Annotated in this window: 226 protein-coding genes and 1 pseudogene (2 of these 227 running past the window's edge); 108 read left to right on the plus strand and 119 right to left on the minus strand. The window is 70.3% G+C overall.

The annotated features are described in order from the left end of the window. The 6 genes from JI746_RS03210 to JI746_RS03235 all read left to right on the plus strand — a co-directional run. Positions 1 to 90 carry the final stretch of an ATP-binding protein gene (locus JI746_RS03210; protein ID WP_269129395.1) on the plus strand. It extends 2796 nt beyond the left edge of the window, so only the last 90 of its 2886 coding nucleotides appear in the window; its start codon lies off the left edge, out of view; the stop codon is at positions 88 to 90. Beyond that, positions 80 to 1426 (plus strand): oxidoreductase, encoded by a 1347-nt coding sequence (locus JI746_RS03215; RefSeq protein ID WP_201687357.1) that lies wholly within the window; start codon positions 80 to 82, stop codon positions 1424 to 1426. Before JI746_RS03210 ends, JI746_RS03215 begins: the two co-directional genes overlap by 11 nt. Positions 1427 to 1606: 180 nt before the next feature. Then, entirely contained in the window at positions 1607 to 1897 is a 291-nt protein-coding gene (locus JI746_RS03220) for a hypothetical protein (RefSeq protein WP_201687358.1), read from the plus strand. An 81-nt stretch (positions 1898 to 1978) separates the two neighbouring features. Then, complete coding sequence (locus JI746_RS03225) at positions 1979 to 2836, plus strand: 5'-3' exonuclease (RefSeq protein WP_201687359.1); 858 nt, start codon at positions 1979 to 1981, stop codon at positions 2834 to 2836. 409 nt (positions 2837 to 3245) lie between these two features. Beyond that, positions 3246 to 3557 (plus strand): hypothetical protein, encoded by a 312-nt coding sequence (locus JI746_RS03230; RefSeq protein ID WP_201687360.1) that lies wholly within the window; start codon positions 3246 to 3248, stop codon positions 3555 to 3557. A gap of 143 nt (positions 3558 to 3700) precedes the next feature. Further along, on the plus strand, positions 3701 to 4051 hold the full coding sequence (locus JI746_RS03235) for a DUF2200 domain-containing protein (RefSeq protein ID WP_201687361.1): 351 nt from the start codon (positions 3701 to 3703) through the stop codon (positions 4049 to 4051). A 9-nt stretch (positions 4052 to 4060) separates the two neighbouring features. On the opposite strand, the gene JI746_RS03240 is transcribed toward JI746_RS03235, so the two are convergent. Next, positions 4061 to 5197, minus strand: coding sequence for an MBL fold metallo-hydrolase (locus JI746_RS03240; protein WP_201687362.1), 1137 nt, complete (start codon positions 5195 to 5197; stop codon positions 4061 to 4063). A gap of 93 nt (positions 5198 to 5290) precedes the next feature. Between JI746_RS03240 and JI746_RS03245 the strand changes: the two genes are divergently transcribed. From JI746_RS03245 to JI746_RS03275, 7 genes are all read left to right on the plus strand, one after another. After that, on the plus strand, positions 5291 to 5923 hold the full coding sequence (locus JI746_RS03245) for a class I SAM-dependent methyltransferase (RefSeq protein WP_201687363.1): 633 nt from the start codon (positions 5291 to 5293) through the stop codon (positions 5921 to 5923). A 75-nt stretch (positions 5924 to 5998) separates the two neighbouring features. After that, positions 5999 to 7519, plus strand: a complete 1521-nt coding sequence (locus JI746_RS03250) for an ABC transporter substrate-binding protein (protein ID WP_201687364.1) — start codon at positions 5999 to 6001, stop codon at positions 7517 to 7519. A gap of 4 nt (positions 7520 to 7523) precedes the next feature. After that, complete coding sequence (locus JI746_RS03255) at positions 7524 to 8441, plus strand: ABC transporter permease (RefSeq protein ID WP_201687365.1); 918 nt, start codon at positions 7524 to 7526, stop codon at positions 8439 to 8441. Then, positions 8441 to 9349 (plus strand): ABC transporter permease, encoded by a 909-nt coding sequence (locus JI746_RS03260; RefSeq protein ID WP_201687366.1) that lies wholly within the window; start codon positions 8441 to 8443, stop codon positions 9347 to 9349. Before JI746_RS03255 ends, JI746_RS03260 begins: the two co-directional genes overlap by 1 nt. Further along, a complete protein-coding gene (locus JI746_RS03265) occupies positions 9336 to 10331 on the plus strand; it encodes an ABC transporter ATP-binding protein (RefSeq protein WP_201687367.1) in 996 nt (331 codons plus the stop codon). The genes JI746_RS03260 and JI746_RS03265 overlap by 14 nt, the downstream gene beginning before the upstream one ends. After that, positions 10328 to 11299 carry an ABC transporter ATP-binding protein gene (locus JI746_RS03270; RefSeq protein ID WP_201687368.1) on the plus strand — a complete coding sequence of 324 codons (972 nt, stop codon included), beginning with the start codon at positions 10328 to 10330 and terminating at the stop codon, positions 11297 to 11299. Before JI746_RS03265 ends, JI746_RS03270 begins: the two co-directional genes overlap by 4 nt. Beyond that, a complete protein-coding gene (locus tag JI746_RS03275) occupies positions 11296 to 12681 on the plus strand; it encodes a M20 family metallopeptidase (RefSeq protein ID WP_201687369.1) in 1386 nt (461 codons plus the stop codon). Before JI746_RS03270 ends, JI746_RS03275 begins: the two co-directional genes overlap by 4 nt. A 25-nt stretch (positions 12682 to 12706) precedes the next feature. Here the strand turns inward: JI746_RS03275 and JI746_RS03280 are convergent, their stop codons facing one another. Both JI746_RS03280 and JI746_RS03285 read right to left on the minus strand, forming a co-directional pair. Beyond that, positions 12707 to 14536: an ABC transporter ATP-binding protein gene (locus JI746_RS03280; protein WP_201687370.1), complete on the minus strand. Its 1830-nt coding sequence runs from the start codon at positions 14534 to 14536 to the stop codon at positions 12707 to 12709. 34 nt (positions 14537 to 14570) lie between these two features. Then, positions 14571 to 16244, minus strand: coding sequence for an AMP-binding protein (locus JI746_RS03285; protein WP_201687371.1), 1674 nt, complete (start codon positions 16242 to 16244; stop codon positions 14571 to 14573). Positions 16245 to 16454: 210 nt separating this feature from the next. Between JI746_RS03285 and amaB the strand changes: the two genes are divergently transcribed. Next, on the plus strand, positions 16455 to 17966 hold the full coding sequence (amaB, locus tag JI746_RS03290; protein ID WP_201687372.1) for an L-piperidine-6-carboxylate dehydrogenase: 1512 nt from the start codon (positions 16455 to 16457) through the stop codon (positions 17964 to 17966). A gap of 10 nt (positions 17967 to 17976) precedes the next feature. Further along, positions 17977 to 19068 (plus strand): saccharopine dehydrogenase family protein, encoded by a 1092-nt coding sequence (locus JI746_RS03295; protein ID WP_201687373.1) that lies wholly within the window; start codon positions 17977 to 17979, stop codon positions 19066 to 19068. Here JI746_RS03295 and JI746_RS03300 read toward each other — a convergent pair. The 4 genes from JI746_RS03300 to JI746_RS03315 form a co-directional block, all read right to left on the minus strand. Continuing rightward, on the minus strand, positions 19047 to 19745 hold the full coding sequence (locus JI746_RS03300; protein WP_201687374.1) for an aspartate/glutamate racemase family protein: 699 nt from the start codon (positions 19743 to 19745) through the stop codon (positions 19047 to 19049). The genes JI746_RS03295 and JI746_RS03300 overlap by 22 nt on opposite strands. 48 nt (positions 19746 to 19793) lie before the next feature. Beyond that, positions 19794 to 21464, minus strand: coding sequence for a hypothetical protein (locus JI746_RS03305; RefSeq protein WP_201687375.1), 1671 nt, complete (start codon positions 21462 to 21464; stop codon positions 19794 to 19796). A 100-nt stretch (positions 21465 to 21564) separates the two neighbouring features. Continuing rightward, positions 21565 to 23196, minus strand: coding sequence for a hypothetical protein (locus tag JI746_RS03310; RefSeq protein WP_201687376.1), 1632 nt, complete (start codon positions 23194 to 23196; stop codon positions 21565 to 21567). A 239-nt stretch (positions 23197 to 23435) separates the two neighbouring features. After that, the gene (locus tag JI746_RS03315) at positions 23436 to 24689 is read right to left on the minus strand and encodes a D-alanyl-D-alanine carboxypeptidase family protein (protein WP_330892930.1); all 1254 of its coding nucleotides are present in this window, start codon (positions 24687 to 24689) and stop codon (positions 23436 to 23438) included. Between the two features lie 255 nt (positions 24690 to 24944). On the opposite strand from JI746_RS03315, the gene JI746_RS03320 reads away from it, so the two are divergent. Further along, a complete protein-coding gene (locus JI746_RS03320; protein WP_201687377.1) occupies positions 24945 to 25184 on the plus strand; it encodes a hypothetical protein in 240 nt (79 codons plus the stop codon). 20 nt (positions 25185 to 25204) lie between these two features. Here JI746_RS03320 and JI746_RS03325 read toward each other — a convergent pair whose 3' ends face one another. Then, positions 25205 to 25498: a hypothetical protein gene (locus JI746_RS03325; RefSeq protein WP_201687378.1), complete on the minus strand. Its 294-nt coding sequence runs from the start codon at positions 25496 to 25498 to the stop codon at positions 25205 to 25207. Between the two features lie 99 nt (positions 25499 to 25597). On the opposite strand from JI746_RS03325, the gene JI746_RS03330 reads away from it, so the two are divergent. Then, positions 25598 to 25873: a hypothetical protein gene (locus tag JI746_RS03330; protein ID WP_201687379.1), complete on the plus strand. Its 276-nt coding sequence runs from the start codon at positions 25598 to 25600 to the stop codon at positions 25871 to 25873. A 28-nt stretch (positions 25874 to 25901) separates the two neighbouring features. Here JI746_RS03330 and JI746_RS03335 read toward each other — a convergent pair whose 3' ends face one another. Together JI746_RS03335 and JI746_RS03340 are read right to left on the minus strand one after the other, a co-directional pair. Further along, positions 25902 to 26684, minus strand: a complete 783-nt coding sequence (locus JI746_RS03335) for a metallophosphoesterase (RefSeq protein ID WP_201687380.1) — start codon at positions 26682 to 26684, stop codon at positions 25902 to 25904. A gap of 141 nt (positions 26685 to 26825) precedes the next feature. Continuing rightward, positions 26826 to 27107, minus strand: coding sequence for a PsiF family protein (locus JI746_RS03340; protein ID WP_201687381.1), 282 nt, complete (start codon positions 27105 to 27107; stop codon positions 26826 to 26828). Positions 27108 to 27194: 87 nt separating this feature from the next. Here JI746_RS03340 and JI746_RS03345 point away from each other — a divergent pair, with 87 nt between their 5' ends. The 6 genes from JI746_RS03345 to JI746_RS03370 all read left to right on the plus strand — a co-directional run bounded on the left by JI746_RS03345 (position 27195) and on the right by JI746_RS03370 (position 31320). Beyond that, positions 27195 to 27941 carry an AzlC family ABC transporter permease gene (locus tag JI746_RS03345; protein WP_330892931.1) on the plus strand — a complete coding sequence of 249 codons (747 nt, stop codon included), beginning with the start codon at positions 27195 to 27197 and terminating at the stop codon, positions 27939 to 27941. Continuing rightward, positions 27938 to 28267 (plus strand): AzlD domain-containing protein, encoded by a 330-nt coding sequence (locus tag JI746_RS03350; RefSeq protein WP_201687382.1) that lies wholly within the window; start codon positions 27938 to 27940, stop codon positions 28265 to 28267. The genes JI746_RS03345 and JI746_RS03350 overlap by 4 nt, the downstream gene beginning before the upstream one ends. Positions 28268 to 28396: 129 nt before the next feature. Further along, positions 28397 to 28585 carry a DUF3606 domain-containing protein gene (locus JI746_RS03355; protein WP_201687383.1) on the plus strand — a complete coding sequence of 63 codons (189 nt, stop codon included), beginning with the start codon at positions 28397 to 28399 and terminating at the stop codon, positions 28583 to 28585. Positions 28586 to 28669: 84 nt separating this feature from the next. Continuing rightward, entirely contained in the window at positions 28670 to 29506 is an 837-nt protein-coding gene (locus tag JI746_RS03360) for a serine hydrolase (protein ID WP_201687384.1), read from the plus strand. Continuing rightward, positions 29503 to 30114 carry a hypothetical protein gene (locus JI746_RS03365; protein ID WP_201687385.1) on the plus strand — a complete coding sequence of 204 codons (612 nt, stop codon included), beginning with the start codon at positions 29503 to 29505 and terminating at the stop codon, positions 30112 to 30114. Before JI746_RS03360 ends, JI746_RS03365 begins: the two co-directional genes overlap by 4 nt. After that, positions 30115 to 31320, plus strand: coding sequence for a hypothetical protein (locus JI746_RS03370; protein WP_201687386.1), 1206 nt, complete (start codon positions 30115 to 30117; stop codon positions 31318 to 31320). A 30-nt stretch (positions 31321 to 31350) separates the two neighbouring features. On the opposite strand, the gene JI746_RS03375 is transcribed toward JI746_RS03370, so the two are convergent. Further along, the gene (locus tag JI746_RS03375; RefSeq protein WP_201687387.1) at positions 31351 to 31611 is read right to left on the minus strand and encodes a hypothetical protein; all 261 of its coding nucleotides are present in this window, start codon (positions 31609 to 31611) and stop codon (positions 31351 to 31353) included. A 285-nt stretch (positions 31612 to 31896) separates the two neighbouring features. Between JI746_RS03375 and JI746_RS03380 the strand changes: the two genes are divergently transcribed. After that, the gene (locus tag JI746_RS03380; RefSeq protein WP_201687388.1) at positions 31897 to 32163 is read left to right on the plus strand and encodes a hypothetical protein; all 267 of its coding nucleotides are present in this window, start codon (positions 31897 to 31899) and stop codon (positions 32161 to 32163) included. A gap of 16 nt (positions 32164 to 32179) precedes the next feature. Here JI746_RS03380 and JI746_RS03385 read toward each other — a convergent pair whose 3' ends face one another. Then, on the minus strand, positions 32180 to 33217 hold the full coding sequence (locus tag JI746_RS03385; RefSeq protein WP_236599547.1) for a Cj0069 family protein: 1038 nt from the start codon (positions 33215 to 33217) through the stop codon (positions 32180 to 32182). A gap of 182 nt (positions 33218 to 33399) precedes the next feature. Here JI746_RS03385 and JI746_RS03390 point away from each other — a divergent pair, with 182 nt between their 5' ends. The 4 genes from JI746_RS03390 to JI746_RS03405 all read left to right on the plus strand — a co-directional run bounded on the left by JI746_RS03390 (position 33400) and on the right by JI746_RS03405 (position 35756). Further along, a complete protein-coding gene (locus JI746_RS03390) occupies positions 33400 to 34059 on the plus strand; it encodes a glutathione S-transferase family protein (protein ID WP_201687389.1) in 660 nt (219 codons plus the stop codon). A gap of 98 nt (positions 34060 to 34157) precedes the next feature. Then, positions 34158 to 34538, plus strand: coding sequence for an MbcA/ParS/Xre antitoxin family protein (locus JI746_RS03395; RefSeq protein WP_201687390.1), 381 nt, complete (start codon positions 34158 to 34160; stop codon positions 34536 to 34538). Beyond that, a complete protein-coding gene (locus JI746_RS03400; protein WP_201687391.1) occupies positions 34539 to 35234 on the plus strand; it encodes an RES family NAD+ phosphorylase in 696 nt (231 codons plus the stop codon). Positions 35235 to 35396: 162 nt separating this feature from the next. Continuing rightward, on the plus strand, positions 35397 to 35756 hold the full coding sequence (locus tag JI746_RS03405; protein WP_201687392.1) for a DUF4148 domain-containing protein: 360 nt from the start codon (positions 35397 to 35399) through the stop codon (positions 35754 to 35756). A gap of 27 nt (positions 35757 to 35783) precedes the next feature. Here JI746_RS03405 and JI746_RS03410 read toward each other — a convergent pair whose 3' ends face one another. From JI746_RS03410 to JI746_RS03420, 3 genes are read right to left on the minus strand one after another with little or no spacing between them, the layout of a single operon-like run. Beyond that, positions 35784 to 37073, minus strand: a complete 1290-nt coding sequence (locus JI746_RS03410) for a M24 family metallopeptidase (RefSeq protein ID WP_201687393.1) — start codon at positions 37071 to 37073, stop codon at positions 35784 to 35786. 31 nt (positions 37074 to 37104) lie between these two features. Further along, entirely contained in the window at positions 37105 to 38187 is a 1083-nt protein-coding gene (locus JI746_RS03415; RefSeq protein ID WP_201687394.1) for an extracellular catalytic domain type 1 short-chain-length polyhydroxyalkanoate depolymerase, read from the minus strand. Between the two features lie 22 nt (positions 38188 to 38209). After that, positions 38210 to 38635 carry a CopG family transcriptional regulator gene (locus tag JI746_RS03420; RefSeq protein ID WP_201687395.1) on the minus strand — a complete coding sequence of 142 codons (426 nt, stop codon included), beginning with the start codon at positions 38633 to 38635 and terminating at the stop codon, positions 38210 to 38212. A 141-nt stretch (positions 38636 to 38776) separates the two neighbouring features. On the opposite strand from JI746_RS03420, the gene JI746_RS03425 reads away from it, so the two are divergent. Further along, entirely contained in the window at positions 38777 to 39202 is a 426-nt protein-coding gene (locus JI746_RS03425) for a VanZ family protein (RefSeq protein ID WP_201687396.1), read from the plus strand. Between the two features lie 360 nt (positions 39203 to 39562). Here the strand turns inward: JI746_RS03425 and JI746_RS03430 are convergent, their stop codons facing one another. The 27 genes from JI746_RS03430 to JI746_RS03560 all read right to left on the minus strand — a co-directional run bounded on the left by JI746_RS03430 (position 39563) and on the right by JI746_RS03560 (position 67266). Continuing rightward, positions 39563 to 40828 (minus strand): ligand-binding sensor domain-containing protein, encoded by a 1266-nt coding sequence (locus JI746_RS03430; RefSeq protein ID WP_201687397.1) that lies wholly within the window; start codon positions 40826 to 40828, stop codon positions 39563 to 39565. An 11-nt stretch (positions 40829 to 40839) separates the two neighbouring features. After that, positions 40840 to 41940: a ligand-binding sensor domain-containing protein gene (locus JI746_RS03435; RefSeq protein WP_201687398.1), complete on the minus strand. Its 1101-nt coding sequence runs from the start codon at positions 41938 to 41940 to the stop codon at positions 40840 to 40842. Then, complete coding sequence (locus JI746_RS03440; RefSeq protein WP_330892932.1) at positions 41940 to 42275, minus strand: c-type cytochrome; 336 nt, start codon at positions 42273 to 42275, stop codon at positions 41940 to 41942. The genes JI746_RS03435 and JI746_RS03440 overlap by 1 nt, the downstream gene beginning before the upstream one ends. Then, a complete protein-coding gene (locus tag JI746_RS03445; RefSeq protein WP_201687399.1) occupies positions 42272 to 42745 on the minus strand; it encodes a tetratricopeptide repeat protein in 474 nt (157 codons plus the stop codon). The genes JI746_RS03440 and JI746_RS03445 overlap by 4 nt, the downstream gene beginning before the upstream one ends. Positions 42746 to 42855: 110 nt before the next feature. After that, a complete protein-coding gene (locus JI746_RS03450) occupies positions 42856 to 44253 on the minus strand; it encodes a sigma-54-dependent transcriptional regulator (RefSeq protein WP_201687400.1) in 1398 nt (465 codons plus the stop codon). A 33-nt stretch (positions 44254 to 44286) separates the two neighbouring features. Further along, positions 44287 to 45624: a sensor histidine kinase gene (locus tag JI746_RS03455; RefSeq protein ID WP_201687401.1), complete on the minus strand. Its 1338-nt coding sequence runs from the start codon at positions 45622 to 45624 to the stop codon at positions 44287 to 44289. Beyond that, complete coding sequence (locus tag JI746_RS03460; protein WP_201687402.1) at positions 45621 to 46022, minus strand: TlpA family protein disulfide reductase; 402 nt, start codon at positions 46020 to 46022, stop codon at positions 45621 to 45623. Before JI746_RS03460 ends, JI746_RS03455 begins: the two co-directional genes overlap by 4 nt. Positions 46023 to 46120: 98 nt before the next feature. Continuing rightward, entirely contained in the window at positions 46121 to 47416 is a 1296-nt protein-coding gene (gene ccmI, locus JI746_RS03465) for a c-type cytochrome biogenesis protein CcmI (protein WP_201687403.1), read from the minus strand. After that, positions 47413 to 47904, minus strand: a complete 492-nt coding sequence (locus JI746_RS03470; protein WP_330892933.1) for a cytochrome c-type biogenesis protein — start codon at positions 47902 to 47904, stop codon at positions 47413 to 47415. The genes ccmI and JI746_RS03470 overlap by 4 nt, the downstream gene beginning before the upstream one ends. Then, positions 47901 to 49883 (minus strand): heme lyase CcmF/NrfE family subunit, encoded by a 1983-nt coding sequence (locus JI746_RS03475; protein ID WP_201687404.1) that lies wholly within the window; start codon positions 49881 to 49883, stop codon positions 47901 to 47903. The genes JI746_RS03470 and JI746_RS03475 overlap by 4 nt, the downstream gene beginning before the upstream one ends. Next, positions 49880 to 50614 (minus strand): cytochrome c biogenesis protein, encoded by a 735-nt coding sequence (locus tag JI746_RS03480; RefSeq protein ID WP_330892949.1) that lies wholly within the window; start codon positions 50612 to 50614, stop codon positions 49880 to 49882. Before JI746_RS03480 ends, JI746_RS03475 begins: the two co-directional genes overlap by 4 nt. A gap of 148 nt (positions 50615 to 50762) precedes the next feature. Beyond that, positions 50763 to 51335 (minus strand): tetratricopeptide repeat protein, encoded by a 573-nt coding sequence (locus JI746_RS03485; protein ID WP_201687406.1) that lies wholly within the window; start codon positions 51333 to 51335, stop codon positions 50763 to 50765. Next, a complete protein-coding gene (locus JI746_RS03490; RefSeq protein ID WP_201687407.1) occupies positions 51332 to 52165 on the minus strand; it encodes a cytochrome c biogenesis protein in 834 nt (277 codons plus the stop codon). The genes JI746_RS03485 and JI746_RS03490 overlap by 4 nt, the downstream gene beginning before the upstream one ends. After that, the gene (locus JI746_RS03495; protein ID WP_201687408.1) at positions 52162 to 53130 is read right to left on the minus strand and encodes a hypothetical protein; all 969 of its coding nucleotides are present in this window, start codon (positions 53128 to 53130) and stop codon (positions 52162 to 52164) included. Before JI746_RS03495 ends, JI746_RS03490 begins: the two co-directional genes overlap by 4 nt. Beyond that, a complete protein-coding gene (locus JI746_RS03500) occupies positions 53127 to 55541 on the minus strand; it encodes a cytochrome c3 family protein (protein ID WP_236599548.1) in 2415 nt (804 codons plus the stop codon). Before JI746_RS03500 ends, JI746_RS03495 begins: the two co-directional genes overlap by 4 nt. Positions 55542 to 55549: 8 nt before the next feature. Continuing rightward, positions 55550 to 56611: an NHL repeat-containing protein gene (locus JI746_RS03505; RefSeq protein ID WP_201687756.1), complete on the minus strand. Its 1062-nt coding sequence runs from the start codon at positions 56609 to 56611 to the stop codon at positions 55550 to 55552. Positions 56612 to 56613: 2 nt separating this feature from the next. Continuing rightward, positions 56614 to 57624 (minus strand): NHL repeat-containing protein, encoded by a 1011-nt coding sequence (locus JI746_RS03510; RefSeq protein WP_201687410.1) that lies wholly within the window; start codon positions 57622 to 57624, stop codon positions 56614 to 56616. Beyond that, a complete protein-coding gene (locus JI746_RS03515; RefSeq protein WP_201687411.1) occupies positions 57618 to 57992 on the minus strand; it encodes a c(7)-type cytochrome triheme domain-containing protein in 375 nt (124 codons plus the stop codon). The genes JI746_RS03510 and JI746_RS03515 overlap by 7 nt, the downstream gene beginning before the upstream one ends. Further along, positions 57989 to 58606: a c(7)-type cytochrome triheme domain-containing protein gene (locus JI746_RS03520; RefSeq protein ID WP_201687757.1), complete on the minus strand. Its 618-nt coding sequence runs from the start codon at positions 58604 to 58606 to the stop codon at positions 57989 to 57991. Before JI746_RS03520 ends, JI746_RS03515 begins: the two co-directional genes overlap by 4 nt. Before the next feature lie 2 nt (positions 58607 to 58608). After that, on the minus strand, positions 58609 to 59484 hold the full coding sequence (locus JI746_RS03525) for a hypothetical protein (protein WP_201687412.1): 876 nt from the start codon (positions 59482 to 59484) through the stop codon (positions 58609 to 58611). Then, positions 59481 to 60401: a hypothetical protein gene (locus JI746_RS03530; RefSeq protein WP_201687413.1), complete on the minus strand. Its 921-nt coding sequence runs from the start codon at positions 60399 to 60401 to the stop codon at positions 59481 to 59483. Before JI746_RS03530 ends, JI746_RS03525 begins: the two co-directional genes overlap by 4 nt. A gap of 17 nt (positions 60402 to 60418) precedes the next feature. Then, positions 60419 to 61522, minus strand: coding sequence for a c(7)-type cytochrome triheme domain-containing protein (locus JI746_RS03535; RefSeq protein ID WP_201687414.1), 1104 nt, complete (start codon positions 61520 to 61522; stop codon positions 60419 to 60421). Continuing rightward, positions 61519 to 61953 carry a c(7)-type cytochrome triheme domain-containing protein gene (locus tag JI746_RS03540; protein WP_236599549.1) on the minus strand — a complete coding sequence of 145 codons (435 nt, stop codon included), beginning with the start codon at positions 61951 to 61953 and terminating at the stop codon, positions 61519 to 61521. Before JI746_RS03540 ends, JI746_RS03535 begins: the two co-directional genes overlap by 4 nt. 30 nt (positions 61954 to 61983) lie before the next feature. Then, entirely contained in the window at positions 61984 to 63744 is a 1761-nt protein-coding gene (locus JI746_RS03545; protein ID WP_201687415.1) for a hypothetical protein, read from the minus strand. A 147-nt stretch (positions 63745 to 63891) separates the two neighbouring features. Then, entirely contained in the window at positions 63892 to 64971 is a 1080-nt protein-coding gene (locus JI746_RS03550) for a peptidylprolyl isomerase (protein WP_201687416.1), read from the minus strand. A 102-nt stretch (positions 64972 to 65073) separates the two neighbouring features. After that, entirely contained in the window at positions 65074 to 65934 is an 861-nt protein-coding gene (locus tag JI746_RS03555; protein WP_201687417.1) for a cytochrome c3 family protein, read from the minus strand. 195 nt (positions 65935 to 66129) lie between these two features. Then, complete coding sequence (locus JI746_RS03560) at positions 66130 to 67266, minus strand: 6-bladed beta-propeller (protein WP_201687418.1); 1137 nt, start codon at positions 67264 to 67266, stop codon at positions 66130 to 66132. A 179-nt stretch (positions 67267 to 67445) separates the two neighbouring features. Between JI746_RS03560 and JI746_RS03565 the strand changes: the two genes are divergently transcribed. Continuing rightward, on the plus strand, positions 67446 to 68597 hold the full coding sequence (locus JI746_RS03565) for a c-type cytochrome (RefSeq protein ID WP_201687419.1): 1152 nt from the start codon (positions 67446 to 67448) through the stop codon (positions 68595 to 68597). Then, positions 68581 to 69768, plus strand: coding sequence for a c-type cytochrome (locus tag JI746_RS03570; RefSeq protein WP_201687420.1), 1188 nt, complete (start codon positions 68581 to 68583; stop codon positions 69766 to 69768). The genes JI746_RS03565 and JI746_RS03570 overlap by 17 nt, the downstream gene beginning before the upstream one ends. A 260-nt stretch (positions 69769 to 70028) precedes the next feature. Here the strand turns inward: JI746_RS03570 and JI746_RS03575 are convergent. Further along, positions 70029 to 70262: pseudogene (locus tag JI746_RS03575) on the minus strand (c-type cytochrome); the annotation flags it as partial. 379 nt (positions 70263 to 70641) lie between these two features. Between JI746_RS03575 and ccmA the strand changes: the two are divergent. From ccmA to JI746_RS03635, 12 genes are all read left to right on the plus strand, one after another. Continuing rightward, positions 70642 to 71241, plus strand: coding sequence for a cytochrome c biogenesis heme-transporting ATPase CcmA (ccmA, locus tag JI746_RS03580; RefSeq protein ID WP_201687422.1), 600 nt, complete (start codon positions 70642 to 70644; stop codon positions 71239 to 71241). A 56-nt stretch (positions 71242 to 71297) separates the two neighbouring features. Further along, a complete protein-coding gene (gene ccmB / locus JI746_RS03585; protein ID WP_201687423.1) occupies positions 71298 to 71963 on the plus strand; it encodes a heme exporter protein CcmB in 666 nt (221 codons plus the stop codon). Beyond that, complete coding sequence (gene ccmC, locus JI746_RS03590; protein WP_201687424.1) at positions 71960 to 72709, plus strand: heme ABC transporter permease CcmC; 750 nt, start codon at positions 71960 to 71962, stop codon at positions 72707 to 72709. Before ccmB ends, ccmC begins: the two co-directional genes overlap by 4 nt. Further along, on the plus strand, positions 72706 to 72894 hold the full coding sequence (gene ccmD, locus JI746_RS03595; protein ID WP_201687425.1) for a heme exporter protein CcmD: 189 nt from the start codon (positions 72706 to 72708) through the stop codon (positions 72892 to 72894). The genes ccmC and ccmD overlap by 4 nt, the downstream gene beginning before the upstream one ends. Then, on the plus strand, positions 72891 to 73361 hold the full coding sequence (ccmE, locus tag JI746_RS03600) for a cytochrome c maturation protein CcmE (RefSeq protein ID WP_201687426.1): 471 nt from the start codon (positions 72891 to 72893) through the stop codon (positions 73359 to 73361). Before ccmD ends, ccmE begins: the two co-directional genes overlap by 4 nt. Then, entirely contained in the window at positions 73358 to 73891 is a 534-nt protein-coding gene (locus JI746_RS03605; RefSeq protein WP_201687427.1) for a DsbE family thiol:disulfide interchange protein, read from the plus strand. Before ccmE ends, JI746_RS03605 begins: the two co-directional genes overlap by 4 nt. A gap of 195 nt (positions 73892 to 74086) precedes the next feature. Next, positions 74087 to 75127, plus strand: coding sequence for a D-cysteate sulfo-lyase (gene cuyA / locus JI746_RS03610; protein ID WP_201687428.1), 1041 nt, complete (start codon positions 74087 to 74089; stop codon positions 75125 to 75127). Positions 75128 to 75252: 125 nt separating this feature from the next. After that, positions 75253 to 76629 carry a sensor histidine kinase gene (locus tag JI746_RS28145; RefSeq protein ID WP_201687429.1) on the plus strand — a complete coding sequence of 459 codons (1377 nt, stop codon included), beginning with the start codon at positions 75253 to 75255 and terminating at the stop codon, positions 76627 to 76629. A 4-nt stretch (positions 76630 to 76633) separates the two neighbouring features. Continuing rightward, positions 76634 to 78046, plus strand: coding sequence for a sigma-54-dependent transcriptional regulator (locus JI746_RS03620; RefSeq protein WP_201687430.1), 1413 nt, complete (start codon positions 76634 to 76636; stop codon positions 78044 to 78046). 244 nt (positions 78047 to 78290) lie between these two features. Further along, complete coding sequence (locus JI746_RS03625) at positions 78291 to 78668, plus strand: hypothetical protein (RefSeq protein ID WP_201687431.1); 378 nt, start codon at positions 78291 to 78293, stop codon at positions 78666 to 78668. A gap of 42 nt (positions 78669 to 78710) precedes the next feature. Beyond that, on the plus strand, positions 78711 to 79409 hold the full coding sequence (locus tag JI746_RS03630; RefSeq protein ID WP_201687432.1) for an aspartate/glutamate racemase family protein: 699 nt from the start codon (positions 78711 to 78713) through the stop codon (positions 79407 to 79409). Between the two features lie 196 nt (positions 79410 to 79605). Continuing rightward, the gene (locus JI746_RS03635) at positions 79606 to 80256 is read left to right on the plus strand and encodes a hypothetical protein (RefSeq protein ID WP_201687433.1); all 651 of its coding nucleotides are present in this window, start codon (positions 79606 to 79608) and stop codon (positions 80254 to 80256) included. A gap of 337 nt (positions 80257 to 80593) precedes the next feature. Here JI746_RS03635 and JI746_RS03640 read toward each other — a convergent pair whose 3' ends face one another. From JI746_RS03640 to JI746_RS03660, 5 genes are read right to left on the minus strand one after another with little or no spacing between them, the layout of a single operon-like run. Then, a complete protein-coding gene (locus tag JI746_RS03640; RefSeq protein ID WP_201687434.1) occupies positions 80594 to 81571 on the minus strand; it encodes a Bug family tripartite tricarboxylate transporter substrate binding protein in 978 nt (325 codons plus the stop codon). 19 nt (positions 81572 to 81590) lie between these two features. Continuing rightward, positions 81591 to 82649 carry an Ldh family oxidoreductase gene (locus JI746_RS03645; RefSeq protein ID WP_201687435.1) on the minus strand — a complete coding sequence of 353 codons (1059 nt, stop codon included), beginning with the start codon at positions 82647 to 82649 and terminating at the stop codon, positions 81591 to 81593. Next, positions 82642 to 83322, minus strand: a complete 681-nt coding sequence (locus JI746_RS03650; RefSeq protein WP_201687436.1) for an aspartate/glutamate racemase family protein — start codon at positions 83320 to 83322, stop codon at positions 82642 to 82644. Before JI746_RS03650 ends, JI746_RS03645 begins: the two co-directional genes overlap by 8 nt. Positions 83323 to 83365: 43 nt before the next feature. After that, positions 83366 to 84103, minus strand: a complete 738-nt coding sequence (locus tag JI746_RS03655; RefSeq protein ID WP_201687437.1) for a Crp/Fnr family transcriptional regulator — start codon at positions 84101 to 84103, stop codon at positions 83366 to 83368. Further along, the gene (locus JI746_RS03660) at positions 84051 to 84557 is read right to left on the minus strand and encodes a hypothetical protein (RefSeq protein ID WP_201687438.1); all 507 of its coding nucleotides are present in this window, start codon (positions 84555 to 84557) and stop codon (positions 84051 to 84053) included. Before JI746_RS03660 ends, JI746_RS03655 begins: the two co-directional genes overlap by 53 nt. Positions 84558 to 84892: 335 nt before the next feature. Here JI746_RS03660 and JI746_RS03665 point away from each other — a divergent pair, with 335 nt between their 5' ends. The 5 genes from JI746_RS03665 to JI746_RS03685 all read left to right on the plus strand — a co-directional run bounded on the left by JI746_RS03665 (position 84893) and on the right by JI746_RS03685 (position 86033). Further along, the gene (locus JI746_RS03665) at positions 84893 to 85252 is read left to right on the plus strand and encodes a hypothetical protein (RefSeq protein ID WP_201687439.1); all 360 of its coding nucleotides are present in this window, start codon (positions 84893 to 84895) and stop codon (positions 85250 to 85252) included. Between the two features lie 92 nt (positions 85253 to 85344). Then, the gene (locus tag JI746_RS03670; RefSeq protein ID WP_201687440.1) at positions 85345 to 85512 is read left to right on the plus strand and encodes a hypothetical protein; all 168 of its coding nucleotides are present in this window, start codon (positions 85345 to 85347) and stop codon (positions 85510 to 85512) included. Positions 85513 to 85529: 17 nt separating this feature from the next. Then, entirely contained in the window at positions 85530 to 85697 is a 168-nt protein-coding gene (locus JI746_RS03675) for a hypothetical protein (protein WP_201687441.1), read from the plus strand. A gap of 22 nt (positions 85698 to 85719) precedes the next feature. Beyond that, the gene (locus JI746_RS03680) at positions 85720 to 85896 is read left to right on the plus strand and encodes a hypothetical protein (protein ID WP_201687442.1); all 177 of its coding nucleotides are present in this window, start codon (positions 85720 to 85722) and stop codon (positions 85894 to 85896) included. Then, positions 85893 to 86033: a hypothetical protein gene (locus JI746_RS03685; protein ID WP_201687443.1), complete on the plus strand. Its 141-nt coding sequence runs from the start codon at positions 85893 to 85895 to the stop codon at positions 86031 to 86033. The genes JI746_RS03680 and JI746_RS03685 overlap by 4 nt, the downstream gene beginning before the upstream one ends. 1 nt (position 86034) lies before the next feature. Here JI746_RS03685 and JI746_RS03690 read toward each other — a convergent pair whose 3' ends face one another. Next, positions 86035 to 86790: a hypothetical protein gene (locus JI746_RS03690; RefSeq protein ID WP_201687444.1), complete on the minus strand. Its 756-nt coding sequence runs from the start codon at positions 86788 to 86790 to the stop codon at positions 86035 to 86037. Between the two features lie 94 nt (positions 86791 to 86884). Here JI746_RS03690 and JI746_RS03695 point away from each other — a divergent pair, with 94 nt between their 5' ends. Continuing rightward, a complete protein-coding gene (locus JI746_RS03695) occupies positions 86885 to 87256 on the plus strand; it encodes a hypothetical protein (RefSeq protein ID WP_201687445.1) in 372 nt (123 codons plus the stop codon). A 111-nt stretch (positions 87257 to 87367) separates the two neighbouring features. Here the strand turns inward: JI746_RS03695 and JI746_RS03700 are convergent, their stop codons facing one another. Genes JI746_RS03700 through JI746_RS03710 form a run of 3 tightly spaced genes read right to left on the minus strand, consistent with a single transcriptional unit; the run spans position 87368 to position 90266 of the window. Next, on the minus strand, positions 87368 to 88264 hold the full coding sequence (locus JI746_RS03700) for a DMT family transporter (RefSeq protein ID WP_201687446.1): 897 nt from the start codon (positions 88262 to 88264) through the stop codon (positions 87368 to 87370). Positions 88265 to 88267: 3 nt separating this feature from the next. Next, positions 88268 to 88783 carry a methylated-DNA--[protein]-cysteine S-methyltransferase gene (locus tag JI746_RS03705; RefSeq protein WP_201687447.1) on the minus strand — a complete coding sequence of 172 codons (516 nt, stop codon included), beginning with the start codon at positions 88781 to 88783 and terminating at the stop codon, positions 88268 to 88270. 1 nt (position 88784) lies between these two features. Then, complete coding sequence (locus JI746_RS03710) at positions 88785 to 90266, minus strand: DNA-3-methyladenine glycosylase 2 family protein (RefSeq protein ID WP_201687448.1); 1482 nt, start codon at positions 90264 to 90266, stop codon at positions 88785 to 88787. A gap of 112 nt (positions 90267 to 90378) precedes the next feature. Between JI746_RS03710 and JI746_RS03715 the strand changes: the two genes are divergently transcribed. The 10 genes from JI746_RS03715 to JI746_RS03760 all read left to right on the plus strand — a co-directional run bounded on the left by JI746_RS03715 (position 90379) and on the right by JI746_RS03760 (position 102909). Next, complete coding sequence (locus tag JI746_RS03715) at positions 90379 to 91761, plus strand: phosphomannomutase/phosphoglucomutase (RefSeq protein WP_201687449.1); 1383 nt, start codon at positions 90379 to 90381, stop codon at positions 91759 to 91761. Positions 91762 to 91881: 120 nt separating this feature from the next. Then, complete coding sequence (gene waaC, locus JI746_RS03720) at positions 91882 to 92847, plus strand: lipopolysaccharide heptosyltransferase I (RefSeq protein ID WP_201687450.1); 966 nt, start codon at positions 91882 to 91884, stop codon at positions 92845 to 92847. Further along, on the plus strand, positions 92844 to 94088 hold the full coding sequence (locus JI746_RS03725) for a 3-deoxy-D-manno-octulosonic acid transferase (RefSeq protein WP_201687451.1): 1245 nt from the start codon (positions 92844 to 92846) through the stop codon (positions 94086 to 94088). Before waaC ends, JI746_RS03725 begins: the two co-directional genes overlap by 4 nt. 266 nt (positions 94089 to 94354) lie before the next feature. Then, positions 94355 to 96313: a TAT-dependent nitrous-oxide reductase gene (nosZ, locus tag JI746_RS03730; RefSeq protein WP_330892934.1), complete on the plus strand. Its 1959-nt coding sequence runs from the start codon at positions 94355 to 94357 to the stop codon at positions 96311 to 96313. Positions 96314 to 96325: 12 nt separating this feature from the next. After that, positions 96326 to 98938 (plus strand): 4Fe-4S binding protein, encoded by a 2613-nt coding sequence (locus JI746_RS03735; RefSeq protein WP_201687452.1) that lies wholly within the window; start codon positions 96326 to 96328, stop codon positions 98936 to 98938. Continuing rightward, the gene (locus JI746_RS03740; RefSeq protein WP_201687453.1) at positions 98935 to 100200 is read left to right on the plus strand and encodes a nitrous oxide reductase family maturation protein NosD; all 1266 of its coding nucleotides are present in this window, start codon (positions 98935 to 98937) and stop codon (positions 100198 to 100200) included. Before JI746_RS03735 ends, JI746_RS03740 begins: the two co-directional genes overlap by 4 nt. Further along, positions 100197 to 101096 (plus strand): ABC transporter ATP-binding protein, encoded by a 900-nt coding sequence (locus JI746_RS03745; RefSeq protein ID WP_201687454.1) that lies wholly within the window; start codon positions 100197 to 100199, stop codon positions 101094 to 101096. Before JI746_RS03740 ends, JI746_RS03745 begins: the two co-directional genes overlap by 4 nt. After that, positions 101093 to 101914: an ABC transporter permease gene (locus JI746_RS03750; RefSeq protein ID WP_201687455.1), complete on the plus strand. Its 822-nt coding sequence runs from the start codon at positions 101093 to 101095 to the stop codon at positions 101912 to 101914. The genes JI746_RS03745 and JI746_RS03750 overlap by 4 nt, the downstream gene beginning before the upstream one ends. After that, entirely contained in the window at positions 101911 to 102420 is a 510-nt protein-coding gene (locus tag JI746_RS03755) for a nitrous oxide reductase accessory protein NosL (protein WP_201687456.1), read from the plus strand. The genes JI746_RS03750 and JI746_RS03755 overlap by 4 nt, the downstream gene beginning before the upstream one ends. Positions 102421 to 102510: 90 nt before the next feature. Beyond that, positions 102511 to 102909, plus strand: coding sequence for a c-type cytochrome (locus JI746_RS03760; RefSeq protein WP_201687457.1), 399 nt, complete (start codon positions 102511 to 102513; stop codon positions 102907 to 102909). 45 nt (positions 102910 to 102954) lie between these two features. Here JI746_RS03760 and JI746_RS03765 read toward each other — a convergent pair whose 3' ends face one another. Further along, on the minus strand, positions 102955 to 104013 hold the full coding sequence (locus JI746_RS03765) for an FAD:protein FMN transferase (RefSeq protein ID WP_201687458.1): 1059 nt from the start codon (positions 104011 to 104013) through the stop codon (positions 102955 to 102957). Positions 104014 to 104117: 104 nt separating this feature from the next. On the opposite strand from JI746_RS03765, the gene JI746_RS03770 reads away from it, so the two are divergent. Beyond that, on the plus strand, positions 104118 to 105266 hold the full coding sequence (locus JI746_RS03770; protein ID WP_201687459.1) for a cytochrome P450: 1149 nt from the start codon (positions 104118 to 104120) through the stop codon (positions 105264 to 105266). A 55-nt stretch (positions 105267 to 105321) separates the two neighbouring features. On the opposite strand, the gene JI746_RS03775 is transcribed toward JI746_RS03770, so the two are convergent. The 7 genes from JI746_RS03775 to JI746_RS03805 form a co-directional block, all read right to left on the minus strand. Continuing rightward, positions 105322 to 106665, minus strand: a complete 1344-nt coding sequence (locus JI746_RS03775) for a TolC family outer membrane protein (RefSeq protein WP_201687460.1) — start codon at positions 106663 to 106665, stop codon at positions 105322 to 105324. 54 nt (positions 106666 to 106719) lie between these two features. Further along, a complete protein-coding gene (locus tag JI746_RS03780; protein ID WP_201687461.1) occupies positions 106720 to 107055 on the minus strand; it encodes a rhodanese-like domain-containing protein in 336 nt (111 codons plus the stop codon). A gap of 7 nt (positions 107056 to 107062) precedes the next feature. Continuing rightward, positions 107063 to 107752, minus strand: coding sequence for a protein-L-isoaspartate O-methyltransferase family protein (locus tag JI746_RS03785; protein ID WP_201687462.1), 690 nt, complete (start codon positions 107750 to 107752; stop codon positions 107063 to 107065). Between the two features lie 66 nt (positions 107753 to 107818). Continuing rightward, positions 107819 to 111013, minus strand: coding sequence for an efflux RND transporter permease subunit (locus JI746_RS03790; RefSeq protein ID WP_201687463.1), 3195 nt, complete (start codon positions 111011 to 111013; stop codon positions 107819 to 107821). 3 nt (positions 111014 to 111016) lie between these two features. Further along, the gene (locus tag JI746_RS03795) at positions 111017 to 112210 is read right to left on the minus strand and encodes an efflux RND transporter periplasmic adaptor subunit (protein ID WP_201687464.1); all 1194 of its coding nucleotides are present in this window, start codon (positions 112208 to 112210) and stop codon (positions 111017 to 111019) included. Next, the gene (locus tag JI746_RS03800; protein WP_236599550.1) at positions 112207 to 112890 is read right to left on the minus strand and encodes a TetR/AcrR family transcriptional regulator; all 684 of its coding nucleotides are present in this window, start codon (positions 112888 to 112890) and stop codon (positions 112207 to 112209) included. Before JI746_RS03800 ends, JI746_RS03795 begins: the two co-directional genes overlap by 4 nt. 126 nt (positions 112891 to 113016) lie before the next feature. Beyond that, positions 113017 to 113781 (minus strand): YdcF family protein, encoded by a 765-nt coding sequence (locus tag JI746_RS03805; protein WP_201687465.1) that lies wholly within the window; start codon positions 113779 to 113781, stop codon positions 113017 to 113019. A gap of 88 nt (positions 113782 to 113869) precedes the next feature. On the opposite strand from JI746_RS03805, the gene msrA reads away from it, so the two are divergent. After that, positions 113870 to 114412, plus strand: coding sequence for a peptide-methionine (S)-S-oxide reductase MsrA (gene msrA, locus JI746_RS03810; protein ID WP_201687466.1), 543 nt, complete (start codon positions 113870 to 113872; stop codon positions 114410 to 114412). 133 nt (positions 114413 to 114545) lie between these two features. Here the strand turns inward: msrA and pdxH are convergent, their stop codons facing one another. Continuing rightward, positions 114546 to 115193, minus strand: coding sequence for a pyridoxamine 5'-phosphate oxidase (gene pdxH / locus JI746_RS03815; RefSeq protein WP_201687467.1), 648 nt, complete (start codon positions 115191 to 115193; stop codon positions 114546 to 114548). Between the two features lie 37 nt (positions 115194 to 115230). On the opposite strand from pdxH, the gene JI746_RS03820 reads away from it, so the two are divergent. Beyond that, entirely contained in the window at positions 115231 to 115788 is a 558-nt protein-coding gene (locus JI746_RS03820) for a nucleotidyltransferase family protein (RefSeq protein ID WP_330892935.1), read from the plus strand. Positions 115789 to 115818: 30 nt separating this feature from the next. On the opposite strand, the gene JI746_RS03825 is transcribed toward JI746_RS03820, so the two are convergent. Beyond that, positions 115819 to 116382, minus strand: coding sequence for a gamma-glutamylcyclotransferase (locus tag JI746_RS03825; protein ID WP_201687761.1), 564 nt, complete (start codon positions 116380 to 116382; stop codon positions 115819 to 115821). A 156-nt stretch (positions 116383 to 116538) separates the two neighbouring features. On the opposite strand from JI746_RS03825, the gene edd reads away from it, so the two are divergent. The 3 genes from edd to JI746_RS03840 are packed head-to-tail and all read left to right on the plus strand — an operon-like array spanning position 116539 to position 119851. Further along, positions 116539 to 118362, plus strand: a complete 1824-nt coding sequence (gene edd / locus JI746_RS03830; protein ID WP_201687469.1) for a phosphogluconate dehydratase — start codon at positions 116539 to 116541, stop codon at positions 118360 to 118362. Continuing rightward, a complete protein-coding gene (gene eda / locus JI746_RS03835) occupies positions 118353 to 119006 on the plus strand; it encodes a bifunctional 4-hydroxy-2-oxoglutarate aldolase/2-dehydro-3-deoxy-phosphogluconate aldolase (RefSeq protein ID WP_201687470.1) in 654 nt (217 codons plus the stop codon). Before edd ends, eda begins: the two co-directional genes overlap by 10 nt. Next, a complete protein-coding gene (locus JI746_RS03840) occupies positions 119003 to 119851 on the plus strand; it encodes an alpha/beta hydrolase (protein WP_201687471.1) in 849 nt (282 codons plus the stop codon). Before eda ends, JI746_RS03840 begins: the two co-directional genes overlap by 4 nt. Here JI746_RS03840 and gloA read toward each other — a convergent pair. Then, the gene (gene gloA, locus JI746_RS03845) at positions 119809 to 120204 is read right to left on the minus strand and encodes a lactoylglutathione lyase (protein ID WP_201687472.1); all 396 of its coding nucleotides are present in this window, start codon (positions 120202 to 120204) and stop codon (positions 119809 to 119811) included. The genes JI746_RS03840 and gloA overlap by 43 nt on opposite strands. 78 nt (positions 120205 to 120282) lie before the next feature. Here gloA and JI746_RS03850 point away from each other — a divergent pair, with 78 nt between their 5' ends. Next, positions 120283 to 122034, plus strand: coding sequence for an autotransporter assembly complex protein TamA (locus JI746_RS03850; protein WP_236599551.1), 1752 nt, complete (start codon positions 120283 to 120285; stop codon positions 122032 to 122034). Beyond that, positions 122031 to 125837: a translocation/assembly module TamB domain-containing protein gene (locus JI746_RS03855; protein ID WP_201687474.1), complete on the plus strand. Its 3807-nt coding sequence runs from the start codon at positions 122031 to 122033 to the stop codon at positions 125835 to 125837. The genes JI746_RS03850 and JI746_RS03855 overlap by 4 nt, the downstream gene beginning before the upstream one ends. Before the next feature lie 4 nt (positions 125838 to 125841). On the opposite strand, the gene JI746_RS03860 is transcribed toward JI746_RS03855, so the two are convergent. Next, complete coding sequence (locus JI746_RS03860; protein WP_201687475.1) at positions 125842 to 126372, minus strand: PaaI family thioesterase; 531 nt, start codon at positions 126370 to 126372, stop codon at positions 125842 to 125844. A 184-nt stretch (positions 126373 to 126556) separates the two neighbouring features. Between JI746_RS03860 and JI746_RS03865 the strand changes: the two genes are divergently transcribed. After that, a complete protein-coding gene (locus JI746_RS03865; RefSeq protein ID WP_201687476.1) occupies positions 126557 to 126754 on the plus strand; it encodes a ribbon-helix-helix protein, CopG family in 198 nt (65 codons plus the stop codon). Between the two features lie 59 nt (positions 126755 to 126813). Beyond that, a complete protein-coding gene (locus JI746_RS03870; protein WP_201687477.1) occupies positions 126814 to 127014 on the plus strand; it encodes a CopG family transcriptional regulator in 201 nt (66 codons plus the stop codon). 19 nt (positions 127015 to 127033) lie between these two features. On the opposite strand, the gene JI746_RS03875 is transcribed toward JI746_RS03870, so the two are convergent. The 9 genes from JI746_RS03875 to JI746_RS03915 all read right to left on the minus strand — a co-directional run bounded on the left by JI746_RS03875 (position 127034) and on the right by JI746_RS03915 (position 137291). Further along, positions 127034 to 127678 (minus strand): 2-dehydro-3-deoxy-6-phosphogalactonate aldolase, encoded by a 645-nt coding sequence (locus tag JI746_RS03875; RefSeq protein WP_201687478.1) that lies wholly within the window; start codon positions 127676 to 127678, stop codon positions 127034 to 127036. Then, positions 127675 to 128562 carry a 2-dehydro-3-deoxygalactonokinase gene (locus JI746_RS03880; protein WP_201687479.1) on the minus strand — a complete coding sequence of 296 codons (888 nt, stop codon included), beginning with the start codon at positions 128560 to 128562 and terminating at the stop codon, positions 127675 to 127677. Before JI746_RS03880 ends, JI746_RS03875 begins: the two co-directional genes overlap by 4 nt. Before the next feature lies 1 nt (position 128563). Continuing rightward, the gene (locus JI746_RS03885; RefSeq protein WP_201687480.1) at positions 128564 to 130300 is read right to left on the minus strand and encodes an IlvD/Edd family dehydratase; all 1737 of its coding nucleotides are present in this window, start codon (positions 130298 to 130300) and stop codon (positions 128564 to 128566) included. Between the two features lie 179 nt (positions 130301 to 130479). Next, positions 130480 to 131352, minus strand: coding sequence for a carbohydrate ABC transporter permease (locus JI746_RS03890; protein ID WP_236599552.1), 873 nt, complete (start codon positions 131350 to 131352; stop codon positions 130480 to 130482). Continuing rightward, a complete protein-coding gene (locus tag JI746_RS03895; RefSeq protein ID WP_236599576.1) occupies positions 131349 to 132203 on the minus strand; it encodes a carbohydrate ABC transporter permease in 855 nt (284 codons plus the stop codon). Before JI746_RS03895 ends, JI746_RS03890 begins: the two co-directional genes overlap by 4 nt. 108 nt (positions 132204 to 132311) lie before the next feature. Then, a complete protein-coding gene (locus JI746_RS03900) occupies positions 132312 to 133622 on the minus strand; it encodes an ABC transporter substrate-binding protein (RefSeq protein WP_201687482.1) in 1311 nt (436 codons plus the stop codon). A 51-nt stretch (positions 133623 to 133673) separates the two neighbouring features. Further along, positions 133674 to 134753, minus strand: a complete 1080-nt coding sequence (locus JI746_RS03905) for an ABC transporter ATP-binding protein (RefSeq protein ID WP_201687483.1) — start codon at positions 134751 to 134753, stop codon at positions 133674 to 133676. A gap of 162 nt (positions 134754 to 134915) precedes the next feature. Continuing rightward, entirely contained in the window at positions 134916 to 135569 is a 654-nt protein-coding gene (locus JI746_RS03910; RefSeq protein ID WP_201687484.1) for an NAD(P)H-binding protein, read from the minus strand. Positions 135570 to 135578: 9 nt separating this feature from the next. Continuing rightward, complete coding sequence (locus JI746_RS03915; RefSeq protein WP_201687485.1) at positions 135579 to 137291, minus strand: DEAD/DEAH box helicase; 1713 nt, start codon at positions 137289 to 137291, stop codon at positions 135579 to 135581. Between the two features lie 356 nt (positions 137292 to 137647). Here JI746_RS03915 and JI746_RS03920 point away from each other — a divergent pair, with 356 nt between their 5' ends. From JI746_RS03920 to JI746_RS03930, 3 genes are all read left to right on the plus strand, one after another. Further along, a complete protein-coding gene (locus JI746_RS03920) occupies positions 137648 to 139906 on the plus strand; it encodes a DUF1631 family protein (RefSeq protein WP_201687486.1) in 2259 nt (752 codons plus the stop codon). A 215-nt stretch (positions 139907 to 140121) separates the two neighbouring features. Further along, complete coding sequence (ettA, locus tag JI746_RS03925) at positions 140122 to 141789, plus strand: energy-dependent translational throttle protein EttA (RefSeq protein ID WP_201687487.1); 1668 nt, start codon at positions 140122 to 140124, stop codon at positions 141787 to 141789. Between the two features lie 68 nt (positions 141790 to 141857). Next, positions 141858 to 143939 (plus strand): DUF1631 family protein, encoded by a 2082-nt coding sequence (locus JI746_RS03930; protein ID WP_201687488.1) that lies wholly within the window; start codon positions 141858 to 141860, stop codon positions 143937 to 143939. Between the two features lie 149 nt (positions 143940 to 144088). Here the strand turns inward: JI746_RS03930 and JI746_RS03935 are convergent, their stop codons facing one another. Genes JI746_RS03935 through JI746_RS03945 form a run of 3 tightly spaced genes read right to left on the minus strand, consistent with a single transcriptional unit; the run spans position 144089 to position 145565 of the window. Then, positions 144089 to 144421, minus strand: a complete 333-nt coding sequence (locus JI746_RS03935; RefSeq protein ID WP_201687489.1) for a hypothetical protein — start codon at positions 144419 to 144421, stop codon at positions 144089 to 144091. After that, the gene (locus JI746_RS03940) at positions 144418 to 144906 is read right to left on the minus strand and encodes an OsmC family protein (protein WP_201687490.1); all 489 of its coding nucleotides are present in this window, start codon (positions 144904 to 144906) and stop codon (positions 144418 to 144420) included. The genes JI746_RS03935 and JI746_RS03940 overlap by 4 nt, the downstream gene beginning before the upstream one ends. 11 nt (positions 144907 to 144917) lie before the next feature. Beyond that, the gene (locus JI746_RS03945; protein ID WP_201687491.1) at positions 144918 to 145565 is read right to left on the minus strand and encodes a GntR family transcriptional regulator; all 648 of its coding nucleotides are present in this window, start codon (positions 145563 to 145565) and stop codon (positions 144918 to 144920) included. Between the two features lie 302 nt (positions 145566 to 145867). Between JI746_RS03945 and JI746_RS03950 the strand changes: the two genes are divergently transcribed. After that, positions 145868 to 146725 carry a lysozyme family protein gene (locus JI746_RS03950; protein ID WP_201687492.1) on the plus strand — a complete coding sequence of 286 codons (858 nt, stop codon included), beginning with the start codon at positions 145868 to 145870 and terminating at the stop codon, positions 146723 to 146725. Positions 146726 to 147197: 472 nt separating this feature from the next. Here the strand turns inward: JI746_RS03950 and JI746_RS03955 are convergent, their stop codons facing one another. Further along, complete coding sequence (locus JI746_RS03955) at positions 147198 to 148541, minus strand: TAXI family TRAP transporter solute-binding subunit (protein ID WP_201687493.1); 1344 nt, start codon at positions 148539 to 148541, stop codon at positions 147198 to 147200. Further along, positions 148538 to 149515 carry a P1 family peptidase gene (locus JI746_RS03960; protein WP_201687494.1) on the minus strand — a complete coding sequence of 326 codons (978 nt, stop codon included), beginning with the start codon at positions 149513 to 149515 and terminating at the stop codon, positions 148538 to 148540. The genes JI746_RS03955 and JI746_RS03960 overlap by 4 nt, the downstream gene beginning before the upstream one ends. 102 nt (positions 149516 to 149617) lie before the next feature. Here JI746_RS03960 and glgP point away from each other — a divergent pair, with 102 nt between their 5' ends. Continuing rightward, on the plus strand, positions 149618 to 151312 hold the full coding sequence (glgP, locus tag JI746_RS03965; RefSeq protein ID WP_201687495.1) for an alpha-glucan family phosphorylase: 1695 nt from the start codon (positions 149618 to 149620) through the stop codon (positions 151310 to 151312). Between the two features lie 208 nt (positions 151313 to 151520). Further along, positions 151521 to 153089 carry an ABC1 kinase family protein gene (locus JI746_RS03970; RefSeq protein WP_201687496.1) on the plus strand — a complete coding sequence of 523 codons (1569 nt, stop codon included), beginning with the start codon at positions 151521 to 151523 and terminating at the stop codon, positions 153087 to 153089. An 18-nt stretch (positions 153090 to 153107) separates the two neighbouring features. On the opposite strand, the gene JI746_RS03975 is transcribed toward JI746_RS03970, so the two are convergent. From JI746_RS03975 to JI746_RS03995, 5 genes are all read right to left on the minus strand, one after another. Continuing rightward, entirely contained in the window at positions 153108 to 153440 is a 333-nt protein-coding gene (locus tag JI746_RS03975) for a copper-binding protein (protein ID WP_201687497.1), read from the minus strand. Positions 153441 to 153552: 112 nt separating this feature from the next. After that, on the minus strand, positions 153553 to 156732 hold the full coding sequence (locus tag JI746_RS03980; protein WP_201687498.1) for an efflux RND transporter permease subunit: 3180 nt from the start codon (positions 156730 to 156732) through the stop codon (positions 153553 to 153555). 9 nt (positions 156733 to 156741) lie between these two features. Beyond that, a complete protein-coding gene (locus JI746_RS03985) occupies positions 156742 to 158361 on the minus strand; it encodes an efflux RND transporter periplasmic adaptor subunit (RefSeq protein WP_330892937.1) in 1620 nt (539 codons plus the stop codon). Further along, positions 158358 to 159638 (minus strand): TolC family protein, encoded by a 1281-nt coding sequence (locus JI746_RS03990; protein WP_201687499.1) that lies wholly within the window; start codon positions 159636 to 159638, stop codon positions 158358 to 158360. Before JI746_RS03990 ends, JI746_RS03985 begins: the two co-directional genes overlap by 4 nt. 87 nt (positions 159639 to 159725) lie before the next feature. Next, positions 159726 to 160061: a hypothetical protein gene (locus JI746_RS03995; protein WP_201687500.1), complete on the minus strand. Its 336-nt coding sequence runs from the start codon at positions 160059 to 160061 to the stop codon at positions 159726 to 159728. A gap of 131 nt (positions 160062 to 160192) precedes the next feature. On the opposite strand from JI746_RS03995, the gene JI746_RS04000 reads away from it, so the two are divergent. Next, the gene (locus JI746_RS04000; protein WP_201687501.1) at positions 160193 to 161137 is read left to right on the plus strand and encodes an L-lactate dehydrogenase; all 945 of its coding nucleotides are present in this window, start codon (positions 160193 to 160195) and stop codon (positions 161135 to 161137) included. A 1-nt stretch (position 161138) separates the two neighbouring features. On the opposite strand, the gene JI746_RS04005 is transcribed toward JI746_RS04000, so the two are convergent. After that, entirely contained in the window at positions 161139 to 161606 is a 468-nt protein-coding gene (locus tag JI746_RS04005; protein WP_201687502.1) for a DUF411 domain-containing protein, read from the minus strand. Positions 161607 to 161843: 237 nt separating this feature from the next. Between JI746_RS04005 and JI746_RS04010 the strand changes: the two genes are divergently transcribed. Continuing rightward, on the plus strand, positions 161844 to 162128 hold the full coding sequence (locus JI746_RS04010) for a hypothetical protein (protein WP_201687503.1): 285 nt from the start codon (positions 161844 to 161846) through the stop codon (positions 162126 to 162128). 12 nt (positions 162129 to 162140) lie between these two features. Here JI746_RS04010 and JI746_RS04015 read toward each other — a convergent pair whose 3' ends face one another. After that, on the minus strand, positions 162141 to 162785 hold the full coding sequence (locus JI746_RS04015) for a cation transporter (RefSeq protein WP_201687504.1): 645 nt from the start codon (positions 162783 to 162785) through the stop codon (positions 162141 to 162143). 60 nt (positions 162786 to 162845) lie between these two features. Here JI746_RS04015 and JI746_RS04020 point away from each other — a divergent pair, with 60 nt between their 5' ends. The 5 genes from JI746_RS04020 (at position 162846) to JI746_RS04040 (ending at position 169441) form a co-directional block, all read left to right on the plus strand. Next, on the plus strand, positions 162846 to 163919 hold the full coding sequence (locus tag JI746_RS04020; RefSeq protein ID WP_201687505.1) for a DMT family transporter: 1074 nt from the start codon (positions 162846 to 162848) through the stop codon (positions 163917 to 163919). A 15-nt stretch (positions 163920 to 163934) separates the two neighbouring features. Continuing rightward, positions 163935 to 164279 carry a DOPA 4,5-dioxygenase family protein gene (locus JI746_RS04025; protein ID WP_201687506.1) on the plus strand — a complete coding sequence of 115 codons (345 nt, stop codon included), beginning with the start codon at positions 163935 to 163937 and terminating at the stop codon, positions 164277 to 164279. 141 nt (positions 164280 to 164420) lie between these two features. Continuing rightward, positions 164421 to 166115 (plus strand): long-chain fatty acid--CoA ligase, encoded by a 1695-nt coding sequence (locus JI746_RS04030; protein WP_201687507.1) that lies wholly within the window; start codon positions 164421 to 164423, stop codon positions 166113 to 166115. 108 nt (positions 166116 to 166223) lie between these two features. Then, positions 166224 to 167741, plus strand: a complete 1518-nt coding sequence (locus JI746_RS04035; RefSeq protein ID WP_201687508.1) for an ATPase domain-containing protein — start codon at positions 166224 to 166226, stop codon at positions 167739 to 167741. Next, complete coding sequence (locus JI746_RS04040; protein WP_201687509.1) at positions 167738 to 169441, plus strand: response regulator; 1704 nt, start codon at positions 167738 to 167740, stop codon at positions 169439 to 169441. The genes JI746_RS04035 and JI746_RS04040 overlap by 4 nt, the downstream gene beginning before the upstream one ends. Before the next feature lie 13 nt (positions 169442 to 169454). Here the strand turns inward: JI746_RS04040 and JI746_RS04045 are convergent, their stop codons facing one another. Both JI746_RS04045 and JI746_RS04050 read right to left on the minus strand, forming a co-directional pair. Next, the gene (locus JI746_RS04045) at positions 169455 to 170606 is read right to left on the minus strand and encodes a PAS domain-containing sensor histidine kinase (protein ID WP_201687510.1); all 1152 of its coding nucleotides are present in this window, start codon (positions 170604 to 170606) and stop codon (positions 169455 to 169457) included. A 47-nt stretch (positions 170607 to 170653) separates the two neighbouring features. Continuing rightward, positions 170654 to 171121 carry a hypothetical protein gene (locus JI746_RS04050; RefSeq protein ID WP_201687511.1) on the minus strand — a complete coding sequence of 156 codons (468 nt, stop codon included), beginning with the start codon at positions 171119 to 171121 and terminating at the stop codon, positions 170654 to 170656. 96 nt (positions 171122 to 171217) lie between these two features. On the opposite strand from JI746_RS04050, the gene JI746_RS04055 reads away from it, so the two are divergent. From JI746_RS04055 to JI746_RS04075, 5 genes are read left to right on the plus strand one after another with little or no spacing between them, the layout of a single operon-like run. Further along, positions 171218 to 172510: an SDR family oxidoreductase gene (locus JI746_RS04055; RefSeq protein WP_201687512.1), complete on the plus strand. Its 1293-nt coding sequence runs from the start codon at positions 171218 to 171220 to the stop codon at positions 172508 to 172510. Beyond that, complete coding sequence (locus tag JI746_RS04060; RefSeq protein ID WP_201687513.1) at positions 172510 to 172986, plus strand: DUF2269 family protein; 477 nt, start codon at positions 172510 to 172512, stop codon at positions 172984 to 172986. Before JI746_RS04055 ends, JI746_RS04060 begins: the two co-directional genes overlap by 1 nt. Before the next feature lie 9 nt (positions 172987 to 172995). Then, positions 172996 to 173898, plus strand: a complete 903-nt coding sequence (locus JI746_RS04065; RefSeq protein ID WP_201687514.1) for an NAD(P)/FAD-dependent oxidoreductase — start codon at positions 172996 to 172998, stop codon at positions 173896 to 173898. A 53-nt stretch (positions 173899 to 173951) separates the two neighbouring features. Beyond that, positions 173952 to 174848, plus strand: a complete 897-nt coding sequence (locus JI746_RS04070; RefSeq protein WP_201687515.1) for an ion transporter — start codon at positions 173952 to 173954, stop codon at positions 174846 to 174848. Between the two features lie 29 nt (positions 174849 to 174877). Further along, positions 174878 to 175117 (plus strand): hypothetical protein, encoded by a 240-nt coding sequence (locus tag JI746_RS04075; RefSeq protein WP_201687516.1) that lies wholly within the window; start codon positions 174878 to 174880, stop codon positions 175115 to 175117. Positions 175118 to 175409: 292 nt separating this feature from the next. On the opposite strand, the gene JI746_RS04080 is transcribed toward JI746_RS04075, so the two are convergent. Together JI746_RS04080 and JI746_RS04085 are read right to left on the minus strand one after the other, a co-directional pair. Beyond that, entirely contained in the window at positions 175410 to 175796 is a 387-nt protein-coding gene (locus tag JI746_RS04080; protein ID WP_201687517.1) for a DUF488 domain-containing protein, read from the minus strand. A gap of 19 nt (positions 175797 to 175815) precedes the next feature. Then, positions 175816 to 176124, minus strand: a complete 309-nt coding sequence (locus JI746_RS04085) for a putative quinol monooxygenase (protein WP_201687518.1) — start codon at positions 176122 to 176124, stop codon at positions 175816 to 175818. Positions 176125 to 176232: 108 nt separating this feature from the next. Between JI746_RS04085 and JI746_RS04090 the strand changes: the two genes are divergently transcribed. The 3 genes from JI746_RS04090 to JI746_RS04100 are packed head-to-tail and all read left to right on the plus strand — an operon-like array spanning position 176233 to position 178508. Then, on the plus strand, positions 176233 to 177198 hold the full coding sequence (locus JI746_RS04090) for a GlxA family transcriptional regulator (RefSeq protein WP_201687519.1): 966 nt from the start codon (positions 176233 to 176235) through the stop codon (positions 177196 to 177198). A gap of 33 nt (positions 177199 to 177231) precedes the next feature. Beyond that, positions 177232 to 177498 carry a YciI family protein gene (locus JI746_RS04095; protein ID WP_201687520.1) on the plus strand — a complete coding sequence of 89 codons (267 nt, stop codon included), beginning with the start codon at positions 177232 to 177234 and terminating at the stop codon, positions 177496 to 177498. Beyond that, positions 177495 to 178508 (plus strand): LLM class flavin-dependent oxidoreductase, encoded by a 1014-nt coding sequence (locus JI746_RS04100; RefSeq protein ID WP_236599553.1) that lies wholly within the window; start codon positions 177495 to 177497, stop codon positions 178506 to 178508. The genes JI746_RS04095 and JI746_RS04100 overlap by 4 nt, the downstream gene beginning before the upstream one ends. Positions 178509 to 178519: 11 nt before the next feature. Here JI746_RS04100 and JI746_RS04105 read toward each other — a convergent pair whose 3' ends face one another. After that, positions 178520 to 178939 carry a response regulator gene (locus JI746_RS04105; RefSeq protein WP_201687521.1) on the minus strand — a complete coding sequence of 140 codons (420 nt, stop codon included), beginning with the start codon at positions 178937 to 178939 and terminating at the stop codon, positions 178520 to 178522. 63 nt (positions 178940 to 179002) lie between these two features. On the opposite strand from JI746_RS04105, the gene JI746_RS04110 reads away from it, so the two are divergent. The 5 genes from JI746_RS04110 to JI746_RS04130 all read left to right on the plus strand — a co-directional run bounded on the left by JI746_RS04110 (position 179003) and on the right by JI746_RS04130 (position 183003). Next, entirely contained in the window at positions 179003 to 180025 is a 1023-nt protein-coding gene (locus JI746_RS04110; protein ID WP_201687522.1) for a methionine synthase, read from the plus strand. A 112-nt stretch (positions 180026 to 180137) separates the two neighbouring features. Then, a complete protein-coding gene (locus JI746_RS04115) occupies positions 180138 to 180548 on the plus strand; it encodes a hypothetical protein (RefSeq protein ID WP_201687523.1) in 411 nt (136 codons plus the stop codon). 7 nt (positions 180549 to 180555) lie between these two features. Beyond that, entirely contained in the window at positions 180556 to 181803 is a 1248-nt protein-coding gene (gene egtB, locus JI746_RS04120; RefSeq protein WP_201687524.1) for an ergothioneine biosynthesis protein EgtB, read from the plus strand. Beyond that, positions 181712 to 182725, plus strand: coding sequence for an L-histidine N(alpha)-methyltransferase (egtD, locus tag JI746_RS04125; RefSeq protein WP_201687525.1), 1014 nt, complete (start codon positions 181712 to 181714; stop codon positions 182723 to 182725). Before egtB ends, egtD begins: the two co-directional genes overlap by 92 nt. After that, on the plus strand, positions 182722 to 183003 hold the full coding sequence (locus JI746_RS04130; RefSeq protein ID WP_201687526.1) for a DUF427 domain-containing protein: 282 nt from the start codon (positions 182722 to 182724) through the stop codon (positions 183001 to 183003). Before egtD ends, JI746_RS04130 begins: the two co-directional genes overlap by 4 nt. Positions 183004 to 183030: 27 nt before the next feature. On the opposite strand, the gene JI746_RS04135 is transcribed toward JI746_RS04130, so the two are convergent. Both JI746_RS04135 and JI746_RS04140 read right to left on the minus strand, forming a co-directional pair. Beyond that, the gene (locus tag JI746_RS04135; RefSeq protein ID WP_201687527.1) at positions 183031 to 183333 is read right to left on the minus strand and encodes a hypothetical protein; all 303 of its coding nucleotides are present in this window, start codon (positions 183331 to 183333) and stop codon (positions 183031 to 183033) included. A 150-nt stretch (positions 183334 to 183483) separates the two neighbouring features. Beyond that, positions 183484 to 183846 (minus strand): hypothetical protein, encoded by a 363-nt coding sequence (locus JI746_RS04140; RefSeq protein ID WP_201687528.1) that lies wholly within the window; start codon positions 183844 to 183846, stop codon positions 183484 to 183486. Between the two features lie 114 nt (positions 183847 to 183960). Between JI746_RS04140 and JI746_RS04145 the strand changes: the two genes are divergently transcribed. Further along, positions 183961 to 184899 carry a LysR family transcriptional regulator gene (locus JI746_RS04145; RefSeq protein ID WP_201687529.1) on the plus strand — a complete coding sequence of 313 codons (939 nt, stop codon included), beginning with the start codon at positions 183961 to 183963 and terminating at the stop codon, positions 184897 to 184899. Here the strand turns inward: JI746_RS04145 and JI746_RS04150 are convergent. Then, the gene (locus tag JI746_RS04150) at positions 184896 to 185207 is read right to left on the minus strand and encodes a hypothetical protein (RefSeq protein ID WP_236599554.1); all 312 of its coding nucleotides are present in this window, start codon (positions 185205 to 185207) and stop codon (positions 184896 to 184898) included. The two genes, JI746_RS04145 and JI746_RS04150, sit on opposite strands and share 4 nt — an antisense overlap. 279 nt (positions 185208 to 185486) lie before the next feature. Between JI746_RS04150 and ligD the strand changes: the two genes are divergently transcribed. Beyond that, positions 185487 to 187397 carry a DNA ligase D gene (gene ligD / locus JI746_RS04155; RefSeq protein WP_201687531.1) on the plus strand — a complete coding sequence of 637 codons (1911 nt, stop codon included), beginning with the start codon at positions 185487 to 185489 and terminating at the stop codon, positions 187395 to 187397. On the opposite strand, the gene JI746_RS04160 is transcribed toward ligD, so the two are convergent. The 5 genes from JI746_RS04160 to JI746_RS04180 form a co-directional block, all read right to left on the minus strand. Then, positions 187394 to 187771: a hypothetical protein gene (locus JI746_RS04160; RefSeq protein WP_201687532.1), complete on the minus strand. Its 378-nt coding sequence runs from the start codon at positions 187769 to 187771 to the stop codon at positions 187394 to 187396. The two genes, ligD and JI746_RS04160, sit on opposite strands and share 4 nt — an antisense overlap. A 71-nt stretch (positions 187772 to 187842) precedes the next feature. Beyond that, positions 187843 to 188769, minus strand: coding sequence for an EamA/RhaT family transporter (locus JI746_RS04165; RefSeq protein ID WP_201687765.1), 927 nt, complete (start codon positions 188767 to 188769; stop codon positions 187843 to 187845). Continuing rightward, positions 188757 to 189167 carry a hypothetical protein gene (locus tag JI746_RS04170; protein WP_201687533.1) on the minus strand — a complete coding sequence of 137 codons (411 nt, stop codon included), beginning with the start codon at positions 189165 to 189167 and terminating at the stop codon, positions 188757 to 188759. The genes JI746_RS04165 and JI746_RS04170 overlap by 13 nt, the downstream gene beginning before the upstream one ends. A gap of 58 nt (positions 189168 to 189225) precedes the next feature. Continuing rightward, entirely contained in the window at positions 189226 to 189903 is a 678-nt protein-coding gene (locus tag JI746_RS04175) for a hypothetical protein (RefSeq protein ID WP_201687534.1), read from the minus strand. A gap of 9 nt (positions 189904 to 189912) precedes the next feature. Then, on the minus strand, positions 189913 to 190131 hold the full coding sequence (locus tag JI746_RS04180) for a hypothetical protein (protein ID WP_201687535.1): 219 nt from the start codon (positions 190129 to 190131) through the stop codon (positions 189913 to 189915). Between the two features lie 114 nt (positions 190132 to 190245). Between JI746_RS04180 and JI746_RS04185 the strand changes: the two genes are divergently transcribed. From JI746_RS04185 to JI746_RS04200, 4 genes are all read left to right on the plus strand, one after another. Next, complete coding sequence (locus JI746_RS04185) at positions 190246 to 192204, plus strand: PAS domain-containing sensor histidine kinase (protein ID WP_201687536.1); 1959 nt, start codon at positions 190246 to 190248, stop codon at positions 192202 to 192204. 82 nt (positions 192205 to 192286) lie between these two features. Further along, entirely contained in the window at positions 192287 to 192706 is a 420-nt protein-coding gene (locus JI746_RS04190) for a VOC family protein (protein WP_201687537.1), read from the plus strand. 107 nt (positions 192707 to 192813) lie between these two features. Continuing rightward, the gene (locus JI746_RS04195) at positions 192814 to 193191 is read left to right on the plus strand and encodes a hypothetical protein (RefSeq protein ID WP_201687538.1); all 378 of its coding nucleotides are present in this window, start codon (positions 192814 to 192816) and stop codon (positions 193189 to 193191) included. A gap of 125 nt (positions 193192 to 193316) precedes the next feature. Then, positions 193317 to 194468, plus strand: a complete 1152-nt coding sequence (locus JI746_RS04200; protein ID WP_201687539.1) for an aminotransferase class V-fold PLP-dependent enzyme — start codon at positions 193317 to 193319, stop codon at positions 194466 to 194468. Positions 194469 to 194638: 170 nt separating this feature from the next. Here the strand turns inward: JI746_RS04200 and JI746_RS04205 are convergent, their stop codons facing one another. The 3 genes from JI746_RS04205 to JI746_RS04215 all read right to left on the minus strand — a co-directional run bounded on the left by JI746_RS04205 (position 194639) and on the right by JI746_RS04215 (position 195960). After that, positions 194639 to 194950, minus strand: coding sequence for a hypothetical protein (locus JI746_RS04205; RefSeq protein ID WP_201687540.1), 312 nt, complete (start codon positions 194948 to 194950; stop codon positions 194639 to 194641). Positions 194951 to 195137: 187 nt separating this feature from the next. Continuing rightward, positions 195138 to 195461 (minus strand): hypothetical protein, encoded by a 324-nt coding sequence (locus tag JI746_RS04210; protein ID WP_201687541.1) that lies wholly within the window; start codon positions 195459 to 195461, stop codon positions 195138 to 195140. A gap of 190 nt (positions 195462 to 195651) precedes the next feature. Further along, positions 195652 to 195960: an MTH1187 family thiamine-binding protein gene (locus JI746_RS04215; protein ID WP_201687542.1), complete on the minus strand. Its 309-nt coding sequence runs from the start codon at positions 195958 to 195960 to the stop codon at positions 195652 to 195654. A 189-nt stretch (positions 195961 to 196149) separates the two neighbouring features. On the opposite strand from JI746_RS04215, the gene JI746_RS04220 reads away from it, so the two are divergent. Continuing rightward, positions 196150 to 196536, plus strand: a complete 387-nt coding sequence (locus JI746_RS04220; RefSeq protein WP_201687543.1) for a hypothetical protein — start codon at positions 196150 to 196152, stop codon at positions 196534 to 196536. Here JI746_RS04220 and JI746_RS04225 read toward each other — a convergent pair. Genes JI746_RS04225 through JI746_RS04235 form a run of 3 tightly spaced genes read right to left on the minus strand, consistent with a single transcriptional unit; the run spans position 196523 to position 199044 of the window. Next, on the minus strand, positions 196523 to 196663 hold the full coding sequence (locus JI746_RS04225; protein WP_201687544.1) for a hypothetical protein: 141 nt from the start codon (positions 196661 to 196663) through the stop codon (positions 196523 to 196525). The two genes, JI746_RS04220 and JI746_RS04225, sit on opposite strands and share 14 nt — an antisense overlap. A 46-nt stretch (positions 196664 to 196709) precedes the next feature. Further along, the gene (locus tag JI746_RS04230) at positions 196710 to 197240 is read right to left on the minus strand and encodes a hypothetical protein (RefSeq protein ID WP_201687545.1); all 531 of its coding nucleotides are present in this window, start codon (positions 197238 to 197240) and stop codon (positions 196710 to 196712) included. Positions 197241 to 197256: 16 nt separating this feature from the next. Continuing rightward, positions 197257 to 199044 carry a glutamine--tRNA ligase/YqeY domain fusion protein gene (locus JI746_RS04235; protein ID WP_201687546.1) on the minus strand — a complete coding sequence of 596 codons (1788 nt, stop codon included), beginning with the start codon at positions 199042 to 199044 and terminating at the stop codon, positions 197257 to 197259. Positions 199045 to 199305: 261 nt separating this feature from the next. On the opposite strand from JI746_RS04235, the gene JI746_RS04240 reads away from it, so the two are divergent. Next, the gene (locus tag JI746_RS04240; protein WP_201687547.1) at positions 199306 to 199662 is read left to right on the plus strand and encodes a hypothetical protein; all 357 of its coding nucleotides are present in this window, start codon (positions 199306 to 199308) and stop codon (positions 199660 to 199662) included. Positions 199663 to 200443: 781 nt separating this feature from the next. Here the strand turns inward: JI746_RS04240 and JI746_RS04245 are convergent. The 6 genes from JI746_RS04245 to JI746_RS04270 all read right to left on the minus strand — a co-directional run bounded on the left by JI746_RS04245 (position 200444) and on the right by JI746_RS04270 (position 204929). Then, entirely contained in the window at positions 200444 to 201244 is an 801-nt protein-coding gene (locus JI746_RS04245; RefSeq protein ID WP_201687548.1) for a LytR/AlgR family response regulator transcription factor, read from the minus strand. Then, on the minus strand, positions 201241 to 202281 hold the full coding sequence (locus JI746_RS04250; RefSeq protein WP_201687549.1) for a sensor histidine kinase: 1041 nt from the start codon (positions 202279 to 202281) through the stop codon (positions 201241 to 201243). The genes JI746_RS04245 and JI746_RS04250 overlap by 4 nt, the downstream gene beginning before the upstream one ends. Then, positions 202278 to 202580 carry a 2TM domain-containing protein gene (locus JI746_RS04255; RefSeq protein WP_201687550.1) on the minus strand — a complete coding sequence of 101 codons (303 nt, stop codon included), beginning with the start codon at positions 202578 to 202580 and terminating at the stop codon, positions 202278 to 202280. Before JI746_RS04255 ends, JI746_RS04250 begins: the two co-directional genes overlap by 4 nt. Positions 202581 to 202593: 13 nt before the next feature. Further along, on the minus strand, positions 202594 to 203631 hold the full coding sequence (locus JI746_RS04260; RefSeq protein ID WP_201687551.1) for an alpha/beta hydrolase family protein: 1038 nt from the start codon (positions 203629 to 203631) through the stop codon (positions 202594 to 202596). Positions 203632 to 203647: 16 nt separating this feature from the next. After that, positions 203648 to 204562 (minus strand): DUF6622 family protein, encoded by a 915-nt coding sequence (locus tag JI746_RS28150; protein ID WP_201687552.1) that lies wholly within the window; start codon positions 204560 to 204562, stop codon positions 203648 to 203650. Between the two features lie 217 nt (positions 204563 to 204779). Further along, positions 204780 to 204929, minus strand: a complete 150-nt coding sequence (locus JI746_RS04270) for a hypothetical protein (protein WP_201687553.1) — start codon at positions 204927 to 204929, stop codon at positions 204780 to 204782. A gap of 138 nt (positions 204930 to 205067) precedes the next feature. Here JI746_RS04270 and JI746_RS04275 point away from each other — a divergent pair, with 138 nt between their 5' ends. Beyond that, positions 205068 to 205895: an undecaprenyl-diphosphate phosphatase gene (locus JI746_RS04275; protein WP_201687554.1), complete on the plus strand. Its 828-nt coding sequence runs from the start codon at positions 205068 to 205070 to the stop codon at positions 205893 to 205895. Here the strand turns inward: JI746_RS04275 and JI746_RS04280 are convergent. The 9 genes from JI746_RS04280 to JI746_RS04320 all read right to left on the minus strand — a co-directional run bounded on the left by JI746_RS04280 (position 205855) and on the right by JI746_RS04320 (position 215976). After that, positions 205855 to 206634 carry an esterase/lipase family protein gene (locus JI746_RS04280; protein WP_201687555.1) on the minus strand — a complete coding sequence of 260 codons (780 nt, stop codon included), beginning with the start codon at positions 206632 to 206634 and terminating at the stop codon, positions 205855 to 205857. The genes JI746_RS04275 and JI746_RS04280 overlap by 41 nt on opposite strands. A 102-nt stretch (positions 206635 to 206736) precedes the next feature. Beyond that, entirely contained in the window at positions 206737 to 207543 is an 807-nt protein-coding gene (locus tag JI746_RS04285) for an alpha/beta fold hydrolase (protein WP_201687556.1), read from the minus strand. Between the two features lie 18 nt (positions 207544 to 207561). After that, positions 207562 to 208872, minus strand: coding sequence for a TRAP transporter large permease (locus JI746_RS04290; protein WP_201687557.1), 1311 nt, complete (start codon positions 208870 to 208872; stop codon positions 207562 to 207564). Positions 208873 to 208874: 2 nt separating this feature from the next. Next, positions 208875 to 209402, minus strand: a complete 528-nt coding sequence (locus tag JI746_RS04295; protein WP_201687558.1) for a TRAP transporter small permease subunit — start codon at positions 209400 to 209402, stop codon at positions 208875 to 208877. A 1-nt stretch (position 209403) separates the two neighbouring features. After that, a complete protein-coding gene (gene dctP / locus JI746_RS04300; protein ID WP_201687559.1) occupies positions 209404 to 210408 on the minus strand; it encodes a TRAP transporter substrate-binding protein DctP in 1005 nt (334 codons plus the stop codon). Between the two features lie 109 nt (positions 210409 to 210517). Further along, on the minus strand, positions 210518 to 211348 hold the full coding sequence (locus JI746_RS04305; protein ID WP_201687560.1) for a proteasome-type protease: 831 nt from the start codon (positions 211346 to 211348) through the stop codon (positions 210518 to 210520). Then, positions 211345 to 213936, minus strand: coding sequence for a DNA mismatch repair protein MutS (gene mutS / locus JI746_RS04310; RefSeq protein ID WP_201687561.1), 2592 nt, complete (start codon positions 213934 to 213936; stop codon positions 211345 to 211347). The genes JI746_RS04305 and mutS overlap by 4 nt, the downstream gene beginning before the upstream one ends. Before the next feature lie 57 nt (positions 213937 to 213993). Next, positions 213994 to 215061 (minus strand): mechanosensitive ion channel family protein, encoded by a 1068-nt coding sequence (locus tag JI746_RS04315; RefSeq protein WP_330892938.1) that lies wholly within the window; start codon positions 215059 to 215061, stop codon positions 213994 to 213996. Positions 215062 to 215064: 3 nt separating this feature from the next. Beyond that, positions 215065 to 215976, minus strand: coding sequence for an inositol monophosphatase family protein (locus JI746_RS04320; RefSeq protein WP_201687562.1), 912 nt, complete (start codon positions 215974 to 215976; stop codon positions 215065 to 215067). A 268-nt stretch (positions 215977 to 216244) separates the two neighbouring features. On the opposite strand from JI746_RS04320, the gene JI746_RS04325 reads away from it, so the two are divergent. The 4 genes in view from JI746_RS04325 to JI746_RS04340 are tightly spaced (at most 2 nt apart) and all read left to right on the plus strand, a layout consistent with a single transcriptional unit that may run on beyond the window. Next, a complete protein-coding gene (locus tag JI746_RS04325; RefSeq protein ID WP_201687563.1) occupies positions 216245 to 216826 on the plus strand; it encodes a 2-oxoacid:acceptor oxidoreductase family protein in 582 nt (193 codons plus the stop codon). Further along, on the plus strand, positions 216820 to 218073 hold the full coding sequence (locus JI746_RS04330; protein ID WP_201687564.1) for a transketolase C-terminal domain-containing protein: 1254 nt from the start codon (positions 216820 to 216822) through the stop codon (positions 218071 to 218073). Before JI746_RS04325 ends, JI746_RS04330 begins: the two co-directional genes overlap by 7 nt. Before the next feature lie 2 nt (positions 218074 to 218075). Next, entirely contained in the window at positions 218076 to 219077 is a 1002-nt protein-coding gene (locus tag JI746_RS04335) for a thiamine pyrophosphate-dependent enzyme (RefSeq protein WP_201687565.1), read from the plus strand. Between the two features lie 2 nt (positions 219078 to 219079). After that, a protein-coding gene (locus JI746_RS04340; protein ID WP_201687566.1) for an NAD(P)-binding protein crosses the window boundary here: on the plus strand, positions 219080 to 220612 show its 5' portion. Its footprint extends 96 nt past the window's final position; only the first 1533 of its 1629 coding nucleotides appear in the window; it begins with the start codon at positions 219080 to 219082; the stop codon falls past the right edge of the window.

Below are 220612 nucleotides of genomic sequence, written 5' to 3' on the forward strand. Positions count from 1 at the left end.
GAGATCGCGCGGCGCCAGTCGGCGCTTTCCCTGGAGCGCCGGGTGCTGGCGAGCATCGCGCTGCGGGAGCAAGGCAGCGATGGACGCTGAACGTGCCGTCTTCGAGCCGGTCGCGATCCGCAACGTGACGTTCGCGAACCGGCTGCTGCGCTCGTCGGTCGGGGGCCGCACGTGCAACTACGACGGCACGGTGACGGACGTCTGGAAGAACTTCGAGAAGCGCTTCGCCGACGGCGGCGTGGGAGCCGTCGTCTCGACCACCTTCCACGTCAACAAGGACCGGCTTTCGCCCTTGCAGTACCCGTCGCTGGCCGGGCGCAAGTACGTGCACCAGCTGCGCAAGTACCTGCCGCAGATCCAGGCCAATGGCTGCCGCTACATCATCCAGATCGGCGACCCGGGCTACGCCACCTACTCGAGCCTCTTTCCGCAGGCGATCGACGGCATCAGCGCGTCCGCCGGCTTCGACCTGGGTTTCGGGTACACCACGCGGCGCCGGGCGATGACGCCGCAGGAGGTGCGGCGCTCGATCGGCGAGCACGCCGATGCCGCGGCGCGGGTGCGCGATGCGGGTGCCGACGGCGTGGAGATCACGGCGAGCAAGGGCTACCTGATCCACCAGTTCCTCAACCCTGGCGTCAATGTGCGCACCGACGAATGGGGCGGCAGCGAGGACGGGCGCTTCCGCTTCTTCGACGAGGTCACGCGCGCGGTGCGCAGGGCGGTCGGCGAGGACTTCCTGGTCGGCGTCCGCATCGCCGGCGCCGACTTCTACCGCAGCCCCTTGCCGCTCGCGCTCTCGCGCTGGCCTTCGCCGTTTGCCTCGGCGCAAGGGGACGGCAACGACCTCGAGCAGATCGTTCGCTACGCCAAGCGGCTGCGCGGGGTGGACTACCTGCACGTGGTGGCGGGATTCGGCTTCCCGAATCCGCGCGACGTCCCCGGGGCGTTCCCCTTCGAAGAGATCCGGATGTTCTTCGACTCGGTGCGCCACCTGAGCGGCAAGGCCGCGGCGCGCGCCGCGTTCTCCCACCTGCTGCCGGACGCCGCGGCACGGTGGCTGTTCAACGTCGGCTGGGGCGAGCGGTACTCCAGCCTCGCGTTCGCGGCGCGGCTGAAACGCGAACTGCCCGCCATGACGGTGATCGCGAATGGCGGCTTCCAGGAGTGGCAACCGATCGCCGATGCGGTGCGCGGCAGCGTCGACATGGTGTCGATGGCGCGGGCCCTCATTGCCACGCCGGACCTGGTGCGGCGCTATCTCGCCAGGGGAGACGACGTGCCGGCGGGGCGCGGCTGCACGCGCTGCAACCGGTGCGTCGGGCGCACCACCACGGGCCCCCTGGGCTGCTACGACCGCTCGCGCTTTTCGTCGCAACAGGCCATGCACCGCCAGATCCTGCGCTGGAACCGGCCGGACCTGTAGCGCCATGGAAGTCATCGTCTATGCCGATGTCGCGGAGCTCGGGCAGGGGATCGCGTTCTACACGGCCGCACCCGGCCTGCGAGACGCCTGAGCTTGCCGAGGCGCCAGCGCCTCCGGCCGGGGCGTGCTTGCTGACGACGCGGCGCGCGCGCCACAATGCAGGCCTCTGGAGGGCGTGCCATGCGAAAGCTTCCTTCGCTGCTGCTGGCTGCGGCGCTTGCGGGATGCGCCAGCACGCCGGTCAGCCAGGGCGGCAAGGCCGACGTCCTGTTCGCCGGCAACGAGACGATCCGCATCCGCTGGAATCCGCTACGCACGAACGAGCGCGACATACGCTCGCTGGCGGTCGCATTCTGCGGCGGCCGCAAGGTCGAAGAGCTCGAGGCTGCGCCGGATGCCGCTGCTGCGGGCAGCCTGCAGGTGAAGACCTGGCGCTGCGAGACCTTCCCCGGGAGCGGATCGGGGATGTAGGCAGCGGCTTCGCGCCCGGCGTGGCTGGGCCCGCGTGCAGCTCGTATCGCGGTGACGCCGATGGCGCGCAAGGAGCTAGGCATGACGCAGGCATCGTCCCGGATCGTCGACGTCATCGACGGCACGTACGAACTGTTCCGGCATTTCTACGGCCTGCGCCGCTTCACCAAGGGGGAGGACCGCCCTTTCGGTGGCGTCGTGGGCATGTTGAAGGGAACCCTGCAACTGCTGGAGAACCGGACCACCCATGTCGGCGTGGCGACCGACCATGTCATCGAGTCGTTCCGCAACCAGCTCTGGCCAGGGTACAAGACCGGCGAAGGCATCGAGCCCGCATTGCGGGCCCAGTTCCAGCCCCTGGAAGACGGGCTGGCGGCGCTGGGCGTCGTGGTCTGGCCCATGACCGAGCTCGAGGCCGACGATGCCCTGGCCAGTGCCGCCCGGCTCGCCGGGGAGGATGCGCGGGTGCAGAAGGTCCTGATCTGGACACCCGACAAGGACCTGGCCCAGTGCGTCCGCGGCGAGCGCATCGTGCAGGTGGACCGCAGGGGCAACAAGATCCGAAGCGAAGGGGACATCCGGCAGAAGTTCGGCGTCGGGCCGGTGCTGATCCCGGACTACCTGGCCCTGGTGGGTGACGACGCCGACGGCTATCCCGGCATCAAGGGGATCGGTCCGGTCGGTGCCGCACGGCTCCTGAACCAGTTCGGCCCCATCGAGGCCTTCCCGCCCAGCGTGCTGGGCGACCAGTCGGACCGTGCGCTGTTGTTCAAGCGGCTCGCCACGCTGAGGACCGATGCGCCCCTGTTCACCGACATCGAGTCCCTGCGCTGGCGCGGGCCCACGCAAGGCTTCGCAGCGTGGGCCGGGCGCATCGGCGCCCCGGAACTGGGCGCGCGTGCTCTCGCCGTGCAAGAGGCGGTGGAAGGCCGGTCGTGACGATGCGCGCACGCATCGTGTTGCGCCCGGATGGAACCGGAAACAAGGAGCGGCCGTCGGCGCGTCCACCTCGCTACATGTGTAAGTCCTGTGTGGACCGGCCCGCGGAAGCCTGCCAGCCGACGATGGCCGTCATGTGAGCATGCCGCGAGGCGATTCGCTGCCGCTGCCGGGCGGCGTTTCACGGGGCGCGGTCGGGCCCTTGGAGGATGCGCAGGGCTCGCGCCATGCGGCTCACCCGCGTGCGCAGAACATGCCCCGCGCTATCGATCCAGGCGCTTCCTGCGTGGCGATCGTGTCACGCGCGGCGGGCCGTCCGTAAGCCGGGTAAGAGGACATCGCTGAGCGTGATAACGCCCTTCGTGCCGCTAACCTGCGCATCCCTCTTTGTGAATCGAAGGAGTCCCTCATGAAACGCTCGCATGCATCCTTGCTCCTGCTCGCCGGTGTGTTCGCGACATCCGCGTTCGCGCAGCAAGGCATGGTGAAGGTCGATCTCGGCACGGTGGCCGATGCGCTCGCCAAGAACATCAACGTCGAAGTCGACAAGATCCCGACCTCGGTGCAGCTGCCGGTGGGCGTCGCGGCCGGCGCGTGCGGCGTGCCGGCGGCCAAGCTCGCGCCCGCGGGCAGCGACATGGCCGCGTGCCAGGCAACCAGCACGTCCTCCGCGCTGGAGGAACTGGTGGCCAAGCAGGTGAAGACGGCGCCCAAGCAATAGCGCGCCACCTCGCGATGCCGCGCGCCTTGCGGCGTTCGGCATCGCGCCCGGGAGCCGGTCGACCGCGGACATGGGGCTTCCCGGCAGCCGTCGATTCCTGAATACTTGGCCGCACGCCACGTGAGCCGAGAGGAGGAACGACGATGCCAGAGCACCGCATTTTCGCGACTGCGTTCGCCAAGGTGTATCCGCTGTACGTCCAGAAGGCGCAGCGCAAGAACCGCACGCAGGAAGAGGTCGACCGGATCATCTGCTGGCTCACCGGCTACGACCGGGCCGGATTGCAACGGCAGATCGAACAGGGGAACGACTTCAGGACGTTCTTCGCGCAGGCTCCCGCCCTCCATCCGGACAGCGCGCTGATCAAGGGCGTGGTCTGCGGGGTCCGCGTCGAGGACGTCGAAGACCCGCTGATGCAGAAGATCCGCTTCCTGGACAAGCTGGTCGATGAACTCGCCAGGGGCAAGGCGATGGAAAAGATCCTGCGACGATAGCGGCTGCCTTCAACGCACCGCCTCCCACCACCGAGTGGATCGGAACGGCCGGTCGGCATCCACCATCTCGCCGACGCGGGGCGTCACCAGGTCGACGCCGGCGCGCGCGGCCTCGGCCACGGTGCGCCGGATCGGTTCATCCCAGTCGTGGTACGCCAGGTTGAAGGTGGACCAGTGCACGGGGAACATGCGCCGGGCGCGGACGTCGCGCAGCACCTGCACGGCCTGTTCGGGCGTCATGTGGATGTCGGTCCACGCCGCGCCGGGCCCGTAGGCACCGATCTTGAGGAAGGCCAGGTCGAAGGGCCCCAGCCGAGCGCCGATGTCCTGGAAGAGTTTCGCGTAGCCCGTGTCGCCGCTGTAGAAGAAGCGGTGCTGCGGGCCGATCACCGACCAGCTTGACCACAGCGTGCCGCTGCGGTTGTCCAGGCGCCGGCCGGAGTAGTGGCGCGTCGGCGTGCACACGATGCGCACGCTGCCCAGCGAACGCTCCTGCCACCATTCCAGTTCCTCCACCTGCGCCGGCGGCACGCCCCAGCGTTCCAGGTGGGCGCCGATGCCCAGCGGCACGAAGAAGCGGGCACCGCGCCGCGCGAGGTGGCGGATGGTGTCCATGTCGAGGTGGTCGTAGTGGTCGTGGGAGATGAGCACGGCGTCGATCGCAGGCAGGTCGGCCAGTGCGATCGGCGGCGCGTGGAAACGGCTCGGGCCGACCGGCAGGGGCGACACCCGCTCGGCGAACACCGGGTCCAGCAGGAAGCGCAGGCCATCGAGTTCCACATACGTGCTGGCGTGGCCGATCCAGAACGCCCGCAGGCCGCTCACGGGCGGTCTGGTCGCCAGCGCCGCCTTGTCCACCGCGACCACCGGGATGGGCGCCGGCGGCACGCGCACCTCCTTGCCCGTCAACTGCCGCAGCGCGTAGTCGGTCAACGAGGTCGTGCTGGGGGCCTCCGGCTCGAGGTTGACGAAGCGGCCTTCGTGGTACTGCGGATTGGCCACCGCTCTCGCGAGCCGGGCGCCGGTCATCGGCGCGCCGAACTGCGGTCCCGACAGCACCGCCCACCCTGCGGCCACGAGCAAGGCTGCGACGGCAGCGAGGACGAGCATCGCGCGCACGAGCCAGCGGGCAAGGCGGGATTTCATGGCTTCTCCAGTGGGGAGTTGCGTCGCAGTGTGCATCCGCGCGAGCGCTCGTTCAAACGGGGCGGGCCGGCGCCGGCGTAGCATGGCAGCCCGATGCACGCCTACTACGCCGCCCGCGCACCCGAATACGACCGCATCTACCTGAAGCCCGAGCGCCAGCCGGACCTGCGCGCGATCGAGGCCTGGCTGCCCACCGTGGTCGCCGGCCGCTCCGTGCTGGAGCTGGCTTGCGGCACCGGCTACTGGACGCAGTTCATCGCACCCGTGGCGGCACGCGTGCTGGCGATCGACGCCGCAGTCGAGACCCTGCAGATCGCCCGCGAGCGCACGCTGGGCGGCAGCGTGGACTTCGTCACCGGCGACGCCTATGCGCTGCCGGCGCAGGCGCAGGGCTTCGACGCCGCGTTCGCGGGCTTCTGGTTCTCGCACGTGCCGAAGAGCCGCGTCGCCGAGTTCCTCGCCGGCCTGCACCGTGCGCTCGTGCCGGGTGCCAGGGTGGTCTTCCTGGACAACCTCTACGTGGAGGGCAACAGCACGCCGGTCTGCGAACGCGACGCCGAAGGCAACACGTACCAGATGCGCACCCTGGCGGACGGATCCACGCACCAGGTGCTCAAGAATTTCCCGACCGAGGGCGAGCTGCGCGAAGCGATGCGGGGGCTGGCCGGCGAGCTGCGCCACCACGCATGGAAGTACTACTGGGCGCTGGAGTACACCGTCGCCTAGGGTTAGCATGCAATCGAAATCGGGGCTCCGGTTGGTATCGTTCTTGCGTCGAACCGTTTCGAGCAGGAGCAGTCCATGATCCCCATTCCGAAGATCGCGGCCGCGGCGCTGGCCGCGGCCCTGATCGCCGTTGCGCCCGCCTGGGCCGGCAAGAAGGCCGACACGCTGGAGATGGCGTACGACCAGGCGCCGGAAAGCGTCGACCCGTACTTCAACAACGTGCGCATCGGCGTGATCCTCACGGCCAACGTGTGGGACACGCTGCTCTATCGCGACCCCGTGACGCACGAATACAAGGGGCAACTTGCGAAGAGCTGGAAGCAGGTCGACGACCGCACGCTCGAATTCGAGCTGCGTCAGGGCATCAAGTTCCACAACGGCGAGGACTTCGACGCCGACTCCGTCGTCTTCACCCTCAGCTTCGTGGCGGACCCGGCCAACAAGGCCGTGACGCAGCAGAACGTGCAGTGGATCCAGCGCGTCGAGAAGGTGGACAAGTACAAGGTGCGCGTGATCAGCAAGGAGCCGTTCCCGGCCGCCAAGGACTATCTCGCCACCACCCTGGCGATCCTTCCCGCGAAGTACTACAAGGAAGTCGGTCCCAAGGGCATGAACGCCAAGCCGGTGGGCTCCGGCCCTTACAAGGTCGTCGAGCACGTCCCGGGCAAGTCGATCACGCTCGAGAAGTTCGACGGCTACTTCAAGGAGTCGCCGCGCACCCAGCCCAAGATCGGCAAGGTGCGCATCCGCTTCATCCCGGACCGCCAGACGCAGATGGCCGAAGTGCTCTCCGGCGGCGAGGACTTCATCATGCACGTGCCCAAGGACCAGGCCGAGAAGCTGCAGGCGGTGCCGCACCTGCAGGTGGTCAGCGGCAACACGATGCGCATCGTGTTCCTGCAGATGAACACGCTCGACGGCTCGCCGGCGCCGCAGCTGAAGGATCCGCGCGTGCGCAAGGCGATCGCCCATGCCATCGACCGCGAGGCCATCGTGAAGAACATCGTCGGCGGCGGTGCCGAGATCCTGCAGACCATCTGCACGCCGTCCCAGGTGGGCTGCACGCACGAAGGCGCGCCGGTCTACAAGTACGACCCCGCCCTGGCGAAGAAGCTGCTGGCCGAAGCGGGCTTCCCGAACGGCTTCGAGGTGGACATCCACGCCTACCGCGAGCGCAACCAGACGGAGGCGATCATCAACTACCTGCAGGCCGTCGGCATCAAGGCGAAGCTGAACTTCCTGCAGTACGCGGCGATGCGGGACCAGGTGCGCGGCAACAAGGCGGCGCTGGTGCACCAGACCTGGGGCTCCAACCTGGTGAACGACGCCTCCGCTTCCACGCCGGTCTACTACGGCGGCGGCGCGGACGACATCACGCGCAATGCGCAGGTCAAGGAACTGCTGGACAAGGCCGACCACACGGTCGATGCGAAGGTGCGCAACGAGACCTACAAGAAGGCCCTGACGCTGATCGCCGAGAACGCGTATTCGGTGCCGCTGTGGTCGCTGCCGGTCTACTACGTGGCGAACAAGGAAGTGAACTTCCGCGCCTACTCCGACGAGCTGCCCCGCTTCTGGGAGATGAGCTGGAAGTGAGCTGATGCTGTTCTACCTGCTCAAGCGCCTCGGCCTCGCGGTGCTGGTGGCGCTGACCGTCTCCTTCCTCGCCTACCTGCTGGTCTTCGTCTCCGGCGATCCCGCCGTGGCGCTGGCGGGCGAGGGCGCGCGGGCGGCCGACATCGAGATGGTGCGCAAGACCTACGGCTTCGACCGGCCGATCGCCGTGCAGTACGGGGACTGGCTGGCGAAGCTGTTGCGCGGCGACCTCGGCACCTCGGTGTACTTCAAGACCGAGGTCGCGCCGCTGGTGGCGCAGAAGCTGCAGACGACCATGATCCTCGGCGCGGCCTCGCTGGCCGTGGCGCTGCTGATCTCGGTGCCGCTGGGCGTGCTGGCGGCGATCTGGCGCCAGAGCTGGGTCGACCGCCTATGCCTCGGGGTCGCCGTGCTGGGGCAGGCGCTGCCCAACTTCTTCTTCGCCTTGCTGCTGATGATGCTGTTCTCCATCACCTGGCGCATCCTGCCGGTCTCGGGCAGCGGGAGCTGGCAGCACTTCGTCATGCCGGCGCTGGCGCTCGGCTACTACGCGGCGCCGGCGTTCATGCGGCTGATCCGCGCCGGCATGATCGAGGTGCTGGATGCCGACTACATCCGCACCGCCCGCGCCAAGGGCCTGCCGCCGGCGACGGTGATCTTCAAGCACGCGCTGCGCAATGCGATCGTGCCGGTCGTCGCGCTGGCGGCGGTGCAGCTCGGCTTCCTGCTCGGGGGCTCGGTGGTGATCGAGACCATCTTCGCGCTCGACGGGCTGGGCTACCTGGCCTTCCAGAGCATCAGCAACAAGGACCTGCCCGTGATGCAGGTCATCGTGCTGCTGCTGTCCGTGATCTACGTGGTGCTCACGCTCGCGGCCGACATGGCCAACGCGTGGCTCGACCCGCGCATCCGGGTGGCCTGATGTCGGCGCAGTTGCCCATCGAGGTCGCGGACCTGCCGCCGGTGCGGATCGCGCCGGCGCCACCCTCCGCGCTGCGCCGCCTGCTCGCCAGCAAGGCCCTGGTCGTCGGCGGCGGCCTGCTGCTCGCGATCGTGCTGCTGGCCATCTTCGCGCCGCTGTTCGCGCCCTACGACCCGTACGTGCAGGACCTCGCGAACCGCACGGTGCCGCCGGTGTGGATGGCGCAGGGCACGTGGAGCCATCCGCTTGGCACCGATGCGCTCGGGCGCGACTACCTGTCGCGGCTGATCTTCGGCGCCCGGATCTCGCTGCTGATCGGCGCCAGCGTGGCGCTGATCTCGGGCGTGATCGGCACCACCCTCGGTCTTGCCGCGGGCTACTTCGGCGGCCGCACCGACATGCTCGTGTCCTTCCTCGTGACGACGCGGCTGGCCATGCCCGTGATCCTGGTGGCGCTGGCGACGGTCGCCCTGGTCGGAGGATCGCTCTGGGTGGTGATCCTGGTGCTGGGCCTGCTGAAGTGGGACCGCTTCGCCGTGGTCATGCGCAGTGCGACGCAGCAGGTGCGCTCGCTCGAATACGTCGAGGCGGCGCGGGCGGCCGGTGCATCGACGGCCCGCATCATCGCGCTGGAAGTGCTGCCCAACGTGCTGCCGCACCTGATCGTCGTCGCCTCCCTGGAGGCCGCCAGCGCCATCCTGCTGGAGGCCTCGCTGTCCTTCCTCGGCCTGGGCGTGCAGCCGCCGCTGCCGTCGTGGGGCCTGATGATCTCGGAGGCCAAGGCCTACATGTTCTTCTCGTTCTGGCTGATCGCGATCCCGGGCAGCGCGCTGGCGCTGCTGATCTTCGCGATCAACCTCGCCGGCGACGGCCTGCACCAGGTGATGATGCCCCATGAGCGCAGCTGAAGCGCCCCTCGTCCTCGACGTGCAGGGGCTGCACGTCGACATCCGCACGGCGGCCGGCGTGGTCCACCCGGTGCGCGACGTCTCGCTGCAGGTGCGCCGCGGCGAGACGCTTTGCGTCGTGGGCGAGTCCGGCTGCGGCAAGTCGATGACCTCGCTGGCCCTCATGGGCCTGCTGCCCCGCGCCGCGACGCGACGCGCGCGCACCATGGACTTCCTCGGCGAGGACCTGGGCCGGGCCGACGCGAAGCGCATGAACGCGCTGCGCGGCGACCGCATCGCCATGGTGTTCCAGGAGCCGATGACGGCGCTCAATCCGGCCTACACCATCGGCGAGCAGCTGACCGAACACTACCGCCATCATCGCGACGCGAGTCCGGCGCAGGCGCGCGAGCGCGCCGTCGAACTGCTGGAAAAGGTGGGCATCGCTTCGGCCGGCGAGCGGCTGCGCCAGTATCCGCACCAGCTCTCCGGCGGGCTGCGCCAGCGCGTGATGATCGCGATGGCGCTGATGTGCGGACCCGAACTGCTGATCGCCGACGAGCCGAGCACGGCGCTGGACGTCACCATCCAGGCGCAGATCCTGCGGCTGCTGGCGGACCTGCAGAAGGAACTGGGCATCGCGATGGTGCTGATCACGCACGATCTCGGCGTGGTGGCGCGCATCGCCGACCGGGTGGCCGTGATGTACGCGGGCCAGGTGGTGGAAGAGGGCACCGCGGCGGAGATCTTCGCGCGGCCGCAGCACCCCTACACGCGCGGCCTGCTCGCCTGCATCCCGGTGCCGGGCCGCACCGAACCCGGCAGCCGGCTCGGGAGCATCCCGGGCGTGGTGCCCTCGCTGGCCGGTGAACTGCGCGGCTGCACCTTCCGCGAGCGCTGCCCGCAGGCCACGGCAGCGTGCACGCAGGCCATCGCGCTGCGCGATGCCGGGGCCGGGCGCCGCTGGCGCTGCATCCTGGAAACCGAGGCGGTGCCGGCATGAATGCCTTGATCCGGACCGAAGGCCTGCAGCGCAGCTTCAGCGTCAACGCCGGCCTGTTCCGCCCGCGCCGCCTGCTGCATGCCGTCAACGGCGTCGACATCGGCGTGGAGCGTGGCGACGTGCTGGGCATCGTCGGCGAGTCGGGCTGCGGCAAGTCGACGCTGGCGCGCATGCTGCTGGGGCTGACGCCGCCCACGGCGGGCAGCATCTTCCTCGAGGGCCAGGACGTCGCGACGATGGACCGCCGCGCGCTGGCACGGCGCGTGCAGCCGGTGTTCCAGGACCCGTACTCGTCGCTCAATCCGCGCCGCACCGTGGCGTCCATCGTCGCCTTTCCGCTCGACGTGCACGAGATCGGCACCCGCGCGCAGCGCCGGACGCAGGCGATCGACATGCTCGAACGCGTGGGGCTGCCGGCGCGCTACGCCGACCTCACGCCGGGGCAGCTGTCCGGCGGCCAGCGGCAGCGCGTGGCGATCGCGCGGGCGCTGGTGATGAAGCCGGAGATCGTGGTCTGCGACGAGCCGACCTCCGCGCTCGACGTCTCCGTGCAGGCGCAGATCCTCAACCTGCTGCTCGACCTGCGGCAGGAATTCAAGCTCACGTACGTGTTCATCAGCCACAACCTCGCGGTGGTGGAACACATCGCCACCAAATTGGCCGTGATGTACCTCGGGCGGGTCGTCGAGTTCACCGACACCCGCACGCTGTTCGCGCGGCCACGGCACCCCTACACGCAGGCGCTGCTCGCCTCGGTCCTGACGCCGGACACCACGCTGGGCATCCCGGACACGGGCCTGGGCCTCGCCTTTCCCGATCCGCTGCATCCGCCTTCGGGCTGCGCCTTCCATCCACGCTGCCCGCGCCGCTTCGCCGGTTGCGATCGCGAGCTGCCGCCGCTGCGCGCGAGCGGCGATGCGCAGGTCGCGTGCCACCTGTTCTCGCCCCAGGAAACGACCACCCCATGAAATCCCGCGACGCCGCGCTCGAACGCGCCCGCAACAGCTTCGACAGCGGCGAATTCCGCGCCACGCTGGCCCGCCGCATCGCGGTGCCGACCGAAAGCCAGAACCCGGAGCGCGGCGCCGCGCTGCGCCAGTACCTGGACGAGGAGATCGCCCCCGCGTTCGCGTCCATGGGGTTCGCCTGCCGCGTGCTGGAGCACGAGAAGGCGAAAGCGCCGTTCCTGCTGGCCGAGCGGATCGAGTCGCCCGATGCCACGACGGTCCTCGGATACGGCCACGGCGACGTGATCCGCGGCCTCGACCGCGAATGGCACGAGGGCCTGTCGCCCTGGGCGCTCACGCAGAAGGACGAGCGATGGTACGGCCGCGGCATCGCGGACAACAAGGGCCAGCACAGCGTCAACATGGAGGCGATGCGGCACGTGATCGCCACCCGCGGCCGGCTCGGTTTCAACGCCAAGTTCCTGGTCGAGATGGGCGAGGAGACCGGCTCGCCCGGGCTGCGCGAGCTGTGCACCGAGCAGCGCGAAGCCTTGCGGGCGGACCTGCTGATCGCCTCCGACGGTCCGCGGCTGCGCGCCGAGCGGCCGACCGTGTTCCTGGGCTCGCGCGGCAGCATGAACTTCGATCTCACGATCGAGGCGCGCGCCGGCGGCCACCACTCCGGCAACTGGGGCGGCCTGATCTCCAACCCGGGCATCCAGCTGGCGCATGCGATCGCCAGCATCTCCTCGCCCACGGGGCAGATCCGCATCCCCGAATGGGTGCCCGCGGAACTGCCCGCCTCGGTGCGGCGCGTGCTGGCCGATTGCGAGGTCGACGGCGGCACGGACGGCCCGCAGATCGAACCCTGGTGGGGCGAGCCGGGCCTGACGCCGGCCGAGCGCGTGTACGGCTGGTGCAGCTTCGAGGTGCTGGCCTTCAAGACCGGCAACCCCGAGACGCCGGTGAACGCGATCCCGCCGCGCGCCTGGGCCCGCTGCCAGTTGCGCTTCGTGGTTGGCGTCGACCCCGAGCAGATCCTGCCGGCGCTGCGCCGCCACCTCGATCGCCACGGCTTCGGCATGGTGAAGATCGCCACCACCCGCGAAACCTTCTTCAACGCCACGCGCATCGACCCGGACGACGCGTGGGTGCAATGGGCCGTCGCTTCGCTGGCGCGCACCACCGGCAAGACGCCCGCGGTGCTGCCCAACCTGGGCGGCTCGCTGCCCAACGACATCTTCACCGACGTGCTCGGCTTGCGCACGATCTGGGTCCCGCACTCCTATGCCGGCTGCTCGCAGCACGCGCCCAACGAGCATCTGCCGCCGCAGTTGCTGCGCGAAGGGCTCGAGGTGATGACGGGCCTGTACTGGGACCTGGGGTCCGGCGAGACGCCCTGAGAGGCGGCGGCGCGGTTGCTCCGGCCTACAGGCTCGGTAGCGACTCCGCCGCGCCCGGCCCGGCGCCCGCGTCCTCGCCGTCCTCCGGCACGGGTGCCGCTGCGGCCGGCGCCGGCTCGCGTTCACCGATCTGCTGGCGCCACATGGCGTAGTAGAGGCCCTTGAGCGCCACCAGTTCCGCGTGCGTGCCGCTCTCCACCACGCGGCCCTTCTCCAGCACGTAGATCGCGTCCGCGTGCAGCACGGTCGACAGCCGGTGCGCGATCAGCAGCGTGATCTGGGTGCGCTCCTCGGAGACCCGGCGCACCGTCTCGGTCACCTGCTGTTCGGTCAGCGAATCCAGGGCGGAGGTGGCCTCGTCGAACACCAGCAGGCGCGGCTCGCGCAGCAGCGCCCGCGCGATCGACAGCCGCTGGCGCTCGCCGCCCGAGAGCTTGGTGCCACCCTCGCCGATGAGGGTGTCCAGCCCCTGCGGCAGGCGGGCCAGCAGCGCCGTGCACTGCGCGTGCTCCAGCGCCGCCAGGATGCGGTCGTCCGTCGCGTCGGGGCGCACGAACAGCATGTTCTCGCGCACCGTGCCGGCGAACAGGCTGGTTTCCTGCGTCACGTAGCCGACCTGCCGGCGCGCCTCGTTGTAGCGCAGCTTGCGGGTGCTGACCTCGTTGAAATAGACCTCGCCGGACGCCGGCCGGTACAGGCCCAGGAGCAGTTTCACCAGCGTCGACTTGCCCGAGCCGGACGGGCCGACGAAGGCGATGGTGTCGCCCCGGCGGGCCGAGAAACTGACGTCGTCCAGCGCGTTCTCGCGGGCGCCGCGATGGCGGAACACCACGTGCTCGAAGCGCAGCGACTCGACGGGTCCGACGTGCACCGCGTCCCGGGGGCGCTGGTCGATCGGCTTGGCCATCAGCTCGGCGAAGTTGGCCATCGAGGAACTCGCCTCGCGCCAGGCCAGGATGATCGTGCCCAGTTCCTGCAGCGGCGCCAGGATGCCGACCGAGATGAACTGCATCGCGATCAGCTCGCCGGTGGACAGGACGTTGCGGAAGATCAGCCACAGCAGCGTGAACAGCACCGAGAGCTTCAGCAGGCTCAGCGTCGAACCCTGCAGGAAGCTGAGCCAGCGGATGCGGCGCACCTTGGCCATCTCGAGGTCGAAGATCACCTGGGTCTGGGCCTCCAGCCGCCGGATCTCGCGGAAGGTCAGGCCCAGGCTCTTGATCAGGGCGACGTTGCGCAGGCTCTCGGTGATGAAGCCGGCGTTGCGCGTGGTCTCGCGATTGAGCGCGCGCTGCTGGCTGCGGATCTGCCGGCTCAGGAGCCCGGACAGGCCGCCCAGCACCAGCAGGCCGACCAGGAACACCGGCACCAGCAGCCAGCTCCGCGTGACCGCGTACCAGAGCAGGAAGCCCAGGCCCACCAGTGAGGCGAACAGCACGTTGATGAAGGCGTTGATGAAGCGCTCGGTGTCGCGCCGCACGCGCAGCAGCAGGGACAGCGTCTCGCCGCTGCTCTGGTCCTCGAACTCCTGGTAGCGCAGGCGCAGCGTCTGCCGCAGTCCGTCGTTGAAGATCTGGGTGCCGAAGCGCTGCACCACCAGGCGCACGACGTAGTCCTGCATCGCCCGGCAGGCCCGCGAGCCGATGGCGACGGCCACCGCCAGCGCCAGCAGCCGCAAGGCCCCGTGCACCAGTTCGTCGTCGCTCTTGACGTTGCGCTGGTTGGCATAGCCGTCGACCAGCCAGCCGAAGATGATCGGGTCGACCAGCGCCAGCACCTGGCTCACGGCGGCCAGCAGCAGCGCCAGCGCCGCCAGCCGGCGCTGCGGCTTCAGGTACTTGCGCAGCAGGTTCATTCCCGGCTCCCGAGCCGCCGAACCGCGCGGCGCCTCACGCCGTGCGGTCTTCCTGCAGGCCCAGCTCGCTCTTCATGGCATCGCGGATCCTGAACTTCTGGATCTTGCCGGTGACCGTCATCGGGAACGCGTCGACGAAGTGGATGTAGCGCGGGATCTTGTAGTGCGCGATCTGGCCGCTGCAGAAGGCGCGCACGTCCTCCTCGCCCAGGGCCTGGCCGGGCTTGCGGATGATCCAGGCGCAGAGTTCCTCGCCGTACTTGCGATCGGGCACGCCGACCACCTGCACGTCCTGCACCTGCGGCATGCGGTAGAGGAATTCCTCGATCTCGCGCGGGTAGATGTTCTCGCCGCCGCGGATCACCATGTCCTTGATGCGGCCCACGATGTTGACGTAGCCCTCGTCGTCCATGGTCGCGAGGTCGCCGGTGTGCATCCAGCCCTCGCCGTCGATGGCCTCGCCGGTCTTCTCCGCGTCTTCCCAGTAACCGAGCATCACCGAGTAGCCGCGCGTGCACAGTTCGCCGCGCTCGCCGGTGGCCAGCGTTTCGCCGGTGGCCGGGTCGACGATCTTCACTTCCAGGTGCGGCTGCACCTGGCCCACGGTGGACACGCGCCTGTCCAGCGGCGTGTCGGTGCTGCTCTGGCAGCTCACCGGGCTGGTCTCCGTCATGCCGTAGGCGATGGTGACCTCGCCCATGTGCATCTCGCTCACCACCCGCTTCATCACCTCGATCGGGCACGGCGAGCCGGCCATGATGCCCGTGCGCAGCGACGACAGGTCGAACTCGCGGAAGCGCGGGTGATCGAGTTCGGCGATGAACATCGTGGGCACGCCGTGCAGCCCGGTGCAGCGCTCCGCCTGCACCGTCTCCAGCACCGCCAGCGGATCGAAGGCATCGTTCGGGTAGACGATGGTCGAACCGTGCGTGAGGCAGGCGAGGTTGCCCAGCACCATGCCGAAGCAGTGGTACAGCGGCACCGGGATGCACAGGCGATCGGCCGGCGTGAGCTTCATCGCCTCGCCGATGAAGAAGCCGTTGTTCAGGATGTTGCGGTGGGTGAGCGTCGCGCCCTTCGGGAAGCCCGTGGTGCCGCTGGTGAACTGGATGTTGATCGCGTCGGTGGGCGCGAGCGTGGCCGCGATCGCGTCGAGGCGCGGATCGTCCGGGTTGCCGCGCGCCAGCAGTTCGGAAAAGCGCAGCATGCCCGGCTGCTCCTCGCCCCGGCCGGCCTCGTCGATCCACACCGTGTGCCGCAACTGCGGCAGCTTCGCGGGGCCCAGCTCGCGCAGCATGCCCAGGTAGTCGCTGGTCTTGAAGCGGGCCATCGTGACCAGCGCCTGGCAGCCGACCTTGTTCAGCGCGTATTCCAGTTCCGCCGTGCGGTAGGCGGGATTGATGTTCACCAGGACCAGGCCGACCTGCGCGGTGGCGATCTGCATCAGCACCCACTCGGCGTTGTTGTGCGACCAGATGCCGATGCGGTCGCCCTTCTGCAGCCCGAGCCCGAGCAGCGCGCTGGCCAGCTGGCGGGCGGCCTGCTGCAGCTGCGCGTAGCTGTAGCGGCGGTCCTGGTGCCGGCTCACCAGCGCCGGATGCCCCGGCTGGCGCTGCACCATGGCGGCCAGGAAGGCCGGCAGGGTCTGTTCGATCAGCGGCGTGCCGGTGGCACCCCGCGCGTGGGCAACACCCGATTCGATGAGCATGTCCTCGTCTCCGGAAAGCAAGCGCAGCCCGCCAGCATAGGCGCCCGGAGGCCCCGGAGGGTCGCCGGCCGGGTAGCAAATCGTGCCAGCCCGGCTTCGCAACACCCGGCGCGCGCTCGCGCGCAGAATACGCCGACAGGAGCAAGCCAGGCACGGGCGCGGTTCGCCCGGCGGGCTTTCCATGCTTGCACATCTCCAGGGCAGTCCACGATGAGTTCCACGCCGGCCTCCACGCTACTCGAACACTTCGGCCTCACCGCCACCGCCGCCGCCGCGGGCGGTGAACTGGGCGTCCACTCGCCCATCGACGGCGCCGGGATCGCGCGCCTGCGCACGCACAGCCGCGACGAGGTGGTGCAGGCCGTCGCGCGCTCGCGCGAGGCCTTCCTCGCCTGGCGCAGCGTGCCGGCGCCGCAGCGCGGCGAGCTGATCCGCCTGTTCGGCGAGGAACTGCGGGCCGACAAGGAATCGCTGGGGCGCCTGGTCTCCATCGAGACCGGCAAGATCCTTTCCGAGGGCCTGGGCGAGGTCCAGGAGATGATCGACATCTGCGACTTCGCCGTCGGCCTGTCGCGCCAGCTGTATGGCCTGACGATCGCCTCGGAGCGCCCGGCGCATCGCATGATGGAAACCTGGCATCCGCTGGGGGTGGTCGGTGTGATCAGCGCCTTCAATTTCCCCGCGGCCGTGTGGTCGTGGAACTTCGCGCTGGCCGTCGTGTGCGGCGATCCGGTGGTGTGGAAGCCGTCCGAGAAGACGCCGCTGACCGCGCTGGCCTGCCAGGCGGTCTTCGCACGCGCCGCCAAGCGCTTCGGGGCTGCGCCGGAGGGACTCTCGCAGGTCGTCATCGGCCCGCGCGACATCGGCGAAGTGCTGGTCGACGACGAGCGCGTGGCCCTGCTGTCCGCCACCGGCAGCACGCGCATGGGCCGCGAAGTCGGGCCGCGGGTGGCACGCCGCTTCGGGCGCTGCCTGCTGGAGCTGGGCGGCAACAACGCCGTGATCGTCACGCCCTCCGCGGATCTCGACCTGGTCGTGCGCGGCGTCGCGTTCGCGGCCGCCGGAACCTGCGGCCAGCGCTGCACCACCACGCGGCGGCTGATCGTGCATGCGAGCGTGAAGGACGCGCTGCTGGCGCGCCTGAAGAAGGCGTACGCGGCGCTGCCGATCGGCAATCCCCTGGAGCCGGGCGTGCTGGTCGGCCCGTTGATCGACGGCGCCAGCTTCCAGGCGATGCAGGCGGCACTGCGGTCCGCGCAGGACGAGGGCGGGAAGGTCGCGGGCGGCGAGCGCCTGCTGCAGGACAAGTATCCGTCCGCCTTCTACGTGCGGCCGGCGCTGGTCGAGATGCCGGCGCAGACGCAGACGGTGCGGCGCGAGACCTTCGCGCCCATCCTCTACGTGCTGGCCTACGAGGACTTCGAGGAGGCGCTGCGGCTGCACAACGACGTGCCGCAGGGGCTCTCGTCCTCGATCTTCGGCAACGACCTGCGCGAGACCGAGCTGTTCCTGTCGGCGCGCGGCTCCGACTGCGGCATCGCGAACGTCAACATCGGAACTTCCGGGGCCGAGATCGGCGGCGCCTTCGGCGGCGAGAAGGAGACGGGCGGCGGCCGCGAGTCGGGCTCGGACGCCTGGAAGAACTACATGCGCCGCGCGACCAACACGATCAACTACTCGCGCGAGCTTCCGCTGGCCCAGGGTGTGCGTTTCGACGTCTGAGGGATTGCCGATGAAAGTCGCACTGCTGGGCGCCGGCCACATCGGACAGCGCATCGCGCGCCTGCTGCACGGCAGCGGGGACTACCAGGTCACGGTGTTCGACCAGAACGCGCGCGCGCTCGCCGAGCTGGCGGCCGAAGGCATCGCCACGCACGTTGCCGGCGACGCGATCGAGTCCATCCGGGCGGCCCTGCCCGGGCAGCAGGTGATGGTGAACGCGCTGCCCTACCACCTCGCCATTCCGGCGGCGCGCATGGCGCTGCAGGCTGGGTGCCACTACTTCGACCTCACGGAGGACGTCGCGGCAACGCGGGAAATCAAGGAGATGGCAGCCGGCGCGCGCACCCTCTTCATGCCGCAGTGCGGGCTGGCGCCGGGCTTCATCGGCATCGTGGCGCATCACCTCGCGCAGTCCTTCGACACCCTGCAGGAAGTGAAGATGCGCGTCGGCGCGCTGCCGGAGTTCCCCACCAACGCGCTGAAGTACAACCTGACGTGGAGCGTCGACGGCCTGATCAACGAGTACTGCCACCCGTGCGAGGCCATCCGCGACGGCAAGGCCATCGAGGTCCTGCCGCTCGAGGGCCTGGAGCACTTCTCGGTGGACGGCATCGAGTACGAGGCGTTCAACACTTCGGGCGGCCTGGGCACGCTGTGCGAAACGCTGGAAGGACGGGTGCGCAATCTCGACTACAAGACGGTGCGCTATCCGGGCCATCGCAACCTGATGCAGTTCCTGCTGCGCGAGCTGCAGCTGGAGTCGGACCAGGCCACGCTCAAGGACATCCTGCGCCGCTCGATGCCGGCGACCATGCAGGACGTGGTGCTGGTGTTCGTGACCGTGTCGGGCATGAAGAGGGGCTCCTTCCTGCAGGAGGTGTTCGCGCGCAAGATCTTCGCGGAGCGGGCGCGCGACCACCAGCTCTCCGCGATCCAGATCACCACCGCTGCCGGCATCTGCGCGGCGGTGGATCTGTTTCGCGACGGCAAGCTGCCGCAGTCCGGCTTCGCCGCGCAGGAGCAGGTGCGGCTGCCCGACTTCCTGGCCAACCGCTTCGGCTGCGCCTACGAAAAGGCGCGTCAGGTGGAAACGATCTCCTGAGCGGGCTGCCCGGTCGCCCATCGCGCCAGCAGCAAGGTTTCCAGGTCGTGCACGGGGCGGCCGGTGGCCTGTGCGACGGCGTCCCGGTACGGCGGCATGTTGGTGCATTCCAGGACGATGTCGGTGAGCCCCGGGTGGCGCCGGACGAGTTCGAGCGCCGCGGACACGACATCGTGCCGCGCCTGTGCCAGGTCCATCGTGCCGTCGTCGCAGAGGATGCGGCGGTGGAACTCGCAGCCTGGCGCGACACCCTGGACGGGCGTGCCGGCGGGAACGCCGGCGCCTTCGAGCACGGCCGGCGTGAGGGAGGCCGCGGCTATGGTCACGATGCCGGGGCGGCGCAGGCCTTGCACCTGCAGCAGGCTGGAGGTGATGACCGGCACCGCGACCGCGCGCGCCAGGCGGCCCTGCCAGCGCGCCAGGAAGCCGCAGCTGGTGGTCAGAAGGGTTGCACCCTGCCGCTCGAGGTCCACCGCCGCATCGAGGAAGGGCTGCAGCAAAGCGGCGTCCGCGTCCTGCACGACACGGCGCGGCGTTGCGCCCCGCACCACCGCGAAGCGCACGGGAATGCCGGCGCGCCGCCAGGTTTCAGCGTTGCCGATGTCGCCGGGCGGACGCGGAAAACGCGTCTCGAGCATCAGCACGCCGAGGAAGCCGTGGAGGGGAGCGACAGCCATCGTCCCCGCATTCTGGGCCCTTGCAGCGCCCCGGTTGCCGCTGGGACTCTAACTTGCCTGCAGCACGCGGATCAGCGCGTCGATCACGTCGCTGCCGTCCGGCGACTTGATGCGGTACTGCTGCAGCGAGCGCGCCAGGTCCGCCGCACCGAGCACGCGGTAGTCGGACCGGATCAGGATGCCTGCGATCGCGCGCTGCACGTCCACCGACTTGGCCAGCGGGAACAGGCGGGCGATTTCCCGCAGGCTCTCCGGGTCGGCCAGGCGTTGCTGCGCCAGCGTCTCGAGCGCGCGCACCTGGGCACCGGAGGCGGGCATGCGCCCGATGGCAGCGGCCACGGCCCGCAGCTCGCCGGCGTCGGCCAGCGGCCGGTGCCGCAGGTAGACCTGGGCGATGGTGATGTCGTCGGCGTTGGCGCTCGTGACGGCCCGCACCACGCGCGCATGCGCCTCGGCGCTGCCGAGGCAGGCCAGGGCGGCCGCGGGCGCGATCTTGCCGGAGCGCAAGGCGCCGTCGGCCAGCGGCCGCAAGGCGGCGTCCTGGTTGCCCTGCCGGCCGCGCGCGCAAGCCAGATCGACCTCGTCCCTGCCGATGGCGTTGCGGGCGATGCGGTCGGAGATCATGCGCATGAACTCGGCCTGTTCCTGGGCCGGCGAGAGCCAGCCGATGTTCCTGGCGAGCGCCATCATGCGGGTCTGCACCGCCGGTTCGTCGGCGTCGCGCGCGAACGCGAGGTAGCGTTCGCGTGCCGCGCCGTCGCCGGCGATGGAGGCGAAGGCCGCCGCCGTCTCGGGCGCCAGCCGCTGCACCGGCCCGACGGCCGCGGCGAAGCGCTCCAGGTGCCCGAGGAACATCCGCACTTCGGCCATGTCGCGCTGCAGGATCTCGTGCAGGAAGGCGACCTTCTGCGCCGGCGAGAGCCGGTCGTCGACGAAGTGGCAGGCATCGCTGCGCAGGCTCGCCTGCGATTCACCGTCGGTGAGGCCGGAGGTGAACGTCATCGAGCTGGGCGCGAACAGGCCCAGCAGCTTCGCGCTCACCTGCCCGCCGCCGACCTCGCCCGCAGGCGCCGTCTGGAAATAGCGATCGAGCAGGGGGCCCGCATACCGGCCGAGAGGCGCCTTGGACGAGAAGCCGTAGATCACCGGCACGTTGCGGAAGATGTGCCGCATGCGGTCGCGGTTGCTCTCGGCGTGCTTCTCGCCCAGCAGCGCGGAAAGCCGTGCTGCGTCGGCTGGCGCGTTGCCGGAGCGCAGCAGCGCGCGCACGATCTCGGCCGAGGCCGTCTGGCGCGGCTCCGGCTTCAGCGTGTTGCAGCCGAAGAGGTAGACCTCCTTGAGCTGCGCGAACACGCCGGGGCAGGAGTCGCTGCAGGAGGCGCGCTCCATCTCCTCGACCGACAGGTACTCGCTCGCGTCGTAGCGGTCGGTGTAGAACTCCTCGCCGCCGTCGAAGTGACCGGAGATGATCAGTGCATCGCAGGAGACGTGCTGCTGGCAGGCCGACGCCAGCCAGTCCGGCCGGCCGCGCTCGACCAGCTCGACGAACTGGTAGTCGCCGGGGGGCAGGTGGCGGCGGAAGGTTTCCTTCTCGTCCGGCGAATTGACCGTGATCGTGCACACGGTCTTGGGGGCGGCGCCGGCCGCCAGCGGCGCGGCGGCGGCCAGGCAAGCGACCAGGGCCGCGAGCGTGCTGGAGAGGAAGCGGGGGATGGGCATGGCGGGGTACTGCGGAAGCTCTGCGCCGGGTGACGCCGCGAGTATTCCACAGCCCTGCCTTGACGGCCCATCTGTTTCGTAACCGCCGTCCCTGGCCGGATCAGGACAGCTGCAGCCGCTGGATCAGCGCATCGACCATGTTGTCCTGCGGCGACGACTTCAAGCGATATTCACGCAACGTGCGCAGCAGGTCGGCGCCGGTGATGGTGCGCGGATCGGCGCGGATCAGCACGCCGGCGATTGCGTTCTGGACCGGCCAGGAGCGCGTCTTGGCGAACAACTGCTTGAGCGTGTCCACGCTTTCACGATCGGACACGTAGTGGCGCGCCAGCACGTCCAATGCACGGGCCTGCGCTTCCGAGCCCGGCATCGCGGCGATCGCGGCCGTGACGGCGCGCAGTTCCTGCGTATCGGCGATCGGCCGGTGGCGCAGGTAGGTCTGCGCGATGCGCACGTCCTCGTCCGGACCGATCAGTCCCTTGAGCGTGCGCGCGTGCGCCTGTGCATTGCCCATGCACGCGCGGACCGCGGAATGCGCGACGTCCTCGGCGCGGCCGGACGGCAGCGCCGCCTCGTCGAGCGCGCCATCGAGCTCGTGTTCCTTGTTCACCCTGCACGCCAGGTCGACCTCCGTGCCCAGGATGGTCTTGCGCTCCAGCATTTCGGTGAACATGCGAACGAGTTCGTCGCGGCGCTCCTCGCGCGACAGCCAGCCGAGCGCGTGCGCGATGTGGATCATGCGCGAGCGCGTCTGGGGCTCGTCGGCATCGCGCGCGAAGGCGAGATAGCGCTTGCGCGCATCGGTGTCGCGTGCGATGCGCTCCAGCGCCTGTGCAACCTCGGGCTGCTGCCGCGTGGCGGCATCGAGCGCCGCCGTGGAGCGCTCGATCCGGTCGAGCAGCATCCGCGATTCCGCCGTGGGCCGTTGCAGCAGCTCGTGGATCCCATCCAGCCGTTGCGCTTCGGACAGGCGGTCGTCGGCGAACATGCAGACGTCCTGCCGCGTGGCGGCGAGCGAGTCGCCGGCCGTCATGCCGCGCGCTGCCGCCAGGCCCTGCGCGGAGAACTGCCGCAGCAGGCCGCCGCTGGCGCGCCCCTTGCCGACTTCACCGGCACCGGAGGTCTGGAAGAAGCGCGTCAGCGAGCCGGCGGCCACCGGGCCGACCGGCGCCGCCGATGAAAAGCCGTAGATCACCGGCACGTCCTTGAAGACCAGCCGCATGCGGTCGCGGCTGCTTTCGCCACGCTGCGCGATCAGCTGCTGCGCCAGCCGGGCGGCGTCGGCCTGCGTACGGCCTTCGCGCACGAAGCTGCGCACGATCTCCGCCGAAGTGGTGTGCTGCGCATGCGGATTCAGCGTGTCGCAGCCGAAGAGATAGACCTCCTTCAGGTTGGCGAACAGGCTGGGGCACGAGTCCGAGCACGAGACCCGTTCGAGTTCGGCGATCGGCAGGCTTTCGTGGTTCTCCATCACGTCCGAGAAGAACTCGTTGCCCTCGCCGTAGTGGCCGGAGATCACGAGCACGTCGCACGCGACCTTCGCCTGGCAGGCGGAAGCCAGCCAGTCCGAGCGCTTGCGCTCCACCAGTTCCACGAACTCGTACTTGTCCGCGGGCAGGAAGCGCCGGAAGACCTTCTGTTCGTCGGCGGAATTGATCGTGATGGTGCAGACGGTCTGCTTGGCCGCGATCGCGAGCGGCGGCAACAGGCAGGCCGCCAGCAGGCAAAGCATGCGGAGAAAGATCGCCGGCTGGCGCATGGCGTTGGCCCCTTGTCCTGTGGAGTGGCCATGGTCCATTGCTGGGATTGCCGGTTCGTAGGACAGGGTTCGAAGCCTCGTGTCGGAATGCGCCGCGCGCTGCACGCAGCTTCGGACGACCCCCGCGTTCGCGGCTGCGCAGGCCCGAGTCGCAACGCAAGGCCGAATGCAAAAAGCCCCGCAGCGCGGGGCTTTCGTGCCTGCAGGCGCGCTTACTTGCCGAACATCTTCGTCACGTGCTGCCAGCCGCGCAGCAGGAAGCCTGCGCGCTCGACATCGGCCTGCGCGACCAGCGGGGCTTCCGCGATCGGCTTGCCGTTCGAGCTGGCGACCACCTTGCCGATCACGGCGCCCTTGGCAACGGGCGCCTCCAGGGCAGGCTTGAGCTGCGCGGAGGTCTGCACCTGCTGGCCGCGCGGCACCGTCACCGTCCACGGCGCTCCCAGCACCGCGGGCACGGTGTCGACCTTGCCGAAGTCGACCTTTGCCGTGGCGACCACGGCTTCCGGCGGAATCGGCGCGGCCTTCTCGAAGTTGCTGAAGCCCCACCCCAGCAGCGTGCGCGACTGGTCGGCGCGGGCCTGCGCGCTCCTCGTGTTGAGGATCACGGAGATGAGGCGCATGCCGTTGCGCTTGGACGAGGTGACCAGGCAGTAGCCCGCTTCCTCGGTGTGGCCCGTCTTCAGGCCGTCGACCGTGGGGTCGGTGTAGAGCAGCGCGTTGCGGTTGCCCTGCTTGATGCCGTGGAAGGTGAACTCGCGTTCGGCGTAGATCGGGTAGTACTCCGCGCTGTCGCGGATGATCGCGCGCGCCAGGATCGCGAGGTCGCGCGCGGAGGCCTTGTGCGCCGGATCGGGCAGGCCGGTGGCGTTGACGAAATGCGTGTGCGTCATGCCCAGCCGCTGGGCTTCGGCGTTCATGAGCTTGGCGAAGCCTTCTTCCGAGCCGGCCATGTGCTCGGCGATCGCCTTCGACGCATCGTTGCCCGACTGGATCACGATGCCGCGCAGGATGTCGATCACCTTGGCCTGGCTGTTGAGCGGCAGGTACATGCACGACTCGCTGCTCGATCCGCGGCACCACGCGTGCTCGCTGACCGTGACCAGGTCGTCCTTCTTGAGCTTGCCGGTGCGCAGTGCCTGCTCGACCAGGTAGCTGGTCATCATCTTGGTCAGCGAGGCCGGCGGCAGCGGTTCGTCGGCATTGGCCGAGGCCAGCACCTGGCCGGAGTCGAAGTCCATCAGCAGCCAGGCCTTGGCGGCCAGGGCCGGCGCACCGCCGGCCACGGCGGACTCGCCGACGGCAGGCGCCGGTGCGGCCGCATCCGCGCTCGGCTTCTTCTGCGCGGCGGCCTTGGCGGCATGGCGCGGCGCCGCGATGGATTCGGGACTGGTGCTCAGGGTGGCCGCGGCAACGGCGAGGACGAGGGCGGCGAGGGGAAAACGGTTCGTGTGCATGGCGTTCATGGGGAGAACGAGCATTGTGGCCGATCGTGCGCCGCTTGTTGGCCGTTGCGGCGCTAGCGAATTCCTCCTGCCGCCTTACACATCAGCTTGCGAATGCTGCCGGCGCGGCGGCGCGTGCACCACCCCGGCGCACCCGCACCGGCACGTTCGCGGCAGTTGCGCTTCCTCAAGCATCCGCGCGGAGCGTGAGCCCGGCACGCCTGCTGCGCGAATACATTGCGCCATCGTCGGTTATGAGGTGCGCATTTGGTTCGCTTGCTTGAATACGAAGGTCATGTGATCGCGCTTGCGGTGCTGCCCGAACAGGGCCGCTGGGGCTATCGCATCGACGACGGGCCCGTGTGCACCTTGAACCAGCTTCGTGCACCGATGCCGGAAGCGGACCTCCTCGTCGAAGCCGAGATGGCGGCCAGGCGGGAGGTGGACCGATTGCATGCGCGGCACCATCGCCTCCGGGCCGTCATGGAACGACCCGAAACGAAGCGGCGCGCGTAGGACGCCTGGGCCGGCGTCCCTCAGGGAGCGTCGGAGCGCCGGCGCGTATCGGCGGTGAGCTCGCCCAGTGCCGTCGGCACCCTGCTGGAGCAAGAGGAGCAGGACTTGGACAAGCGCGGGTTGCGCTCGCCGCACGAGGGGCACTTGCGCGTGGTCCGGCTTGCGAACACGTAGCCGACACCGCCGATCAGGATGGCGCAGGCCAGCAGCACCCATGTCAGCAGGTGATACCCGGACTCCGTGGTGACCAGCCCCGCGAACACGATGGCCGCCAGGAGGCAGCACCATGCCATGCCGTAGAAGATGAAGCGCATAGACCCTGGACGATAACGAAAGTGGTGGACGCCGTGCTGACGACCGGCACCTTTCTGCACGCTCCGGCGCTACGCTTGCCCCATTTGGGGAGAAGATCCATGAGCGAGTACACCGAGGGCACCCCCCTGACCTACGGCATGCTCCGGGAAGCCCTCGACGGGTGCGGCATGGCCGTCGGATTCGCGCTGGCCGGCGCGCTCAACACCGCCGGCACGCCGCGCACCCGTGTCCTGAGCATTGCGGAGAGCCTGCAGACCCTGTCGATCGACGGCCGCTTCCCCGGGCCCGCCGGGCACTGCATGGACGGGATCGTGCAGGGGATGCAGTCCTTCCTGATGTCCGGCGAGAAGGACGCAGGCGCACCGCTGCTGTAGCGCGCCGGCAGCGGCGCTGCAAGGCCGGTCAGCATCGCTGCAATTGCGGCTTCAGGATGTTGAGCTCCGCGGCGCAGCGGCGCCGCGCACCGCCGTCACCTTCTCGCGGGACGGCGAGTGTCGCCGCATCGACGATCGTGAAGTACCCGTCGGACCAGCCGCCGGTCTCGATGCAGAGGATGTTGCCGCTCCAGCGCGGCCGGCCGAGGGTGGTGTGGCCGACGACCACGGCATGCACGCCCGACACGCAGCCGCCGATGTCGCGCCTGAACCGCCGGCGCGAGTTCACTGCCGCCTCCAGTGCCATGCGCTGGTGCGGCGGCCGGCAGGTCTCCCTTCGCAATTGCTGCCGGAACTCCGCCCACGACGCCGAGGGCACGTCGGCGTGCACCAGGCCGACCAGGCCGGCGGGCGTTTCGATCTCGATGGCGACCGGCAACTGCGCGAAGACGGCCGCGCGATGTTCCCGCACCGGGGGCGGGACGTCGATGTTCCACGCGCCGCCATTCCAGGCGTACGTCTGGGCGTCCAGGTCGCCGCGGGCCCAGTCGAGCGCCGCGCGTTCGTGGTTCCCCAGGATGCTGTGCAGCCACGGCTGCTTGAGCCATTCGAAGGCTTCGGCGGACTCGGGGCCCCGATCGACCAGGTCTCCGACGCAGAAGAGGCGATCGACGCGCTCGTCGAAGGCGATGCGATCGAGCGCCTTCCTCAGCCGGCTGAAGGCACCGTGCACGTCGCCCACGATCAGGTCGCGGCCCGCGGTGTTCGCCGCATAGTGGTCGATGCACAGGGGGGGAGAGGGTGGATTCAAGGTCGGTACAGCCAGGTGGATGTCGCCCGGTTGCCCCGGCGCGCCCCAACGAGAGGCAGCGAGACAGTACCTGACCCAGGCAGATCCACCATCCTCCTCATGAGTGAGGAGGAGACGCCCGGGGACAGGACGGGGCAGGCGCTACCTCCTCAGGCACTCGTCCATGAACTTCCGGCGTTCCTCTCCGCCCTTTCCCCGCGCCTGCGCGTTGCATGCCATCAGCACCTCCTGCAGGCGCTTGCGGCCGTTCGACAGGCAGCCGGAGATGTACCTGTTGCGGCTCTCGCCGGTGAGTTCCCGGTACTTCGCCTCGGCGTTGCAGGTGGTCACGAGCTGCTGCTGCGGGCTGGCCTCCCTGATCTTCTGCGCCGGGGCGGCGACGCTGCTCGCCGCGAGCGCCAGTACCACGATGGTTTGCTTCATGATGGACTCCGGTGGGGCGCATTCGACCCCGCAGCCGCCGGCCGGGGAGCGCCGGGAGACAATGCCCGCTCTTCGGGAAGTTCATCCGTGAGATCCTCGGTCGCATCACTCCGTTCCGACGCGCTGGCCTTCGTGCGCCGTCCCCTGTTCCGCGAGGGCGCCGTGGAGGCCGTCCCGATGGCCATCGGCATCGCCGCCTGGGGCCTGGTCGCCGGCGTGGCCATGGCCAAGAGCGGGATGGGCGTGCCGCTGGCGATCTTCATGTCGGTCCTGGTCTATGCGGGCTCGGCCCAGATCGCGGCCCTGCCGCTGATCGCGGCCGGCGCGCCGATGTGGGTGGTCTGGATCACCACGCTGTGCGTCAGCCTGCGCTTCATGGCCTTCAGTTTCCACTACCGGCCCTATTTCGTGCACCTGCCGCGCCGGCAACGCGTCGCGCTCAGCTTCATGATGGGCGACAGCAGCTTCGCCCTGTTCATCCGCCGCTTTCCCGAGCCCCTGCCCGGGCCCCGCTACGAGGACTACTTCCTGGGCGGCTCGCTGGTCACCTTCGGCGTCTGGCAGGTGTCCATCGTCACCGGGATCCTGATGGGCCACGGCATCCCCGCCTCCTGGAACCTGGGTTTCGCGGGCACCATGGCCCTGCTGGCCCTGACCTGCACGCAGTTGCGCAGCCCGGTCACCTGGGTGGCTGCGGTGGTCGCCGGCTGCGCAGCAGTGGCCGCGTACGCGCTGCCGCTCAAGTTGAACATCGTCGTCGCGATCGCGGCGGCGGTGGCCGTCGGCGTGCTCGCCGACCGGGCGCCGGCGCTGCACCGCGGAGCCAGGCCGTGACGGGGCTCGAGATCTTCCTCACCACCGTCGGCATGGCGCTGATCACGCTGGGCTGCCGCGCCTTCTTCCTGGTACCCAGGCAGGACCTGCCGATGCCTTCCTGGTTGCGCGAAGGGCTGCGCTACGCGCCCATCGCCGCGCTCGCCGCCGTGGTCGCCCCCGAGCTGGTCCTGACGCAGGGGCACCTGGTCGCCACCTGGCACGACGCGCGCATCTTCGGCGCCCTGGCCGGCCTGGCGTTCTATGTCTGGCGCCGCAGCCTGTTCGGCACCATCGTCTGCGGCACCGGCGTGATGCTGGCGCTGCGCTTCGGGCTGGGCTGGTAGCGCCACCGGTCCGCTCAGCGGCGCTGGCGCCTTGGCTCGCGGCTGACGCGGGCTTGCGGCCTTTCCCTGCCGTTGCTGCGTACGCGTGGTGGGACGCTCGAGTCATTCAATCGATGGCAGGAGATTTCGATGGCTTCCAGCAAGAGCAGCAGCAGCACGCGCGGACGCAACCAGGACCGCGCCCGCGTGGCCGGTGGACAGGAGCACGAGGTGCGCTACGAAGCGAAGAAGACCTCCGCCTCCGCCGCCGACGTCAAGCGCGCGATCAAGAGCGAGGGCAACTCGCGCCGCAAGGTCGAGAGCAAGCTGGGCAAGTGAGCGCGTCGCCCCGATCGCGCGTCTTCGCACTAGGATCGCCGGCATGCCTGGCCTGCCGCCAGCAAGAACAACGCCTTTGAGAGCATGACCGACGCAATGCTGCGCGACGCGGTCCGCCGGATCGGCGAGGAGGCCAACGCCTCCGCGATCGCGGTCGCGGCCTACGATTTCGAGCACCACACGGCGTGGTCGCTCAACCCCGCCCGCTGGTTCCACGCCGCGAGCACGATCAAGGTTCCGGTGCTGCTGTCCGTGTACGAGGCGATCGAGCAGCGCCGCTTCGAGCCGCACTCGCGGGTGCACGTGCGCAACCGCTTCCACAGCGTGGTCGACGGCCAGGCCTTCCGCGTGCCGCAGGGAAGCGATGCCAATGCCGACGTCCACGCGGCGATCGGGCGCATGCTCACGGTGCACGAGCTGGCCGAGCACATGATCGTGACGAGCAGCAACCTCGCCACCAACCTGCTGCTCGACCTCGTCGGCGTGGAGGCCGCGCGCGCGGCCCTCGTGCGCCTGCACCTGAGCGGCATCGACCTGCAGCGCGGCGTGGAGGACGAGGCGGCCTGGGAAGCCGGCATCAACAACCGCGTGACCGCGGCCGGCCTGTGCGACGCCCTGCGCCTGATCGAGGAGGGCAAGGCCATCTCGCCCGAGGCCTCGCAGGCCATGCTCGACATCCTGCACCAGCAGCGGTTCCGCAGCGGGATCCCCGCCGGCCTGCCGGAGGATGCGCGCGTGGCCCACAAGACGGGCGAGATATCGACCGTGGCGCACGACGCCGGCATCGTCTACCTCAATGGCCGCGATGCCTATGTCGTCGTGATCCTCACCGAATGGGCCCCGGACGTGAACGGGCGGCAGGAGACGATCGCGCGCATCTCGCGCGCGGTGTACGAGTACATGACCGGGGGCGCGCAATGAGCGTGCTGCCGCTGCCCCTGGTGCGCGCCGACGACCTGCCGCGCGAGATCAGGCAGGTGCTGCGGCCCGGCGAGACGCTGCAGGATCGCTCGGGCACTGCGCGCGTGCTGCCCTCGTCCTTCCTGCGGGTGGATTCGTGGCGGCAGGCGCAGGAAACGCCGCTGACCCCGCACTTCACCCTCTCGGAGCTCATTGGCGTGGACGTGCGCGAAGCGCCGCAGGCGCGGTCCTACCCGCGCTACGTCCCCTGCACGCTGGTCCTGCTGGCGAGCGCGCTCGAACTGCTCCGGCTCGACGTCGACACCTATGTGCACGTGGCGGCCAACGGCGGGTACCGCTCGCCGGGGCACGCCCTGAGCCGGCATGCCTCGCGCCATTGCTGGGGCACCGCGGCCAACATCTACCGCATCGGCGACACCTACCTCGACTCGCGCGAGGAGATCGAGAAGTACGCGGCCATCGCACGGCGCGTGATCCCCGGCGTGTGGGTACGGCCTTACGGCCAGGGCGAGGGCGAGGCCGACGATCACCTGCACATCGACCTCGGCTACACGGTGTTCGAGCCGGTGAACGCGCAGGAAAGCGGCAAATCCACGGAAGCAAGCTGAATGGCCGACCTCAAGAAGCTGGAGCACCCCTCCGCGCCGGAGCGCCTGCGTCTCGCGGCGATGGGGCTGGAGGCAGAGTGCTCCCTGATGCTCGACGACCAGCCGACGCGGCCGGAGGCCTTATTCGGCAGCCCGCGCGATTTCATCCGCGGCGAGCTGATGCACCGGCAGGGCACCTCGTACCACCTGCCGACCGGGGGCGCCGTCTACTTCGACACCGGCGTGATCGAGGTGGCGACGCCGGTGGTCGAGATCGAGCGTGGTTGTGCGGCGCGGGCCGGGCGCTCGCTGTGGGAAGCGCTCCAGTTCATTCGCCACGAACTCGACGACTGGGATGCCCGCAACCGCCACCGGACGCGGCTCGTGGGCTTCAGCGCGCACTACAACGTGTCCTTCGAGCTGCCGCCCGGCCAGGCGGCCAACGGGCGCACGATCGAGAAGCTCGCGCTGCTGCTCACGTACATCCTGCCTGCGCCGGTGATGCTGCTGGCCACCAACCGGCGTTCCACCGGTGTCGGCGTGCGTCCGCGCAAGGACCGCATCGAGATCACCTCGGATTTCACGCCGAGCCCCGCGCTCATGATCGCGGCGGCGACGCTGATCGTCGGCGTCGTGCGCGAGGTGATGACGTGGCCCAGCTATGAACTCGACGAGCTCTCCCGGCACGAGATCCCCGTCATCAGCGGCTTCCAGCCGATGCCCCACACCTCGCGTAAGGGCTGGCTGGCGCGCTTCACCTGCTATCCGGAGAACCCGTTCACCTGCGACATCGACAAGGACATGTGGCAGACGGAGCGGCATGGCGAGCTCGGCCTGCGGGCGATTGCGGGCTCCACCGTGCGTCACTTCCTGCGTTCGATCCGCCGCGTTTCCGATCCCTTCACGTTCCGCCTGATCGGCGCGGTGATGAGCGGGCGCAGTCCGTCGCTCCTCGACCTGGAAGACCGACCGGAGGCGTACGAGGACGTCGGCAAGCTGTGCGCCTGGGACGAGCGGTCCTCCCCGGCGCAGCTGGCGCGCTCGCGTTACGAGCGCGTCGTGATGCGAGCGGTCTCCGGGCAGCAGCTGGGCCTCGACGGCGAGCGCCTGCGGCCCGTCGGCATGAGCGGCTGGTCCGCGGTCGTGTTCCGGCGCGAGGACAACCGGCGCGAGGTGATCGCGATCGACGACCTCATCGCGCGACTGGACGAGTGGGAGCGGCCGTAGCGGCGGCCGGTCGCCCTGGCCGGCGGAGGGTCAGCGCCAGCCGCAGTGGCCGGCGCACTTGCCGTCCTGCACGCAGTCGACCGGCGTGAGGCAGGGCTTTTCCTGCTTGCGTTCCTCCAGCGGGAAGCGTCCCGCGACGGCGCCCGCCGCCTGCGCGGCTGGCGCGCCTGCGCCCCTCGAAGGCCGGTCGAACCCGCCGTGGGGCATGCCCACGTGACGCAGCGCGGGTTCGCGCCAGGCCACGAACGAGAGGAAGAAGATGACGCCGGTGAATGCGAGGAGGTAGTACATGGCTCGGTGCGCGTAGCGATGCAATGCAGTTTGCAACCGCAGGCGCCAGGCCGGCCTTGACCCGCATCACGCGCGCCGGGGATGCGGCGCGGGCAGCGTCCGAGCTTGAGATGGATCAGGGACGCATGCGGCTTCCGGCGCATTCTTCGTCGCGCCGGTCGGTCGCAGCGGGCCCACCGTTCGTGCCTCGCGTCAGTTTCTTCGCACCCCGGGAGGTGCGCGGGTCCTGCACGCGCCGGCACAGCCGCGGCGCACAGTGACCCAACCATTCACCGAGAGGCCACCATGGCACGCATCCGCACGCAAGCAGTCCGCCGAGTCGAGCACCGCAAGGCCTTGCAGCCGCAGATGGCGGGCGACGCCCTGCTGGATCCGGCATGGCAATCGCGCCACAAGGAGGCGCCCCACGACGACGGCAGCGCGCCGAACGCCGGCCGCTCCGGGCGCACGGGTGCGCGCGCCGAGCGTCCGTCCGAGGGCGGCAAGGGCACCAGCGAGCAGTCGGGCAGGAGCGAGCCCGCGCGCACGAAGGCACCTTCGCCATCGTCCTGAGGGGAGCTTCGACCCCTCAGTTCGCGGGCAGGCGCGCCCGCACCGCCGCCACGAGGGTCTCGATCGCCGACGGCGGGAACGGCGACACGCTGCTCACGTTGATCTCGCACAGCACGTAGCGCTCGGCGCCGTCGGGGCCGCGTTCACCGAACAGGAAGTCGCAATCCCACAGCAGCGGCAGCCGCTCGCGCGGCAAGCCGACGCGCTCGCGCAGCATCTCCACCCAGCGCGTTTCGAGCAAGGCCTGCAGGCCGCGGAACGAGGGCAGCGCCTGCGCGTAATACAGCCGGGGCCCGGGCTGCGGCGCGGGCTGGCCGGGCGCGCCGGGATGCAGCGCATTGATCTCCTGGTGCCCGAATCCGGCGACGCGGTCCTCGACGAGATAGGCGCGCACCATGCCGTCCACCAGGCGCGGCTGCCAGGCCTGGTCGATCAGGTGGCCGCCGTTGGCGGCCTCGAAGTACGGCGCCAGGCGTGCCAGCAGCGAGGGCAGGTCCATCGTCTCTTCCTCGCTGCCGCGTTGGGCGTGACGCACGCGCAGCAAGCCCGCGCTGCGCGAGCGGTCGGCCAGCTCGACGCGCCACACCCCGATGCCGCTGTGGCCCCGGTGCTGCTTGAGCACGCGCGCACCGCCCTGCAGGCGCACGGGTAATTGCGCTTCGAGCTGGTCGAGGGTGTCGATGCGGTGCACCTCGCTGCCGAACGGCAGGTCGCGGGTGTCGAACAGCACGTCCTTGGTGCCGAGCTTGAGGATCGCGTCCGGATGTGCACTGACGATTACGCCGGCGTCTGCCGCGCGGCGCAGCATCGCGTCGAGCCGGTCGCGCCGGCGCCCGCCCTCGACCGGGTTGCACCAGACGAGCACCAGGGCGCACGCGCGCAACTGCGCCTCGACTTCATCGGCGAAGTCGTCGTGGTAGATGGCCGGGACGGCGGGCGTGCCGGCGTGTGCGAAGGCCTCGAACAGGGCGGCAAAACGGCTCTCGGCCGGATCCCGGCGCTCGCGCAGCGCGCGGTCTCCGGGGTAGAGCAAGGCGACGGTGGAACGGGGCAAGATCGCGCTCCTTCAGCGGGCGTCGGGCCCGGGCATGAGGAGCAGAACCTGGAGGCGCGGGCCTCTTGGGAGGGCGGGGAGTCTGCTCGTGACCCCACCGCCGCGATTGTAGCGGCGCCGCTTCTTGCCATCGGCAGGGGCTGCGGTTAGGGTGCCGCACCTGCAAACTCCGATCTCCGGCCATGTCGCTCGTGCTCTATGGACATCCCTTTTCCTCGTACACGCAGAAGGTGCTGATCGCGCTGTACGAGAACGGCACCGCCTTCGCGTTCCGCTGCCTCGGGCCGGAGACGCCGCAGCACGCGGCCGAGTGGCTGCGCCGCTGGCCGCTGGCCAAGTTCCCGCTGCTCGTGGACGGCGAACGCAGCGTGGTCGAGACGAGCATCATCATCGAGTACCTGCAGCTCGTGCACGCCGGGCCGGTGCGCCTGCTGCCCGACGATCCCATGGCCGCGCTCGGGGTGCGCTTCCTCGACCGCTTCTTCGACCTGCACGTGATGAGCCCGGTCCAGCACGCGGTCAGCGGTGCGCTGACCGGCGATGCGACCAGGCGCGCGGAGGGGCTCGGCTTCGCCCAGGAGAAGCTGGAGCGCGCCTATGCGTGGCTCGAAAGCGAGCTGGCCGGGCGGACCTGGGCCGCCGGCGCGAACTTCACGCTGGCCGACTGCGCGGCGGCTCCCTCGCTGTTCTATGCCGACTGGACGCACCGGATCTCCGACGCCTATCCCGTGCTGCGCGCGTACCGGGCGCGGCTGCTCGAACGTCCCTCGTTCGCGCGGGCCGTCGAGGAGGCGCGGCCATTGCGCCATCTGTTCCCGCTGGGGGCGCCCGACCGCGACTGAAATGAGGTCGCCGGCGCCTGCGAGGCGCAGGGTTCAGCTTGCTGCGGCAATTGGATGCGCGTATCATTGCTCCAGCAAGAAAAGTCGGAGAGCCCCGCATGGAAAAAGCAGCCGCGATGCGCGACCCGGCCGCCGCCGGCGCCGTGCTGACCAAGGCCCTCGTCAGGGCCGGCGAGTTCCTGGCGCTGCCGAATGTCGTCGTCGCGCGGGCGGTGGGCGTCAGCGAGTCGCACATGTCGCGCATGGCCAGCGGCAAGGCGCAGCTGGAGATCGGCACCAAGCCGGCCGAACTGGCGGCGCTGGTGATCCGGGTGTACCGGTCGCTCGACGCCCTGGTGGGCAACGACGACGCCCAGCGGCGCAAGTGGATGGCGAGTTTCAACCGCGCCTTCAACGAGGCGCCGAAGGAAGCGATCCAGAAGGTCGAAGGCCTGGCGCGCGTGGTGCAGTACCTCGATGGCGCGCGGGCGCTGATCTGAATGCCGTGGTCGCGCGACTGGCTCGCCGCGGCGGCGCCGCAACGGCGGGATCTCTGGCGCGGGGTGGAGGCGCAGCACCGCGTCGCCACCATGAAGCTCGCCGACAGCCTGCATGACCAGGAGCTGCTCGAACAACTGCTGGAGGCGAGCAAGCCGAAACCGCCGCCGGAGGCTGCGGGCATGGACTACCTCCTCTTCACGCCGTTCCGGTACACCTCGCCATGGCCCTCGCGCTTTCGCCGGCCCGGTGAACCGGGCGCCTGGTACGGAGCGGACGATGCGGCGACGGTCGCCGCGGAAATCGCGTACTGGCGGTGGCGGTTCTTCATGGATTCGGACGGCCTGCGCGAAGAGCAGGTCCTGACGGAGCACACCTTCTTCCAGGCCCGGTTCGAAGGCCTGGAGCTGGATCTCACGGCGGCACCCTGGGCCGCCGAGCGCGCGACCTGGCGCGATCCGCAGAACTATGCGGCATGCCAGGAACTCGCGCGCGCCGCGCGCGCCGTCGCGCCGCCGGTGCAGGCGATCCGCTACGAGAGCGCCCGCCGGGAGGGCGGCTGGTGCGAGGTGGTGTTCGACCCGCGCAGCCTGCGCCGGCCCCGCCAGCACCTGCAGCAGACGTGGACCTGCAAGACGACGAAGCAGCGGGTGCTGCTGTCGCACGACACGGATCGCCTGCAGTTCGACATGGCGTGACGCGCCCCAGCGCGCGCGGGCGTGCGCCTCACGCCCGGCTAAGAGAAGCCTCAGTCCCGGCTAAGGACGCTTTCCTAGAGTGGTCGGACGGTTGGTGCCGCTGCAAGCAGTCCGGCATCGACCGCGAAGACACCGTCCCACCACTCACTCAGAGGAACCGTCATGAACCGCTACCTGATCGCCTCCGTGCTGGCCGTCGCCGCCGCCTCCACCAGTGTCGCCTTCGCCGACGACATCACCGTCGACCCGCATCCCTTCGTGCCCGCGGCCACGCGCGCCGAAGTGCAGGCGCAGCTGCAGCAATACCGCGCTGCGCGCGTCAACCCGTGGTCGACCAGCTACAACCCGCTCGCCCGCTTCCAGAGCGCGAAGACGCGTGCCGAGGTCAGCGCCGAATTCCTGCAGGCCCGCGACGAGGTCGCTGCCCTGAACGCGGAAGACAGCGGCTCCTCGTGGCTGTCGGCGCAAATGCGGCGCCCGGCCGCGCCCGTCATGGCCGGCACGCCGCTGCTGGCCCGGTGACTGCGCCGGACAGGTGGCCGGGAATCTTCAGCCGCCGGCGTTGCGCGGCGCGGCTCCCGGCTGCGCCGAGGCGTGCGTTTCCACGTGCACGCCCCGCACGAGCCTGGCATGCATCCCCAGCGCCCGCTTGACGAACACCGCGCGCACGCGGTGCGTCAGGGACTTCGCGCCCAGCGTGAGGGCCGCCAGCGCGTCGGGTGCGGTGGTCAGGCGCTCCAGGCCCTCGGGCGTGACGAGGTAGGTGTCGGAGTGCCGGTAGCCGCCGTGGCCGGCCTCGTAGAGCCCCGGCTCGATCGAGATCACCATGTTCGCGGCCAGCACGTCGGTGCTGCCTTCGGCGATCCAGGGCCGCTCGTGGTTGCCCAGGCCGAAGCCGTGGCCCACGCGGTGCAGGCGCAGGGACGGGCCCCATCCCTGCTCGCCGAGGAAGCGGTTCACCGCCGCATCGATGTCGTGGCAGGCCGCGCCCGGCCGCGCGAGGGAGATGGCCAGTGCACGCGCGGCCTGCATCAGCGCGAAGCGCTCGCGCTCCGGCGCCGAGGGCGGCGCGGTGAAGAAGGTCCGCTCGCATTCCGCCGCGTAGCCGTTCACGCGCGTCAGCGCCAGCGCCACGTGGGGGCCGCCTTCGAGCTTCATGCGAAACGGCGGCACCGCGTGCGGTTCGGCCGACAGCGGCGCGGGCCAGGGCGCGGCGATCGATTTCGTCGCCAGCGGATCGAGATCGGGCACTTCCCTGAGCATCTTGCGCTGCAGGCCGCTCGCGGCCGCGTACGCTTCGGCCACCGTGGCGCCGAAATAGCTGGCCTGCAGCATCTTCATGACCGCCCAGTCGGCGTACTTCGCGGCCCGGCGCACCCGCGCGATCTCCCACGGGCTCTTGACCAGCCGCAGCGGCCCCAGCACGTCGCCCGGCCGGCCGCCGGCGCGCAGGAACAGCTCCGCGATCTCGAACGGCGTGCCCGGCTCGAACAGGAAGGGCGCAGCGAGCAGTTCGCCCACGCGGTCGGTCCAGCACTGCCCGGCGGGCGCCGGATACTCCCGATAGACGTGGATGCCGGCGGGCTCGACACCCCAGGCCTTTTCCAGGTGCGTGCGCTCCAGCATCGGCACCAGCAGCCGGTAGTCGGGCGAGGCGGCGTCCACCAGCAGGAGGACGGGCCGCTCCAGCGGCTCGCAGGTGGCGCCCGTCAGGTAGTAGATCGCGTCCTGCGAGGTGAGGACCAGCCGCGGCACCTCCAGCGCACGCAGGCTTTGCTGCACGGCGGCGCGGCGCCGCGCGAACTCGTCGCCGGTCGCCGCCGGCCACATCGAATGCATCGTTGGGCTCCTCTTCCGCTGGGCCTCCATCCTAGCCGCGTGGATGGGCCAGGAAGAAGCGGAGCATCTCGGCGGTCGCGTCCGGGCCGGCGGGATCCGTGAACGAGCCCTCCCGGCTGCCGCCCGACCAGGCGTGGCCGCTTCCATGCACGACCCAGTGTTCGGCCAGCACCGTCCCGTCGGGCGCGCGGTGCACGTGGCGGGTGTAGCCGCGACCGCCCCCGGCCCGCTGGCGCTCCACCTGCGCCTGCGCCGGCGCGCCGCCGACGCTCCCGGTGACCACGTGATCGCCGTTGGCGGGGTGCACCGTCGCGTCCGCATCGCCGTGGAACACGATCGTCGGCACGCCGGGGCGGGTGTTCGCGGCGGCCGCACCGGTGCGCATGGCGGCGAGGGCGGAGGGCAGGTCCTTCGCGGCACCGGCCGCCAGCCCGGAGTGCACGCCGGCGGCGGCAAAGAGTTCGGGGTAGGCCTCACCGAGAATAGCGGCCATCGCGCCTCCGGCCGACAGGCCGGCGACGTAGACGCGCCGCGGATCGATGCCGTGGCGTGCCATGACCTGGCGCGTCATTGCCGCCAGCAGCGCCGGCTCCCCGCGTCCGCGCTGCTGGTGGCTGTGCTTGAACCAGTTCCAGCAGCGTTGCGGATTGGCCTGCTGCGACTGCGCCGGATAGAGCACGAAGCAGCCGTGCGCGCGCGCCGCCTCGTTCATGCGGGTGCCGCGGGCGAAATCGTCGGGATCCTGGGTGCAGCCGTGCAGCATCAGCACCAGGGGCAGCGGCCGCTCGCCCGCGTGCGGCGGGATGTACAGCTTGTAGTTCCGCTGCATGCGCCCGTCGGAGAAGCGGCCGGCCACGAAGGCGTCCGCCTCCTCGCCCGGCGCCGGCGGGCGTTCGGGCTTGTCCACTTCCGCGGGGTGCGGGCGGGGCGGCGCGAGCTCGCGCGCTTCGACGTCGATCACGATGCCGTCGGCGGCGGGTGCGCTGGCGGCCGCGCGTTCCGCAGCCTTGTTTCCGTGCAGGGCCGCCTGGATCGCGGCGGTGGCGGCCTGCAGGTCGCCGCCGCGCACGAGTCGGGCGGCATCGGCCATGAGGCGCTGGAATTCGGGGGTCATGCTGGTTCTTCGTGGGCGCGGCTCAGTCGCCGCGCCGGGTCAGGGCCGCCTTGACGGCGGGGCTGGCGTGCAGGGCACCCAGGACATGGAGGGAGGAGATGGTCGCCAGCGCCAGTTCGGGCGTGACGGCGGGGTCGATCGTCGCCAGGCCCAACACGCGCACGTCAATCGTCTTGCCGGCGGCCTGCAGGGCCTGCAGCTCCGCCTTCGTCAGGTGGAGCACGCCCAGCGACAGGGTCTTGCGCGCGGCCGCCTGCCGCACCGCATCGGCATGGACCGCGAGCTGGTTGCGGATCGCGGTGCGGATGACGTCGCTGCGGTTGGCATAGAAGCCTTCCTGCACCAGCAGGTCGATCTGCCCGAGATCCACGCAACCCAGGTTGATCGTGATCTTCTCTTCCTGCGGCTTGGGCGCGGGGGTGGCGGACTTGCTGCTGGCTCTCGGCATGGTGCATGGTACACCATCCACTTGGATGGTTCAACGGCAGGGCATGCTTGGCCGAAGCTGACCACCATATGGGGGATTGCAGTCGAGCAGAAGTTATGATCGCGCATGCCTGTCAGTCGCAAGTCCGCGCTTCGGATTCTTTTGCTCGTCGCCTTGGTGGGCGTGGTCGGCACCCTGGTCGTGCCGTACGACGTGGTGGAAACGCTGTTCCGCAAGTTCGGCTGGATCGGTCGCGCCGCCGACTTCCTGGACACGGTCGCGCCGGGCCTGGAAACGAGCCACCTGCTCTCGTTCGGTGCGCTGGGGTTCCTGGCCCGCTTCAGCTGGCCGCGGGCGCGCCCGCACAAAGTCGCCATCGCGATCGTCGCCGTCGCGGCACTGATCGAACTGGTGCAGCTGTGGGTTCCGGGGCGCGAAGCAGCGATCTCGCACGCGCTGCTGGAAGCGCTGGGCGGACTGGCCGGCTTCGGCATCGCCTGGGTGCTGACCTACGCCTGGGGCAGCGGCAGCCTGCCGGAGGACTACCAGGCCTCGACGCACTGGAGCGGCGAGAACTCCGACCGTTGATCCTTCATGACCCCGGCCTCCGGGCGGGGATCTGGTTACTGTCCAGTTGAAGCGACCCGGAGCGGCCGCGGTGCGCTGCACCAAGGTGCCGGACCCCGCGACGCCCAGGTGCCGCACCTGTAAGCAGTTGGAACGAAAGCTCGCGACAGCGAGCGACGCAGGTTAATGTTCGTTCACGCATCGACTCCTCGGGTTCAATCTCCTGCAAGCTTTTGAATTCTCCGATGCCTTCAGGCCCCGCCAAAAACGGGGCCTTTCTTTTTGTCCGCCGCCGCGCCAATGGAAAACGCCCGACCGAAGCCGGGCGTTCCCACTCTGAAGCGCGGCCGTCCAGGGCCGCGGTGACGACCTCTCCTCGTCCTATTTCTTGCCGATGTGCGCCACGCCGCCGAAGCTGCCCACCCACAGGCTGCCGTCCGCCCCCGTGTCCATCGAGAACACGGTGTTGGAGAACAGGCCGTCGGCGGTGGTCAGCGGGGCGGTGAACTTGCCGTTGTCGAATTTCGTGACGCCGGCGTTCGTGCCGATGTACAGCTGGCCGTCCTTGGCCTGGTGCAGCATGAACACGTGGTTGCCGGGCAGGCCGTCCTTGACGGTGTAGTTGCGGAACTGCTTGCCGTCGAAGTGCGCCAGCCCACCGCCCCAGGTGCCGGCCCAGACGCTGCCGTCCTTGTCGGCGACCAGCGAGACGATGTAGTTGGGGTTGTACGCGGTGTCGATGCCCTGCAGACCCATTTCCTGCTTCTGGCGGGCGTGGTGGCTGGAGACCTTGGACGGATCGTTCTTGAACGCGAGGTCGTCCTTGACCAGCTCGTAGGGCGCACCCTGGCCCTTGGCGTGGTTCCAGTTGTCCCACTTGCCTTCGACCCAGCGGGCCAGTCCGCCTTCGGTGGCCAGCCAGACGATGCCGTCCTTGCCTTCGGCCAGGCCGTACACCCAGTCGTTCGGCAGCCCGCCCTTGGTGGAGGCGACGGTGTGCAGCTCCCACTTGGAGCGGTCCTTGAGGTTGCCGCCCTTGATGCGGTTCACGCCCGACCAGGTCGCGATCCAGACGTCGCCGTTCTTCGCCTTGAGCACGTCGTAGACGAAGGCGTCGCCCAGGCCGTCGGGGATGTTGAAGGTCTCCCACTTGCCCGTCTTCTCGTCCAGCAGCGACAGTCCGCCGCCGTAGGTGCCCACCGCCAGCCTGCCGTCCAGGCGGCTGATGTGGAACACGCCGTTGGACAGCAGGCCCGCACGGGTGTCGAACAGCTTGAATTCGTCCGTCCTGGTGTCGTAGCGGATCACGCCGCCGGAGGTGCCGACCCAGACCACGTTGTCCTCGGTGAGGATGTCCTTGACGTTGCGGTTGCCGACGCGGAAGTGCACGAACTTCGCCGCCGGGTCGATCTGGACCTTGCCTTCGGTCGGTGGCGCGCCGCCTTCGGCGACCGGCGGATGACCCGCCGGCGCCTGGATGTTGGCCGCCGGCGCGGCGTCCGTGGCGGCGCCCATCGCCTTGGCAGCGACCGGTGCGGTCTGCGCCGTGCCGGGGTTGCCGGCGCCGCGGCCGAGGGTGTAGGCACCGGCGATCACGCCGCCCAGGGCGATGACCAGCACCGCGATCGTCTTGTGTCCGAACTGCATTCTTCGAGCTCCTATCTGTTCTGCGTCGCCGGGGCCTGGCGGCCGATGCGGGCCACGCCCTTGCGCGTGCCGGCCCACACCTCGCCGGTGGGGGTCACGGCCAGCGCGTACACGTTCTCTTCCAGCAGGCCTTCCTTGCGGCCGAAGTTCTGCCAGCCCTTGCCGTCCCAGCGCGAGACGCCGCGGTTCGTGCCGAACCACATGTTCCCGTCCGGCGTCTGCGCGATCGAATAGACGATGTTGCCGGCGAGGCCATCGTTGGAATTCATGTTGGTCCACTTGGCGCCGTCGAACCGTGCGACGCCGCCGCCCCAGGTGCCGGCCCACACGTTGTCCTTCGGATCGACGTGGATCGCGAAGGTGTAGTTCGGGTTGTAGGTGGGACGGCCTTCGTTCATCGTCGCCAGGTCGTGGCGCGAGCGCGTGCCCAGGCCGGTGTTGGTGGAGAAGGGCAGCTGGTCGGTGTTGGGCGCGCCCAGGCCGTCCTTGTGGGTCCAGCTTTTCCAGGTCTTGCCGTCGAACATCGACACGCCGCCTTCGGTGCCGAACCAGACGCGGTCCTTGGCGTCGACGCCGAGGCCGTACACCCATTCGTTGATCAGCTCGCGCACGTAGGTGGTGAACTTGCCGGTCTTGGGATCGACCTTGCTCGTGCCCGCCCAGGTGCCGATCCACAGCGTGCCGTCCTTCTGGTTGGCGAAGCAGTAGACCCAGTAGTCGGCCAGGCCGTGCATCGGGAAGAAGGTCTTCCACTGGCCGTTGTTGTAGCGGGAGACGCCGCCCGCATTGGTGCCGAACCACTTGTTGCCCGCGTGGTCCACGCCGACCGAGAACACGTATTCGTTGGCCAGGCCTTCCTTGCGCGTGAAGGTGTTGACCGGCTTCAGGCTCTTGAGATCCACCTCGTGCACGCCGGAGGAGGTGCCGACCCACATGACGTTGCGCTTTTCCTCCAGCTTGAGCGCGCGCACGTACACGCCTTCGCCGACCTCGAAGGAATCCAGCACGCGCCAGGCGCTGGCCGCGGGCTTGGCGCCCGGTTGCGCGTAGGCGCAGGAGGCGGCGGTCAGCGCGAAGGCGAGCGCGACGCGCCGGGAGACGGTTGTTCTCATCAGCTCAGGGTCCTCAAATACGCCACGATGTCCAGGATCTCGCGGTCGCGCAGCACGCCGAAGTACGCGGGCATCGTGCCCTTGCCGGCGCGGATCGAATTGAGCAATTGCATGTCGGGGCGCATCAGGCCCTGCATGCGGCGGAAGTCCGGCGTGCCGGGCATCACGGGACGGCCGTTGGCGCCATGGCAGGTCGCGCAATGGGTCGCATACAGCGTCCCGCCCTTGGCGATGTCGGCCGCGTTCGCCGTGCCGACCAGCCCGGCGAGCAGCAGCGCCGCGAGCATTCCCGTTCGCGGGAATGCGGCAACCGATTCCACCAGTTTCGGGATCACCGGTACTCCTTGGCCGTGCCGTCCTTGGCCAGCTCCTTGGCGCGCGCCTCGTAGCTGCCGGCCTTTTCCAGGTCGAGAGGGAGGCCCAGCGTGCCGCTGCGGTAGGCGCGGGCGAGCGCACTGACGGCGGGAGCATAGTTCTTTTGCTCCGCCTTCCGATAGAGCTCCAGCGCGAGGACGGGGTCCTTCTTCACGCCGGCGCCGTCGGCGTAGGCGCGGCCGAGTCCGTATTCGCCGGCAGGCTCGCCGCGGTCGGCGGACTTGCGGTAGAGGGCGACGGCTTCCGTCTCGTATTCGGCCGCGCGCATCAGGTCGCCCAGGCGGGCCTGCGCCACGGCATCGTCGGCGTCGGCCGCCTTGCGCAGCAGGGTCATCGCCGCGGGCACGTCGCCCTGGCGCATCAAGGCGTCTGCCTCGGCGACGTCCGTCGGGGCGGCGTGCAGGCAGGTCAGGGGCAGCAGGGCACCCATGGACAGGGCGCACCGCGCGAGGAGCTGAGTGGCGCGATGGTTCATGCCAGCGGCGGCTGCAAGAACCGGACCACCGCTGGCGGCGCGCCGCGGCGGCGCGCGAGGCCCAGCTAGGAGTCGCTGCCGGCCGGCACCTGCCGGTCCTGCTCGCTTTCTTCCAGCTTGCGGTACAGGCTCGACAGGCCGATGCCCAGGCGCTGCGCCGCGGCCCGGCGGTCCCCGCCGCATTCCTCGATGGCCCGCACGATCAGGCCGTGCTCGAACTCGCGCACCTGCTCGCGCAGCGAACCGCGGCCGGTGGCCAGCGGTGCCGCCGCACCGGCGGGCGCGGCCGGCGTGATGTTGGTCGGCAGGTCGGCCACCGTGATGCGGCCGTCCTCGGCCAGGATGGTGGCGCGCTGCAGCACGTTCTCGAGTTCGCGCACGTTCCCCGGCCAGTCGTAGCTCACCAGGATTTCCTCGGCCTCGGCCTCCAGCGTCAGCTTGCCCGAGACGCCGAAGCGCTCGCCGCCGCGCGCCAGCAGGTAGCGGATCAGCGCCGGGATGTCCTCGCGCCGCTCGCGCAGGGGCGGCACGGTGACGTGGAAGCCGCTGATGCGGAAATACAGGTCTTCGCGGAAGCGCCCCTCGGCCACCATCTGCTTGAGGTCGCGGTTGGTCGCCGCGATGATGCGCACGTTGATCTTGCGCACCTGCTCGCTGCCCAGCGGCCGCACCTCGCGCGCCTCCAGCACGTGCAGCAGCTTGACCTGCAGCTCCAGCGGCAGCTCGCCGATCTCGTCGAGGAAGATGGTGCCGCGGTCGGCCTCCAGGAACAGGCCCTTGCGCGCGCGGTCGGCGCCGGTGAAGGCACCGCGCACGTGGCCGAAGAATTCGCTTTCGAGCAGGTTCTCGGGAATGGCGCCGCAGTTGACGGGGATGAAAGGCGCGGCCGCGCGCTGGCTCTGCTGGTGGATCGAGCGCGCCGTCACGCCCTTGCCGGTGCCGCTCTCGCCGGTGATCAGCACGGTGCTGTCGGTCGGCGCCACCTTGGCGACCAGCCGATCGAGCTGCTTCATCGCCGGCGACACCGAGGGGCAGCGGTCGTCGCTGCGGCCCACCACCAGCTTGCGCAGGGCCTCGTTCTCGCCGCGCAGGCCGCGCAGGTCGGCGATCTGCGCCAGCCGCTGCAGCAGCTCCTCGGAGCGCAGCGGCTTGATCATGTAGTCGGTGGCCCCGGCCTTCATCGCCTCCACGGCGGTGTCCACCGAGGAGAAGGCGGTCATCATGATGAAGGTGGTGTCGAAGCCGCCCTTGCTCGCCTCGCGCACCACCTCGATGCCGGTCAGGTCCGGCATGTTGATGTCGCACAGCGCGACTTCGACGTCGCCCTTGGACAGGCGCATGAGGCCCTCGCGGCCGCTGCCCGCCGTCTCCACCGTATGCCCTGCGCGCGTGAGGCTCGCGGCGAGGATCTGGCGGATCGCCGGTTCGTCGTCGATGACCAGGATCTGCAGCGAGGAGCTCATGCCGCCTAGTTTAGCGGCAGGTCCGCCGTATCCCTAAGGGCCGGGCGGCTGCTCGAGAGGCAACCAGACGCTGGCGCGGGTGCCGCCCTGCGGCAGCGGCTCCAGCGCGATGCGGCCGCCATGTTCCTCCGCGATCGCGCGGCACAGCGGCAGGCCCAGGCCGGTGCCCTTGCCGGCCGGCTTGGTGGTGAACAGGGGCTCGAAGGCGCGCTGCAGCACCTGCGGGCTCAGGCCGCAGCCGTTGTCCTCCACGCGCAGCTCGATGCCCCCTTCGGCTTCGCGGGTGCTGATGTCCACCTGCCTTGTGTGCGGCGGCAGGCCGCCGGTGGCGTCCGCCGCATTGATCACCAGGTTCAGCAGCAGTTGCACCAGCCGGTCCGCGCAGCAGTTCACGGCCGGCAGCATGGGGTCGAGCGCCGTGTGCACCTTCACGTCCTCCAGCCGCGGCTCGTAGCGCAGCAAGGCGATGCCCTGCGCCACGATCTCGTTCAGGCTGGCGAGCTGCCACTGCGCGGCCGGCGTGGCGGCCAGGCGGTTGATCTCGCGCGTGATCGCGATCAGCCGCGCCGTCTCGTGCAGGATGGGCCGGATCGCGCTGGCGGCTTCGCCGGCCTGCGCGGGCGATGCCGCCCCGGAGGCCTGCGCTTCGAGCAGCGCGCGCGCATAGCCGTCGATGGCGGCGATCGGGTTGCCGATCTCGCGGATCACGCCGGCGGCCATCGAGCCGATGGTGGCCAGCTTTTCCTGGTGCATGACGTGGCCGCGCTCCACCGCCAGGTCGCGCTCGCGCCGGGCGAGCGTCGCGGCCAGGCTGTCGACGGCGTCGCCGAGCTCGCGCACTTCGTCGCCGCGCGCCAGCGGCCGGCCGGCGCTGCGGTCGCCGGTGAGGATCGCCAGGGCGCGGGCGCGCACGGTGTTGATGTCGCCGGCCAGGCGGGAGAAGAACAGCACCGCCAGCGCACCGATCGAGGTGATGCCGATCCACGCCAGCGTGGCGATCGTGACGGTGCCGCCGTCGATGGTGTGGCGGGTGAGGTTCAGGCGCTGGATGCGGTCCTCGAAGGCGCTGCGCAGTTGCAGGTCCACGGCCTGCAGCTGGGCGGGCCCGGCACCCGCGCGCAGCGTTTCCTGGCGCTGCTCCAGCAGCTGCTCGTAGCGCCCGTGCGCGGCCTCCAGGCCTTCCAGGTGCGACTGCACGGCGCCGCGGAACAGGACGGCCGAGGCGACCATCACGGTCGCCAGCGCCACCAGCGCCAGGATCGCCATCACGCCGGTGGCGCGCAGCGAGAGGCGGCGCTGCCGCCGCGCCGGCGGCGTGGGCAGGTCGCCGGCGAGTTCCGGGAGCGGGGCAGCCGTGACCATGGGGTTCATGCGTCCTTCAGCACGCGATCCAGTTCGGCGCGCACCGGGGCCGCGTCCCAGTCCCTTGCGCCGACCCAGCAGGCCAGCACGCCGCCATCGCGGGCGACCACGAAGGTCTGGGGCAGCGCATCGAGCCCGAGCTGCCGCACCACCGGCTGGCGCGGCCCGAGCACCGCGGCGCGCAGGCGCGCGGCGCGTTCGGCGAGGTACTCGCGCACCGGGAACACGTCGTCGGCCAGCGCGATGGCGGAGACCTGCACGCCGCGGCCGGCCAGCGCCATGCCGAGCCGTTCGAGCGCCGGCAGTTCGGCACGGCAGGGCGCGCACCACAGGGCCCACAGGTTGACGATGCGGGCCTGCGTGCTGAGTGCGGGCAGGGTGGCGGCCTGGCCGCTGAGTTCCGTCACGCTCAGTTCCGGCCAGCGGGGGCGGTCGGCGGGAGCGGGGGAGCGGCCGCAGCCGCTGAGGCAGGCAGCGAGCGCGGAGGCGATCGCGGCCCGCCGCTTCACTTCACGACCTCGGTGATCACCAGCTTGATGTCCTTCGCACCGACCTTCACCGGGCCGAAGGTGCCGGTCAGGTCGCCCGGCTGCGGCATGGCGTTGCCGCTCTTCGAAACGCGGGCTACCAGCTGCACCTGCTCGCGCAGCGAGATGCGCGACTCGGGCGACATCGCCATCGAGTCGTCCAGCTTGAACTGCAGCGGGAACTTGTCGGCGGAGGCGCGCAGGATCGCCAGCGGCATGCGGCTGCCGTCGGCGGGACGGGCGTAGACGAACAGCGTCGCGCCCGGGGGCAGGCTGCCCTTGACGGCGTCGGCCACGCTGACACTGCCTTCGACCGTCGCACCGGCAGCCACTGCGGCCGGCTTGTCCGCGGGGGCGGCGGCCGGCTTGTCGGCCGGCGCAGCGGCGACTTCGGCGGCGCCCGGCACCGGCTTGCCGCCGGCCTTGGCGGCTTCGGCCAGCGCCTGGTCGATGTTGGACTGCACCGAGGCGGCCGGCGGCGAGCCGGGGGGCACCGTGGCCAGCAGCTTCTTCCAGTACGCCGCGGCGCCGTTGAAGTCGCCCCGGTTGAAGGCGGCGGTGCCGGCCAGCGAGAGCGACTTCTGGTGCGCCGGATCGAGCTTGAGCGCTTCCTTCACGAGCTGGTCGGGCTTGCCTTCGAGGCTGCGGCCGTTGACCATCGCCAGCACGTCGGCGTAGTCGGCCATCAGGTTGGGATCCTGGCGATTGAGCTGGTAGGCCTTGTCGTAGGCCTGCGCGGCTTCAGGCAGGCGCTGGAACACCACGTACGAGCGCGCCAGCATCTGCCAGCCGGTGGCATCGTCGGGGTTCTTCTGCAGCTTGTCGGCCAGGGCCTGCACCATGGACTCCATCTGCTCCTGCGACATCGCATGCGGGGCGTCCTTGCCGGCGGCGGCCTCCTGCTCGCTCTCCGGATGCAGCGCGGCCGGCGTGCCGAGCACGCCGTACAGCACCAGCGCGCCGACGGGGATCAGCGCCGCCACGGTGGCCACGAGCGCCTTCGATTGCGGCGGCTGCGCCTTCGGCTGCTCGGCGCCGACGTCGCCGACTTCCTCGATCACGCGGGTCTGCAGTTCCTCCAGCGCCTGCGCGTGCTGTTCCGGCGTGAGGGTGCCGGCGGCGAATTCGGCTTCGATCTGCGCGCGCTGGTCGCGGTAGGCGGCCATGGGCGAGAGCCCGGCGCGGGTGGTGGCGGGCCGCAGCAGCGGCGGCAGCACGAACAGCAGCGCGCCGCCGAGCAGCAGGGCGACGCTGGCCCAGAAAGCGATGGTCATGAACGGATCTCCGGCTCGTCGGCGAGCAGTCGCGCGGCCTGGCGGCGCTGTTCCTCGGTGAGGTGGGGGGTGGCGTGCGCGGCCGAGCGGCGGCGGCGCACGATGAGCGCGGCAACGCCGAGGCCGATGGCCATCAGCGCGAAGGGGCCGACCCACAACAGGATGGTGGTGGCCTTCATCGGCGGCTTGTACAGCACGAAGTCGCCGTAGCGCTCCACCATGAAGTCGAGGATCTGGCGGTCGGTCTTGCCGGTCTTGAGCTGTTCGCGGATCTGGTTCTTCAGGTCGATCGCGAGGCCGGCGTGCGAGTCGGCGATGGTCTGGTTCTGGCAGACCAGGCAGCGCAGTTCCAGGCCGATGTCGTTGACGCGCTTCTCCAGCGCCGGGTCTTCCGCGACGTCCGGCGCATCGGCCGCGCGGGCCGCCAGCATGGCGCAGGCGACGGCCAGCAGCACGAGGGCGAGGCGCAGCAGGTGCTTCATCTTCATGCCTTGGCTCCCGCGAGGCCGGCGGCGGCGCGCCGCTTTTCTTCCTTGGCCAGCCGGTAGCGGCGGTCGGTCGCGGCGAGCAGCCCGCCCAGCGCCATCAGCAGTGCGCCACCCCAGATCCAGTCGATGAAGGGCTTGACCTGCACCCGCACCGCGAACGCCTTGTCGTCGATGGCCTCGCCGATCGAGACGTACAGGTCGCGCGTGAGGCCGGCGTCGATGGCGGCTTCCGTCATCGGCATCTGGGAGGCGGTGTAGAGGCGCTTCTCCGGGTACAGCGTCTGCACGACGCGCTCACCCTTGCTCACCTTGATGGTCGCCTTCAGCGCGATGTAGTTCGGGCCGTTGTACTCGCCCATGCTTTCCATCAGGAAGGTGTAGCCGCCCAGGGTGGCGCTGGTGCCGGGAGACATCTTCACGTCCTTCTCGGCTTCCCAGGCCTTGACCATGGTCACGCCGAAGATGAACACGCCGATGCCCAGGTGGGCGACGATCATGCCCCACTCGGCGCGCGGCAGCACGCGCGGCGCACGGGCCAGGCGCTGCAGCAGGTTGCCGCCGGCGTTGCGGGTGCGTTCCAGCAGCAGGGTGAGGGTGGTACCGACGACCCAGGCGGCCAGCAGGATGCCGAAGGAGGCGAGCAGCGAACCGCCGGCGGCGATCGACACGCCCGCCGCCACGAGGCTGGCGACGATGGCACCCATCAGGCGCCGCGTCAGGTCGGGCAGCGTGGCCTCGCGCCAGCGGGCCAGCGGACCGATGCCCATGAGGAAGACGGCAGGCGCCATCAGCGGCACGAACACGGCTTCGAAGTAGGGCGGGCCGACCGAGATCTTGCCCAGGTTCAGCGAGTCGAGCAGCAGCGGGTACAGGGTGCCGAGCATCACGCTGGCGGCAGCCACCGCGAGCAGCACGTTGTTCACCAGCAGCATCGATTCGCGCGAGATGGCGGAGAAGCCGCCGCCCAGGCCGACCTTGGGTGCGCGGGCCGCGAACAGCGTCAGCGAGCCGCCCACCACCAGCACCAGGAAGCCCAGGATGTAGATGCCGCGCTTGGGATCCGTCGCGAAGGCATGCACGGAGGTCAGCACGCCGGAGCGGACCAGGAAGGTGCCCAGCAGGCTGAAGGAGAAGGCGAAGATGGCCAGCAGCACCGTCCAGGAGCGGAACACGCCGCGCTTTTCCGTCACGGCCAGCGAGTGGATCAGCGCCGTGCCGACCAGCCAGGGCAGGAAGGACGCGTTTTCCACCGGGTCCCAGAACCACCAGCCGCCCCAGCCCAGTTCGTAGTACGCCCAGCCGGAGCCGATCGCGATGCCCAGGGTGAGGAACATCCACGCGATGGTGGTCCAGGGACGCGACCAGCGCGCCCAGGTGGCGTCCAGCCGGCCGGAGAGCAGGGCGGAAATGGCGAAGGCGAAGGCGACCGAGAAGCCGACGTAGCCCATGTACAGCATCGGCGGGTGGATCACCATGCCCGGGTCCTGCAGCAGCGGGTTCAGGTCGCGGCCTTCGGCGGCGGCGGGCAGCAGGCGCTCGAAGGGGTTGGACGTGAACAGCAGGAAGCCGAGGAAGCCGGCGGCGATCAGGCCCATGATGCCCAGCACGCGGGCGACGAACACCGTCGGCAGGCGGTTGCTGAACACGGACACCGCCACGCCCCACAGGCCCAGCATGAAGACCCACAGCAGCATCGAGCCCTCGTGGCCGCCCCACACCGCGGCGACGCGGTAGGGCGTGGGCAGCTGCGTGTTGGAGTGCTGCGCCACCACCAGGATGCTGAAGTCGTTGTTCACGAAGGCCGCGATCAGCAGCAGGAACGCGATGGCCACGAACAGGAACTGCCCCTGGGCCGCCGGCTGCGCCACCGACATCCAGGCATTGCGCCCCCTGGCTGCGCCCATGAGGGGCAGGATGCCCTGCGCCAGCGCCAGCATCAGCGCGACGATCAGGCAGAAGTGGCCGATTTCACCAATCATTGTTGCTCCTTGGCAGGCGTCCGGGCGTTGCCGCCCTCGGCACGTGCCGATCCGAAATTCCGCCCGCCCGGACCATCGTCACGCTCTCGCGTGAAGGCGTCCAGGCGCGCGAGCACCACGGCGGCTGCATACAGGCAGGCCGCCAGCGTCATCAGGGCCATGGCCCCGGTGACCAGAGGCGAGCGGCCGACCGTGGCGGCGGCGCGCTCGTGCAGGGTATGCCACCAGTCCACCGAAAGATAGATGATGGGAATGTTGAGGGCGCCGGTCAGCACCAGCACCGCGCCCGCGCGCTGCGCCCGGGCCGGTTCGTCCGCGCCGTGCCGCAAGGCCATCAGGCCGGCGAAAAGCAGCAGCAGCACGAGCTCGCACACCAGCCGGGCCTCCAGGCCCCACCAGGTGCCGCGCACCTGCTGGCTCCCGAAGCCGGTCCACAGCGCGACGAAAGCCGCCGCGGCACCCACCGGAGCGATCGCTTCCAGCGTCCGCGCCGGCAGCACATGCCGGCCCTGCAGGCTCGCCGCCGCGGCGCATACCGCCGCGCCATAGAGCAGCAGGGACAGCCACGCCGCAGGCACATGGATGTAAACGATCGTGTAATCCCCCAGAGGTTCCGCCGGGTACCCACCGATTATCGCCGCGATGAGGCTGAGCACGATTGCGACCGCCGTCAGGCCACGCGCGACGCCACGCATCGGGCGGCTGGGGCGGTGGACGGAGGAAGAGGGCACGGCGAGCAAGACGGACTCCTGAACGTCGATCCTGCATGGAATGTGCCAACCTGTATCGCCCTCCCGCGGGGGCAAATGGGCCGAAAGCTTCCCGCCCGCAGGACGGGGGGGCGCGTCTTTCCCGGAAACAGGAAGCGGCGTGGCGCGGCTACGGGCGCGGCGGGGCGGTCGGCGCCGTGGGGACCGCGGCGGCTTCGGTGCCCGCCGGATGCCGGCCCAGCTTGGCCTCCCACTCCCACAGGGCCGAGCGTGCGCGCGTGCGGTGAGGGTCGTCGGCCGGGGCGAAGTGCAGGTAGGTCCGCATGGCGCCCAGCGCACTTTCGTAGTCCTGCCCGGCCTCCTGCGTGAGGGCCAGGCCGTAGTAGGCATTGGCCTGGCGCGGATTCAGCTCGATCGCCGCCTCGAAGAAGCCGCGGGCGGCGTCGTACTTCTCCAGGCCGACCAGCGCATAACCCATGTTGACGTGCGCTTCGGGCAGCCGCGGCGCGAGCTGCAGCACCCGGTGCAGGGCCGTGATGGCGTGGTCGTACTGCTTCGCGTGCAGCATCACGGCGGCCTGCTCGAAGCGCTGCTGCAGCTCGCGTTGCTGCATCTGCTGCTGGTGTTCGAGCCGGCCGACGGTGGCGGGCGGCGCGTTCAGGCGCACGATCCCGGCGACCAGGGCCAGGGCGAAGATGAGGAAGGCGGCCGCCCAGGCGGTCTGGCGTTTGCGCGGGTTCATACCGCTCCCTTGTGCGGCGCCGTCGACACGAACGGAACCCCGAAGAAGGTCAGGAAGGCGATCGCGAAGACCGCCAGGATCATGAGGGCCCCGGCCCGTGGGCCGAGGCGCCAGCTCAGGCGCGCATGGATCGCGGCGGACAGGGCCAGCCAGGTGATGAAGGCCCAGGTCTCCAGCGGATCCCAGGCCCAGAAACGGCCCCAGGCATCCTGCGCCCACACGGCGCCGGCGATCAGCATCAGGCTCTCGAACACCAGCGCGGCCAGCATGAAGCGCCAGGCCAGCAGGTCGAGGCCGGCGTCGCCGGGCATCTGCCGGAACCAGCGGCTGCCCCGTTCGGTGCGACGCGCCAGCAGCACGCCGGCAAGACCGGCGGCCACCAGGGCACAACCGAGGAAGATCTTGCCCAGCGTGACGTGCACCCACAGCACCGGCATCTCGTAGGTGGCAGGCAGCGTGCTGTCGGCGGCGTTGGACACCAGGAGCCAGGCGGCCATCACGGCCAGCAGGCCGAGCACCACCGGCGCGCTGTCCCGCAGCAGCGGCAGCCGCAGGCTGGCGACGCGCCAGATCAGCCCCAGGCTCAGCAGGCTGCTCGCCAGCACCTCGAACATGGTGAGGAATGGGCCATGGCCGATGCGCGACCAGCGCAGCGCGATGCCGACGGTGAGGACGGCCAGCGCCAGGTCGTTGAGCGAGATCGGCAGCGCGGAAGCGGCCGGCCCGCGCGCCATGGCGGCGCGGCCCCAGGCCAGGGCGGCTGCGCAGGCCACCAGGCCGGCGCCCAGGTACAGCACCCAGGTGTCCAGCGCCTGGACGGCGGCGTTCATGCGGGCACTCCTTCGGCCAGCGGCAGCGGGCGGGCGACGCGGCCCCACAGGTGCCAGGCGAGCCCGGCCACGCCCAGCAGCGACACGACGAGCAGGGGGATCAGCGTGGGATCGTAGAACACGCGGTAGCCCATCCAGCCGGTGAGCCGCTCGTAGCGCAGCACGCCCTGTCCGAGCCGGAAGCTGTCGCCTGGCCGCAGTTCGCGCCGGGCGCCGGCGCCTTCCACCACCAGCACCGCCGGCACGGCCTGCGGCGACAGCGTCCAGGCCTTGCCTTCCTCCAGCGGCTGCTCCACGCGCAGGTGGAACTGCAGCACGCTCCCGTCCGGGGCCGTCCAGGTGTTGTCCTGCTTCCACTCGAACAGCGGGTAGCTGGGCATGTGCAGCACGCCGCGCAGCGGCTCGGCGCCCTCCTGCTCCCAGGACAGCAAAGGCGCAAAACCCTTGTTGTGCGTCGTGTAGAAGCGGTAGCCGTCCAGGACCAGCGGCGTGTCGTCGCCTACCACGCGCGGTGCGTCTTCGCCGGCGAGCCACAGGGTGCTGCGGGTGTGGCGCCGCTTCACGCCCGGCGCGTAGTCGACTTCCCAGCTGCCCTGGCGGAACTGCAGGCGCTGCCAGGCGTCGCCGTGCCAAGGCCCTTGCCCCGTCACGGTGAGCAGCGCCGGATCGTAGAAGCCGTCCTCCGACACCTCCACCCGGGCGTCGAAATGCGTCAGGCGTCCCCAGCCGGCCAGCAGCAGGAACACCAGCATCGCGACGTGGAACAGGCCGAGTCCGCCGCGCCGCAGTGCCGGCCGCAGCACGATCGCGGCCGCGAGGTTCAGGCCCAGGAGCGCCAGCGGCAGCACGATGGACGCCAGGCTCAGCGCAGGATCCTCGATGACCGCCAGCGCGCCGACCGCGAGCAGGGCGAAGCCCGCCAGCGTCAGGCGCACGGAAGCGATCGCCTGCAGCACGCGTCTCATGGTGCGTTCACGCAGTTCTCGCTGCTGTCCCGCATCCAGCTCCTGCCGCTCTGCCCGTTGCCCGGGGCGCCGGCGGAGCCGCAGTTGGTGTCCGACCAGTTGCCGCTGCGCGCGAAGGTGCGCACCTTGAGCACGGCGTTGTTGTAGTAGGGCGCCTTGGTGTACGCGGCGGTGGTGTTGGTGCGCACCTGCGTGCCGGTGGCGAGGCCGGCCTCGGCGCCGACGTCGTTCAGGTTGACCAGCAAGGCCTTGTTCTTCCAGCCGTGCGGCACGGCCACGTGGCACCAGCCGCAGCGGATCTTGCCCAGCTTGTCGGTGTGGAAGGCGTGGAGATTGCCCTTGCCGCCGCCCGTGAAGCCGGTGCCGCCGCCGCCGTTCTTCGTGCTGTAGGTGTTGGCGTCATGGCACTTGAAGCACAGCGTGTTGGCCTGGCCGCTGCCGCTGGCGGTATCCCAGCTGCCCTTGAGGAGGAAGTTGTTGGTTGACCCGTGCGGGCCCCAGGGACTGCCGGCGTTGGGCACCACCGTGCCGGCCGCGGTGTTGGAGCCGTGGCAGTCGGTGCAGTACATGGTCTGGGTCCCGGTGTCGTTGGTGCCGTTCCAGGGCGCGACCCAGGACCCTGTCGTCGTGGTGCGGATCGCGTTGGTGCGGCCGGTGTTGTCGACCACCGGGTGCCAGGAGCGGTGGTTGTTGGTCGTGAAGCCGCTCGCCGAACCGCTGTCGGTGGTGGTCAGTTCGCCCTTGTGCGTGGCCGGCGGCTGGAACTCCATCGCCTGGTCGGTGAACTGCAGCAGTCCGTTGGTGCTGGAGGCCGTGCCGCCGCCGGCGCCCTGGCTCAGCAGGGGAGGCGTGGTGTAGGCGTAGGTGGAATGGCACTTCAGGCACACCTGGTACTCGCGCGTGACCCAGGCGCTGCCGGCGGCGGTGCTGGCGCCCACGCCGCCGACCCCGCGCTTCACGTCGAAGGAACTCGCCGGCGAATTGAAGGGCACGGCCCCGTACACCGGCTCGACGCCATAGCTGCCCTTGAGCACGCCCGAAGCGATGTTGGTGTGGCCCGAGGCATGGTTGTGCGTGCCCGCCGTGGGCGTCGCCGGGTTGTCGTTGAACAGCCGGTTCTTGATCACGCGGTGCGGGTTGTGGCAGTCCGTGCACTCCACGTGCCGGTTGTTCTCGTTGCCCGCGCCCTTGCCCAGGAGCGCCGGGTCTTCGTAGAAGTCCTTGCCGCGCTGCGCGCCGCTGCCGGTGCCGATGTCGTGCACTTCGGTGCCGGCCCGCTGCTGGGTGGACTTGATCGGCATGTGGATGGGGAGGTTGAAGTCGTCCTTGATGTTCGGCACCTGCGTGTTCGCCTGCAGCACGGTCTCGGCGGTGCTCGAGTGGCACTGGTAGCAGGTCTCTTCGATCGCCGAATTGCCGCCGGACTTCGGCCGGGCGATGCTGTCGGTGCCCTCGCGCAGCAGGCGGCGCGCGCCCTGCACCGTGTGCGTGTCGTGGCAGCTCAGGCAGGCGGCACGCCACACCGGCAGGTTGGCCGGGAACTCGCGCTCGGCCGTCGCGGTGGCATTGAAGGTCTCGTCGGCCACGGTCGGATTGGCATGCGCCGACAGCGCCCAGGCCTGGCCGGCCTTGTCGTGGCACGCCAGGCAGACGATGTCGTTGGCCTCCGAGAAGGCGCCGCCGGTGGGGCTGAGTTCCTGGAAGCGGTTGACGCGCAGGAACTTGGCCGCGCCCTTGAGGGGATCGGTCTCGCGCAGGTGCGGGTCGTGGCAGGTGGTGCACTGCATCTGGCCGCCTTCCAGCGGCAGCTTCGGCTTGGTGGTGCCGCGCACCCGGCTGCCGACCACCGCGCCGTCGGGCGCGCGCAGCTCGCCGTCGGCCAGGGCGACGTTGGCGTCGTAGGTGAAGGAGATCGGGTGGTCGTTGGTGAGGTCGGTGCCGAGGTTGCGCGTGTAGCCGGTGGCCACGCCGGCGCCGGGCGCCATGGTGCCGCCGGTGCCGGCGCCGCTGAGGGTCAGGGTCTGGTTGGCCTTGCCGTTGGCGACGTTCACGCTGCTGATCGCCATCGTGCCGTCATGGCAGGACAGGCACAGGCGCGACAGGCCGCCGGGTCCCTTGGCGAGCTCCGTCAGGCTGGCCTCGATCGAGCTGGAGCGGTAGGTGTTGGTCGCATCGTAGGTGGCCGACGAGAGCTTGCGGTTCCACAGCGGCGCGTTGGGGATGTTCTCGGCCTGGTGCGGCGTGTGGCAGAACACGCAGATCTGCGATTCGGTGGTCGCCTTCACCGTGCCCGGGCCGGTGAGCGACAGGTTGTGCTTGGTGTTGGCGATGTCCGAGACCTTGTCGGCCGTGGCCGGACCGGTCGCCAGCACGGCGACGAGCGCCAGCAGCGCGAGGAACAGCGATGGCATGCGTCGCATCAGTTGCCGCCCAGGAATTGGAAGACCGCCACGCGGCCGTTGAACATGTCGGCGACGAAGACCCGGTTGCGCCCGTCCACCCACACGCCGGCGGGAAGGTAGAAGCGCCCGTTCTCCGCGTCGGAGCCGCCGAGCGACATCAGCAGCCGGCCTTCGCGGTCGAACACGAGCAGGGTGTCGTGCATGGACTCCACGACATAGAGGTTGCCTTCGTCGTCGGCGGCGACGCCCTTGGGCCGCACCAGGTTGCCCACGTACAGCCCGCGCTCGCCGAAGCGCAGCACCGGCTTGCCCGCGGGGTCGAAGCCCTGCACCCGCGCGTTCATCGAGTCGGACACGATCAGCAGCTCGCCGCTGAGGGCGAGGTGGGTCGGGAAATTGAGCTGGCCGGGGCCGTCGCCGCGCTCGCCCCACTTGGCGACCGCACGGCCCTCGTCGTCGAAGATGTCGATCTCGTGGCCGTACGTGTCGGCCACGAAGATGCGCGCGCGCGCGGCATCGCGCACCACGCCGGTCGGCCGCTGGAGCACGCCGGCGCCGAATTCGCCGAGCGGCTTGCCATCGGGCGACAGCCGGAACACGCGGCCCAGTTCCGAATCCGCCACCAGGATCTCGCCGCCTCTGCCGAGGGCGATGCCGATCGGCGCCACGAAGCGTTCGCCGCGCGTGGCCATCTCCCACACGTCGAGCCGGCCGGCCGCTTCGTCGAACACGAAGACGGCGCCGCGGCCGACGTCGGTCACCAGCACCCGGCCCGCGGGGTCGACCATCCCGGCCTGGGGCCGCACCAGCATCACGGGCCGGTCCGGCGTGTCGGAGAGGCCGGCGATCAGCGCCAGCAGCTTGCGGCCCGAACTGCGGCCGGCCTGGCCGTCCTTCAGCTTGAAATTGGTCTCGCCCTGCAACTGCCCCAGGTAGCGGTAGCGCGGCGTCTCCTGCGTCTGCGGCGCCGGAAACAGGCGCTCGCCGGCACTGCTGCCATCGAGCTGCAGCACCCGCGACTCGACGGCGCAGCCGGCCAGCAGGGCGGCCGCGAGCGCCGGCACGACCCAGCGCAGCATCTTCACCGTGGCGCCTCCGGTGCCTCCAGGCTGGCCGGGGCGACCATCAGCACCTGCACGCGCGCGTTGGTGCTGTCCGCCACGTACAGCAGGTTGCCGTCGACGGCCAGCGACTCGATGCGGCCGAAGCGGTTCGGTCCGTTGCCGGCGCCGCCCACGCTGGCGAGCAGCTGCTCGCCGCGGAACACCTTGATGCGCTGGTCGGCATCGTCGCTCACGAAGACGCGGCCGGAGGCGTCCACCGCCAGGGCGCGCGGCTGCACCAGGTGCTGCTCGCCGATCACTTCGACCGCAACGCCGGCGCGATCGAGCACCACCACCTGCTGGCCGAGCCGGTCGAGCACGTACAGGCCGCGCGGACCGAGCGCCATCGCGGCGACGCTCTGCAGCGCGGCCGGCCTGCGCCCGCCCAGGATGCGCTGCACGCGGCCGAGCGGGTCGAAGACGACGATGCGCGAGGTGGCCGAGTCGCCGACCAGGATCTCGCTGCGGTCCTCGGGGACGGCGACCGCGACCGGCCGCGGCGCCTCGAATTCATCGCTCCAGCGCCTGACCTGCCGGCCGCGCAGGTCGTACTGCACCACCGCATGCTGCGCCGGCAGGGCGACCCAGGCCATGAAGTCGGCGCCCAGCTGCATGGAGGTGCCGTGGTCGGCGACGCCGCCGGTGAACGCGGTCAGCGGCGCGACGGAATCGCGCGGCCGGTCGGCCCGCCAGATCGTGCGCGCGCCGCTGTCGGCGACCAGCAGCACGTCGCCGCGGGCGGCCACGCCGGTCGGCTGGACGAACATGATGCGCCCGCCGGTCGTCGGGCGAGCGCCCTGGATGGGGACCTGCGCTTCGACGCGCCAGCCGCCGTTGATGCTGAGCCAGGGCGTGAGCAGCCGGCTGGTGGGCTCCGGCGGCGTGCGCACCGCCCGCGCGCCGTCGTCCGCGGCGCAGCCGGCGAGCCCCGCCGCGGTGGCGGTGCCGGCCACCAGCAGCGCGCGGCGGCGGCTGGAGAAGTTCACCATTTGCCCGGCCCCTTCGTTTCGGACGAACCGTAGATGCCGGGCTTGACGCCCGGCTTGGCGGAGTGGCACAGGTCGCAGCGCTCGGGGGACCACGCCACCTGGCCGTTGTGGCACATGCCGCAGAACTTGCCGTTGATGATGTCGTCCATGCGGACCACGTTCGCCCCGGCCCGCATCCTGAAACCGAGTTCGGAGTGGCACACCTTGCAGCGAAAGCGGATGCGGTGGAACCAGTGCGGGAACACCACCGGCCGCACGCCCTCCTTCGTGGAATTGCGGTCCAGCACGACGTCGCCGTATTCTGCGCCAGCGGGCAGGGCCATGAACAGCCCCAGCACCAGCAGCAGGGCGCAGGCCAGCCGCTTCATGGCGTGCCGCCTTCGCGCACCAGGGACTTGCCGAACGCCAGGTGTTCCGGGCTGCCGCGCTCCACGCTGTGGCAGCGCTTGCATTCCGTCAGCGGGAAGGCGACGGCGCCGTGGCACAGGCCGCACTTTTCGCCGCTGAGGATCAGGAACATGTTGATGCCGCTGGTGCCCGGCTTCTGCTGGAACAGGCTGTCGTGGCAGTTGCTGCAATCCAGCCAGGCCGTGTGCTGCCGGTGCGGGAAGCGCACCATCGCCATCTCGCCGGTGTTCTTCAGCAGCACCTCGGTCGTGCGCAGGTTGACCTTGGTCTCCGGCAGGATGTTGGTGCGCGGCTGGATCTGGCCCTGGTCGAGCGCGCTGACCCAGCGCACCTGGTTGCCCGCGGTGTCCGGCGCCAGGGCCGCCAGCGCCTCCGCCGGCTCCTGCAGCACGCCGACGGCGGGACCGGCCGGGTCGTGCAGGCCGTCGCTGGCGATCTTCTTCCATTCCTGCGCGGCGCCGAACGCGAGCACGCCGACGGCCAGCAGCGCGAGCGCCAGCAGGCAGCGCCAGGCTGCCCTGCGCGCGCCCGCAGCGAAGCTCGTCGAAGGGCCAGGCCGGCCGGCAGGCGTCATCGTCACCCGGGGATGTACACGCCCGCGGCGCGGATCGCCTTGACCAGTTCGCGGGTGGAATCTTCCAGCGTCTTGATCGCGCTGGGATGGTCGCGGCGCGCGGCTTCCTGCTCGGCGCGGGTGCGCAGCTTGGCCGAGGCGGCGACGGCCTGGTCGACCATCGCGTCGACGTTGCCGTCGCGGCGGTCCTTCAGCAGCATCTGCACCAGCATGCGGTGGGTGTCGTTGCGGTCGACCTCGTAGGCGTATTCGTCGGCCGGGGTCGCGAAGTTCAGCGAGCGCACCACCGTCTCGCCGCCGCGCAGCGTGCCGATGGCGGCCTTCACGGTGAGGTAGGCCTGGTCCACCGTGCGCTTGGCTTCCGGCAGCCGCCCGGCCTGGGCCTGGCGCTCGGCTTCGGCGACCATGGTCTCGACCTGGCGCGTGGTCTCGGCGCCGCGCGGCACGTTCTTCTCGGCCGCGATGCGCTTCTGCGCGTCGAGCAGGGCGCGGGTGGATTCGAGGCGGGCCTGGTAGTCGTTGCGCTCCTTGGCGTCCGCGACCTGCTGCGGCGCCGCCAGCCGCACGGCCTCGATGAACGCGCGCGATGCCTCGTCCAGCAGCTTGGAGGAGCCCTCGAGGTCGCCGCCGGCCAGCGCGGTGCGCGCCTTGCCGTGCAGTTCGCGGGCCCGGGTGCGCTTTTCCGCGGCACCGGCGTTGCCACTGGCCTCGATCTGTTTCGCGGCCGTGGAGCTCTCGATGAGGGTGGAGGTGGAGGTCAGCTTGCGTTCGAGCTGGTCGCGGTCGGGGACCTGGCGTACCTGGGCCATCGCGCTGGCCATGCACAGGGTCACGCCGGCGAGGGCGAGCAGCGAGCGGAGAGCGATCGACTTGTTCATGGGGTACTCGTGGTTTGGGGGAGCGCCAGTCCCGCCGCCTGCAGGGCGCGGCGCAGCGTCTCGGTGGCTTCCGAGACGTCCTTGAGGGCGGCGATCGGGTCGCGGGCGAACAGGGCCTCGGCCCGCTCGCGCAACTCGCGCGCCTGTTCCACCTGGCGCGCCACCAGCGCGCGGGCCTCGGGCGAGGGCCGGAATTCCAGCAGCGCCAGCGGCACCAGGTGCTCGAAGCTGCGGTGCCGGTCCAGCTCGAAGTCGAACTCCTCCCGCCGGTTGGCGAAGCGGTGGTCGTACACGATGGTCTGGCCGGACAGCCGGGTGGAAGCGTCCTTGAGCAGCAGCAGCAGGGCGCGATCGAGGTTGCGGTTGGCCTCGATGTACTTGTCGGATTTCGCCAGCGCCACGGCCTGGTCGATCAGCGCGTCGGCGCTGCGCAGCGCCTGCTGGCTCTCTTCCCTTCGCGGCGCATTGGGCAGTGCGATCAGCGCGGTGCGGCGCAGGGCCGCCACGCTGTCTTCGAGCTGCGCATAGCGCGCCCGTTCGGCCGCCTGCAGCGTGCCCGGATCGGGCACCAGCTGCTGCGCCTTGCTGACCTCGTAGATGGCCTCGTTCAGCAGCGCGTCGGCGGCCCGTGTCTGCCCCTCGCCGGCCAGGTGGCGGGCGTGTTCCGTGAGGTCGCGGGCGCGGGCGAAGCGGCGCCGCGCGTCGTCGTTCTGGCTGTTGGCGATGCGGGCCGCCACCGGCGACTGGTTCAGCACCCGGTTGAGCATGGCCGCCTTCTGTTCGACCTGCTGCGGCGACACCTGGCGCGCCGGCTCGCTGGCCGCCGGCTCGCGCTGCTGCGCGTGCTGGGCGTAGGCGAGCTGCGCGAAGCCGAGGAGCAGGGCGGCCGGCGTGAGGAAGGTGCTGGAGTTCGCCATGATCGCGAGCGTGCGCGTCAGCGCGGATTGGACTCGGCCGCCGCCGGCGCGCCGGCCGTGGCCGTCGTCTTGGGCCGCGAGTGGCACAGGCGGCACTCGGAAACCGGGAAGGCGACCTTGCCGTGGCAGACGCCGCACTGCTGCCCGAGCAGGATGCTGGCCATGCTGATCTGGTTGGCGCCCTTCTGCGGCTTGAAGATCGCCGGATGGCAGTTGGAGCAGTCGAGCCACTCGGTGTGCTGCTTGTGCGGATAGACCACGTCCGGCATCGAGCCCTTGACCTCGCGCACGATGTTGAGGTCCATCACTGCCGGCGTCGCCTTCGGGTCGACGCGGTCGGCCCGCGGGTTGATCTTGCCTTCGCGCAGCGACTTGACCCAGTCCACCCGGTTGCCGGCATTGCTGCGCACCAGTTCGCCGAAGGCGCTGGTGGGCGGCTGCAGGGCGAGCGTGCCGTCGTTGCCGGGATCGTGGATGCCGTCCTCGGCCGGCGGCCGGTTGCGCAGCGTCGGCCGCAGCAGGCGGTTGAAGGTGTTGACGCCGGCGGCGGGTGCGGCGGCGGCCGTGACCGTGGGCGCGGCGGCCGGTGCGGCCGGCGCCGCTGCCGCCGCGGGTGCCGGTGCCGGTGCCGCAGCAGCTGCGGGCGCTGCGGCAGGCGCAGCGGCGGTGGCCGTGGCGGGCGCGGCCTTGGCGGCCGGTGCGGCAGCAGCAGGCGCCGCTGCCGTCTTGCCCGCCTGCGCGGCGGGCGCGGCGGCGGCCTTGGTTGCGGGGGCGGCGGCCGGTGCGGCCGCGACGGCAGGCGCACCGCTCGACTGCGACAGCATGTAGGCGATCGCGTTCTGCAACTGCGCGTCGGTCAGCGCCGGGTTGCCGCCGCGCACGGGCATGGCGCCGCGTCCGTTCTTCGCGCTATTGAGCAGCGGCCCGAGGCCGCCGGCCGCGCGCGGCTTCCACGCCGCGGCGTCGCCGACCTTGGGCGCGCCCAGCACGCCGGTGCCGTGGCAGGCCACGCAGGCGCCTTCATACACGGCCTTGCCGGCGGCGAGGTCCTGGGCCTGCGCCGGCGCGAACCACGCGAGTGCGGCAACGGCAAGGGCGGCGAGGGTGGTGCGGGCGTTCATTGCTTCTTCTCCCCACCCGCGGCGGGCGCGACCAGGGAATTGGTGGTGCTCTCGTGGACTTGCGTCGGCGTGCCGGGCTTGGCCGAGTGGCACAGGTTGCAGTTCTCGATGCTCCAGGCGACTTCGCCGTTGTGGCAGGCGCCGCAGAACTGGCCGTCGATCACCTTGACCATGTTGATCTCGTTGCCGCCGGCCTTGAACTTGAAGCCGAGGTCGGCGTGGCACACCTTGCAGCGAAAGCGGACGCGATGGAACCAGTGCGGAAACACCACCGGCCGCATGCCGGCCTTGTCGGAGAAATTGTTGATCACCACGTCGCCGTACTCGGCGCGGGCGTCCGTGGCCAGCATGCCGGCAAGCATCGCGCCGCCCAGGAGGGCCGCGCCGGCCAGTCGACCCCACGACCCTGTCTGCTTCTTCAAATTGAACATCAGATCCCCACTTCGTTCTCGATTCCGGTGCTAGTCGCCGAACGAGCGCTGAACCCGGAAGATCAGCGACTGGTGCTGGCGGCCGCCGATCTCCGACAGGCGCAGCACGATCTGGCTTTCCAGCCGCCCGATATTCCAGTCGAGCCGGTTTTCCCACAGTCGCGTCTCACGATCGGGAAGCGACAGCATCTGTCCCGGTTGCTTCAGCATGTCCTGGGCCAGCCTGAGGCGCGACACGAAACGCAGTTGCGCGATGCCGAACAGGTTGTTCTCGCGATAGGTGATCTCGCCGCTGGCCGACGAGGTGGCGGAGCGCTGGCTGCCGGCCTCCAGCCCGTCGAGCAGGAAGGCGCCGCTGCGCTGCAGGGAGCGCTGGTACGTCAGGTCCCCGGTCAGCGAGCGGCGGTTGTCGATCGCGAAGGTGCCGGACAGCTGGAAGTTCAACAGGCGGAAGCGGCTGCGCTCGCCGCCGAGCTCCAGCGCATCGCTGTACGAGGCGCGCGCGAAGGTGCTGCCCTGGCCCTGGTTGCGCTGCCACGTCGCCGCCAGGTTGTTCAGGAGGGTGCGCGAGCTGCCGAGCGAAGGGTCGATGCCTTCGTGGCGGCTGCTCACGTTGTGCGTCCAGGCGAGCGTCTGCGAACCGGTGAGCGAAAGGTCCGAGGCTTCGCCGAGCCGCCACAGGCGCGTGGCCGAGTGCCCGAGCTGCGCGTTGGCGGTGAGCTGGTTGTCGTCGCCGTCGGCGCCGTCGCCGCGGGTCGTGTTGCCGCTCAGGCTGCCGCTGGTGAACCACTCGTAGCGGATGTCGCGGAAGGTCAGCGTGTCGCCCTGGTAGGCGATGCCGACGCCGCCGTTGAGGGAGCCGGAATCGCGGCCGTCGCTGCGGGTGGCGTTCACGCCGCCGTTGCCCGTGAGCCGCAGGTGCTCGTCGACCTCGTAGCTGGCGCCGAGCGCGGCGCCGAAGGAATCCAGCGAGGTGCCGGCGATGTCCTCGCGCAGCGAAAGGGCCCGCGCGCTGCCGTTGAGCGACAGCTTGGAGCCCTCGGCACGCCAGAGGCCGACGGTCGACAGCTGCATCGCCTGCAGGTCGCTCGGTGCGACCAGCGCGCGCTCGCGGGTGCGGGTCCAGTTGGCGGTGCTGTTGACCGACAGCTCCGAGGAGGGCACGTAGTTGTGGCGCGCCACCAGCGTGTCGAAGCGGCTGTCGTTGTCGGTGCCGACGTCGCGCGCGCGGCTGTGGCCGATGCCCAGCGACAGGTCGTTCGACTTCCAGCGGGTGTTGAAGTCGCCGTTGAGCGTGTCCTGCTTGCTGTGGAAGCCGAGGCCGGACTGCTCCCGGTGGTCGAAGCTGCCGGCGAGCTGGTAGCGGCCGTCCGGCGGCCGGTACTGCTGCGAGAAGCCGAGGTTCTGGGTGCGGAAATCGAAGACGGTGCCGAGCCCCGCGTCGTTGCGGCTGTCGTCACGCTGGTAGTGCACTTCGAACGGGAAGCGGCTGCGCGGGAACAGGTCGAGGCGCACGCTGCCGGTGGCGAACTGCTGGCGCGCGTGGATGCGTTCGGCCAGCGTCCGCGAGCTGCCGTCCACTCCGAACAGCGTGGGATTGGTCTCGTTCGAGGATTCGGTCGACAGCCCGAGGTTGCCGCTGATGGCGGAGAACCACGGTGCGTAGATGTAGCTGCGGCCGCTGATGTTGCCCGTGACCAGGTGGGACGTGAAGCGGCCGTCGTCGCCGCCGCGGGCCGCGCGGAAATCGTAGGAGAGCGTGCCCCGCAGGTTCAGGGGCGGCACCACCATGCCGCCGCTGTCCTCCTTGTCAGGGGGCGGTGCGGCGTCGACCGGGGAGGGTGCCTGCGCTGCGACACCGCCGGCGGCGGCTGCACATGCAACCAGGGTGAGCCATGTGCGCCGTTTGAATCGCATTCACGACCTGTGGCGCTGCGCTCAGCGCGCCGGTGCGTTGCCGCCTGCCTGCGCCAGGGGGAGGAAGCGCGATTCGTCGCGCTGCACCGGGGTGTCGCGCCGCAGCTTGGCCAGGAACGCCGTCCAGGCCTCCTCGCTGCGATCGCGCAGGTACAGGTCGCGCAGGCGCGGGCGCACGGCCTCCAGCGGGTTGAGCACCGGCTGCTTGCGCGCCTCGAGCCGCAGGATGGCGATGCCTTCGAGCACCTGCACCACGTCGCTGGTCTGGCCCGGCTGCAGCTTGTCGACGGCCGCTTCCGCGCCTTCGGGCAGCATGCCGCGGTGCACGAAGCCGAGATCGCCCCCGCGCTCCGCGGAGGCGTCGCCCGAGTGCACCTTCGCCAGGTCGGCGAAGTCGGCGCCGGCCTGCAGGCGCTGCACGATCGTCCTGCCTTCCTCGCGCGCCGCATCCCACTGGGCCTGCGGCGACGAGGGATTGACCTTCAGGAGGATCAGCCGCAGGTGCACCTGCTCCGGCGAAGTGAACTTGTCCTGGTGCGCCGCGTAGTACTCCTGCAGCTGCGCGGCGGTCGGTTCGCCGACGGCCTTCACCTGCGCCTGCAGGCGTTCCTGCACGTTGTCGTGTTCCAGTTTCGCCTTCAGTCCGGGCAGCACGCCGGCGCGGTTGGCCTTCCATTGCGCGCTGTCGCGATAGCGCTCGTCGTATTCGGCGATGGCCTTGTCCACCACGGCCTGGTCCGGGCCGAGCTTGCGGCGCTTGGCTTCCTTCTCCAGCAGGATCTCGTCGACCAGGTTCTGGCCGACTTCCCGCTGCAGCTTGGCGACGTCCTCCTGCGGAGGCTTGCCGTGATAGAACTTGCCGCGCGCCGCCTGGGCGAACGCGGCTTCGAAATCCTGGTGGGTGATCACCACCTCACCGACCTTGGCGAACACGCCTGCGGCGCTGCCATGGGCAGCGGCATGCGAGCCGGCCTGCGAAGCGGCCGGCGCTTCGGCGCCGGGGGCCGCGAACGCGTGCAGCGCGGAGAACAATGCGCAAGCGGCAACGAGGCTGCGCGTGAGCGCGGGCGAGCGCCGCGCGGCGGTTTGTTCGATGTTCATGGGCATGTCTCCTTTGATGCAAAAACGGGGCCAGAGGCCCCGTGCTCGTGTCCCTGAAGGGAGCGCGCCAGCCCGTGGGGCCGACGCGCACAAGCGCTCTCTCTACTTCGTGTGGCAGGCCAGGCAGACCGCGCTGCCGGCATTGCTGATGCGCAGGAACGTGGCGTTCGAGGTGTGCGGATCGTGGCAGCTGGCGCACTCGACGAAGGGTTCGGCAACGGTCTGGCCGGTGTAGCCCGGGTTCAGGGCGCCGGTGCCGCGCGTGTACAGCACCATGTCCGTCTTCTCGCGGGTGTTGTTCGGCGTGGCTTCGGTATCCACCCACCACACGGTCGTGCCGTTGATGGCCTTGTTCTTCGGCGCCTTGAAGTCCTTGTCGATGGTTGCGGCCGTCGGGTTGGTCACCGAGATGCCGCCGCCGCCGTACTGGATGCCGATCGGGTGGTCGTTGCTCAGGTCCTGGCCCAGGTTCGTCACCGCGGTGGCGTTCAGCCGGCCGGCGGTCTGGTTGGCACCGGCCCACGTGCCCGCGACCCAGGTGGCGTCGCCGGCCAGGCCGGAGCCGGGCGCGTTGATCACGGCGCTCATGGACTGCGTGCCGTCATGGCAGGACAGGCAGGCGATGGAGACGGAGCCGACCGGGGCGGTCTTGCCGTCCAGGGACGACGTGCCCAGGCTGTCGTACGTGGTGTAGGTGGTCGCGGCGGCGAGCCTGCGGTTCCACAGGGGCACCGCGGCACTGTTGTCCGCGCCGTGCGGCGTGTGGCAGAACACGCAGATTTCCGCCGTGCCGCTGAACTTGTTCACGCCCGTGCCCGTGGAGCCCAGGTTGTGTTTCGTGCCCGTGATCTGCGCCTGCGCCGGCAGGCTTGCCACGCCGACCACGGCCACGGCGAGCGCCATGGCCAGCGTGCCGACCCCATCCCTCCACGCCTTGGCGGCGACCCATTGCTTCCAGCCCATTCCCATCTCCTTGAGGATTCGACGCGCCGCGACGCGCGGCCAGTCGAAGGTTCCTACCGCATCTTGTGTGCCAACCCCAGCAGGGGCCGATCGGCCCCGAATGAGGTCCGTCCGTTGATGCCCGTCAAGCTTTTGGGGACATGCTTCCCGCATTCAGGAATCGGCACCTTTTCCGATTCCCGGAGCTGGCACGCGTCAGCGGGTGGCGGCTGGCGCCGGCGTCCTGGCCGTCGGGCCTTGCGCCGTGGCGGGTGCGGCGGCGGGGGCCGCGGTCGCTGCGGGGGCGGTGGGACCGTAGTGGGCGCTGGCGGGCAGAGCCGCGGGCCGGAACACGTCCACCTTCTTGAAGTACTGGTCCACCACGTAGATGCGGCCGTCGCTGTCCACCGCGATCCCGGAGGGCAGCATGAAGCGCGCGGGTCCGTCCACGTTGCTGCGGCCGCCGACATTGAGCAGCAGCTCGCCCTGCGGGTTGAAGATCTGGAAGTTGCCGAAGGCCGTGTCGATCACGTAGATGTTGCCGTCGCGGTCGGCGGCGATCTCCTTGGGCCGCGCGAACTGGCCCGACTGGCGGCCGATGGTGCCGAAGGTCTTGACGAACTTGCCGTCGGCGTCGAACACCTGGACCCGGAAGTTGCCGCCGTCGACCACGTACAGCAGGCCGTCGGCGCCGACCACCGCGTCGCGCGGCAGGTTGAACTGGCCCGGGCCTTCGCCCCGGGTGCCGATGTCCGACAGGTGCTTGCCGGTCTCGAGATCGAGCACGCGCACCAGGTGGTCGTTGCTGCTCACGCCGCCCACGTCCACCACGTACAGGCGCTTGCGCGCGTTGTCGATCGCCAGGCCGGCCGGCCGGCTCCACTTGATGTCCTGTCCCATGACGCGCAGGAACTTGCCCTTGGCGTCGTACACCTGCACGCGCTTGAGCGTGCCGTCGACGACGTACAGGTTGTTCTGGTCGTCCAGGTCCAGGCCGAAGGGCATGCGCAGCGAACCGGGGTCCTCGACGCCGATGCGCGTGTAGGTCTTGGCGTTCAGGTCGTACATGACGACCACCCGGTTGAGGGTGTCGCCGACGTAGATGCGGCCGTTGCGGGCCGCCACGCCGTAGGGCTTGCCGAGGCCTTCGCCGGTGCGGACCTCGCCGGTGAGCATGCGGCGCAGGGAGCCGTCCTTGGCGTCGGCCACCACGTCGGCGCTGCTGTAGATGCTGCGTTCCCAGAAGAAGCGCGCCGTGTCCGGTGCGGCCGGGAAGACGGGAATCTCGGCCTCCTTCTGCGCCTGCGCCTTGGGCGCCTCCGCGCAGCCGGCGAGCAGCAACAGGCTGGTCATTCCCACAACCGCAAGGACGCGGCTCGCTTTCGAGAATCGGGGCTTCATGTGATCGGCACTCCACAGACGGTGCCGGCCCTCGCGGCCGGCGTACGTCAGCGAAACGCAAGGCCCATGCCACCGCGGATGAAAGGTGGCATCGAAGTTGCACGAGGGCGGAAGATCCGTCCGGAGACAACATGTCGAGAACCCCGATTTCCACCCGCACTGCCCGCCGCTGGCTCGCTGCCGCGCTTGCGCTGGCGGCCGGCTGGCTGGCCGCCCCGGCCCTGGCCGGCGACCGCGGCCCGAGCGCCGCGCAGCAGACCCCGGCGGCCCTGTATCACAACTACTGCTCGGTGTGCCACGGCGACCAGGGCGACGGCAACAGCCGCGCCAAGGGCAGCCTCAAGCCGGCGCCGCGCGATTTCACCAGCGCGCAGTCCGGCCAGGAACTCACCCGCGAGCGCATGATCGCGGCCGTGACCACCGGCGTGCCCGGCACGGCGATGGTCGGCTGGCGTTCCCAGCTCAGCGACGACCAGATCGCCAAGGTGGTCGACTACGTGCGCGACACCTTCATGCGCCCCAGCATCGCCGCCGATGCCAGCCGCGGCCGCCAGATCTATGCCCGCATCTGCTCGGTGTGCCACGGCGACCGCGGCGCCGGCTCCATGTGGGCCAGCGCCAACCTGAACCCGGCGCCGCGCGACTTCTCCTCGCCGGCCGCGAAGAACGAACTCTCGCGCGACCGCATGCTGGCCGCCGTGGCCGCCGGCCGCCCGAACACCGCGATGCAGGCCTACGGCAACCGCCTGAGCAAGGACGACATGGAAGCCGTGGTCGACTACATCCGCGGCGCCTTCATGCGCATCCCCGAGCAGGAGGCGAACATCTCCGGCACGCATGCGCGCGGCGCCCCCGCCCCCGAGCGGGCGCCTGCGGCCAAGCCCGCCGCCCAGGAGCATGCGGGGCACGGCCCGGGCGCCGCGGCGGGCAAGGACGCCAAGGCGTACATGGCAGCCGTCATGCCGCACGGCCTGGTGGGCGATGCCGTGGCGGGCAAGAAGTTCTACGATGCGAACTGCGCGACCTGCCACGGCGTCAAGGGCGACGGCCAGGGGCCCCGCGCGTACTTCATCAACCCGAAGCCGGCGGTGTTCACCAGCGACCAGGGCCGCGGCGTGTACAACCGCCCGTTGATCTTCGACGCCGTGTCCGCCGGGCGCCGCGGCACCGAGATGCCGGCATGGGACAAGGTGCTGACGAAACAGGAAATCGCCAACGTGTCCGAATACGTGTTCCGTGCGTTCATCCAGTCGGGGGCGAACAAGAATGTCGCGAAGAAGTGAGTGGGGGCCGGTGCTGCGCAGTCTGGCGGCGCCCCTCCTGCTTGCCGGCGTCGCCGCGCTGAGCGCCTGCGGCGAAGCGCCCGGCGGCGCCAGGGGCGCCGCCCCCAGCCAGACTCCCGTTGCCGCGGCCCCGGCCGCTGCCGCCCCGAGCGAAGCCACGCTCAAGCTCGGTCGCGACGTCTACAACTTCCGCTGCTACTTCTGCCACGGCTACTCCGGCGACGCGAAGACGCTGGCGGCCACCTACATGGAACCGAAGCCCCGGAACTTCCAGGCCACGAACCCGCAGGACCTGCCCATCGAGCGCATCGGCGCGGCGGTGCGCAACGGCATCCCGAACACGGCGATGAAGGGTTTCACCGGCATCCTCAACGACGAGGAGATGAAGGCGGTCTCCGAGTTCGTGCGCGACGAGTTCCTCGTCAAGCGCGCGCCCAACACCCGTTACCACACGCCGGAAAACGGCTGGCCCGACCACGAGCGCAATGCCGCCGCCTTCCCGTTCGCGCGCGGCGAGATCGCCATCGACACGCCGTTCGAGCAGCTCACGCCGCCGCAGCAGCAGGGCCTGCGCCTGTTCAAGAGCGCCTGCATCACCTGCCACGACCATGCGAAGGTGAACGATCCGGGCAAGGTCTGGGAATCGCGCCCGGTGAGCTTCCCGCGCGATGCGTATTGCATCAGCTGCCACCAGGACGTGCCGCGTTCGGAGCCGACCGGCGTGGGCCACCCGCAGCGCCAGTCGACGCACACGTTCGCGCAGCGTGACGGCACCGTGCCCGTGCGCTCGCCTGCGCGCGCCGAGGCGCAGATCGGCGCCAACTACGTGGTGCACGACAAGCCGCCGGCGCTGGTGGGCGCGAGCGCGCAGGAACTGCAGGGCGAGCGCCTGTTCCAGAAGAACTGCGCCTTCTGCCATGCCGGCGACGGCACCGCCAAGGGCTGGATCGGCAGCTTCCTCGAACCGCATCCGCGCGACCTCACGAGCGACGAGCAGATGAAGGGCATGACGAAGGAACGCCTGCTGCATTCCATCCGAGAAGGCCTGCCGAATACCTCGATGCCGGCGTGGAAGAGCGTGATGAGCGACGCCGAGATCGAGGCCCTCGCCGCGTACATCGCGCGGGCGTTCCATCCGGTGGCGGGGATCAAGACCTCGCAGGCGAAATGAGCTCGCGGCGAGCACAGGCAACTCTTTAACGCAGAAGCCGCAAAAGTAACGCGAAAGCCGCAGAAAAAACCTTAAAGGATTTCTTTGCGGTTTTCGCCTTGCTTTTGCGGCTTCTGCGTTCTCCTGTCCCCTCATGCCCCTCATGCCCCTCATGCCCCTCATGCCCCTCATGCCCCTCGGCCAGCGCCCGGCCAAAAAAAAGCGGCCCGAAGGCCGCATGAACAATCCGGGCTGGAAAAGGCGCCCGCGGGCGCCTGTCGTTACTTCGCGGCGGCGGTGATGTAGTCCACCGCGGCGGCGATGTCGGCGTCCGTCAGGGCGGTGTTGCCGCCCTTCGGAGGCATCGCGTTCTTGCCCTTGGTCACGGAACCGACCAGGGCCGCCTTGCCCGTCGCGATCCGGGGCGCCCAGGCCGCCTTGTCGCCGAACTTCGGGGCACCAGCCACGCCGGCGGCATGGCACAGGGCGCAGGTCTGGTCGTAGACGGCCTTGCCGTCGGCGGCCATCGCCGTGGAAGCCACACCCATCGTCGCGAGGACCAGCAGTCCCCCAGCAATCACCTTCATCTGACAATCTCCAAAGTTGCGGGTTGGAAAAACTCCGCCACGGGTACTGCAAGCGACATGCCGACCGGGGCCGGCCCGGCACAGGCCCGATACGCCGGAAAACCTTGATCGCCATCAAGGTTTTCGGGCCCCTTCTGACGCGAATCTTTCACGCGCTGCGCGGGCGCTCCCGTCCGAAGGAATGGCCGCGTTCCCTTTTCCTGCGATTGGGAACAGAAGGCGGCGCGTTGGCTCCGCTTGACCTCGCTCAACCGCTGTCGCAGGGCCAAATGTCGCCCGGGGGCCGGCGTGCGGGAGAATCCGGTGCATGCTCACTGCCCATCGTCTGACCTGCGTGCGGGGGACGCGTCCGCTGTTCTCCGGCCTGGAGTTTTCCGTCGGCCCGGGCACGTGGGCGCACATCCGCGGCCCCAACGGCGCCGGCAAGACCAGCCTGCTGCGCATCCTGGCGGGCCTGGCCCATCCCGAGGAGGGCGAGGTGCGCTGGAACGGCACCAAGGTGGGCAGCGAGGAATTCCGGCGCGAACTGATGTACCTGGGGCATCGCGCGGCGGTGAAGGAGGACCTCACGGCCCTGGAGAACCTGGAATTCGCCGCGGCGATGGACGGCGTCGACCTCACGCGCGAGGAGGCCGAGGAGGCGCTCGGCCGCTTCGGCCTGGCCGGCCGCGAGGACCTGCCGGTGCGCTTCCTCTCGGCGGGCCAGAAACGCCGCGTCCTGCTGGCGCAGACGGTCGCCCGGCCGGCGCAGCTCTGGATCCTGGACGAGCCCTTCACGGCGCTGGACGTCAAGGCGGTGGACTTCCTGTCCAATCTCATCGCCGACCACGTCAAGGCCGGCGGCATCGCGGTGATGACCAGCCACCAGGCGATCCCGCTGCCCCCCGGACAGGTGGTGGAGCTGTGAGCGCCGTCCCGACCCCCCTGGAGTCCGCCGCGCGCCCGCACGCCGGAGGACGCCCCATGAAAGCCCTGATCAGCGTGCTGCGGCGCGACCTGCTGCTGGCGATGCGCCGCAAGGCGGAAGTGCTGACGGCGCTGTTCTTCTTCCTGATCGTGAGCAGCCTGTTCCCGCTCGGCATCGGCCCCGAGCCGGCGCTGCTGCGCAAGATCGGCCCGGGCGTCCTGTGGGTCGGCGCCCTGCTGGCGACCATGCTGGGCCTGCAAAGGATGTTTTATTCCGACCATCTGGATGGAACCCTGGAACAAATGGTTCTCTCGAGTGCTCCATTACCTCTGCTGGTGTTCGGAAAGATCATCGCGCACTGGCTGGTGTCCGGCCTGCCCGTCGTGGTGCTGGCGCCGGTGCTGGGGCTGCAGTTCGACCTGGATCCGGGCGCGCTGTGGATCCTGACGCTCGGCCTGCTGATCGGCACGCCGGTGCTGTCGCTCATCGGCGCCGTCGGTGCGGCGCTGACGCTGGGCGTGCGCGGCGGGGGGGCCTTGCTGAGCCTGCTGGTCCTGCCCCTGTACATTCCGACTCTCATCTTCGGGGCCGGGGCGGTGCAGGCTCATCTGTCCGGGCAGGGGGCGGCCGGGCACCTGTCCCTGCTGGGCGCGCTTCTTGCGGTAGCCCTGTTTTTCGTGCCATGGGCGACGACCGCCGCCCTGAGGATTTCGCTGGAATGAGTCACCGACTGATCAACTGGTTCAAGCTGTCCAGCCCCTACAGCTTCTTCCCGGTGGCGGGCCGCCTGATCCCCTGGTTCTGGGCCGCCGCCCTGGTGTTCGGCGTGGCCGGCCTGTGGACGGGTTTCTTCATCGCCCCGACGGACGCGACGCAGGGCGACAGCTACCGGATCATCTTCCTGCACGTGCCGGCCTCGTGGATGTCGATGTTCATCTACATCGTGATGGCCTTCTGGGCCGGCATGGGCATGGCCTTCAACACCCGGCTGTCGTCCATGTGGGCGCTGTCGCTGGCGCCCACGGGCGCGCTGATGGCCTTCCTGTCGCTCTGGACGGGCGCCCTGTGGGGCAAGCCGACCTGGGGCACCTGGTGGGTCTGGGACGCGCGCCTCACCTCTGAACTGATCCTGCTCTTCCTGTACCTGGGATTCATGGCGCTGCACGCGGCCATCGACGAGCCGCGCCGCGCCGACCGCGCCGCCGCCGTGCTGGCGCTGGTGGGCGTGGTGAACGTGCCGATCATCTACTTCTCGGTGAAGTGGTGGAACACGCTGCACCAGGGCTCCTCGGTCTCCATGACCAAGGCCCCTTCGATGGCACAGACGATGCTTTGGGGTATGTTGCTGATGGCCCTCTGCTTCTGGATGTACTCGATCGCCGCCGCGCTCAAGCGCCTGCGCGCGATCATCCTCGAACGTGAAGCGCACACCGACTGGGTGCTGCGCCTGCCGGAGGCCACGGCATGATCTGGAATTCGATGAGCGATTTCTGGCACATGGGAGGCTACGGCCTCTATGTGTGGGGCAGCGTCGGCGTGTGCGCCGTGGCGCTGGTGTGGGAGCAGGTGGCGCTGAAGAAGCGCACCGAAGCGATCCTCCGCAGCCTGCGGCGGCGTGCGCGGGCGGAAAAGATGGACCGGGAACTGGCATGAAGAACTGGAAGAAGCGGGGCGCGATCGTCCTGGCCGGCGTGGCTGCAGTGGGTACGGCCGCGGCGCTGGTGCTCAACGCGCTCAATAGCAACATCGCGCTGTACGTGACGCCCACCGAGGTGCTCGCGGGCAAGGCGCCGGAGGGCCGTGCCTTCCGCATCGGCGGCCTGGTGAAGGAAGGCTCGCTCAAGCGGGTCGAGCTCACCTCGCATTTCGTCGTGACGGACACCGTCAAGGACGTCAACGTGGCCTACACCGGCCTGCTGCCCGACCTGTTCAAGGAAGGCAAGGGCGCCGTGGTGCAGGGCAAGATGGACGCCTCCGGGCAGTTCATCGCCAGCGAGGTGCTGGCCAAGCACGACGAGAACTACATGCCGGCCGAGGCGCAGCACGCGATCGACCAGGCCAAGAAGGTGGACGCGCAGAGCAAGCACGTGAGCCCGTCGACCCTGAAGGGCCAGCCGTGAAGATCAAGCACCTGATCCCGCTGGCGATCTTCCTGGTGATCGCCATCTTCCTGGGCGTCGGCCTCACGCGCGATCCGCGCAAGCTGCCGTCCACGTTCATCGACAAGCCCGCGCCGCAGTTCCGCGTGCCGCAGGTGGTGTCGGCGGAGAAGACCTTCTCGCCCCAGGACATGAAGGGCCAGGTCTGGATGCTGAACGTCTATGCGTCATGGTGCGTGGCCTGCCGGGTGGAGCACCCGCTGCTGGTCGAGATCGCGAAGTCCAACGCCGTGCCTTTGATCGGCCTGAACTACAAGGACAAGCGCGAGGATGCCCTGAAGATGCTGGAGCAGCAGGGCAACCCGTACACGCTGTCCGCCTACGACCTCGATGGGCGGGTGGGGATCGACTTCGGCGTCTACGGCGTGCCGGAGACCTTCATCATCGACAAGAACGGCGTGATCCGCCACAAGCAGATCGGCCCCATCACCCCCGAGGCCCTGAAGGACGAAATCCTGCCGCTGATCGCGAAGCTGAAGGCCGCCGCGTAAGCCGCAGGAGAACAGCCGAACAGCCGAACGCCGCACAGCCGAACGCAAAAGCCGCGAAGGTAACGCAAAAGCCGCAAAAGGATTCCTCGAGGGGATTCTTTTTGCGGCTTTTGTTTTTTCCTTTGCGGCTTTTGCGTTGAGGCTGTCCGCTTTTGCGTTGAGGCTGTCCGCTTTCGCATGCACTAACATTTGGGCATGGACCTCTCACGCTTTCCCCGCCGTCGCTATACGCCGTTCGAGACGCCGCTCGAATTCCTGCCGAACTTCACCAAGGCGCTCGCTGCCAGCTGCCCCGGCGGCAAGGGGCCGCGGGTGTGGATCAAGCGCGATGACATGCTGGGGCTGTTCCCCGGCGGCAACAAGACGCGCAAGCTGGAGTTCCTGGTCGCCGAGGCGCTCGCCCAGGGCGCCGACACGCTGGTGACCTGCGGCGCGCCGCAATCCAACCACTGCCGCATCACGCTCTCGGCCGCCGTCAGGGAAGGCCTGAAGTGCCGCTTCGTCATCGAGGAGCGCGTGCCGCACAGCTACCGCGAGGACGCCAGCGGAAACAACTTCATGTTCCGCCTGCTGGGCGTCGAGGCCGTCACCGTGGTGCCTGGCGGCAGCAACATGGCCGCCGAAATGCAGAAGGTGGCCGAAGAGGTCGCCGGCCTCGGTCGCAAGGCCTACATCATCCCCGGCGGCGGCTCCAATGCCATCGGCGGCCTCGGCTACGTTGCCTGCGCGCAGGAACTGCAGCAGCAGCTGTTCGAGCAGGGCGTGCAGATCGACCGCATCGTGGTCGGCTCGGGCAGCTCCGGCACGCACGGCGGCCTGGTCGCCGGCTTCCTGGGCAACCACATCCGCATCCCGATCACCGGCATCGGCGTCAGCCGCGACCCGGCCGACCAGCAGCCGCTGGTGCTCAAGGAATCCCAGGCGGTGCTGGACCTGCTCGGGGTGGACCTGAAGGTCAGGCCGGAGGACGTGCAGTGCGTCGGCGGCTACTGGCAGCCGAAGTACTCGGTGCCGAACGCCCGCATGGTCGAAGCCGTGCAGATGCTGGCCCGCACCGAAGGCATCCCGCTGGACCCGGTCTATACCGGCAAGATCATGGCGGGCCTGATCGGGCTGGCGCGCGAAGGTGCCGTCCGCCCGGAGGAGAACGTCCTGTTCCTGCACACGGGCGGCCTGCCTTCGCTGCATGCCTACGAACCGGAGGTGCTCGGCGAGCGCAAGGACCTTCCCGCGTGAAAGATTGACGCCCTGGCGGCTGCACGGCGCGCTTGCCGTTCGGCGACCACGGGAGTTCCCGGCTGGCGCGCGAGCTGGGCCTTCTGCACAATGAGCGGAAGGTATACATCAGAGGGATCGGGGACGTGCTTTCTGCCACCATGCCGTTTTCGGCCGGCTTCAGCCTGCGCCGCCGCTTTGCCGTCACGAGCCTGATCGTGATCGTCGGCATCGCGCTGGGGCTCGGCTGGATGGTGTCGGACATGCTCACCGAGCGCATGCTGCGGCGCGAGGGCGAGGTGAGCATGGAGTTCATCCGCAACCTGCTGGCGACCGACCGCTCCGCCAACTTCCTGCGCCGGCCCGCCGACCCGGAACTGCGCCAGCGCTTCCTCAATTCGATGCAGCACCTGTCCACGATGACGGAGCCGGTGCGCGCGAATGCCTTCGGCTTCGACGGCACCATGCTGTGGTCCACCGATCCATCCCTGATCGGCCGCCGCGACCACGACAACCCGGAGCTGCAGGAGGCCCTGCACGGCGACCTCGTCGTGCACAGCGGCTCCGTGGGCAAGCAGCACGACAAGCGCGAGCACGAGGGGCTCTCGCGGCAGACCCACTACTACGTCGAGAGCTACATCCCCATCCTCTCGGACGACCAGCCCTACCAGGTGCTTGGCGTGATCGAGCTGTACAAGGTGCCGGTGCAGCTCAGTGCGGCCATCGAGGAAGCCGTGCTGCAGCTCTGGGTGGCCTGCGCCGGCTCCGCGGCGGTGCTGTTCCTGGCGCTCAATGGCGTCGTCGGCCGGGCCGACCGGATCATGCGCGAACAGCAGAAGAAGCTGTCCGAGTCGCAGGCGCTCTCCAGCGCGGTGGAACTCGCGGGTGCGGTGGCGCACAACCTGCGCAATCCGCTCGCCTCGATCCGCACGGCGGCGGAGATGATGGACGGCAGCGTGGCCCACCAGGAGGAGCACGCGGAGCATCGCGACGACATCATCCAGTCCGTCGATCGCGCCAACCGCTGGATCACCGAGCTCGTGCGCGTCTCGCACGCGAGCCAGCTGCCGCTGGGGCCCGTCGCGACCAAGCCCATGTGGCGCGACTGCCTGCAGGAACTGCAGCCCGAAATGACGCGCCAGCGCGTGCTGTGGCGGCTGCAGGATGGCGAGCCGCCGGAGGTGATGGCGCATGCGCCCATGCTGCGGCAGATCCTGCTCAGCGTGCTGGCCAACGCCATCGAGGCGATGCCGCGCGGCGGCCCGCTGGCGATCGGCTGGCACCGGCAGGAAGGGCAACTCCACATCATGGTCGACGACGCCGGTTCCGGCGTGAGCGAGGAGGTGCGGCAGGCGTTGTTCCGCCCGTTCTTCAGCACGAAGAGCGGCGGGCTGGGCATCGGGCTGGCGCTGGCGCGCCGCACGCTCGCCGAGTGGGGCGGAACGATCGACCTGTTCTCGCGCAACGGCGCAGGCACGCGCGTGATGATCACGCTGCCGGTGGCGCCGAGGGAAGGAAGCTGAAGTCATGGCACAACTGCTGGTGATCGAGGACGAACTCGTCCTGGCCAAGAACATCGCGCGCTATTTCGAGCGCCAGGGCCACAGCGTGGCCGTGGTGCACGATGGCGAGACCGGCCTGAGCGCCGCGCGCGAGCTGCCGCCGGACCTGGTGATCGTCGATTTCCAGCTGCCGGGCCTCAACGGCCTCGAGGTGATCCGCGAGCTGCGCCGCCTCGACGACGAGACCCGCATCGTGATGATCACCGGCCACGGCACCATCAACCTCGCCGTGGAGGCGATGAAGGCCGGTTCGATGGACCTGCTGACCAAGCCGCTGTCGCTCGCCTCGCTGGACGAAGTCGTGCAGCGCGCCGTGCGCGAACGCGCCGGCCGCACCATGCTGCGCTACTACCAGGAGCGCGAGAACCAGCACGCGAGCGTCAACGCGCTGGTCGGCGACTGCCCGCAGATGCGCCAGCTGCGCGACATGATCCAGGCGGTGGCGGCGCACGAGCCGTCCGACAACTCGCCGGCGCCCCCGGTGCTGGTGCAGGGCGAGACGGGCACCGGCAAGGAACTCGTGGCGCGGGCCTGCCATCTCGCCAGCCCGCGCGCCGGCGGACCCTTCATCGAGGTGAATTGCGCCGCGCTGCCGGCCAACCTGATGGAAGACGAACTGTTCGGCCACGAGAAGGGCGCCTTCACCGATGCGCGCGCGCGCAAGGTGGGCCTGATCGAGGCCGCCGACGGCGGCACGTTGTTCCTCGACGAAATCGGCGAGCTCGAACTGTCGCTGCAGGGCAAGCTGCTGCGCGTGCTGGAAGACTACAAGGTCAGGCCGATCGGCTCCGTGCACGATCGCAAGATCAACGTGCGCATCGTGGCCGCGACCAACCGCGACCTCGCGGCCGAGGCCAAGGCCGGCCGCTACCGCAGCGACCTGGTCTATCGCCTGAGCGTGTTCCAGGTGCGCATCCCGCCGCTGCGCGAGCGCGGCGACGACGTGCTGCTGCTGGCGCAGGAATTCCTGCAGCGGCTGGCCACGCGCTATGCGCGCCCGCCCCTGCGGCTCGAGAGCGCCACCGCCGCGGCCCTGCGCCGCTATCCGTGGCCCGGCAACGTGCGCGAACTGCGCAACTGCCTGGAGCGCGCCGTGCTGATGCAGCGCGGGCCGGTGCTGCTGCCGGAGGACCTGGGGCTGTCCGCCCCGGAGGCGCTGATGCCGGCGATGCCCGCCCCCGCCGAGGCGTTGCCGCCCCCGATCACCATCCGTTCGCCGGGCGTGGCGCCGCTCGAATCGGTCGAGCGCGAGCACCTGCTGCAGGCGCTGGAGGCGCATGGCTGGAACGTGAGCCTGGCTGCGCGCGCGCTGCAGGTCACGCGCGACACGCTGCGCTATCGCATGGCCAAGCACGGCCTGCAGCGCAACGAACGCTGAATCGTCCTGATACAGCCTGGGTGTGCGCCAGCGCGCAGCCGCGCGGGTGAGCACCCCCACCGCCTGGGCGCGGGCGGCCTGATTCGCTTCGGAAAGACGATCCGGGCCCGTGCGGGCGACGGTCCACCCGCTGGCACGCCAGCTGCAAAGAGGAAGGCACTGCGCAGGGTCCTGCGCCGGGTGCCGCAGGCGGGTTCGCCGCGGCACGCTTGCTTCTCCACGCTGCCCTGCCGGAGCCCCCGCCATGACTCCCTCCTGCGACCTTCGCTCGCTGTTCCTCGCCGCTCTCGTGGCATGCGGCGGGCCGCAGGCGCTGGCGCAGGACGTGATGCCCACGCGCAGCGCGCCGGGGGCACAGGGCGCCCGCATCGACGTGCGGCTGGCCGACCTTGGCCCGCGCAGGTCCGCGGATTCCGCCGAGGCCGCTCCGGTGAACTTCGGCATCGGCCTGGGCCAGGCTGCGCCCGATGCCGGCCGGGGGCCGCACGAGCCGCTGCGCGAGCTCAGCGCCTACGGCGTGCTGCGCCTCGGCGCCTCGCAAGTGCAGTTCAGCGTCAGCACCGCCTTTCCGCGGCCCGGTGGCCCGGTCGGCGTCGGCGTGAACCTGCTGCACCGCTTCTGATCCTGGCCTGTGGCACCATGGCGCCTCCGCACGGAGGCCGCCATGCCGCAGCACATCGGGATCGTCGCCTGTTCCGCCGAAGGCGCGGCGCTGTGCTATCGCACGATCTGCAGCGAGGCGCCGGCGCTGCTCGGCGCGCACCGGCATCCTGAAGTCTCGATGCACACGCCTTCGCTGCACCGCTACGTCGAGTGCCTCGATGCGCGCGACCTCGAAGGCGTCGCCTCCCTCATGCTCGCGTCGGCGCACAAGCTCGCGCGCAGCGGCGCCGATTTCCTGGTCTGCCCGGACAACACCATCCACCAGGCGTTCGCGCTGCTTGCACCGCGCTCGCCGCTGCCCTGGCTGCACATCGCGCAGGTCGTCGCGTGCGAGGCAGCGGCGCGCGGGCATCGCCGCATCGGCATCCTGGGCACGCACTGGCTGGTGGCCAGCGAGGTCTATCCCGCGCAGTTCGAGGCGCAGGGGCTGGCGTGGCTGCGTCCTGGCGACGCGGAGCGCGACGAGGTGGGGCGCCTGATCATGGAAGAACTGGTGTACGGCATCCAGCGCCCCGAGCAGGTCACGTACCTGCAGGGCGTGATCGCGCGCATGCAGTCGCAGGGCTGCGATGCGGTGGTGCTGGGATGCACCGAACTGCCGCTGATCCTGGACGACGGCAACTCTCCGCTGCCGACGCTCGACTCGACCCGGCTGCTCGCGCGCGCGGCGCTGCGTCGCGCGATCGGCGTTACACCGTAGGGTGTCGATACACAAACGGGTGGGGCAGGGCGCGCAGCCAGGCGACGCCTGGGGCAGCCCACCCAGTGCCGGCACGGTGCCGAGGGTGCCGATTGTCGCCAGACAGCCTCGGCGACGCATGGCACGCCGTCTGCAATGGAGATAGTGCGAGTGCAACTGCATCGCGCCACACTCAACACACCATCAGAGGCTCACCGTGAAGAACCTGTTCTCCCTTTCCACCATCTGCGCCGCCGCCTTCCTGTCCACCGCTGCCATCGCCGCACCGGTGACGTCCAGCGCCGTCGTCTCCGCCAGCGACGCGCTCCCGCAGGCCACCATCGTCGCCCGCGAAACCGAAGCCGGCGACGACCGCGGCGGCCATCGCGGTGGCAAGGGCCGTGCGACGGAAGAAGTCGGCGGCACGCAAGTCGCCCGCGAAACCGAAGCCGGCGACGACCGCGGTGGCCATCGCGGTGGCAAGGGCCGTGCGAGCGAAGAAGCGACCGGCACGCAGGTCGCCCGCGAAACCGAAGCCGGCGACGACCGCGGCGGCCATCGCGGCGGCAAGGGCCGTGCGACGGAAGAAATCGGCGGCACGCAAGTCGCCCGCGAAACCGAAGCCGGCGACGACCGCGGCGGCCATCGCGGCGGCAAGGGCCGTGCGACGGAAGAAGTCGGCGGCACGCAAGTCGCCCGCGAAACCGAAGCCGGCGACGACCGCGGCGGCCATCGCGGCGGCAAGGGTCGTGCGACGGAAGAAATCGGCGGCACGCAAGTCGCCCGCGAAACCGAAGCCGGCGACGACCGCGGCGGCCATCGCGGCGGCAAGGGCAAGCTGAGCGAGGACGTGAGCAGCGTCGCCTGATCTCGTCGAGCGAGCGATCAAGCCCCGGTGTTCAGGCACCCGGGGCTTTTTGTTCTCTGCCCCCTTCCAAGTTCGGGATCCGTCGCGGCAGGCGCTGCGCGGAACAATGCGGCTCCTGCGAGGGTCGCAGGGGGCAGCCGTCTCCCACCCGCACGCCGCAGGACCAGGACGGGTCCCTGTCCGACTCGGCGACATAAAGGGGGAGGCGCGGGCGCAATGCCAGCTTCGCGCCAGTCTCTCACCCGCGCCGGAGGACAGTCGCAGAGGCGGACAGGGACCCGGCCTGGTCCGGCCCGGAGGCAACCGGCCGAGGCACCCGCCTGCCGGCCCAGCCAACTCAATCCGCCGTGATCCCGTTCTGCCGGATCAGCGCACCGTACTTCGCCAGCTGCGCCTTCATCGCGGTGCCCAGATCCTCGGGCGTGGTGCCGCGCGGCGTGAGGCCTTGCGCGTTGAGCTTGTCGCGCACCTCGGGATCCGCGAGCGCCTTGGCGACTTCAGCCGAGAGGCGGTGCACGATGTCCTTCGGCGTGCCTGCCGGCGCCATGATGGCGAACCAGGAGTTGAACTCGAAGCCCGGCATGCCTGATTCGGAGACGGTCGGCACGTCCGGGTACTGCGGCATGCGGCGGGGCGTGGTCACGCCGATCAGCCGCACCTTGCCGGCCTTGATCAGCGAGGTGACGGTGGCGATCCCCTGGAAGGCCGTGTCGACCTCCTTGCCGGCCACCCCCATGGCTGCCTGCGTCGCGCCCTTGTACGGCACGTGCTTCATCTGCACGCCGGCCAGCGAGGCGAACAGCGCCATCGCGATGTGCTGCGGACTGCCGTTGCCGCCGGAGCTGTAGTTGATCTGGCCCGGCGCCTTCTTCGCCGCGGCGATCAGGTCGGCGGCCGACTTCTCGTGCGCGTCCGTCGGCACCACGAGTCCCCATTCGACCGTGGCCACCAGCGACACCGGCTCGAAGTCCTTGAGGATGTCCCAGGGCATCTTCGCGTTCATGTTCGGCAGCATGGTCATGATGCTGTCGTTGAAGCCGCCGATGGTGTAGCCGTCGGGCGCAGCCTTGGCCACTTCGCCGGCGCCCATGAGGCCGGCCGCGCCGGGCTTGTTGTCGATCACGATCGACTGCCCGAGGTTCTGGCTCATCTTCTGCGCCACGATGCGGGCCGCGTTGTCGACGGCGCTGCCGGCCGCCAGCGGCACGATCATGCGGACCGGCTTGGCAGGCCAGGGGGCCTGCGCGTGCGCAAGGCTGGCGGCGCACAGGCCGGCGATCAGGGCCAGCGCGAGGCGGCGGGCGGGCGTGGACATGGCAGTCTCCTCGGGGTGTTCAGGTGTCGGCCAGCGGCGGGATCGCGAGTTCGCGCGCCAGCGAGTCCAGTTGCGTGCGCAGGGGCGCCGACAGGGCGAGGCCGTCGCGCTCGTTGGCGATGCGCTTCTCGTGGCTCTGCTCGCCGGGCAGCCAGATCCGCTCCACGCCCGGCAGGCGCTCGCTGGCGCGCATCTCGCGCACCAGCTTGTCGACGCGCGCCTTGAACTCCGCGACCTCGCCGAAGGCGTCCGGATCGATGACGAGGATCGCCTGGCCGGTGTTGGTGGGCGTCGTGTCGTCGTGGTTGAAGTCGATCACCTCGCTGCCCATCGCGGCGCCGTTGAGGGTGCCGGCCAGCAGGCCGATGACGAGCGCCAGGCCGTAGCCCTTGTAGCCGCCGATCGGCAGCAGGAAGCCTTCCTCGGCCCGTTTCGGGTCGGTGAGCGGCTGGCCCTGGCGGTCGATCATCCAGCCCTCCGGCATGGGCTCGCCCCGTTGTGCCCGGGCCTTGACCTTGCCGTAGGCGGCGACCGTGGTCGCCATGTCCAGCACCACCGGCGGCTCCTCGCCGGCCGGCACGGCGACGGCCACCGGATTGGTGGACAGCAGCATGTCCAGCCCGCCCCAGGGCGGCAGGTGGTTGGCGTTGCCGACGGCGTAGTACACGCCGACCATGTCGTGCTCCAGCGCCATGCGCGCATAGAGCGACGCCGGCCCGGCGTGGTTGGAGGCGCGCGCGCCGACCCAGGCCACGCCGCACTGGCGCGCCTTGGCGATCGCGATCTGCGTGGCCTTCTGCATCACGAGGTGGCCCATGCCGTTGTCGCCATCGAGCAGGGCCATGGCGGGCTTTTCCTTGGCGATGCGGATGTGCGGCCGCACGTTCACCCCGCCGGCGCGGATGCGGCGCGCATACGGAACGAGCCGGATGACGCCGTGGCCGTCGGAGCCCTGCACCTCGGCCTGCGTCATGAGCCGGGCGACGGTGAGGGCGTCCTCGGCGGGCAGGCCCAGGCGCTCGAGCGCGGCGTGGATGAAGCGGCACACCCGGGCCGGGGCGATGCGGGGTTCAGGCATTCGACATTCTCTGCATGAGCGCGCGCACGGCGCAATCGGGGCTGCTGAAGACGGGGCAGGGCAGTTCGGCCTGCACGATGGGGAGTGCGGCGGCCATCGAGAACTGCGCCAGCAGGACCGCGTCGCAACTCGCGAGCGTGCGGGCGGACTGCGCCACCTTGCGGTGGTGGTCCGCGGGGCGGCCCTGCGCGAGGTCGTCCATCGCCTCCGGGACGAACGCCGTGCGCAGGTCGATCGCGATGCCGCGCCGGCGCGCCAGGTCCTGCAGTTCGTCCGTCATGGAAGGCAGCGAGGCCTGGAAGGTGGCGACCAGCCCGAGGTGCAGCGGCCGCGGTCCGCGCGCGAGTTCCAAGGCCTGCTCGAACATCGCTTCGTTGGGCTTGAGCGTCGGCAGGCCGGTGGCGCGCCCGGCGGCCTCGATGGCCGGCCCGAAGGCAGAACAGGTGAAGAGGATGCCGCTCGCGCCGGCGCGCTGGGCATAGCGCGCCAGTTCCTCGAAGCGGCGCACCAGGTCGTCCGTCAGGCGGCCGGCCTGCGCGCGGTCGTGCGAGAGGCTGTCGTCCAGCAGGTTCAGGGGCCGCACCTGGGGCCAGTGCCGCTGGAACGCGGCCTGGATCGGCTCCATCGCGAGCGGCGTGGCGTGGATCAGGGCGATGCGGGGGGCGGCGGACATCGGCCGGAATGCTATCGGGGGCGCGAAACCGGGTCGATGCGCGTTAACGCGCGGATGCCGCAAGCCCTTGCGGCTGCAGCACGGTGATGCGCCGGCCCTCCACCCGCAGCAGCCCCTGCTGCGCCATGCCGTGCAGCAGGCGCGAGAAGTGCTCCGGCGTCAGGTGCAGGTGCGCCGCGACCGCGGCCTTGGTCGCCGGCAGCACGAAAGTGTGTCCGACGGCCTCGCCCGCCTGGCGCCGCAGATAGTCGGCCAGCCGCGCGCGGCCGTCGCGCCGCTCGTGCTGCTCGCGTTCCATCACCAGCGCCTCCAGCCGCGCGCTGAGGCCGGCGACCATGCGCCGGGCGAACAGCGGGCTGCTTTCCAGCTCGGCGAACACGGCCTCCCGCGGCAGGTGCAGCACCAGCGCGTCGGTCGCGGCTTCGGCATCGACCAGCGCCGGCCGATCGAGGAACAGGACCGGCTCGCCGAAGCTCTGGCCGGCGTTGACGGTGCCGGCCAGGCGCTCGCCGTGGCGGCCGCGCCCCAGCAGCCGGATGCGGCCGTACACCACCACGTAGAAGCCGGTGGGGACATCGCCCCGGCCGAAGACGCGTTCCCCGGCCCGCAGGGGCCGCCGCTGGGCGGCCCGGGCCAGCCGCTCCAGCGCCGCCGGCTCGATCGCGCGGAACAGGGGCAGCGCCTTCAGCAGCGCCTCCGCCGGGCGGCCGCGCCGGGGGCGGCGGGGCTCAGTGCGCTGCGGGAAGGGGACGGAAGCCGGGATGCTCGAAGCTGCGCCCATAGTCGTTGACCGCCGCGGCGACCTGCACCAGGCCGTGGGCGCGGTCGGCTTGCGGCGTGCGCCCTGCCATCGCGCCGGTGCCCGTCATCAGCTCCGACAGGATCGCGTGCAGCGCCGCATCCGCCTGCGGCGGCAGCTTGCAGTTTGCGACGATCGTGCCCACCTCTCCCTCGATGCGGACCGCCAGTGCGGCGGATTCCTCCGCCGTCATTGTGCTCCCGCGGTCGAGCTTCGGCGCGACCAGCGAGCGGATGCGGGTCATGCCTTCGCGCAGCGGCGCGTCCGAGGCCCACTTGCGGCCGCTTTCGGGCCGTGGCGCCGGCGTGCCGCCGTGCGCGTGCTCGTGCGCGTGCGGGCTGGCGGCCGGCGCCGCCAGTGCCACGGGGCCGCACGCGGCGCCCACCGCCAGGGCTGCAGCCATGATCGACATCGTCCAGGGATTGAAATGCTTCATTCGGGTCCTCCAGGGCAGGCGACCATCGCCTCCTGCGCATTGGGACGGCATCCGGCCGCGCCCGTTCGAACGGCGGGTGACGGACTTAGCAAAGATCAAGAACACGGCCGTTGCGGCGGCGCCCAGGGCACCGCTTGCCCGGCGGCCCGTGGGCCAGCCTCGGAAGCGGTGTAGGACGATGGTTCTCAGGCGCGCGGCGCGGCGCACATTGCGCGCAGCCGCCGGCACGCGAACAGGCCGGGCGCCGTGAATATTGCGCGGCGTCGCCGCTCCGCGCCGTGCAAAGCGCGTCCCGTCCTACAGCGCGGGCGTGTGGTACTTCCTAGCATCCTTGCATGAGCAAGAGGAACGGGCCCAACGCCAGGGCACACGCCATCGAGGAAGATCGTCCGAGCCGGGCCGCCGAAGTGCGCAAGCCCGAGCGCTACAGCCGCGCCGAATACGCCAAGGTGCTGGCCTTGCAGGAGGAAGTGGCGCGCGCCGACGCGGATTACCAGCGCCTGCGCAATGCCTACCTCGACATCGCGCAGCACGAACCTACGCACGAAGTGGCCCTGGCCATGATCGGCGCCGACATGGACCGCGCCCACGCGCGCCTGCAGGCGCTGATCGGACTGCCGCGGCTGCCGTTCACGCACGAGCCCAGCGCCGTCATGCGCCGCGAGGCCCAGCGCTTCGCCGACGAAAAGCGCTGACGGGCGCTTCGGTCCCCGACTACAGGGGCTCGGCCCCGCCTCCGAAGCCGGCGCTGCGTGCGGCGGCGCACCATTGCGGCCAAGGAGGTGGCATGATCACGCACGACATCGACCCCAGCCTTTGCGCGGGCGAGCCCCTGCTCGAGACACTGGACGACGGCTTTTCACCGCCGCAGCACGAGGCAGCGGCCCCGCCCGGCGCGCAGGCGGAAAGCAGCGAGCCGGCCGCACCGGCGCTGGGTCCGAAGAGCCCGTTCTGAAAGCTGCCCGCCACCCCATGAACACGTCCACACCCAAGCATCCGGTCGAGCCCGATCCGTCCCCGGACGAGCGCTCCGACGAGGCCCCGACCAACCCGTCGCAACTGCCCGTGGAGCCGGAATTCGGCCAGGCCTTGCCGCAGGCGGAGCCCGAGGATCCGGGCGTGCAGAAGCCGACGATCTGAGTTTCGAACCCGAGGAGTCTCCATGCCCTACATCCGCACGCCCGCCGGCATCACGCCGCCCACCCCCGGCCTCGAGCACGAGGAGCCGGAGTTCATGGCCAGCGAGGAAGACATTCCCGGCGGCGACACCAGCGCCTCCGCGGTGACCGACCGCAACGCCCCGCGCGAGGACCCGCTGCACACGCCCGAGCGCGAATGAACGGGAACGCACCGGTGCCGCCACCGGCGCCGCCGCCCGAGCCGAAGCCGGCCAATCCCGAGCCGACCGCTGCGCCCATCGACCCGGAGAAGGGCCGCGTGAAAACGCCGGAACCCGGCGAACACCCGAAGCAGTGATTCAGTTCGACGTGGCGAGCAGGGCCTGGGCGTCGTCGTCCGGGCTCTGCATCGGCGTGGCCTTCGCCAGGGCCATCCAGACGCCGAACGGAAGGCCGGCGCGCGCCGGGCGCTGCGCCGGCCGCGCGACCGCGAGCCGCCCCTGCGGGCCGGCCAGCATCACGCCGCATTCGGGCGGCACTTCCTCCGGCTCGCCGATCGCGCGACCGCGGGCATCCGCCCCCAGCACGTACCAGCACTCGCCGAGGTCGCGGTAGGCGGCCCGCTTGCCTTCCTGCCGCAGGTCGGCCAGCAGGTCGGAGCGGCGCACCTTGATCTCGTGCACGATCGGCTCGACGTAGCTCTCCACCGAGGTATGCCGGATCGAGAACACGTCGGGCCGCGCCACGCACCAGCGCAGCGGCCTGGCCGCCTCCCCGGTGGCGACCTGCGCCCGCAGGCTCAGGCCGGTCCAGGCGAGCCGGCCGGCGCGCGCCATTTCCTGCGCCACCCGCTGCACGAGGGCCTCGTGCGTCGACAGGGCCGACCGGTTGCGCGCCAGCACGGCGGCCAGCCAGTGGACGCCGTCGTCGGTGACGCGCAGCGTCTCGTGGCCGGCGCCGGAGCCCTCGCGCTGCAGCAGGCCGGCCGCAAGCAGGTCGATCTCCAGCGCGTCGTGGCTCGGCCAACCTGCCGAACGGTAGATGTCGCGCAGGCGCCGGGCGTGGGCGCGCGTGAGCGCCGGCGAACCGGCGGGGGGATAATCGCTGACGACCATGGGAAGCTGCCAGTGTAGAACGGTAGGCACTCTCCCACGACTTCACGCGCGCTCGGCTTATCGAGGAGCCTGAGTGGGCGCCCACAATGGCCGCATGGTTGAGAAATCGATGGAGCCCACGCGCACCGGCACCCCGCTGGCGGGCCTGAACCCCGCGCCGCTGCCCTCCGTCCTGTACGGCATCACCGCCGTGCGGGTCGAAGGCAGCCACGTCTGCGAGGTGATGATGGGGATGATCGCTCCCAGCCTCGAACACTGGGACCTGCGCCCCGCGCCCACGCGGCTGGTGGAAGTGGTCGACCGCCTGGTCGAAGGCGACACCGTCGTCACCCTGTTCCCGACCGAATGCGGCACCCTGCAGATGGGTCCGCAGGTGAAGGTCGACGTCATGCCGGAAGGCACGGAGACGCTCGCCGCGGCGGAGGAGCGACCGGGGCGGCGGCTGCTCGATCTGCCGAGGTTCTGAGCCAGCCCCTGGGGGCCGGCCGTAGGCTGGGCCGAAGGCGCAGGTGAGCTGCGCGAACCCCAGCGCTCACGCATCGCTGGGGTTGCGCTGGCGCTCCACCGCCAGCCTACGTCAAGCCTGCGGACGCAGCGCCGCCAGCTTCACCAATCCCGTCGACAGCGCCGTCCCGCACACCACGATCGCGCCGCACGCCAGCATCCACGGCGTGACGTGCTCGCCCAGGAACAGCAGGCCGTAGACGATCGCGAACACCGGCACCAGGAAGGTCACGGCCAGCGCCCGCGCCGGCCCGGCCTGCTCGATCAGGCGGAAGTACAGGATGTACGCGACACCGGTGCACAGGAGTCCCAGCACGACCAGGGCGAGCCACGCCCGGGAGCCGGGCAGCTGCGCCGGCCACAGCCACAGCGCGGGCAGCAAAAGCCCTGCCGCGGCGCCGACCTGGCTGCCCGTGGCCGTCACCAGGGGCGGCAGTCCACCCAGGTAGCGCTTCGTCGCGCTCGCCGCGACGGCATAGCAGGCCGTCGCCACCAGGCAGGCCAGCACCGCCCACGCCGGCGCGATGCCGGACGCATTGGGCGTGAAGCTCGCTCCGTCCCACGCCAGCAGGGCGACGCCGAGGAAGCCGATGGCCAGCCCCAGCACCCGCGTGCCCGTCGGCCGGTCCTTCAGCCACAGCCACGCCACCAGCGCGCCGAACAGCGGCACGGTCGCATTCAGGATCGCCGACAGCCCGGTGGTGATCGCCAGCAGGGCGAAGGAGAAGAGGGCGAACGGCAGCGCGGAGTTGACGACGCCCACCAGGCACACGGCGAGCCAGTGGCGCCGGAACACGCGCGCATGGCCTTTCCAGAGCATCAGCGGTACCAGGAAGGCCGCGGCGATGCCCACGCGCACGGCGGCCGTCGGCACCGCTCCGAACTCCACCACCGCGAAGCGCATGAACAGGAAGGACGAACCCCAGATCGCCGCCAGCGCGATGAAGTCGATGATGGAGGAGAGGGACATGCGTCAGGCCGCGGCCGGCACCTCGCGCAGCGCCCCTTCCAGCCGCAGCAGCGCCGTCTTGCGCTCCAGCCCGCCGGCATAGCCCGTGAGGCTGCCGCCGCTGCCCACCACGCGGTGGCACGGCACGACGATGCTCACGGGATTGCGGCCGACCGCGGCGCCGACGGCCCGTGCGGCGCCCGGCCGCCCGAGCCGGCGCGCCAGCTCCGCGTAGCTGGTGGTGCCGCCATGGGGGATCGCCAGCAGCGCCGCCCAGACGTCCTGCTGGAAGGGCGTGCCGGCCTGCAGGTCCAGCGGCAGCGCGAACCCGGTGCGCTCGCCGGCGAACCAGGCTGCCAGTTGCGCCATCGCCTCCCGCAGTACCGGATGCGCCGGATCCTCGCGCCAGCCCCGGCTGTCGGGACCGTGCCGCTGGCCGAGGAACCACAGTCCCGCCAGGCCGCGGTCGGTGGCCGCCAGCAGCATCGTGCCCAGCGGGCTTTCGTAGTGCGCGCAGACGCGCGTCGTTGCGGTGTTCATCTCATGCTCCTTGCGACAGTGCGCTCCACGCGCGGACGACCGCGTAGCTGCGCCACGGTTTCCATTGCTGCGATGCGGCCTCGGCTTCGCGCGCCGGCTGCCGGCTTTGCTGCACGCCCAGCGCCTTGTGCAGCGCCACGTCGCCGGCCGGGAAGGCGTCGGGCCAGCGCAGCGCCCGCATCGCGATGTACTGCGCCGTCCAGTCGCCGATGCCGGGCAGCTCCTTCAGCGCCGCCGTCGTCGCCGGCACGTCGGCGCCGGGATGCAGCGACAAGCGCCGTTCGGCCACGGCGCGGGCGATCGCCACGATGGCCGCCTGCCGCTGGCGCACGATGCCGATCTGCCCCAGCGCATCGCCCTCGGCCGCCGCGAGCACCTCGGGCGCCGGGAACAGCCGGTCCAGCCCCGCGTGCGGCGTGGCCAGTGGCACGCCGAAACGCTGCACCAGCCTCTGCGCCAGCGTGCGTGCAGCCGCCACCGTGATCTGCTGGCCGAGCACGGCCCGCACGGCGAGCTCGTAGCCGCTCAGCGAGCCCGGCACGCGCAGCCCGTCGCCGAGCGGGAAGCTGCCATGCAGCCGCGCATTGATCGCGTGCGGATCGGCGTCGAGGTCGAACGCCGCCCGCACGCGGCGAATCAGAAGCGGCAGCACGCCGTGCAGCGATTCGCTCACGCGCAGCACGAGCTGGCACTGCGCCTCGTCGAAGTCGGCACTGAGCCAGCCTTCCCAGCGCCTGCCGTTGGCGTCCAGCGCCAGGGTGCGCGCGAGCTGCCGCGGCCCCAGCGCCTCCACGCCCGCGATGGCCCGCGTGCGGAAGAAGCCCAGCATCGCGTCGACGTCATACGGCGGCCGGTAGCCGAGCCGCACCTCGCAGCTCGCCTCGTGCACGCCGCCTTCGCGCCGCAGTGCGTTCGGGCTCATGCCGTACTGCTCCGTGAAGACTGCGTTGAAGCGGCGCAGGCTGGCGAAGCCGCTCAGGAGCGCGATCTCGGTGATCGGCAGCCGCGTGTCGGCCAGCAACTGCTTGGCCGTGAGCAGCCGCCGGGTCTGCAGGTACTGCAGCGGCGACACGCCCAGCTGCGCCTCGAAGATGCGCCGCAGGTGGCGGTCGCTGATGCCCAGCCGCTGCGCCAGCCCTTCGATGGAAGGCGCATCGCCGCCCCAGGCTTCCGGCTCGTCGAGCAGCCGCGCGGCCTGCTGGGCCAGCACGGCGCTCGCATCCTGCAGCGACCAGCGCAGTCCCTGCGGCGCCAGTTCCGGCCGGCAGCGCAGGCAGGGCCGGAAGCCGGCCGTTTCGGCCTGCGCCGCCAGAGCGAAGAAGCGGCAGTTCTCCAGCCGCGGGGTGCGCACCTTGCACACCGGGCGGCAGTAGATGCCGGTCGAGGTCACCCCGGTGAAGAACGAGCCGTCGAAGCGCGCATCACGCGTCTTCAGCGCCAGGTAGCAGGCGTCCGGATGCAGGGGTGGCTCGAGGGGGCTCATGCGACCGATCATACGCAGCGCCCCGGGCCGGACTAGCCGTTTCCGGACATGTTCCCGGGCGCCGCGCACCTAGAATGCGCCGGACCCGATTCCAAAACAGGCAAGCAGATCCATGCAGCTCAGCCCCACCATTTTCAAGGCCTACGACGTCCGCGGCATCGTTCCCTCCACGCTCACGGAGGAAGTGGCCGAGGCCCTCGGCCGCGCTTTCGGCACCGTCGCCCGCAAGGAAGGCGAGAAGAGCGTGGCCGTCGGCCGCGACGGGCGACTCAGCGGCCCCTCGCTCAGTGCCGCGCTCGTCCGCGGTCTCACGGCCGCCGGCGTCGACGTGATCGACGTCGGCATGTGCACGACGCCCATGCTGTACTTCGCCGCCAACACGCTCGCCAGCAGCGGCATCCAGGTCACGGGCAGCCACAACCCGAAGGACTACAACGGCTTCAAGATGGTGCTCGCCGGCCGCGCGATCTACGGCGACGAGATCCAGGCGCTGCGCCAGATGATCGAGAGCGAAGGCTGGGACCAGCCGCCGCAGCAGGGCACGATCCGCAACGTCAACATCTTCGCGGCCTACCGCGACCGCATCAAGGGCGACATCCAGCTCGCGCGCCCGCTGAAGGTGGTCGTCGATTGCGGCAACGGCGTGGCCGGCGCCTCGGCCCCCGAGATCTTCCGCGCGATCGGTTGCGAGGTGATCGAGATGTACAGCGAGGTCGACGGCAACTTCCCCAACCACCACCCGGACCCGAGCAAGCCGGAGAACCTGCGCGACCTGATCGCGAAGCTGAAGGAGACCGGCGCCGACCTCGGCCTGGCCTTCGACGGCGACGGCGACCGCCTGGGCATCATCACGCAGGGCGGCAACAACATCTATCCGGACCGGCAGATGATGCTGTTCGCCCGCGACGTGCTCTCGCGCGTGCCGGGCGGGACGATCCTGTTCGACGTCAAGTGCACGCAGCGGCTCGCACCCGCCATCGCCGCCGCCGGTGGCCAGCCGCTGATGTTCAAGACCGGCCACTCGCTGATCAAGGCGAAGATGAAGGAAGTCGGTTCGCCGCTAGGCGGCGAGATGAGCGGCCACATCTTCTTCAAGGAGCGCTGGTACGGCTTCGACGACGGCACCTACGCCGGCTGCCGGCTGCTGGAGATCCTCTCGCGCTCGCCCGATCCCAGTGCCGTGCTCGATGCGCTGCCGACCAGCTTCTCCACGCCCGAACTGAACGTCAAGTGCGAGGAAGGCGAGCCGCATCGCGTCGTCACGGAGCTGGTGAAGAAAGCCAGCTTCCCCGATGCGCAGGTGTCGACCATCGACGGCCTGCGGGTGGACTGGCCGGACGGCTTCGGCCTGGTGCGCGCGTCCAACACGACCCCGGTGCTGGTGCTGCGCTTCGAGGGCCACACGCCCGAGGCGATGCACCGCATCGAGAACGAGATGCTGGCGCTGCTGCGCAGCGTCAAGCCGGACGCGCAGATCGGCGAGGCGGCGCACTGAGATAATGCCCCGTCCCCGCCGGTGATCGTCATCCCCGCGCAGGCGGGGATCCAGAGCGGCGCGCCGCGCCGTCCCTGAATGCCCTGGGTCCCCGCCTGCGCGGGGACGACGAATCCAGCCTTGAACATCCTCATCGTCAAACTCTCCTCGCTCGGCGACGTGGTGCATGCCATGCCGGCGGTGCAGGACATCCTGGCGGCCCTGCCGGACGCGCGCGTCGACTGGGTCGTCGAGCGCGGCTTCGCTGCGCTGGTGGAACGCTGCGCGGGCGTGCGGCGTGCCATCCCGTGCGAGCTGCGCCGGTGGCGCAAGGCGCCGCTGGCACGCAGCACCCGGCACGAGTGGCGCGCGTTCCGCCAGGACCTGCACCGCGAGAGCTACGACGCCGTGATCGACCTGCAGGGCCTGACGAAATCTGCGCTGGTCGCCCACATGGCGCAGCTGGCGCCCGGCGGCAGGCGCTATGCCATGGCCAATCGCACCGAAGGCTCCAGCTACGAGGCGCCGACGCGCTGGGTCGCCGATGTCGCGATCCCGGTGGAGACGCAATCGCATGCGGTGCAGCGCTCGCGGGCGCTGTGCGCCCGCGCCCTCGGCTATGAAGTGCAGGGCCCGCCGCGCTTCGGGCTCGGTGCCGCCGGCGGGGGGCACGACGACACGGTCGTCCTGATCCACGGCACCTCGCGCGACGACAAGTGCTGGCCCGAGCCGCTCTGGGTCGCGCTGGGCGAGCGCCTGATCGCGCAGGGCCATCGGCTGGGCCTGCCGCACGGCAGCGATGCCGAGTGCGCGCGCAGCGTGCGCCTGGCGCAGGCGCTCGGCGCGCGGGCCGAGGTCTGGCCGCGGCTGTCGCTCGACACGCTGACGCAGCGCATGGCGCAGTGCGCCGGCGCCATCGGCGTCGACAGCGGCCTGAGCCACATCGCCGTCGCGCTCGACCTGCCGCACGTGCAGATCTACAACTTCGACACCGCATGGCGCACGGGGCCGCTGGATTCGGCGCGCCAGCGCAGCGTGTTTGGCGCGCCGGCACCGGACGTCGACGCGGTGTGGGAGAGCTGGCGGGCCGTCACAATGCCGGGATGATCCGGCCGCTGTATTCCCTGGTGCTGATCGGCGCGCAGCCGCTGCTGCGGCGCAAGCTGCGCCGGCGCGGCGCGGCCGAGCCGGGCTACCTGGAGCACGTCGAGGAGCGCTTCGGCCGCTACGAAGCGCCGACCGCGCCGGGTCGGCTGTGGATCCACGCCGTTTCGCTGGGCGAGACGCGCGCCGCCGCGATCCTGGTCGATGCCCTGCGGCGCGCGCAACCGGGGCTGCGCATCCTGCTCACGCACGGAACGGCGACCGGCCGCGCCGAGGGACAGCGGCTGCTGCGCGAAGGCGACGCGCAGGCCTGGCTGCCCTGGGACACGCCGCCGGCCGTGCGGCGCTTCCTGGACCACTTCCGGCCCGCCGCCGGCATCCTGATGGAAACCGAGGTGTGGCCGAACCTCGCGGCGCAGTGCCATGCGCGCGGCATTCCGCTCGCCCTCGCCAACGCCCGGCTCTCGGAGAAATCGCTGTCGCAGGCACGGCGGCTGGCGGGCCTGTCGCGGCCGGCCTATGGCGCGCTGCGCGCCGTCTGGGCGCAGACGCAGAACGATGCGCGGCGGCTCGCCGAGGCCGGCGCGACGGTGCAAGGCGTGTTCGGCAATCTCAAGTTCGACGCCAGTCCGGATCCGGCACTGCTGGCGCAGGGGCGCGACTGGCGTTCCACCGCGCCGCATCCGGTGGTGATGTTCGCCAGTTCGCGCGAGGGCGAGGAGGCGCAGTTCCTGCAGGCCATCGCTGCGCATCGCGACGTGCAGTGGCTGCTGGTGCCGCGCCACCCGCAGCGCTTCGACGAAGTGGCGGCGCTGGCGGCGCAGGCCGGCTTCACGGTCTCGCGCCGCAGCACCTGGGACGGCGCGCCGGTGCCGGCGCAGGTCTGGATCGGCGATTCGCTCGGCGAGATGTCCCTGTACTACGCGCTCGCGGACGCGGCGCTGCTCGGGGGCAGCTTCGCGCCGCTGGGCGGGCAGAACCTCATCGAGGCGGCGGCCTGCGGCTGCCCGGTGGTGATGGGGCCGCACACCTTCAACTTCAGCGAGGCGGCGCAGCTGGCGCAGCAGGCCGGGGCGGCGCAGCGCGCGGCCTCGATGCAGGAGGGCGTGCGCGCCGCGGTGGAACTCGTGCGCGACCGGCAGGCTCGCGCGCGCGCCGTGGAGGCCAGCGAGGCCTTCGCGGCTGCGCATCGCGGCGCCGCCGACAAGACTGCGCGCGCGGTGCTGAAGCTGCTCGCGGGATAGGCGTCGCGGCAGGGAAACGCACGCGCGCTTCTCTGCCGCGCAGCCTCCTCGCCACGTCATGCCCGCGCAGGCGGGAATCCACTTCCGACGCGCCTCGCACCCGGCCTTGCATCGAGCCAAAAGGTGTATTTGCGCTGCATCAATTCCACTTTGCCAGCGTGTCCCTACGCTTGGACTCGATCGTTGCCGGCCGCACCAGCGCGCCGCCAAGGAGTCGTTCGGAGCGTGCGGCCCTGCCGCACCGCGAGTACTAGAAAGGACTGGCAGTGAGCAAGAACGAGGCGCCCGCGAGCGCCACCCCGACGGACCCGGCGCGGCGCCGTTTCCTCAACACCACCACGCTGGCCGGCATCGCCGGTGCCGGCCTCACCATGGGCCTGGCCGGGTGCAACGAGTCGGGCAAGCCCACGAAGGCGGCTGCAGGTGGAGCGGCGTCCGCGCCGGCCGCCGCTGCCGGCGAAGCGGTGGAGTACTCGAAGTACGAGGTGCCGCCCGGCCAGCTCGATGCCTACTATGCCCTGTCCTCCGGCGGCCACTCGGGCGAAGTGCGGATCTACGGGCTGCCTTCGGGACGCCTGTTCAAGCGCATTCCGGTCTTCAACATCGACTGCCTGGTGGGCTGGGGCATCACCAACGAGTCGAAGAAGATCATGGGCACCAACGCCGACGGCAGCCTGAAGTACTTCACCGGCGACACCCACCACGTGCACCCCACGTACACCGACGGCACGTACAACGGCAAGTACATCTTCGTCAACGACAAGATCCACGGCCGGCTCGCGCGCGTGCGCCTCGACACCATGGAGTGCGACCGCATCACCGAGATCCCGAACGTGCAGGGCTTCCACGGCGTGTTCCCCGACAAGCGAGATCCGGTGGATGCGAACATCAACTCCACGACGCGCGTGTTCTGCGGCGCCGAGTTCCAGATCCCCACGCCAAACGACGGCCACGACCTGGACAAGCCGGAGAACTACTTCGCCCTGTTCACCTGCGTCGACGCCGAGACCATGGAAGTGCGCTACCAGGTCAAGGTGGACGGCAACCTGGACCTGATCGCCACCTCGTACGACGGCAAGCTGGCCTGCTCGAACCAGTACAACAGCGAGAACGGCGTGCACTACGAGCAGATGATGACGGCGGAGCGCGACGCCTGCGTGTTCTTCCACATCGAGCGCATCGAGGCGGCCGTCAAGGCCGGCAAGACCTTCCGCATCGGCAACTCGCCGGTGCCGGTGGTGGACGGCAGGAAGGCCGCCAACGCCGACCCGAAGACGGCCCTGACCTGCTACGTGCCGGTGCCCAAGAATCCGCACGGCGTCAACGCCAGCCCGGACGGCAAGTACTTCGCCTGCTCCGGCAAGCTCTCGCCCACCGCGACGCTGATCTCCAACGAGCTGGTGCTCAAGTGGTTCGACGGCGGCCTGAAGGAGCCGCGCGACACCGTGGTGGCGGAACCCGAGATCGGCCTCGGACCGCTGCACACGGCGTTCGACAACCGGGGCAACGCGTACACGACCCTGTTCCTCGACAGCCAGATCGTCAAGTGGAACGTCGAGGCCGCGATCAAGTCCTACCAGGGCGACAAGAACGCCAAGCCGGTGGTGGACCGCATCGACGTGCACTACCAGCCGGGGCACGGCTTCACCTCGATGGGCGAGACGAAGGAGGCCGACGGCAAGTTCTTCCTCTCCGACAACAAGTTCTCGAAGGACCGCTTCCTGCCCGTCGGCCCGCTGCACCCGGAGACCGCGCAGCTGATCGACATCAGCGGCGACAAGATGAAGCTGGTGGCCGACCACGCGGTGTATTCCGAGCCGCATGACTCGATCGTGATCCGCCGCGACATCATCAAGACGCGCCAGGTCTACGACGTCGCCGAGTTCCCCAACGCGGTGAAGGACCCGAAGGATTGCCGCGTCGAGCGCAACGGAAAGAAGGTGACCGTGTACCTGACCTCGCAGGCGCCGACCTTCGGCCTGCGCGAGTGGACGGTCAAGCGCGGCGACGAGGTGACGATCATCCTGACCAACCATGACAAGGTGCAGGACCTGACGCACGGCTTCGCGATCCCCAAGTACAACGTCAACTTCATCGTCAACCCCGGCGAGACGAAGTCGGTGACGTTCAAGGCCGACAAGCCCGGCGTGTACTGGGCCTACTGCACCAACTTCTGCCACGCCCTGCACCTGGAGATGCGCTCGCGCATGCTGGTGGAGGCCTGAGGGCCGCCTGAAGTGAAGTCCCTGCTCCTGCGCGTGCTCGCGCTGCTCCTGGCCCTGGCGGCCGGGGCGGCGGCGGCGGCCGACGCGGGCGCCTCCTACGAGGCCCCGCTGCCGGCGCAACTCGCGACCGACCCCGATCTCTGTGCCTGGGTGCCTTGCCGGCAGGTGCTGCCGCAGGCCGAGAGCTTCTCGCCGCGCAAGGGCCGCCCGCCCTACGTCGAGGCCTACGCCACGCGCGACGGCCAGCGCAAGCTGGTCGGCTACGTGTACCTGTCGACCGACATCGTCGACATTCCCGGCTACTCGGGCAAGCCGATCGTCACCCTGATCGGCATGGACGCGCGCGGCGTCATCACCGACGTGAAGGTGCTGCGCCATTCCGAGCCCATCCTGCTGCTCGGCATCCCCGAGAGCGCGCTGGCACGCTTCATCCACCAGTACGTCGGCCGCTTCGCCGGCGCCCACCTGGAGATCGGCCAGGCCGCCGAACAGGGCGACGGGCTCGATGCGATCAGCGGCGCCACGGTGACGGTGATCGCCGAGAACCAGGTGATCCTGCGTTCGGCCCGCGAGGTCGCGCGCCAGGTGGGAATCCTGCAGCCCACGGTGCGGCCGCAGGCGCGCTTCGCGCTCACCGAGGCCGCGCGCGACTGGCAGTCCCTGCTCGACGAGGGCAGCATCCAGCGCCTGACGGTGCAGCCGCGGGACCTGGGCCGCGAAGGCGGCGGCCCGCCGGTGATCGACCTGTTCTTCGGCGACCTCAGCGCGCCCGCGGTGGGCCGCGCGGTGCTCGGCGAGGCCGGTTTCCGCGACCTGCGCGCGCGCCTGCAGGCGGGCGAGCACGCGATCTTCCTGCTCGCCAACGGCTCGGAGTCCTTCAAGGGCTCGGGCTTCGTGCGCGGCGGCATCTTCGACCGCGTGCAGGTGGCGCAGGACGATGACACCTTCACCTTCCGCGACGTCGACTACCTGAACCTCTACGACGTGAAGGCACCGGGTGCGCCGGCCTTCCGCGAGTCGGGCATCTTCATCCTGCGCAGCGCCGCGTTCTCGCAGGCCTATCCCTGGAAGCTCAAGTTCCTGGCGAACCGCGTGGACCGCCAGACCGGCACCAAGACCTTCGCCAGCTTCGAGCAGGAATACTGGCTGCCGGCCAGCCAGCTCGAAGGCGGCCGTCCGGCCATCCAGCGCGCCGCGCCCGCGTGGCTGAAGATCTGGCAGGGCCGCCGGCTCGAGATCGCGCTGTTCGCGCTGCTGCTCGCTGCGGGGGGCACCACCTACGCGCTGCGCGACCGCCTGGTGCGCCGCGCGCGCCGCAAGGACAAGCGCTGGGTCGAAGTGCCCAAGTACGCGCTCTGGATCGCCAGCATCGGCTTCGCCGGCTTCTTCCTGAAGGCGCAGCCCTCGGTGACGCACGTGCTGACGTGGTTCCACGAGATCCTGTTCCGCTGGGAGTGGAGCCTGTTCCTGTCGGACCCGTTCATCTTCCTGTTCTGGATCTTCATCATCGCCTCGGTCTTCTTCTGGGGCCGCGGGATGTTCTGCGGCTGGCTGTGCCCCTACGGCGCCTTGAGCGAGCTCACGCACCGCATCGCGAGGGCGGTCGGCCTGGGGCGGTTCCAGCGCAAGCTGCCGCAGTGGCTGCACGACCGGCTCAAGTGGGTGAAGTACGGGGTGTTCGTCGGCCTGCTGGCGGTCTCCTTCTATTCGATGCCGCTGGCGGAGAAGCTGGCGGAGATCGAGCCCTTCAAGACCACCTTCCTGGTCGGCGTGCTGAACCGCTCCTGGCCCTTCATCACCTTCTGGGGGCTGCTGCTGGCCGCCGCGATCGTCGTCGAGCGGCCGTTCTGCAAGTACCTGTGCCCGCTGGGCGCCAGCCTGGCCATTCCTTCCACCTTCCGCTGGTGGGGCCTCAAGCGCAAGGACGAATGCGGCCCGTGCACCGCCTGCGCCACCGGCTGCCATGCGCAGGCCATCGACCACCGCAGCGGCCGCATCGACGCGCGCGAATGCCTGCTGTGCCTGGACTGCATGGTGATGTACTACGACGACCACAGCTGCCCGCCGCTGGTGAAGGAGCGCAAGGCCCGCACCAGCGCCGGCCTGCAGCTCACGCCGATCGGGGCCAACGGCTACTACATCCCGATCCGGGCGGTGCCCGACGATCGTCCGGTGGTGGCGACGCCCGTGCTGCCGCCGCAGCCGCAGCCGCAGCAAGGCCTTGTGCGCTGGCTCGCGTCCGAGGTGATCGACCACCTGTTCCCCTGGAACGGCCAGTTCCTGCACCAGCCGCTGTTCTTCCGCGCCGCCGGCATCGGCCTGGCCATCCTGGTCACCTGGGCCTGGCTGCTGGGCGCGGCCGGCCGGCTCGGCACCGGCATCCTCCTGGGCTGGTGGCTGGCGTGGAGCGCCTACGAACTCGTCACGCGCATGGCGTGCAAGCCGCGCGTGAAGGAAGGCCCCTGGTGGGGCCGCAAGCTGCGGCCGGCAAGCTGGCCCGACATGGCCGCCTACGTCGGCATGAAGAACCTCCTGATCGGGGCGGCGCTGTTCCTCGCCATGCAGGCCGGCGGCGCGCTGCACCTGCTGCAGGGGCTGCCGCGGATCGCGGGGCTGCACCCATGAAGGCGTCGCTGCGTCGCTGCGCCGCGCTGCTGGTGGCGCTGGCCGCCTCGCTGGCCGGCGCGGCGGAACTGCGCGTCGCGCCCGGCGGCTCCATCGGCGCCGCGATCGCGCAGGCCCGGCCGGGCGACACCGTGCTGGTGGAGCGCGGCCGCTACGAGGAACACCTGGTGATCGACAAGCCGCTGACGCTCCAGGGCGTCGGCCGCCCCACGGTGAGCGGCGGGGGCAGCGGCGACACGATCCGCGTGCGTGCGAGCGGCGTCACCATCGCCGGCCTGATCGTCGCCGACAGCGGCGCCGACCTCGGGGCCCAGAACGCCGGCATCGCGATCCGCGCCGGCGCCGATCGCGCCACCGTGCGCGACTGCGATCTCTCCTACAACCTGTTCGGCCTCTACATCGAGGGCGTGAAGGACGTGCAGGTGATCGGCAACCTGATCACCGGCAAGCGCGACCTCGCCTCGGCACAGCGCGGCAACGGCATCCAGCTGTACGACACCTCAGGCGCGCGCATCGAGGACAACCGCATCAGCTTCACGCGCGACGGCATCTACGTGGACATCTCGCACCACGCCGTGTTCCGCGGCAACCGCATCCACGACGTGCGCTACGGCACCCACTACATGAACTCCCACCACAATCTGTGGGAGGGCAACGAGGTTTACCGCAACCGCACCGGCCTGGCGCTGATGGAGACGCGCGACCAGCAGGTGCGCAACAACCGCGTCTGGGGCAACTCGGACGCCGGCATCATGCTGCGCACCATCCAGGACTCGGTGGTCGAAGGCAACGTGGTCACGGGCAACCAGCGCGGCTTCTTCATCTACGACGCCGAATACAACACGCTGCGCGGCAACCTGGTGGCCGACAACGAGGTCGGCGCCCACGTCTGGGCCGGCTCGATCCACAACGACGTGGACGGCAACGACTTCGTGCGCAACCGCCAGCAGGTGCGCTACGTCGCCGCCCGCGACGAGGCCTGGGGCGGCAAGAGCGGCAACTACTGGAGCAACTACGTGGGCTGGGACCGCGACGGCGACGGCCGCGGCGACACGCCCTACGAGGCCAACGACGTGGTCGACCGCCTGGTGTGGCGGCTGCCGCTGGTCAAGCTGCTCCTCAACAGCGCGGCAGTGCAGACGCTGCGCCTCGTCGCGCAGCAGTTTCCGCTGCTGCGCGCGCCCAGCATCGTCGACGCGAAGCCGCGCATGCGGCCGCAGCACGAACGCTGGCAGGACCTGCGGGGGAGCATCCAACCATGATCGAGATCAGCGGCGTCTCCAGGCGCTACGGCGAGGTGCACGCGGTCAGCGGCGTCGACCTGCGCGTGCACGCCGGAGAGGTGTTCGGCCTGATCGGCCACAACGGCGCCGGCAAGAGCACGCTCTTCAAGATGATGCTGGGGCTGGTGGCCGCCAGCACCGGCGAGATCCGCATCGCCGGCGAATCCGTCACCGGCAAGCGCTTTCGCGAGGTGCGGCGCGGCATCGGCTACCTGCCGGAGAACGTGGTCTTCCACGACAACCTCACCGGCCTCGAAACGCTGGCCTTCTTCGCCCGCCTCAAGGGCGTGCCGCGGACGCAGTGCGCCCCGCTGCTGGAGCGCGTCGGCCTCGCCGAGGCTGGCGGCCGGCGCGTGCGCGGCTACTCCAAGGGCATGCGGCAGCGCCTGGGCTTCGCGCAGGCGCTGCTGGGCGAGCCCCGGCTGCTGTTCCTCGACGAGCCCACCACCGGGCTGGACCCCGAAGGCATCCGCGAGTTCTACGAGATCCTGCGCGCGCTGCGGGCGGGCGGTACCACCATCGTGCTGACCTCGCACATCCTTTCGGAGATCCAGGAGCGGGTGGGGCGGCTCGCGATCATGAAGTCGGGCCGCGTGCAGGCCTGCGGCACCGTGCAGGCGCTGCGCGAGGCGGCGCACCTGCCCCTGCGCTTCGAGCTGGAACTGGCCGAAGGCGACGAGCACTGCGTGCAGGGCGCGCTGCACGGGCTCGGCCTGCCGGCGCTGCGCCGGCAGGGCGGGACCGTCTCGGTGGACTGCCCGCGCGCCTCCAAGATGGCCGTGCTGCGCGCGCTCTCCGCGCTGGGCAGCCAGGTCAGCGACCTGCGCGTGCGCGAGCCCTCGCTGGAGGACATCTTCCTGGGGTATGCATCATGAGCCTGGAACTGCGCCAGGTCGGCATCGTCGCCGGCCGCGAATTCCGCGACCGCCTGCGCAACCGCTGGGTGCTCGCCATCCTGCTGGTGTTCACCGCCTTCGCCTTCGTCATTGCCTACTTCGGCGCCGCGCAGCAGGGCGCGGTGGGCTTTCGCGGCATCGAGGTGACGATCGCCAGCCTGGTCAGCCTGGTGATCTACCTGGTGCCGTTGATCGCGCTGATCCTCGGCTTCGACGCGATCGTGGGCGAACGCGAGCGCGGCACGCTGGACCTGCTGCTGTCCATGCCGCTCACGCGCTTCGAACTGCTGCTGGGGAAGTTCCTGGGCCTGTCCGCGGCACTGGCCTCGTCCACGGTGGCGGGCTTCGGGCTCGTGGGCCTGCTGCTGGCGGGCACCTTCCCGCCCGGCGCCTGGTTCCACTATGCCGGCTTCATCCTCAGCGCGGTGCTGCTCGGGATGGCCTTCCTGAGCCTCGCCGTCGCCATCTCGGTGTTCGCGTCGGACCGCACGCGCGCCAGCGGCATCGCGATCGCGGCGTGGTTCTTCTTCGTCCTGGTGTACGACCTGCTGCTGCTCGGCGCGCTGGTGGTCACCGGCGGCGGCATCGCGGCCGATGCCTTCCCGCTGCTGCTGCTGCTGAACCCGGCCGACGTGTTCCGGCTCCTCAACATCTTCGCGCTGGAGGAGGTCCGCACCTTCTACGGCCTCACGACCATGTTCCCTCCCCGACTCGCCAACCCCCTCGTGCTGGGCGCGCTCATGCTCGCCTGGATCGCACTGCCGCTGGGGCTGGCTTCCTGGAAGTTCCGACGATGACATCCCTGCGCTTCGCACTCCTTGCCGCCGCGGTGGCGGCGCTGGCCGCCTGCGGGCAGTCCGGCCAGCTCGCCACCGGACCGGTGGAACTCACGCGCGACGTCGCGTGCAGCCTCGACGGCATGACGCTGCTCGACTACCCCGGCCCCAAGGCGCAGGTCCACTACGAGCAGGGGGTCCCCGACTTCTTCTGCGACACGGTCGAACTGTTCGCCGTGATCCTGCGGCCCGAGCAGCAGAAGCGCGTGCGCGCGATCTACGTGCAGGACATGGGCAGCGCCGACTGGACGCAGCCGCAGGGCCACTGGATCGATGCGCGCACCGCCTTCTACGTGACCGGCTCGAAGCAGCGCGGCTCGATGGGGCCGACCATCGCCTCCTTCGCGCACGAGCAGGATGCCCGCGCGCTGGTCGCCCGCGACGGCGGCCGGGTGCTGCGCTTCGACGAAGTGAAGCCCGAGATGGCCGTCATCGACGGCGGCGTGCTCAAGGACCAGCACAGCTGAGCGAGCGCCCACGATTCCCCCTCGCGGCGCCCCCGCGCCGCATTCCCCAACGGAGCCGCGCCCGCGGCTTCATCCACCCTGGACCCGAAGATGTTGAAGAAGACCCTGTTCCCCATGATGCTGGTGGCGCTGCTCGCTGCCTGCGGCGGCAAGCAGGAGGCCGCGCCCGCCGCCGCCCCCGCGCAGGCCGCGCCCACCCAGGCGGTTGCCGCCGCGGCGCCCGCCCCCGCCGAGAACGCGCAGGGCGAGAAGGTGTTCAAGGGCACCTGCGCCCTGTGCCACCAGACCGGCGCCGGCGGCGCGCCCGTGGTCGCCAACAAGGGCGACTGGGCGCCGCGCATCGCGCAGGGCAAGGAGACGCTCTACACGCACGCCATCACCGGCTACACCGGGCAGAAGGGCGCGATGCCGCCCAAGGGCGCCAACGCGTCGCTGGCCGATGCGGACGTGAAGGCGGCCGTGGATTACATGGTCGGCAAGTCGATGTAGGAACGCGGACGGGGACCCGGCGCACGGGTCCTCGCCGTGCCGCGCTCAGGCGCGGTACGGGCGGCCGCCCAGTGCCGCGAAGGCCGGCGTCATGAAGTCGTGCAGCCGGCCGTCGGCCTCGCGCACGATGAAGTAGGCGGCGATGCGCTGCTCCACCGCGAGCGCGTAGCCGCGTTCCGGGCCGAGCACGATCAGCTTGCCGAGCGCGTCGGCCCAGGCGCCGCGCGATGCGGCGACGCTCACCGAGGTGAGCCGGTTGGCGATCGGGCGGCCCGTGGCCGGATCGATCTCGTGCGAGTAGCGCTGCCCGTCGCGCTCGAAGAAGTTGCGGTAGTCGCCCGAAGTGGCCACCGCCAGGCCGGACAGCGGCAGCACGTAGCGCGGCCGGCGCGCCCCGGCTTCGGGCTGCTCGATGGCGATCTGCCACGGTGTGCCACGGGCATTGAGTCCGCGGGTGCGCACCTCGCCGCCCGCGTCCACCAGGTAGTGCGCTATCCCCAGCGCCTCCAGGGCCTGCGCGGCCCGGTCCACGGCGTAGCCCTTGGCGATGCCCGAGAGGTCGGCGCGCACCTGCGCGCGTTGCTTGGCAACGGTGCCGCTGTCGGCATCCACCTGCAGCAGGTGCCAGCCGACGTTGCGCTCCAGCGCCCGCCGCTCGCTGTCGCCCGGCAGGCGCGGCGTGCGCGCAGGGCCGAAGCCCCACGCGTCCACCGCCGGTGCGACCGTCACGTCGAAGGCGCCCTGCGTGGCCGCGCTGGCCTGCTGCGCCAACGCGAACACCTGCAGGGTGTCGCGCGACAAGGCGAAGGGCGTGGTCCCGGCGTGGGCATTGAAGCGCGAGAGCTCGGACTGCGGCTTGTGCGTGGACATGGCGCTGTCCACCGCGGCCAGTGCGGCGGCCACTGCGTCTTCGGCCGTGCGTCGCAGCGCCTCGGTGAGTTGCCGGCCCGCGAGGCTCACGCGCCAGGCCGAGCCCATGCTGAAACCCTCGAAGCGGGCGCTGGGCACGGAGGAGACGATGGAAGCACCGCCGCAGGCGGACAGCACGGTGGCGGCGCCCAGGCCCTGCAGCAGGGTGCGGCGACGAAGGGGAAGCGGATGCATCGTCGCATCGTAGGAACACGCGATCGGAGGGGGATTGACCCCCATCAATCCGGCCGGACGCCGGCACGCGCAGCGGGGCGGTCGCGCCCTTAGCATTGGTGCAAATGCAATCCCTTCCCGAAGAAGACTGGGATCCCCGCGCCCCCGAAGTGCTGGCCGATCCCCTGCGCGCCTACGATGCCTTGCGCGGCCGTTGCCCGGTCGCCCGCAGCGACTACCTGAACTGGTCGGTGTTCCGCCATGCCGACGTGGTGCGCGTGCTGCACGCGCCCGAGGTGTTCGGCAACGGCGTCTCGCGCCATGCCTCCATTCCCAACGGCATGGACGCGCCGGAGCACACGCCCTGGCGCGCGCTGGTCGAGCGCTACTTCACGCCGGCGCGCGTGGCCGCGTTCCAGCCGGTCGCGCGGGCCGTGGCGCGCGCCTGCGTGCAGGCACTGCCCGAGGGCGAACTGGAGTGGATGGACGCCTTCGCGCAGGACTGCGCGGTGCGCCTGCTGTGCGCCTTCATGCAATGGCCCGCGCAACTGCACGCGCCGCTGCGGGACTGGATGCGCCGCAGCCAGGCCGCCACCCTGGCCGGCGACCGCGAGGCGCTGGGCGCGCTGGCCCGCGAGTTCGACGGGCATATCCGTGGCCAGCTCGACGCCCGGCGGGCGCAGGCGCAGCCGAGCGACGATCCCACCAGCCGCCTGTTGCGCGACGAGATCGACGGCCGGCCGCTGCGCGACGAGGAGATCGTGAGCATCGTGCGCAACTGGACGGCCGGCGAGCTCTCCACGCTGGCGGCCTCGCTGGGCATCCTGGCGCACTACCTGGCCGCGCAGCCCGAACTGCAGCAACGGCTGCGCGCGCAGCCGGCCTTGCTGCGCCCGGCGATCGACGAGATCCTGCGCATCCATCCGCCGCTGCTGTCCAACCGCCGCGTCGTGCGGCAGCCGGCCTGCGTGGCCGGTCGTGCATTCGTCGCCGGCGAGCGGCTGACCTTGATGTGGGCTTCGGCCAACCGGGACGAGGCGGTGTTCGGCGACCCCGATGCGTTCCGCATCGACCGCGATCCGGCGCTGAACCTGCTGTATGGCGCCGGCGTGCACGTCTGTCCCGGCGCGGAGTTGTCCCGCGTGCAACTCGGGGTGGCGCTGGAGGAGGTCCTGGCCGGCACGCGCCGGCTGGCGCCCGTTGCCGGCCGTGCGCCGGTGCCCGCGCGCTATCCGGTGGGCGGCTGGTCGGAGATCATGCTGGCGGTTTCGTAGGCTGGGGCGCCTGAAAGGCGCCCCCGGTGAGCCGTGCGAACCCCAGCGATCGTCTTCAGCGCGCCAGCAGCGTATTCAGCCGCGCCAGGTCTTCCGCCTGCAGCGTCCCGTTCGCCTGCCGCAGCCTCAGATGCCCCAGCAGCACGTTGTAGCGGGCCTGCGCCAGGTCGCGCTTGGTCTGGAACAACTGGCTCTGCGCGTTCAGCACGTCGATGTTGATCCGCACGCCGACCTGGTAGCCCAGCCGGTTGGCATCGAGCGCGCTCTGGCTCGAAGCCTCGGCGGACTCCAGCGCCCGCACCTGGTTCTGACCGGACAGCACGCCGAAGAAGGCGGTGCGCACCGCCTGCGCCACCTGGCGGCGCGTGGCCTCCAGGTCCGCGCGGGCCTTGTCTTCCAGCGCCAGCGTCTCGCGGATGCGGTTCTCCACCGCGAAGCCCGTGAACAGCGGCCACTGCAGGGCGACGCCGATGTTGCCGTTGTTGTTGCGCGAGGTCTGCGCCAGCGTGCTGCTGCCGCCGCCGTTGCGGGTGAGGCCGTAGCTGGTGGTGAGGTCCACGGTGGGCTTCTTGCCCGCCTTGGCCTTCTCGGTTTCGAGTTCGGCGATCTCCACCGCCTTGCGCGCCTGCAGGATCGCGGGGCTGGACTGCTCGGAGACGCCGACCCAGGCCTCGGCGACCGGCGGCTGCGGCGCCGGCACCTCCAAGCCCGTGGCCAGCGGGCTGGGCTGCACGTCGGTGCGGCCGACGAGGGTGTCCAGCGCGAGCTTCTTGACGCGCAGGTCGTTCTCGGCGGCGATCTCCTGCGCCAGCACCAGGTCGTAGCGGGCCTGCGCCTCGCGCGTGTCGGTGATGGTCGACGTGCCGACTTCGAAATTGCGCTTGGCCGAGGCCAGCTGTTCGGCCGTCGCGGCCTTCTGCGCCCGCACGAAGGCGAGCGTGTCCTGCGCCGCCAGCACGTCGAAGTAGGCCTGGCTCACGCGGATCATCAGGTCCTGGCTTGCCGCGGTGAGCTGGTATTCGGCCAGCTCGATCTGGCGCTCGCCCTGGCGGTAGGTGGCGAGGTTGGCCGGCCGGTACAGCGGCTGCGAGGCGCTCAGCGTCGCCTGCTGCGTGGTGAAGCTTCGGTCCACCGCGGGATTCACGGGCGCGCCATTGACGTTCGTCTCGAGCGTGCTGCGCGTCACGCCGGCGGAGAGCGAAGCCTGCGGCAGGATGCCGGCGCGGGCCTGCTCCGCCCGCGCGACGTTGGCGTCGTACTGCGATTTGGCCGATTGCCAGTTCGCGTCATAGGCGCGGGCGGCATCGTACAGTTCCAGCAGTCCTTCCGCCCTTGCGGGCCCCGCCAGCGCGAACCCGATCGCCACCGTCAGGGGCAGCAGCCGCCACAGTTTCTTCATCTCCGTCCTTTTTCCTGCTCTTGCTTCGAGACTTGTAGCGCCTTGTAACACAGCTCAGTACAGCGGGACAGAGGGATCGCGATCACGCGACCAAGCCTCGATGCCGCCCGCGATATTCACCACGTCGGTGTAGCCGTGGTGCGCCAGGAACATCGCCACGCGCTGGCTGCGCGCGCCATGGTGGCACAGGCAGGCGATGGTGCGGTCGGCGGGCAGTTCGGCCAGGCGCGCCGGGACTTCGTTCATCGGGATCGCGAGCAGGTCGAAGTCCTGCGGCGTCATGCTGGCGGTGCGCAGCTCCCAGGGCTCGCGCACGTCGAGGACCAGCGGCCGCGCGCCTTGCGACTGCAGCCAGTCGTCCCACTCCCCGGGGCGGACCTGCGCGATCATGCGGCGTTCAGAAGTGGAAGCGCGAAGGCTCGGGGAAGTTCGCCAGCCGCGGGGCGGTGATGTCCCAGGGCTGCTTCGATTCCCACTCGGCCTCGCCGGTGCGGGTGACGATGGTGGCGCGCATCACGGGCGCGTCGCCCACGATGGCGGCCAGGCGGCCGCCGATCTTGAGCTGCTGCAGCAGCACCTGCGGCACTTCGTGCACCGACCCGGACAGCACGATGGCGTCGAACGGGCCTTCGGCGGCGAGGCCCTTGGCGCCGTCGCCCTCGCGCACCTCGGCGTTGTGGATGCCCGCCTTCTGCAGGTTCTCGCGCGCCATGCGGGCCAGCTCGGGCTGCAGTTCCAGCGAGATCACGCGCTGCGCGCGGCTGGCCAGCAGGGCGGCCATGTGGCCGGAACCGGCGCCGACCTCCAGCACCTTTTCATGCGCCTTCGGTGCGACGTCCTGCAGCATCCGGGCCTCGACCTTGGGCGGCAGCATGCTCCAGCCCTTGCGGATCGCCTCGTCGGTGTCCGCCAGCAGGGGGATCTCCATGTCGACGAAGGCGAGCGCCTTGTGGGCGAGCGGCACGAACTCCTCGCGCCGCACCTCCTGCAGCAGGCCGAGGACGTCGAGGTCCAGCACGTCCCAGGGACGGATCTGCTGCTCGATCATGTTGTAGCGGGCGCGTTCGATGTCGATGGGCGCGGTCATGGCAAGTGTCCTCTTCCTCTGTTCCGATGGTCAGGATGGGAGCCCGTTTCTCTGCCGCCCAGGCTCCTAACCCTCCATTTTAGAAGCCGGCACGGCGGCCGCCCCGGCACCCCCGGCACTGCGGCGGCGGGAGCGGCGCATCCATTGAGCCAGGTCATCCAGATAGCAGTAGACGACGGGCACGACCACCAGCGTCAGCAGCGAGGAGGTGATCACGCCGCCGATCACGGCCTGGCCCATGGGCGCGCGCTGCTCGGAGCCTTCCGTCAGCGCGAAGGCGAGCGGCACCATGCCGAACACCATCGCCAGCGTGGTCATCAGGATGGGCCGCAGCCGCACGCGCGCGGCCTGCAGCAGTGCCTCGCTGCGCGGCACGCCCTGTTCGCGCAGGCGGATCGCGAAGTCCACCAGCAGGATCGCGTTCTTGGTCACCAGCCCCATCAGCATCACGATGCCGATCACCGAGAAGATCGAGAGGGTGGAGCGGAAGGTCAGGAGCGCCAGCACCACGCCGATCAGGGTGAGCGGCAGGGACGTCATGAGCGCCAGCGGCTGCAGGAAGCTCCTGAACTGGCTGGCCAGGATCATGTAGATGAAGATCACGGCCATGGCCAGTGCCGAGACGGCGTAGCCGAAGGACTCCTTCATGTTCTTGGTCGAGCCGCCGAACTGGTAGCGGTAGCCGGGCGGGAAGGCGACGGTGTCCAGGCGCTTGCGGATGTCCTCGGAGATCTCGCCGGCCGCGCGGCCGTAGGCGTTGCCGTTGATCGCCACCTCGCGCATCAGGTCGCGCCGGTTGATCTGGTTGGGGCCGGTGCTTTCGCGCACGGCCGCCACCTGGTTGAGGCGCACGATGCGGGGGCTGCCGTCGGCGTTGGTGCCGGTGGCGAAGGGCAGGCGTTCCAAGTCCTGCGGCGCGGTGCGGCCCTCCGGCGCGAGCCGCACGTTGACGTCGTAGGTCTGGTCGTCGGGTGCGCGCCAGGTGCCGACCGTCTGGCCGGCCACCAGCGTGCGCAGCGCGCCGGCGATCTGGGCCACCGACAGGCCCAGGTCGGAGGCGGCATCCCGCTTCACCTCGATCGCGACGGTGGGCTTGTCGGGCTTGACGCTGGAGTCGAGGTCCACGAAGCCCGGCACGTCGCGGATGCGCGCCGTGACCAGCTTCGACAGCCGTTCCAGCTCCTTCAGGTCGGGGCCGATCAGCGACAGCTCGATCTGCTTGTTGCCGCCCACCGCGTCCAGCAGGCCGGCGTGCGTGACCGTGATGCCCGGCACCTGCTTGAGGCGCTCGCGCAGCACCGCCGCCATCTGGTCGACGCTGCGGCGGCGGTCCTTGCGGTCCACCAGGCGCACGTAGACCGAGGCGTAGATCTTGCCGGCGTTGGCCGTGTTGATCGTCGACAGCGTGTAGCGCACCTCCGGGAACTCGCGGATGATGCTTTCCACCTGGCGCGTCTTGGCCTCGGTGAGTTCGAGCGAGGAACCCACCGGCGTGTAGAAGTTCAGGCTGGTTTCCGAGAAGTCCGCCTTGGGCACGAACTCGGTGCCGAGCAGGGGCACCATGAACACGCTGGTGACGAAGATCGCGACCGCGCCCAGCACCGTCACCGGCTTGTGCGCCAGGGCCCAGCGCAGGATGGACTGGTAGGCCTGCGCCAGCTTCTCGGTGGCGCTGTCGAACAGGCCCGTGACGCGGCCGATGGTGCGGTCGTAGAAGGTGGTGCGGGCCTGCGTCTTCCCGTGCGCCGCGATCTCCGGGTCGTGCCACACCGAGGACAGCATCGGGTCGAGCGTGAAGCTCACGAACATCGAGATCAGCACCGCCGCCACGATCGTCACGCCGAACTCGTGGAAGAACTTGCCGATGATGCCGCCCATGAAGCCGATCGGCAGGAACACGGCGACGATGGAGAAGGTGGTGGCCAGCACCGCGAGGCCGATCTCCTGCGTGCCGTCCATGGCGGCCTGGTAGGAGCCCTTGCCCATCTGCACGTGGCGCACGATGTTCTCGCGCACCACGATCGCGTCGTCGATCAGCAGGCCGACGCACAAGGACAGCGCCATCAGCGTGACCATGTTGATCGAGAAGCCGAAGGCGTACATGAACAGGAAGGTGCCGATCAGCGCGATCGGCAGCGTGAGCCCCGTGATCACGGTGGAGCGCCACGAGTTCAGGAACAGGAACACGATCAGCACCGTGAGCAGCGCGCCCTCGATCAGGGTCTGCCGCACGTTCTGCACCGAGACGCGGATCGGCCGCGAGGCGTCGGTGACCGGCTCCAGCTTCGCGCCCGGCGGCAGCTGCGCCTGCATCTCGGCGAGCGTCGCCTGCAGGCCGTCGATGACGGCGATCGTGTTCTCGTCCTGCGCCTTCTGCACCTGCAGCACCAGGGTGCGCTGGCCGTTGTAGAGGGCCAGGCTCTCGATTTCCTGCCCGGCATCCGCGATGCGCGCCACCTGGTCGACGCGCACCGGCGCCCCGCTCCCGCCGGTTCCTTGCTTTCGGGTGACGATGATCCGGCCGAAATCCTCCGGGCGCTGCATGCGGGCGTCGATCTGGACCACCCGCTCCTGCGCCAGCGAGCGGATCGCGCCCACCGGCAGGTCCTGGTTCTCGTTGCGCACGGCCGCCACGACCTGGTCGGCCGTGATGCCCAGGGCCTCCATCGCGGCGGGTTGCAGGTAGACGTTGATCTCGCGCCTGGCGCCGCCGACCAGCGTGACGGAGCCGACGCCGCGGACGTTCTCCAGCCGCTTCTTGAGCACCTGGTCGGCCCAGTTGGTGAGTTCCACCGCGCTCAGGGGGCGGGCGCCGCGGCTCGCATCGGGCAGCACGGCGAGCGACCAGATCGGGCGGCTGGACGGATCGAAGCGCAGCACGCGCGGCTCCTTCACCTCGGTGCGGAAGCTCGGCCGGACGGCGGCGATCTTCTCGCGCACGTCCTCCGCCGCCTTGCGGCCGTCGACGTAGAGCTGGAACTCGATGACGACGACCGACTGCCCCTCGAGGCTGCGCGAGGTGAGGGCGTTGATGCCGGCGATGGAATTCACCGCCTCCTCGATCTTCTTGCTCACCTCGCTCTCGACCACCTCGGGCGAGGCGCCGGGATATTCGGCCGTGACCACCACCACCGGGAAGTCGATGTTGGGAAACTGGTCGACATTCAGCCTCTGGTAGGAAAACACCCCCAGCACCACGATGGCGAGCATCACCATCGTGGCGAACACGGGGTTCTTCAGGCTGACGCGGGTGAACCACATACGCTACGGGCTGGGGCTCTTGCCCCCTCCCCCTCTGGGGGAGGGCTGGGGTGGGGGCGCTCCGGCACTCGAGGGAGCATCCGGCGTGAACCTCACCGCCGTCCCCTCCTGCAACGCCCCCACATGCCCCCGGAGCACCACGGCCCCGGGCTGCACGCCCGTCACCGCGACCCAGGTTTCCTTGTCGGCGTCGCCGCGCGCGCCCGGCGCCACCGGCTTGTGCGCGATCCGGTTGCCTTCCACCACCTGCACATACGGCGAAGGCTTGTCGACGCGCACCGCGTCCAGCGGCACCGCGAGCGCGGAACTGCGCCCGACCGCCAGCGTGCCCTGCGCGAACAGGCCCTGCCGCAAGCCGGTGGTATCGGCCAGCGCCAGGTAGGCCAGCACGCTGCGGCTGCCGGCCTGCGCGCTCGGATTGATGCGGACCACCCGCGCGGCGATGGGCCGGGTGCTGCCTTCCACCTGCAGGGCGGCCTCCTGGCCCACGCGCACGTCCACCGAATCGGCGGCGCTGAGCGTCGCTTCCAGCTCCAGCCGGCTCAGGTCCACGATCTCGATCACGCGAGTGTCGACCGAAACCCGCTCGCCCGGCTGCGCCAGGCGCTGCGCCACCACGCCGCCGATCGGCGCCCGCAGCACCGTGTCTTGCAGCGACTTGCGGGCGACGTCCACCGCCGCCAGGGCCGCCTTGTGATTGGCCTGCGCCGCGGTCAGGTTGTTCTGGGAGGTGTCGAGCGCCGACCTGGAGATGAAGCCCTGGTCCACCAGCGCCTTGTTGTTGCTCCACTGGCGCTCGGCGATGTCGATCTGCGCCCGGGCCGCATCGGCCTGCTCCTGCGCCTGCTTGACGCGCGCCTGCGCCTCGACCGGGTCGACTCGCGCGACCACCTGGCCGGCGCGCACGGCATCGCCTTCGCGCACGGTGAGGCCCTGCAGTTCGCCCGGCATGCGCGCCTTGACGAAGGCGGAGTTGACCGCCTTGAGCGAGCCGGAGACGGGCAGGCCGCGCTGCAGCTCGCGCGTTTCGGCCCGCACGACGTCGGCCGCCGCCAGTTCGACCACCGCCTCGGCGCGCGGACTGGCCGCGGCCGCCGACGCGACCTGTTGCACATGGCGCGCGGACAGGATCCGCCACGCGCCGATCGCGACGACCACCGCGAGGAAAGCGAGGATGAACCAGCGCCAGCGCTTCATGGCCGCCCCCCGGCGGCGGGCCGCACGCACAGGCCCTGCAGCAGGGTTTCGAGCTGCGCGTCGATGTAGCGCTGGGGATCGAGCGGATATTCCTGCGGCACGCAGGCGCCGAGCGAGTGCTTCGTCATGATCAGGAACACCATCGGCGCGACGATGCTGAAGACGGCGTACTCGATGTCCAGCGGCCGGAATTCGCCGCGCTCGACGCCGCGCTGCAGGATCCGGCGGATCAACTGGTTGGCCGGCCGGATCACCTCCTGCTGGTAGAAGGCGGCGATGTCGGGGAAGTTGCGCGCCTCGCTGATGATCAGCTTGGTGATGCCCGAGGCCGGCGTGGAGCCGATGCGCTCCCACCAGACGCGCATGCAGTAGCGCACCATGTCGGCCGTGGAGCCCTCGAAGGACTTGAACTCCTCTTCCCATTCGGCGAAGCGGCCGGAGATGTTCTCCCGCACGACCGCCTTGAACAGTTCCTCCTTGCTCGGGAAGTAGAGGAAGAGGGTACCCTTGGAGACGCCGGCGCGGGCGGCCACCTCCTCGGCCCGGGTGGCGGCGAAGCCCTTCTCGACGAACAGGTCGAGCGCTGCGTCGAGCAGTTCGCCGGGACGGGCTTCCTTGCGGCGGCCGCGGCGCGGCGCCCGGTCTTCTTCAGGGGCGAGTTCGGAAAGGGGCACGGACAAGATCGCGCTCCGGGTGCGAAGGGCTGGCGGGAATTAATGACTGACTGGTTAGTAATGTAGCCGTACGCGGCTCGTCCGGTCAAGGCAACCCATCCGTCCTGCCTGCCCGGCCGATGGCCGGCGCCTTCAGTGCGTCGCGCGCGCAACGAGGCTGCCGAGCCACTCACGGATCACGTGGCGGCAGGCGGCGAGCCCCGGGGTGGACGGCAGCCATTCCAGCACCGGGTTGTGCTCCGGCCGCGGGAAATCGGTCGGTGCCGGGACCACCTCGAAGCCGGCGCGGCGGAAGGCGGCGGCCGCGCGCGGCATGTGGATCGCGTCGGTGACCAGCGCGATGCGGCGCACGCCGTCGCGGCCGGCGAGCTCCGCCATGCGGGTCGCGTTTTCCTCGGTGTCGCGCGAGCGGTCGTCGAGCCAGCGGACCTGCAGGCCGTAGTCCTCCTGCAGCATGCGGCGCGACACGCTGCCTTCGGTTTCGGCGCCGTCCATGGCGCCCCAGCCCACGCCGCCGGCGAACGCGAGCGGCTTGCCGGTCTGGCGCGCCAGCCGCGCGGCGTAGCGCAGGCGCACCAGGGCCGCTTCGTTCGGCTGGGCCGTTCCGTACTCGGGGGGAGCTACCCAGACGCCCGCGCCCAGCACCACGATCGCCTGCACCTCGCGCAAGGCGCCGGCCTGGGCCGGCGCCACCGGCGGCAGCAGTTCGCGCGCGAGCAGGCGCGCCACTCCGTGGCTGCCCAGGGCGAGCGCGACCACGATGCCCAGCGCCGCGAGCGCCAGGCCCGCCGTGCGCCGCCGCGCCGCGATCAGCAGTCCGAGCAGGGCCAGCAGCAGCGGCCCGGTGGGCGGCAGCACCAGGGCGGTCAGGATCGGCTTGAGTTCACCCGGCTGCAAGGGAGCCCACGGCGCGAGCGTTGTCGTGCATGGATCGGGATGGTAAGGCAGGCGCGTGCCCACTACAGTGGCGGGTCAAGGAGAAAGCATGGCCAACGCAACGCAAACGATCGTCCTCGGCGGAGGCTGCTTCTGGTGTACCGAAGCGGTCTACAAGGAGGTGCGCGGCATCGTCGACGTGGAATCGGGCTACAGCAACGGCCAGGTGGAGCGCCCGAGCTACGAGCAGGTCTGCGCCGGCACCACGGGCCACGCCGAAGTCGTGAAGCTCACGTACGACCCGGCGCAGATCAGCCTGCGCCAGATCCTGGAGATCTTCTTCGTCGTGCACGACCCGACCCAGCTCAATCGGCAGGGCAACGACGTCGGCACCCAGTACCGCAGCGGCATCTACACCACGACGCCGGAGCAGCAGGCGGCCGCCGAGGACATGATCCGCGCGATGAGCCAGGAAAAGCTGTTCGGCAAGCCGATCGTCACCGAGGTCCGCCCGCTGGCGAACTACTGGCCGGCGGAGGAGTACCACCAGGACTTCTTCGAACGCAACCCGCACCAGGGCTACTGCCTGGCCGTCGCCGCGCCGAAGGTCGCCAAGTTCCGCAAGACGTTCAGCGAGTTGTCCAAGGGTTGATCGCAGGGAAAACAACCGAACGCAAAGGGCGCAAAGATTTCGCAAAGGACGCGAAATGGATTCAACCCTTGGTGGCTGTCCTTTTGCGGTTTTTGCGTAACCTTTGCGTCCTTTGCGTTCGGTTGTCCGCTTTCTAAGGCGCCAGCCGCTCCCTCACCCAGCTCCCATTTTCGAGCCGGTAGCGCAGGCGGTCGTGCAGGCGGCTCTTGCGGCCTTGCCAGAATTGCCACTCGTCCGGCACCAGACGGTAGCCGCCCCAGTGCGGCGGGCGCGGCGGGTTCAGCATGAACTGGGCGCTGTAGCGGGCCGCGTTGGCGACCAGCACGCCGCGGCCGGGGATCACCTGGCTTTGCGGGCTGGCCCAGGCGCCGATGCGCGAATCGATCGGCCGGCTCGCGAAATACGCATCGCTTTCCTCCGCGCTGGTCTTCTCCACCCGCCCTTCGATGCGCACCACGCGTTCCAGCTCCACCCAGTGGAACTGCAGCGCCGCGTACGGGTTGCCGGCCAGCTCCAGGCCCTTGCGGCTCTCGTAGTTCGTGTACCAGACGATCCCGCGCGCGTCGTAGCCCTTGATCAGGACGATGCGCGTGCTGGGGCGCAGGTTGCTGCCCACCGTGGCCAGCGTCATCGCGTTGGGCTCCGGGATCTGGCCGGCGATCGCCTCGGCCAGCCACTGCTCGAACTGCTGCAGCGGATCGCCATGCGAGGCGTCCTCGCTCAGCTCGGCGCGCTCGTAGCTCTTGCGCAGTTCGGCGATGTGGGCGGCGGGGCGGGTCATGCGGGAATTGTCGCATTCGGTGCTACCTTCGCTGCCCATGGCCTCCCCCATCGTCCTGGTCCTGGCCTCCGGTCGCGGCGAGCGCTTCCTCGCCTCCGGCGGCAAGGGTTCCAAGCTGCAGGCGCTGCTGGCCGGCCAGCCCGTCATCGCGCACACGCTGGCGGCGGTGCGCGCGAGCGGGCTGCCCTTTCACGTCGAGGCGGCGGGCCATCCGGGCATGGGCGATTCGATCGCGGCGGGCGTGCGCGCGACGGCGCAGGCCGGCGGCTGGCTGGTCCTGCCCGCGGACCTGCCGCTGGTGCGTCCGGAGTCGCTGCGCGCCGTCGCGGCGGCCCTGCAGCGCGCCTCCATCGTGCTGCCGATGCACGAAGGCACGCGGGGCCACCCGGTCGGTTTCGGCGCGGAGCACGGGCCCGCGCTCATGGCGCTCACCGGCGCGCAGGGCGCTGCGGCGATCGTGCGCGCCGCGCAGCCGCTCGCGCTCGAACTGCCGGACGAAGGCATCGTGACGGACATCGACACCGTCGAAGACCTCGCGCGCGCCGAACGCCTGTTCCAGCGCCGTCGGCGGCGGCAGGGCGAGGAAGGGTCCTGAGCGGCCGGTGCCAGTTAGTGCTGCCCGCGCCTACGGCTTGTGCTGTTCCGCCTGGATCCGGCGCAGCAGCCGTTCGAGGTTGCGGTCGCGGATGTCGTGCCGGCGCAGTTCCTCCAACGTGCGGTGGGCGTAGTCGAGCGTGGTACCGTAGATGCCCGAGGCGAAGGCGAAGATCGCGCGGTACTCCTCCTCGCTCAGCTCGCCGGTGTGGCTCGGGCTCCTGCGCGAGAGCGTGAAGGCGAGCGAGCGCACCGGGCCCTGCGGCGTGTGGGCCGTGAGCCAGCGCGGGTCGTACACGCCGGTGACCATCTCGCGCTTCCACAGCCGCGCCAGGGTCGGCTCGCCGTCCTCGCGCGGGATGCGGAACACCATGCCGCGGCAGCAGCCGCCGGTGAGCAGGCCGAAGACGAGGCCGGGCCGCTCCGGGGTGCCGCGATTGATGCGGCTCCACATCTTCAATGCGCGATGCCAGCCGTGCACGCGCGCCGGCCGGCGCTCGACGTACTCGAACTCCGGGCGCCAGATGAGGGACCCGTAGCCGAAGATCCACAGGTCCTCGCGCCCGCCCCATTCGGCCACGGTGTGCTCCAGCATGCGCTGGGGGTCGCGATGCGGCTTGGACACTTCGCTCACGGGCAGCACTCTAGCGCAGCGCGCCGTCCGGAGGTTGGTAACCGGTTCGTACCCGCCGACGGGCCACAAGCCGGGAGGGGCGGGGTAGGATGCACACGACCCGTTACCGCATCACCCATGAAATTGCATCCCGTGCTGGAGGCGGTGACCCGGCGCATCCGCGAGCGCAGCGCGCCCAGCCGTTCAGCCTACCTTGCCCGCATCGATGAGGCTGCCGGCCGCGAGCGCGGCGCCGACCGGATGGGCTGCGCGAACGTCGCGCATGCCTTCGCCGGCATCCCGCCCAACGACAAGTTCCGCGTCGTCGCCGAGCGCGCGCCGAACATCGCGATCGTCAATTCGTACAACGACATGCTGTCGGCGCACGCGCCCTTCGCTGGCTTCCCGCAGGTGATCAAGGACGAGGCGCGCAAGCAGGGCGCGACGGCCCAGGTTGCCGCCGGCGTGCCGGCGATGTGCGACGGCGTCACGCAGGGCACGGCGGGCATGGAGCTCAGCCTGTTCTCGCGCGACGTGATCGCGATGGCGACGGCCGTGGGCCTGAGCCACGACGTGTTCGACGCCGCCCTCATGCTGGGGATCTGCGACAAGATCGTTCCCGGCCTGCTGATCGGCGCGCTGCACTTCGGCCACCTGCCGACCGTGTTCGTGCCCGGCGGCCCCATGCCCAGCGGCCTGTCCAACAGCGACAAGGCCAAGGTCCGCGAGCAGGCGGCGCAGGGCCTCGTGGGCCGCAAGGAACTGCTGGAAGCCGAGGAGAAGGCCTACCACACGCAAGGCACCTGCACCTTCTACGGCACGGCCAACAGCAACCAGATGCTGATGGAGGCGATGGGCCTGCACGTGCCCGGCTCCGCCTTCGTGCAGCCGCAGCAGGCCCTGCGCGAGGAACTCACCCGCGAGGCCGTGCGCACCGCGCTGGGCATCCTGAAGGCCCAGCGCTTCACGCCGATCGGCAGGCTGGTCGACGAGCGCTGCATCGTCAATGCGATGGCGGCGCTGCTGGCCACCGGCGGCTCCACCAACCACCTGATCCACTGGGTCGCGGTGGCGCGCGCCGCCGGCATCGCGATCGACTGGAACGATTTCGACGAACTGTCTTCGGTCGTGCCCCTGCTGGCGCGCGTGTATCCGAACGGGCTGGCGGACGTGAACCAGTTCCAGGCCGCCGGCGGGCCCGGCTTCGTCATCCGCGAACTGCTCGACGCCGGCCTGATGCACGCGGACGTGCTGACGGTGCGCGAAGGGGGCCTGCGCGAATACACGCGCGAACCGGCGCTGGCCGCCGAAGGCCAGCGGCTGGTCTGGCGCGACATCGGCGCCTCGCGCGAGACCAGCGTGGTGCGGCCGGCGCAGCAGCCTTTCAGCCCCACCGGGGGGCTGCGGCTGCTCACCGGCAACCTGGGGCGCAGCGTGATCAAGGTCTCCGCCGTGCCGGACGACCGCCACGTGATCGAGGCGCCGGCGCGCATCTTCGACAGCCAGGAGGCGCTGCAGGCCGCGTTCAAGGCCGGCGAACTCGATCGCGACGTGGTGTGCGTGGTGCGCTGGCAGGGCCCGCAGGCCAACGGCATGCCGGAACTGCACAAGCTCACCCCGCCGCTCGCGGTGCTGCAGGGCAAGGGCTACCGCGTCGCGCTGGTCACCGACGGCCGCATGAGCGGCGCTTCGGGCAAGGTGCCGGCGGCGATCCATGTCTCGCCCGAGGCGGCGGTCGGCGGGCCGCTGGCGCTGCTGCGCGACGGCGACCTCGTGCGGCTCGATGCGCCCGCGGGCCGGCTGGAGGCGCTGGTCGATGCGGCGGAATGGTCGCGGCGCGAGCCGGCCCGCATCACGCGCGAACAGGCCGATGCGAACACGCACGGCGTCGGACGCGAGCTGTTCGCCGGCTTCCGGCGCAATGCGACACTGGCGGAGGAGGGCGCCTGCACATGGCTATGACACCCCTGTCGGCGCGGCCGACGTCCAGGGAAGTGATGGAGGACGCGCCGGTGATCCCGGTGATCGTCCTGAACGACGTGGCGCAGGCCGTGCCGCTGGCGCGCGCGCTGGTGGCCGGCGGCATCCGCATGCTCGAAGTGACGCTGCGCACGCCGGTGGCGCTGGCCTGCATCGAGGCCATCGCAAAGGAAGTGCCCGAGGCGGTGGTCGGCGCCGGCACGGTGCGCAGCGCGGCGGACGCGCAGGCGGCGGCGATGGCCGGTGCGCGCTTTGCCGTGAGCCCCGGCTATACGCGCGCCGTCGGCAAGGCGTGCCACGAGCTCGGACTGGCCCTGCTGCCCGGCGTGGCCACGGGCACCGAGATCATGCTGGCGCAGGAAGACGGCTACACCGCGCTGAAGTTCTTTCCCGCCCTGCAGGCGGGCGGACCGGCCATGCTCAAGGCCTGGCAGGGCCCGTTCAACGACGTGCGCTTCTGCCCCACCGGCGGCATCACGCTGCAGAACGCGCGCGAGTTCCTGTCGCTGCCCAACGTGACCTGCGTCGGCGGCTCCTGGATCGTCCCGGCTGACGCGCTGCAGGCCGGCGACTGGTCCCGCATCACGCGGTTCGCCGCCCAGGCGGCGGCGCTGCCCCGGGGATGAACCGGCGGGCGCTGCTGCGCGCGGCGCTCGCCTTCGCGCCGCTGGCCGCGCGCGCCGGGCAGGACAACGCCATCGCGGCAGCGATGAACGACCTGGCCGTGCGGCCGGAGCGTGACGTGCCCTATGGGCCGGATCGCCGGCAGCGTTTCGATGCGTACCTGCCCGGCACGCCGAGCGGTCCCTTGCTGCTGCTGGTGCACGGCGGCGCCTGGCGCGGCGGCGACAAGCGCTCGGCCGGCGTGCTGGCGAAAGCCCGCTACTGGACGGCCCGCGGTTACGTCGTGGTTTCGACCAACTACCGGCTGCTGCCCGAGGCCCATCCCCTGGCGCAGGCGCGCGATGTCGCGCGGGCGCTGGCCCAGGTGCAGCGGCGCGCGTCCGGCTGGGGCGCGGATGCGGCACGGTGCGTGCTCATGGGGCATTCGTCCGGGGCCCACCTGGCGGCGCTGCTGTCGGCCGAACCGGCGCTGACGCGCGAGCAGGGCGCCGATCCGTGGCGCGGCACCGTGTGCCTGGACAACCCGGCCTTCGACGTGCCGGCGCTCATGAACGCTGCCCACGACAAGCTGTACGACCGCGCCTTCGGCACGAACCACGCGTACTGGCGCACCGTCTCGCCGCTGCACATCCTGGCGCGCGATGCGCGGCGCGTCCTGGCGGTGTGCTCGACGCGCAGCCCGGCGGCCTGCGCCCAGGCCCAGGCGTTCGCGGCGCGCGCCGGCCGCCATGGCGTGAAGGTGCAGGTGGAGCCGGTGGACAAGGGCCACATGGACATCGAGCGCGAGCTCGGCTTGCCCGGCGCCTATTCCGAGTCGGTGGAGCGCTGGATCAGTTCGATCTTGTAGCCGTCCGGATCGGTCACGAAGGCGATCACGGTGCTGCCGCCCTGCACCGGCCCGGGCTCGCGCGTGACGTTGCCGCCGGAGGCGCGGATGCGATCGCAGGCGGCGTAGACGTCCGGCACGCCGATGGCGATGTGGCCGTAGGCCGTGCCCAGTTCGTACTTCTCGACGCCGTGGTTGTAGGTCAGCTCGATCTCCGCATGCTCCGGATTGCGGCCGTAGCCGACGAAGGCGAGCGAGTACTTCTGTTCGGGCCGCTCGGTCGTGCGCAGCAGTTCCATGCCGAGCACCTTGGTGTAGAAATCGACGGCGCGCTGCAGGTCGCCCACGCGCAGCATGGTGTGGAGGAGTCGCATGCTGGCATTATGAGCGCCGGTTGAAACACCCCTCTGCGTCCGGCTGTTGAATTGATGCTCATCCGTGCTGCGTTGGCCATGCTCCTGCTGCTCGCGGCCGCCGCCTGGGCGCAGCCGCAGCAGGCCGCCTTCGACCTCGTCGTGCGCGCACCGGGCCCCTTGCGCGAGCTGCTGGAGCGCAACCTGGAACTGCGCCGCTACCGCGACGTGAGCGACCTCGATGACGCCGAGATCGCGCGCCTGATCGTGCTGGCCGACAAGGACGCGCGCGAGCTGCTGGCCACCCAGGGCTATTTCGCGCCGCAGGTGAGCATCGCGCGCGAAAGCGGCCCGCGCACGCGCCTGGTGGTCGACGTGCAGCCCGGCGAGCGCACGCGCGTCAGGGGCGTGGACATCGCCTTCGAGGGCGACATCGCGACCAGTACCGACACCGACGCCCTCGCGCAGCGCCAGACGATCGTCGGCGGCTGGGAGCTGCCCGTCGGCCGCCCGTTCGCCCAGGCGCCCTGGGACCAGGCGAAAGCCGTCGCCACGCGCCAGCTGCTGGCGCGGCGCTATCCGGCCGGGCGCATCAGCTACAGCCTGGCCGACGTCGACGCCGCCACCGCATCGGCGCAGCTCGGGCTGCGGCTGGACTCGGGCGCGCTGTTCCGGCTCGGCCCGGTGCGCGTGACCGGCGTCGAGCGCTACGACCCGCTGCTGGTGCCGCGGCTCGCGCGGCTGCCGGAAGGCTCGATCTACGACCAGGAAAAGATCGTGCAGGCGCAGATCCGGCTGGCGGGCAGCGGCTACTTCGATTCGGCCTTCATCTTCGTCGATCCGCAGTCCGATCCCCTGGCTGCGCCGGTGCAGGTCACCGTGCGCGAGGCGCCGCTGCAGAAGGTGGTGCTGGGCCTGGGCTTCAGCACCGACGGCGGCCCGCGCGCCAGCGTGGAGCACACGCACAACCGCCTGCCGGTGATCGGCTGGCGCGCGGTGACCAAGCTGCAGGCGGAGCAGAAGAACCCGTACCTGCAGACCGAGTGGATCGCCATTCCCGACGCATCGGGCTGGCGCTGGTCGGTGCTGGCGCGCGGCGAACGGCTGGACGACGACCGGCTGGTCACGCACAGCCAGCGCCTGCGCATGGGAAGGTTCCAGAACGGCGACCGCATCGACCGCAACATGTACGTGCAGTACGAACGCGCCACGGTGGACAACCCGCGCAACGTGCAACTGACCCCGCTCGACACCGGGACCGGGTCCGCGATCACGGGCAACTACCTGTGGACCGGTCGCTACTTCGACGACCTGCGGCTGCCCACGAGCGGCTACGGCGTCGGCCTCGAACTCGGTGGCGGCCTCACGCTGGGCAACGTTCGGCAGCCGTTCCAGCGCACGGTGGTGCGCTGGCTCGGCTTCCGACCGCTGGCGAGCGGACGCCTGCAGCTGCGCGCCGAAGCCGGCGCGGTGCTGGCCAGGCGCAATGCCACGATCCCGGCCACGCAGCTGTTCCGCACCGGCGGCGACACCACGGTGCGCGGCTACAAGTTCCTCGACATCGGCGTGCCGCTGCCCGGCGGCTTCATCGGCCCCGGCCGCTATCTCACCGTGGAAAGCCTGGAGTGGCAGCGGCCCATCCTGCGCGGCGGCCGGCGCACGGAGTTCGAGCACACGCTGTTCGTCGATGCCGGCGCCGTGGCCGACCAGATCGGCGACCTGCGGGCCAAGGTGGGCATAGGCACCGGCGTGCGCTGGCGCAGCCCGGTGGGCCCGGTCGAGGGGGCGATCGCCTACGGCGTGCAGGCGCGGCGCTTCCGCCTGCACTTCAGCGCGGGGTTCGTGTTTTGAGGCGGCAGGCCTTCCGCGCGGCCCAGTGGACGCTGCGCATCATCCTGAACCTCGGCCTGCTGCTGATCCTGGTGGCCGCTGCGCTGTGGTGGTGGTCCGGCCGCGAAGGATCGCTCGACTGGCTGCTGCACCGCATCGGGGGCGGCCCCCTGCAGAGCGAGGGTGTGGAGGGTTCGATCCGGCACGGCTGGAAGATCCGCCGCATCGTCTGGGAGCGCGACGGGCTGCGGCTGGAAGCCGAGGACATCCGCCTCGAGTGGCAGCCGCTGGCCCTGTTGAACAAGACGCTGCAGCTCGAACGGGTGCAGGTCGCGCGCGCCCGCGTGACCGATCGCCGGCCCGCCAGCCAGGAGCCGCTCAAACCCCCGACGGACCTGCGCCTGCCCTGGCGCGTGAACGTCGAGGACCTGCAGGTGCGCGAGCTGGCGTACGACGGCCGCTTCCAGTTGCAGGCCCGCGGGCTGGCCGGTGGCTATGCCTTCGACGGCCTGCACCACCGCATCGCCCTCAAGTCCCTGCACATCGCCGGCGGCGACTACAGCGGCGAAGCCCGCATGCTGGCGCTGCCGCCGATGACGCTGGATGCGAAGCTGGCGGGGCGCTTCCAGGCCCCGGTGCCGGGGCGCGAGGAGCGCGTGCCGATCGCGTTCCGCCTGCAGGCGCAGGGGCCGGCGACGCGCTTCGACGCCCGCGCCGAGCTGCAGGTCGTGCAGCCGCGGCCGGAAGACGGCGTGCTGCCGCAAGCCACGGCGACGGCGCGCATCACGCCCTTCGATGCGATGCCGGTGCCGCAGGGCCAGGCCGATTTCCGCCAGCTCGATGCGGCGCTGTTCTGGCCGCAGGCGCCGCGCACGCGCCTGTCCGGGCACGTGGAAGTGGCGCCGCAGGCCGATGCGAGCTGGGCGCTGCGCGGCGAGGTGCGCAACGGCCTGCCCGGCCCCTGGGATGCCGGGCGCTTGCCGATCGAAGCGCTGCAGGCCGAAGGCGACTGGCGCGGCGGCACGGCGCTGGTGCGCAGCCTGAAGGCGCAGGCCGGCGGCGGGACGCTCACGGGCGAGGGCAGCTGGAAGGAGCGCGGCTGGCATTTCGCCGGCCGCGTCGCGGGTGTCGATCCCTCGCAGCTGCACGGCCGCCTGGCGCCGCTGCCGCTGACCGGGCCGGTGGAGCTCGAGGGCGAGCAGGGCGCGATCGGTTTCGTGCTGTCGCTCAAGGCGGGCGCGCCGCGCGCCCCGGCGCGGCGCGGCAAGGGTCCGGCCGCCGGTGTGCTGGCCGCCGCGGGCGCACTCGAACTGCGCGATGTCTCGGCCCAGGGGCGCTGGGCCGGCGATGCGCTGTCGCTGTCCATGCTGCGCGTGCGCACGGCCGATGCCAGCCTGGACGGCAAGCTGGAACTGCAGCTGGCGCAGGCGGCCGGCAGCGGGCAGCTCGAACTGCAGGCGCCGGGGCTGCGCGCCAGCGCGCGCGGCACCTTGTCGGAAACCCGCGGGCAGGGCAATGCCGACATCAGCGCCAGCGACCTGGCGCAGGCGCAACGCTGGCTGGCGCGCTGGCCGGGGCTGGCGGGCACGCTCAAGGGCATGGCCTTGCGCGGCAACGCGCAGGGGCAGCTCGCATGGCAGGGCGGCTGGCGCGACCCGGCGCTGCAGGGCCGCGTGACGGCGCGGTCGCTGGCCTGGCAGCCGGCCGGGGGGCCGGATGCGCCGCCGCCGTGGCTGCTGCGCGAAGCCTCCCTCAGCCTGCAGGGGCGGCTGCGCAACGCCGCCCTGGAACTGCGTGCGCAGGCGCAGCAGGGGCAGCGCCAGCTCGATCTCACCGGCTCCGGCCAGCTGGCCGGGACGCTCGGGGCCAAGCCCGCGTGGAGCGGGCAGGTCGCGAGCCTCGCGCTGACCGTGCACGATCCGGCGCTCACGCGCGATGCCTGGCGGCTGCAGTTGCAGCGGCCGGTGGACTGGCGGCTGCAGGGCGAGAGCTTCACCCTGTCGGCGGGCGAAGCCTTGCTGCGGGCGCCCGCGATGCGCAGCGGTTCCCCGGCGATCGACGCCGTGCTGACCTGGACGCCGGTGCGGCGCGAGCGCGGGCAGCTCACCACCTCCGGCCGGCTGGCCGGCCTGCCGCTCGCGTGGATCGAGCTGTTCGGCGGTCCGCAGCTTGCAGGCTCGGCGCTTTCCGGCGACATGGTGTTCGACGCCCAGTGGAACGCCGTGCTGGGCGAGACGCCGCGCATCGAAGCCACGCTGGCACGGGTGCGCGGCGACGTCAACGTGCTGGCCGAGAGCATCGATGGTGCGGCGGCACGGGTGACCGCCGGCGTGCGCGATGCGCGCGTGACGCTCCGCACCCAGGGCGAGCAGGTCGTGCTGAACCTGCTGTGGGACAGCGAACGGGCCGGCCACGCCGAGGGCGAGATCCGCAGCCGGCTGGCCCGTAGCGCCGACGGCGGCTGGGAATGGCCGGCGCAGGCGCCGCTGGCCGGGCGGGTGCAGGCGCAGCTGCCGCGCATCGGCGTCTGGTCGCTGCTGGCGCCGCCGGGGTGGCGGCTGCGCGGTTCGCTCACGGCCGACATCGGCGTCGCCGGCACGCGCGCCCAGCCGCAGCTCTCCGGCCCGGTGCAGGCGGACGATCTGGCGCTGCGCTCCGTCGTCGACGGCATCGAGCTGCGCAACGGCCGCCTGCAGGCGCAGCTCGCCGGCCAGAAGCTGGTGGTGAGCGAATTCCTGCTGCGCGGCAGCGAGGAGGGCGGCGCCGGCGGCGGCAGCCTGGTGGCCTATGGCGAAGGGTCCTGGACGGCCGGGGGCGCGGTGTTCGAGGCGCACGCGCAGCTGTCGCAATTGCGGGCCAGCATCCGCAGCGACCGCCAGCTCACCGTCTCGGGGCCCGTCGAGGCGCGCATGGGCCGCGACGGCACCACCGTCACGGGGCAGCTGCGCGTGGACCGCGCCCGCATCCAGATCCCGGACGAGACCCCGCCGCGGCTGGGCGAGGACGTGGTGGTGCGCAACGCGCCGGGCGTCGCCGCGACCGAGGCCGAGCGCCGCCTGCGGCCGGCGCCCAGCGAGGGCACGGGCCGCACGGTGACCATGAAGGTGAGCTTCGACCTCGGCAACGATTTCCGCGTCAGCGGCCGCGGGGTGGACACGCGGCTGACCGGGACGGTGCAGATCGAGGGCGCATCGGCGGGCGGCCTGCCGCAGCTCTCGGGCCTGGTCCGCACCGCCGGCGGGACCTACGAGGCCTACGGCCAGCGCATGAACATCGACCGGGGCGAGCTGCGCTTCACCGGCGCGCCCGACAACCCGGCGCTGGACATCCTCGCGATCCGGCCCAACCTCACGCCGAAGGTCGGCGTGCAGGTGACCGGCCGCGCGCAGTCGCCGCACGTGGAGCTGTACTCGGAAGCCGGCCTGTCGGAAGCCGAGACCCTGTCGTACCTCGTGCTGGGGCGCTCCTCGGCGGGCGGCGGCGCCGAGACGGCGCTGCTGCAGCGCGCGGCCACCGCGCTGCTCGCCGGCCGCGGCGGCACCGGCAAGGGCATCGCCGGCAAGCTCGGCCTGGACGACGTGACCGTGCGCTCCGACGGCACCGCCGGCGCCGTGGTGCGCGTGGGCAAGCGCTTCGCCGACAACTTCTACGCCGCCTACGAGCGCAGCCTGTCGGGCGCCATGGGCACGCTGTTCATCTTCTACGACGTCTCGCAGCGCGTGACGGTGCGTGCCGAAGCGGGCGAGCGCGCCGGCCTGGACCTGATCTTCACCTTCGCGTTCGACGGCCTGGGCCGCAGGAAGGCGAGCGAGCCCACCCGCTGAAGCTTCAGCGCAGGTCGAACACCAGGCAGGTCGTCGTCGCGTGCGCGTACAGGGTGCCGTCGGGGCCCGTGAGCCGCGCCTCCGCCGTGGCCAGCTGGCGGCCGCAGTGCACCACCTTGCCTTCGGCCCGCACCCGCTGCACCTTCGGCCCGATGGCCCGCACCAGGTTGACGCCCAGTTCCGCCGTCGTGTAGCCGCGGCCGGCCGGCAGCATGGTGTGCACCGCGCAGCCCAGCGCCGAATCGAGCAGGGTCGCGTACCAGCCGCCGTGCACGCCGCCCATGGGGTTGGCATGCGCCGGGCCCGGCGTGCCCTGGAACACGGCGCGGCCCTCGTCGGCCTCGACCAGCAGGAAATCGAGCGTGCGCGCGATCGGCGCGCCCGGCAGCTCGCCGCGCAGCAGCGCCTGCATCACTTGCAGCCCGCTGCGGCCGGCGAACTGCCCGGGCGGGACCACGCCCCAGCCGGCGCCGGCCTGCAGCCGGGCGCCGAGCTCGCGCTCGCGTGCGAGCCATTCTTCCAACAGGTCTGCCATTCGGGTCTCCAGGATTTCAAGTCAGTGGATCATGGCTCGGCATTTGGCGTCGGCCTACAAGCCGATGAGCCGCGGGCCGGCGCTGGCCATGGGAATGTTCGCCATGGCTCATGCGTCGGCGTACTACCATCGGACTCACATGCCAGGTGCACAGTCTTACCATGTTGGCACCCAGAGCGAATCCATGGCAGTGAAACCCGCCCGTCTGACCCTGCTGATCGACGCGGACAAGAAAAAGGCCTTCGAGGCGCTGTGTGCCTCGCAGGACATCACGGCTTCCCAGGTGGTCCGGCAACTGATCCGCGAATACCTCGCCAGGCACGGCGTCACGCCGACCTATACCTCGAACCGGGCGGACGCATCGAACGCACCGGCCGGATAGTCCACCCCGTGGCGATGGGAAAGCAATTACATTCCGATGGACATCAGGACCCATCGCCAATGGAGCTCAAGACCGCCCGGCTCACCATCCTCATCGACCCGGGGAAGAAGCAGGCTTTCGAGGAACTGTGCCGCACGCAGGACATGACGCCCTCGCAGGTGGTGCGGCGGCTGATCCGCGACTTCATGGAGCAGCAGGAGGCGCTGGCGCCCCGCCGTGCACCGGCACGCAAGCCGGCCGCCACGCGCCGCGCCCGCTGAAGCGCAAGCCGCGCAGCCGTCACGCGCGCACGGTCCCGGCCCAGGCATCGGCGAAGGCGCGCGCCATGCGGCTCACCTCCTCGGGTGCCGTCCCCGGCTTGTAGAGCGCCGAGCCGATGCCGAAACCATCCGCGCCCGCAGCCAGGTAGGACGCCATGGTCGCCGGCGCGATGCCGCCCACCGGCAGCAGCGGCACAGCAGCCGGCAGCACCGCACGCAGCGCCTTGACGGCGGCAGGTGGAATCATCTCGGCCGGAAAAAGCTTGAGTGCGGCGGCGCCGGCTTCCAGCGCGGCGAACGCTTCCGTCGGCGTCATCACGCCGGGGACGCACACCATGCCGGACCAGCTGGCGGCCCGCACCACGCGGGCGTCGAAATGCGGTGACACGACCAGGCGGCCGCCGGCTGCATGCACCGCCCGCACCTCGTCCTCGGTGCGCACGGTGCCGGCGCCGACCACCGCGCCCGGGAAGCGGCGCGCCAGCCGCGCGATGCTCTCCAGCGGCTGCGGCGAATTGAGCGGCACCTCGAACACGCGCCAGTTCGCGTTCCACAGCGCGTCGCCCACCGCGTCGGCTTCGGCCGGCGTGAGGCCGCGCAGGATCGCGACCAGCGGCAGCTCGTCGAGCGCGCGCTTCCAGGCTTGCGCCAGCAGCGGGTTCATGACTTCTGCAGCGTGCGGGCGAGCGCCCAGTGGCCGCGCCAGGTGGCTTCCGAGCCGAGGCTGCGCGACTGGCAGCCGAGCGTGCGCAGGGCCAGCGCGTAGCGTTCGGTGAGCGCCGGCGCGCCGATCAGCACCACCTCCAGGCCGTGCAGGGCGCGCGAGCGCAGTTCCTCGCCGATGACGAGGCCCGAGAGATAGCTGGGCAGCGCCTGCGTGGGCAGCCGGCCGAACAACGCCAGCGTGCGCGCGCTGAACGCGCTGTGCAGCAGCGAGCGGGCCTGCTGCGCGTGGTGCACGCCGCGCAGGAAGGCGGCCTCTTCCAGCGGACCGTCTTCTTCGGGCAGGGTGCGCGCGAGGATCGAGTGCTGCCGCAGCAGCGCGTAGAACTCGCCCGACATGAAGGTCGCGAAGGACTGCACGCGGCCGTCGGCCACGCGCACCCACTTGCAGTGCGTGCCGGGCAGCACGAACATGCCGGCCTGCAGGCGCAGCAGGTCCATCGCGCCGAACACCTGCACTTCCTCGCCGCGCATGGCGTCCGGCGTGTCCAGGAATTCGAAGCGCAGCCCGGGCACCAGCGCGATGCGCTCCGGCTCGATCCAGGCGAGCGCGCGCGAGAGGTCCGTGAAACCGGCGGGGCAGCTGCAGTAGGGCGCTTCCTGCCAGCCCTGGCGGCTGCCGGCCATGCCGCTCACGAGGCACAGGGCCTCGGGCTGGTGCAGCCAGTCGCCGCAGGTTTCGCGCAGGATGTCGGGGAAGGCGCCGGCGGGCACCGTCAGGATGCCGCGCTCGGAGGACCGTTCCTCCAGCACCGTCCCGTCGGCGTCGACGCGGGCGACGCGCAGGGAGGACGTGCCCCAGTCGACGGCGACGAGCGGGCGCATGTCAATGATTGTCGCGGGGCACGAAGGAGCCGCGCTTGCCCACCAGGAAGTCGAGGTCCGCGCCTTCGTCGGCCTGCAGCACGTGGTCGGTGTACAGCTTCCAGTAGCCGGAGGAAAGCGGCGGCTGCGGCGGCTTCCATTCGGCCAGCCGGCGCGCCAGTTCCTCGTCGCCGATCTCCAGGTGCAGCCGACGCTTGGGCACGTTCAGCTCGATCATGTCGCCGTTGCGCACGATGGCGAGCGGGCCGCCGGCGGCGGCTTCCGGCGCGGTGTGCAGCACCACCGTGCCGTAGGCCGTGCCGCTCATGCGCGCGTCGCTGATGCGGACCATGTCGGTGATGCCCTTGCGCAGGATCTTGGGCGGCAGCGGCATGTTGCCGACTTCGGCCATGCCGGGGTAGCCCTTGGGACCGCAGTTCTTCAGCACCAGCACGCAGGTCTCGTCGACGTCGAGGTCCTCGTCGTCGATGCGGCGGTGGAAGTCCTCGATGTCCTCGAACACCACGGCGCGGCCGCGGTGCACCATCAGCTCCGGCGTGGCGGCGCTGGGCTTGATCACCGCGCCGCGCGGCGCCAGGTTGCCGCGCAGCACGGCGATGCCCGCTTTCTCCTTGAACGGCGCGGCCAGCGGCTGGATCACTTCCTTGTTCCAGTTCTGCGCGCCCTCGATGTTCTCGCCGACGGTCCGGCCGTTGGCGGTGACGGCGTCCAGGTGCAGCGCGTCGCGGATCTCGTTCATCACGACCGGGATGCCGCCGGCGTAGCAGAAGTCCTCCATCAGGTGCTGGCCGGAGGGCTGCAGGTTGACCAGGCAGGGCATCTCGCTGCCCAGGCGGTCGAAGTCCTCGATGGCGAGCTCGACGCCGATGCGGCGCGCGATGGCGATCAGGTGGATCACGGCGTTGGTCGAGCCGCCGATGGCGGCCAGCGTGCGAATCGCGTTCTCGAACGCCTTGCGCGTGAGGATGGAGGAGAGCTTCTGGTCCTCGTGCACCATGTCGACGATGCGGCGGCCGGCCATGCGGGCCAGCACGTTGCGGCGGCCGTCGACGGCGGGATACGCCGCGTTGCCCGGCAGGCCCACGCCCAGCGCCTCGACCATGCTGGCCATGGTGGAGGCCGTGCCCATCGTCATGCAGTGGCCGTGGCTGCGGTGCATGCAGCTTTCGGCTTCGAAGAAGTCCTGCAGCCGCAGCGTGCCGGCGCGCACCTGCTCGCTCATGCTCCACACGCCGGTGCCCGAGCCGAGTTCCTGGTCGCGCCACTTGCCATTGAGCATGGGGCCGCCGGAGACGCCGATGGTGGGGATGTCGACGCTGGAGGCGCCCATGATCAGCGAGGGCGTCGTCTTGTCGCAGCCCATGAGGAGCACGACGCCGTCGACGGGGTTGCCGCGGATCGATTCCTCGACGTCCATGCTGGCGAGGTTGCGATAGAGCATGGCGGTGGGACGCAGCAGCGTCTCGCCCAGCGACATCACGGGGAATTCGAGCGGGAAGCCGCCCGCCTCGTAGACGCCGATCTTGACCTGCTCGGCGAGCGTGCGGAAGTGCGAGTTGCACGGCGTGAGCTCGCTGAAGGTGTTGCAGATGCCGATGACGGGCCGGCCGTCGAACTGGTCGTGCGGCACGCCCTTGCCCTTGACCCAGCTGCGGTAGGCGAAGCCGTCGCGGTCCTGGCGGCCGAACCATTGCTGGGAACGGAGTTCTTCGGGTCTTTTCTTGCGGGGAGGGGTCATGCGCAGGGTTCCGTGGAAGTGCTGGGCCAATTATGTGCCGGTGCGGATGCGGAGCGCTGGGCGGAGTCGTAGGCTGGTGGTGAGCCTTGCGAACCCCAGCGATGCGCGAGCGCGGCGAAGCGCTGGGGTTCGGCCTTCGGCGCTCACCGCCAGCCTACAAAAGGCCGCCAACCCTGCGGTTACTCCTTCACCGCCCCCGTCAGCCCCGAAACGTAGTACTCGACGAAGAACGAATAGATCACCGCCACCGGTAGTGACCCGAGCAGCGCCCCCGCCATCAGCGGCCCCCAGTGGTACACGTCGCCTTCGACCAGTTCGGTCACCACGGCCACCGAGACCGTCTTGACCTCCGACGAGGAGACGAAGGTCAGCGCGTAGATGAACTCGTTCCAGGACAGGGTGAAGGCGAAGATCGCCGCCGAGATCAGCCCCGGCACCGACAGCGGCAGCACGATCTTCCACAGGATCTGCAGCCGGCTGGCGCCATCGATCAGGGCGCATTCCTCCAGCTCGAACGGGATCGAGCGGAAGTAGCCCATGAGCAGCCAGGTGGCGAAGGGAATGAGGAAGGTCGGATAGGTGAGGATCAGCGCCCAGCGCGTGTCGAACAGCCCCAGCTTGAACACGATCGCCGCCAGCGGAATGAACAGGATCGACGGCGGCACCAGGTAGGCCAGGAAGATCGACAGCCCCACCTGCTTGGAGCCGCGAAAGCGCAGGCGTTCGATCGCATAGGCCGCGAGCACCGAGCAGAGCAGGGAGACGAAGGTGGAGACGATGGACACCACCATGGTGTTCCACAGCCAGGCCGGGTAGTCGGTGTGGAACAGCAGCTTGTCGAAGTGCGCCAGCGTCGGCCCGATGATCCAGAACGGGTTGCCGTCGCGCGCGAGCAGTTCGTGGTCCGGCTTGAAGGACGTCACCGCCATCCAGTAGAACGGGAACAGCAGCACGAACACGAAGATCGCCAGCGGCAGGTAGAGCGTCACCGTTCGCCGGGGCAGCGAACTGAGGTAGTTCATGCCCTGGCTGCCGTCGTCCTGGGCTTTCATGCGTCGCTCGCTCCTTGTTGCCAAGCCCGCCGCTGCAGGCCGAAGTAGGAAAAGAGGATGGCCGCGAGCAGGAAGGGCACCATCGCGATGGCGATGGCCGCGCCTTCGCCCAGGGCGCCGCCGGGGATCGCGCGCTGGAACGACAGCGTCGCCATCAGGTGGGTGGCGTTGAGCGGGCCGCCGCGCGTCAGCACGTAGATGAGCTGGAAGTCGGTGAACGTGAACAGCACCGAGAAGGTCATCACCACCGCGATGATGGGCGTGAGCAGCGGCAGCGTGATGTAGCGGAATCGCTTCCAGCCCCCGGCGCCGTCGATGGCCGCGGCCTCGTAGAGCGAGGGCGGGATCGTCTGCAGGCCGGCCAGCAGCGTGATCGCCACGAAGGGCACGCCGCGCCAGATGTTGGCCGCGATGGTCGACAGCCGCGCGTTCCACGGGTCGCCGAGGAAGTCGATGTAGTGGTCGATCCACCCCAGCTTCATGAGCGTCCAGCTCACGATGGAGAACTGCGAGTCGTAGATCCACCAGAAGGCGATCGCCGACAGGGCGGTGGGCACGATGTACGGCAGCAGGATCACCGTGCGGAAGAAGGTCTTGAACGGGATGCGCTCGTTCAGCAGCACGGCGAGCCACAGGCCCAGCACGAACTTGATGACGCTCGCGACCGCGGTGTAGAACAGGGTGTTGAACAGCGCCAGCCGCGTGACGCTGTCGCCCCACAGGTAGGTGTAGTTGTCCCAGCCTATCCACTCGCCGCCGCGGCCGATCTTGGTGTCCGTGAAACCGAGCCACACGCCGAGGCCGAGCGGATAGGTGAGGAACAGCAGCAGCAGCACCGCCGCAGGGACCATGAAGAGCAGGCCCAGCAGGTTGCGGCTGTTGCCGAGCCGGTGCCGCCGCACGGGCCGGGCGCGGCCGGCCACTTCCGCTGGATGGATCGCGCCGGCCTCCATGGTGCCTTACACCTTGTAGTAGCGGTCGGCGCGCTGCGCCGCGCGCTGCATCGCTTCCTTGGGCGACTTCGCCCCGCTCACGGCCTCGGCCACCATGTCCTGCACGATGAAGTCGGCCAGCGCGCCGGCGGAGGCGTAGCCCAGCTTGCCCATGTAGCCGGCCGGCCGCATGTTCTTCACCGAGTCGCGGTAGGGCGTGTTCTTCGGGTCGACCGTCCACACCGGGTTCTTCTCGTAGGCGCGCAGCGGCTGCGAGATGTAGCCGCCGGCGGCCTGCATCCACGGCCCGTACTGCTCCTCCTCCATCATGAAGCGCACGAATTCCTTGGCGGCCTTCGGGTACTTCGTGTGCTTGAACACCATCTGGTTGAAGAACAGGTGGTATTCGGTGGGCACGCCGACCGGGCCGACCGGGAAGGTGGCGTGCTGGATGTCCGCCGCCATTTCCTTCAGCTTGGGATCGGTGGAGTTCTTGGCCGCGTAGTAGATCGAGATGCCGTTGTTGGTGACGGCGACCTGGCTGTCGAGGAAGGCCTTGTTGTTGTTCGGGTCCAGCCACGACAGCGTGCCGGGGATGAAGGTCGCGTACAGCTCCTTGCCGTATTCCAGCGCCTTGAGCGTGGCGGGGCTGTCGATGGTGACCTTGTTGTTCTTGTCGACCAGCGCGGCGCCGAAGGCCCAGATCAGCCACTGCGTCCAGCCGCTGTCGCCGGTGGCGTGGCCCAGTGCCATGCCGCCGGGCGTGCCCTTGGCCTTGAGCGCCTGGAACATCTTCAGGAAGCCGTCGGTATCCTTCGGGAAGGCGGTGACGCCTGCCGCCTTGAGCATGGAATCGCGGTAGACCATCATCGAGCCGGTGCCGCCCAGCGGCACGCCGATCCAGTGCCGGCCGTCGGGCCGCAGGTAGGCCTCGCAGGCGGGATACCAGCCGCCGTACTTCTTGCCCAGGTAGTCGGCGACGTCCGTCATGTCGACCAGCTTGTCGGGGTAGAGGTTGGCGTCGTCGTTGGTGGACAGGATGATGTCCGGGCCGGCGCCGGTGTTGGCGGCCACCGCCGCCTTGGGACGCACGTCCTCCCAGCCCTCGTTGTCGAGGCGGACTTCGATGCCGTACTTGTCGCTGAACTTCTTGACGTTGGCGTTGTACGCATCCTCGTCACCCTGCACGAACCGCTTCCAGCGCAGCACGCGCAGCTTGGCGCCCTTCTCGGGCTGGTTGTTCCACTGCGCCTGCGCGCCCACCGGCCACAGCATCGGCAGCGACACGGCGGCCGCACCGGCCGATGCTTTCTTCAGGAACTTCCGACGGTTCGTCATGGTTGTCTCCTTCGAGGTGAATGGGCAGTGCAGGGCAGGGCCGCGGCGCGCTCACTGCGCCAGGCGCATGCCGCTGGCTGGATCGAACAGGTGGGCGCGGGCGGGATCGGGCCGCAGGCGGATGGTCTCGCCGGGGCGGAAGGCGTGGCGGTCGCGGAACACGCTGGTGACCTCGACGCCGGCGAGCTTGGTGAAGACCTGCGTGTCGGCGCCGGTGGGCTCCACCACCACCACTTCGCCCGGCATGCCCTCGCCATCGCTGGCGAGTTCCATGTGCTCGGGCCGGGTGCCGTAGATCACGCTCTGGCCGTCCTGCGCAGCCTGCGCGCCGGCGGGTGCCGGCAGCGACAGGCCGGGGCCGAAATCGATGCGCGCGCTGCCGTTGGCGCGCCGCACGACGCCGGGCAGGAAGTTCATCGCCGGCGAGCCGATGAAGCCGGCGACGAACTGGTTGGCCGGATGGTCGTACAGCTCCAGCGGCGAGCCGGTCTGCTCCACCAGGCCGTCGCGCATCACCACGATCTGGTCGGCCATGGTCATGGCTTCGATCTGGTCGTGCGTGACGTAGACCGAGGTGGTCTTCAGGCGCTGGTGCAGTTCCTTGATCTCGGTGCGCATCTGCACGCGCAGCTTGGCATCGAGGTTGGACAGCGGCTCGTCGAACAGGAACACCTGCGGGTCGCGCACGATGCAGCGGCCCATGGCGACGCGCTGGCGCTGGCCGCCGGAGAGCTGGCGCGGATAGCGATCGAGCAGGGCTTCGAGGCCGAGGATCTCGGCGGCCTTCTTCACGCGCTGGTCCGCCACCGACTTCGGCTGCTTCGCGAGCATCAGGCTGAAGGCCATGTTGTCGCGCACCGTCATGTGCGGGTAGAGCGCGTAGTTCTGGAACACCATGGCGATGTCCCGTTCCTTGGGCGTGAGGTCGTTGACCACGCGGCCCCCGATGCGCACTTCACCGCGGCTGATTTCCTCCAGCCCCGCGATCATGCGCAGCAGCGTGGACTTGCCGCAGCCCGAAGGCCCCACGAGCACGGCGAACTGGCCGTCTTCGATGTCGATGTCGACGCCGCGGATGATGTGCGCGGCACCGAAGAACTTCTCGACGTTGCGAATCTGTACGTTGGCCATCGTCCTCGCTGGTTGAACACGCTGGAAGCGCCGAACTTGTAGCATGGAACAAATGCCGCGTCATCAGCATTGCACCCGCGCGCGCTGCACGTCGCGGGTAAACCCGCGCAGCCGATCCGCGGCGGGCTGCGCGCGTGAACCTTGGTTCCCGCCCGGGGAACCTCAGGCCGGCGAGGCCTCGTCCTGCATCTCTCCCGAGAGCAGGACGCGGTGCCCCCTGGCGACCGGCACGGCGCGCAGCAGCGCACGCGCCACGGCCGCCGCGGTGATGGGGCGGAAGTCGGCGGGGATCAGGGGCTTGAGCCAGCGGCCGACGTGCAGGCCGATCTTCTCGCCGGCGCGTTCCGGCTGTCCGAGCGCCTCGCGGTCGCCCACCAGCAGCGAGGGGCGGGCGATCACGACGCCTTCGAAGCCGAGAGCGGCGACGGCTTCCTCGAGTTCGCCCTTCACGCGGCTGTAGAAGATGCGCGAGCGCGCATCCGCCTTCATGGCGCTCACCAGGCCGATGCGGCGGGCGCCGGCAACCTGCGCTGCGCGGGCCACGGCGAGGTTGGCATCGAAATCGACCGCGCGGAAGGCGGCCTCGCTGCCGGCCACCTTGATGGTGGTGCCGAGCGCGAGGTAGGCTTCATCGACGGGGGGCAGCGCCGGCAGCGCCGCGAAATCGACGGTATGGACCGTCAGCCTGGGGTGTTGCACCCCAGGCGGGCGGCGGACCAGGGCATGGACCGCCGCGATCGTGTCGTCCGCCAGCAGGCCCCGCAGGATTTCCCGGCCGACCAGCCCGGAGGCTCCGGCCAGCAAGGCGCTGCGCATGGCTGCGCTTCAGCGGCCGTAGTTGCGCGCCGGGTTGCCGCCGCGGCCGCGGTTGCGCCGGGCGCCCGCGCCCATGCTGTCGATGCTGGTGCGCGTCGGGTCCGGCTGGCCGCCGCCGTTGACGGGACGCAGCCCCGTCATGTCGCGCCGGCCCGGCATGTTGGTGCGCAGCGGATCCACGTTGCGCGGCATGCGGTCGTCCGCGTCGTCCTCGTGGGGACGGACGGCGCGGGGCGGCCGCGCCTGCACGTTGCCGTTGTGGCCGTTGCGCGCACCGTTCGGCTGCTGCTTCGGCGGCCGCGCCTGCTGCGCGCCGCGCTGCTGGCCATTACCGTTGCCGTTGCCATTGCGCGCCGGCTGGGCCTTCCTGGATTTGCCGTTGCCGTTGCCGTTGCCGGCGCCGTTGCGCGCGCCGCGGCCGGAGCCGCCCGACTTGTCCTTGTTCTCGCGGATGCGCTGCATCATCTCGCTGCGCGCCGCCTTGGCCGCGGCGTTCATCACCTCGCGCGAGGGCGGGCGGCCCTTGCCGCCCCACAGCACCTGGCGGCCCATGGCGATCGGCTGGGCCTGCTCGCCGGCCTCGGGGCCGAAGCCGTCGATCACCTGCGCCGGGATGTCCTGCTTGGTGAAGCGCTCGATCTCCTGCATGAAGCCTTCCTCGTCCAGGCAGACCAGCGACACGGCCTGGCCTTCCTTGCCCGCGCGGCCGGTGCGGCCGATGCGGTGGACGTAGTCTTCCGGCACGTTCGGGATCTCGTAGTTCACCACGTGCGGCAGGTCGTCGATGTCGATGCCGCGTGCCGCGATGTCGGTGGCCACCAGGGCGCGGATCTCGCCGCTCTTGAAGCCGGCCAGCGCCTGCGTGCGGGCGGTCTGGCTCTTGTTGCCGTGCAGGGCCATCGCGGTGATGCCCTTCTTGCCCAGGAATTCGGCCACGTGGTTGGCGCCGAACTTGGTGCGCGTGAACACCAGCACCTGCGACCAGTCGTGTTCCTGGATCACGTGGGCCAGCAGTTCCTTCTTCTTCTCGCGGCCGACGGGGTGGATCACCTGCGTGATGCGCTGCACCGTGGTGTTGCGCGGCGTGACCTGGATGCTTTGCGGCGAGCGCAGCAGCGTGTGGGCCAGCTCGCGGATCTCGTCGCTGAAGGTGGCGGAGAACAGCAGGCTCTGCTTTTCCCTCGGCACCAGGGCCAGCACCTTCTTCACGTCCGGCAGGAAGCCCATGTCCAGCATGCGGTCGGCTTCGTCCAGCACGAGGATCTCCACGGTGGACAGGTCCAGGTGGCCCTGCTGCTGCAGGTCCAGCAGGCGGCCCGGCGTGGCCACCAGGATGTCGACGCCCTTGCGGATGCGGTCGATCTGGGGGTTCATGCCCACGCCGCCGAAGATCACCGTGGAAGTGAGGGGCAGGTACTTGCCGTAGGTGCGGATGGACTCTTCCACCTGCGCGGCGAGCTCCCGCGTGGGCGTCAGCACCAGGGCGGCGATGCCGTCCTTGCCGAACTTGTTGGTCCTGCCCTTGCCCTTGGAGAGCTTGTGCAGCATCGGCAGGGTGAAGGCGGCCGTCTTGCCGGTGCCCGTCTGGGCTCCGGCGAGCAGGTCGTGCCCTTCGAGCACTGCGGGGATGGCCTGGGCCTGGATGGGGGTGGGGGTTTCGTAGCCTTCCTCGCGAACCGCCTTGAGGATGGCGGGGGCGAGATTCAGTTCGTCAAAATTCATTGAGCAGTCAAGCGCCTTCCCGGGCGCGGGGGCATCGGCCGTTCCGTGCCGCAAAGGGCCGGTTCCAGTCAAGGCAGATGAGGGTTCTAGGGTGGGAGCCAGCAGGCGTTGCAAGCCTGCCTCGTCCCCAGCGAAACGCTGAGCCCGCGAGCAACTGGGAGCCGCGGGAAGACCCATTGTCGCATGGATCCGGCTGGCGTGCGCAGAGGGCCTGCGGCGTGACGAAATAGGCCCTGCGTTGCGCCGAAGCACCGCACGTCGGGCGCAAAACGTCACACGTCCTGCCGAAAATTGGCGTACGGCTGGGGCTCACCCATAATCGGGGAACCGAACGGGACCCCCAGAACATGGCCAAGATGATGAAGCTCCGGCTGGGCGTCTCCGACGATCCGACCGCCCTGCAGCCGTCCCTGAGCGACTGCCTGGGGGCCATGCTGAAGCAGGCCGAAGCCTTGATGCAGCAGGTGCTGCAGGGCCTGGAGCTGGGCACCAGCGCCACCGGGCCGCAGCGCCTGGCGCCGCTGCAGGCGCCCCAGGTGCGGGCCGCCGTGCTGGGTCTCGAGGGCAAGGCTGCGGCCGTCAAACACAGCTTCGTCAAGGAACTCACCCGCCTGGTGTACGAGGGCGGCGGCAAGGACCAGACCGCCACCGAAGTCCTGCGCTTCCAGGACCTGCAGCTGTTCGAGGACGAGGAGCTCGATCAGAGCATCGAGATCGCGCGCGCGCAGCAGGAAGTGGTGCTGGCCGTGGACGACACGCTGCCGCCGCTGGACGCCCTGATCAGCACCATGCTGGGATGGCGCACGATCCAGCCGGGGCTCAATCCGCTGCGGCCCGAAGTGTTCGTGCGCGCGCTGCAGCACACCCTGGCGGAACACGTGGCCGAAACCGGCGCCCGCGAAGTCCTGATCACACCGGCCGCCGGTTTGCTGGGCGTGAACCTGCGAAAGCTCTATCGCGAGCTGGCCGACTGGCTGCGCTCCACCGGCGTGGAACCCGCGGTGCCGGTGGGAGGCCGCATCAACCGGGCGACCGGTGCCAGCGGCGCTCCGGTCACGGACACGGTGGCCAAGACGCTGCTGACCCTGGACCGCCTGCGCAAGCTGCTGGCCGGCGACTTCGACCAGCCGCGCAAGGCCGAATTCCTGCACACCATGCCGGCCTCGATGGCCCTGCTGCAGGACCTGAAGAAGACCGACGAACTGGTCAAGCGGCTGGAACAGCGCAAGAAGCCCGTCGTGGTCGTGGAGCAGCCGGTCGACATGCTGGCCGATGCCGCCAGGGAACCCCCGGCCACCGGCCGCATCGGGCAGCAGCTGGGCGAAGAGGTCGTGCGCCTCATGTTCGACAACCTGCTGGAAGACCGGCGCCTGCTGCCCACGCTCAAGCGCGAGCTCAAGGTGCTGGAGCCCGCGGTGCACCGGCTGACCAAGGAAGACTCGCGCTTCTTCAGCGACCGCAACCACCCGGCGCGCCAGCTGCTCGATCGCATCATCCAGCGCAGCCTGGCCTTCCCGTCGGAGGAAGACGCGGGCTGGCCGCGCTTCCTCGAGTCGCTGCAGTCCGTCAGCCGCTGGCTGGAAAGCAAGGTGATGGACGCCGATACCTTCGGCGAGATGCTGGACGAGCTGCAGGCGCAGTGGACCGAGCAGGACCAGGGCGCGCGCCAGAAGCGCGAGGAAGCGGCGCGCGCGCTGCTGCACGCCGAACAGCGCAACCTGCTGGCGCAGAAGCTGGCGTCCGATTTCGCCGATAGCCTCGGCGGCCTGGACGTCGCCGACTTCATCCGCGACTTCCTGAAGAACGCCTGGGCGCAGGTGGTGGCCGAGGCGCAGCTCAGTTGCGAGGACGGCTCCCCCGATCCGTATGGCTACCGCGCGATGGTCGACGACCTGATCTGGAGCGTGCAGAAGACCACCGCGCAGCGGGGGCGCGCGCGCCGGCTGGTGCAGATGATCCCCGGCCTGCTGCAGCGCCTGCGCGAGGGCCTGGGGCGCATCGGCTACCCGCAGGAACTGACGCAGCGTTTCTTCGACCACCTGATCACCCTGCACCGCGCCGCGGTGCAGGAAGGGCGCGATGCCAGCATCCAGGCGGCGGCCGATGCGGCCTGGTCGGAGCAGTCGCAGTTCCCGGAAGGCGCCGAGGAAGACCTGCAGCTGTGGCTGGACTCGAGCGAGGCCCAGGAGTCCGGCTTCATCGAGGAAGAGGCGGACCTCGACACCGATTACGCGGCCTCGCCCGAGGCGCCGCGCCAGGAGGCGCTGCGCGCCGAGCAGGACACGAGCCGCGCCCGCCAGGTGCCGTCCCAGGCGCCGCAGGCCGAAGCGCAGGCGGGGCTCGTGCCGGAAGACCTGCGCATCGGCGCCTGGGTCGAGATCCGCATCAAGGGCGACTGGGTGCGGGCGCAGCTGACGTGGTGCAGCCCGCATGCGACGCTGTTCATGTTCACGTCGATCGGCGGTGCGGCGCACTCGATGTCGCGCCGCACGATGGAAAAACTCCGCACCGGCGGCCAGCTGCGCGTCGTCGCCGAGCGCCCGGTGGTCGACGAGGCCCTGGACCAGGTCGCCCGCGCCGCCCTCAAGAACAGCGTGGGGCGGCCGCCGGAGTAGCCATCGGACAGCCGCAACGCAGAAGCCGCAAAAGTTACGCAGAAGCCGCAAAAGGACAGCCAATCCAGAATCTGGATGTCCTTTTGCGGCTTTTGCGTAGTTTCTGCGGCTTCTGCGTTCCGGCTGTCCGGCTGTCCGCGTGACCGGTTTTCCATGCAGACCGGCGCCCGATTTCGTGATGCGGGATAATCGACGGTTTCCCGCAGAACAGAACCATGGCCCAGTACGTCTACTCGATGAATCGCGTCAGCAAGACCGTGCCGCCCAAGCGGCAGATCTTGAAGGACATCTCACTGAGCTTCTTCCCCGGCGCCAAGATCGGCGTGCTGGGTGTGAACGGCTCGGGCAAGTCCACGCTGCTGAAGATCATGGCCGGCATCGACAAGGAGATCGAAGGCGAAGCGATCCCCATGCCCGGCATCAAGATCGGCTACCTGCCCCAGGAGCCCCAGCTCGACCCGGAACAGAGCGTTCGCGACGCCGTCGAAGGTGGCATGAGCGAGGTGATGGACGCCAAGAAGCGGCTGGAGGAAGTCTATGCCGCCTACGCCGAGCCGGACGCCGATTTCGATGCACTCTCCGAGGAGCAGCAGAAGCTCGAAGCGATCATCGCCGCCGCCGGCGCCGAGAGCGACCATGAGCACCAGTTCGAGATCGCCGCCGACGCCCTGCGCCTGCCGCCCTGGGAGGCCGTGATCAAGAACCTGTCCGGCGGCGAGAAGCGCCGCGTGGCCCTGTGCCGCCTGCTGCTGTCCAAGCCGGACATGCTGCTGCTGGACGAACCCACCAACCACCTGGACGCCGAATCGGTGGAATGGCTGGAGCAGTTCCTGGCGCGCTTCCCGGGCACGGTGGTGGGCATCACCCACGACCGCTATTTCCTGGACAACGCCGCCGAATGGATCCTGGAACTGGACCGCGGACGCGGCATTCCGTACAAGGGCAACTACTCCACCTGGCTGGAGCAGAAGGAAGCGCGCCTGGAGCAGGAGCAGCGCACCGAGGACGCCCGCACCAAGGCCATGAAGAAGGAACTGGAGTGGGCGCGCCAGAACCCGAAGGGGCGCCAGGCCAAGAGCAAGGCGCGCCTGGCCCGCTTCGAGGAACTGTCCGACTACGAATACCAGAAGCGCAACGAGACCAACGAGATCTTCATCCCCGTGGGCGAGCGCCTGGGGCACGAGGTGATCGAGTTCGTGAACGTGTCCAAGTCGTTCGGCGACCGCGTGCTGATCGACAACCTGAGCTTCAAGGTGCCGGCGGGCGCCATCGTCGGCATCATCGGCCCCAACGGCGCCGGCAAGTCCACGCTGTTCAAGATGATCGCCGGCAAGGAGAAGCCGGACGCGGGCGAGGTGAAGATCGGCAAGACCGTGCAGATGGCCTTCGTCGACCAGCACCGCGACGAGCTGGCGAACGACAAGACCGTGTGGGAGGACGTCTCCGGCGGCCTCGACATGATCAACATCGGCAAGTTCCAGATGGCCAGCCGCGCCTATTGCGGCCGCTTCAACTTCAACGGCGGCGACCAGCAGAAGAAGGTCGGCCTGCTGTCCGGCGGCGAGCGCGGCCGCCTGCACCTGGCCAAGACCCTGCTGCAGGGCGGCAACGTGCTGCTGCTGGACGAGCCCTCGAACGACCTCGACGTCGAAACGCTGCGGGCGCTGGAGGATGCGCTGCTCGAATTCGCCGGCAGCGTGATGGTGATCAGCCACGACCGCTGGTTCCTGGACCGCATCGCCACCCACATCCTGGCGGCCGAAGACGAGGGCAAGTGGGTCTTCTTCGACGGCAACTTCCACGAGTACGAGGCCGACAAGCGCAGGCGCCTGGGCGAGGAAGGTGCAAGACCGCACCGGGTGCGCTATAAAGCCCTGAAGTGACCTTGCGCGGAGCAAGGTCTCCCCGCGGAGGCGGGGAACCAGACCAGTCCTGAGGAGGGGCTGCCGCGATGTCGGGCTCACCGCAGCCGCACTACCAGACGCTCTACCGGGCCTGCATCAAGGACACCGCCAGCCAGGGGGCGGAGCTGATGCGCTCCACCCTCGCCCGCGCGCTGCACGCATTGCCCCAGGCCGCGGCCGGCCTCGAGGACGTGGTGGAGCGCGGATTGCTGCAGGACGCGGTGGAGGTCCTGCGCGAGCGGCAGCAGACCCTCATCGACGCCTTTCCGCAGGCACTGCTCACCGAGTTCGCGCACGCGATCGCCGGCGACCGCGGCTCCTGGCTCAGCTTCGAATCGCTGGCCCTCCTGGGCGACGAGCAGATGCAGGACAACGCGGACCTGGTGCGGGCCTGCGGTGCCCTGGAAGAAGCGGTGCGGCCGGAACTGCTGGAGCTGGAGAACACGCTGGTCTCGGCGCAGCTCACGCCGGAGGGCGCCGCGCAGCGCCATCCGCTGCGGCCCGAGGTGTACGTGCGCAGCGTCCATCGGCTGGCGCGCCACAGCCCCGTCTCGCCGGCCGTGCGACGGCGCTGGGTGCGCCACCTGCCGCTGCTGATGGCGCCGGAGCTGGCGCGCACCTATGCCGCGATGGCGCAGCGCCTGCGGCCGCAGGATGCGGCCAGCACGCCGCAGCCGCCGGCGCGGCAGGAGGACGTGGACCGCGCCACGCAGCTCACCATCCGCGAGCTGCGCAAGCTCATGGAAGGCGACCCCGCCGACGGCGCTGCCCGCGCCAGGCGCGCCGGCGCCGTCTTCGCGGAAACCGAGTTCTCGCAGACGGTTCCCGCGGCGCTGCAGATGGTGCAGGACATGCGCAAGGTGGACCAGTTGGTGCTGCAGTTGCGGCAGCGGCAGGCCGCCATGCCCGGCACGGAGCGCGACAGCCTCGAAGCCTTCCGCGAGGCGCTGCGCCGGGAGGCGAAGCAGCCCGCGCAGGCCCTCGGGCTCGAGGTCGTGCACCTCATGATCGCCAACCTGGCGGCCGATCCGCGCCTGCTGCCGCCAGTGCGCGCGCTGGTGCGCGAGATCGAGCCGCCGCTGCTGCGCCTGGCGCTCGCCGACCCGCGCTTCTTCAGCGACCGCTCGCATCCCGCCCGCCGGCTGCTGCAGGAGATCACGCAGCACAGCCTCGCGTGGAGCTCACCCCAGGAGCCCGGCTTCCCCGCCTTCATGGACTCCCTGCAGCAAGCCACCGACGCCCTGCTGGACGCCCGCGCCAACGGTCCGGAGGCCTTCGAGATCGCGCTGCTGGCGCTGCAGGATGCCTGGGACGAAGCGCAGCCCCGCGGTCGCCGCAACCGCGAACGCGCGGTGCGCGCGCTGATCCGCGCCGAGCAGCGCAACCTGCTGGCCGAGCGCGTGGGCCGCGAGCTCCTGAAGCGGCGCGAAGCGCTCGGTGCGCCCGCGGAGGCCCTGGCCTTCCTCACCGGGCCCTGGGCCCACGTGCTGGCGCAGGCGCGCCTGACGGACCTGGCGGCGCAGGAGGATCCCGGCGGCTATGGCTGGGTCGCGACCACGGTGCTGTGGAGCGTGCAGGCATCGCTCGCCGGCCACGTCGCCAACCAGCAGGTGCAGATGGTGCAGCGGATCCGGCAGGGGCTGGCGAGCATCGACTACCTGCCGGCGGACACGCAGCGGTGGCTGCATCTGCTGGCGGCGCTGCGCGACCTCGCGCTTTCCGCAACGCCGGCCAGCGCGGAGCGCATCGCCCGGGAGCGCGGCCCAGAGCGCGTCAGCACCTGGCTGGCGCCGCTGGAGATGCACGAATCCGGCTATGTTCCCGATACGCCGATGCCGCTGGCCGCGGGCAACACGCCCGAGCCCGATACCTTGCCGGTGCAGGATCTTGCGGTGGGCTCGTACGTCGACCTGCTCGCGGGCGGCTGGGAGCGCTGGCAGCTCACCTGGGCCAGCCCGCACGGACTGCTGTTCATGTTCACCAATGCCGCCGGCGCGACGCGTTCCATGACGCGGCGCAAGCTCGATCAGATGCTCTCCCAAGGCGCGGTGCGGCTGGTCTCGGCCCATCCCGTGGTGGACGGAGCGCTGGATGCGGTGGCCAGGGCCGCGTGGCGCAACAGCCTCTGAATGACGGAATGACTGCGCCGCTGGCGCGGCGGCAATGACACCTCGCCGCGGCGCGGCTCGATGACAAGGGGCTGCAGGCCGTCTGGGGCTTGTCATTTCGTCATCGACGCCGCGCGAGCGGCGAAGTCATGCGCGCCGAAGGCGGCGCGTCATGCCTGCCAGACGCCGTAGCCCTTTTCGCGCAGGGCGATCCCGAGCTCCACTTCCATCTCGCAGGCGGCGCGGTACGGCATCGGGTTGAACACCTCGTACAGCTGCGGCAGCAGCCTGAGCCCGTGCTCGCGCACGAAGGCATTGGCCTGGATCCCCGCCTTGTGCCGGTCGAAGCGAACGTCCGGGTCGAGCCCCGTCATGCCGACGTACACGAACGGCATGCCCAGCACGTAGTCCGGATTGCAGCGGCGAAAGCGCGCGTTGTTCCACACCGTGTCATCGAGCTGCACCACGTAGACGTGGTAGTGCTGCTCGCTGCGCCGGTTCACGGCCGGGAGGTTTCCGCCATGCGCCAGCCGCCCTCCACGCGCACTTCGCTGCGCAGCGAGTTGGCGATGTAGCAGCGCTCGTGCGCCACCTCGTGCAGCTTGTGCACGGCGGCATCGTCGGGCGTGCGCGGGCCGCAGAAGGTGACCTGCGGATGCAGCACGATCGCCAGGATGCCCTGGCGGCCGAAGCCGATCGGCCCCAGCTGCGCCTCGGCGGCATCGCTGTAGCGGTCGACGACGAAGCCCTGTTCGGCGGCCAGCGAGAGGAACCACAGCATGTGGCAGCTCGAAGCCGCCGCCGCCAAGGCCTCCTCCGGATCGACCGCCTGCGGATCCGACCAGGGCACCCGCACGGAATGCGGCGAGCTCGAAGCGCGCACCACCGCGCCACCGTCGAAGCGCCACTCGTGCGCACGCGGGTAGCGGCCGTCCGTGAACGGCGCATCGCCGCGGGACCATTCCACGACACACCCGTAGCTGGACATCGCGATTCCTTTCAGGCGGGGGGAAGGGCGGCCAGCGCGCTGCGCTCCGTCTCGGCCAGGTGCGCCTGCAGCACCTTGAGCGCGGCCTTCGCGTCGCGACGGCGCAGCGCGCGCAGCAGGGCGTGGTGCTCCTCGTGCCAGCCCTGCGCGCGCGTGCCGGGCTTCATGCGGGCGTAGTAGTAGCGATCGACCTGGAAGCGCAGGCGCCGCACGATCGCCATCGATTCGCTGCGCTGCGCCGGCGCATAGAGCGCTTCGTGGAATTCACGGTCGCCGACGATCCAGTCGGCGACGGCACTGGCCTTGTCCAGCGCCGCCTGGATCGTCTCGACCCGGTTGATGCTGGCCGTCGTGTGCAGCGGCACGGCATCGGCCAGCACGTCGCTTTCGATGATCTGGCGCAGCCGGAACAGTTCGCGCAGTTCGGCAGCGCTCACCGTGCGAACGTACATGCCCTTGTTGGGAACCATGCGCAGCAGGCCCTCGGCCTGCAGTTGGAACAGCGCCTCGCGCACCGGCACCCGGCTGACGCCAAGCTCGGCAGCAATCTCCTCCTGGCGCAGCGGCTCCCCCGACGCCCAGCGCCCCTGGTCCAGGGACTGCCTCAGCAGGCCGGTAACGGCCGACGAGGTGGTGAGCGCAATGGAAGAGGCTGGCATGGCTCAGGTTTATACATGTATACAATTTCGGCTACAAGAAAAGCGAGGTGTGAATACAACACCGACGCCGTGCTGCGCGTTTGCATGCTTTGGGCTGCGCGAAATATCGGCCTTGCATCGCCTGCGAGCGCATTGGCTGAGCCATGCCCCAAGCATCACTGCAGCACCCGTCGAGGGCCCTCAACGCAAGAGTTTTTCACGAATTTGGCCCCTGTAGGACGACATCCCGCCGATCCCCGAACTTTCGCCGACACGACCCGTCTGTAAGTCTTGTTTGCAACTTTCGAGCAGGGGACCAGCGAATGAAAGAGCGTGTTACTTCGGGTGTGTCTTCGGTGTTGATGCTCGCGGGCCTGGTGAGCGTCGCGCTCACGAGCTCGATCGGTAGCGTGCCCGCCCCGGTTTCCGACACGCTGGCCCAGCGCTTGCAGACCGGCAAGGTCGCCGTGGAGGCCCCTGCCGCGGTTCCGGCCCCGGCGGTGCAGGTCGCGGCCGCTGCGGCGCCTGCCACCCCGTTCAACACCCTCAAGGTCGACACCAGCTACTACGACCAGCTGCGTTCCAAGCTCACGTGGCTCCCGGTCCGCTACGCCGGCAACGTCCTGAAGACGCCGGACGTGCCCTCGCGCCTGCTGCTGGCCAAGTCCGCCGCGCAGCGTGCGGGCCTGTCGGAAGTGGGGCTGAGCTACCGCGACGTGTACGGCATCATCAACGCCGAAACGTCGTGGATCCCGCGCATGGGCGCCAGCAAGGACGGCACGCCCAACCTGGGCATCGCGCAGTTCGAGCCCGCCACCGCCAAGGCCGTGGGCCTGACGGACCCCACGGACCCCGTGCAGGCCGTGCATGCGCTGGCCGTGCACCTGAAGGACGCCGCCAAGTGGAGCGCCAAGCGCCTGGACGGCCTGAAGCTGTCGCCGACGCAGTACGCGCTGAAGCTGCGCGAAGGCGTCTCGATCTACTACAACCTGTCGTCCAAGGGCCGCGCCGCCTGGAACGGCCTGAACACCAAGAAGCTGCCGATCGAAACGCGCCGCCACATCGCCAACGCCCGCATCGGCGCCCGCGAGGCGGCGGAACTCGAAGCACAGCTGGCGGAACTGCGTGGCCGCATGAAGGGCACGGGCATGATGACCGCGTCGTACGGCGCGGGTAACTGAGCCTCCGCCGCTCCCCAGAAAGCCGGCCTTGTTGCCGGCTTTCTTGCGTCTGGCCGTGCGGGCGGTGATGTTGCCGTCGGATGAGGTCGCTGCGGAAGCAGCGGGCGAAAGCGAAGCGGAAGAGGGGTGCCATCGCAAGCGATTGGGTTGCGGTGCCGCGCTGCGCTCGTTGCCCCCGGGTCCGGCACAGGACGGCTTTGTCCGCCTCACTCCATGTCCCCCGGCGCGGTTGAGAGCACGGGCCCTGGCTGAAGCCGCGCCCGCGCCTCCTCCTTGACTTCCGGAGTCGGACAAAGCCGTCCTGCGCCTGCGGCCTTGCAGGGTGGAGCAGCCGTTCCTCCGATCAGCTCAGGAGCGCAGCGCTACGACGCGGGAGTGCTCCTCGGGGACCGGCGGTGCGTGCACCACGCGCCGGATAGGAGGCGACGCGACTCCCCGGTCCGCCTTCCCGCAGCAAGAGTCGAACACTTCGCTAACTTGCTGCCGCCGCCGGCCCCTGCAGTGCCTTGCGCCGCACCACGTCGATGTTGTTGCGCAGCGCGTAGAGCTCGTCGACGTAGGACAGCGGCACGGTGATGCGGCCGACGCGGTCGTCCAGGGCGTCGAGTTCGCGCACCACCTCCACGGCCTTCTGCGGCTCCGCGTACAGCCGGTTCTCGATGTCGCGCAGCTGCGCGTACCAGCGGAAGACGCGCGAGCGGATGCGGAACTGGTACAGGGGCGGGACGATGCGCGAGAGCGGCAGCAGCACCGCCAGGATGATGCCCAGGGCCAGCCACATGCGCTCGATGAGGTTGGCCAGCCAGAAGGGCAGCCATCGCTGCAGGAAGGGCTGGCCGCCGCGGATGGTGCGCTCGGCCTCGCGCGACACCGGGTACTCGGTGCGCTCGGTGTTGGGGAAGCTGCCGGCGCGGTTGAACCAGCCGGCGGGGCCGTGCAGGTCGCGCGCGGCCTGCGCGAACAGCTGCAGCAGCGCGGGATGCGTCGCCTCGCGGGCCAGCAGCGAGGTGGTCGTGGCGACCAGCCGCACGTCCTGCGGCGGCACGTCCTTGGCGAGATCGACGATGCCGCGCGGCAGCACCACCGGGCTCAGGAACGGCAGGCGGCGCGAATAGGCATCGCTCTGCGTGAAGTCCATGAGCTTGACGCCGGGCGTCTGCAACAGCATCTGCACCATCTGCGACTCGGGTGCGGAGGCGAAGACGATCGCGTCCAGCTCGCCGGCCAGGAAGGCGACGGCGGCCGAGGTCTGGTCCAGGCGCGTGACCTTCATGTGCGCCGGATCCATGCCGTTGGCTTCGAACAGCCGGCGCATGACGCCGGGCGCGCCGCTGCCGCGGGCGCCGATGTTCACCCGCAGGTCCTGCAGCTGCGTGAGCGAGCCGAGCGCGCGCCCCGGTGCCTTCCTGGCCGCGTCTTCGCGGTAGAACAGCCAGATCGGCTCCACGAACAGGCTGCCGAGCGACACGATGCCGCTTTCCTCGTTCGCGTTGCGCTCGCTGCTGCCGCCCTGCACGAAGCCGAGGTCCGCCTTGCCGGCGCGCAGGAGGCGCAGGTTGGCCGGCGAGCCCTCCGTCGGCACGAGCACCACTTCGATCCCGTAAGCGGCGAGCGCCTTCTGGTAGCGCTTGCCGAACTGGTCGTAGGCGCTCTGCGCCGGCCCGGTGGCGAGCGTGACCTTCTTCGGCGGGTTCGGGTCGAGCCACCAGTAGGCCAGCACCAGCAGGCCGATGGCCACCAAGGCGATCGGCCCGGCGGAGATGAGCAGGTCGCGGATGGAGACCAGCGTGTAGCGCAAGACCCGCACCGCCTTCATGCGCGTTCGCCGCAGGCCGGCAGCTGCAGTCCGTCGACGGTGATGCCGCGTGCGGCCCGCACCGCCCGCACGACGGCCAGGGCACAGGCCTCCGCGGCCATGGTGGCGAGCGCCAGCAGGCCGGGGCTGCGGCCGCTCTCGCCGGTGCCCAGCGCGAAGAGCGTATCGCCGTCGAACATCGTGTGCGCCGGATTGATGGTGCGGGCGAGGCCGTCGTGGCCGACGCTGGCCAGGCGCGCGGCCTGTGCCTTGGTGATCACCGCATCGGTGGCGATGACGCCGATGGTGGTGTTGGTGCCGGCCATCACCGAGCGCGCCACTTCGCCGCGCAGCAAGGCGCGCCGCGCGTCGAGCAGGTGCAGGCCGTCGGCGCTGCGTGCGCCGGCGAGCACGGCCCCCGTGTCCGGATCGATCACGTCGCCGAGCGCGTTGCACGCGACGATCGCGCCGACGGTCACGCCATCGACCGTGATGGAAGCGGTGCCGATGCCGCCCTTCATCGCGCGCTGCAGGCCGAACACCTTGCCCACCGTGGCGCCCGCGCCGGCGCCGACGTTGCCTTCCTGCGGCGCCTGGCGCGATGCGGCCTGGCAGGCGGCGTAGCCGGCCGCCGCATCGGGGCGGATGCGGTGGTCGCCGACGGGCAGGTCGAACAGCACGGCGGCGGGCACGAGGGGCACGCGCGCGGGACCGACTTCGAGGCCGATGCCTTGCTCGTCGAGCCAGCGCATGACGCCGCCGGCGGCGTCCAGGCCCCAGGCGCTGCCGCCCGAGAGCAGCACCGCGTGCACGCGCTCCACCGTGTGGGCGGGGTGCAGCAGGTCGGTCTCGCGCGTGCCCGGGGCGGCGCCGCGCACGTCGACGCCGGCCACCGCGCTGCCGCGTGCGAGCACCACGGTACAGCCGGTGGGCCGGCGCGCATCGGTGCAGTGGCCGACCTCGATGCCCGCCACGTCCGTGATCGAGGAAATCATGGCGCGATTATGGTCGCCGGCCGCGCGTGCTCGGCAGGGCGCGGCGCTGTCCGTGCAATCGCTGACCCTCCGCCACCGGCAACCGAACTACCATCCGGGGCCATGAGCCCGACACGAACAACTCTACCGGTCATCGCCTACTTCTCGATGGAGATCGCGCTCGAGGAGGGCATTCCCACCTACAGCGGCGGCCTCGGCGTGCTGGCCGGCGACATGATGCGCAGCGCGGCCGACCTCGGCGTGCCGATGGTCGGCGTGACGCTCGCCAGCCGGGCCGGCTACTTCCGCCAGGAGATCCAGGACGGCGCGCAGGTCGAGCGCCCCGAGCACTGGGACCCGGCGCTGCGCTGTCGCCGGCTGCCGTACAAGGTGGTGGTGCGGGTGGGCAGCCGCGATGTGTGGCTGGGCGCGTGGCAGTACGACGTGCCCTCCGCCCGCCGCGCGCCGATGGGCGTGCCGGTGATCCTGCTGGACACCGACCTGCCGGAGAACAACGAGGAAGACCGCACGCTCACGCACTGGCTGTACGGCGGCGACACGACGTACCGCTTGCGCCAGGAAATCGTGCTGGGCGTGGGTGGCGTGCGCATGCTGCGCACGCTGGGCCTGAAGGTGCAGAAGTACCACCTCAACGAAGGCCACTCGGCGCTGCTCACGCTGGAGCTGCTGCGCGAGCTGGGCGCCGCCGAAGCGAGCGGGCCGCTGCTGGAAGAGGCGATCCAGGAGGTGCGGCGCCACTGCGTTTTCACCACCCACACGCCGGTGGAGGCGGGGCACGACCGGTATGCGTATCCGCTCGCCGAGCAATGGCTGGGCGGTCTGGTCGATCCGCGGATCCTGCGTGCGCTGGGCGGGCCGGAGCGCCTGAACATGACGCGGCTGGCGCTGGCCACCTGCGGCTGGGTGAACGGCGTGGCCGGCCGGCATGCGGAGACCTCGCGCGCGCTGTTCCCGGGCTACGAGGTGCACGCCATCACCAACGGCGTGCACGCGCAGCGCTGGACCTCCGAGGCCTTCCAGAACCTGTACGACCGCTACATCCCGCAGTGGGTGCACGAGCCCGAGCTGCTGGTGCGCGCGCTGCGCATCCCGCAGGAGGAGATCGCGGCGGCCCACCACCAGGCCAAGAAGGCGCTGCTCGACTCGGTGGCCGAACAGGAGGGCGGAGCGCGCCTCGATCCGTCGCGCTTCACCGTCGGCTTCGCGCGCCGCATGACGGACTACAAGCGGCCGGGCCTGCTGTTCTCGGACCTGGAGCGCCTGCGCGCGATCGCGCGGCGCTTCCCGTTCCAGGTGCTGGTGGCCGGCAAGGCGCACCCGCACGACCAGCCCGGGCACCGGCACATCGAGCAACTGCACCTGTGGGCCCGCGAGCTGGCCGGCACGATCCCGGTGGTGTTCGTGCCCGACTACCGCCTCGAAATCGCGCGGCGCATGGTCGCGGGCGTGGACCTGTGGCTCAACACGCCGCAACCGCCGCTGGAAGCCTCGGGCACCAGCGGCATGAAGGCGGCGCTCAACGGGGTCCCCAGCCTCAGCGTGCTGGATGGCTGGTGGATCGAAGGCTGGGAAGAAGGCATCACCGGCTGGGCCATAGGCACGGACGGCGGTGACCAGGATGCGCACCGGCATGCGGCTTCGCTGTACGACAAGCTGGAGCAGACCGTGCTGCCGACCTTCTACGACCAGGGCGCGGCCTGGTCGATGATCATGAAGTCGGCCATCGCGCGCAACGGCTCCTACTTCAACAGCCACCGGATGATCCGGCGCTACGCCTCGGAAGCGTACTGGGGCTAGTGCGGCGTTCGACGCCATCGCAAGCGAGTGTGTTGCGGTGCCGCGCTGCGCTCTTTGCCCTCGGGTCCGGCACAGGACGGCTTGGTCCGCCTCGCGGATCTCGCGCATCGCCTTCGCGCAGGTGGCTCGCACCTGCTTGACACGCGTCAAGCCTGCAGGGCGCGGGGCGCGTCAACCTGTCGAGGACCAATGACGCTGCGCTGAATCGATGCACATCACCGGGCGCCTGCTGCGCATCAACCTCGCCCTGTGGGGCCAGTTCCTGTGGTGGACCACGGTGCAGCTCGGCTTGCGCAAGCCCCGCGAGTCGCCTGCGCGCAGGCTGGCCTGCCTGCTGGAGCGCCTCGGCACCACCTTCGTCAAGCTGGGACAGGGCCTGAGCCTGCACCGCGAATTCCTGCCCGACGACTACGTGACCGAGCTGCAACGGCTGCAGGACCATGTCGAGCCCTTCGATGCGGCACTCGCGCGGCGCGAGGTGGAGCGCTCGTTCGGGCCGATAGGCCAGGTGTTCGCTTCCTTCGACGCGCAGCCCTTCGCGGCCGGCTCCATCGCGCAGGTGCACCACGCCACCATGCCGGACGGCCGCGCCGTGGTGGTCAAGATCCGCCGTCCGGGCATCCGGCGCACCATCGAGCAGGACATCCGCATCCTGCGCTGGTTCATCCGCAGCGTGCTGTGGCTGATCCCCCCGGCCCGCCGCCTGCGTCCCCACGACCTGGTGGACGAACTGGCGCGCAACCTGGCGCACGAGATCGACTTGCGCCAGGAGGCGACCAACAACCAGCGCTTCGGCGAGATCTTCCGCGGCTCGCTGGAGATCCGCGTGCCGGCCGTCATCGACAAGCTCTCCACCCACTGGGTGATGGTGCAGGAGATGATTCCCGGGCGCCGCATCGACGACCCGGCGCTCGCGGCGCAAGGCCCGCGGCTGGCCCGCGCCCTGGTCGAGGCCTACCTGTGGATGTTCTTCCACGAGGGCGTGTTCCACGCCGATCCCCATCCGGGCAACCTGATCGTGTGCGAGAACGGGCGCATCTGCCTGCACGACTTCGGCCTCGTCGGCTTCCTGGACCGCGCCACGCGCCTGAACCTGGTCGCCTTCATGCTGGCCTTCGCGCAGCAGGACGCCGACTGGGTGCTCGATGCCTTCCTGGACCTGGGCGTGCTGGCCGGCCACATCGACCGCGAGCACCTGCGCATGGGGCAGGAGGAGATCATCCGCGACTACGCCCGCCGGCCCCTGGGCGAATGGTCCTTCGGCGAGGTGTTCATGCGAGTCACGCGCATGGGCCACGGCCACAGCATGCGCATGCCGCACCACCTGCTGGTGCTGATGCGGGCGATGTTCCTGATGGAAGCGAACGTGCGCCGGCTGGACCCCGAGTTCAACCTGGTGCAGGGCCTGTTCACGCGCGCCGGCGCCGTGATGCGGGACGCCGAAGCGAACAACCCGGTGGTGCCGGTCGACCGCCTCAAGTTCGAATCGCTGCTGCTGGCGCGCCAGGCGCCGCGCAACCTCGGGCGGATGGTGCACGAACTGCGCGAGCTGGCGCAGGGCTGGGAAGCCCGGACCTGGCGCGACGAGCGCGCGCGGGGCCGGGCGGACCCCACGCGCCGGCTCGCCGCCGCCGTGGCGGCGCTGGGCCTCTATCTCGCGTCGACCTGGCTGCTGGTGCAGCACCCCGGCGCCGAGGCCCTGGGGATGCCGCTGCTGCCCACCCTCGGTTTCGCCTTTGCCGGACTGCTCACGTGGTCCAGCGTACGCAAGGAGTGAGCCCGTAGGGCCGGCCCCTTACTTCGCGGCCTCGATGTGGGTGACGACCAGGGCGCCCTTGTCGGACTCGGCGTGGAAGCGCACCTTGTCGCCGGCCTTCAGGCCCTTGAGTTCTTCCGGCTTCGTCGCGCGGAACACCATGGTCATCGGGTCCATGTCGAGGTTGGCGATGCGTTCGTGCTTGATCGTGACCTTGGCGCCGGCCGTGTCGATCTTGCGCACTTCGCCGGCGGTCATGGCGGTGGCGGATGCCGCGGCGGGCTGCTTGGCGGCTTCGCCGGCGGCCCAGGCGCCGGAGATGGCGGCGAGCGACAGCGTGGCGGCCGCCAGGAATTGCAGACGGTTGTTCATCGGGAGTCCCCTCGGATTGCGGTTGTGCGAACTGTAAACGCCGGGCGCGGCGGCGCCGACCCCGGATGGATCCGATTGTCGGGCATCGGTTCCGCGCGGCCTCACGCGGGCCTCATTCGGCGGCGGCCACGGCCGGAACGGTGCGGGCCTGTGCGGCCCGAAGCAACTGCCGGCGCAGTTCCCATTCCTTGACCAGGCCGTAGATCGCCGGAATGACGACCAGCGTGAGCACCGTCGACGAGATCATCCCGCCCACCATCGGTGCGGCGATGCGGCTCATCACCTCGGAGCCCGTGCCGGTGCCCCACAGGATGGGCAGCAGGCCGGCCATGATGGCCACCACCGTCATCATCTTGGGCCGCACGCGTTCCACGGCGCCTTCCATGATCGCTGCGTAGAGATCCGCCACGCGCGGCGTGCGGCCCTCGATCGCGCACGTGCTGCGCACCTCGCCCCAGGCGTGATCGAGGTAGATCAGCATCACGACGCCGGTCTCGGCGGCCACGCCGGCCAGCGCGATGAAACCCACCGCGACCGCCACCGAGAGGTTGTAGCCGAGCGCCCACATCAGCCACACGCCGCCGACCAGGGCGAAGGGCACCGACAGCATCACGATCAGCGTTTCCGTCAGGCGCCGGAAATTCAGGTACAACAGCATGAAGATCGTCAGCAGCGTGACCGGCACCACGATCTTCATCCGCTCCATGGCGCGCTCCATGTACTCGAACTGGCCGCTCCAGGTGGCGTAGTACCCGGGCGGGAACTTCACCTGCTCGCTCACCGCCTTGCGCGCGTCGGCCACGTAGGAGCCGATGTCGCGGTCGCGGATGTCGACGAAGATGTAGGCGGACAGCAGCGCGTTCTCGGTCCGGATGCCGGGCGTGCCGCGCGCCACCTGCACCCGCGCCACCTGCCCCAGCGGGATCATGCTGCGGCCGTCCATGGTGGGCACCAGCACCTCGCGCTCGATGCGCTGCGGCGTGGAGCGCAGGTCGCGCGGATAGCGCACCGTGACGCCATAGCGCTCGCGGCCTTCCACGGTGGTGGTGACCATGTCGCCGCCGAGCGCGGTGCCGATCACCTCCATCAGTTCGCCCACCGCCAGGCCGTAGCGCGCGAGCTGCGCCCGGTCCGGCTCGATGTTCAGGTACGAGCCGCCGGTGATGCGCTCGGCGAAGGCGGAGGTCGTGCCGGGCACCGTCTTCACCACCGCCTCGATCTCCTTGGCCAGCTTCTCCATCTCGGCCAGGTCCTTGCCGAACACCTTGATGCCGATCGGCGTGCGGATGCCGGTGGAGAGCATGTCGAGGCGGGCCTTGATCGGCATGGTCCAGGCGTTGGAGATGCCGGGGAACTGCAGGGCCTTGTCCAGTTCGGCGATCAGCTTGTCGGTCGTCATGCCCGGGCGCCACTCGGATTCCGGCTTGAGGTTGACCACCGTCTCGAACATCTCCACCGGCGCCGGGTCGGTGGCCGTGGCCGCACGGCCGGCCTTGCCGTACACCGAGGCGACCTCGGGGAAGCTCTTGATGATCTTGTCCTGCGTCTGCAGCAGTTCGGCGGCCTTGGTGATCGACATGCCGGGCAGCGAGGAGGGCATGTACAGGAGCGTGCCTTCGTTGAGCGTCGGCATGAACTCGGTGCCCAGGCGCTGCGCCGGATACCACGTCGCCCCCATCACCAGCAGCGCGGCCACGATGGTGAGCTTCTTCCAGCGCATCACGCCGGCGATCACCGGGCGGTAGATCCGGATCAGGAGCCGGTTCACCGGGTTCTTCGCTTCCGGCAGGATGCGGCCGCGGATGAACAGCATCATCAGCACCGGCACCAGCGTGACGGACAGCAGGGCCGCACCCGCCATCGAGAAGGTCTTGGTGAAGGCGAGCGGCGCGAACATCCGCCCTTCCTGCGATTCCAGCGTGAACACCGGCAGGAAGGACACGGTGATGATCAGCAGCGAGAAGAACAGCGCCGGCCCCACCTCCTTGCACGCGTCCAGCATGGCCGTGGCGCGCTGCGCGCCCGTGTGCTGCGCCGGCAGCCGTTCCAGGTGCTTGTGCGCGTTCTCGATCATCACGATCGCCGCATCCACCATGGCGCCGATCGCGATCGCGATCCCGCCCAGGCTCATGAGGTTGGAGTTCATGCCCAGGAGGCGCATCGCGACGAAGGCGATCAGCACGCCGACCGGCAGCATCAGGATGGCCACCAGCGCCGAGCGCACGTGCAGCAGGAACACGATGCACACGGCCGCCACGATCAGGCTTTCCTCCAGCAGCGTGCGCTTGAGCGTGTCGATCGCGCGTAGGATCAGGTCGGAGCGGTCGTAGACCGGCTGGATGGTCACGCCGGCGGGCAGGCCGCTGGAGATCTCGGCGACCTTCTCCTTCAGGTTGCCGATCACCTCCAGCGCGTTGGCGCCATAGCGCGCCATCGCGATGCCGGAGACCGCCTCGCCCTCGCCATTCAGTTCCGCGATGCCGCGGCGCTCGTCCGGCGCGAGTTCCACCCGTGCGATGTCGCGGATCAGCACCGCGGTGCCGCCCTCGGTCTTGACGGCGAGCTGCTCGATGTCGGCCGGACCGCGCAGGTAGCCCTTGCCGCGCACCATGTACTCGGTCTCGGCCATCTCCACCACGCGGCCGCCGACGTCGCGGTTGGAGTCGCGGATCACCTGCGTGACCTTGGACAGCGGAATGCCGTAGCTGCGCAGCTTGGCCGGATCGACCGTGACCTGGTAGGTCTGGACGAAGCCGCCGATCGAGGCGACCTCGGCGACACCGTGCGCCTTCGTCAGCTGGTAGCGGACGAACCAGTCCTGGATGCTGCGCAGCTCGGCCAGCGTGCGGTCCTTGGCCAGCACGACGTACTGGTACACCCAGCCGACGCCGGTGGCATCGGGCCCGAGCTGCGGCGTCACGCCGCGGGGCATGCGGCCCGAGGCGAAGTTCAGGTACTCGAGCACGCGGCTGCGGGCCCAGTAGATGTCGGTGCCATCCTCGAAGATCACGTAGACGAAGGAGGCGCCGAAGAAGGAGAAGCCGCGCACCACCTTCGACTTGGGCACCGCCAGCATCGCGGTGGTGAGCGGATACGTGACCTGGTCCTCCACCACCTGCGGCGCCTGGCCGGGGTATTCCGTGTAGACGATGACCTGCACGTCGGAGAGATCGGGCAGGGCGTCCAGCGGCGTCTTCAGCACCGCGTAGACGCCCGCCACGACCACGAACACCGTGGCGAGCAGCACCAGGAAGGGATTGCGCCCCGACCAGCCGATGATCCTGGACAACATGGCGCGCTCCTAGCGATGCACGTGGCCGGCGGCGGCAGCGGGCGTGATCGCGGTGATCACCCATTCGCCCTTGCCGCGCTCCACGAACTCGAAATCGACCTTCTCGCCGGGCTTCACGCCCCGCAGCAGGCCGTCGTGGGCCAGCTTGAACTCCATCGTCATGGCGGGCCACTTGAGCGTTGCGATCGGGCCGTGCTCGAGGCTGATCGTGCCCGCCCTGGCATCGAAGGCGTCGACGGTGCCCTGGCCCTTGTGGCCGGCCGGCGCGGCGGTGGCGGGGGCAGCGGTGCCCGCGGCTGCCGCCGACGAAGCCGCGCCCAGCGCCGGCGTGCCGTGCCCCTGGTGGCCGCCCAGCGAATGCACGGCGGCCTTGAGGTTGCTCTCGGCATCGATCAGGAAGTTGGCCGCGACCACCACCTGCTCGCCGGCGCGCACGCCTTCCAGCACCTGCACGTAGGCGTCGCCGCGCGCGCCGAGCCGGACCTCGCGCGGATCGAAGCGGCCTTCGCCCACCTGCACCAGCACCACGCTGCGGGTGCCGCTGTCGATCACCGCGGAGTCGGGGACCGTGAGCACCGGACGCGCGTCACCGGCGGCCAGTTCGACCTGCGCGAACATCGCCGGCTTCAGCAGCTGGCCGGGATTGGCCAGCTCGATGCGCACCGGCACCGTGCGGGTCTCCGCCTTCATCGTCGGGTACACGTACGTGACGGTGCCGGGGAAGGTGCGTTCCGGATAGGCGTTGATGCGCACCATGGCGCGCGCGCCGGGCCGCATCGCGGCGATGTCCTGCTCGAAGACATCGGCGATGACCCACACGGCGCCGAGGTCGGTCACCTGGTACAGCATCTCGCCGGGCATGAAGCGCATGCCCTGGACGGCCTTCTTCTCCGTCACGATGCCCGCCACCGGCGAGCGGTAGGTCACGGTGCGGCGGACCTCGCCGCTGCGCGCCAGTGCGTCCACCTGTTCGGCCGGGATGTCCCAGTTGCGCAGGCGCGCCAGGCTGGACTCGGCCAGCTGCTGCATGCCCGCGGCGGCGTCGCTGCCGGCCCCGGACAGCGCGCGCATGCCTTGCACTGCGATCGCGTACTCGCGCTGCGCCGACACCAGCTCGGGGCTGTACACCTCGAACAGCGCCTGGCCGCGCGCCACCGGCTGCCCCGAGGCGTTGACGTGCAGGCGCTCGACGTAGCCCTCGAACTTGGCCGTGACGGTGTACACGCGGCGCTCGTCGGGCTCGACCCGCCCGCTGGCGCGCACCAGGCGCGCGAGGGGCCGCATGGCCGCCGGCTCCACCCGCACGCCGAGCTTCTGGACCTTGTCGGCGCTCATGCGCACCTGGCCCGCGGGTGCCGTGGCGGCCTCCGCGTCCTCTCCCGCGTAGACGGGGATGTAGTCCATGCCCATCGGGTCCTTCTTCGGCGTCGGCGACGTGTCCGGTAGCCCCATCGGGTTGCGGTAATACAGCACCTTGCGTTCCACCGGGCCTTCGGCGGAGGGCGCCGCGGCACGGGCCTGGGCGCTCGCGCCTGCGCCGGCCTGCTGGCGCGCTTCCCACCAGCGGCCGCCGACGACGCCGCCCACGGCCATGGCGAGGACCAGGGGGATGACGATGGTGTTCTTCACAGCGGTTCTCCCAGGGTGCGCTCGATGGCGGCAATGCGCATCTGCTGCTCCACCTGCACCTTCAGCAGGTCGAGCCGCGCCTTGCGGGTCTGGCGTTGCGCCTCGAGCAGGGTGGCGAAGTCCACCTTGCCGTTCTCGTACGCGGCGACGGCCGATTGCAGGACCAGTTCGGATTGCGGCAGTTGCCGCGTGGCGATCAGCACCTCGTTGCGGCGCGCCGCATCGAGGCCCGAAAGCTGTTCCTCCAGGTCGGCCGCCGCCTGGTTGGCTGCCGCCTCGGTGCGGGCGCGGGCGGCCTCCACCATGGCGGCCGCCTCGCCTTCCTGCGCGCGGCGCACCGACTGCTGCAGCGGGATGTTCACTTCCACCATCAGCCCCCAGGTCGTGATGCGCGAGCCCATCTGGCTGGGCGAGACGCCGACGTTCACGTCGGGGTAGCGATTGCGCAGCGCCAGTGCGCGGTTGGCCTGCGCCGCCTGCAGGCGGGCGGCCTCGGTGCGCAGGACGGCATTGCCGGCGTGCATGCGCTCGGTGAGCCGCTGCGGATCGAGCGCCGCGGCGGCCACCGACGGCAGCTCGCGCGGCTGGGCGAGCGCGGCGCCGGGCTGGCGCCCGAGCAGCGCGTTCAGGCGGGCCTGCTGCTGCCGCTTCTCGTCGGCCGCCGCGATCAGCTCACCGCGGATCGTGGTCTGTTCGAGCTGGGCGCGGATCGCATCCTGCTGCGGCGCGAGCCCGCCCGCATAGCGGGTCTGCGCCACCTGCTCCAGTCGCGTGACCAGCTCCAGCAGTTCGCCCGTGATGCGCTCGTTTTGCGCCGCCAGGTAGTACTGCGCGAAGGCGGTGCGCAGCTTCATGACCTGCTCGGCCCAGGTGGCGCTGGCGCGCGCCTGCGCCTGCAGCGCATCGGCGGCGGCGGCCTCGCGCTTCAGGCCGCGCTTGCCGGACCAGGGAATCATCTGCATCAGCGTGTACTTCGTCTCGCCGACCCTGGAAGGCAACAGGTTGAAGCCGGCTTCGTTGCCGAAGTTGTTCACGTTCATCAACTCGACGCGCAGCACGGGGTCGGGCAGGGCGCCGGCGGGCTGGACCCGCTGCGCCGCGGCCTGCGCCTCGTGCTGCATGGCGGCGAGTTCGGGATTGTGCTGGCGCGCGTAGTCCAGCAGCGTCGGCAGGTCGGCGCCGAGGGCGGCCGGCTGGGCCGCCGCCCAGGCGGATGCGGTGAGCAGGATCGCGAGGGTGCTCGCGCGCAGCCACGCGGGACTGCAGGGGGAAGGCATGGGGAACTCCGGAGGCCAGGACGCGGCGAAGCCGCGGGGCGGCACGGCCATGGGGCCACGCCGCGGTGCGTGTGGACACGCAGCGCGCTAGAGCGCCAGCCTCAGGAAGGTGATCGGGATGTCGTCGCTGCCGCCCGGGTCGGGTGGCGCGGCTGGCCAGGCAGGCGCCCGGACCGCAAGCTCCCAGGCCAGGACCGCCAGCACGACGGGCGGCGGCAACGGGAGGGCCGCCTCCGATGCCGGGACGTTGACCGTCACCGGCTCGGTCCAGGCTTCCACCGCCTTCATCTCGGCGCAGCAATCCTCGCACTCGATGTAGACCTTGGAGGTACAGGTGTGCGCGAAGGCCACGCCGGTCGCGAACAGCCACACCAGCAGCACGAGGGCTGCGAAGCGGGGGAGCCGGTGGCGGAGGGCGGGCATGGGGTCGTGAACCGTTCCGTCGCATGATAAGCGCCGGCCGGCCCTGCCGCTTGACCCGGGTCAACCATGCCCGGATGCCCCGAAACGGAGCTGACGTTCTAGCATGGCTTCCCAGCTCGCAGGAGGACCGCATGGCGAACGAAGCAGGCAAGGTGGCGGTGGTCGGCGCCGGGCGCGTGGGCAGCACGTTCGCGTACTCGCTGGCCGCCTCCGGGCTGGTGCGCGAGATCGTGATCGCGGACATGGACCTGGCGCGGGCCGAAGGCGAGGCCATGGACATCGCGCAGTCCGTGCCCTTCCACCGGCCGGTGCGCATCAGCGCCGGCGGCCTGGCGGACGCCGCCGGTGCCGTCGTGACGGTGATCACCGCCGGCGCGGCGCAGCGCCCGGGCGAGCCGCGCACGGCGCTGGTGCAGCGCAACGTGGAGGCGATGCGCTCGATCCTCGACCAGGTGGTGTCGGCCAACCCCGACGGGCTGCTGCTGATCGCCACCAATCCGGTGGATGCGCTGACCTATGCGGCGATCAAGATGTCGCGGCTGCCGCCGGGGCGCGTGATCGGATCGGGCACGGTGCTCGATTCCGCGCGGCTGCGGGCGGAGCTCGCCGCGCATTACGGTGTGGACGCGCGCAACGTGCACGCCTACGTGCTGGGCGAACATGGCGACAGCGAATTCGTCGCCTGGTCCACGGCCACGGTCGGCAACATGCGGCTGGAGGACTACTGCGTGGCGACGCGCACCTCCTGCGAGCCGGCGCAGATGGAGCAGATCGGCGAGCGCGTGCGCCGCGCCGCCTACGAGATCATCCAGCGCAAGGGCGCCACCAACTTCGCCATCGCTGCCGCGCTCACGCGCATCATCGAGGCGATCCTGCGCGACGAGCAGTCGGTGCTGACCGTCTCCACGCTGGTCCAGGGCGAGTACGGCCTGCAGGACGTGTGCCTGAGCCTGCCGGCGATCGTCGGACGCAATGGCGTGCAGCAGGTGCTGCCGGTGCCGCTGGCCGACGGTGAACTCGCGGCGCTGCGGCGCTCGGCCGAGGCGATCCGCGGCGTCACGCAGCGCGTGGCGTGAATCAGGCCTTGTTGTACGAGGCGTAGACCCGGGTCGCACCACCCCGGCTGACGAGCAGCACGTCGTACGGGTCCTTGCGGCCCTTGTAGGCCGGGTCGTCCATGCCCGGGGAGCCCACGGGCATGCCGGGCACCGTCAGCCCGACGGCCTGCGGCTTTTCCTTGAGCAGGCGACGGATCTCGCGCGCGGGCACGTGGCCCTCGATCGCATAGCCGCCGACCAGGCCGGTGTGGCAGGAGGCGAGCCTGTCGGGCAGGCCCATCTTCGCCCGCATGGCGTCGTTGCCGCCGTTGTGGATCTTCACCGCGAAACCGTTGGCCTGCAGGTGCTTCGCCCAGTCTTCGCAGCAGCCGCACTCGGGCGCCTTCCAGACCTCGACCAGGATCTTCGTCTCCTGCTGGGCCAGCGAGGCCAGGGGAAGGCTGGCCAGCGCGGCCAGCACGCTGCGGCGGGTGGTGTTGTCGTTCATCGATCTGCTTTCTTGCCAAGCCGCGGGAGGCGGACGAGTTACCCTTCGAAACGCGGGAAGGATACGGAGTTCCCCGCCCGCCTGCCAAATGCCCAGCTCTACCCCCGGATGGACGCAGGACATGTCCTACAGTCAGTCCGGAAGATGCTGACAGGGTCTTAACGCTGGGCTTCCTACAGTGACAGCTTCCGCCGGCATCGTGCCGGCTTTTTCAACGACCACACCGAGAGAGGACCCATGAACGCCGAAACCTCCAACCAGAATCCGTTCCCGACCAGTGCCGAGAGTTCCGGCGGTGCCAGCGGCCTCAACGGCGAAGCCAGCCGCGTGCGCCGCATGGCCCAGAGCCTGCACGAGGCCGTGGATTCCCTCGAGCAGAAGCTCGGGACCAGCAGCGAGCGCGTGATGGGCCTGCAGGAGGAATACGGGACCATGGCGCGCGAACAGGTCCGCGCCAATCCGCTGGCCGCCCTGGGCGTCGCCTTCGCCGCCGGCTTCATCGTTGCGCGCATCCTGCGCTGATCGGTCCGCCCCTCAAGCCTCGTTCCCCACCAGCTCCCGCCGCGCCTGGCGCACCACGCTCAGGCCGGCGGAGAGCGCCAGCCCCGCCATCACGGTTGCGACCAGCAGGTCGGGCCAGCGGGTGCCGGTGCCGAAGACCCCCGCCGCCGCCAGCAGCACGGCCACGTTGCCGATCGCGTCGTTGCGCGTGCACAGCCACACGCTGCGCATGTTGGCGTCGCCTTCGCGGTACGCATACAGGAGCACCGCGACCCCGACGTTGGTGGCCAGCGCCAGCGCGCCCACCACGCCCATCGTGAGCGGTTCCGGCACGCCGCCCTGCATGGCGACCCACAGGGCGCGCGCCAGCACGACGGCGCCGAACAGGATCATGCAGGCCGCCTTGAAGAGCGCCGCGCGCGAGCGTGCCGCGAGACCCATGGCCAGCACGGCCACGGAGAGTCCGTAGTTGACTGCGTCGCCGAAGAAGTCGATCGCATCGGCGAGCAGCGAGACCGAGCCGGCGCTCACGCCCGCCACGATCTCGACCAGGAACATCAGCCCGTTGGCGACCAGCGCGATCCACAGCGCGCGCCGGTAGCCGGGGGGAACGGGGCCTTCCGGCAGCGCGTGGCTGTGGCCGTGATGATGATGGTCGTGGTCGTGGTGCAGGGACATTCTGGCGCCGCATTGTCGGCCGGCGCGCGGCGGTGGCCGGCCGGCTAGCATCCCGCAAGCATGCCATCCAATCCTGCGATTCCGCGCTGGCGACACCCCGGCATCGTTGCCAGCCTGGCCGCGGCGGCGCTGTTCGGCGCGGCTGCACCGCTGGCGAAGCTGCTGCTGGCGCAGGTCGGCCCCTGGCTGCTGGCCGCGCTGCTGTACCTCGGCTCGGGGCTGGGGCTGGCGCTCTGGCGCCGGCTGCGCGGGCAGCCGCGCGTGCGGCTCGCTCCCGGTGAAGTGCGCTGGCTGGCCGGCGCGGTCGCGGCCGGCGGGGTGGCCGGGCCCGTGCTGCTGATGCTGGGACTGGCGGGTCTGCCGGCGTCGCAGGCCTCGCTGCTGCTCAATGGCGAGGGCGTCTTCACGGCGCTTTTGGCGTGGTTCGCGTTCCGCGAGAACGTCGACCGCCGCGTGGCGCTCGGAATGGGCGCGATCGTGGCGGGCGGGGTGGTGCTGGCGTGGCCCGGTGAAGGCGCGGCGGCCGGTTCCGCGCGCGCCGCGCTGCTGGTGCTCGCTGCCTGCCTGGCCTGGGCCATCGACAACAACCTCACGCGCAAGGTCTCGCTGAGCGACGCGACCTGGATCGCGATGGTGAAGGGCCTCGCCGCCGGGATCACCAACCTGCTGCTGGCCTTCTTGCTCGGCGCGACGTTGCCGCCGGTCGCGATCGTCGGCGCGGCGGGCCTGCTCGGCTTCTTCAGCTATGGCGTGAGCCTCGTGCTGTTCGTGATGGGGCTGCGTTCGCTCGGGACTGCGCGCACCGGTGCGTATTTCTCGGTGGCGCCGTTCTTCGGTGCCGTGCTCTCGGTGCTGCTGCTCGGCGACGCGCTCGACTGGCGGATCGGCACCGCGGCGGCGTTGATGGCGTGCGGCGTGTGGCTGCACCTGAGCGAGCGGCACGAGCACCGTCATGCCCACGAATCGATGGACCATGCGCACGAACACGTGCACGGCGTGGGCGACGAGCACCACGACCACGTGCACGAGCCGCCGGTGCCGCCCGGCACGCGGCACAGCCATGCGCATCACCACGAACCGCTGGTGCACTCGCATCCGCACTATCCGGATGCGCACCATCGGCACGGCCATTGAGGCCAGAATGCGCAGATGGCCCGTCCCCCCGTGAATGTCCATTCCGCCTACCACGCGCACGTCTATTTCGATGCTGCGACGGTGCAGCAGGCGCGCGCCTTGTGCGAGGAGGCGGGTCGGCTGTTCAAGGTCGCCGTCGGCCGAGTGCACGAAAGGAACGTGGGGCCGCATCCGCGCTGGAGTTGCCAGCTCGCGTTCTCGGCATCGGAGTTCGACCGGCTGATCCCGTGGCTGGATGCGCATCGTGACGGGCTCGATGTGCTGGTGCACGGCTTGAGCGGGGATGCGGTGCGGGATCACACGGAGTTCGCGTATTGGCTGGGGAATGCGTGGCCGCTGGATTTGACGGCGTTGGAGTGAGTTGGCATGGGGTCATTGACCTCTTTGGCCGCGACGTCCATGCGCGAAGCAACCCCCGTGCGACCCAGGCGTCGGGCTTCCACCCATGCCATGCAAGCCGCCTTTCCACCAACGTGCACGGCTTCAGGAGACCGCCCCCTCATGGACCGCCCGCACTACAAGTTCTGGCCCAAGCGCCTGCCGCACGCCCTCACGCAGCCCGCCACCTCGCTGTGGGACAACCTCGCCACCAGCGCCCGCCGCTACCCCGACAAGGCGGCGATCGTCTTCTTCGGCCGCATCTTCACCTACGCGCAGGTGCAGGAGCAGGCCGAGCGCCTGGCCGCGCGCCTGCACGCGCTGGGCGTGCGCAAGGGCGACCGCGTGATGCTGGACATGCAGAACTGCCCGCAGCTGCTGATCGCCCACTTCGCGATCCTGCGCGCGAACGCAGTGGTCGTGCCGGTGAACCCGATGAACCGCGCGGAGGAACTGAAGCACTACATCACCGACCCCGACGCCAGGGTCGCGATCACCACCGGCGACCTGGCCGCCGAGATCGCGAAGGCCAACGCACAGCTGGCCGAAGGCGAGCGGCTCGCGCACCTGATCGTCACGCAGTTCACCGATGCCTTCGATCCCGATGCGCCGAACGCCGGCCCGATGCCGGAGAGCTGGAAGCCCTGGCTGCTGACGCGCCATCCGCTGCCCGAAATTCCCGGCGGCAGCGTCACCGCGTGGACCGAGGCACTCGCCGACGACCTGCCGCTGCCGCCGCTCGAAGTCGGCCCCGCGGACCTCGCCGTGCTGCCCTATACCAGCGGCACGACCGGCAACCCGAAGGGCTGCATGCACCCGCACCGCAGCCTGATGCACAACGCCATGGCCAGCTGCTTCTGGGGCAACCTCACGCCCGAAGGCGTGACGCTGCTGGTCGTGCCGATGTTCCACATCACGGGCATGGTGAGCCTGATGCACGCGAACATCTACAGCGGCGCCACCCTGGTGATGATGCCGCGCTGGGACCGCGACGTCGCCGGCCGGCTGATCTCCAGCTGGAAGGTCACCGGCTGGACGAACATCCCGACCATGGTCATCGACCTGCTCGCCAGCCCGAACTTCGCGCAGTACGACCTCTCCAGCCTGCAGCACATCGGCGGTGGCGGGGCCGCCATGCCGCAGGCCGTGGCGCAGCGCCTGCAGGAACAGTTCGGCCTGAAGTACGTCGAAGGCTACGGCCTCACCGAGACGGCCGCGCCCTCCCACAGCAATCCGCCGGATGCGCCCAAGCAGCAGTGCCTGGGCATCCCCTTCCTCAGTTGCGACGCGCGCGTGGTCGACCCGGAGACGCTGGCGGAACTGCCGCCCGGAGAGCAGGGCGAAATCATCATCCACGGCCCGATGGTCTTCGACGGCTACTGGAAAAGCCCGCAGGCCACGCAGGCCGCCTTCATCGAATTCGAGGGCAGGCGCTTCTTCCGCTCCGGCGACCTCGGACGCACCGACGAAGACGGCTACTTCTTCATCACGGACCGGCTCAAGCGGATGATCAACGCCTCGGGCTTCAAGGTCTGGCCGGCGGAAGTGGAGGCGCTGATGTTCCGTCACCCCGCGATCCAGGAAGCCTGCGTGATCTCCGCGCGCGACAGCTACCGCGGCGAGACGGTCAAGGCGGTCGTGGTGTTGCGCCCCAGCCACCGCGGCCAGGTGGGCGAGCAGGACATCATCGACTGGTGCCGCGAGAACATGGCGATCTACAAGGTGCCGCGCATCGTGCAGTTCGCCGAGGCGCTTCCCAAGAGCGGCAGCGGCAAGGTGATGTGGCGCGCGCTGCAGGAGGCCGAGTCCCGCGCGTGACGCCGGAGAGCGACCGACTCAAGTGTCGGAAAGTGCCTACATGGGGCCGTCTGCGCAGCCGTTACGATTTCCGCGCAGCCGCATGCCCCCCGCGGCTATTGGCATTGGATGAGACGCAACACACCGACAGCCCCCATTCCCGAACAGGATCGTGCCTCCACCGGCGTTCCCGGCCTGGACGACGTCCTGGGCGGGGGGCTTCCCCTCAACCACCTCTACCTCATCGAAGGCAATCCGGGGTCCGGCAAGACGACATTGGGACTGCACTTCCTGCGGGATGGCGCCGCCCGCGGCGAGAAAGGCTTGTACGTGACGCTGTCCGAGACCGCCGCCGAATTGAACACGGTGGCGGCCTCGCACGGCTGGAACCTGGAAGGCATCGAAGTGTTCGAGCTGGTGAGCGAGGAAGGGCTGGGCCTGGAGGCCGAGCAATCGATCCTGCATCCGTCCGAGATCGAACTCGGTGAAACGGTGCGCGGGGTCATGGGCGCCGTCGAGCGCCTGAAGCCGCAGCGCGTGGTCTTCGACAGCCTGTCCGAGATGCGCCTGCTGGCGCAGAACCCCTTGCGCTACCGGCGCCAGGTGCTCGCGCTGAAGAACTTCTTCTCCGAACAAGGCTGCACGGTGATGCTGCTGGACGACCACACCAGCATGGACAACGACAGCGAACAGCAGTTGCACAGCATCGCGCACGGCGTGATCGCGATGGACCAGGCGACCGACCAGTACGGGCCGGGGCGCCGTCGGCTGCGCGTGGTCAAGATGCGCGGCATCAAGTACCGTGGCGGCGAACACGACTTCGTGCTCGATACCGGCGGCATCGCCGTGTTCCCGCGCCTGGTGGCGGCCGAACACCGCATGGACGCCACGTCGAAGGTCGCGAGCAGCGGCATCGACAAGCTCGATGCGCTCATGGGCGGCGGCCTGGCCTGCGGCAGCAACACGCTGTTCATCGGCCCGTCCGGCGTGGGCAAGACCACGACGGCGCTCGCCTGCGTGCTCGCGGCGCTGCGCCGCGGGGAGCGTGCCGCGTACTACCTGTTCGACGAAGGCCTGTCCACGCTCCTGATCCGCGCCAGGGCGCTGGGGCTGGACGTGCGCGAATACCTGCAGGCCGGGCAGCTGAAGATCGTGCCGCTGGACCCGGCGGAGGTCTCCCCCGGCGAGTTCTCGCACATGGTGCGGGCCGCGATCGAGGAAGATGGCGCCGGCACCATCGTCATCGACAGCCTCAACGCCTACCTGCAGGCGATGCCGGGCAGCAAGCACCTGATGCTGCAGATGCACGAGCTGCTCACCTACCTGAACCACCGCAGCGTCGTGACCATCCTGATCCTCGGGCAGCACGGACTGCTGGGCGACGTGCGGACCGAGGTGGACATGAGCTACCTGAGCGACGCCATCCTGCTGTTCCGGTTCTTCGAGGCCCACGGCAACCTGCTCAAGGCGGTCTCCATGGTCAAGAGCCGCACCAACTTCCACGAGCAGACGATCCGCGAGTTCCGCCTGGGGCCGCGCGGCGTGGAGGTGGGCGAGGAGCTGACCGACTTCGAAGGCGTCCTCAGCGGCGCCACGGTCTACCGCGGGAAGGTCCCGCTGCTGGGCGACCACGAGGCCAGGCCATGAACGAATGGCGGGTCCTCGTCCATGCGCCGCGCGGGCGGGATGCGTCCGTGGTGCAGGGCGTGCTCGAGCACCAGAAGATCGAGTCGCGCGTCTGCGCCACCGAAGACGAGCTGCTGCAGGCCCTGGAGGAAGGCGCGGCGGCCGTGATCCTCACCGAAGAGGCCTTGCCGCAGTTGCTGTCGCACGACCGCCTGCTGGAGTGGCTCGGGAGGCAGCCGCCCTGGTCCGACTTCCCCTTCGTCGTGCTGGCCACGAAGCGCGAAGGCCGGCGGCCGGAGAAGGACTTCCGCTCCCTGCACAGCCTGGGCAACCTGGTGCTGCTGGAGCGGCCGCTGAACGCGGAGACGCTGGCCAGCGCCGCGGATTCCGCCGTCCGGGCCCGCCGCCGCCAGTATGCCGCCCGCGAGCACCTCGAAGAACTCAAGCGCACCCGCGGCGAACTCGAACGCCTGAACGGCGAGCTGGAAGACCGCATCCTGCTGCGCACCCGCGAGCTCGCCAGCGCCAACGACCGCCTGATGAAGGAGATCAACGAGCGCGAGCGGGCCGAGGCCGCGCTCACGCAGGTGCAGAAGATGGAAGCGATCGGGCGCCTCACCGGCGGCATCGCGCACGACTTCAACAACCTGCTGCACGTGGTCAACATGAACCTCGAGCTGGTCTCCCTCTATGCCAAGGAGGAGAAGGTCAAGCCCGTGGTGGAACGCGCCAAGAGCGCGGCGCGGCGCGGCGCGCGCCTGACGAACCAGCTGCTCTCGTTCGCGCGCAGCCAGTCGCTGCTGCCCAAGCTCACGCGGGTCAACCAGCTGCTGCTGGGAATGAAGGACCTGCTGGAGATCTCCGTCGGCTCCGGCGTCGAGGTGGAGCTGGACCTGTGCGAGGAAGAGGCCGCAGTGGTGGTCGATCCGAGCCAGATGGAGATGGCGATCCTGAACCTGGCGGTGAACTCGCGCGACGCGATGCCGCAGGGCGGCAAGCTGAAGATCACCACCGGCACCCGCTTCCTCGACGAAGACCCGGACGTGCCCCCGGGGGACTACGTGCTGGTGTCGGTGGCCGACACGGGCGCGGGCATCCCGCCCAACGTCCTGCCCAAGGTGTTCGACCCGTTCTTCACCACCAAGCCGGTGGGCCGCGGCACCGGGCTGGGCCTGAGCCAGGTCTATGGCTTCACCCGCCAGTCCGGCGGCCTCGCGCGCATCCGCAGCGAGGAGGACAACGGCACCACCGTCGAAATGCTGTTCCCGGAAGCCGACGGCGACGCCGAGGAACAGATCGCCAGCAAGCAGCAACCGGCGGTGCCCGCGCTGGCCGGCGCCTGCCACATCCTGGTGGTGGAAGACGACCCCGACGTGCGGCGCGTGATCGTCGAATGCCTGAGCCTCATCGGCTACAAGGTGACGGAGGCCGCCAACGGCACCGAGGCCCTGGCCTCGCTGGCCGCCGTCAAGCCGGACCTGCTGGTGGTCGACTACGCGATGCCCGACATGACCGGCGCCGAAGTGATTTCCGAGGCGCGCAAGATGGTGGGCGACCTGCCCGTGATCCTGGCCACCGGCTATGCCGACATGGCCGCGGTGGAGCGGCTGGCCGGCAAGCCGCGCATCCTGCGCAAGCCCTTCGACATCGCGGCACTGGGCGACGCCGTCAGCAGCGTCCTGGAAGGGGCGCGCGAGAAGGTCGAGGCCGGGAGCGTGTAGCGCCCCGCGGCGTTCAGATCGAGCTGCCGGGCCGGCCGGCAGCCCGCTCCGACGCGGGCGTCGGCCCGCCGCGCGGGATGCGCAGCGTGAACTCGGAGCCCTTGCCGCTGCCGCCGCTGCGCGCCTCCGCAGCGCCGCCGTGCAGCTCCGCGATCTGGCTGACGATCGCCAGGCCGACGCCCAGCCCGCCGGGAACGAGGTCGCTCGCCCGCGACTCCTGCGTGAAGATCTGGAAGATGCGGGGCAGCATCTCGGGCGCGATCCCGATGCCGGTGTCCTGCACCCGCAGCACCATGTCGTCGCCCTCCTGCGTGACCTTGACCCAGATCGAACCGCCGTCCGGCGTGTACTTGATGGCGTTTGTGAGCAGGTTCGCGACCGCCTGGTGCAGGCGGTCGGCGTCGGCGACGAGCAGCAGCGGGTGCTCGGGAAGCAGGGTCTCCAGCCGCAGGCCCTTGGCTGCCGCGCGCTGGGCCTGGGCCGCGACTTCTTCCTCCAGCAATCCGCGCACGTCGAACTCGGTGAGCCGCAGTTCCAGCTTGCGGTGCTGCAGGCGCGCGACGTCCACGAGGTCGGTGGCGATGCGCTCGAGCACGCCGACCTGGTCGGTGATGGTCTGCGCCACCTTGAGGATGCGCGGGTCCTGGCTGGCGCGGGTCAGGATCATGGCGGATGTCTTGATGGGGCCCAGCGGATTGCGCAGCTCGTGCCCCAGCGTCTGCACGAACCGGTGCGTGCGCTGCATGGCGCCTTCGATCGTATCCAGCTGGTTGGCGCGGTGCTCCGCCGTCATCCGCATGTCGGTGCGGTCGCGCATGATCTTGAGGAAGCCGCGCAGTTCGCCGGCGGCCGAGCGCACCGCGGTCACCGTGCCGGAGATCCAGATGCGCGTGCCGTCGGCGCGCACGTGCCAGCGGTCGTCGTGGGAGCGGCCGGACTGCCGCGCCACATCGAGCTCGTACTGGTCGAGGCCGAGCGCCACGTCGTCGGGGACGAACAGCGTGGAGGACTTGCAGCCCACGATTTCCTGTTCGCGGTAGCCGAAGATGCCTTCGCCACCGCCCAGCCAGCCGACGATGACCCCGGCGGGATCGAGGAGCAGGATGGCGTGGTCGTGCAGGCTCGGCAGCCCCAGGTCCAGGATTTCGCGGGCTTGTGGACTCACGCAGCGATTGTCACCGACATCGCGCCGCACGGGGCGTGGCGCCGGGCTCAGCGCCGCTTCTTCATGGCGAGAGTGCCGACGGCGAGACCCAGCGCGAAGAACGCATACACGTTGGCCAGCTCGGGGCGGCCGAGCCGGTGTTCGAAGCCGGGCGTCAGGCGCTTGGGCGTGAGCTGGTAGTCGACGAAGCAGGCCACGCCGGCCGCCGTGACGGCACCGGCGACGGCGGGGATCGGCTTCTTCGCCGCGTCGCGGGCGCTCCAGGCCTTCGCATACAGCACGCCCCAGAACAGCGCCGCGGCGTGGTGGATGAGATAGCCGGTGAGCGTGTGCGCCACGCTCGGCTCGTCCTCGCGCAGCGCACGGTTGCCGAAGATCCAGTGGCTCACCGCGTTGACGGGGGCCGCGGTCTGTCCGCGCCGGTAACCCGCCCAGGCGAGGTAGGCGGCGGAGAAGACGCTCGCGAGGCTGCCGGACACGAGGCCCTCGCGCAAGGCTTGTTTCCAGGTTGGCATGGGGCCAGTCTAGGCAGGCCGGCCCGCCGCGGGGTTCCACGCTCTCAAGCCGTAACGCTCCCGCGCGCGCCGGGCTCTGGCTAGACTTCGCCTGCCATGCGCGTGCTGCTCACGGGTGCGACGGGTTTCATCGGCCACGCTGTCGCGCAGGCACTGCGCGAGCGCGGGCACGCCGTCGTGGCGGCCACGCGCCGGCCGCCGCCCGGAGGCCAGGACCACGTGCAGGCGGATTTCGCCAGCGTGCCTTCACGCGCGTGGTGGCTGCCGCGGCTGGCCGACATCGACGCCGTCGTCAACGCGATCGGCATCCTGCGCGAGCAGGGCGGCCAGCGCTTCGAGGCCCTGCACCACCGCGCCCCGGCCGAACTCTTCCACGCCTGCGCCGTCGCCGGCGTGAAGAGCGTGGTGCAGGTCTCGGCCCTCGGCGCCGACGCCAGCGGCCACACCGGCTACCACTGCAGCAAGAAGGCCGCCGACGACGTGCTGCGCTCGCTGCCGCTGCGCGCCGCGATCGTGCAGCCCTCGCTGGTGTACGGCGCCGGCGGCACCAGCGCCGCGCTGTTCGACAAGCTGGCGCTCGCGCCCCTGCTGCCCTTTCCGGCCGGCGGCCGCATGCTGGTGCAGCCGGTGCACATCGACGACCTGGTCGAGGGCATCGTGCGGCTGGTGGAGGGGCCGCCCGACGAAGTCGCGACCTTCGCGTTCGCTGGCCCGCGGCCGCTCGCGCTGGCGGACTACCTGCGCGCGTTGCGCGCTGCGATGGGCGAGGACGCGCGCCAGTGGATCGTGCCCATTCCCGCTTCCCTGTTCCGCGCCGGGGCGGCGCTGGCGGGCGCCATCCCCGGCAGCATGCTCGATCGCGACACGGCGGACATGCTGCTGGCCGGCAACGCCACGCAGGCCAACGCGCTGCCCGCGCTGCTCGGGCGCGCGCCGCGGGAAGCGCGCGACTTCATCGCGCCGCCGGCGCGGGAGAGTGCTCGCCGCGAGGCCGCGCTGGACCTGTGGCTGCCGGTGGCGCGGCTCGCGCTGGCCTTGCTGTGGATCTGGACGGCGATCGTGTCCTTCGGCCTCTATCCGGTGCGCGACAGCTACGCGCTGCTGGCGCGCGTCGGCCTGCACGGCACGCTGGCCACCCTGGCGCTGTACGGCGCGGCGGCGCTGGACCTGGTGCAGGGCCTGCTCACCCTGGCGGCGCCGGCGCGCTGGCGCCGGTGGAACTGGCTCGCGCAGATCGCGCTGGTGGGCGGGTACACGGCACTCATCACCATCTTCCTGCCCGAATACTGGCTGCATCCCTACGGGCCGATCGCCAAGAACCTGCCCATCCTTGCACTGATCGCGCTGCTCTGGTCGCTGGAGCCGCCGGCGCGCGGGGGAAGGCGTTGATGGATTACATCGTGGTGAAGTGGCTGCACGTGCTGACGTCGACCATCCTGTTCGGCGCGGGCGTCGGCTCGGCCTTCCATCTCCTTGCCGCCTCCTTGCGCGGGCACACCGCGGGTGCGGCCGGTTCGGCGCGCAACGTGGTGGTCGCCGACTGGATGCTCACCACGCCGGCGGCCATCGTGCAGCCGGTGACGGGCCTGTGGCTGGTGCACCGGCTGCAGCTGCCGCTGTCCACGCCCTGGGTCGCGTGGTCGCTGGTGCTGTATGCGATCGCGATCGGGTGCTGGCTGCCCGTGGTGTGGATCCAGATCCGCATGCGCGACGTGGCCGTGGCCGCGGACCGCGCGCGCGAACCGCTGCCGCGCGTGTACCGCCGCCTGTTCCAGTGGTGGACCGGGCTGGGCTTCGCGGCCTTTTTTCCCTTCGTCTTCATCTTCTGGCTGATGGTGGCCAAGCGCCTCCCGTGGGCCGGTTGAGGCATCGCCATGAACCAGCAGGAACTCCTCGATTGCCTGATCATCGGCGGCGGTGCCGCGGGCCTGACCGCCGCCGTCTACCTGGGGCGCTACCGGCGCCGCGCGCTCGTGCTCGATTGCGGCGGCAGCCGGCTGCGCAAGATCCCGCGCACGCGCAACGTGCCGGGCTTCCCCGACGGGATCGAAGGGCCCGCGCTGCTGCAGCGCATGCAGGAACACGCGCGCAAGTACGGCGTGCCGACCACCGCCACCGAGGTGCAGCGCATCGAACGGCTGGCGGACGGCACGTTCCGCGCCGAAAGCGCCGACGCCCGATGGCACGCGCGCTTCGTGCTGCTGGCCACCGGCGCGCGCGACGTGGAGCCGGAGATCGACGGCCTGCATGCCGCGATGCAGGCCGGGCAGGTGCGCTACTGCCCGGTGTGCGACGGCTTCGAGACGCAGGGCCAGCGCGTCGCCGTGCTCGGTCGCGCCGGGCACGGGCTGCGCGAATCGCTCTTCATCTCCGGCTTCGGCAACCAGGTGACCTGGCTGTCGATGGCCACGCAGGAGGAGGTGGGCCTGCAGGAACTGGCGCAGCTGCGCGAGTGCGGCGTGCGGCTGGCCGAAAGCCCGCCGCACCGCATCGAGTGCGGTGTCGAGGGCTGCGGCGTGCGCGTCGAACTGCAGAGCGGGCAGGTGCTGGAGTTCGACACGCTGTATCCCGCGCTGGGCCTGCACCATGCGTGCGACCTCGCCACGGCGCTGGGCGCGCGCTCGCGGCCCGACGGGCAGCTCGAGGTCGATGCGCACCAGCAGACCACGGTGGACGGGCTGTATGCGGCCGGCGACGTGGCCATGGACCTGAACCAGATCAGCGTCGCGGCGGGCCATGCGGCGATCGCCTCCACGGCCATCCACAACCGCCTGTGACGTTAGGATGGCGGGCAGCGAGGAGACCCGCGCATGAAGATCCAGCTCGTGGCATGAAGCTCGTCGTCATCGACGCCGAAGCGGAACTGGGCAAGCCGCCGCGCGGCTGGCGCCGGCGCCTGTTCGAGATCGTCTTCGAATCGGAGACGCCCGAAGGGCGCCTGTTCGACAAGTGCATCATCCTCGCCATCATCGTGAGCGTGGTGGTGGTGATCGTCGACAGCGTGCCTTCCTCGCGCCTGCGCCTGCCCACCGCCTTCAACATCGCCGAGTGGTGCTTCACGGCGCTGTTCACGGTCGAATACCTGGCGCGCATCGTGTCCGTGCAGCGGCCGTGGCGCTACGTGCGCAGCTTCTTCGGCATCGTGGACCTGCTCTCGGTGCTGCCGACGTACCTGGCCGTGCTGCTGCCGGAGACGCATGCCCTGATCGACGTGCGCATCCTGCGGCTGCTGCGCGTGTTCCGGATCTTCAAGCTGACCGACTACATGGTCGAATACCAGATGCTGGCCGATGCGCTCGCGGCGAGCCGGCGCAAGATCCTGGTGTTCCTGTCGGCGGTGCTGATGGTGGTGCTGGTGCTCGGCACGCTGCTGTACGTGGTGGAAGGGCCGAGGCACGGGTTCAAGGACATCCCGACTTCGGTGTACTGGGCCGTGACCACCATCACCACCGTCGGCTTCGGCGACGTCACGCCCAAGACGGAGGTGGGTCGCTTCATCGCCTCGGTGATGATGCTGATCGGCTGGGGAACGCTGGCCGTGCCGACGGGCATCGTCACCGCCGAGATGACGGCGCGGCGGATGCCCTCGGGCCTCGGCGAGCGCACCTGCGCCAACTGCGGCGTCGGCGGCCATGCCGGCGATGCGCGCTACTGCCGGCTGTGCGCCGCACCCCTCGTTACACCCGGTGAGCCAAAGCGCGTAGACGCGCCGGCGATGCCGCGCTAAGGTGGCGTCCCTTTTTGAAGGAGACCCCCATGCGCCAATTGCTCGTCCTGCTTGCCGGCGTCGTGCTGTCCGCGTCGGCGTGGGCCCACAATTGCCCGAACGAGATGAAGGCCATCGACGCCAAGCTGGCGACCAAGCCGAATCTCTCCAAGGACCAGATGGACAAGGTCGTGAAGCTGCGCAAGGAGGGCGAGGACGCCCACAAGGCCGGCAAGCACGACGAATCGATGAAGGAACTGGGCGAAGCGAAGAAGATCCTGGGGATCTGAGGCGGCTTGCGTTCCCGTAGGCTGGCGGTGACCGCGCGCCACGCGCGCCGGGAACCCCAGCTTCGCTGCGCTCGCCGATCGCTGGGGTTCGCAAGGCTCACCACCAGCCTACATTCGCCCGTGCCAGCCCGTGCCAGCCCGTGCCAGCCCGTGCCAGCCCGTGCCAGCGCGCGTCAGCTCGCGATCGGAGCGAACACCGTCACCCCCGCGCAGGCGGGGGCCCAGAGCACGCGCGCAGCGCGTGAATCCGCAAGCCCTGGATTCCCGCCTGCGCGGGAATGACGTCAGGCGATCACGCGATCTCCGCCCCCCGCTGCGCCAGCAACTCCCGCAGCACCGAGCGGTGGCAGTGCTGCTCGTCCTCGCAATAGCACCCCACCGAGAATGACGTCTGGTGCGACAGCGCGGCCAGCAGGTCCAGCACGCGGCTCGCGTCGGGCTCGTTCATCTCTGCGTGGTACTTGCGCTTGAAGGCCGCCCATTCCTTGTCGGTTTCGGCGGCGCGGCCTTCCGCCATCAGCTCCGCGCTCGGTGCCAGGTTCGGCAGCCAGGTGTCGTAGAAGTCGCGGCGCGCGAATTCCTCCCGGGGCACGCCGCGCGGCGGCCGCCGCACGGTGCCCAGGCGCAGGCCTTCGCCGGGAGCGCGCGGCGTACCCAGGCGGACGATGCGGATCGGCATGCCGGCCAGTGTGGCACGCTCAGGTCGCGCCGGTGTTCTTCAGCCCCAGCACGTCGATGCGCTCGATGGAGGGCGGCTTCGAAAACAGTTCGTCGGCCTTGGCCATCAGCGCCTTGGCGATCGGGCCTTCCAGGTGGTTCTGCACGCCCTGCTGGTCCTCGAACGCATCGAACACGCCGAAGCTGCCGGGCCCCAGGCGCAGCGCGAACCAGATCGGCGTGGTGGTCTCCTCCTGCGCCATGCGCAGGCCCGCCTGCAGGAAGGCCGCGACCTCGCCTTCCTTGCCGGGCTTGGCCTCCAGGCGCGCGAACAGGGCGTACTTGATCATCGAAGGCTCCTTTGGATCGCCACACTGGCGACGTGGCGGACTGTAGGCCCGTGGCGGCCACCGGCGGAATGGTCAGAATGGACTGCTTTCATAGCGATTCTGCCAATCATGGACATCGCCATCCTGGCGCTGGACGGCGCCTTCGACACCGGCCTCGCGGCCGTGCTGGATGCCTTCACGACGGCCAACGAGCTGGCCCAGATGCAGGGCGTGGCCTCGCTGCGCTTCGACGCCCGCATCGTCGGCGTGCGCCGGCGCGTGCGCACCGCGCAAGGCATGCAGGTGCCCGTGGTGCCGCTAGCCGCGGTACCCGCCCCGCACTGGGTCGTGGTGCCGGCCATCGGCGCCAAGATGCCGGGGCCGCTGGAGCAGGCGCTGCGAAGGCGGGACGTGTGCGATGCCGGGGCGGCGCTGCGCGACTGGCACGCCGGCGGCGCGCGCATCGCTGCCGCCTGCATCGCGACCTTCGTGCTGGCCGAGTCCGGCCTGCTCGATGGCCAGCGCGCGACCACCACGTGGTGGCTGGCGCCGCTGTTTCGCCAGCGCTATCCGCGTGTGCTGCTGGAGCAGTCGCGCATGATGGTCGGGTCCGGGCCTTTCCTCACGGCCGGCGCGGCGCTGGGCCACATGGACCTGGCGCTGGCCCTGGTGCGGCAGGCCAGCCCGGAACTGGCCGCGATGACGGCCCGCTACCTGGTCGTCGATGCGCGCGCTTCGCAGTCGGCCTATGCCATCCCCGATCACCTCGCGCACAGCGACCCGCTGGTGGAGCGCTTCGAAGCGTGGGCGCGGCGCCGGCTGGACGCCGGCTTCTCGCTCGACGACGCGGCCAGCGCGCTGGCCACCAGCAAGCGCACGCTGGCGCGGCGCATGAACGACGTGCTCGGCAAGTCGCCGCTGTCGTACTTCCAGGACCTGCGTGTCGAGCGCGCCGTGCACCTGCTCAAGACCAGCAGCGCCAACCTCGACCGCATCGCGGAGCAGGTCGGCTACGCGGACGGCGTCACGCTCGGCACGCTGCTGCGCCGGCGCCTGGGCAAGGGCGTGCGGGAGATCCGTGGCGCGGGCGCCTGAAGATCGCTATCCTGCGCGGCAGCGGGAGAAACCATGAAGGTCCTGATGTTCTACGAACTGGCGGAGGGCGGCCTGGCCAGGGCGTCGGCCCACGTCGCCAAGCACCAGGCGCGGCTGCGCGAGTTCCATGGCCGCGGCGTGCTGCTGATGGCGGGCCCGTACGGCACGCCGCCGGTGGGGGCGCTGGGCGTGTTCACCTCGCGCGCGGCGGCCGAGGAGTTCGCGCGCGACGATCCGTTCATGCTCAACGGCGTGGTCGGGCGCTGCACGTTCCAGGATTGGAATGAAGACCTCGCATGAGAAGCAGCGTGCGCCTGTCCGTCCTCGACCAGTCCGTTGCCTGCGCCGGCCGCGGCCAGGACGCAGCGATCCGCCAGACCGTGGCGCTGGCGGAGCACTGCGAGCGCTTCGGCTACGCGCGCTTCTGGCTCAGTGAACACCACAGCCTGCCCACCATCGTCGGCACCGCGCCGGAGGTGCTGATGGCCGCCATCGCGGCGCGCACCGCGCGCATCCGCATCGGCAGTGCCGGCGTGATGCTGCCGCACTACTCCGCCTTCAAGGTCGCCGAGCAGTTCCGCGTGCTCGATGCGCTCGCCCCTGGTCGCATCGACCTGGGCGTCGGCCGCGCTCCGGGGGCCGACCACCGCACTTCGCTGCTGCTCAACCCGGATCCGCGCGCCGCCGACCACTTCCCGCAGCAGGTGCGCGAACTGCACGCCTGGGTGATGGGCGAAGACCTGCCCGAGGGCCATGCCGGCCGCGGGATCCACGCGCATCCGCGCGCCGCCACGGCGCCGCAGCTGTGGATGCTGGGCAGCTCCGGCTACGGCGCGCAGCTGGCGGGCCATTTCGGCATGCCGTATTCCTTCGCCCACTTCATCACCGATGGCGAGGGCTGCGCCGATGCGCTGGAGCTGTACCGGCACATGTTCAGGCCGGGCCTGGTCGAACGGCCGCTGGCCAACGTGTGCGTCTGGGCGCTGGCAGCCGACAGCGAGGAGGAGGCCTGGCGCCTGTTCGCCAGCCGCGAGCGCGCGCGGGTCGATCGGCAGACCGGCCGCTTTGGGCCGCTGCTGCCGCCCGAGGAAGCCGCGCGCCCCTACACCGAGGCCGAAGAGGCATTCCGCCGCAACCTGCGCAGCCGCGCCATGGTGGGCACGGGCGAGCAGGTGGTGCAGAAGCTGCGTGCGCTCGCGGAATCCCTCGAGATCGAGGAACTGGTGGTGATCACCTGGACCTGGGATGCGCAGGCGCAGCGCCGCTCCTACGAGCTGATCGCGCAGGCCGCGGGCCTGCCGGCGGCCTGACCGGGCTTTCCCTAGTTCGCGGCGTCCGGCGCGATGCCCAGGATCATGGTGACGATTTCGCGCAGGTCCTCGGGGCTGGCCATCTTGGAGACCGTGGGGTACTCGCCGAAGACGCCTTCCAGGTCCGGTACTTCGTCCGGCGCGACCAGCGCCGTCAGGTACACCAGCGGGATGCGCGCCGTGCGCGGCTCCTGCGACAGGGCGAAGGCCACTTCGTCGCCCTGCATGCCGGGCATGTGGATGTCGCACAGGATCACGCCCGGGTTCTCCTCGCAGGCACGCGCCACGGCCTGCTGCGGCTCGGTGAGGCCGACGACGCGGAAGTCGCGCCCGAGGCGGCTCGCGATGGCCCAGGCGACGGCTTCGTCGTCGTCGATGACCAGCACGCAAGGCTTGGCTTTCTCGGGGTCGGGCAGGGCGCGCAATGGCATGGCGGCAGAATCGGCGTTTGCTGCGATCATAGGCGTACCGCAGAGCACAAGCGAGGAGACAGAATGTTCCCGACGACGATTGCCGGCAGCCTGCCGAAACCGGCCTGGCTGGCTGAAACCAACAAGCTCTGGCCGCAATGGCGCGCCGAGGGCGAGGCATTGCGCACGGCCAAGGGCGACGCGACCCTGCTGTGGATCAAGGCGCAGGAAGACGCAGGCCTCGACATCGTCACGGACGGCGAGCAGTCGCGCCAGCACTTCGTGCACGGCTTCCTCGAGCAGGTCGAGGGCATCGACTTCGCGCACAAGGTGGAAATGGGCATCCGCGCCGACCGCTACAAGGCCATGGTGCCGCAGGTGGTCGCGCCGCTGCGCCTGAAGGGGCGGGTGCACGCCTTCGAGGCGCGGCTGGCGCGTGCGCACACCAAGCGCAAGCTGAAATTCACCATGCCGGGGCCGATGACGATCGTCGACACGGTGGCGGACCGCTACTACGGCGACCGCGCGAAGATGGCGTTCGCCTTTGCCGAACTCCTGAACCAGGAGGCGCTCGCGCTGCAGGCCGACGGCGTGGACATCATCCAGTTCGACGAGCCGGCCTTCAACGTGTACATGGCGGACGCCGCCGAGTGGGGCGTGAAGGCCCTGGAGCGCGCCGCGCAGGGCCTGACCTGCAAGACCGCCGTGCACATCTGCTACGGCTACGGCATCGAGGCGAACGTGAAATGGAAGGACACGCTGGGCGAGGAGTGGCGCCAGTACGAGCAGGTGTTCCCCGCGCTCGCCGCCAGCAGCATCGACCAGGTGAGCCTGGAGTGCTACCACTCGCACGTGCCGCCGGACCTGATGGCGTTGCTGAAGGGCAAGGACGTGATGGTCGGCGTGATCGACGTGGCGAGCGACGAGGTCGAAACGCCCGAGCAGGTGGCCGACACGATCGGCCGGGCGCTGCAGTTCGTTGCCCGGGAACGACTGTTTCCCTGCACCAACTGCGGGATGGCCCCGATGGACCGCGACGTCGCCCTGCGCAAGCTCGAGGCGCTCGGCAAGGGGACCGCGCTGGCGCGCGAGCGCTACGGCAAGTAGTCGCTTACCAGCTTGGCGTCGGACCGGGCCTTACGTCGGGCGTCGCGGTTTCCTACATTGTCTTTCCACCCGGCTTGGGTAGAAACGCAGCCGTAGAGACTCCGGAGCTCCCATGCATCTGCGTGCCAGGCCTGTCCGGCAGCTTTTCGCCTTCGCCTTCGGGTGGGCCGCCCTCGCGGCGGTGGCGCAGGGCGATGCCGATTACCGCAACGTCACGGCGGGCGGCAGCCTGCGCCCCGGCATCTACGGCCGCATCGTGTTGCGCGGCAACGCGGCGCCGCCGCCGGTGATCTACCCCGAGCCGGTGCTGGCCAACGGCTCGATCGAGCGCGTGCAGCGCGAACCCGTGTACCTGTACGTCCCGCCGGGCCAGGTGCGCAAGTGGAAGCAGAACTGCGCCAAGTGGGCCGCCTGCGACGAACCGGTGCTGTTCGTGCGCATGGACGGCAGCCCCAGCCGCTGGGGCGCGTGGCGCCAGCGGCGCGACCAGCTGGCAGGGGATCCGCACCATCACCCGCACTGACCACGGCATGTCCGTTCATTCCCTGCCGGCGCCTGCGCGGGATGCGCGGGCGCAACTCGCGGCGCGCCACGCGCAGGTGCGCGCGCACAGCCTGGCGCTGGCCGCCCCGCTTTCGGCCGAAGACCAGTGCGTGCAGTCCATGCCGGACGCGAGCCCGACCAAGTGGCACCTGGCGCACACCAGCTGGTTCTTCGAGGCCGTGGTGCTGGCGGCGCACGGAAGCGCCTACCGGCCCTTCGATGCGCGCTGGGGCCACCTGTTCAACTCGTACTACGAATCGCTCGGCAGCCGTCATCCCCGGCCGCAGCGCGGCCTGCTCACGCGCCCGGCGCTCGCCGAGGTGCACGCGTACCGCGCGCATGTCGACGAAGCGGTGCAGGAACTGATCGCCTCGGCCGACGCGGCGGCTTTCGGTGCCGCCCAGCCGCTGATCGAGCTCGGGCTGCAGCACGAGCAGCAGCACCAGGAGCTGATCCTCACCGACATCCTGCACGCGCTCTGGTGCAACCCGCTGCTGCCGTCGTACGCGGCGCACGAAGCCCCGGCGCTGCGGCTCGCCCCCTCGCCCCTGCGCTGGGTGGACGGGCCGGAGGGCGCCGTCGCCATCGGCCACCCGGGCGAAGGCTTCGCCTTTGACAACGAGACACCGCGGCATCGCCACTGGCTGCAGCCTTACCGCATCGCGGACCGGCTGGTGACGTGCGGCGAGTTCGCCGAGTTCATCGCCGACGGCGGCTACCGCACGCCTTCGCTGTGGCTGTCCGACGGCTGGGCGCAGGTGCAGGCGCAGCAGTGGAACGCCCCGCAGTACTGGATCGCCCCCCGCGACCCGCGGGCCGACGCAACGCACTGGCAGGTGTTCGGGCTGCATGGGCTGCGGCCGCTCGATGCCGCCGCGCCGGTCAGCCACGTGAGCTTCTACGAGGCGGCGGCCTATGCCGAATGGGCCGGCGCCCGCCTGCCGACCGAAGCCGAGTGGGAAGCCGCGGCCGCGCTGCCCGGCCTGCGCGAGTTGCACGGCCACGCGTGGCAGTGGACCCGCTCCTCCTACGATCCCTATCCCGGTTATCGTCCGTGGTCCGGCGCGATCGGCGAATACAACGGCAAGTTCATGGTGGGGCAGGTGGTGCTGCGCGGCAGCAGCCTGGCCACGCCGGCCGGCCATGCGCGCGACAGCTACCGGAACTTCTTCCCGCCGGGGGCGCGCTGGCAATTCAGCGGGCTGCGGCTTGCCAAGGATGGGCATGACGACTGAATTCGCGCACGACATGCTGGCGGCCCTGTCGCAGGCGCCGCACCGGATCTCGCCCAAGTACTTCTACGACGCCGAAGGCTCGCGCCTGTTCGACCGCATCTGCGAACTGCCCGAGTACTACCCCACGCGCACGGAGCTGCAGATCCTGGAGCGCCATGGGGCCGAGATGGCGGCGCTGGCGGGGCCGGGCGCGGAGATCGTGGAGTTCGGCGCCGGGTCGCTGCGCAAGGTGCGCCTGCTGCTCGATGCCTTCGAGGCGCCGGCGCGCTACGTGCCGATCGACATCTCCGGCGAGCACCTGCGCGACGCCGCGGCCATCCTGCGCCGCGAGTACCCGGGGCTGGAGGTGCAGCCGGTGGTGGCCGACTACACGGAAGGCCTGCAGCTGCCCGCCAGTGGCGGCGGCAAGCGGGTCGGCTTCTTCCCCGGCTCGACGATCGGCAACTTCACGCCCGACGAGGCGCAGGCCTTCCTGGGCAGCGCGGCGGAGCTGCTGCGTGGCGGTGCCTTGCTGCTGGGCGTGGACCTGGTGAAGGATCCGCAGGTGCTGCACGCGGCCTACAACGATGCCGAAGGCGTGACCGGCCTCTTCAACCTGAACCTGCTGGCGCGCGCCAACCGCGAGCTGGGCACCAACTTCCAGCTGCGCCAGTTCGCGCACTACGCCTTCTACAACGCGCCGCTGCAGCGCATCGAGATGCACCTGGTCAGCCGCGCGCGGCAGGCCGTTGCCCTGGCGGGCGAGCACTTCGTGCTGGAGGAGGGCGAGACCCTGCACACGGAGAACTCGTACAAGTTCACCATGACGGGGGTGCGGGCGCTGGCGCAGCGCGCGGGCTTCCGGCCCGGGCCGGTGTGGACCGATGCCGACGGCCTCTTCGGCGTGCACTGGCTGCACGCACCTTCCAGGAGCGAGCCATGAAAGCGACATGGAACGGCGTGACCCTCGCGCAGAGCGACGACACGGTGGTCGTCGAGGGCAACCACTACTTTCCCGCCGCGGCGCTGAACCGCGACTACGTGACCTTCAGCAACCACCACACCACCTGCCCGTGGAAGGGCGAGGCGAGCTATTACTCGCTGCTGGTGAACGGGGAAATGAACCCGGACGCCGTGTGGTACTACGCCGACCCCAAGCCGGAGGCGGAGATGGTCAAGGACCGGGTGGCGTTCTGGAAGGGCGTGAAGGTCGAGGCCTGAGCGCCAGGCCTCGTCGCCCCCCACGCTTCACGCCGCCAGGCGGTCGCCCGACTTCTTCGCTTCCTGGCGCTCGTAGGCGGCCAGGCAGCGCGCCTGGGTCACTTCCACCGCATTGACCAGGAAGTCGATGGTGTAGGCCTTCAGCAGGTGGGCCTGCTCCCGTTCGACCCACGCTTTCACGCCCGCGCGGCCGTACCGGTGGATGGACGCGAAGGTCACGGGGTCCCAGTACCAGTTCAGGTCGAGCGCGTGGAACGCCGCGTTGTAGGCGTGGCGGTGCGCTTCGAATTCAGCGTCGGCGGGCGTCGGGGCCTGCAGGTCGTGCAACACGGTGGTCTCCTTCGAATTTGCTGGAGCAAATGTAGGGAGGCCGACGGATAAAGGATAGTTAAAGGTTTTGATGCGAACCATCAGGGAGAGCTGATGGTTCGCAGGGGAGGGGTGCGCGCGGCGCTGGGCCGCACGGATCGGCGCTGGCGCTTATTGCGCGTTGACCGGGGTGCCGGCCAGGTAGCGCACGCCGTTCGTGGCGGGACGGGTGGCCAGGAAGGCCGAGCCGCTGTCTTCACGCGTCATCGCGGCCACGGCGTCGCGGCTGGCGATGTATTCCGCGCGCACTTCGGCGCGGCTGCGCGTGCCCTGGAAGGACTTGAGCGGGTTGTACGAGGTGGACCAGGGGTTCACGGCGGCCTGCTTGTAGCTGGCCAGCTGCGACTGCACTTCGGTCCGGGTCGCCTTGACGGCGGCGCTGGCGGCGAACTGGCCGCTCGCATCCGCGTCGTCGGCATGGGCGGCGAAGGCGGCGAAGGACAGGGCGGCGACGAGGAGGGCGGAGCGGTTCATGGTGTTTCCTTTCGGGGAAAGCGTTGACGATGGAGAGACTGTATTCCTCCGTCTGCACGCAAAAAAGAGCGCCATGAACAATCAACCGTTGCAGTCAGCGCAATAATTGGCCGCATGGACAGGCTTCAATCGATGCGGGTGTTCCAGCAGGTGGTGGACGAGGGCGGCTTCGCGGCGGCGGCCCGCAAGCTGGACCTGACACCCGCCGCCGTGACGCGGCTGGTCAGCGACCTCGAAAGGCACCTGGGCGTGCGCCTGCTGCAGCGCACGACGCGCCGGCTGGCGCTCACGCCCGCCGGCGAGGTCTACCTGGGCCGGCTGCGCTCCATCCTCAGCGACATCGACGAGGCGGACGAAGTGGCGCACGCGCACAGCCGCGAGATGAGCGGCACCGTGCGGGTGCTGGCGCTGCCGGTGGTGGCGACGCACATCATCGCGCCCGCGATCGCCGAGTTCCAGCGCCTCTATCCGCAGATCGTGCTCGAACTGCACGTGCACGATGCGGTCGACCCGAACGTGGAGGACTACGACCTCACCGTGCTCAACGGCCTGTTCCCGGTTCCCTCGAGCGCGATCGTGCGCACCATCGTCGAAAGCCAGGCGGTGCTGTGCGCCGCGCCGCCCTACCTGGAGCGCTTCGGCGAACCGGCCTCACCGGAGGAGGACCTGCGCGCGCACCGCTGGCTGCGCCTGCGGGCGCCGGGCACGCGCCTGCGGTCGATGACGCTGATCGACCCGACCCGGCAGGATCGCACGCTGGAGATCGAAGTGCCGGTGGTGGTGCACGCCAACCATACCGACACGCTGCTGCGCGCGACGGTGCACGGCGCCGGCATCAGCAGCCAGCCGATGGACTTGGTGGCGCCGCTGCTCAAGAGCGGGCACCTCAAGCGCGTGCTGGCGCCGTGGATCACCAACCGCCTGAGCCTCATCGTGGCGCTGCCGACGCGCAAGTACATGCCGGCGCGCACGCGCGCCTTCCTCGACCACCTGGTGGAGCACACGCGGCACACGCTCTCCGGCCTGGGCATGCCGGAGCCGCCCACGCTCTAGTTCGCGGGAACGATGCGCAGGCCGACCCAGGCCGCGCCGATGACGGCGTTGATCGGCACGCTGAGCGCGCAGGGCACGTAGAACAGCACCGAGAACGCCGGCGCGTGCAGCAGCGATTCCACCGTCATGCCCAGCCCGTAGAAGAACAGCCCGCACCCCACCCAGCGCCGCATGTACGTCGGCAGCCAGCGGGCCTGGTCGCGGTTGTGCCGCCAGGCGGCAGCGCGCTCCAGCAGGTTGCCGCGGTTGACATCCTTGAACAGCCAACCGAAGAAGAAGTAGCGGTACAGCAGTGTGCTGAAGCTCATGTTCGTTACACCCGATCCGGACCATGGACCCGCCACGACCGGCTGGACCATGTTGCCCCTTTGTAGCGCGCCCTCCCGTGCGTGTCCATGCCCAGTCGGCGTAGGACCGCCGCGAAGCCGGGCAGCGCTTGACGATCGTCAACCGGCCCCGGCAAGCCGCGCGGCGCACGTTGACAAGGCGCTCCTACAGGGCCGTGGCGCCCGCTGGGCGAGCATGGGGGAAACGTCCTGCCGGAGCCCGCCATCGCGCGCCCACGCCTCGTCCTTCCCGCCGGCGCCGTGCCGGCCGAACTGCCGCACAGCCTGGAGCCGGAGCTCGCCACGCTGGTGGACCAGCCCGTGCCCGGCGCCTGGATCTACGAGATCAAGTTCGACGGCTATCGCATGCTCGCGCGCGTGGGCGGACCGAAGGACGTGCGCATCGTCACGCGCCGCGGCAACGACTGGACGCACCGCTTCGCCGCGCTGAAGAAGGAGCTGCTGGCGGCGAAGCTGCCCGCCGGCTGGTACGACGGCGAGATCGTGATGCTCGACGACAGCGGCAAGCCCAGCTTCAACGCGCTGCAGAACGCGATCGAGGGCGGCAGCAACGACGCGATCGTGTTCTACCTGTTCGACGCGCCGTATTGCGGCGGCCACGACCTGCGTCGCGTCGCGGTCGAGGAACGGCGGGCGCTGCTGCAATCGGTGCTGGCGCAGACGCAGCGGCTGCGCTTCAGCCAGGAGATCGGGGGCGACGCGGGCGCCATCCTGCAGTCGGCCTGCAAGCTCGGACTGGAAGGCGTGATCGGCAAGCGGCGCGGCTCGATCTACGTGCAGCGCCGCTCCGACGACTGGATCAAGCTCAAGTGCACGCAGCGCCAGGAGTTCGTGATCGGCGGCTTCACCTGGCCGGACGATGCGCGGCCGGCCGGCATCGGCGCGCTGCTGGTGGGCTACCACGACGACGCGGGCGTGCTGCAGTACGCAGGCAAGGTCGGCACCGGCTTCACGGGGGAGGTCTCGGCGGCGCTGCGCCAGCGGCTCGAGGCGATGGCCCAGAAGACGCGGCCCTTCGCCGGCGCCACCGGGCATGACCGGCACGCCACCTGGGTGCGGCCCGAGCTGCTGTGTGAAGTCACGTTCAACGAGTGGCCGCAAGGCGGCAGCCTGCGCCATGCGTCCTTCAAGGGACTGCGCGAGGACAAGGCGGCCCTTGCCGTGACGCGCGAGCGCCCGCAGGCCGCCGCGCCGCCACTGAAGGTCACGCACGGCAGCCGCGTGATCGATCCCGCGAGCGGCCTCACCAAGCTGGACCTGGTGCGCTACTACGCGCAGGTGGCGGCGTGGGCCCTGCCGCACCTGAAGGGGCGGCCGGCGTACATCCGGCGCGCTCCGCTGGGCATCCACGAGGCCATGACGTTCGTGCAGCATCCGACGGGCATCCGCGGCCTGAAGGGCACCGACCCGGAACTGTGGCCCGGCCACGAACCGGCGATCGCGTTCGACGCGGCCGAAGACCTGGTGGCGGCGGCGCAGACCGGCATGATCGAGCTGCATACCTGGAACTCCACCGCGCGTGCGATCACCCTGCCGGACCGCATCGTGTTCGACCTCGACCCCGGCGAGGGCGTGGCGTGGGCGCAGGTGCAGGAAGGCGCCTTGCTGGTGCGCGCGCTGCTGCAGGAACTGGGGCTGCAAAGCTGGCTGAAGACCACCGGAGGCAAGGGCCTGCACCTGTTCGTGCCGCTGGTGCCCGAGCACGACTACGAGGCGGTGCGCGCATTCTCGGAGGCCGTGGTCGGGCACATGGCGCGCACGATCCCCCAGCGCTTCGTGGCGGTCCTGGGGCCGCGCAACCGGGTGGGCCGGATCTTCATCGACTACCTGCGCAATGGCTGGGTGCAGTCGACGGCGGAGGCGTTCTCCGCCCGCGCGCGGCCGGGGCTCGGCGTGTCGATGCCGGTGGCGTGGGAGGAACTCGCGGGGATCACGGCCGGCAACCACTGGAACATCGTGAGCGGGCCGCAGCGGCTGGCGGCGCTGGAGGCGGATCCGTGGGCGGAGTACTGGACGAAGCCGCAGCGGCTGGGGCCGGCTGTGCAGGCCCTCACCCCAGCCCTCTCCCGCAAGCGGGAGAGGGAGCCAGCCCCAAATCGTAGGCTGGCGGTGAGCGCCGAAGGCCGAACCCCAGCAATGCGCAAGCGCTAGACGCTCGCATCCACCATCGGCTCGCCCGGCTTCAGTTCGTCCAGCAGGATCTCCACCTCCGGTACCCCGTCCAGGTTCAGCGTGTCGCCGTCGCGCGCATCGGCCACCGCGGTGAACTGGCCGTCGAGCCACAGGAAACGCAGGTGGCCGCCGATGTCGCGCAGGGCCTCCTCCGCCGTGGAGAAGCCCTGGCCCGATTGCTGGTTGCCATCGAGCCGGTAGCGCCAAGCGCTGCCGTCCTGGCGCAGTTCGCCCAGGTCGATGACCTTCTGGTCGAGGTTGCGGGCGTACACGCGGCCGCCCGCCGCATACAGGGTGAAGGGTTGCTGCCGGCGCGGCGCGGGCGCATGGGCCCGGTCATCGAGGTGAGCCATGGTGCTGGTCCTTTTTGCGTCGGACTTCAATCTGCGGCGCCCGCGCCAGCGCACCTGTAGGACACCGCCGTTTAGCGTTGCATCCCCAGGGCGAGCAGCCCGATCAGCACCAGCGCCAGCCCGCGCTGCTCGGCCCGCGCGAGTCTCTCGCGCAGCAGCCGGCGCGACACGAGATAGCTGAACACCACTTCGACCATGCCCAGCGTGCGCACGTTGGCCGCCGTGGTCAGGGCGAAGGCGGTGAACCAGCCGATGGAGGCCAGGGCACCCATCGCGCCGGCCACGGTGGAGATCCGCCACGCACTCACGATGGCGCGCAGGGAGTGCGGTGCGCGCCAGGCCAGCCAGCCTCCCAGCAGCACGGTCTGGAGCGCCTGCGCCAGCAGCACGCCCCAGGCCCCCGCCAGCCAGGGGGAGCTCTCCGGCAATTGCAGTGCGGCGCCGCGGTAGCCGACCGCGGACAGCGCGAAGCCGGCGCCGGACGCGAGGCCATACCAGGCCGCCCGGCTGGTCCAGGCGTTGCCTTCCACCGCCGCGGGCTTCTGCGGCAGCGACAGCATCACCACGCCGGCCGTTGCGAGGGCGATCGCGACCATCGTCCAGCCCCCCGGCAGTTCCCGCAGGAAGACCGTGCCGAACAGGGCGACCTGCAAGGCGTCGGTCTTGGAATACGCGACGCCGACGACGAAGTTGCGCTGCTTCATCGCCGACAGCAGGAAGGCCGTCGCGGCGAGCTGGCCAAGCGCGCCGAGCGCCAGCCAGCCGAAATAGGGCAGCCCGAACTGCGGCAGCGGCGCCGCCGTGGCGGGCACGAGGTGCAGCGTCGCGACCCAGAGGGCGGCGAACGGAATTCCGTAGAGGAAGCGCGCCAGCGTGGCCCCCAGCGTGCCGGCCTGTGCCACCAGCGAGCGTTGGGCGGCGTTGCGCGCGGTCTGCGCCAGGGCCGCCCCCAGCACGATGGGCAGCCACAGCCAGGCGGGAGCCGTCAATGCGTGCAGCTGCCGCCGACGGCGCGGGTGAAGAACTGTCCCTTGGCCAGCGCCAGCAGGCCGCTGGCGCCGATGATGCGCAGCTCGTTGCCCTGGGCCAGCAGTTCCATCGTGTGGTCACGCTGCGGATCGGCGCGCAGCACCGGCCCTTCCATGTGGCCGGTCAGTTCGTGCACGCGCCCGCGCTTGATCAGTCTGGCTTCGACGCGCTGGTACTCCTGGGCGATGTCCAGCACGTAGTTGTGCAGCAGGCCGGCGCCGCACCAGAGGCCGGCGACCATCACCGGCGCCCGCGCGGGCACCGCCTCCACGCCCGCCGGACGAACGCCGGCCACGGCCAGCGAGGACGCGGCGGCGCAAGCGATGACGGCGGCCCGGGCGGTCAGGGAGCGAACGGTCGAGAACATGGCGCGCAAGATACCACCGCCGCGGGTGGTACGTGCTGCAGTGCGATAAAAGGGTGCCTCAGCGGTGGGGGCGTACGCGCGCCGGCCGCGGCCGTGCCGGACGCCCCAGGTACACCGCGTCCGACCACGTGGCCAGCCACTGCGGCCGGTACGCCACCAGCAGGCTCGCCACCGCGCAGCTCCATGAAGCCTCTCCCATGGCGAGCAGGAGAATGGCCACGAGCTGCAGCTCGCCGGTCGGGCCGGTGAGGGCGTTGCCCAGCACCGCGCCCCCCAGCGCGCAACAGGCCAGCGAGACCATCGGCACCGCGAACGCGCGCCCCAGCATGTAAGCCACCGGATGCGGACCGAGCGCCTTGCGCACCCCCTGGCCCAGCAGCAGCATCAGCGTGGCCGGCAGGACGCCGCTCCAGACCGTCAGCTCGAGCGCGTGCGCGAGCGATGCGCCGCTCGTCAGCATGGTGCTGAGGCCGGCCACGGTGACGACGGGGATCGCCAGCGGCCAGCCGATCATCAGCACCACCAGCGGGGCGCCGGACCAGTGCAGCGGGAAGGGCAGTGCCGCCAGGCCGGGCCAGCTCCACAGCCACGGCAGCACGGTGAGGCTGGCCAGGAAAGGGGTGGCCAGCGGCACTTGGCCCGCATGCGGCCGCAGCAGCCGCCAGGGCCGCACCAGCAGCACCGCCGCCCAGGCGAGCGCCAGCAGGATCGCTTCGATCGCCACGCGCGAAACCATGGTCGCGCCTTACCGGCCGCCCACGCGGATCTTGCCCTCGCGCACGTAACGGTCGTATTCGTCGCGCGTGATGGCGGCGCTGCCGGTGTTGCCTTCGGCGTCGCGCCAGTGCAGCGTCACGCTGTCGTCCGCCATGTCGATGTCGACCTCGCCATCGGGGACCGGCAACAGGATGCCGTCGCCGGCGCGGAATGAGACTTCTCCCCGGATCATCGCGTGCTGCGTCATGCGGACTCCTCTCGCTCGTGTGTCTCAGGCAGTGTCGGCGGCGCCCGCCGGAGCGCCCTGTCAGCAAACAGCCCGTGTTCTTGCGGGACTTGCGCAGCGTCTCGACAATGCGGCATGCCATACCAAGGGCTCGCGCTGGGGACGACGGCGGCGCTGGCCGCCGCGCTGCTGCTCGGCGTGCTCCTGTGGCGGCAGTCGCGCGGCCGCCGGCAGACCGAAGAGCGCTTCCTGCTGCTGTCCAACGCGGTGCCGCAGATCGTGTTCCTGGCCGACCGGCGCGGCCAGGTGCAGTTCGTGAGCGCCCGCTGGGTCGAGGTCACGGGCCTGCGCCGGCGCGACGCGATCGGCGAAGGCTGGAAGCAGGCCGTGCACCCCGACGAGCGCGAGGCGCTGGTGCACCGGCTGCGCGAGATGGTGCGCCAGGGCCAGGTGTTGCAGATCGAGCACCGCCTGCGCGCGGCCGACGGCAGCTACCGCTGGCAGTTGCTGCGGGCCTCGCCGCTGGTCGAGCGCGGCCGGGCCGCGGGCTCCTGGCTGGGGACCATCACCGACATCGATGCCCTGAAGCTGGCGCAGGAGCAGGCGCGCGAGCAGGCCGAGCGGCTGCGCATGGCGAGCCGCCTCACGCGCACCGGCAGCTGGCGTGCCGACCTCGCGAGCCAGCGGCTGATGCTCTCGGAAGAGGCCGCCGCGGTGCTGGACCTGGCTCCCGACGCCACGCCCTTGCTGCAGGACGTGTTCGTGCTGCTGGAGCCGGAATCGCTGCCGCGCGCCCGGCAGGCGTTCGATGCCTGCATCGAGGAGGGGCTGCCCTTCGACCTGGAGGTGCAGATCGTCACGGCGACGGGCCGCCAGGTCTGGGTCCGCTCCGTCGGCGAAGCGGTGCGCGGCGAGGACGGCTCGGTGGTCGCCATCCAGGGCGCGCAGCAGGACATCACGCTGCGCATGCTGATGATGGAGGAGATCCGGCGCCTCAACGCGAGCCTGGAGGAGCGCATCGCCGAACGCACGGCGCAGCTCGCGCGGCAGGAGGCGCTGTTCCGCACGCTGGCGGAACAGGCGCCGCTGCCGTTCTGGACGGTGGACGCGCGCGGCGGCGTGACCTTCCTGAGCCGCGCGTGGTACGAGCTGGCCGGCGGCGCGCCGCCCGAGTGGCATGGCGAGCGCTGGCTGCGGCTGATCCACCCGGACGACCGGCCGGCGGTGCAGCACAACTGGATCCGCAGCATGGCCACCGGCGAGCCGTACACCGGCACGCGGCGCATCCGCGCGCGCGACGGGACGTATCACACCATGACCTACCGGGCCGTGCCGGTGCGCGGCCAGGAGGGCGAGGTCCTGTTCTGGGTCGGCGTCGACACCGACATCACCGACCTGATGGCCAACGAGGCCGCCCTGCGCCTGGCCAACGAGCAGCTCGAGTCCTTCTCGTATTCCGTCTCGCACGACCTGCAGTCGCCGCTGCAGCGCGTGAGCTCGTATGCGCGCCTGCTGCAGCAGGAACTGCCGCCCGGGGCCCCGGGGCGCGCGCAGCATTACCTCGCCCGCATCCAGGGCAACGCGGAAACCATGGAGCAGTTGATCGAGGGCCTGCTCGCGCTCGCGCACGTGTCCGAAGTGGACATCATCCGGTCCGCCGTGAACCTGAGCGACATGGCCACCGAGATCCTGCAGCGGCTGCAGGCGGAACATCCGCAGCGCAGCGTGAACTGGCGCGTCGAGCCGGGCCTGTCGGTGATGGGCGACGTGCGCCTGATGCGTTCGGTGATGGAGAACCTGCTGGGCAACGCGTGGAAGTTCACGGCCCACGAACCGGCGCCGGAGATCGTGGTGTCCGGCTCGAGCCGGCGGGGCGAGTACGCGGTGCGCGACACCGGCTGCGGCTTCGACATGGCGTATGCCGATCGCCTGTTCGGCACCTTCCAGCGCCTGCATTCCGTCGACGAATATCCCGGCACCGGCATCGGCCTGGCCACGGTGGCACGGGCGATTTCGCGCCAGGGCGGCCGGATCTGGGCCCAGTCCGCGCCGGGACAGGGGGCAACGTTCTACTTCACGCTGCCGCCGGCATGATGGGGCTGCCGGTGTCGATTCCCGGTGCGCCCGATCGTCATGGGATCAGGCCCACCTCTGCGGCCCCACCCAGGAGAAAACCATGCCCGTTCTCGACAGCTACCTGTTCTTCAGCGGCAACTGCGCGCCGGCGATGCGTTTCTACGAACGCACGCTCGGCGGCACCTTGCAGACCATGATGACCTACGGCCAGTCGCCCGACCCGGATCACTGCCCGGCCGGCTCGGCGGACCTCGTGATGCACGCTTCGCTCAAGCTCGGCGACCGCACGCTGATGGCGTCGGACGTGCCGCCTTCGATGGGCCCCAAGCCGATGGCGGGCTTCTCGCTGTCCCTGGCCTACGGCACGCCGGAGGAAGCGCGCCGCATCTTCGATGCCCTTGCGCAAGGCGGCAGCGTGACGATGCCGATGACGAAGACCTTCTGGGCCGAGACCTTCGGCATGCTGGTCGACCCGTTCGGCACGCCCTGGATGGTGAGCGGCGGCATGCCCGCGGCGTGATGCACGCCACGCTCGCGCGACCCTTTGTTGGCTGCGCGCATCGCCGAAACGTGTTGTAGCGGCTTTTCCTGCTGGGGCACGCCAGCATCCCGGCCATGGGAGGAGCCATGGCCGCATCGGCACATCGAGGGATCGGAAGGGCGCTGCTCGTGCTCGCGGCGCTGGGCGCGTCGCAGGCGGGCGCCCAGATGCAGGTTTACCGCTGCGGGGCGCGCACGTACTCGCAGGCGCCTTGCCCCGGGGGGCGGCTGGTCGGCGTCACGCCGCACCGCGTGACCGACCGCTCGAAGCCGCCGCCGCAGGATCGCGCCATCGCTGCCAAGCGCGCCGTCCTGGCGCCCGAGCAGCGCCAGGAATGCCGCGCGCTCGACGTTCGGCTGCGGGAAGAACAGCGCAGCCTGCGCGCCCGGGGCGACGCCGTGACGATCGAGGACGAGATGCCGCTCGTGCGGGCGCAGAAGCGCTTCCGCGAACTGCGCTGCTAGGCGCGGCGGGCCAGGGGCGGCTGCAAGCCCCGGGTGGCGTCCGGGGGAAGTGACCCCGGTCAAGAGGCTCCCGCCGGGCTGGGTGGTAAGCTGCCCGTTTTCCGCCCACCTAGAGACAAACCCTCATGCCTGGACTGCTGCCCAACGTCGATCCCGAAGGCCTGCTCGAGTTCTCCGTCGTCTACACGGACCGCGCGCTCAATCACATGTCGCGCAGCTTCCAGGGCGTGATGAAGGACATCTCCTCGATCCTCAAGGAGGTCTACAACGCGCATTCGACCGCGCTGGTCCCGGGCAGCGGCACCTTCGGCATGGAATCGGTGGCGCGCCAGTTCGCCGGCGGCAAGGATGTCCTGGTGCTGCGCAACGGCTGGTTCAGCTACCGCTGGACGCAGATCTTCGAGGCCGGCCGGATCCCGAAGTCCGAGACGGTGCTGAAGGCCCGCCGCCAGGGCAGCGGCCCGACCGCGCCGTGGGCGCCGGCGCCCATCGCCGAAGTCACGGCCACCATCCGCGAGAAGAAGCCTGCGGTGGTGTTCGCGCCGCACGTCGAGACGGCCGCCGGCATCATCCTGCCCGACGACTACATGCGGGCGGTGGCCGATGCGGTGCATGCCGTGGGCGGGCTGTTCGTGCTCGATTGCATCGCCTCCGGCGCGATGTGGGTCGACATGAAGGCCGTGGGCGTCGACATCCTGATTTCCGCCCCGCAGAAGGGCTGGAGCAGCTCGCCCTGTTGCGCGATGGTGATGTTCTCCGAGCGCGCCCGCAAGGCGATCGACGAGACCGCCAGCACCAGCTTCTCGATGGACCTGAAGAAGTGGCTGCAGATCATGGAGGCGTACGAGGGTGGCGCCCACATGTACCACTCCACCATGCCGACCGATGCGCTGGTGCGCCTCGACCTGGCGATGAAGGAGACCAAGGCGCACGGCTTCGCCTGGGTCAAGGCGCAGCAGGAGGACCTGGGTCGCAAGGTGCGCGCTCTGTTCGAGAGCCGCGGGCTGCCCAGCGTGGCCGCCGAGGGCTTCAAGGCGCCGGGCGTGGTGGTGAGCTTCACGACCGACCCGGAGATCCAGTCGGGCCGCAAGTTCCTCAACGAAGGCCTGCAGACTGCCGCCGGCGTGCCGCTGCAGTGCGACGAAGGCGCCGACTTCAAGACCTTCCGCGTCGGCCTGTTCGGCCTGGAGAAGTGGGTGCACGTGGACCGCTCGGTGGCCCACCTGCGCGACGCCCTCGACCACCTCGGCGTGGTCGCCCCGGCGAAAGCAGCCTGACGCCCGCGCAGGCGGCCTGACCGTCATTCCCGCCAAGGCGCCTCGACCGTCATTCCCGCGCAGGCGCCCTGACCGTCATTCCCGCGCAGGCGCCCTGACCGTCATTCCCGCGAAGGCGGGAATCCAGGGCTCCCCCATCAAAGCGGCCGACCGGCCGCTTTCCTTTTTCCTCAGCGCCTCAGCATCTTCGCCACGAGGAAGCCGAACCCCAGCGCCGCCCCGATCGCCAGCCACGGCGTCGACGCCACCCTGCGCTCCACCGTCCGTTCCACCGCCGTCAGCGGCTGCGGCAGGCTGTGCCGTTCTTCTTCCACGAGCATCACTTCCTGCACGCCGGGCGTCCAGCCGTCGGCGTACACCCGCGGCTCGGCGTCGATCTCCACCACCGCCAGTTCGAGCTCGTCGTCGTCGCCCAGCAGGTCTCCGATATCCGGCAGGTGCGTGTCACCGGTGAGCTTGAGGCGGTTCTTGGGATGAGGCATGGCGTTTCCGTCCTTTGTTGTTCATGCGATGCGGACGAATCTACGGACGTGCAGGCCGGCGCCGCGTAGGAAAGGAGCCGTTGCGCGCCCGAGGGCATTCCGGCAGCGCGGTGCTCCTCCCTTCACTGCCGCGGCAAGGCGACGCGGTGGCGTCACCGGTGCCGCCACCCCGGCCCGAAGCGCCGCTTCAGTCGATGCGCAGCGTGGCGGCCACGAAGGCCAGGATCGCCAGCCGCGCGTCGGGCTCGCAAGCGTGCGACTCGCCGCGCACCAGGATGATGTCGCCGCGGGGCCGCCCCTGGTACTGCAGCAGCACGCAGCCGTCGAGGCAGCTGACCTGCTGGCCGGGCGAGGTCTCGATCGCCAGGGTGTCCAGCGGGACCAGGGTGTGGGTGGGCAAGGGCGCCTGCTCGCCGGCCTCCGCCACTTCACCGAGGCGGCCGAACCAGCTGCTCGCGAATTCCTCGAACTGCAGGCGCAGGGCGGGCAGGGTGGCAGTCAGCGCGTTCATGGCGGAGTCCTTCCTCGGCGCCCGGGTGCGCGGTCGGGTGCATGCGCGATCTTCCCGGTGGCTGGACCCATCGTCCCGAAGGAGGCGGACGCGATGTGGAGTGCCTGCTCTAAATCCTGCGCCAATTGGGCGAGCCCCGGGGGGATGGCGTGAAGTCCTCCGGCCGGGCACGCCGGCGGCGCGATCCCGCTCACGTGCTGAGCTTGCGCCCGAGGTGCCCTTGCACCGCGTCGATCTTGCTGCGCAGGCGCGACTCGGTGCCGGCGCGGTAATCCATCTTCAGGTTCATCGCGATGCGATGGCAGTCCGGCTGCAGGGCGCGGAAGCAGTCGCTGACGACGCCCATCACGACGTCGAAATCGCCTTCGAGGAGGGTGCCCATCGCGGTGAGCTGGTACGTGACGCCGCTGCGGTCGATGACGTCGAGGACGCGGGCGACGTGGCGCGAGAGGCTTTCACCCTCGCCGGTGGGGGACATGGCGAATTCGAGCAGGACCATCGGGGCCTCCGTTCACGCAGACGCGGGCATCTTGCCTGCAGTTCGCGCGCGTCGCGGCCGCGCGCCGATGGCACTTTGGTGCCGAGCCGCCCGTCCCTTGACCTGCATCAGCGGCGCGGCGGGCCGACGCTGGCCTCATTGCGCCTTCGGCGGCGGGAAGTCACGCGCAAGCAACAACAAGGAGACATCGTGGCCGGCAACGACAACGCGGAAGGCGGGGGGAGCTGCAGGCGCTTCGGAACGCGCCTGGCGTGGGGTGCGTGGATCGCGCTGGCCGCCGTTTCCTACCTGGCACTGCATGCACTGGCCCTGCGCCCGCAGACGATCGACGTCGATGCGGCCGACGTGGGCGCGGCCCTGGCGGGCTTCCTGCTGGGTGGCGTGGTGGAGAGCCTGCAATACGCGGTGCCCGCGCTGTGCCTGTCGGCGTTGCTGGGGCGGCTGGCGCACGTTCCCGAGGAGGCGCGGATCGGGCCGGGCGCCTTGCGCCGCGCGCCCGCGGATGCCGACGCCGATGCCACCGTGCCACCGCCTGGCGAGGGCGACGCGGACGCGCTCGCGATCAGGCTTTCTTGAGTTTGCCCTTGGGCACGACCGTCGTCATCGGCGGCATCGGCCGGTCGGAGGTGGATTCCTTCGGCGGCGAAGTGTCCTTCTTGGGCTTCTTCGCCATCTTGTTGCTGCGCTGCTCGCCTTTGGGCATGGAAGCCTCCTTGGAAGTGAAGCATCCAATGTAGCAGCCGGCAGAGTTACGGCAACAGGCTGTTGGCCGCCGCGTCTTCCACGCGCCCCGTGGCGACTGCCGTCGTGCCGACCAGGAGGTGGAACGCGGTCCCGGGCGCGAGTCGCGGCAGGGCCGCCGCCGGCCGCAGCAGTTCGATCGGCTGCGGTTGCGGCGCGGCCAGCGCCTGCGCCATCGGCGCCGACAGGCGTGCGGTGAAGGCCTGCCCCGCGACGAGCAGCAGGCAGTCCGCGTGCTGCGCCGGCAAGGCGCCGATCGCCTCCAGCCGCGCCTGCAGGTGCGGCGTGAAGGCGCTGCCGGCCGGGAAGACGGCGCGCGGCAGTTCAGGAGCAGGCTGCGGGCGGCGCGGGATGCGGCGAATCAGGTACGCGATCAGGTTGCCCACCGCCGGCAGCCACAGCACCAGCAGCAAGGTACCGACATCGTGCAGCGTCGAGGCCGGCGCAGCGAACTTCCGGATGAACCCGCCCAGTACCGCCAGCAGCAGCAGGACGATCATGACCATGCGGCGGCGGGCGGGAGTGGCGATGAGGGCCATGGCGCTTGTGAGCCGCCTACTTCCCGAACGAGTCCTTCAACCCCGTCACCCGGTTGAACACCGGCTTCTCCCCGGCGACGTGATCCTTGCGGTCCGCAACGAAGTAGCCGTGCCGCTCGAACTGGAACTTCTCGTCCGCCTGCGCGCGCCCAAGTGAGGGTTCCACGTACGCCGTCACCACCTTCAGCGAATCCGGATTGATCTCCTCCAGGAAATCCTTGGCGCCCGCGCCGGGCTGCGGCACCGCGAACAACCGGTCGTAGAGGCGCACTTCGGCCTTCACCCCGTCGGCCACGCCGACCCACGTGATGTTGCCCTTCACCTTCACGGCGTCGGCGCCCGGCGTGCCGCTCCTGGTGTCCGGAACCAGCTTCGCCTGCACTTCGGTGAGCGCGCCGGAGGCATCGCGCGTGGCGCCGACGCACTCCACCACGTAGCCATACTTCATCCGCACCTTGTTGCCCGGGAACAGGCGGAAGAAGCCCTTGGGCGGCGTGTCCTCGTAGTCGGTGCGTTCGATCCACAGCTCGCGCCCGAACATGAACTCGCGCCGGCCGCGCGCTGCATCGTGCGGATGCACGGGGGCGGAGCAGGGCTCCAGGTGGCCCGCGCCCATCAGTTCGTCCCAGTTCGTGATGACCAGCTTCACCGGGTCCAGCACCGCCATCGCGCGTGCGGCCTTGGGGTCGAGGTCGTCGCGCAGCGCGATCTCCAGCGTCGAATAGTCGATCCAGGAATCGGCCTTGCTCACGCCGATGCGGTCGGCAAAGAGCTGCAGCGCTTGCGGCGTGTAGCCGCGCCGGCGCAGGCCCACGATGGTCGGCATCCGCGGGTCGTCCCAGCCGCTCACGTGCTTTTCATCGACCAGCTGCTTGAGCTTGCGCTTGCTGGTGATGACGTACGTGAGGTTCAGCCGCGCGAACTCGTACTGGCGCGGCGGCGGCGTGTTGATCAGGCCGCCTTCGCCCAGGCGCTCCAGCAGCCAGTCGTAGAAGGGCCGCTGGTCCTCGAACTCCAGCGTGCAGATGCTGTGGGTGATGTTCTCCAGCGCATCCTCGATCGGGTGCGCGAAGGTGTACATCGGGTAGATGCACCACTTGTCGCCGGTGTTGTGGTGCTCCGCGTGCTTGATGCGGTAGATCGTCGGGTCCCGCATGTTGATGTTGGGGCTCGCCATGTCGATCTTCGCGCGCAGCACCGCGGAACCATCGGCGAGCTCGCCGTCCCGCATCGCGCGGAAGCGCGTGAGGTTCTCCTCGATGGAGCGGCTGCGGAAGGGGCTGTCCACGCCGGGCTTGCCGAAGTCGCCGCGGTTGGCGCGCATCTGCTCGGGCGTCTGCTCGTCGACATACGCGTGTCCCGCCTCGATCAGGTACTCGGCTGCGCGGTACATGAAGTCGAAGTAGTCGCTGGCCTGGTACAGGTGCCTCGTGCGGTTCGCGTCCCACGTGTAGCCGAGCCAGAGCACCGCATCCTTGATGCTCTCGACGTACTCGATCTCTTCCTTCTCGGGATTGGTGTCGTCGAAGCGCAGGTGGCAGATGCCGCCGTAATCGAGCGCGAGGCCGAAGTTCAGGCAGATGCTCTTGGCATGCCCCACGTGCAGGTAGCCGTTCGGCTCGGGCGGGAAGCGGGTGCGGATCTTCGCGGGGTCGGCCTCGCCGTGGTGGTGGTGCGCGGCATCGCCCGGCGTGCCGCCCCACTGGCGGCGCGCGTACGTGCCTTGTTCGAGGTCGCGTTCGATCACCTGGCGCAGGAAATTGCTCGGGCGCGCGGCGGGTTCTTTGTCGGTCGGGGAAGCCATATCGAAGGGATTTTGTCATGGCGGTCGAAGCGGCCTCGCGCGGAGGGCCGCTGCCACCGCGGCCCTCGCCCGGAGGGGGAGGGAGGAAGGCGGAACGCGGGGAATAAACAACGCCGGGTGACGAACTGGCGGCTGGGGCGGATGAACGGGCGTCGCGTTACGGGCCGCAACGCTTTTTATGTCCGGGTCATAGCGGGCCACTGGGCAGCCGAAGTTAAATCAGGACGCGGGGGCTTCCTCCCCGCGCCAAGCAGGAACCCTATGCAAAGGAAATTTCTCCGCCCCCTGGCCGCCGTCGCCTTCGCAGTCCTTGCCGCCGGTGCGGCGCAAGCGCGCGACAACGTGACGTGGTCGGTGGGGATCGATGCGGCCCCGGGCGTCGCCATCGGCGCCACCAACGCGCGACCCGTGATGGTCGCTCCGGCACCCGTGGTGGTCGCTCCGCAACCGGTGTATGTCGCACCGCGCCCCGTGGTGGTCGAACGCCGCCCGGTGGTCGTGGTGCAGCCCGAGCCCGTCTATGTGGTGCCGGGCCACAGGGGGCACAAGCACCACCACGATCGCCACGATCGCCACGACCACGGCCGCGGGCACGGCCACGGTCACGGACACGACTGATCAAGGCGCGGGGTCGTCGCCTCCAACACGACCCAGGATCTCCAAGCGAACTTGGCCCCGGCCCACAAGCCGGGGCCTTCTTTTTTCAGGACCCCTTGGCTCGTCGGGTGGTCGCGCCGTCCCGCGTCACAAACTCTTTGCCGCTGCTACCTGTGGTGTTCGTCCTTCGAAGGCTGGGCGTCCGGTGTCGGGAAGGGCGTCGGCAGCAGCGCCTTCAGGCGCAGCTGGTCGCGCAGGTGGGGCCGCACGCTTTCCGCGCCATGCCCGCTGTGCCCCCGCGCCGTTGCCCGCTCCACGAATCCGCGCTGCCTCGGCGGCCCGCCTCCTCGTCGCGCACCCTGGGAGCGCCGGCCTTCCGGTTCGCTCCCGCTGATGGGTTTTCCGTCTTTCATCACGTTCTTCCTCTGAGTCCTTTACAGAGTAAGCGCTGTGTGAAGCTTTACTTGACGGTTGTGCGCTGCGGTAAGCGTCGGACTGCGGCGACCTAACCGTAGGCAAGGAAGAAAATCACGGCCGGAAAAAAAGAACCCCCAGGTTTTTGCCTGGGGGTAACAATGCCAGTCGCGGGACGGAGGGCCGGACCAGCTCACCCCGGAGGAGGAGGGGACTCAGAGGAGTCGGGGTGACCGGGACGAAAGTCGCTTGGATCTGTGGGTGTTGAGGCGTCTTCCGTGCAATTCGATGGCTTGTAGTAGAAGCGCTGGACGCGGTATGCACTGTAGGACGGCGCCCACAGGGCCTGCCAGACGATGGCGCGAGCGCTGGGCACCTTCGTGCCGGGCTACATGGCCTTGAACAGGTGGGCGTAGAGCCGGCTCACGGGCAGCCGCTCGGGGCGGCCGCGCAGTGCCAGGTGCAGCTTGCCGGCCTCGTCGCGCAGCACGCTGTGGATGGCGGTGGAGCGCACCACGGTGCCCCGGTGCACCTGCCAGAACAGCTGCGCGTCCAGCTGCGGCAGCAGTTCCTTGAGCGGCGTGCGCACCAGGAACTCGCTGTCGCCGGTGAGCACCCGCACGTACTTGTCGGCGGCCTCGAAGTACACCACCTCGCTCACCGGCACCATCCGGATGCTCGTGCCGACACCGGCCTGGATCACCTTCAATTGCGGCTGGGGCACGGCGGCGGGCCCACTGGCCTGCAACAGCTGGCGCAACTGGCCCAGCGTGGCCTCGAGCGGGCCACCGGCCTGCGGCTGCCGCTGCGCCAGCACCTGGCGCAGCTTGTCGACCGTCCGGCGCAGCCGCACCGGCTGCACCGGCTTGAGCACGTAGTCCACCGCCTGCGCCTCGAAGGCCTGCAGCGCGTACTGGTCGTACGCGGTGACGAACACCAGCGCGGGGAAGGGCGACTCCTGCGGCCAGGCGTCCGCCAGTTCGGCGGCGGCGTCGAGCCCGCCCAGGCCCGGCATGCGGATGTCGAAGAACAGCACGTCCGGCCGGTGCGCGAGGGCGCTGCGCACGGCGGCGGCACCGTCGCCCACGGTATCGACCACGGCCAGTTCGGGCCAGGCGGCGGCCAGCTCGGCGCGCAAGGCCTGCGCCAGCAGCGGCTCGTCTTCGGCGATGACGGCGCTGGGCTTCATGCGGCCAGCGGCAGCGCGATGCGGGCCTGCGCGCCGCCCGGGTCGGTGGCGAAATCGAGCGAGGCCTGCGGCCCGTGCAGCGCCGCCAGCCGCTCGCGGATCTGCACCAGTCCGAAGCCCTTGCCGCTGCCTTTGTGCCCGTTGGCGCCGACGCCGCTGTCGCACACTTCGATCACGATGTGCCTGCCGTCGCGGCGGGCGCGCACCTCGATGCGGCCGCCTTCCACCTTGGGCTCCAGCCCGTGCTTGATGCTGTTTTCCACCAGCGGCTGCAGCAGCAGCGCCGGCACGGGCACATCGGCCAGCTCCGGCGGCAGCTCCAGCACGTAGCTCAGGCGCGGTCCCATGCGGATCGCCATCAGCTCCAGGTAGTCGTGCAGGCGGTCGAACTCGGCGCGCAGCGAGTGCGTCGTCGCGCGCGAAGCGTCGAGGGTGGCGCGCAGGTAGGCGATCATGTGGTCCAGCATCTGCTGCGCCCGCACCGGGTCGACACCGATCAGCGCCCGCAGGTTGGCCAGCGTGTTGAACATCATGTGCGGCTCGAGCTGTGTCTCCAGCAGCTTCAGCCGGGCGTCGTTGGCATGGCGCTCGGCTTCGCGCATGCGGCGCAGGAGGTAGGCGCTCTTGTTGCGCGCATAGAACCAGTAGCTGCCGATGGTGCCGGCGATCAGCGTGATCAGGATGTCGGCGCGCAGGTCCGACGCACTGTGGATGCGCCCCCACGGGCCGTAGAGCCGGAAGGTGCGGCAGATCAGGTCCGCGGTATGGGTGCCGACGAACCAGCCGGCGAGGATGCCGCAAGCCACCAGCGCGAAGCCCTGCCAGCCCAGGGGCCAGCCGGTTTCGCGGGCCGAGGGCATGAATTCGCGGCCCAGGTCGATCACCGCCCAGGTGATCACGCCGATCAGCAGTGAGTACACCACCGGCGGCGCGTAGGGATGATCGGGGGCGAACGCGTACTGGAGGGTCGCCACCGTGAGGCAGAAGGCCAGCGTCTGCAGCAGGTGCCGCAGCTTGACCACCCAGTCGATGGTCATGAGCGCGGCACGTGGTCCTGCTCGCGGCGCAGGCGCTCGCGCTCGCGTTCCAGCAGGCGGCGGCGCAGGCTGCTGCCGTCGCCCAGCATGAACACCGCCACGCCGTGCAGCGCCAGGCCCAGCCCCCAGCCGAGCAGCGGGAACACGGACCAGGGCCGGTGCCCGAACGCATAGCTGGACAACGCGAAGATCAGCAGGTTCACCGCCACGTACACCGTCGCGTGGATGTACCACCCCAGCTTGGCGCCCGCGCGCTTGTGCGCGAGCCGCTCGAGGTCGTCGGGGGTGAGGTAGGCCATGACTGGGTTCATTTTAGGGGACCAGGTGGCGGGTGAAGAAGGAGGCAACCGAGCGGTTCGCCGCGGCCACTTGCGCGCGGTCGAAGCCGGGCGGATCGCCCAGCAGGTCGGCCGCGATCTCGCCGAGGCGGTCCAGCGGCGGCGGGGGCGAGAGCAGGCTGCCATGGCCGGCGCTGGGCAGGTCGGCCAGCAAGGTGCAGCGCGGCATGCAGGCGGCGAGGATGGTCCCGGAATGCAGCGAAGGGGCCAGCCACTTGTCGCGACCTGCGGTCACCAGCGCCAGCGGGACGCGCGGCGTTGCCAGGGAAGCCGGGTCGAACACGGCCGCGGCGGGCACGGTGGCCACCACCGCCTGCACCCGCACGTCTTGGTGCGTGTACCAGGCGGAGTCGTCGAAGCGCTGGCGGATCACCATCAGCGCGAGCTTCTTCTTCACGGCGTCGAACGCATCGCCCTTCAGCGCGGTGATCAGGCCGACGCAGAACGGGAAGTCGTCGGCGATGTGGGCTTCGCAGTGGCGCACGAACCGCGACGGCGACCAGCGCCCGCCCGCCAGGGTGAGCGCGGTGTGGCCGCCGGCCGAGAGGCCGTACACGCCGACGCGCTGCACCTCCAGCAGGCCGGTGAAGCGCGGCGACGCCGCCACGGCGTCGATGGCGCGAGACACTTCGGCCGGCCGCATCTTCCAGCTGTCCGGGCCGGGGTTGGCGTGGTCGAAGGCGTTGTCGCCCCGGTGCAGCGGCACGGCGACGACGAAGCCGGCCGCCACCAGCGTGCGCGCCAGGTCGGTGTGGACCCAGGCGTTGCCGCCGGTGCCGTGCGAGAACACGACCAGCCGCCCGTTGCCGCGGGCCGCGGGCGCATCCTCGGCGGCCGCCAGGGTGAACGGGCCGCGTTGCACGACGGCGTCGGCCTGCGCGGTGGGGTAGAAGACGGTGACTGGGTTGTCGCCCTGCACGCCAGGGACGGTCGCCAGGCCGAGGCCGGCCTGGGCGGCGAGGGCGCAGGCGGCGAGCGCCGCGCCGAGGAAGAGCCGGGGGAAGATCGTCATGGTGGGTGCTCCCGGTTCAGCCGGCGATGGCGAGTTGCGGGCGCAGGGCCAGGCGCCAGAGTTGCATCGCCCGCCCCAGGAAGATGCCGCTGAACGCGCCGTAGAGCGCGGCGACGGGCAGGGCGAAGGCGCCCTGCGCGGCCAGCGCCGGCTGCAGCGCCAGCTGCACCGCCACGGCGTAGCGCACGGCGAAGATGGCCAGGAACAGCGCGAGCGGCAGCCAGCTGCCGGCGAGGTCGTAGGTCCGCGTGGCGCGGTCATACCAGGCGGCGGCGGGGCGCCGGGCCAGCAGGGCGGCCACGCTGCCGGCCGCCAGCAGCCACAGGACAAGTGCTTGCGGCAGGAGCGGCGAGCGGCCGAAGGCGCCCACGGCCCCCCACAGGCCGTAGACCAGCATGCCCACCGGCAGGGCGGACACCGCGGCCAGGCCGGCGGTGCGGTCACGCGACTGCATCCAGCCCAGGAACACCAGCGCCGCCAGCAGCGCCCAGACCCACGCCGGCGTGTGCTGGAAGATGGGGGCCAACGGCGCGAGCTTGCCCCACAGCGCGTTGCCCAGCAGCCGCTGCGGCAGCAGGGTGAAGGCCCCGGCCACCACACAGGCGCCGAGGTAGAGGCGCTGCATGGTCTTCGCATGGGCCGCGAAGTCGCGCCGCGCCAGGTGGCGGAAGGCCAGAACGAGCGAGCCGAGCGTGAAGGGAACCAGCAGGTGGATGGGCGTGAAGCCGGCGATGTTGGGCAGGTGGCGGTCGCGGATGAACAGCGCCGAGACGGCGGTCAGCACCATCAGCACGACCCAGGTCATGCCGAAGGCACGGTGCAGGCGCGGACGCTGGCGGGCGCCCAGCCGGGCCCAGAGCGCCACCGGGCCGATGGCGACGGCCGCCAGGGCGGCGCCCAGGTGCAGGGCGATGACGGGGTTCAGTTCCATGGGTGCTCCTCTTGGTACGAGGAGGCACTGTGCCGGGGCGCGCCGGCCGTCGCGAGGGGGCTGCGACGAAGCGCCGCGGGCGCGGCGCGAAATGCGGCCGGCAGGGAGCGAATGGCGACGCCCGGCGGGGGGCCGGGCGTTCTGCCGCGCGGAGGCGGCGGCGGTCGGGCAGGCGCTGCGCTACGGGCAGCGCCCTGCCTTCAATGCTTGCCGGGCCTCAGGCCCAGATGCGGCGGTACTTCTCCGCCAGCTGCTGCTGCCGGAGCATGATCTTGGGCACGTCCGGATGCATGGGGCTGATCTCGTTCATGGCCCAGCGGTAGAAGGCCTGGGCGACCACGACATGGAGCAGTTGCAGGATTTTCATAGACGCCAATGTGGCATCTGTCCCGCGGGTCCCCTGTAGGTTCGCTGCGCAGGGCGCTCCGGCGGTTTTCGACATCGCGTGTCGGACGGAGGAAGGTGCGGCCCGAGCCGCATAATCGCGCCTTTTGCGGAGAGTTGCGTGGACGCTGTGTTGCTGGTGAAGGCCGCGATCATGGGCATCGTGGAAGGGCTGACGGAGTTCCTGCCGATCTCCAGCACCGGCCACCTGATCCTCGCCGGGCACCTGCTCGGGCTGAGCGGCGAGCGCGACAAGGTGTTCGAGATCGCGATCCAGACCGGCGCCATCCTGGCCGTGATCCTGGTGTACTGGCAGAAGATCCGCGACACCATCGTCCGGCTGCCGAGCGAGCGCGAGGCGCAGCGCTTCGCCCTCAACGTGCTGATCGCCTTCGTGCCGGCCGTGGTGCTGGGCCTGGCCCTGGGAAAGGCGATCCGCACCCATCTGTTCACCCCGGGCGTGGTGGCCACGACCTTCATCCTCGGCGGCTTCGTGATCCTGTGGGCGGAAGGGCGGCGCCATCCGCCGGTGCGCGTGGAGACCGTGGAGGACATGCGTTGGACCGATGCGCTGAAGGTGGGCCTGGTGCAGTGCCTGGCCCTGATCCCCGGCACCAGCCGCAGCGGCGCGACCATCATCGGCGGCATGCTGCTGGGCCTGTCGCGCAAGGCCGCCACCGACTTCTCCTTCTATCTCGCGATCCCGACGCTGATCGGCGCCGGCGTCTACAGCCTGTACAAGGAGCGCGGCGCGCTGAGCGCCGATGACGTGCCGATGTTCCTGGTCGGCCTGCTCTTTTCCTTCGTGAGCGCGTGGCTGTGCGTGCGCTGGCTGCTGCGCTACATCTCCAGCCACCGCTTCACGCCCTTCGCCTGGTACCGCATCGCGTTCGGCATCCTGGTGCTGGTCACTTCCTGGACCGGCTGGGTGCAGTGGACCGAGGCCTGAGCGTGCGGCGCTGGCGCGCATAGGGGCGCCAGCGGCCTTCGCGCTGCGCCAGCCGGTCGGCGACGATGCGCAGCACCTGCGGGTGCGACGGCATCCCGAGATGGCTGGCGTCGACGGCCACGTTCTCGGCGTCGGGCGCCGGTTCCTCCAGGCAGCCCTGCCAGCAGACCAGGCCGTCGCTCTCGCTGTAGATCGAGGTCACCGGCACCGGCGGGCGCCGGCCCAGGCGATCCAGCAGTTCGGGAGTGAGCTGCGAGGTGTCGCCGCCCAGCATGCGGTAGAGGGTGCCGGCGTGGTTGGCGTCGTGGATGGCCTTGTGCGGCGTCGCGAGCGTCACCACCTGCCGCACGCATTCAGGACAGAGCTTGGCGAGCTCGCGGGCGTACACGCCGCCCAGGCTCCAGCCGACGAGGCTCACCTTGCGCCCGTGCCGCGCGTGCACCGCGCGTACGCGCTCGACCAGCACGCCGAGCCAGTCGTCGAAGTGGCCCTCGGGGCCCCTGTTGACGCCCAGCTCCCAGTCGTAGACCGCGAAACCGCAGGCCTTCAGGTGCCCGCGCAGCTGCGCCGTGGTCATGGAACCGGCGCCCAGGCCGGGATAGACGATCACCGGATGGCCATCACCCTGCACCGCATCGGGCTGCCCCAGGCCCGCCGCACACGTCTCGAGCAGGGCCCGCAGGGGTTCAGTGACGAGGAGGGCCAGCGACGGCGCGCGGAAGCTCAGGGAGGAGGGCATGGGCCCAGTGTTGGGGTTGCGGACGAACGGCCCCGTGGGAGCGCAAGCGACAGCCGTGTAGGACGCAGGCACGACCGTGCCGTCGCCGATGGAGAACTTTCGTCAGGGGCCGGGCAGCGCGCGCAAGGCCGCCTCGATGGCCGCCGCCGTAGCCAGCGGCTTTTCCATCGGGAACAGGTGGCTGCCGTCGATCATCGTCATGCGGCCGGCGCTGATGCGCCGTGTCATGGCCAGGCCCACCTGCCGGATCTCCTCGGACTGCAGGCCGCCGATGAAGGCCACGGGGCAGCGCAGCGGATGCCGGCGCAGCACGCGTTCGAGGTCGTCCGGCAGCGTGTTGTAGATCGCGGTCTCGATGTCGCGGTCGAAGCCCAGGACGCGTTCGCCGGCCTCGTCCTGCGTGCCGTGCGCGATGTAGTCGGCCAGCACCTGCGCGTCCCAGCGCGCGAAGGCCTTCTTGCGCCGGAAGTGCTCCAGTGCATCGGCCTGCGAGGGCCAGCGGTGGCGCCGCTTGCGGCTCACCGCGCCGGGCGTGAGCGCGCCCACCAGGGGCGTGCTCTTGACGGCGCGCAGGGCATGCGACTTCCAGCCGCCCACCAGCGGCGAATCGAGCAGCAGCACGCCGGCCGCCAAGCGCGGATGGCGTGCCGCGCACAGGATGCTGAGGAAGCCGCCGAGCGAGTGGCCGACCAGGAAAGCGGGCTCGCCGGCCTGTTCCACCTCGCGCGCCGCGAAGTCGTGCAGCTGCTGCACCAGGTGGGGCCAGTTGTTGGTGACGGGGTAGGCGGCCTCGTGCCCGAACTTCTCAATCGCCTTGACGGCGAAGCCGCGCGAGCGCAGTTCGCGGAACAGGACTCTGTAGGTGCTGGCGGGGAAGCTGTTGGCGTGGGAGAAGACGATCAGGGACATCGGGGGCCGATTCTGCCCCTACTTCCCCATGACCTTGGACGGCAGCCAGGTGGCGAGCTCGGGGAACACGCACAGGATCAGGATCGCCAGCACCATGCACATCATGAACGGGAACGAGCCCTTCAGGATGGTGCCCAGGCGCACATCCGGCGTGATGCCGTTGATCACGAACAGGTTCAGCCCCACCGGCGGCGTGATCAGCCCCAGTTCCATGTTGATCGTGAGGATCACGCCGAACCAGATCGGGTCGAAGTGCGCCGCGTTCAGGATCGGCATCAGGATCGGCGTGGTCATCAGGATGATCGCCGCCGGCGGCAGGAAGCAGCCGGCCACCAGCAGCAGCACGTTGATCGCCAGCATGATCCACCAGCGGTTCACCTGCAGGTCGCCGATGCTGCTGGCCACGGCCTGCGTGACCTGCAGCGAGGACATCATGTACCCGAACAGGATGGAGGCGCCGATGATCAGCATCAGCATGCCGGACTCGCGCAGGCCGTCGCGCAGGATGCGCCACAGGTCCGCCACCTTCCACAGGCGGTAGATCAGGACCACCATCACCAGGCACAGCATCGCGCCGACGCCCGCGGCCTCCGACGGCGTGGCGATGCCGCCGTACAGCGCGTAGATCACGCCGACGATCACGGCCAAAAAGGGCAGCAGCTTCGGCAGCAGCTCCAGCTTCTCCTTCATCGAATACACGCGGTCCTTGTCGATCAGCTTGTTGCCGCGCTTCCAGCTCAGGAACAGGGCCCAGGCCATGAAGAGCGCCGTGAGCAGCAGGCCGGGGATGATGCCGGCGATGAACAGGCGGCCGATCGACGTTTCCGAGGCGATCCCGTACAGGATCATGGTGATGCTGGGCGGGATCAGGATGCCCAGCGTGCCGCCGGCGGCGATGGCCCCCGTGGCGAGGTCCGCGTCGTAGCCGCGGCGGCGCATCTCGGGAATGCCCATCTTGCCGATGGCGGCGCAGGTGGCAGGCGAGGAGCCGGTGAGCGCCGCGAACAGGGCGCAGGCGCCGATGTTGGAGATCACCAGCGAACCCGGCACGCGGTGCAGCCAGCGCGCCAGCGCCTCGTACAGGTCGCTGCCGGCGCGCGAGGACGCCACGGCCGCGCCCATGATGATGAACATGGGCAGCGACACGAGGGTGAAGTCGTTCAGGCCGGAGAAGAAGGTCTCGGCGACGAAGTGGACGCTGTTCCAGCCGTCGACGGCGATCATGAAGCCCAGCGCCACGCTGCCCAGCGCGAAGGCGATCGGCATGCCGGTGGCGAGGACCGCGGTGGTCACGACGAAGATCAGCAGGCCGGTGGTGAGCGGGCTCATGGCTACAGGGTGTCCTCGGGGGCCAGGCCGAAGGGCAGCGCGCTGCCGGTCAGCACGCAATAGATGTCGGCCACGTACTGCAGGGACAGCAGCGCGAGCCCCACCGGCACGCACAGGTAGGCGATCCACAGCCGGGCGCGCCAGATGCTGGAGGTGGTCTGGTTGCTGGCCCAGGTCTCGTACCACCACGGCAGCGAGCCCCAGAGGAACAGCAGGCAGAAGGCCAGCGCCACGATGCTGCCGACGAAGTGCATGCGCCGGCGCGTCTCGTGCCCCGCCATCAGCGGCACCACGTCGACGTTGACGTGGCCCCCGGTGAGCAGGATGTAGGGCGCGCCTAGGAAGGTCGCGGCGATCAACGCGAAGGTGACGAATTCCGTCTGCCAGATGGAGGACTGCCCGAGCACCGCCCGGACGAACACCATCTGGCAGATCACGCCGACCGACAGCAGGATCAGGCCGGCGGAGAAGACCCCGAAGGCGCGCGAAACCGCGTGGACGCCACGGACCCAGGCAGGAGGGCGCCGCACCTTACTTGACGCTCAGGGCCTTCTCGATCAGGTCCTTGCCGCCGGGCACCTTGTCCGCGAACTCCTTGTACGAGGTCTTCTGCGCCACGGAGCGCCAGGCGTCCGCTTCGGCCGGGGTGAGGGTGATCACTTCGGCCTTGTTCTTGCGGAACACGTTGACCATCTCGTCGTCCATCTTCTTGGACTCGCTCTTGAAGTAGTCCTCGGCCTTCTTCGAGGCGGTGGTCAGGGCCTTCTTCTGCGCGTCGTTGAGCTTGTCCCAGGTGCGCTTGGAGATCAGCACCGGCTCGTACATGAACCACAGCGCGTTGTCGCCGGGCGCCGTGACGCATTTGAGCTGTTCGTACAGGCGGAACGAGACGAAGCTGCTGGTGGACGTGTCGGTCGCCTGCGCCACGCCCTGCTGCAGCGCGTTGTAGACCTCGTTGGAGGGCACCGAGACGATGGAGGCGCCGGCGCCCGCCCACATCTGCGCGAAGGTGGCGCCGGCGGAGCGGACCTTCAGGCCGGAGGCATCCGTCGGCTGGCGGATGCACTTGTCCTTGGCCCCGAAGGCGCCGGCCAGCCAGGCATCGGCCAGCACGTGGACGCCGCCCTTCTCGATGACATCCTTGATGTCCTTCATGAAGGGCGAGTTGTTGATGCGCTCGGCGTGGGCGTGGTTCTTCACCAGGCCCGGCATCAGCGTGGCGCCGAACTGCGGATGGAAGCCGGACGCGTAGTCGAGCGGGAAGGACGTCATGTCGATCTGGCCGCTCAGCATCGCCTTCCACTGCTCGGTGGCCTTGACCAGGCTGGAGCCGGGGAAGACCTTGATGTCGAGGCCGACGTTCGCCTTGGCGACGTCGCGCGCGATCATCTGGACCATCTCGTCGCGCACGTCGCCCTTGCCGCCGGGGAACTGGTGCGAGGCCTTGAGGGTGAGGTTCTCGGCCAGCGCCGGCCCCGCCGCGAAGGCGGCAGTCAGCAATCCGGCCAGGGTCCGCAGCAGGGGAAGGGCGCGCATGGTCTTGTCTCCGGTAGCAAACATTTGCCCGAATGTTGCCGGAGTGCGCGCCGCCGTAGCCCCCGTGAATACCATGAAGAACTCGACCGCGGCGCCGCCGCGGGCCGGTTCAGATCAGTTTTTCCTCGGCGCGCGAGATCTTCTTGAGCGGCTTGGCGCGGCCGCCCGCCTGGGTGCGCAGCGGCGTCTCGGTGTGGCTCTCGTCCCAGACCGGGTCCTCGAGGCTGTCGAACACCTCGCGCAGCTTCTGTCCCCAGCCCTGGTGCAGCATGCGGAAGTAGGGGTTCTGCATGTCGATGCACACCACCTTGTCGGTCTGGAAGCGGTTGGCCTCGTACACCACCAGGTCGAACGGCGGGCCGACCGACAGGTTGGACTTCATGGTGGAGTCCATCGAGACCAGCGCGCACTTGGCGGCCTCGTCCAGGTCGGTGTCGGGCGTGATCACGCGATCGAGCACCGGCTTGCCGTACTTGTATTCGCCGATCTGGAAGTAGGGCGTCTCGGCCGTCGCCTCGATGAAGTTGCCGGCCGAATACACCTGGAACAGGCGCATGCCTTCGCCGGCGATCTGGCCGCCGAAGATCAGGTTGACGTTGAATTCCACGCCGGCGTTCTTCAGCGACTCGGCATCGCGGTCGTAGACGTGCCGCACCGCCTGGCCGAGCACCCGGCAGGCGTCGAACATGCTGGTGGCGTTCCAGATGGTGATCGGCTCGGGGTGGTTGGGCTCCTTGAGCTGCTCGACCTGCAGGATCTCGCGCACGGATTGCGAGATGCTCAGGTTGCCCGCGGACAGCAGCACCATGAAGCGGTCGCCGGCCTTCTCGTACACGATCATCTTGCGGTAGACGCTGATGTTGTCGACGCCCGCGTTGGTGCGCGAGTCGGACAGGAACACCAGGCCCGCATTGAGCTTGATGCCGACGCAATAGGTCATGGTTGGACTAGTTTTTTCAGTTGGTACAGCGCGTCGAGCGCATCCCGCGGGCTGAGCGCGTCCGGGTCCAGCGCGGCCAGCGCGGCTTCGGCCTTGCTGGGTGCCGGCACGTCCGCGGCGGGAGGCGGCGCGAACAAGTCTACCTGTTCGCGGCTTTGCTCCTGGTGCTTCTCCAGCGCCGCCAGCGCATGCCGCGCGTGATTCACGACGCCGGTGGGCATTCCGGCCAGCCGTGCGACCTGGATGCCGTAGCTGCGGCTGGCCGGCCCGGGCTGGATCTCGTGCAGGAACACGATGTCCGCGCCGGACTCGGTGGCGCCCACGTGCACGTTGACGGCGCAATGGTGCTTGGCGGGGAATTCGGTCAGCTCGAAATAGTGCGTGGCGAACAGCGTGAAGGCCTGGGTGCGGTCGTGCAGGTGGGCGGCGATGCCGGAGGCGAGCGCCAGCCCGTCGAAGGTGGAGGTGCCGCGGCCGATCTCGTCCATCAGCACCAGCGACTGCGCCGTGGCGCTGTGCAGGATCTGCGCGGCTTCCGTCATCTCCAGCATGAAGGTGGATTGCGCGTTGGCCAGGTCGTCGGCGGCGCCGATGCGGGTGTGGATCGCGTCCAGCGGGCCGAGGCGGCAGGCCTGTGCCGGCACATAGGAGCCCATGGCGGCCAGCAGGCAGATCAGCGCCACCTGCCGCATGTAGGTGGACTTGCCGCCCATGTTGGGGCCGGTGATGACCTGCATGCGCTGCTTCGGGCCCAGGCGGGTGTCGTTCGGGATGAAGGCGCCGGCACTCGTTTCGGCCAGGCGCGCCTCCACCACCGGGTGGCGGCCCTGCGTGATCTCGATGCCCGGCTCCTTCATGAACTGCGGGCGGCACCAGTCCAGGGTGAGCGAGCGTTCCGCCAGGGCGCACAGCGCGTCGGTGCCGGCCAGCGCGCGCGCCAGCCGCGCGAGGGCGGGCACATGCTCCTGCAGCGCGTCGAGCAGCTGCTCGTAGAGCCACTTCTCGCGCGCCAGCGCCCGCTCCTGCGCCGACAGCGCCTTGTCCTCGAAGGCCTTGAGCTCCGGCGTGATGAAGCGCTCGGCGTTCTTCAGGGTCTGGCGGCGCTTGTAGTCGTCCGGCACCTTCTCGAGCTGCCCCTGCGAGACCTCGATGTAGAAGCCGTGCACCTTGTTGTACTGCACGCGCAGGTTGCCGATGCCGCTGCGCGCGCGCTCGCGCGCCTCCAGCTCCAGCAGGAAGCCGTCGCAGTTGTCCTGGATGGCGCGCAGTTCGTCGAGTTCGGCGTCATGGCCCGTGGCGATCACGCCGCCGTCGCGCACCAGGGCGGACGGGTCTTCGCGCAGGGTGTGGATCAGGCGCTCGGCGCAGCCGGGCGGCGGCTGCAGGTCGCGCGCGGTGGTGGCCAGCAGGCCGGGCAGGCCTTCGACCAGCATGGACAGCTGTTGCGCCTTCGCGAGCGCCCAGCGCAGGCCTACCAGCTCGCGCGGGCGCACCTGGCGCAGGGCGATGCGCGCGGTGATGCGCTCGACGTCGCTCACGCCCTTGAGCTCGTTGCGCAGCTTCTGGAACAGGCCTTCGCGCAGGCCGCCGATCGCCTCGAGCCGCTGCGTCGGCACGCTGCGATCGCGCAGCGGCTCGAGCAGCCAGGACTTGAGCATGCGGCTGCCCATGCCGGTCATGCAGGTGTCCAGCAGCGAAAACAGCGTGGGGCTGTCCTCGCCGCGCAGCGTCTGCACCAGCTCCAGGTTGCGGCGCGTGGCGGGCGGCAGCTCGATGCGTTCGCCGTCGCGCACCACCTGCAACTGCTGCACGTGCGACAGCGCGCGGCCCTGCGTGTGTTCGGCGTAGGCGAGCAGGGCGCCGGCGGCCGCGTGCGCGCAGGGCAGTTCGTCGGCGCCCCAGGCCGCCAGGCTGGCGGAGCGCATCTGCTCCAGCAGCTTGCGCTGGCCCAGGCCGGTGTCGAACTGGAATCCGGGGCGCTGGGCCAGAGGGGTCGAGCCGCGCAGGAGCTGCAGCCGGTCGCGGAACGCCGGCGTGACGTCGGCGCTGTGCAGCAGCTCGCTGGGGGCCACGCGCACGATCCAGTCGGCCAGTTCGTCGCCGTCGCATTCGGCGAGGTGCAGCGCGCCCTGCGTGACACTGAGCCATGCGAGCCCGAGCCTGTGGCGCGGGCCCTGGTGGACGGCCAGCAGCACGGCCTCGGATTTTTCGTGGAGGAGTTCGCTGTCGGTCAGGGTGCCGGGCGTGACGACCCGGATCACCTTGCGTTCCACCGGGCCCTTGGTGGCGCCGACCTCGCCGACCTGTTCGCAGATGGCCACCGATTCGCCGCAGCGGATCAGGCGCGCGAGGTAGCCCTCGACGGAGTGGAAGGGCACGCCCGCCATCACCACCGGCTCGCCGGCGGACATGCCGCGCCGCGTGAGCGTGATATCGAGCAGCCGCGCGGCCTTCTCGGCGTCGTCGTAGAACAGCTCGTAGAAGTCGCCCATGCGGTAGAAGACGAGCGTCTCGGGGTACCCGGCCTTCAGGGCCAGGTACTGCTGCATCATGGGCGTGTGGGCGCTGAGATCGGGGACTGCGGACATGGACCCGCGATTTTCGGGTATTTCTCCCTCTCCCCTCGGGGAGGGGGCGGAGAGACGTCAGGCCGCCTGCAACTCGCGCGCTTCCTCGAAGCGCAGCGTCGGCAGCGCCTGCGGATACTCGCGTGACAGGAAGCCCACCATGTGCTCGCGGATGCGGCAGCGCAGGTCGAAGGCCTTGCCGGAGTTGCCGGCGGACACCAGGATGCGGACCTGCATCGTGCGTTCGGTGGTGTCGGTCACCTGCACCGCGAACACCCGCCGGTCCCATTCCGGCGCCGCTTCGACCACCCGCTTCGCCTCGGCCCGGATCGCCTCCACCGGCGCGCTGTAGTCCAGGTACAGGAACACCGTGCCCAGGATCTCCGAGCCGGTGCGCGTCCAGTTCTCGAACGGGTTCTCGATGAACCACTGCAGCGGCACGATCAGCCGGCGCTCGTCCCAGATCCTGAGCACCACGTAGCTGCCGGTGATCTCCTCCACCCGCCCCCACTCGCCCTTGACGATCAGGACGTCGTCGATGCGGATCGGCTGCGCCAGCGCGAGCTGCACGCCGGCGATCAGGTTGCTGAAGATCGGCCGCGCCGCCAGGCCGGCGACCAGGCCCAGCACGCCGGCCGAGGCGAGCAGGCTGGCACCGAGCTGGCGCGCGCCCGGGAAGGTCATGAGGCCGATCGAGATGCCGGCGATCAGCACCACCACCATCGCACTGCGCGAGAGCACCCGCGTCTGGGTCTCGATGCGGCGCGCCTGCAGGTTCTGCTCCACGCTCCTCGGATTGCTCTCGATCACGCCGTCGGCCAGGCCGCGGATCGCGCCCAGCAGCAGCCAGGTGACCGCCGCGATCAGCAGCAGGCCGGCGCTGTGGCGCACGAAGCCGATGGAAGGCAGGGTGTCCGGCGCGGAGCCGAAGACCACCTGCATGGCGAGCAGCGGCAGGGTGACCGCGGCCGCCCGCTCGGTGCGGTCCAGCGTGGAACGCATGATCAGCGACTGCCGCGTCATGCGCTTGAGGAGCGCACGCAGCGACACGTGCACCACCGTCGCCGCCAGCGCCGCGACCAGCGCGACGATCAGCGTGAACAGCCAGGTGGGGTCGTCCCCGATGGTCTGCAGCCAGGTCCGCACTGCTCAGGCCTCCTGCGGTGGCGGATCGTCGGCCTGGGTGCCCGGCTCGATCGGCCCTTGCACCAGTTCCGGCGTGTTCTGGCGCACGTCGGCCTTCTCGCCGGCGCTCGCGAACTTGCTGTACTTGGACAGCAGCTTGACCATCTGGCCGTAGATCTTCGGGTTGCCGGCGACGATCTCGCGCTGCTCCAGGAAGTCCGCCTCGCCGGTGAAGTTGCCCACCAGGCCGCCCGCCTCGGTGATCAGCAGCGAGCCGGCAGCCACGTCCCAGGGCGACAGCCCGGTCTCGAAGAAGCCTTCGGTGAAACCGGCGGCCACGTAAGCGAGGTCGAGCGCCGCGGCGCCCGGGCGGCGCAGGCCGGCCGTGCGCTTCATGATGTCGGCCATCATGCGCAGGTAGACATTGAAGTTGTCGCCCGGCCGGAACGGGAAGCCGGTGGAGATCAGCGATTCCTTCATCTGCGTGCGCTTGCTCACGCGGATGCGGCGGTCGTTCAGGTAGGCGCCGCGGCCGCGCGTGGAAGTGAAGAGGTCGTTGCGGGTGGGGTCGTAGATCACGGCCTGCTCGACGCGCCCTTTCACCAGCAGGGCGATGCTGACGCAGTAGACGGGAAAGCCGTGGATGAAGTTGGTGGTGCCGTCCAGCGGGTCGATCAGCCAGACGTGGTCGGATGCCGCCCTGCCATGCTCGCGCCCGGACTCCTCGGCCCAGATGCCGTGGTCGGGGTAGGCCCCCAGCAGCGTGTCGATGATGGCGCGTTCGGCCGCGTGGTCGATCTCGGTCACGAAGTCGTTGGTCTGCTTCTGCGAGATGCGCACGGCTTCGACGTCGAGGGCGGCGCGGTTGATGATCGCGCCGGCGGCGCGGGCGGCCTTGACGGCCACGTTGAGCATGGGGTGCTGGTTGGACGACATGAGTTGTTCAAGAGCGGTCGCGCGAAAGCGCAGGACGCACGCCGGCGATGCGGAGTGCCACGATAGCCGCATTTTACGGCCCGGCCTGTCAGTGAGCGCCGACGTGCCGCACTTGCCCCCACTGCGCAAGTCCACGGCCCCGAAAACTTGAGCCGGCTCAGGGTTCGCGCACGCCGGCTTTCGGGGGCCTCTTCGCCCTTGATGAATATCAAGGGCCGCATTTCGCATCCCGCGAACAATTTCCACCTGACGAACTTTGGGCTCCATCATGTTGCAGATCCGGCTCCACGGCCGCGGCGGCCAGGGCGTTGTGACGGCCGCGGAAATGCTGTCACTCGCCGCCTTCGAACAGGGCCGCCACGCGCAGGCCTTCCCCAGCTTCGGCTCGGAACGCACCGGTGCGCCGGTCGTCGCCTTCTGCCGCATCGATGACGCGGAGATCCGCCTGCGCGAGCCGGTGCTGCAGCCGGACGTGCTGATCGTGCAGGACCCGACCCTGCTGCACCAGGTCGACGTGTTCCAGGGCCTGAGGGAAGACGGCTACGTCCTCATCAACAGCAAGCGCGGCTTCGAGGAGCTGGGCGTCGGCGAGGTGGCACGCAAGTTCCGCGCCGAGCGCCTGGCCACCGTGCCGGCCACCGAGATCGCGATGCGCCACCTGGGCCGGCCGCTGCCGAATGCGGTGCTGCTCGGAGGCCTGGCCGCGCTGTCCAAGCTGGTGACGCTCGAGGCCGTGCAGCACGCGATCCGCCACACCTTCAGCGGCAAGGTCGCGGCCGCCAACGAGGCCGCCGCCGCCGAGGCCTTCGAGTACGTGACCCGTGAAATGCAGGAGACCCAGGCATGCTGAAACAGATCGAAGGCTCGCGGGCCGTCGCCGAGGCCGTGGCGCTGTGCCGCCCCGAGGTGATCTGCGCCTATCCCATCTCGCCGCAGACGCACATCGTCGAAGGCCTGGGTGAAATCGTGAAGAGCGGCGAGCTCGCGCCCTGCGAATTCATCAACGTCGAAAGCGAATTCGCCGCCATGAGCGTGGCGATCGGCTCCAGCGCCGCCGGCGCGCGCAGCTACACGGCGACGGCCAGCCAGGGCCTGCTGTTCATGGCCGAAGCCGTCTACAACGCTTCCGGCCTGGGCTTGCCGATCGTGATGACGGTGGCCAACCGCGCGATCGGCGCGCCGATCAACATCTGGAACGACCACAGCGACTCCATGAGCCAGCGCGATTGCGGCTGGCTGCAGTTGTTCGCCGAGACCAACCAGGAAGCGGCCGACCTGCACATCCAGGCCTTCCGCCTCGGCGAGGAACTGTCGATGCCCGTCATGGTCTGCATGGACGGCTTCATCCTCACGCACGCCGTGGAGCGCGTCGACATCCCGACGCAGGCCCAGGTCGACGCCTTCCTGCCGCCGTACGAGCCGCGCCAGGTGCTGGACCCCAACGAGCCGGTGTCGATCGGCGCCATGGTCGGCCCGGAAGCCTTCATGGAAGTGCGCTACCTGGCGCATGCCAAGCAGACGATGGCGCTGGAGCGCATCCCCGTCATCGCGCAGGAATTCGAGGAGCGCTTCGGCCGCGCCTCGGGCGGGCTGGTGCGGCCCTACCGCTGCGAGGATGCGGAGACGATCGTCGTCGCGCTCGGCTCGGTGCTCGGCACGATCAAGGACACCGTGGACGAGATGCGTGCCGCCGGCATCAGGATCGGCGTGCTGGGCATCCAGTCCTACCGTCCCTTCCCGCTGGCTGCCGTGCGCGCCGCGCTGCAGGAAGCCAAGCGCGTGGTGGTGTTGGAAAAGAGCTTCTCCGTCGGCCTCGGCGGCGTCGTCTCGACCGACGTGCGCGTGGCGCTCTCCGGCATCCAGCTGCAGGGCTACACCGTCATCGCCGGCCTCGGCGGCCGCGCCATCACCAAGGCCTCGCTGGCCCGCACCTTCGCCGAAGCCATCGCCGGCACCCTGCAACCCCTGACCTTCCTCGACCTGGACTGGCGGATCGTCAACCGCCAGCTCGAACGCGAACGCCAGACGCGCCGCAGCGGCCCCATCGCCGAGAACGTGCTGCGCGACGTCGGCCCCGTTGCCGCCAAGGTGGCCTGATCATGTCTACACAACCCGTCAAGTTCTACCAGACCGGCACCTTCACGGTGGGCAACCGCCTGCTGGCGCCGGAGCAGCGCTCGGTGCAGGCCAGCATCGACCGCAGCAACTCGCTCAACTCGGGCCACCGCGCCTGCCAGGGCTGCGGCGAGGCGCTGGGCGCCCGCTACGCCGTGGACGCCGCCATGCGCGCCACCAACAAGCAGATCATCGCGGCGAATGCCACGGGCTGCCTGGAGGTGTTCTCCACGCCGTATCCGGAAACCTCGTGGCAATTGCCGTGGATCCACTCGCTGTTCGGCAACACCGCAGCGGTCGGCACGGGCATCGCCGCGGCGCTGAAGGTCAAGGGCAAGAAGGAAACGCGCGTGATCGCCCAGGGCGGTGACGGCGGCACGACGGACATCGGCTTCGGCTGCCTCTCCGGCATGTTCGAGCGCAACGACGACGTCCTGTACATCTGCTACGACAACGGCGCGTACATGAACACCGGCGTGCAGCGCTCCTCCGCCACGCCGGGCGCAGCCCGCACCGCTACGACCATGGCCGTGGGCGAGGACCCCGGTGCCGCCTTCGGCCAGGGCAAGAACCTGCCGCTGATCGCGATGGCGCACGAGATCCCCTACGTGGCGACGGCCACCGTCGCCGACCTGCGCGACCTCGAAGCCAAGGTCGAAAAGGCGATGACGATGCACGGCGCGCGCTACCTGCACGTGCTGGTGCCCTGCCCGCTGGGCTGGGGCGCCGCCAGCAGCGACACGATCCTGCTGGCGCGCCTGGCGCGCGAGACGGGGATCTTCCCGGTGTTCGAGGCCGTCCACGGCGAAGTCACCGGCGTCACCAAGATCCGCCGGCGCATGCCGGTGGAGGAATACCTCAAGCCGCAGCGCCGCTTCGCGCACCTCTTCGGAAAGGGCGGCCGCCCCGGGACCATCGCCCAGATCCAGGCGGACGCCGACCGCAACATCCGCCGCTTCGGCCTGCTGGACGCCGTGGAAGCCTGATCATGCAGAAACCTTTCGCCATCACCCTCGACCCCGGCTCCTCGCTGGCCAACCGCACCGGCTCCTGGCGCACCTCGCGCCCGGTCTACATCAACCGCCTGCCGCCCTGCAACGCGCAGTGCCCGGCCGGCGAGGACATCCAGGGCTGGCTGTACCACGCGGAAAGCGGCGAGTACGAGACGGCCTGGCGCCACCTGACGCGCGACAACCCCTTCCCCGCCACCATGGGGCGCGTGTGCTACCACACGTGCGAAGGCGCCTGCAACCGCGGCAAGCTCGATGACTCGGTGGGCATCAACTCGGTGGAGCGCTTCCTCGGCGACGAGGCGATCAAGCGCGGCTGGACCTTCGAGGCGCCGGCCGTCGAGAGCGGCAAGCACATCCTGATCGTCGGCGCCGGCCCCTCGGGCATGTCCGCCGCGTACCACCTGCGCCGCCTGGGCCACCGCGTGACCGTCAAGGAAGCGGGCCCGGTGCTGGGCGGCATGATGCGCTTCGGCATCCCGAAGTACCGCCTGCCGCGCGACGTGCTCGAAGCCGAGATGCAGCGCATCGTCGACCTGGGCGTGAAGGTGGAACTGAACACGCGCGTGGACCGCATCGACGAGACGATGAAGGCCGGTGGCTTCGACGCCGCCTTCCTGGCCGTCGGGGCTCATATTGCCAAGCGCACCTTCATTCCGGCGAAAGATTCATCGCGGATCCTCGATGCGGTGCAGGTGCTGCGTTCGATGGACGTGGGCGACCAGCCGCTGCTCGGTCGCCGCGTCGCCGTCTACGGCGGCGGCAACACCGCCATCGACGTCGCCCGCACGGCCAAGCGCCTGGGCGCCACCGAGGCCGTGATCGTCTACCGCCGCACGCGCGACAAGATGCCGGCGCACGACTTCGAGGTGGAAGAGGCGCTGGAAGAGGGCGTGATGGTCAAGTGGCTGTCGACGATCAAGCAGGCCGATGCCGGCGCGCTGACGATCGAGAAGATGCGCCTGGACGAGAAGGGCATGCCGCAGCCCACCGGCGAATACGAGACGCTGCAGGCCGACTCGCTGATCCTGGCGCTGGGCCAGGACGTGGACCTGTCGCTGCTGGATGGCGTGGCGGGCCTGGAACTCAAGGACGGCGTGGTGCAGGTGGACCCGCAGACCATGATGACCGGCCACCCGGGCCTGTTCGCGGGCGGCGACATGGTCCCGGCGGACCGCAACGTCACGGTGGCGGTGGGCCACGGCAAGAAGGCCGCGCGCCACATCGACGCCTGGCTGCGCGACACGAAGCTGGAGCCGACGGTGAAGCCGCCGCTGGCCACCTTCGAGAACCTGAACCCCTGGTACTACAGCGACGCCTCCAAGACCCTGCGTCCGCAGCTGGATGCGGCGCGCCGCACCAGCAGCTTCGACGAGGTGCAGGGCGGCCTGACGGAAGCCAACGCGCTGTTCGAGGCGCGCCGCTGCCTGTCGTGCGGCAACTGCTTCGAGTGCGACAACTGCTACGGCGTGTGCCCCGACAACGCCGTGATCAAGCTGGGCCCGGGCAAG

This window comes from Ramlibacter alkalitolerans (assembly GCF_016722765.1).
Lineage (GTDB): Bacteria > Pseudomonadota > Gammaproteobacteria > Burkholderiales > Burkholderiaceae_C > Ramlibacter > Ramlibacter alkalitolerans.

Bases quoted from the DNA above. Each gene is read 5' to 3' on its own strand.
- JI746_RS03215 (WP_201687357.1), top strand. From the start codon at position 80: ATGGACGCTGAACGTGCCGTCTTCGAGCCGGTCGCGATCCGCAACGTG.
- JI746_RS03220 (WP_201687358.1), top strand. From the start codon at position 1,607: ATGCGAAAGCTTCCTTCGCTGCTGCTGGCTGCGGCGCTTGCGGGATGC.
- JI746_RS03225 (WP_201687359.1), top strand. From the start codon at position 1,979: ATGACGCAGGCATCGTCCCGGATCGTCGACGTCATCGACGGCACGTAC.
- JI746_RS03230 (WP_201687360.1), top strand. From the start codon at position 3,246: ATGAAACGCTCGCATGCATCCTTGCTCCTGCTCGCCGGTGTGTTCGCG.
- JI746_RS03235 (WP_201687361.1), top strand. From the start codon at position 3,701: ATGCCAGAGCACCGCATTTTCGCGACTGCGTTCGCCAAGGTGTATCCG.
- JI746_RS03240 (WP_201687362.1), bottom strand. From the start codon at position 5,197: ATGAAATCCCGCCTTGCCCGCTGGCTCGTGCGCGCGATGCTCGTCCTC.
- JI746_RS03245 (WP_201687363.1), top strand. From the start codon at position 5,291: ATGCACGCCTACTACGCCGCCCGCGCACCCGAATACGACCGCATCTAC.
- JI746_RS03250 (WP_201687364.1), top strand. From the start codon at position 5,999: ATGATCCCCATTCCGAAGATCGCGGCCGCGGCGCTGGCCGCGGCCCTG.
- JI746_RS03255 (WP_201687365.1), top strand. From the start codon at position 7,524: ATGCTGTTCTACCTGCTCAAGCGCCTCGGCCTCGCGGTGCTGGTGGCG.
- JI746_RS03260 (WP_201687366.1), top strand. From the start codon at position 8,441: ATGTCGGCGCAGTTGCCCATCGAGGTCGCGGACCTGCCGCCGGTGCGG.
- JI746_RS03265 (WP_201687367.1), top strand. From the start codon at position 9,336: ATGAGCGCAGCTGAAGCGCCCCTCGTCCTCGACGTGCAGGGGCTGCAC.
- JI746_RS03270 (WP_201687368.1), top strand. From the start codon at position 10,328: ATGAATGCCTTGATCCGGACCGAAGGCCTGCAGCGCAGCTTCAGCGTC.
- JI746_RS03275 (WP_201687369.1), top strand. From the start codon at position 11,296: ATGAAATCCCGCGACGCCGCGCTCGAACGCGCCCGCAACAGCTTCGAC.
- JI746_RS03280 (WP_201687370.1), bottom strand. From the start codon at position 14,536: ATGAACCTGCTGCGCAAGTACCTGAAGCCGCAGCGCCGGCTGGCGGCG.
- JI746_RS03285 (WP_201687371.1), bottom strand. From the start codon at position 16,244: ATGCTCATCGAATCGGGTGTTGCCCACGCGCGGGGTGCCACCGGCACG.
- amaB (WP_201687372.1), top strand. From the start codon at position 16,455: ATGAGTTCCACGCCGGCCTCCACGCTACTCGAACACTTCGGCCTCACC.
- JI746_RS03295 (WP_201687373.1), top strand. From the start codon at position 17,977: ATGAAAGTCGCACTGCTGGGCGCCGGCCACATCGGACAGCGCATCGCG.
- JI746_RS03300 (WP_201687374.1), bottom strand. From the start codon at position 19,745: ATGGCTGTCGCTCCCCTCCACGGCTTCCTCGGCGTGCTGATGCTCGAG.
- JI746_RS03305 (WP_201687375.1), bottom strand. From the start codon at position 21,464: ATGCCCATCCCCCGCTTCCTCTCCAGCACGCTCGCGGCCCTGGTCGCT.
- JI746_RS03310 (WP_201687376.1), bottom strand. From the start codon at position 23,196: ATGCTTTGCCTGCTGGCGGCCTGCCTGTTGCCGCCGCTCGCGATCGCG.
- JI746_RS03315 (WP_330892930.1), bottom strand. From the start codon at position 24,689: ATGAACGCCATGCACACGAACCGTTTTCCCCTCGCCGCCCTCGTCCTC.
- JI746_RS03325 (WP_201687378.1), bottom strand. From the start codon at position 25,498: ATGCGCTTCATCTTCTACGGCATGGCATGGTGCTGCCTCCTGGCGGCC.
- JI746_RS03330 (WP_201687379.1), top strand. From the start codon at position 25,598: ATGAGCGAGTACACCGAGGGCACCCCCCTGACCTACGGCATGCTCCGG.
- JI746_RS03340 (WP_201687381.1), bottom strand. From the start codon at position 27,107: ATGAAGCAAACCATCGTGGTACTGGCGCTCGCGGCGAGCAGCGTCGCC.
- JI746_RS03355 (WP_201687383.1), top strand. From the start codon at position 28,397: ATGGCTTCCAGCAAGAGCAGCAGCAGCACGCGCGGACGCAACCAGGAC.
- JI746_RS03360 (WP_201687384.1), top strand. From the start codon at position 28,670: ATGACCGACGCAATGCTGCGCGACGCGGTCCGCCGGATCGGCGAGGAG.
- JI746_RS03365 (WP_201687385.1), top strand. From the start codon at position 29,503: ATGAGCGTGCTGCCGCTGCCCCTGGTGCGCGCCGACGACCTGCCGCGC.
- JI746_RS03370 (WP_201687386.1), top strand. From the start codon at position 30,115: ATGGCCGACCTCAAGAAGCTGGAGCACCCCTCCGCGCCGGAGCGCCTG.
- JI746_RS03375 (WP_201687387.1), bottom strand. From the start codon at position 31,611: ATGTACTACCTCCTCGCATTCACCGGCGTCATCTTCTTCCTCTCGTTC.
- JI746_RS03380 (WP_201687388.1), top strand. From the start codon at position 31,897: ATGGCACGCATCCGCACGCAAGCAGTCCGCCGAGTCGAGCACCGCAAG.
- JI746_RS03390 (WP_201687389.1), top strand. From the start codon at position 33,400: ATGTCGCTCGTGCTCTATGGACATCCCTTTTCCTCGTACACGCAGAAG.
- JI746_RS03395 (WP_201687390.1), top strand. From the start codon at position 34,158: ATGGAAAAAGCAGCCGCGATGCGCGACCCGGCCGCCGCCGGCGCCGTG.
- JI746_RS03400 (WP_201687391.1), top strand. From the start codon at position 34,539: ATGCCGTGGTCGCGCGACTGGCTCGCCGCGGCGGCGCCGCAACGGCGG.
- JI746_RS03405 (WP_201687392.1), top strand. From the start codon at position 35,397: ATGAACCGCTACCTGATCGCCTCCGTGCTGGCCGTCGCCGCCGCCTCC.
- JI746_RS03410 (WP_201687393.1), bottom strand. From the start codon at position 37,073: ATGCATTCGATGTGGCCGGCGGCGACCGGCGACGAGTTCGCGCGGCGC.
- JI746_RS03415 (WP_201687394.1), bottom strand. From the start codon at position 38,187: ATGACCCCCGAATTCCAGCGCCTCATGGCCGATGCCGCCCGACTCGTG.
- JI746_RS03420 (WP_201687395.1), bottom strand. From the start codon at position 38,635: ATGCCGAGAGCCAGCAGCAAGTCCGCCACCCCCGCGCCCAAGCCGCAG.
- JI746_RS03430 (WP_201687397.1), bottom strand. From the start codon at position 40,828: ATGCAGTTCGGACACAAGACGATCGCGGTGCTGGTCATCGCCCTGGGC.
- JI746_RS03435 (WP_201687398.1), bottom strand. From the start codon at position 41,940: ATGAGAACAACCGTCTCCCGGCGCGTCGCGCTCGCCTTCGCGCTGACC.
- JI746_RS03445 (WP_201687399.1), bottom strand. From the start codon at position 42,745: ATGGGTGCCCTGCTGCCCCTGACCTGCCTGCACGCCGCCCCGACGGAC.
- JI746_RS03450 (WP_201687400.1), bottom strand. From the start codon at position 44,253: ATGAGCTCCTCGCTGCAGATCCTGGTCATCGACGACGAACCGGCGATC.
- JI746_RS03455 (WP_201687401.1), bottom strand. From the start codon at position 45,624: ATGAACCCCATGGTCACGGCTGCCCCGCTCCCGGAACTCGCCGGCGAC.
- ccmI (WP_201687403.1), bottom strand. From the start codon at position 47,416: ATGACCATCGCTTTCTGGGCCAGCGTCGCCCTGCTGCTCGGCGGCGCG.
- JI746_RS03470 (WP_330892933.1), bottom strand. From the start codon at position 47,904: ATGAAGATGAAGCACCTGCTGCGCCTCGCCCTCGTGCTGCTGGCCGTC.
- JI746_RS03475 (WP_201687404.1), bottom strand. From the start codon at position 49,883: ATGATTGGTGAAATCGGCCACTTCTGCCTGATCGTCGCGCTGATGCTG.
- JI746_RS03485 (WP_201687406.1), bottom strand. From the start codon at position 51,335: ATGAACCCGCGCAAACGCCAGACCGCCTGGGCGGCCGCCTTCCTCATC.
- JI746_RS03490 (WP_201687407.1), bottom strand. From the start codon at position 52,165: ATGAACGCCGCCGTCCAGGCGCTGGACACCTGGGTGCTGTACCTGGGC.
- JI746_RS03495 (WP_201687408.1), bottom strand. From the start codon at position 53,130: ATGAGACGCGTGCTGCAGGCGATCGCTTCCGTGCGCCTGACGCTGGCG.
- JI746_RS03500 (WP_236599548.1), bottom strand. From the start codon at position 55,541: ATGCCATCGCTGTTCCTCGCGCTGCTGGCGCTCGTCGCCGTGCTGGCG.
- JI746_RS03505 (WP_201687756.1), bottom strand. From the start codon at position 56,611: ATGCTGCGCTGGGTCGTGCCGGCGCTCGCGGCCGCCCTGCTGGCCGGC.
- JI746_RS03510 (WP_201687410.1), bottom strand. From the start codon at position 57,624: ATGGTGAACTTCTCCAGCCGCCGCCGCGCGCTGCTGGTGGCCGGCACC.
- JI746_RS03515 (WP_201687411.1), bottom strand. From the start codon at position 57,992: ATGAAGCGGCTGGCCTGCGCCCTGCTGCTGGTGCTGGGGCTGTTCATG.
- JI746_RS03520 (WP_201687757.1), bottom strand. From the start codon at position 58,606: ATGACGCCTGCCGGCCGGCCTGGCCCTTCGACGAGCTTCGCTGCGGGC.
- JI746_RS03525 (WP_201687412.1), bottom strand. From the start codon at position 59,484: ATGAACAAGTCGATCGCTCTCCGCTCGCTGCTCGCCCTCGCCGGCGTG.
- JI746_RS03530 (WP_201687413.1), bottom strand. From the start codon at position 60,401: ATGGCGAACTCCAGCACCTTCCTCACGCCGGCCGCCCTGCTCCTCGGC.
- JI746_RS03535 (WP_201687414.1), bottom strand. From the start codon at position 61,522: ATGAACGCCCGCACCACCCTCGCCGCCCTTGCCGTTGCCGCACTCGCG.
- JI746_RS03540 (WP_236599549.1), bottom strand. From the start codon at position 61,953: ATGTTCAATTTGAAGAAGCAGACAGGGTCGTGGGGTCGACTGGCCGGC.
- JI746_RS03545 (WP_201687415.1), bottom strand. From the start codon at position 63,744: ATGGTGGTGCCGCCCCTGAACCTGCGGGGCACGCTCTCCTACGATTTC.
- JI746_RS03550 (WP_201687416.1), bottom strand. From the start codon at position 64,971: ATGAACATCGAACAAACCGCCGCGCGGCGCTCGCCCGCGCTCACGCGC.
- JI746_RS03555 (WP_201687417.1), bottom strand. From the start codon at position 65,934: ATGGGCTGGAAGCAATGGGTCGCCGCCAAGGCGTGGAGGGATGGGGTC.
- JI746_RS03560 (WP_201687418.1), bottom strand. From the start codon at position 67,266: ATGACCAGCCTGTTGCTGCTCGCCGGCTGCGCGGAGGCGCCCAAGGCG.
- JI746_RS03565 (WP_201687419.1), top strand. From the start codon at position 67,446: ATGTCGAGAACCCCGATTTCCACCCGCACTGCCCGCCGCTGGCTCGCT.
- JI746_RS03570 (WP_201687420.1), top strand. From the start codon at position 68,581: ATGTCGCGAAGAAGTGAGTGGGGGCCGGTGCTGCGCAGTCTGGCGGCG.
- ccmA (WP_201687422.1), top strand. From the start codon at position 70,642: ATGCTCACTGCCCATCGTCTGACCTGCGTGCGGGGGACGCGTCCGCTG.
- ccmB (WP_201687423.1), top strand. From the start codon at position 71,298: ATGAAAGCCCTGATCAGCGTGCTGCGGCGCGACCTGCTGCTGGCGATG.
- ccmC (WP_201687424.1), top strand. From the start codon at position 71,960: ATGAGTCACCGACTGATCAACTGGTTCAAGCTGTCCAGCCCCTACAGC.
- ccmD (WP_201687425.1), top strand. From the start codon at position 72,706: ATGATCTGGAATTCGATGAGCGATTTCTGGCACATGGGAGGCTACGGC.
- ccmE (WP_201687426.1), top strand. From the start codon at position 72,891: ATGAAGAACTGGAAGAAGCGGGGCGCGATCGTCCTGGCCGGCGTGGCT.
- cuyA (WP_201687428.1), top strand. From the start codon at position 74,087: ATGGACCTCTCACGCTTTCCCCGCCGTCGCTATACGCCGTTCGAGACG.
- JI746_RS03620 (WP_201687430.1), top strand. From the start codon at position 76,634: ATGGCACAACTGCTGGTGATCGAGGACGAACTCGTCCTGGCCAAGAAC.
- JI746_RS03625 (WP_201687431.1), top strand. From the start codon at position 78,291: ATGACTCCCTCCTGCGACCTTCGCTCGCTGTTCCTCGCCGCTCTCGTG.
- JI746_RS03630 (WP_201687432.1), top strand. From the start codon at position 78,711: ATGCCGCAGCACATCGGGATCGTCGCCTGTTCCGCCGAAGGCGCGGCG.
- JI746_RS03640 (WP_201687434.1), bottom strand. From the start codon at position 81,571: ATGTCCACGCCCGCCCGCCGCCTCGCGCTGGCCCTGATCGCCGGCCTG.
- JI746_RS03645 (WP_201687435.1), bottom strand. From the start codon at position 82,649: ATGCCTGAACCCCGCATCGCCCCGGCCCGGGTGTGCCGCTTCATCCAC.
- JI746_RS03650 (WP_201687436.1), bottom strand. From the start codon at position 83,322: ATGTCCGCCGCCCCCCGCATCGCCCTGATCCACGCCACGCCGCTCGCG.
- JI746_RS03655 (WP_201687437.1), bottom strand. From the start codon at position 84,103: ATGGGCGCAGCTTCGAGCATCCCGGCTTCCGTCCCCTTCCCGCAGCGC.
- JI746_RS03660 (WP_201687438.1), bottom strand. From the start codon at position 84,557: ATGAAGCATTTCAATCCCTGGACGATGTCGATCATGGCTGCAGCCCTG.
- JI746_RS03665 (WP_201687439.1), top strand. From the start codon at position 84,893: ATGAGCAAGAGGAACGGGCCCAACGCCAGGGCACACGCCATCGAGGAA.
- JI746_RS03670 (WP_201687440.1), top strand. From the start codon at position 85,345: ATGATCACGCACGACATCGACCCCAGCCTTTGCGCGGGCGAGCCCCTG.
- JI746_RS03675 (WP_201687441.1), top strand. From the start codon at position 85,530: ATGAACACGTCCACACCCAAGCATCCGGTCGAGCCCGATCCGTCCCCG.
- JI746_RS03680 (WP_201687442.1), top strand. From the start codon at position 85,720: ATGCCCTACATCCGCACGCCCGCCGGCATCACGCCGCCCACCCCCGGC.
- JI746_RS03685 (WP_201687443.1), top strand. From the start codon at position 85,893: ATGAACGGGAACGCACCGGTGCCGCCACCGGCGCCGCCGCCCGAGCCG.
- JI746_RS03690 (WP_201687444.1), bottom strand. From the start codon at position 86,790: ATGGTCGTCAGCGATTATCCCCCCGCCGGTTCGCCGGCGCTCACGCGC.
- JI746_RS03695 (WP_201687445.1), top strand. From the start codon at position 86,885: ATGGTTGAGAAATCGATGGAGCCCACGCGCACCGGCACCCCGCTGGCG.
- JI746_RS03700 (WP_201687446.1), bottom strand. From the start codon at position 88,264: ATGTCCCTCTCCTCCATCATCGACTTCATCGCGCTGGCGGCGATCTGG.
- JI746_RS03705 (WP_201687447.1), bottom strand. From the start codon at position 88,783: ATGAACACCGCAACGACGCGCGTCTGCGCGCACTACGAAAGCCCGCTG.
- JI746_RS03710 (WP_201687448.1), bottom strand. From the start codon at position 90,266: ATGAGCCCCCTCGAGCCACCCCTGCATCCGGACGCCTGCTACCTGGCG.
- JI746_RS03715 (WP_201687449.1), top strand. From the start codon at position 90,379: ATGCAGCTCAGCCCCACCATTTTCAAGGCCTACGACGTCCGCGGCATC.
- JI746_RS03725 (WP_201687451.1), top strand. From the start codon at position 92,844: ATGATCCGGCCGCTGTATTCCCTGGTGCTGATCGGCGCGCAGCCGCTG.
- JI746_RS03740 (WP_201687453.1), top strand. From the start codon at position 98,935: ATGAAGGCGTCGCTGCGTCGCTGCGCCGCGCTGCTGGTGGCGCTGGCC.
- JI746_RS03745 (WP_201687454.1), top strand. From the start codon at position 100,197: ATGATCGAGATCAGCGGCGTCTCCAGGCGCTACGGCGAGGTGCACGCG.
- JI746_RS03750 (WP_201687455.1), top strand. From the start codon at position 101,093: ATGAGCCTGGAACTGCGCCAGGTCGGCATCGTCGCCGGCCGCGAATTC.
- JI746_RS03755 (WP_201687456.1), top strand. From the start codon at position 101,911: ATGACATCCCTGCGCTTCGCACTCCTTGCCGCCGCGGTGGCGGCGCTG.
- JI746_RS03760 (WP_201687457.1), top strand. From the start codon at position 102,511: ATGTTGAAGAAGACCCTGTTCCCCATGATGCTGGTGGCGCTGCTCGCT.
- JI746_RS03765 (WP_201687458.1), bottom strand. From the start codon at position 104,013: ATGCATCCGCTTCCCCTTCGTCGCCGCACCCTGCTGCAGGGCCTGGGC.
- JI746_RS03770 (WP_201687459.1), top strand. From the start codon at position 104,118: ATGCAATCCCTTCCCGAAGAAGACTGGGATCCCCGCGCCCCCGAAGTG.
- JI746_RS03775 (WP_201687460.1), bottom strand. From the start codon at position 106,665: ATGAAGAAACTGTGGCGGCTGCTGCCCCTGACGGTGGCGATCGGGTTC.
- JI746_RS03780 (WP_201687461.1), bottom strand. From the start codon at position 107,055: ATGATCGCGCAGGTCCGCCCCGGGGAGTGGGACGACTGGCTGCAGTCG.
- JI746_RS03785 (WP_201687462.1), bottom strand. From the start codon at position 107,752: ATGACCGCGCCCATCGACATCGAACGCGCCCGCTACAACATGATCGAG.
- JI746_RS03790 (WP_201687463.1), bottom strand. From the start codon at position 111,013: ATGTGGTTCACCCGCGTCAGCCTGAAGAACCCCGTGTTCGCCACGATG.
- JI746_RS03795 (WP_201687464.1), bottom strand. From the start codon at position 112,210: ATGAAGCGCTGGCGCTGGTTCATCCTCGCTTTCCTCGCGGTGGTCGTC.
- msrA (WP_201687466.1), top strand. From the start codon at position 113,870: ATGGCCAACGCAACGCAAACGATCGTCCTCGGCGGAGGCTGCTTCTGG.
- pdxH (WP_201687467.1), bottom strand. From the start codon at position 115,193: ATGACCCGCCCCGCCGCCCACATCGCCGAACTGCGCAAGAGCTACGAG.
- JI746_RS03820 (WP_330892935.1), top strand. From the start codon at position 115,231: ATGGCCTCCCCCATCGTCCTGGTCCTGGCCTCCGGTCGCGGCGAGCGC.
- JI746_RS03825 (WP_201687761.1), bottom strand. From the start codon at position 116,382: ATGCTGGAGCACACCGTGGCCGAATGGGGCGGGCGCGAGGACCTGTGG.
- edd (WP_201687469.1), top strand. From the start codon at position 116,539: ATGAAATTGCATCCCGTGCTGGAGGCGGTGACCCGGCGCATCCGCGAG.
- eda (WP_201687470.1), top strand. From the start codon at position 118,353: ATGGCTATGACACCCCTGTCGGCGCGGCCGACGTCCAGGGAAGTGATG.
- JI746_RS03840 (WP_201687471.1), top strand. From the start codon at position 119,003: ATGAACCGGCGGGCGCTGCTGCGCGCGGCGCTCGCCTTCGCGCCGCTG.
- gloA (WP_201687472.1), bottom strand. From the start codon at position 120,204: ATGCGACTCCTCCACACCATGCTGCGCGTGGGCGACCTGCAGCGCGCC.
- JI746_RS03850 (WP_236599551.1), top strand. From the start codon at position 120,283: ATGCTCCTGCTGCTCGCGGCCGCCGCCTGGGCGCAGCCGCAGCAGGCC.
- JI746_RS03860 (WP_201687475.1), bottom strand. From the start codon at position 126,372: ATGGCAGACCTGTTGGAAGAATGGCTCGCACGCGAGCGCGAGCTCGGC.
- JI746_RS03865 (WP_201687476.1), top strand. From the start codon at position 126,557: ATGGCAGTGAAACCCGCCCGTCTGACCCTGCTGATCGACGCGGACAAG.
- JI746_RS03870 (WP_201687477.1), top strand. From the start codon at position 126,814: ATGGAGCTCAAGACCGCCCGGCTCACCATCCTCATCGACCCGGGGAAG.
- JI746_RS03875 (WP_201687478.1), bottom strand. From the start codon at position 127,678: ATGAACCCGCTGCTGGCGCAAGCCTGGAAGCGCGCGCTCGACGAGCTG.
- JI746_RS03880 (WP_201687479.1), bottom strand. From the start codon at position 128,562: ATGCGCCCGCTCGTCGCCGTCGACTGGGGCACGTCCTCCCTGCGCGTC.
- JI746_RS03885 (WP_201687480.1), bottom strand. From the start codon at position 130,300: ATGACCCCTCCCCGCAAGAAAAGACCCGAAGAACTCCGTTCCCAGCAA.
- JI746_RS03890 (WP_236599552.1), bottom strand. From the start codon at position 131,352: ATGAAAGCCCAGGACGACGGCAGCCAGGGCATGAACTACCTCAGTTCG.
- JI746_RS03895 (WP_236599576.1), bottom strand. From the start codon at position 132,203: ATGGTCCCTGCGGCGGTGCTGCTGCTGCTGTTCCTCACCTATCCGCTC.
- JI746_RS03900 (WP_201687482.1), bottom strand. From the start codon at position 133,622: ATGACGAACCGTCGGAAGTTCCTGAAGAAAGCATCGGCCGGTGCGGCC.
- JI746_RS03905 (WP_201687483.1), bottom strand. From the start codon at position 134,753: ATGGCCAACGTACAGATTCGCAACGTCGAGAAGTTCTTCGGTGCCGCG.
- JI746_RS03910 (WP_201687484.1), bottom strand. From the start codon at position 135,569: ATGCGCAGCGCCTTGCTGGCCGGAGCCTCCGGGCTGGTCGGCCGGGAA.
- JI746_RS03915 (WP_201687485.1), bottom strand. From the start codon at position 137,291: ATGAATTTTGACGAACTGAATCTCGCCCCCGCCATCCTCAAGGCGGTT.
- JI746_RS03920 (WP_201687486.1), top strand. From the start codon at position 137,648: ATGATGAAGCTCCGGCTGGGCGTCTCCGACGATCCGACCGCCCTGCAG.
- ettA (WP_201687487.1), top strand. From the start codon at position 140,122: ATGGCCCAGTACGTCTACTCGATGAATCGCGTCAGCAAGACCGTGCCG.
- JI746_RS03930 (WP_201687488.1), top strand. From the start codon at position 141,858: ATGTCGGGCTCACCGCAGCCGCACTACCAGACGCTCTACCGGGCCTGC.
- JI746_RS03940 (WP_201687490.1), bottom strand. From the start codon at position 144,906: ATGTCCAGCTACGGGTGTGTCGTGGAATGGTCCCGCGGCGATGCGCCG.
- JI746_RS03945 (WP_201687491.1), bottom strand. From the start codon at position 145,565: ATGCCAGCCTCTTCCATTGCGCTCACCACCTCGTCGGCCGTTACCGGC.
- JI746_RS03950 (WP_201687492.1), top strand. From the start codon at position 145,868: ATGAAAGAGCGTGTTACTTCGGGTGTGTCTTCGGTGTTGATGCTCGCG.
- JI746_RS03955 (WP_201687493.1), bottom strand. From the start codon at position 148,541: ATGAAGGCGGTGCGGGTCTTGCGCTACACGCTGGTCTCCATCCGCGAC.
- JI746_RS03960 (WP_201687494.1), bottom strand. From the start codon at position 149,515: ATGATTTCCTCGATCACGGACGTGGCGGGCATCGAGGTCGGCCACTGC.
- glgP (WP_201687495.1), top strand. From the start codon at position 149,618: ATGAGCCCGACACGAACAACTCTACCGGTCATCGCCTACTTCTCGATG.
- JI746_RS03970 (WP_201687496.1), top strand. From the start codon at position 151,521: ATGCACATCACCGGGCGCCTGCTGCGCATCAACCTCGCCCTGTGGGGC.
- JI746_RS03975 (WP_201687497.1), bottom strand. From the start codon at position 153,440: ATGAACAACCGTCTGCAATTCCTGGCGGCCGCCACGCTGTCGCTCGCC.
- JI746_RS03980 (WP_201687498.1), bottom strand. From the start codon at position 156,732: ATGTTGTCCAGGATCATCGGCTGGTCGGGGCGCAATCCCTTCCTGGTG.
- JI746_RS03990 (WP_201687499.1), bottom strand. From the start codon at position 159,638: ATGCCTTCCCCCTGCAGTCCCGCGTGGCTGCGCGCGAGCACCCTCGCG.
- JI746_RS03995 (WP_201687500.1), bottom strand. From the start codon at position 160,061: ATGCCCGCCCTCCGCCACCGGCTCCCCCGCTTCGCAGCCCTCGTGCTG.
- JI746_RS04000 (WP_201687501.1), top strand. From the start codon at position 160,193: ATGGCGAACGAAGCAGGCAAGGTGGCGGTGGTCGGCGCCGGGCGCGTG.
- JI746_RS04005 (WP_201687502.1), bottom strand. From the start codon at position 161,606: ATGAACGACAACACCACCCGCCGCAGCGTGCTGGCCGCGCTGGCCAGC.
- JI746_RS04010 (WP_201687503.1), top strand. From the start codon at position 161,844: ATGAACGCCGAAACCTCCAACCAGAATCCGTTCCCGACCAGTGCCGAG.
- JI746_RS04015 (WP_201687504.1), bottom strand. From the start codon at position 162,785: ATGTCCCTGCACCACGACCACGACCATCATCATCACGGCCACAGCCAC.
- JI746_RS04020 (WP_201687505.1), top strand. From the start codon at position 162,846: ATGCCATCCAATCCTGCGATTCCGCGCTGGCGACACCCCGGCATCGTT.
- JI746_RS04025 (WP_201687506.1), top strand. From the start codon at position 163,935: ATGGCCCGTCCCCCCGTGAATGTCCATTCCGCCTACCACGCGCACGTC.
- JI746_RS04030 (WP_201687507.1), top strand. From the start codon at position 164,421: ATGGACCGCCCGCACTACAAGTTCTGGCCCAAGCGCCTGCCGCACGCC.
- JI746_RS04035 (WP_201687508.1), top strand. From the start codon at position 166,224: ATGAGACGCAACACACCGACAGCCCCCATTCCCGAACAGGATCGTGCC.
- JI746_RS04040 (WP_201687509.1), top strand. From the start codon at position 167,738: ATGAACGAATGGCGGGTCCTCGTCCATGCGCCGCGCGGGCGGGATGCG.
- JI746_RS04050 (WP_201687511.1), bottom strand. From the start codon at position 171,121: ATGCCAACCTGGAAACAAGCCTTGCGCGAGGGCCTCGTGTCCGGCAGC.
- JI746_RS04055 (WP_201687512.1), top strand. From the start codon at position 171,218: ATGCGCGTGCTGCTCACGGGTGCGACGGGTTTCATCGGCCACGCTGTC.
- JI746_RS04060 (WP_201687513.1), top strand. From the start codon at position 172,510: ATGGATTACATCGTGGTGAAGTGGCTGCACGTGCTGACGTCGACCATC.
- JI746_RS04065 (WP_201687514.1), top strand. From the start codon at position 172,996: ATGAACCAGCAGGAACTCCTCGATTGCCTGATCATCGGCGGCGGTGCC.
- JI746_RS04070 (WP_201687515.1), top strand. From the start codon at position 173,952: ATGAAGCTCGTCGTCATCGACGCCGAAGCGGAACTGGGCAAGCCGCCG.
- JI746_RS04075 (WP_201687516.1), top strand. From the start codon at position 174,878: ATGCGCCAATTGCTCGTCCTGCTTGCCGGCGTCGTGCTGTCCGCGTCG.
- JI746_RS04080 (WP_201687517.1), bottom strand. From the start codon at position 175,796: ATGCCGATCCGCATCGTCCGCCTGGGTACGCCGCGCGCTCCCGGCGAA.
- JI746_RS04085 (WP_201687518.1), bottom strand. From the start codon at position 176,124: ATGATCAAGTACGCCCTGTTCGCGCGCCTGGAGGCCAAGCCCGGCAAG.
- JI746_RS04090 (WP_201687519.1), top strand. From the start codon at position 176,233: ATGGACATCGCCATCCTGGCGCTGGACGGCGCCTTCGACACCGGCCTC.
- JI746_RS04095 (WP_201687520.1), top strand. From the start codon at position 177,232: ATGAAGGTCCTGATGTTCTACGAACTGGCGGAGGGCGGCCTGGCCAGG.
- JI746_RS04100 (WP_236599553.1), top strand. From the start codon at position 177,495: ATGAGAAGCAGCGTGCGCCTGTCCGTCCTCGACCAGTCCGTTGCCTGC.
- JI746_RS04105 (WP_201687521.1), bottom strand. From the start codon at position 178,939: ATGCCATTGCGCGCCCTGCCCGACCCCGAGAAAGCCAAGCCTTGCGTG.
- JI746_RS04110 (WP_201687522.1), top strand. From the start codon at position 179,003: ATGTTCCCGACGACGATTGCCGGCAGCCTGCCGAAACCGGCCTGGCTG.
- JI746_RS04115 (WP_201687523.1), top strand. From the start codon at position 180,138: ATGCATCTGCGTGCCAGGCCTGTCCGGCAGCTTTTCGCCTTCGCCTTC.
- egtB (WP_201687524.1), top strand. From the start codon at position 180,556: ATGTCCGTTCATTCCCTGCCGGCGCCTGCGCGGGATGCGCGGGCGCAA.
- egtD (WP_201687525.1), top strand. From the start codon at position 181,712: ATGCGCGCGACAGCTACCGGAACTTCTTCCCGCCGGGGGCGCGCTGGC.
- JI746_RS04130 (WP_201687526.1), top strand. From the start codon at position 182,722: ATGAAAGCGACATGGAACGGCGTGACCCTCGCGCAGAGCGACGACACG.
- JI746_RS04140 (WP_201687528.1), bottom strand. From the start codon at position 183,846: ATGAACCGCTCCGCCCTCCTCGTCGCCGCCCTGTCCTTCGCCGCCTTC.
- JI746_RS04145 (WP_201687529.1), top strand. From the start codon at position 183,961: ATGGACAGGCTTCAATCGATGCGGGTGTTCCAGCAGGTGGTGGACGAG.
- JI746_RS04150 (WP_236599554.1), bottom strand. From the start codon at position 185,207: ATGAGCTTCAGCACACTGCTGTACCGCTACTTCTTCTTCGGTTGGCTG.
- JI746_RS04160 (WP_201687532.1), bottom strand. From the start codon at position 187,771: ATGGCTCACCTCGATGACCGGGCCCATGCGCCCGCGCCGCGCCGGCAG.
- JI746_RS04170 (WP_201687533.1), bottom strand. From the start codon at position 189,167: ATGTTCTCGACCGTTCGCTCCCTGACCGCCCGGGCCGCCGTCATCGCT.
- JI746_RS04175 (WP_201687534.1), bottom strand. From the start codon at position 189,903: ATGGTTTCGCGCGTGGCGATCGAAGCGATCCTGCTGGCGCTCGCCTGG.
- JI746_RS04180 (WP_201687535.1), bottom strand. From the start codon at position 190,131: ATGACGCAGCACGCGATGATCCGGGGAGAAGTCTCATTCCGCGCCGGC.
- JI746_RS04185 (WP_201687536.1), top strand. From the start codon at position 190,246: ATGCCATACCAAGGGCTCGCGCTGGGGACGACGGCGGCGCTGGCCGCC.
- JI746_RS04190 (WP_201687537.1), top strand. From the start codon at position 192,287: ATGCCCGTTCTCGACAGCTACCTGTTCTTCAGCGGCAACTGCGCGCCG.
- JI746_RS04195 (WP_201687538.1), top strand. From the start codon at position 192,814: ATGGCCGCATCGGCACATCGAGGGATCGGAAGGGCGCTGCTCGTGCTC.
- JI746_RS04200 (WP_201687539.1), top strand. From the start codon at position 193,317: ATGCCTGGACTGCTGCCCAACGTCGATCCCGAAGGCCTGCTCGAGTTC.
- JI746_RS04205 (WP_201687540.1), bottom strand. From the start codon at position 194,950: ATGCCTCATCCCAAGAACCGCCTCAAGCTCACCGGTGACACGCACCTG.
- JI746_RS04210 (WP_201687541.1), bottom strand. From the start codon at position 195,461: ATGAACGCGCTGACTGCCACCCTGCCCGCCCTGCGCCTGCAGTTCGAG.
- JI746_RS04215 (WP_201687542.1), bottom strand. From the start codon at position 195,960: ATGGTCCTGCTCGAATTCGCCATGTCCCCCACCGGCGAGGGTGAAAGC.
- JI746_RS04225 (WP_201687544.1), bottom strand. From the start codon at position 196,663: ATGCCCAAAGGCGAGCAGCGCAGCAACAAGATGGCGAAGAAGCCCAAG.
- JI746_RS04230 (WP_201687545.1), bottom strand. From the start codon at position 197,240: ATGGCCCTCATCGCCACTCCCGCCCGCCGCCGCATGGTCATGATCGTC.
- JI746_RS04235 (WP_201687546.1), bottom strand. From the start codon at position 199,044: ATGGCTTCCCCGACCGACAAAGAACCCGCCGCGCGCCCGAGCAATTTC.
- JI746_RS04240 (WP_201687547.1), top strand. From the start codon at position 199,306: ATGCAAAGGAAATTTCTCCGCCCCCTGGCCGCCGTCGCCTTCGCAGTC.
- JI746_RS04245 (WP_201687548.1), bottom strand. From the start codon at position 201,244: ATGAAGCCCAGCGCCGTCATCGCCGAAGACGAGCCGCTGCTGGCGCAG.
- JI746_RS04250 (WP_201687549.1), bottom strand. From the start codon at position 202,281: ATGACCATCGACTGGGTGGTCAAGCTGCGGCACCTGCTGCAGACGCTG.
- JI746_RS04255 (WP_201687550.1), bottom strand. From the start codon at position 202,580: ATGGCCTACCTCACCCCCGACGACCTCGAGCGGCTCGCGCACAAGCGC.
- JI746_RS04260 (WP_201687551.1), bottom strand. From the start codon at position 203,631: ATGACGATCTTCCCCCGGCTCTTCCTCGGCGCGGCGCTCGCCGCCTGC.
- JI746_RS28150 (WP_201687552.1), bottom strand. From the start codon at position 204,562: ATGGAACTGAACCCCGTCATCGCCCTGCACCTGGGCGCCGCCCTGGCG.
- JI746_RS04270 (WP_201687553.1), bottom strand. From the start codon at position 204,929: ATGAAAATCCTGCAACTGCTCCATGTCGTGGTCGCCCAGGCCTTCTAC.
- JI746_RS04280 (WP_201687555.1), bottom strand. From the start codon at position 206,634: ATGCCCTCCTCCCTGAGCTTCCGCGCGCCGTCGCTGGCCCTCCTCGTC.
- JI746_RS04285 (WP_201687556.1), bottom strand. From the start codon at position 207,543: ATGTCCCTGATCGTCTTCTCCCACGCCAACAGCTTCCCCGCCAGCACC.
- JI746_RS04290 (WP_201687557.1), bottom strand. From the start codon at position 208,872: ATGAGCCCGCTCACCACCGGCCTGCTGATCTTCGTCGTGACCACCGCG.
- dctP (WP_201687559.1), bottom strand. From the start codon at position 210,408: ATGCGCGCCCTTCCCCTGCTGCGGACCCTGGCCGGATTGCTGACTGCC.
- JI746_RS04305 (WP_201687560.1), bottom strand. From the start codon at position 211,348: ATGACCTATTGCGTCGGCATCAAGCTCAATGCGGGCCTGGTGTTCCTG.
- mutS (WP_201687561.1), bottom strand. From the start codon at position 213,936: ATGTCCGCAGTCCCCGATCTCAGCGCCCACACGCCCATGATGCAGCAG.
- JI746_RS04320 (WP_201687562.1), bottom strand. From the start codon at position 215,976: ATGTCGTCCAACCAGCACCCCATGCTCAACGTGGCCGTCAAGGCCGCC.
- JI746_RS04325 (WP_201687563.1), top strand. From the start codon at position 216,245: ATGTTGCAGATCCGGCTCCACGGCCGCGGCGGCCAGGGCGTTGTGACG.
- JI746_RS04330 (WP_201687564.1), top strand. From the start codon at position 216,820: ATGCTGAAACAGATCGAAGGCTCGCGGGCCGTCGCCGAGGCCGTGGCG.
- JI746_RS04335 (WP_201687565.1), top strand. From the start codon at position 218,076: ATGTCTACACAACCCGTCAAGTTCTACCAGACCGGCACCTTCACGGTG.